Origin of the sequence: Arcobacter defluvii (genome assembly GCF_013201725.1) — a bacterium.
In the GTDB taxonomy this organism is placed as follows: Bacteria; Campylobacterota; Campylobacteria; order Campylobacterales; family Arcobacteraceae; genus Aliarcobacter; species Aliarcobacter defluvii.
Genome location: NZ_CP053835.1, coordinates 1,209,564 through 1,440,249 on the forward strand (window position 1 = coordinate 1,209,564; position 230,686 = coordinate 1,440,249).

At 25.3% G+C, this 230,686-nt stretch carries 224 protein-coding genes, 2 tRNA genes, 1 other RNA gene, 3 pseudogenes and 1 CRISPR repeat array (2 of these 231 only partly in view); of the genes and pseudogenes, 124 read left to right on the forward strand and 106 right to left on the reverse strand.

What is annotated here, in order from left to right; genetic code table 11:
- The 8 genes from ADFLV_RS06095 to ftsZ all read left to right on the forward strand — a co-directional run.
- Positions 1-197, forward strand: the end of a protein-coding gene (locus tag ADFLV_RS06095; RefSeq protein WP_129011056.1) for a GMC family oxidoreductase. Its footprint begins 1,459 nt before the window's first position; the window shows 197 of its 1,656 coding nt (coding positions 1,460-1,656); the start codon falls outside the window, past its left edge; its stop codon occupies positions 195-197.
- A gap of 59 nt (positions 198-256) precedes the next feature.
- Positions 257-1,168 carry a hypothetical protein gene (locus tag ADFLV_RS06100; protein WP_129011055.1) on the forward strand — a complete coding sequence of 304 codons (912 nt, stop codon included), beginning with the start codon at positions 257-259 and terminating at the stop codon, positions 1,166-1,168.
- Positions 1,169-1,257: 89 nt separating this feature from the next.
- Complete coding sequence (arsC, locus tag ADFLV_RS06105; protein ID WP_014473967.1) at positions 1,258-1,608, forward strand: arsenate reductase (glutaredoxin); 351 nt, start codon at positions 1,258-1,260, stop codon at positions 1,606-1,608.
- The gene (locus tag ADFLV_RS06110) at positions 1,605-1,970 is read left to right on the forward strand and encodes a hypothetical protein (RefSeq protein WP_129011054.1); all 366 of its coding nucleotides are present in this window, start codon (positions 1,605-1,607) and stop codon (positions 1,968-1,970) included. Before arsC ends, ADFLV_RS06110 begins: the two co-directional genes overlap by 4 nt.
- The gene (locus ADFLV_RS06115; RefSeq protein WP_129011053.1) at positions 1,970-4,297 is read left to right on the forward strand and encodes an AAA family ATPase; all 2,328 of its coding nucleotides are present in this window, start codon (positions 1,970-1,972) and stop codon (positions 4,295-4,297) included. The genes ADFLV_RS06110 and ADFLV_RS06115 overlap by 1 nt, the downstream gene beginning before the upstream one ends.
- A 58-nt stretch (positions 4,298-4,355) precedes the next feature.
- Positions 4,356-5,819 carry a peptidylprolyl isomerase gene (locus ADFLV_RS06120; protein WP_129011052.1) on the forward strand — a complete coding sequence of 488 codons (1,464 nt, stop codon included), beginning with the start codon at positions 4,356-4,358 and terminating at the stop codon, positions 5,817-5,819.
- A 3-nt stretch (positions 5,820-5,822) separates the two neighbouring features.
- Positions 5,823-7,211, forward strand: a complete 1,389-nt coding sequence (gene ftsA, locus ADFLV_RS06125) for a cell division protein FtsA (RefSeq protein WP_014473971.1) — start codon at positions 5,823-5,825, stop codon at positions 7,209-7,211.
- The gene (gene ftsZ / locus ADFLV_RS06130) at positions 7,211-8,347 is read left to right on the forward strand and encodes a cell division protein FtsZ (protein ID WP_014473972.1); all 1,137 of its coding nucleotides are present in this window, start codon (positions 7,211-7,213) and stop codon (positions 8,345-8,347) included. The genes ftsA and ftsZ overlap by 1 nt, the downstream gene beginning before the upstream one ends.
- 57 nt (positions 8,348-8,404) lie before the next feature.
- Here the strand turns inward: ftsZ and ADFLV_RS06135 are convergent, their stop codons facing one another.
- Genes ADFLV_RS06135 through ADFLV_RS06150 form a run of 4 tightly spaced genes read right to left on the reverse strand, consistent with a single transcriptional unit; the run spans position 8,405 to position 11,308 of the window.
- Complete coding sequence (locus ADFLV_RS06135; RefSeq protein ID WP_129011051.1) at positions 8,405-9,499, reverse strand: YeeE/YedE family protein; 1,095 nt, start codon at positions 9,497-9,499, stop codon at positions 8,405-8,407.
- A gap of 1 nt (position 9,500) precedes the next feature.
- The gene (locus ADFLV_RS06140; RefSeq protein ID WP_129011050.1) at positions 9,501-9,767 is read right to left on the reverse strand and encodes a hypothetical protein; all 267 of its coding nucleotides are present in this window, start codon (positions 9,765-9,767) and stop codon (positions 9,501-9,503) included.
- 12 nt (positions 9,768-9,779) lie between these two features.
- The gene (locus ADFLV_RS06145) at positions 9,780-10,814 is read right to left on the reverse strand and encodes a coproporphyrinogen III oxidase (RefSeq protein WP_129011049.1); all 1,035 of its coding nucleotides are present in this window, start codon (positions 10,812-10,814) and stop codon (positions 9,780-9,782) included.
- Complete coding sequence (locus ADFLV_RS06150) at positions 10,811-11,308, reverse strand: nucleoside 2-deoxyribosyltransferase (protein WP_129011048.1); 498 nt, start codon at positions 11,306-11,308, stop codon at positions 10,811-10,813. Before ADFLV_RS06150 ends, ADFLV_RS06145 begins: the two co-directional genes overlap by 4 nt.
- Before the next feature lie 74 nt (positions 11,309-11,382).
- On the opposite strand from ADFLV_RS06150, the gene ADFLV_RS06155 reads away from it, so the two are divergent.
- Together ADFLV_RS06155 and metX are read left to right on the forward strand one after the other, a co-directional pair.
- A complete protein-coding gene (locus tag ADFLV_RS06155) occupies positions 11,383-11,832 on the forward strand; it encodes a protein tyrosine phosphatase family protein (protein WP_129011047.1) in 450 nt (149 codons plus the stop codon).
- A 70-nt stretch (positions 11,833-11,902) separates the two neighbouring features.
- Entirely contained in the window at positions 11,903-13,009 is a 1,107-nt protein-coding gene (gene metX / locus ADFLV_RS06160; RefSeq protein WP_014473978.1) for a homoserine O-acetyltransferase MetX, read from the forward strand.
- A 6-nt stretch (positions 13,010-13,015) separates the two neighbouring features.
- On the opposite strand, the gene ADFLV_RS06165 is transcribed toward metX, so the two are convergent.
- The gene (locus tag ADFLV_RS06165) at positions 13,016-14,620 is read right to left on the reverse strand and encodes a Na/Pi cotransporter family protein (RefSeq protein ID WP_014473979.1); all 1,605 of its coding nucleotides are present in this window, start codon (positions 14,618-14,620) and stop codon (positions 13,016-13,018) included.
- An 89-nt stretch (positions 14,621-14,709) separates the two neighbouring features.
- Here ADFLV_RS06165 and xseB point away from each other — a divergent pair, with 89 nt between their 5' ends.
- Positions 14,710-14,898: an exodeoxyribonuclease VII small subunit gene (gene xseB / locus ADFLV_RS06170; RefSeq protein WP_014473980.1), complete on the forward strand. Its 189-nt coding sequence runs from the start codon at positions 14,710-14,712 to the stop codon at positions 14,896-14,898.
- Positions 14,899-14,903: 5 nt separating this feature from the next.
- On the opposite strand, the gene ADFLV_RS06175 is transcribed toward xseB, so the two are convergent.
- Complete coding sequence (locus ADFLV_RS06175) at positions 14,904-15,698, reverse strand: polysaccharide deacetylase family protein (protein WP_014473981.1); 795 nt, start codon at positions 15,696-15,698, stop codon at positions 14,904-14,906.
- A 142-nt stretch (positions 15,699-15,840) separates the two neighbouring features.
- On the opposite strand from ADFLV_RS06175, the gene ADFLV_RS06180 reads away from it, so the two are divergent.
- From ADFLV_RS06180 to ADFLV_RS06205, 6 genes are all read left to right on the forward strand, one after another.
- A complete protein-coding gene (locus ADFLV_RS06180; protein ID WP_129011046.1) occupies positions 15,841-16,524 on the forward strand; it encodes a HesA/MoeB/ThiF family protein in 684 nt (227 codons plus the stop codon).
- Between the two features lie 178 nt (positions 16,525-16,702).
- A complete protein-coding gene (carB, locus tag ADFLV_RS06185) occupies positions 16,703-19,948 on the forward strand; it encodes a carbamoyl-phosphate synthase large subunit (protein ID WP_129011045.1) in 3,246 nt (1,081 codons plus the stop codon).
- Between the two features lies 1 nt (position 19,949).
- On the forward strand, positions 19,950-20,393 hold the full coding sequence (locus ADFLV_RS06190) for a hypothetical protein (protein ID WP_014473984.1): 444 nt from the start codon (positions 19,950-19,952) through the stop codon (positions 20,391-20,393).
- Between the two features lie 72 nt (positions 20,394-20,465).
- Positions 20,466-20,541: transfer RNA gene (locus tag ADFLV_RS06195), tRNA-Glu, on the forward strand.
- Between the two features lie 476 nt (positions 20,542-21,017).
- Positions 21,018-21,803: a SprT-like domain-containing protein gene (locus ADFLV_RS06200; protein ID WP_129011296.1), complete on the forward strand. Its 786-nt coding sequence runs from the start codon at positions 21,018-21,020 to the stop codon at positions 21,801-21,803.
- A 611-nt stretch (positions 21,804-22,414) separates the two neighbouring features.
- The gene (locus ADFLV_RS06205) at positions 22,415-22,594 is read left to right on the forward strand and encodes a hypothetical protein (RefSeq protein WP_129011295.1); all 180 of its coding nucleotides are present in this window, start codon (positions 22,415-22,417) and stop codon (positions 22,592-22,594) included.
- On the opposite strand, the gene ADFLV_RS06210 is transcribed toward ADFLV_RS06205, so the two are convergent.
- Genes ADFLV_RS06210 through ADFLV_RS06220 form a run of 3 tightly spaced genes read right to left on the reverse strand, consistent with a single transcriptional unit; the run spans position 22,586 to position 23,806 of the window.
- Positions 22,586-23,188, reverse strand: a complete 603-nt coding sequence (locus ADFLV_RS06210; RefSeq protein ID WP_129011294.1) for an ATPase — start codon at positions 23,186-23,188, stop codon at positions 22,586-22,588. The genes ADFLV_RS06205 and ADFLV_RS06210 overlap by 9 nt on opposite strands.
- Positions 23,185-23,547 carry a hypothetical protein gene (locus tag ADFLV_RS06215; protein WP_129011293.1) on the reverse strand — a complete coding sequence of 121 codons (363 nt, stop codon included), beginning with the start codon at positions 23,545-23,547 and terminating at the stop codon, positions 23,185-23,187. Before ADFLV_RS06215 ends, ADFLV_RS06210 begins: the two co-directional genes overlap by 4 nt.
- Positions 23,540-23,806: a hypothetical protein gene (locus ADFLV_RS06220; RefSeq protein WP_129011292.1), complete on the reverse strand. Its 267-nt coding sequence runs from the start codon at positions 23,804-23,806 to the stop codon at positions 23,540-23,542. Before ADFLV_RS06220 ends, ADFLV_RS06215 begins: the two co-directional genes overlap by 8 nt.
- Positions 23,807-24,078: 272 nt before the next feature.
- On the opposite strand from ADFLV_RS06220, the gene ADFLV_RS06225 reads away from it, so the two are divergent.
- Both ADFLV_RS06225 and mobP1 read left to right on the forward strand, forming a co-directional pair.
- Positions 24,079-24,636 carry a hypothetical protein gene (locus ADFLV_RS06225; RefSeq protein ID WP_129011291.1) on the forward strand — a complete coding sequence of 186 codons (558 nt, stop codon included), beginning with the start codon at positions 24,079-24,081 and terminating at the stop codon, positions 24,634-24,636.
- Positions 24,637-24,638: 2 nt separating this feature from the next.
- On the forward strand, positions 24,639-25,865 hold the full coding sequence (gene mobP1, locus ADFLV_RS06230; protein WP_129011290.1) for a MobP1 family relaxase: 1,227 nt from the start codon (positions 24,639-24,641) through the stop codon (positions 25,863-25,865).
- Positions 25,866-25,868: 3 nt separating this feature from the next.
- Here the strand turns inward: mobP1 and ADFLV_RS06235 are convergent, their stop codons facing one another.
- The 34 genes from ADFLV_RS06235 to ADFLV_RS06395 all read right to left on the reverse strand — a co-directional run bounded on the left by ADFLV_RS06235 (position 25,869) and on the right by ADFLV_RS06395 (position 60,416).
- Entirely contained in the window at positions 25,869-26,228 is a 360-nt protein-coding gene (locus tag ADFLV_RS06235) for a hypothetical protein (RefSeq protein ID WP_129011289.1), read from the reverse strand.
- A gap of 11 nt (positions 26,229-26,239) precedes the next feature.
- Positions 26,240-26,869, reverse strand: a complete 630-nt coding sequence (locus ADFLV_RS06240) for an ATPase (RefSeq protein WP_172658761.1) — start codon at positions 26,867-26,869, stop codon at positions 26,240-26,242.
- 56 nt (positions 26,870-26,925) lie between these two features.
- Positions 26,926-27,189, reverse strand: a complete 264-nt coding sequence (locus ADFLV_RS06245; RefSeq protein WP_129011287.1) for a hypothetical protein — start codon at positions 27,187-27,189, stop codon at positions 26,926-26,928.
- A gap of 66 nt (positions 27,190-27,255) precedes the next feature.
- Positions 27,256-27,381, reverse strand: coding sequence for a hypothetical protein (locus tag ADFLV_RS15215; RefSeq protein WP_268812261.1), 126 nt, complete (start codon positions 27,379-27,381; stop codon positions 27,256-27,258).
- Between the two features lie 82 nt (positions 27,382-27,463).
- A complete protein-coding gene (locus tag ADFLV_RS06250) occupies positions 27,464-27,847 on the reverse strand; it encodes a hypothetical protein (RefSeq protein WP_129011286.1) in 384 nt (127 codons plus the stop codon).
- Positions 27,844-28,044, reverse strand: coding sequence for a helix-turn-helix domain-containing protein (locus tag ADFLV_RS06255; protein WP_129011285.1), 201 nt, complete (start codon positions 28,042-28,044; stop codon positions 27,844-27,846). Before ADFLV_RS06255 ends, ADFLV_RS06250 begins: the two co-directional genes overlap by 4 nt.
- 455 nt (positions 28,045-28,499) lie before the next feature.
- Positions 28,500-29,147 (reverse strand): hypothetical protein, encoded by a 648-nt coding sequence (locus ADFLV_RS06260; protein ID WP_129011284.1) that lies wholly within the window; start codon positions 29,145-29,147, stop codon positions 28,500-28,502.
- A gap of 109 nt (positions 29,148-29,256) precedes the next feature.
- Positions 29,257-30,183 carry a hypothetical protein gene (locus ADFLV_RS06265; RefSeq protein ID WP_129011283.1) on the reverse strand — a complete coding sequence of 309 codons (927 nt, stop codon included), beginning with the start codon at positions 30,181-30,183 and terminating at the stop codon, positions 29,257-29,259.
- 203 nt (positions 30,184-30,386) lie between these two features.
- Positions 30,387-36,080 carry an SNF2-related protein gene (locus tag ADFLV_RS06270; RefSeq protein ID WP_129011282.1) on the reverse strand — a complete coding sequence of 1,898 codons (5,694 nt, stop codon included), beginning with the start codon at positions 36,078-36,080 and terminating at the stop codon, positions 30,387-30,389.
- Positions 36,081-36,315: 235 nt separating this feature from the next.
- Complete coding sequence (locus tag ADFLV_RS06275) at positions 36,316-38,490, reverse strand: DNA topoisomerase 3 (RefSeq protein ID WP_129011281.1); 2,175 nt, start codon at positions 38,488-38,490, stop codon at positions 36,316-36,318.
- A gap of 34 nt (positions 38,491-38,524) precedes the next feature.
- Complete coding sequence (locus ADFLV_RS06280) at positions 38,525-39,013, reverse strand: lytic transglycosylase domain-containing protein (RefSeq protein WP_129011280.1); 489 nt, start codon at positions 39,011-39,013, stop codon at positions 38,525-38,527.
- Positions 39,014-39,691 (reverse strand): TrbM/KikA/MpfK family conjugal transfer protein, encoded by a 678-nt coding sequence (locus ADFLV_RS06285; RefSeq protein WP_129011279.1) that lies wholly within the window; start codon positions 39,689-39,691, stop codon positions 39,014-39,016.
- 184 nt (positions 39,692-39,875) lie between these two features.
- On the reverse strand, positions 39,876-40,394 hold the full coding sequence (locus ADFLV_RS06290) for a restriction endonuclease (RefSeq protein WP_129011278.1): 519 nt from the start codon (positions 40,392-40,394) through the stop codon (positions 39,876-39,878).
- Positions 40,394-43,990, reverse strand: coding sequence for an immunoglobulin-like domain-containing protein (locus ADFLV_RS15110; protein ID WP_216833237.1), 3,597 nt, complete (start codon positions 43,988-43,990; stop codon positions 40,394-40,396). Before ADFLV_RS15110 ends, ADFLV_RS06290 begins: the two co-directional genes overlap by 1 nt.
- Entirely contained in the window at positions 43,966-44,178 is a 213-nt protein-coding gene (locus ADFLV_RS06300; RefSeq protein WP_129012118.1) for a hypothetical protein, read from the reverse strand. Before ADFLV_RS06300 ends, ADFLV_RS15110 begins: the two co-directional genes overlap by 25 nt.
- Entirely contained in the window at positions 44,175-45,236 is a 1,062-nt protein-coding gene (locus ADFLV_RS06305; RefSeq protein WP_129012117.1) for a toprim domain-containing protein, read from the reverse strand. The genes ADFLV_RS06300 and ADFLV_RS06305 overlap by 4 nt, the downstream gene beginning before the upstream one ends.
- Positions 45,236-45,421, reverse strand: coding sequence for a hypothetical protein (locus tag ADFLV_RS06310; RefSeq protein ID WP_129012116.1), 186 nt, complete (start codon positions 45,419-45,421; stop codon positions 45,236-45,238). The genes ADFLV_RS06305 and ADFLV_RS06310 overlap by 1 nt, the downstream gene beginning before the upstream one ends.
- Before the next feature lie 24 nt (positions 45,422-45,445).
- Positions 45,446-46,132, reverse strand: a complete 687-nt coding sequence (locus ADFLV_RS06315; RefSeq protein ID WP_129012115.1) for a hypothetical protein — start codon at positions 46,130-46,132, stop codon at positions 45,446-45,448.
- Positions 46,133-46,495: 363 nt separating this feature from the next.
- Positions 46,496-48,328: a type IV secretory system conjugative DNA transfer family protein gene (locus ADFLV_RS06320; RefSeq protein ID WP_129012114.1), complete on the reverse strand. Its 1,833-nt coding sequence runs from the start codon at positions 48,326-48,328 to the stop codon at positions 46,496-46,498.
- Positions 48,312-49,316 (reverse strand): P-type DNA transfer ATPase VirB11, encoded by a 1,005-nt coding sequence (gene virB11 / locus ADFLV_RS06325; protein WP_172658817.1) that lies wholly within the window; start codon positions 49,314-49,316, stop codon positions 48,312-48,314. Before virB11 ends, ADFLV_RS06320 begins: the two co-directional genes overlap by 17 nt.
- 30 nt (positions 49,317-49,346) lie before the next feature.
- Complete coding sequence (virB10, locus tag ADFLV_RS06330) at positions 49,347-50,519, reverse strand: type IV secretion system protein VirB10 (RefSeq protein ID WP_129012112.1); 1,173 nt, start codon at positions 50,517-50,519, stop codon at positions 49,347-49,349.
- Positions 50,509-51,393 carry a P-type conjugative transfer protein VirB9 gene (gene virB9, locus ADFLV_RS06335; protein ID WP_129012111.1) on the reverse strand — a complete coding sequence of 295 codons (885 nt, stop codon included), beginning with the start codon at positions 51,391-51,393 and terminating at the stop codon, positions 50,509-50,511. Before virB9 ends, virB10 begins: the two co-directional genes overlap by 11 nt.
- Positions 51,390-52,109, reverse strand: coding sequence for a VirB8 family type IV secretion system protein (locus ADFLV_RS06340; RefSeq protein WP_129012110.1), 720 nt, complete (start codon positions 52,107-52,109; stop codon positions 51,390-51,392). Before ADFLV_RS06340 ends, virB9 begins: the two co-directional genes overlap by 4 nt.
- The gene (locus ADFLV_RS06345; RefSeq protein ID WP_164968547.1) at positions 52,109-52,276 is read right to left on the reverse strand and encodes a hypothetical protein; all 168 of its coding nucleotides are present in this window, start codon (positions 52,274-52,276) and stop codon (positions 52,109-52,111) included. Before ADFLV_RS06345 ends, ADFLV_RS06340 begins: the two co-directional genes overlap by 1 nt.
- Positions 52,277-52,388: 112 nt before the next feature.
- Positions 52,389-53,333, reverse strand: coding sequence for a TrbL/VirB6 family protein (locus ADFLV_RS06350; protein WP_129012109.1), 945 nt, complete (start codon positions 53,331-53,333; stop codon positions 52,389-52,391).
- A gap of 46 nt (positions 53,334-53,379) precedes the next feature.
- A complete protein-coding gene (locus tag ADFLV_RS06355) occupies positions 53,380-53,667 on the reverse strand; it encodes a hypothetical protein (RefSeq protein ID WP_129012108.1) in 288 nt (95 codons plus the stop codon).
- Between the two features lie 50 nt (positions 53,668-53,717).
- On the reverse strand, positions 53,718-54,422 hold the full coding sequence (locus ADFLV_RS06360) for a type IV secretion system protein (RefSeq protein ID WP_129012107.1): 705 nt from the start codon (positions 54,420-54,422) through the stop codon (positions 53,718-53,720).
- Positions 54,423-54,554: 132 nt separating this feature from the next.
- Complete coding sequence (locus ADFLV_RS06365) at positions 54,555-54,989, reverse strand: cag pathogenicity island Cag12 family protein (RefSeq protein ID WP_129012106.1); 435 nt, start codon at positions 54,987-54,989, stop codon at positions 54,555-54,557.
- Positions 54,990-55,045: 56 nt separating this feature from the next.
- Positions 55,046-57,811, reverse strand: a complete 2,766-nt coding sequence (locus ADFLV_RS06370; protein WP_129012105.1) for a VirB4 family type IV secretion/conjugal transfer ATPase — start codon at positions 57,809-57,811, stop codon at positions 55,046-55,048.
- 14 nt (positions 57,812-57,825) lie between these two features.
- Positions 57,826-58,167: a TrbC/VirB2 family protein gene (locus ADFLV_RS06375; RefSeq protein WP_346726236.1), complete on the reverse strand. Its 342-nt coding sequence runs from the start codon at positions 58,165-58,167 to the stop codon at positions 57,826-57,828.
- 272 nt (positions 58,168-58,439) lie between these two features.
- Positions 58,440-59,531, reverse strand: coding sequence for a hypothetical protein (locus ADFLV_RS06380; RefSeq protein WP_129012103.1), 1,092 nt, complete (start codon positions 59,529-59,531; stop codon positions 58,440-58,442).
- Positions 59,528-59,809: a hypothetical protein gene (locus ADFLV_RS06385; protein ID WP_129012102.1), complete on the reverse strand. Its 282-nt coding sequence runs from the start codon at positions 59,807-59,809 to the stop codon at positions 59,528-59,530. The genes ADFLV_RS06380 and ADFLV_RS06385 overlap by 4 nt, the downstream gene beginning before the upstream one ends.
- Positions 59,809-60,216 carry a hypothetical protein gene (locus ADFLV_RS06390; RefSeq protein WP_129012101.1) on the reverse strand — a complete coding sequence of 136 codons (408 nt, stop codon included), beginning with the start codon at positions 60,214-60,216 and terminating at the stop codon, positions 59,809-59,811. The genes ADFLV_RS06385 and ADFLV_RS06390 overlap by 1 nt, the downstream gene beginning before the upstream one ends.
- 2 nt (positions 60,217-60,218) lie before the next feature.
- Entirely contained in the window at positions 60,219-60,416 is a 198-nt protein-coding gene (locus ADFLV_RS06395; protein ID WP_129012100.1) for a helix-turn-helix domain-containing protein, read from the reverse strand.
- Positions 60,417-60,597: 181 nt separating this feature from the next.
- Between ADFLV_RS06395 and ADFLV_RS06400 the strand changes: the two genes are divergently transcribed.
- Positions 60,598-60,984: a helix-turn-helix domain-containing protein gene (locus ADFLV_RS06400; RefSeq protein ID WP_129012099.1), complete on the forward strand. Its 387-nt coding sequence runs from the start codon at positions 60,598-60,600 to the stop codon at positions 60,982-60,984.
- A 307-nt stretch (positions 60,985-61,291) separates the two neighbouring features.
- On the opposite strand, the gene ADFLV_RS06405 is transcribed toward ADFLV_RS06400, so the two are convergent.
- From ADFLV_RS06405 to ADFLV_RS06420, 4 genes are all read right to left on the reverse strand, one after another.
- On the reverse strand, positions 61,292-62,374 hold the full coding sequence (locus ADFLV_RS06405; protein WP_129012098.1) for a tyrosine-type recombinase/integrase: 1,083 nt from the start codon (positions 62,372-62,374) through the stop codon (positions 61,292-61,294).
- Between the two features lie 1,385 nt (positions 62,375-63,759).
- Positions 63,760-64,779 (reverse strand): hypothetical protein, encoded by a 1,020-nt coding sequence (locus tag ADFLV_RS06410; RefSeq protein WP_129012097.1) that lies wholly within the window; start codon positions 64,777-64,779, stop codon positions 63,760-63,762.
- Positions 64,766-65,383, reverse strand: a complete 618-nt coding sequence (locus ADFLV_RS06415; RefSeq protein WP_129012096.1) for a hypothetical protein — start codon at positions 65,381-65,383, stop codon at positions 64,766-64,768. The genes ADFLV_RS06410 and ADFLV_RS06415 overlap by 14 nt, the downstream gene beginning before the upstream one ends.
- A gap of 13 nt (positions 65,384-65,396) precedes the next feature.
- Positions 65,397-65,831, reverse strand: a complete 435-nt coding sequence (locus tag ADFLV_RS06420; RefSeq protein WP_129012095.1) for a hypothetical protein — start codon at positions 65,829-65,831, stop codon at positions 65,397-65,399.
- A 243-nt stretch (positions 65,832-66,074) separates the two neighbouring features.
- Between ADFLV_RS06420 and ADFLV_RS06425 the strand changes: the two genes are divergently transcribed.
- From ADFLV_RS06425 to ADFLV_RS06455, 7 genes are read left to right on the forward strand one after another with little or no spacing between them, the layout of a single operon-like run.
- A complete protein-coding gene (locus tag ADFLV_RS06425; protein WP_129012094.1) occupies positions 66,075-66,314 on the forward strand; it encodes a helix-turn-helix domain-containing protein in 240 nt (79 codons plus the stop codon).
- An 11-nt stretch (positions 66,315-66,325) separates the two neighbouring features.
- Positions 66,326-66,685, forward strand: coding sequence for a hypothetical protein (locus tag ADFLV_RS06430; RefSeq protein ID WP_129012093.1), 360 nt, complete (start codon positions 66,326-66,328; stop codon positions 66,683-66,685).
- An 11-nt stretch (positions 66,686-66,696) separates the two neighbouring features.
- Positions 66,697-66,867: a helix-turn-helix domain-containing protein gene (locus tag ADFLV_RS06435; RefSeq protein WP_129012092.1), complete on the forward strand. Its 171-nt coding sequence runs from the start codon at positions 66,697-66,699 to the stop codon at positions 66,865-66,867.
- Positions 66,868-66,906: 39 nt separating this feature from the next.
- On the forward strand, positions 66,907-67,719 hold the full coding sequence (locus ADFLV_RS06440; RefSeq protein ID WP_129012091.1) for a hypothetical protein: 813 nt from the start codon (positions 66,907-66,909) through the stop codon (positions 67,717-67,719).
- 9 nt (positions 67,720-67,728) lie between these two features.
- Positions 67,729-68,130, forward strand: a complete 402-nt coding sequence (locus ADFLV_RS06445) for a hypothetical protein (protein WP_129012090.1) — start codon at positions 67,729-67,731, stop codon at positions 68,128-68,130.
- The gene (locus ADFLV_RS06450; protein ID WP_129012089.1) at positions 68,127-68,447 is read left to right on the forward strand and encodes a plasmid mobilization protein; all 321 of its coding nucleotides are present in this window, start codon (positions 68,127-68,129) and stop codon (positions 68,445-68,447) included. The genes ADFLV_RS06445 and ADFLV_RS06450 overlap by 4 nt, the downstream gene beginning before the upstream one ends.
- Before the next feature lies 1 nt (position 68,448).
- Positions 68,449-70,317 carry a hypothetical protein gene (locus tag ADFLV_RS06455; protein WP_129012088.1) on the forward strand — a complete coding sequence of 623 codons (1,869 nt, stop codon included), beginning with the start codon at positions 68,449-68,451 and terminating at the stop codon, positions 70,315-70,317.
- 10 nt (positions 70,318-70,327) lie between these two features.
- On the opposite strand, the gene ADFLV_RS06460 is transcribed toward ADFLV_RS06455, so the two are convergent.
- Positions 70,328-70,489 carry a hypothetical protein gene (locus tag ADFLV_RS06460; protein WP_164968546.1) on the reverse strand — a complete coding sequence of 54 codons (162 nt, stop codon included), beginning with the start codon at positions 70,487-70,489 and terminating at the stop codon, positions 70,328-70,330.
- Positions 70,490-70,578: 89 nt separating this feature from the next.
- Between ADFLV_RS06460 and ADFLV_RS06465 the strand changes: the two genes are divergently transcribed.
- From ADFLV_RS06465 to ADFLV_RS06490, 6 genes are all read left to right on the forward strand, one after another.
- Entirely contained in the window at positions 70,579-71,094 is a 516-nt protein-coding gene (locus ADFLV_RS06465; protein WP_129012087.1) for a hypothetical protein, read from the forward strand.
- 12 nt (positions 71,095-71,106) lie between these two features.
- On the forward strand, positions 71,107-71,715 hold the full coding sequence (locus ADFLV_RS06470) for a hypothetical protein (protein WP_129012086.1): 609 nt from the start codon (positions 71,107-71,109) through the stop codon (positions 71,713-71,715).
- A complete protein-coding gene (locus ADFLV_RS06475; RefSeq protein WP_129012085.1) occupies positions 71,699-74,107 on the forward strand; it encodes an MATE family efflux transporter in 2,409 nt (802 codons plus the stop codon). Before ADFLV_RS06470 ends, ADFLV_RS06475 begins: the two co-directional genes overlap by 17 nt.
- 96 nt (positions 74,108-74,203) lie before the next feature.
- Entirely contained in the window at positions 74,204-74,692 is a 489-nt protein-coding gene (locus tag ADFLV_RS06480; protein ID WP_129012084.1) for a hypothetical protein, read from the forward strand.
- Positions 74,693-74,703: 11 nt separating this feature from the next.
- Positions 74,704-74,874, forward strand: a complete 171-nt coding sequence (locus ADFLV_RS06485; protein WP_164968545.1) for a hypothetical protein — start codon at positions 74,704-74,706, stop codon at positions 74,872-74,874.
- Between the two features lie 346 nt (positions 74,875-75,220).
- The gene (locus ADFLV_RS06490) at positions 75,221-75,781 is read left to right on the forward strand and encodes a hypothetical protein (RefSeq protein ID WP_129012083.1); all 561 of its coding nucleotides are present in this window, start codon (positions 75,221-75,223) and stop codon (positions 75,779-75,781) included.
- Positions 75,782-75,915: 134 nt separating this feature from the next.
- Here the strand turns inward: ADFLV_RS06490 and ADFLV_RS06495 are convergent, their stop codons facing one another.
- The gene (locus ADFLV_RS06495; protein ID WP_129012082.1) at positions 75,916-76,374 is read right to left on the reverse strand and encodes a hypothetical protein; all 459 of its coding nucleotides are present in this window, start codon (positions 76,372-76,374) and stop codon (positions 75,916-75,918) included.
- A 165-nt stretch (positions 76,375-76,539) separates the two neighbouring features.
- On the opposite strand from ADFLV_RS06495, the gene ADFLV_RS06500 reads away from it, so the two are divergent.
- The 7 genes from ADFLV_RS06500 to ADFLV_RS06530 are packed head-to-tail and all read left to right on the forward strand — an operon-like array spanning position 76,540 to position 80,188.
- On the forward strand, positions 76,540-76,833 hold the full coding sequence (locus ADFLV_RS06500; RefSeq protein WP_129012081.1) for a hypothetical protein: 294 nt from the start codon (positions 76,540-76,542) through the stop codon (positions 76,831-76,833).
- A gap of 4 nt (positions 76,834-76,837) precedes the next feature.
- Positions 76,838-77,608, forward strand: a complete 771-nt coding sequence (locus ADFLV_RS06505) for a hypothetical protein (RefSeq protein WP_129012080.1) — start codon at positions 76,838-76,840, stop codon at positions 77,606-77,608.
- Positions 77,609-77,610: 2 nt separating this feature from the next.
- Positions 77,611-78,108: a hypothetical protein gene (locus ADFLV_RS06510; RefSeq protein WP_129012079.1), complete on the forward strand. Its 498-nt coding sequence runs from the start codon at positions 77,611-77,613 to the stop codon at positions 78,106-78,108.
- An 11-nt stretch (positions 78,109-78,119) separates the two neighbouring features.
- Positions 78,120-78,446, forward strand: coding sequence for a hypothetical protein (locus ADFLV_RS06515; RefSeq protein WP_129012078.1), 327 nt, complete (start codon positions 78,120-78,122; stop codon positions 78,444-78,446).
- A 1-nt stretch (position 78,447) separates the two neighbouring features.
- Positions 78,448-78,981 carry a hypothetical protein gene (locus ADFLV_RS06520; protein WP_129012077.1) on the forward strand — a complete coding sequence of 178 codons (534 nt, stop codon included), beginning with the start codon at positions 78,448-78,450 and terminating at the stop codon, positions 78,979-78,981.
- A complete protein-coding gene (locus ADFLV_RS06525; RefSeq protein ID WP_129012076.1) occupies positions 78,978-79,478 on the forward strand; it encodes a hypothetical protein in 501 nt (166 codons plus the stop codon). Before ADFLV_RS06520 ends, ADFLV_RS06525 begins: the two co-directional genes overlap by 4 nt.
- An 11-nt stretch (positions 79,479-79,489) precedes the next feature.
- A complete protein-coding gene (locus ADFLV_RS06530) occupies positions 79,490-80,188 on the forward strand; it encodes a metallophosphoesterase (RefSeq protein WP_129012075.1) in 699 nt (232 codons plus the stop codon).
- A gap of 82 nt (positions 80,189-80,270) precedes the next feature.
- Here the strand turns inward: ADFLV_RS06530 and ADFLV_RS06535 are convergent, their stop codons facing one another.
- A complete protein-coding gene (locus ADFLV_RS06535) occupies positions 80,271-80,498 on the reverse strand; it encodes a hypothetical protein (protein ID WP_129012074.1) in 228 nt (75 codons plus the stop codon).
- Positions 80,499-80,991: 493 nt separating this feature from the next.
- On the opposite strand from ADFLV_RS06535, the gene ADFLV_RS06540 reads away from it, so the two are divergent.
- The 9 genes from ADFLV_RS06540 (at position 80,992) to ADFLV_RS06580 (ending at position 91,433) form a co-directional block, all read left to right on the forward strand.
- Positions 80,992-82,467, forward strand: a complete 1,476-nt coding sequence (locus ADFLV_RS06540; RefSeq protein WP_129012073.1) for a DUF2779 domain-containing protein — start codon at positions 80,992-80,994, stop codon at positions 82,465-82,467.
- Positions 82,464-84,467, forward strand: coding sequence for a DUF4357 domain-containing protein (locus ADFLV_RS15220; RefSeq protein ID WP_164968544.1), 2,004 nt, complete (start codon positions 82,464-82,466; stop codon positions 84,465-84,467). The genes ADFLV_RS06540 and ADFLV_RS15220 overlap by 4 nt, the downstream gene beginning before the upstream one ends.
- On the forward strand, positions 84,457-85,701 hold the full coding sequence (locus tag ADFLV_RS06550; protein ID WP_129012072.1) for an McrC family protein: 1,245 nt from the start codon (positions 84,457-84,459) through the stop codon (positions 85,699-85,701). Before ADFLV_RS15220 ends, ADFLV_RS06550 begins: the two co-directional genes overlap by 11 nt.
- A 69-nt stretch (positions 85,702-85,770) precedes the next feature.
- Entirely contained in the window at positions 85,771-87,417 is a 1,647-nt protein-coding gene (locus tag ADFLV_RS06555) for an McrB family protein (RefSeq protein WP_129012071.1), read from the forward strand.
- Positions 87,417-88,826 carry a 5-methylcytosine restriction system specificity protein McrC gene (locus ADFLV_RS06560; RefSeq protein WP_129012070.1) on the forward strand — a complete coding sequence of 470 codons (1,410 nt, stop codon included), beginning with the start codon at positions 87,417-87,419 and terminating at the stop codon, positions 88,824-88,826. Before ADFLV_RS06555 ends, ADFLV_RS06560 begins: the two co-directional genes overlap by 1 nt.
- Before the next feature lie 60 nt (positions 88,827-88,886).
- Positions 88,887-89,435 (forward strand): hypothetical protein, encoded by a 549-nt coding sequence (locus ADFLV_RS06565; protein WP_129012069.1) that lies wholly within the window; start codon positions 88,887-88,889, stop codon positions 89,433-89,435.
- Positions 89,436-89,487: 52 nt separating this feature from the next.
- Complete coding sequence (locus tag ADFLV_RS06570; protein ID WP_129012068.1) at positions 89,488-89,844, forward strand: FtsZ/tubulin family protein; 357 nt, start codon at positions 89,488-89,490, stop codon at positions 89,842-89,844.
- A 65-nt stretch (positions 89,845-89,909) separates the two neighbouring features.
- Positions 89,910-90,524, forward strand: a complete 615-nt coding sequence (locus tag ADFLV_RS06575) for a hypothetical protein (RefSeq protein WP_129012067.1) — start codon at positions 89,910-89,912, stop codon at positions 90,522-90,524.
- A gap of 108 nt (positions 90,525-90,632) precedes the next feature.
- Positions 90,633-91,433, forward strand: coding sequence for a hypothetical protein (locus ADFLV_RS06580; RefSeq protein ID WP_129012066.1), 801 nt, complete (start codon positions 90,633-90,635; stop codon positions 91,431-91,433).
- 39 nt (positions 91,434-91,472) lie between these two features.
- Here ADFLV_RS06580 and ADFLV_RS06585 read toward each other — a convergent pair whose 3' ends face one another.
- Positions 91,473-92,273, reverse strand: coding sequence for an agmatine deiminase family protein (locus ADFLV_RS06585; RefSeq protein ID WP_129012065.1), 801 nt, complete (start codon positions 92,271-92,273; stop codon positions 91,473-91,475).
- A gap of 112 nt (positions 92,274-92,385) precedes the next feature.
- Between ADFLV_RS06585 and ADFLV_RS06590 the strand changes: the two genes are divergently transcribed.
- The 7 genes from ADFLV_RS06590 (at position 92,386) to ADFLV_RS06620 (ending at position 96,995) form a co-directional block, all read left to right on the forward strand.
- On the forward strand, positions 92,386-92,931 hold the full coding sequence (locus ADFLV_RS06590) for a hypothetical protein (protein WP_129012064.1): 546 nt from the start codon (positions 92,386-92,388) through the stop codon (positions 92,929-92,931).
- A 114-nt stretch (positions 92,932-93,045) separates the two neighbouring features.
- Positions 93,046-93,516 carry a hypothetical protein gene (locus ADFLV_RS06595; RefSeq protein WP_129012063.1) on the forward strand — a complete coding sequence of 157 codons (471 nt, stop codon included), beginning with the start codon at positions 93,046-93,048 and terminating at the stop codon, positions 93,514-93,516.
- A gap of 12 nt (positions 93,517-93,528) precedes the next feature.
- Positions 93,529-93,924: a hypothetical protein gene (locus tag ADFLV_RS06600; RefSeq protein ID WP_129012062.1), complete on the forward strand. Its 396-nt coding sequence runs from the start codon at positions 93,529-93,531 to the stop codon at positions 93,922-93,924.
- Entirely contained in the window at positions 93,921-94,247 is a 327-nt protein-coding gene (locus ADFLV_RS06605; protein WP_129012061.1) for a cyclic-phosphate processing receiver domain-containing protein, read from the forward strand. Before ADFLV_RS06600 ends, ADFLV_RS06605 begins: the two co-directional genes overlap by 4 nt.
- Before the next feature lie 16 nt (positions 94,248-94,263).
- Positions 94,264-94,965, forward strand: coding sequence for an SIR2 family NAD-dependent protein deacylase (locus tag ADFLV_RS06610; RefSeq protein WP_129012060.1), 702 nt, complete (start codon positions 94,264-94,266; stop codon positions 94,963-94,965).
- A 65-nt stretch (positions 94,966-95,030) separates the two neighbouring features.
- Positions 95,031-96,674 carry an ATP-binding protein gene (locus ADFLV_RS06615; protein ID WP_129012059.1) on the forward strand — a complete coding sequence of 548 codons (1,644 nt, stop codon included), beginning with the start codon at positions 95,031-95,033 and terminating at the stop codon, positions 96,672-96,674.
- A 21-nt stretch (positions 96,675-96,695) separates the two neighbouring features.
- Entirely contained in the window at positions 96,696-96,995 is a 300-nt protein-coding gene (locus tag ADFLV_RS06620; RefSeq protein ID WP_129012058.1) for a hypothetical protein, read from the forward strand.
- Here ADFLV_RS06620 and ADFLV_RS06625 read toward each other — a convergent pair.
- Positions 96,992-97,204, reverse strand: coding sequence for a hypothetical protein (locus ADFLV_RS06625; protein WP_129012057.1), 213 nt, complete (start codon positions 97,202-97,204; stop codon positions 96,992-96,994). The genes ADFLV_RS06620 and ADFLV_RS06625 overlap by 4 nt on opposite strands.
- Positions 97,205-97,334: 130 nt before the next feature.
- Between ADFLV_RS06625 and ADFLV_RS06630 the strand changes: the two genes are divergently transcribed.
- The 3 genes from ADFLV_RS06630 (at position 97,335) to ADFLV_RS06640 (ending at position 100,497) form a co-directional block, all read left to right on the forward strand.
- Positions 97,335-98,255, forward strand: coding sequence for a helix-turn-helix transcriptional regulator (locus ADFLV_RS06630; RefSeq protein ID WP_164968543.1), 921 nt, complete (start codon positions 97,335-97,337; stop codon positions 98,253-98,255).
- A gap of 51 nt (positions 98,256-98,306) precedes the next feature.
- Positions 98,307-99,614: an ATP-binding protein gene (locus ADFLV_RS06635; RefSeq protein WP_129012056.1), complete on the forward strand. Its 1,308-nt coding sequence runs from the start codon at positions 98,307-98,309 to the stop codon at positions 99,612-99,614.
- Positions 99,615-99,684: 70 nt separating this feature from the next.
- On the forward strand, positions 99,685-100,497 hold the full coding sequence (locus ADFLV_RS06640; RefSeq protein WP_129012055.1) for an SIR2 family NAD-dependent protein deacylase: 813 nt from the start codon (positions 99,685-99,687) through the stop codon (positions 100,495-100,497).
- A 30-nt stretch (positions 100,498-100,527) separates the two neighbouring features.
- Here the strand turns inward: ADFLV_RS06640 and ADFLV_RS06645 are convergent, their stop codons facing one another.
- A complete protein-coding gene (locus tag ADFLV_RS06645; protein WP_129012054.1) occupies positions 100,528-101,748 on the reverse strand; it encodes a hypothetical protein in 1,221 nt (406 codons plus the stop codon).
- 100 nt (positions 101,749-101,848) lie between these two features.
- Here ADFLV_RS06645 and ADFLV_RS06650 point away from each other — a divergent pair, with 100 nt between their 5' ends.
- From ADFLV_RS06650 to ADFLV_RS06695, 10 genes are all read left to right on the forward strand, one after another.
- On the forward strand, positions 101,849-102,103 hold the full coding sequence (locus tag ADFLV_RS06650) for a hypothetical protein (protein ID WP_129012053.1): 255 nt from the start codon (positions 101,849-101,851) through the stop codon (positions 102,101-102,103).
- A gap of 77 nt (positions 102,104-102,180) precedes the next feature.
- Positions 102,181-102,654, forward strand: a complete 474-nt coding sequence (locus ADFLV_RS06655) for a hypothetical protein (RefSeq protein WP_172658762.1) — start codon at positions 102,181-102,183, stop codon at positions 102,652-102,654.
- A gap of 113 nt (positions 102,655-102,767) precedes the next feature.
- On the forward strand, positions 102,768-103,361 hold the full coding sequence (locus tag ADFLV_RS06660) for a hypothetical protein (RefSeq protein ID WP_172658763.1): 594 nt from the start codon (positions 102,768-102,770) through the stop codon (positions 103,359-103,361).
- 46 nt (positions 103,362-103,407) lie between these two features.
- Entirely contained in the window at positions 103,408-103,758 is a 351-nt protein-coding gene (locus ADFLV_RS06665; protein WP_129012235.1) for a hypothetical protein, read from the forward strand.
- 39 nt (positions 103,759-103,797) lie between these two features.
- Positions 103,798-104,853, forward strand: coding sequence for a PDDEXK-like family protein (locus tag ADFLV_RS06670; RefSeq protein ID WP_129012236.1), 1,056 nt, complete (start codon positions 103,798-103,800; stop codon positions 104,851-104,853).
- Between the two features lie 185 nt (positions 104,854-105,038).
- Positions 105,039-105,287 (forward strand): hypothetical protein, encoded by a 249-nt coding sequence (locus ADFLV_RS06675; RefSeq protein WP_129012237.1) that lies wholly within the window; start codon positions 105,039-105,041, stop codon positions 105,285-105,287.
- Between the two features lie 259 nt (positions 105,288-105,546).
- A complete protein-coding gene (locus ADFLV_RS06680; protein WP_172658764.1) occupies positions 105,547-105,990 on the forward strand; it encodes a hypothetical protein in 444 nt (147 codons plus the stop codon).
- A 13-nt stretch (positions 105,991-106,003) separates the two neighbouring features.
- Positions 106,004-106,723, forward strand: coding sequence for a cell division protein FtsA (locus ADFLV_RS06685; RefSeq protein ID WP_129012240.1), 720 nt, complete (start codon positions 106,004-106,006; stop codon positions 106,721-106,723).
- 91 nt (positions 106,724-106,814) lie between these two features.
- Positions 106,815-107,276, forward strand: coding sequence for a hypothetical protein (locus ADFLV_RS06690; protein ID WP_129012239.1), 462 nt, complete (start codon positions 106,815-106,817; stop codon positions 107,274-107,276).
- Positions 107,277-107,357: 81 nt separating this feature from the next.
- A complete protein-coding gene (locus ADFLV_RS06695; RefSeq protein ID WP_172658765.1) occupies positions 107,358-108,443 on the forward strand; it encodes a PDDEXK-like family protein in 1,086 nt (361 codons plus the stop codon).
- A gap of 304 nt (positions 108,444-108,747) precedes the next feature.
- Here the strand turns inward: ADFLV_RS06695 and ADFLV_RS06700 are convergent, their stop codons facing one another.
- On the reverse strand, positions 108,748-109,842 hold the full coding sequence (locus ADFLV_RS06700; protein ID WP_129012219.1) for a tyrosine-type recombinase/integrase: 1,095 nt from the start codon (positions 109,840-109,842) through the stop codon (positions 108,748-108,750).
- A 600-nt stretch (positions 109,843-110,442) separates the two neighbouring features.
- On the opposite strand from ADFLV_RS06700, the pseudogene ADFLV_RS15225 reads away from it, so the two are divergent.
- The 4 genes and pseudogenes from ADFLV_RS15225 to cas2 form a co-directional block, all read left to right on the forward strand.
- Positions 110,443-110,616 (forward strand): annotated as a pseudogene (locus tag ADFLV_RS15225) (tyrosine-type recombinase/integrase); the annotation flags it as partial.
- 244 nt (positions 110,617-110,860) lie between these two features.
- Positions 110,861-114,196, forward strand: coding sequence for a type II CRISPR RNA-guided endonuclease Cas9 (gene cas9, locus ADFLV_RS06710; RefSeq protein WP_129012218.1), 3,336 nt, complete (start codon positions 110,861-110,863; stop codon positions 114,194-114,196).
- Positions 114,196-115,119 carry a type II CRISPR-associated endonuclease Cas1 gene (gene cas1 / locus ADFLV_RS06715; RefSeq protein ID WP_129012217.1) on the forward strand — a complete coding sequence of 308 codons (924 nt, stop codon included), beginning with the start codon at positions 114,196-114,198 and terminating at the stop codon, positions 115,117-115,119. Before cas9 ends, cas1 begins: the two co-directional genes overlap by 1 nt.
- Entirely contained in the window at positions 115,106-115,438 is a 333-nt protein-coding gene (gene cas2 / locus ADFLV_RS06720; protein ID WP_164968555.1) for a CRISPR-associated endonuclease Cas2, read from the forward strand. Before cas1 ends, cas2 begins: the two co-directional genes overlap by 14 nt.
- A 181-nt stretch (positions 115,439-115,619) precedes the next feature.
- A CRISPR array of direct repeats spans positions 115,620-117,370; the repeat unit is 36 nt; unit sequence ATTTTATCACAAAGGGGTTTGTAGGGGTCTTAAAAC.
- Positions 117,371-117,505: 135 nt separating this feature from the next.
- Here the strand turns inward: cas2 and ADFLV_RS06725 are convergent.
- From ADFLV_RS06725 to ADFLV_RS06750, 6 genes are all read right to left on the reverse strand, one after another.
- Entirely contained in the window at positions 117,506-117,712 is a 207-nt protein-coding gene (locus ADFLV_RS06725; protein ID WP_129012215.1) for a hypothetical protein, read from the reverse strand.
- Between the two features lie 13 nt (positions 117,713-117,725).
- The gene (locus tag ADFLV_RS06730; RefSeq protein WP_129012214.1) at positions 117,726-118,322 is read right to left on the reverse strand and encodes a hypothetical protein; all 597 of its coding nucleotides are present in this window, start codon (positions 118,320-118,322) and stop codon (positions 117,726-117,728) included.
- Between the two features lie 213 nt (positions 118,323-118,535).
- Positions 118,536-118,784: a hypothetical protein gene (locus ADFLV_RS06735; RefSeq protein ID WP_129012213.1), complete on the reverse strand. Its 249-nt coding sequence runs from the start codon at positions 118,782-118,784 to the stop codon at positions 118,536-118,538.
- 514 nt (positions 118,785-119,298) lie between these two features.
- Positions 119,299-119,583: a type II toxin-antitoxin system RelE family toxin gene (locus tag ADFLV_RS06740; protein ID WP_046997415.1), complete on the reverse strand. Its 285-nt coding sequence runs from the start codon at positions 119,581-119,583 to the stop codon at positions 119,299-119,301.
- Positions 119,573-119,824 (reverse strand): type II toxin-antitoxin system Phd/YefM family antitoxin, encoded by a 252-nt coding sequence (locus ADFLV_RS06745; RefSeq protein ID WP_014468874.1) that lies wholly within the window; start codon positions 119,822-119,824, stop codon positions 119,573-119,575. The genes ADFLV_RS06740 and ADFLV_RS06745 overlap by 11 nt, the downstream gene beginning before the upstream one ends.
- An 804-nt stretch (positions 119,825-120,628) precedes the next feature.
- Positions 120,629-121,015 (reverse strand): PBECR3 domain-containing polyvalent protein, encoded by a 387-nt coding sequence (locus ADFLV_RS06750; protein WP_129012212.1) that lies wholly within the window; start codon positions 121,013-121,015, stop codon positions 120,629-120,631.
- 518 nt (positions 121,016-121,533) lie between these two features.
- On the opposite strand from ADFLV_RS06750, the gene ADFLV_RS06755 reads away from it, so the two are divergent.
- Positions 121,534-121,704 carry a hypothetical protein gene (locus ADFLV_RS06755; protein WP_164968554.1) on the forward strand — a complete coding sequence of 57 codons (171 nt, stop codon included), beginning with the start codon at positions 121,534-121,536 and terminating at the stop codon, positions 121,702-121,704.
- Positions 121,705-122,346, forward strand: a complete 642-nt coding sequence (locus ADFLV_RS06760; RefSeq protein ID WP_129012211.1) for a GNAT family N-acetyltransferase — start codon at positions 121,705-121,707, stop codon at positions 122,344-122,346.
- A 3-nt stretch (positions 122,347-122,349) separates the two neighbouring features.
- Here the strand turns inward: ADFLV_RS06760 and ADFLV_RS06765 are convergent, their stop codons facing one another.
- Positions 122,350-123,432, reverse strand: a complete 1,083-nt coding sequence (locus ADFLV_RS06765; protein ID WP_172658766.1) for a tyrosine-type recombinase/integrase — start codon at positions 123,430-123,432, stop codon at positions 122,350-122,352.
- A gap of 326 nt (positions 123,433-123,758) precedes the next feature.
- Here ADFLV_RS06765 and motA point away from each other — a divergent pair, with 326 nt between their 5' ends.
- The 4 genes from motA (at position 123,759) to nhaD (ending at position 127,937) form a co-directional block, all read left to right on the forward strand.
- Positions 123,759-124,517 (forward strand): flagellar motor stator protein MotA, encoded by a 759-nt coding sequence (motA, locus tag ADFLV_RS06770; protein WP_129011549.1) that lies wholly within the window; start codon positions 123,759-123,761, stop codon positions 124,515-124,517.
- A 3-nt stretch (positions 124,518-124,520) separates the two neighbouring features.
- Positions 124,521-125,255, forward strand: a complete 735-nt coding sequence (gene motB / locus ADFLV_RS06775) for a flagellar motor protein MotB (RefSeq protein ID WP_129011548.1) — start codon at positions 124,521-124,523, stop codon at positions 125,253-125,255.
- A gap of 33 nt (positions 125,256-125,288) precedes the next feature.
- Positions 125,289-126,353, forward strand: coding sequence for a DUF475 domain-containing protein (locus tag ADFLV_RS06780; protein WP_129011547.1), 1,065 nt, complete (start codon positions 125,289-125,291; stop codon positions 126,351-126,353).
- A 201-nt stretch (positions 126,354-126,554) separates the two neighbouring features.
- Entirely contained in the window at positions 126,555-127,937 is a 1,383-nt protein-coding gene (gene nhaD / locus ADFLV_RS06785) for a sodium:proton antiporter NhaD (protein ID WP_014474052.1), read from the forward strand.
- A 33-nt stretch (positions 127,938-127,970) separates the two neighbouring features.
- Here nhaD and ADFLV_RS06790 read toward each other — a convergent pair whose 3' ends face one another.
- The 3 genes from ADFLV_RS06790 to ADFLV_RS06800 all read right to left on the reverse strand — a co-directional run bounded on the left by ADFLV_RS06790 (position 127,971) and on the right by ADFLV_RS06800 (position 130,875).
- Positions 127,971-128,774 (reverse strand): ion transporter, encoded by an 804-nt coding sequence (locus tag ADFLV_RS06790; RefSeq protein ID WP_129011546.1) that lies wholly within the window; start codon positions 128,772-128,774, stop codon positions 127,971-127,973.
- A gap of 73 nt (positions 128,775-128,847) precedes the next feature.
- Positions 128,848-129,960, reverse strand: coding sequence for a hypothetical protein (locus ADFLV_RS06795; protein ID WP_129011545.1), 1,113 nt, complete (start codon positions 129,958-129,960; stop codon positions 128,848-128,850).
- Positions 129,961-130,032: 72 nt separating this feature from the next.
- Complete coding sequence (locus ADFLV_RS06800) at positions 130,033-130,875, reverse strand: DUF6597 domain-containing transcriptional factor (RefSeq protein WP_129011544.1); 843 nt, start codon at positions 130,873-130,875, stop codon at positions 130,033-130,035.
- Between the two features lie 286 nt (positions 130,876-131,161).
- Between ADFLV_RS06800 and peaA the strand changes: the two genes are divergently transcribed.
- From peaA to peaD, 4 genes are read left to right on the forward strand one after another with little or no spacing between them, the layout of a single operon-like run.
- Positions 131,162-132,745 carry a quinohemoprotein amine dehydrogenase subunit alpha gene (peaA, locus tag ADFLV_RS06805; RefSeq protein WP_228712393.1) on the forward strand — a complete coding sequence of 528 codons (1,584 nt, stop codon included), beginning with the start codon at positions 131,162-131,164 and terminating at the stop codon, positions 132,743-132,745.
- 9 nt (positions 132,746-132,754) lie between these two features.
- Entirely contained in the window at positions 132,755-134,155 is a 1,401-nt protein-coding gene (gene peaB / locus ADFLV_RS06810; RefSeq protein WP_129011543.1) for a quinohemoprotein amine dehydrogenase maturation protein, read from the forward strand.
- Complete coding sequence (qhpC, locus tag ADFLV_RS06815; RefSeq protein ID WP_129011542.1) at positions 134,142-134,462, forward strand: quinohemoprotein amine dehydrogenase subunit gamma; 321 nt, start codon at positions 134,142-134,144, stop codon at positions 134,460-134,462. The genes peaB and qhpC overlap by 14 nt, the downstream gene beginning before the upstream one ends.
- 17 nt (positions 134,463-134,479) lie before the next feature.
- Positions 134,480-135,616 (forward strand): quinohemoprotein amine dehydrogenase subunit beta, encoded by a 1,137-nt coding sequence (peaD, locus tag ADFLV_RS06820; protein ID WP_129011541.1) that lies wholly within the window; start codon positions 134,480-134,482, stop codon positions 135,614-135,616.
- A 6-nt stretch (positions 135,617-135,622) separates the two neighbouring features.
- On the opposite strand, the gene ADFLV_RS06825 is transcribed toward peaD, so the two are convergent.
- The 9 genes from ADFLV_RS06825 to ADFLV_RS06865 form a co-directional block, all read right to left on the reverse strand.
- Positions 135,623-136,714 carry an ABC transporter permease gene (locus ADFLV_RS06825; protein ID WP_129011540.1) on the reverse strand — a complete coding sequence of 364 codons (1,092 nt, stop codon included), beginning with the start codon at positions 136,712-136,714 and terminating at the stop codon, positions 135,623-135,625.
- Entirely contained in the window at positions 136,715-137,803 is a 1,089-nt protein-coding gene (locus ADFLV_RS06830) for an ABC transporter permease (RefSeq protein ID WP_014474056.1), read from the reverse strand.
- Positions 137,800-139,497: an ATP-binding cassette domain-containing protein gene (locus ADFLV_RS06835; protein ID WP_129011539.1), complete on the reverse strand. Its 1,698-nt coding sequence runs from the start codon at positions 139,495-139,497 to the stop codon at positions 137,800-137,802. Before ADFLV_RS06835 ends, ADFLV_RS06830 begins: the two co-directional genes overlap by 4 nt.
- On the reverse strand, positions 139,484-140,476 hold the full coding sequence (locus ADFLV_RS06840; protein ID WP_129011538.1) for an HlyD family secretion protein: 993 nt from the start codon (positions 140,474-140,476) through the stop codon (positions 139,484-139,486). The genes ADFLV_RS06835 and ADFLV_RS06840 overlap by 14 nt, the downstream gene beginning before the upstream one ends.
- A gap of 157 nt (positions 140,477-140,633) precedes the next feature.
- Positions 140,634-141,014: a heat shock protein transcriptional repressor HspR gene (locus ADFLV_RS06845; RefSeq protein ID WP_014474059.1), complete on the reverse strand. Its 381-nt coding sequence runs from the start codon at positions 141,012-141,014 to the stop codon at positions 140,634-140,636.
- Positions 141,015-141,026: 12 nt separating this feature from the next.
- On the reverse strand, positions 141,027-141,896 hold the full coding sequence (locus tag ADFLV_RS06850) for a DnaJ C-terminal domain-containing protein (protein WP_129011537.1): 870 nt from the start codon (positions 141,894-141,896) through the stop codon (positions 141,027-141,029).
- A 78-nt stretch (positions 141,897-141,974) separates the two neighbouring features.
- Positions 141,975-143,468, reverse strand: a complete 1,494-nt coding sequence (locus ADFLV_RS06855) for an ATP-binding protein (protein ID WP_129011536.1) — start codon at positions 143,466-143,468, stop codon at positions 141,975-141,977.
- A complete protein-coding gene (locus tag ADFLV_RS06860; RefSeq protein WP_014474062.1) occupies positions 143,465-144,082 on the reverse strand; it encodes a chemotaxis protein CheX in 618 nt (205 codons plus the stop codon). Before ADFLV_RS06860 ends, ADFLV_RS06855 begins: the two co-directional genes overlap by 4 nt.
- Positions 144,072-144,452, reverse strand: coding sequence for a response regulator (locus ADFLV_RS06865; protein ID WP_014474063.1), 381 nt, complete (start codon positions 144,450-144,452; stop codon positions 144,072-144,074). Before ADFLV_RS06865 ends, ADFLV_RS06860 begins: the two co-directional genes overlap by 11 nt.
- Positions 144,453-144,566: 114 nt before the next feature.
- Here ADFLV_RS06865 and ADFLV_RS06870 point away from each other — a divergent pair, with 114 nt between their 5' ends.
- Genes ADFLV_RS06870 through ADFLV_RS06880 form a run of 3 tightly spaced genes read left to right on the forward strand, consistent with a single transcriptional unit; the run spans position 144,567 to position 146,628 of the window.
- A complete protein-coding gene (locus tag ADFLV_RS06870; protein ID WP_014474064.1) occupies positions 144,567-144,881 on the forward strand; it encodes a hypothetical protein in 315 nt (104 codons plus the stop codon).
- The gene (locus ADFLV_RS06875) at positions 144,878-146,041 is read left to right on the forward strand and encodes an FAD-dependent oxidoreductase (protein ID WP_129011535.1); all 1,164 of its coding nucleotides are present in this window, start codon (positions 144,878-144,880) and stop codon (positions 146,039-146,041) included. The genes ADFLV_RS06870 and ADFLV_RS06875 overlap by 4 nt, the downstream gene beginning before the upstream one ends.
- Before the next feature lie 8 nt (positions 146,042-146,049).
- Positions 146,050-146,628, forward strand: coding sequence for a hypothetical protein (locus ADFLV_RS06880; protein WP_129011534.1), 579 nt, complete (start codon positions 146,050-146,052; stop codon positions 146,626-146,628).
- Positions 146,629-147,107: 479 nt separating this feature from the next.
- On the opposite strand, the gene ADFLV_RS06885 is transcribed toward ADFLV_RS06880, so the two are convergent.
- The 3 genes from ADFLV_RS06885 to ADFLV_RS06895 all read right to left on the reverse strand — a co-directional run bounded on the left by ADFLV_RS06885 (position 147,108) and on the right by ADFLV_RS06895 (position 148,230).
- Positions 147,108-147,191: transfer RNA gene (locus ADFLV_RS06885), tRNA-Leu, on the reverse strand.
- Positions 147,192-147,252: 61 nt separating this feature from the next.
- A complete protein-coding gene (locus tag ADFLV_RS06890; protein ID WP_014474089.1) occupies positions 147,253-147,531 on the reverse strand; it encodes an HU family DNA-binding protein in 279 nt (92 codons plus the stop codon).
- Positions 147,532-147,651: 120 nt separating this feature from the next.
- Entirely contained in the window at positions 147,652-148,230 is a 579-nt protein-coding gene (locus ADFLV_RS06895) for a class II aldolase and adducin N-terminal domain-containing protein (protein WP_041654748.1), read from the reverse strand.
- A gap of 60 nt (positions 148,231-148,290) precedes the next feature.
- On the opposite strand from ADFLV_RS06895, the gene rsmH reads away from it, so the two are divergent.
- The 3 genes from rsmH to ADFLV_RS06910 are packed head-to-tail and all read left to right on the forward strand — an operon-like array spanning position 148,291 to position 152,552.
- Positions 148,291-149,193, forward strand: a complete 903-nt coding sequence (gene rsmH / locus ADFLV_RS06900; protein WP_129011533.1) for a 16S rRNA (cytosine(1402)-N(4))-methyltransferase RsmH — start codon at positions 148,291-148,293, stop codon at positions 149,191-149,193.
- Complete coding sequence (locus ADFLV_RS06905) at positions 149,186-149,488, forward strand: hypothetical protein (RefSeq protein ID WP_014474092.1); 303 nt, start codon at positions 149,186-149,188, stop codon at positions 149,486-149,488. Before rsmH ends, ADFLV_RS06905 begins: the two co-directional genes overlap by 8 nt.
- Positions 149,469-152,552 carry an efflux RND transporter permease subunit gene (locus tag ADFLV_RS06910; RefSeq protein WP_014474093.1) on the forward strand — a complete coding sequence of 1,028 codons (3,084 nt, stop codon included), beginning with the start codon at positions 149,469-149,471 and terminating at the stop codon, positions 152,550-152,552. Before ADFLV_RS06905 ends, ADFLV_RS06910 begins: the two co-directional genes overlap by 20 nt.
- 26 nt (positions 152,553-152,578) lie before the next feature.
- Here ADFLV_RS06910 and ADFLV_RS06915 read toward each other — a convergent pair whose 3' ends face one another.
- Positions 152,579-153,853, reverse strand: a complete 1,275-nt coding sequence (locus ADFLV_RS06915) for a C40 family peptidase (protein ID WP_129011532.1) — start codon at positions 153,851-153,853, stop codon at positions 152,579-152,581.
- A 117-nt stretch (positions 153,854-153,970) separates the two neighbouring features.
- Here ADFLV_RS06915 and ADFLV_RS06920 point away from each other — a divergent pair, with 117 nt between their 5' ends.
- Positions 153,971-154,369: a hypothetical protein gene (locus ADFLV_RS06920; RefSeq protein ID WP_129011531.1), complete on the forward strand. Its 399-nt coding sequence runs from the start codon at positions 153,971-153,973 to the stop codon at positions 154,367-154,369.
- A gap of 30 nt (positions 154,370-154,399) precedes the next feature.
- On the opposite strand, the gene ADFLV_RS06925 is transcribed toward ADFLV_RS06920, so the two are convergent.
- The 8 genes from ADFLV_RS06925 to mltG form a co-directional block, all read right to left on the reverse strand.
- Positions 154,400-154,678, reverse strand: coding sequence for a c-type cytochrome (locus tag ADFLV_RS06925; protein WP_014474096.1), 279 nt, complete (start codon positions 154,676-154,678; stop codon positions 154,400-154,402).
- Between the two features lie 112 nt (positions 154,679-154,790).
- The gene (locus ADFLV_RS06930; protein WP_014474097.1) at positions 154,791-156,362 is read right to left on the reverse strand and encodes an AMP-binding protein; all 1,572 of its coding nucleotides are present in this window, start codon (positions 156,360-156,362) and stop codon (positions 154,791-154,793) included.
- Positions 156,363-156,374: 12 nt separating this feature from the next.
- Positions 156,375-157,559, reverse strand: a complete 1,185-nt coding sequence (locus tag ADFLV_RS06935; RefSeq protein WP_014474098.1) for a glutamate mutase L — start codon at positions 157,557-157,559, stop codon at positions 156,375-156,377.
- Entirely contained in the window at positions 157,556-158,920 is a 1,365-nt protein-coding gene (locus ADFLV_RS06940; protein WP_014474099.1) for a methylaspartate mutase, read from the reverse strand. Before ADFLV_RS06940 ends, ADFLV_RS06935 begins: the two co-directional genes overlap by 4 nt.
- Positions 158,917-159,324 carry a methylaspartate mutase subunit S gene (gene glmS / locus ADFLV_RS06945; RefSeq protein WP_014474100.1) on the reverse strand — a complete coding sequence of 136 codons (408 nt, stop codon included), beginning with the start codon at positions 159,322-159,324 and terminating at the stop codon, positions 158,917-158,919. The genes ADFLV_RS06940 and glmS overlap by 4 nt, the downstream gene beginning before the upstream one ends.
- 157 nt (positions 159,325-159,481) lie before the next feature.
- Positions 159,482-160,441: a malate dehydrogenase gene (locus ADFLV_RS06950; RefSeq protein ID WP_129011530.1), complete on the reverse strand. Its 960-nt coding sequence runs from the start codon at positions 160,439-160,441 to the stop codon at positions 159,482-159,484.
- A 134-nt stretch (positions 160,442-160,575) separates the two neighbouring features.
- A complete protein-coding gene (locus tag ADFLV_RS06955) occupies positions 160,576-162,768 on the reverse strand; it encodes an NADP-dependent isocitrate dehydrogenase (protein ID WP_129011529.1) in 2,193 nt (730 codons plus the stop codon).
- A 125-nt stretch (positions 162,769-162,893) separates the two neighbouring features.
- Entirely contained in the window at positions 162,894-164,015 is a 1,122-nt protein-coding gene (gene mltG / locus ADFLV_RS06960; protein ID WP_129011528.1) for an endolytic transglycosylase MltG, read from the reverse strand.
- 73 nt (positions 164,016-164,088) lie between these two features.
- Here mltG and ADFLV_RS06965 point away from each other — a divergent pair, with 73 nt between their 5' ends.
- Complete coding sequence (locus tag ADFLV_RS06965; protein WP_228712392.1) at positions 164,089-166,887, forward strand: YhdP family protein; 2,799 nt, start codon at positions 164,089-164,091, stop codon at positions 166,885-166,887.
- Positions 166,888-166,891: 4 nt separating this feature from the next.
- Here the strand turns inward: ADFLV_RS06965 and ADFLV_RS06970 are convergent, their stop codons facing one another.
- Together ADFLV_RS06970 and secA are read right to left on the reverse strand one after the other, a co-directional pair.
- A complete protein-coding gene (locus ADFLV_RS06970) occupies positions 166,892-168,097 on the reverse strand; it encodes an ABC transporter permease (RefSeq protein WP_014474105.1) in 1,206 nt (401 codons plus the stop codon).
- A 1-nt stretch (position 168,098) separates the two neighbouring features.
- Positions 168,099-170,717 carry a preprotein translocase subunit SecA gene (gene secA, locus ADFLV_RS06975; RefSeq protein WP_014474106.1) on the reverse strand — a complete coding sequence of 873 codons (2,619 nt, stop codon included), beginning with the start codon at positions 170,715-170,717 and terminating at the stop codon, positions 168,099-168,101.
- Positions 170,718-170,773: 56 nt separating this feature from the next.
- Here secA and lolA point away from each other — a divergent pair, with 56 nt between their 5' ends.
- The 3 genes from lolA to ADFLV_RS06990 all read left to right on the forward strand — a co-directional run bounded on the left by lolA (position 170,774) and on the right by ADFLV_RS06990 (position 172,683).
- Complete coding sequence (lolA, locus tag ADFLV_RS06980) at positions 170,774-171,307, forward strand: LolA-like outer membrane lipoprotein chaperone (protein ID WP_014474107.1); 534 nt, start codon at positions 170,774-170,776, stop codon at positions 171,305-171,307.
- A gap of 30 nt (positions 171,308-171,337) precedes the next feature.
- Positions 171,338-171,662: RNase P RNA component class A (gene rnpB, locus ADFLV_RS06985), an RNA gene on the forward strand.
- Between the two features lie 154 nt (positions 171,663-171,816).
- Positions 171,817-172,683, forward strand: a complete 867-nt coding sequence (locus ADFLV_RS06990) for an AraC family transcriptional regulator (RefSeq protein WP_129011526.1) — start codon at positions 171,817-171,819, stop codon at positions 172,681-172,683.
- Positions 172,684-172,705: 22 nt separating this feature from the next.
- On the opposite strand, the gene ADFLV_RS06995 is transcribed toward ADFLV_RS06990, so the two are convergent.
- Entirely contained in the window at positions 172,706-173,845 is a 1,140-nt protein-coding gene (locus ADFLV_RS06995; protein ID WP_129011525.1) for an iron-containing alcohol dehydrogenase, read from the reverse strand.
- A 276-nt stretch (positions 173,846-174,121) separates the two neighbouring features.
- Between ADFLV_RS06995 and ADFLV_RS07000 the strand changes: the two genes are divergently transcribed.
- Together ADFLV_RS07000 and ADFLV_RS07005 are read left to right on the forward strand one after the other, a co-directional pair.
- Positions 174,122-175,081: a substrate-binding domain-containing protein gene (locus tag ADFLV_RS07000; protein WP_129011524.1), complete on the forward strand. Its 960-nt coding sequence runs from the start codon at positions 174,122-174,124 to the stop codon at positions 175,079-175,081.
- A 3-nt stretch (positions 175,082-175,084) separates the two neighbouring features.
- Positions 175,085-177,655 (forward strand): PAS domain S-box protein, encoded by a 2,571-nt coding sequence (locus ADFLV_RS07005; protein WP_129011523.1) that lies wholly within the window; start codon positions 175,085-175,087, stop codon positions 177,653-177,655.
- On the opposite strand, the gene cobA is transcribed toward ADFLV_RS07005, so the two are convergent.
- From cobA to ADFLV_RS07025, 4 genes are all read right to left on the reverse strand, one after another.
- Positions 177,652-178,392 (reverse strand): uroporphyrinogen-III C-methyltransferase, encoded by a 741-nt coding sequence (cobA, locus tag ADFLV_RS07010; RefSeq protein WP_129011522.1) that lies wholly within the window; start codon positions 178,390-178,392, stop codon positions 177,652-177,654. The genes ADFLV_RS07005 and cobA overlap by 4 nt on opposite strands.
- A gap of 1 nt (position 178,393) precedes the next feature.
- Positions 178,394-178,702, reverse strand: coding sequence for a nitrite reductase small subunit NirD (gene nirD / locus ADFLV_RS07015; RefSeq protein ID WP_129011521.1), 309 nt, complete (start codon positions 178,700-178,702; stop codon positions 178,394-178,396).
- Between the two features lies 1 nt (position 178,703).
- Positions 178,704-181,166, reverse strand: a complete 2,463-nt coding sequence (nirB, locus tag ADFLV_RS07020) for a nitrite reductase large subunit NirB (protein ID WP_129011520.1) — start codon at positions 181,164-181,166, stop codon at positions 178,704-178,706.
- A 365-nt stretch (positions 181,167-181,531) separates the two neighbouring features.
- The gene (locus ADFLV_RS07025) at positions 181,532-183,520 is read right to left on the reverse strand and encodes a molybdopterin oxidoreductase family protein (RefSeq protein ID WP_129011519.1); all 1,989 of its coding nucleotides are present in this window, start codon (positions 183,518-183,520) and stop codon (positions 181,532-181,534) included.
- A gap of 202 nt (positions 183,521-183,722) precedes the next feature.
- Here ADFLV_RS07025 and ADFLV_RS07030 point away from each other — a divergent pair, with 202 nt between their 5' ends.
- A complete protein-coding gene (locus ADFLV_RS07030) occupies positions 183,723-185,693 on the forward strand; it encodes an EAL domain-containing protein (RefSeq protein WP_129011518.1) in 1,971 nt (656 codons plus the stop codon).
- Here ADFLV_RS07030 and ADFLV_RS07035 read toward each other — a convergent pair.
- From ADFLV_RS07035 to ADFLV_RS07055, 5 genes are all read right to left on the reverse strand, one after another.
- Positions 185,690-187,321, reverse strand: coding sequence for a bifunctional protein-serine/threonine kinase/phosphatase (locus ADFLV_RS07035; protein WP_129011517.1), 1,632 nt, complete (start codon positions 187,319-187,321; stop codon positions 185,690-185,692). The two genes, ADFLV_RS07030 and ADFLV_RS07035, sit on opposite strands and share 4 nt — an antisense overlap.
- Positions 187,322-187,398: 77 nt before the next feature.
- Complete coding sequence (locus ADFLV_RS07040) at positions 187,399-188,679, reverse strand: MFS transporter (RefSeq protein ID WP_129011516.1); 1,281 nt, start codon at positions 188,677-188,679, stop codon at positions 187,399-187,401.
- A 299-nt stretch (positions 188,680-188,978) separates the two neighbouring features.
- A complete protein-coding gene (locus ADFLV_RS07045) occupies positions 188,979-190,157 on the reverse strand; it encodes a glutathionylspermidine synthase family protein (protein WP_014474119.1) in 1,179 nt (392 codons plus the stop codon).
- A gap of 3 nt (positions 190,158-190,160) precedes the next feature.
- Positions 190,161-190,811 (reverse strand): UPF0323 family lipoprotein, encoded by a 651-nt coding sequence (locus tag ADFLV_RS07050; protein ID WP_014474120.1) that lies wholly within the window; start codon positions 190,809-190,811, stop codon positions 190,161-190,163.
- A 92-nt stretch (positions 190,812-190,903) separates the two neighbouring features.
- Positions 190,904-192,811, reverse strand: coding sequence for a GGDEF domain-containing protein (locus ADFLV_RS07055; RefSeq protein WP_129011515.1), 1,908 nt, complete (start codon positions 192,809-192,811; stop codon positions 190,904-190,906).
- A 183-nt stretch (positions 192,812-192,994) separates the two neighbouring features.
- Between ADFLV_RS07055 and ADFLV_RS07060 the strand changes: the two genes are divergently transcribed.
- The 10 genes from ADFLV_RS07060 to ADFLV_RS07105 all read left to right on the forward strand — a co-directional run bounded on the left by ADFLV_RS07060 (position 192,995) and on the right by ADFLV_RS07105 (position 205,918).
- Positions 192,995-194,944: an ATP-binding protein gene (locus ADFLV_RS07060; protein ID WP_129011514.1), complete on the forward strand. Its 1,950-nt coding sequence runs from the start codon at positions 192,995-192,997 to the stop codon at positions 194,942-194,944.
- Positions 194,945-194,946: 2 nt separating this feature from the next.
- On the forward strand, positions 194,947-196,050 hold the full coding sequence (locus tag ADFLV_RS07065; protein WP_129011513.1) for a hypothetical protein: 1,104 nt from the start codon (positions 194,947-194,949) through the stop codon (positions 196,048-196,050).
- Positions 196,041-196,592: a condensin complex protein MksE gene (locus ADFLV_RS07070; protein ID WP_129011512.1), complete on the forward strand. Its 552-nt coding sequence runs from the start codon at positions 196,041-196,043 to the stop codon at positions 196,590-196,592. Before ADFLV_RS07065 ends, ADFLV_RS07070 begins: the two co-directional genes overlap by 10 nt.
- Before the next feature lie 10 nt (positions 196,593-196,602).
- A complete protein-coding gene (locus ADFLV_RS07075; RefSeq protein ID WP_129011511.1) occupies positions 196,603-200,118 on the forward strand; it encodes a hypothetical protein in 3,516 nt (1,171 codons plus the stop codon).
- Between the two features lie 49 nt (positions 200,119-200,167).
- On the forward strand, positions 200,168-201,259 hold the full coding sequence (locus ADFLV_RS07080; protein WP_129011510.1) for a TonB-dependent receptor: 1,092 nt from the start codon (positions 200,168-200,170) through the stop codon (positions 201,257-201,259).
- 55 nt (positions 201,260-201,314) lie between these two features.
- Positions 201,315-203,156, forward strand: coding sequence for a 7TM diverse intracellular signaling domain-containing protein (locus tag ADFLV_RS07085; RefSeq protein WP_129011509.1), 1,842 nt, complete (start codon positions 201,315-201,317; stop codon positions 203,154-203,156).
- Positions 203,149-203,835, forward strand: a complete 687-nt coding sequence (locus tag ADFLV_RS07090; protein WP_129011508.1) for a response regulator — start codon at positions 203,149-203,151, stop codon at positions 203,833-203,835. The genes ADFLV_RS07085 and ADFLV_RS07090 overlap by 8 nt, the downstream gene beginning before the upstream one ends.
- Before the next feature lie 69 nt (positions 203,836-203,904).
- Positions 203,905-204,666: an N-acyl amino acid synthase FeeM domain-containing protein gene (locus ADFLV_RS07095; protein WP_129011507.1), complete on the forward strand. Its 762-nt coding sequence runs from the start codon at positions 203,905-203,907 to the stop codon at positions 204,664-204,666.
- 63 nt (positions 204,667-204,729) lie between these two features.
- Entirely contained in the window at positions 204,730-205,410 is a 681-nt protein-coding gene (locus ADFLV_RS07100; protein ID WP_014474127.1) for a response regulator, read from the forward strand.
- A 73-nt stretch (positions 205,411-205,483) separates the two neighbouring features.
- The gene (locus ADFLV_RS07105) at positions 205,484-205,918 is read left to right on the forward strand and encodes a hypothetical protein (RefSeq protein WP_129011506.1); all 435 of its coding nucleotides are present in this window, start codon (positions 205,484-205,486) and stop codon (positions 205,916-205,918) included.
- On the opposite strand, the gene ADFLV_RS07110 is transcribed toward ADFLV_RS07105, so the two are convergent.
- The 7 genes and pseudogenes from ADFLV_RS07110 to ADFLV_RS07140 form a co-directional block, all read right to left on the reverse strand.
- Positions 205,879-206,052 carry a hypothetical protein gene (locus tag ADFLV_RS07110; protein ID WP_164968525.1) on the reverse strand — a complete coding sequence of 58 codons (174 nt, stop codon included), beginning with the start codon at positions 206,050-206,052 and terminating at the stop codon, positions 205,879-205,881. The genes ADFLV_RS07105 and ADFLV_RS07110 overlap by 40 nt on opposite strands.
- Positions 206,053-206,158: 106 nt before the next feature.
- Complete coding sequence (locus ADFLV_RS07115; protein WP_129011505.1) at positions 206,159-206,914, reverse strand: acyl-[acyl-carrier-protein] thioesterase; 756 nt, start codon at positions 206,912-206,914, stop codon at positions 206,159-206,161.
- Positions 206,915-207,156: 242 nt separating this feature from the next.
- A pseudogene (map, locus tag ADFLV_RS07120) lies at positions 207,157-207,830 on the reverse strand (type I methionyl aminopeptidase); the annotation flags it as partial.
- Positions 207,831-207,989 carry a recombinase family protein gene (locus tag ADFLV_RS07125; protein WP_014474131.1) on the reverse strand — a complete coding sequence of 53 codons (159 nt, stop codon included), beginning with the start codon at positions 207,987-207,989 and terminating at the stop codon, positions 207,831-207,833.
- A gap of 96 nt (positions 207,990-208,085) precedes the next feature.
- Positions 208,086-208,751, reverse strand: a complete 666-nt coding sequence (locus ADFLV_RS07130) for a DUF1826 domain-containing protein (RefSeq protein ID WP_129011504.1) — start codon at positions 208,749-208,751, stop codon at positions 208,086-208,088.
- A 21-nt stretch (positions 208,752-208,772) separates the two neighbouring features.
- Positions 208,773-209,048 (reverse strand): double-stranded DNA repair protein Rad50, encoded by a 276-nt coding sequence (locus tag ADFLV_RS07135; protein ID WP_014474133.1) that lies wholly within the window; start codon positions 209,046-209,048, stop codon positions 208,773-208,775.
- Positions 209,049-209,288, reverse strand: coding sequence for a DUF1007 family protein (locus ADFLV_RS07140; protein WP_129011503.1), 240 nt, complete (start codon positions 209,286-209,288; stop codon positions 209,049-209,051).
- Positions 209,289-209,537: 249 nt separating this feature from the next.
- Here ADFLV_RS07140 and ADFLV_RS07145 point away from each other — a divergent pair.
- Positions 209,538-209,681, forward strand: a pseudogene (locus ADFLV_RS07145) (dihydroorotase); the annotation flags it as partial.
- A 365-nt stretch (positions 209,682-210,046) separates the two neighbouring features.
- Positions 210,047-210,382, forward strand: coding sequence for a hypothetical protein (locus ADFLV_RS07150; RefSeq protein ID WP_164968524.1), 336 nt, complete (start codon positions 210,047-210,049; stop codon positions 210,380-210,382).
- Positions 210,383-210,767: 385 nt separating this feature from the next.
- On the opposite strand, the gene ADFLV_RS07155 is transcribed toward ADFLV_RS07150, so the two are convergent.
- Positions 210,768-210,869, reverse strand: coding sequence for a hypothetical protein (locus tag ADFLV_RS07155; RefSeq protein WP_228712391.1), 102 nt, complete (start codon positions 210,867-210,869; stop codon positions 210,768-210,770).
- Between the two features lie 257 nt (positions 210,870-211,126).
- On the opposite strand from ADFLV_RS07155, the gene ADFLV_RS07160 reads away from it, so the two are divergent.
- From ADFLV_RS07160 to brxL, 13 genes are all read left to right on the forward strand, one after another.
- Positions 211,127-211,486 carry a hypothetical protein gene (locus tag ADFLV_RS07160; protein WP_129011501.1) on the forward strand — a complete coding sequence of 120 codons (360 nt, stop codon included), beginning with the start codon at positions 211,127-211,129 and terminating at the stop codon, positions 211,484-211,486.
- Positions 211,487-211,610: 124 nt separating this feature from the next.
- Positions 211,611-212,237 (forward strand): DUF1819 family protein, encoded by a 627-nt coding sequence (locus tag ADFLV_RS07165; RefSeq protein ID WP_129011500.1) that lies wholly within the window; start codon positions 211,611-211,613, stop codon positions 212,235-212,237.
- Complete coding sequence (locus ADFLV_RS07170) at positions 212,234-212,824, forward strand: DUF1788 domain-containing protein (RefSeq protein ID WP_129011499.1); 591 nt, start codon at positions 212,234-212,236, stop codon at positions 212,822-212,824. Before ADFLV_RS07165 ends, ADFLV_RS07170 begins: the two co-directional genes overlap by 4 nt.
- A gap of 9 nt (positions 212,825-212,833) precedes the next feature.
- Positions 212,834-216,316, forward strand: coding sequence for a BREX system P-loop protein BrxC (brxC, locus tag ADFLV_RS07175; protein WP_164968523.1), 3,483 nt, complete (start codon positions 212,834-212,836; stop codon positions 216,314-216,316).
- Between the two features lie 8 nt (positions 216,317-216,324).
- Positions 216,325-218,004, forward strand: a complete 1,680-nt coding sequence (locus ADFLV_RS07180) for an Eco57I restriction-modification methylase domain-containing protein (RefSeq protein ID WP_129011497.1) — start codon at positions 216,325-216,327, stop codon at positions 218,002-218,004.
- A complete protein-coding gene (locus ADFLV_RS07185; RefSeq protein WP_129011496.1) occupies positions 218,001-218,582 on the forward strand; it encodes a hypothetical protein in 582 nt (193 codons plus the stop codon). The genes ADFLV_RS07180 and ADFLV_RS07185 overlap by 4 nt, the downstream gene beginning before the upstream one ends.
- A gap of 1 nt (position 218,583) precedes the next feature.
- Positions 218,584-219,240, forward strand: a complete 657-nt coding sequence (locus tag ADFLV_RS07190; RefSeq protein ID WP_129011495.1) for a hypothetical protein — start codon at positions 218,584-218,586, stop codon at positions 219,238-219,240.
- Positions 219,240-220,241 (forward strand): PDDEXK nuclease domain-containing protein, encoded by a 1,002-nt coding sequence (locus ADFLV_RS07195; protein ID WP_172658767.1) that lies wholly within the window; start codon positions 219,240-219,242, stop codon positions 220,239-220,241. The genes ADFLV_RS07190 and ADFLV_RS07195 overlap by 1 nt, the downstream gene beginning before the upstream one ends.
- A complete protein-coding gene (gene pglX / locus ADFLV_RS07200) occupies positions 220,242-221,993 on the forward strand; it encodes a BREX-1 system adenine-specific DNA-methyltransferase PglX (RefSeq protein WP_129011494.1) in 1,752 nt (583 codons plus the stop codon). It abuts the gene before it with no gap.
- Positions 221,994-222,090: 97 nt separating this feature from the next.
- A complete protein-coding gene (locus tag ADFLV_RS07205) occupies positions 222,091-222,807 on the forward strand; it encodes a DUF6088 family protein (protein ID WP_129011493.1) in 717 nt (238 codons plus the stop codon).
- Complete coding sequence (locus ADFLV_RS07210) at positions 222,804-223,769, forward strand: nucleotidyl transferase AbiEii/AbiGii toxin family protein (RefSeq protein WP_129011492.1); 966 nt, start codon at positions 222,804-222,806, stop codon at positions 223,767-223,769. The genes ADFLV_RS07205 and ADFLV_RS07210 overlap by 4 nt, the downstream gene beginning before the upstream one ends.
- Position 223,770: 1 nt before the next feature.
- Positions 223,771-226,242: a BREX-1 system phosphatase PglZ type A gene (gene pglZ / locus ADFLV_RS07215; RefSeq protein ID WP_129011491.1), complete on the forward strand. Its 2,472-nt coding sequence runs from the start codon at positions 223,771-223,773 to the stop codon at positions 226,240-226,242.
- Between the two features lie 11 nt (positions 226,243-226,253).
- Positions 226,254-228,278, forward strand: coding sequence for a protease Lon-related BREX system protein BrxL (brxL, locus tag ADFLV_RS07220; protein ID WP_129011490.1), 2,025 nt, complete (start codon positions 226,254-226,256; stop codon positions 228,276-228,278).
- A 139-nt stretch (positions 228,279-228,417) separates the two neighbouring features.
- On the opposite strand, the gene ADFLV_RS07225 is transcribed toward brxL, so the two are convergent.
- Positions 228,418-228,843 carry a hypothetical protein gene (locus ADFLV_RS07225; RefSeq protein ID WP_129011489.1) on the reverse strand — a complete coding sequence of 142 codons (426 nt, stop codon included), beginning with the start codon at positions 228,841-228,843 and terminating at the stop codon, positions 228,418-228,420.
- 136 nt (positions 228,844-228,979) lie between these two features.
- Here ADFLV_RS07225 and ADFLV_RS07230 point away from each other — a divergent pair, with 136 nt between their 5' ends.
- Together ADFLV_RS07230 and ADFLV_RS07235 are read left to right on the forward strand one after the other, a co-directional pair.
- Positions 228,980-230,587 carry a type IV secretory system conjugative DNA transfer family protein gene (locus ADFLV_RS07230; RefSeq protein ID WP_129011488.1) on the forward strand — a complete coding sequence of 536 codons (1,608 nt, stop codon included), beginning with the start codon at positions 228,980-228,982 and terminating at the stop codon, positions 230,585-230,587.
- Positions 230,588-230,589: 2 nt separating this feature from the next.
- Positions 230,590-230,686, forward strand: partial view of a metallophosphoesterase gene (locus ADFLV_RS07235; RefSeq protein WP_129011487.1) — the 5' portion only. 728 nt of this gene lie beyond the right edge of the window; the window shows 97 of its 825 coding nt (coding positions 1-97); its start codon is at positions 230,590-230,592; the stop codon falls past the right edge of the window.

Here is a 230,686-nt window from a genome sequence, read left to right on the forward strand (position 1 = left end):
GTTGTAGATTTGGAGATAATCCCAAAACTTCAGTTTTAAATAAATATTGTCAAGCTCATGAAGTTTCAAATCTATTTGTTACAGATGGAAGTTTTATGCCAACAGGTGGAAGTGTTCCTTATACATTTACTATTTATGCCAATTCATTTAGAGTTGCAGAATACATAAAAAATAATTATAATAAGATAATAGTTTAAATAATTTTTTAAAATAAAGTTTGATATTATCTGCTGTTTAAAAAATGAGGAGTTTTTTTGTGAAAAAAATAATAATAATTTCAAGTTTAGTTTTATATCTTTTTGCAAGTGATGATTATGTTCCTTTAAGTAATTTATCACAAGAAAAAAAAGTTGAATACAATTTTATAAATAAAAAAACTGAAATTAACACTGCTGGAAACAATGAATATGAAAAAATTGAAAATATAAATAAAAATGATAATATTCAAACATTTAAAGATGAAATAATTGAAGAAAAACAAGAACTATCAAAACCAATAAATAATGAGTTTGTAAGAGAATACAAAAAAGATAATATTTTAAAAGATGAAAAAAAAGTTTCTCAAAGTAATTTTAGTAAAGATTTTTCAATAACACCAAAATTAACATATTCTTTTTTGAAAACAGATATTTATGGTACTAATAAAGTTAGTGTTTTGGATGAAACAAATGAAGTTATTCCAGAAATATCTTTTAAATATAAAAATCATATATTAAAAGCTGATTTTATGGATTCAAAAGCATATTTTAATAATGTACTTTTAATTGGGTCTGATTTAGAAACGACAACAAAATGGAATAAACTATATTATTTATATAATTTTAAAAATGCAAATTTAGGTATAGCTTATAACAAATTTGATTTAGATTGGAAAGTTATAAAATACAATGTTGTATTATCAAATACTGAAGAGTTTCCTACTTTAGAATTTCATATGAAAAATGAAGATGATAAGCTGCAAGTTGAATATGGAGTTTCATATGGAAAAAATCATAATATAGATTATGTTTATGAGTATTATGTAAATCTAGGTTATAAATTACTAAATAATGATGCACTGATTTTAAGTGCAGGATATAAAAATAGAACATTAGATTTTGAAGATGATATAAATGGATATAAATTCCAATATAAAGGACCTATTTTAACTTTAGGTGCAACATTTTAAAACTTGAAACATTACACTTTGTAATATTTTATCTTCTATAAAAAACTTTTAGATATAATAAACTTTATTAGAAAAATAAGGTTTATTATATGCAAAATATCCAAATCTGGCATAATCCAAAATGTTCAAAATCAAGAAATGCAATGACACTTTTAGAAGAAAAAGGTATAAATGCTAATATTGTAAAATATCTAGAAACATCACCTTCAAAAGAGCAATTAAAAGATGTACTAAAAAAATTAAATATGAAAGCTAGTGAGCTTCTTAGAACTGGTGAAGATATTTATAAAGAGTTAAATCTTAAAAATGTAATTGATGAAGAACAATTGATTGAAATTATGGTTGAACATCCAATTTTAATAGAAAGGCCAATTATTATAAAAGGCGATAAAGCTGTAATAGCAAGACCTATTGAAAAATTAGAAGAATTACTTAAATGACTTTTGAAATAAATGAAAAACAACAACGAATCAAATATATAAGAGTTTTAGAAAAATTTTTTACAAGAACTATTTCATTATTAAAAATAGAAAACTTTGATAAAGAATTATTTAAACAAAGAACTAAAAAAAATTACGAAGATATGAAAAAAACTCAAGAAGTTGAATTATATTCAGAATATTATACAAATTTAAAAGTATTTATCTTAAAAACAGTAAATTATACACAAAATCATAGTGAAACTTTTGAGGAAGAAAGAGCAAACTTGTTAAAAGATGCAAATCTTCTTCAAAAAGAAAAAAATAAAAGTAATTATAAAAAAGATAAACATAAAAAACATAAATTTAATGATGGATATTAATGCAAGAAGAGTATAAAAGTTTTAAATTATCTGGAATTATAAAAAAAGTTCTTTATAAAAATGACGAAACAAAATACATAATTGCTGTTTTAGAAAATAATCAAAAAATTTGTGGTGCATATTTTGATACGGATATTGAAAAAATTGTAGGTGAAGAAGTTATATTAAAAGGAAATTGGATTACTCATAAAAAATATGGAGTTCAATTTGAATTTGATACTTTAGAACTTAAAGAAGCAGAAATGTTTTTTTTTCTTACAAAAATTGTAAAAGGTGTTGGAAAAAAATTTGCTCATGAACTTTTGGAAAAATATTCAGAAGATGAATTAGTTGAGATATTAAATGAAAGGTCAAATGAACTTTTAGATTTCAAAGGAATAAAAGATAAAAAACTTGAAACTATTGTTTCTTCTTGGCAAAAATTTAAGCATTTACGTGAATTAGGTTCTTTTTTGGCAAAGTTTGGAGTTACTTCAAATCTTATTACAAAAATATATTCAAGTTTAGGAGAAGTTGAAAATCTTATAGATAAAATCAAAGAAAATCCATATATTTTAATAAACATAAAAGGAATTGGATTTAAAAGAGCTGATGAAATAGCAAAATCTTTAGGAATTGACCCCAAATCAGAGTTTAGAATAATGGCTTGTTTAAACTATACTTTAAGAGAATATTGTGATAACAATGGAAATTCTTCAATAGATAAATTTCATTTGTACAAACTTTTAGATGAAAGTTTGAGATTTTCAAATGAAGAAATGTTATACGAACAGGCAATATCAAAAATGTTAGTTGAAGAAAATATTTTTGTTACAAGTGAAAATAGGCTTGCTCTTTCAATGCTTTATTATGCTGAAAAAAGAATTTTAGATTTTTTTAGTAGACGAAAAAATGAAAAAAACAGAAAAATTATCGCAAACTTTGATGAATATTTAGTAAAAAAACAGCAGACTTTAGGATTTGATTTAAGTGAAGAGCAGAAAAAAGCAGTTGAACTTATAAATAATGGTGATAAAACACTTTTTTTGATAGGTTATGCTGGAACTGGAAAATCAACTTCAAGTAGAGCAATACTAGAACTTCTTGAAGAAATTATGAGTTATGATGATATTATGACTATTGCACTTAGTGGAATAGCATCTCAAAGAATAAGTGATACAACTGGTTATAATTCTTCAACAATACAAAGTTTACTTGTAAAACATAAAGAGAAAGATTTTTTTCCATATAAAGCTATTTTACTTGATGAAGCTTCTATGGTAAATTCTGTAACTTTTTATCAAATTGTTTCAAAAATTGATGATGATACAATTTTTATTATTGTTGGAGATGATGGACAATTACCAGCAATTGGTGCTGGTAATGTATTAGCTGATGCTATAAAATATGAATTAGCTCCAATTTGCAAGCTAACTAAAATTTATAGACAAAATGAAAATCAAGCAATAGCTGTAATTGCAAATGATATAAGAAAAGGTGAATTACCTGATTATAAACAAGAGTATGAAGATTTTAAATTTATTGATGTTTCTATTTCAAATTATTATTCAAGAAAAAATTCAGTTTCTACAAATGAATTTGCTGATTTAAGAGGTGAAAATAGTGAATATATTTTAAATAATATTTTAAATATTTCTTCAACTTATATACAAGATTATTATGATTTTATAAAAAAGAAAAAAATATCAAAAGCTTTGACACTTTTTCAAGTAATTACTCCTATGAAAGGTGGGATTTTAGGTGTTGATAATTTAAATATTCAACTTCAAAAACTTTTTAATCATACAAAAGGAAAAGCTTTTGTATCAAAAATTTATGAATATAAATTAACAGATAAAGTTATTCATATAAAAAATGAAAATATGCGAGCTCAAACAATGAGTATGTATAAAAATGCTTCAACTGATTTTTTAGAAAGAAGAGTTTATAACGGTCAATTAGGACTTATAATAAAGCTTGATTTTGATGAAGAAAAATGTATTGTTTTATATCCAAATGATGATATGGTTGTATTTTATGATTTTGAAAATGTACATCATCTATTATCTTTAGCTTATTGTTTAACTATTCATAAAACTCAAGGTATGGAATATGATAATGCTTTAATTCCTATGAGTTTTTCTCACTATATCATGCATAATACTAAGCTTTTATACACTGCAATTACAAGAGCAAAAAAGATGTGCTTTATTGTAGGAGAAGAAGAAGCTTTTAAAAGTGCTTGTAAAAAACTTGAAATCACTATTAGAGAATCAGTTATAAATGATTTATTAAGTAAAAAAGAGCTAAATATTGACTCTTCTAATATAGAAATGATAAGCGTTTAACGAACATAAAAGCAACTTTTTTGTATTATCTCTAAAATTTTTAAGAGGATTATATTTTATGATAACGTGGATGCAAAGACACAAGAAGTGGCTAGTAATTACTATTTGGATAAGTACAATTGCATTCGTTGGAGCTGGATTTGTTGGTTGGGGTTCTTACGAGTATGGAAAACAAGGCGGAGTAGTAGCAGTTGTTGGTGATAGAGAAATTTCTGTTGAAGAGTATCAACAAGAGTATTCAAATCTTTATGATCAATATTCAAGAATGTTCGGAACAATGTTTAACAAAGAATTAGCTGAACAACTAAAATTAAAAGATGTAGCTTTAAGACAAGCTTTACAAAAAAATCTAATTATGTCTTATGGAGATTCTTTAGGTTTAGATGTTACAAATGAAGAAATTGCTAAAGAGTTACTAAAATATCAAGCTTTCACAAAAGATGGTAAATTTGATAAAGAGACTTATATAAGAGTTTTAGCTCAAAATAGAATGACACCAAAAGATTTTGAAGAATCTTTAAAAAGAGGTCTATTATTACAAAAAGTTCAAAAATTATTTGAAATAAATCCTACTTCAAATGAAATTGAAAATATTAGTAAATTACTTTTTTTAGAAGATGACATTAGTTTTAAAATTTTGTCAATAAATGATATCTCAGTTGATTTAAAAGATGATGAACTAAAAAAATACTGGGAAGAAAATAAAAATTCTTATATGTCAGAAGTTTCATATGATTTACAAATAAAAGAGATACCTTTAGCTTCTGCTAATCCAACAGAAGATGAAATTAAAACTCATTATGAAAAATTTAAAATTGATTATAAACATGAAGATGGAAAAATTAAGTCTTTAGAAGAAGCAAGAGAACAAATAATTAAAGATTTAGATGAAAAATTTACAAAAACAGAAGCTTTAAAAATATATTTAAAACTTAAAAAAGATGAAGATAAATTTGATCTTACTCAAAATTTTGTACAAACTCAACTTCCTTATTCATCAGAAAATAATTTAAAAATTGAAGAATCAAAAGATTTAGAAATTGTAAAACCATTTTTTGAAAATAATAAATATTATATTGTAAAAGTAGTTAAGAAAAATCCTTCAATTACCTTGACTTTCGAACAAGCTTTAGTTCAAGTAAAAACTGATTTTGAAAAAGTATTAAAATCAAAAAAATTAGAAGAAATTGCAAATTCAACACTAAAAGATTTTAAAGGTGAAGAGATTTCAGGTATTACAAGAGAATCAATTACAAAAATTCCTGGTTTAGAACAACAAGAAGCAGCTAAATTTTTAAATCAATTATTTTCTGCAACTACAAAAGAAGGAATTGTAAAATTAGATAATAAAATAGTTCTTTTTAGAATTAATAATTCAAAAATGGCTGATTATAATAAAACAAAAGATGACGTTGTAAAAGGAACAATAATCCAACTTCAAGAAGAGGAATTAATGTTAAACCTAATGAAAAAATTAGAAAATACTTTTACTATTCAATCTTCAATCCAAGAAAAGGAGTAATAATTGAATAATACTTTTTTAGCAATTGACATAGGTTCATCAACAATAACCGCAGTTATTGCAAAACATGATTTAGAAAATAATATAAATATATTAGGTACAGGAATTCAAAAAAGTAATGGTATTAATAAAGGTTTAATTATTAATATTGAAGAAGCTTCAAAAGCTATAAAAGATGCGGTTTCTATTGCAAAAAGAACTACAACAGAATTAGTTGATACAACAGTTGTATCTATTTCTGGAAGTTATTCAAAAAGTATTAGAAGTAGTGGTTCAGTTAATGTTCCAAATGGACTTATAACAGAAACTGAAATAAATCAAGTTATGCAAATGGCATTATACAATGCTACAATTGTTCCAGAATATGAAGTTGTTCATGTTGTTCCAATATTTTTTAAAGTTGATGATTCTGTTGAAGTTGATAATCCTTTAAATATGAACGGAAGTAGACTTGAAGTTTCTGTTTATATTGTAACAGCTAAAAGAACAGCTTTAACTAATATAAAATCAGCATTGAAAATTTCTGGAATAGAAGTAGTTAAATTTGTTTTAGATTCATATGCAGCAGCACTTGCAGTTTTAGATGATCAACAAAAAAAGTTTGGTGCAATAGTTATAAATCTAGGTTCAACAACAACAGAATTTGTCTATTTTAAAGGTAATTCTATAATTTTTAATGGATTTATTCCTGTTGGTTCAAATCATATTACAAATGATTTATCTGTTATGTTACATACTCCTCCAACAGCTGCTGAAAAGATAAAATTAGAATATGGATCACTTATTAGAAATTATTCTCCAAATAATGAATTAGGTGTTACAAAAGTAAAAATTCCTAGAATTGGTGATGAAGAGAGTATCTCAGAAGTTGCATTAGATTATATTCAAACAATTATTCATGCTCGTGTTGAAGAAGATTTGGTTTTAGTAAAAAATAAACTTAAAAAAAGTGGTTTATTAGATAATACAGGTTCTGGAATTGTAATAACAGGAGGAATGAGTTATCTTGATGGAATCAAAAAATTAACTGAAAAGATTTTTGAAGGTATACCAATAAGTGTTTCAAATCCTAAAAATATTAAAAATGGATTTATGAGTTTTGATGAAGCTAATATGGCTACAATTGTTGGATTGTTATTTTATGCTTTAGGAACAAATAGAAGTTATCAATTAGATTCAAGTAAAAAACTAATTAAACCTTTGAGAAAAGATAGAGTTGTTGAGCCTAAAATTTCTGTTTCAAATGCAATTCCTTCTGAAAAACCTACAATGGAAACAAATAATAAAGAACATATTCAAATTAAAGACAATGGAGCGATTTTAACACCTCTAATAAAAGATAAGAAAAAAGGTGTTTCTAAGTTCTGGAGTAAAGTATCGGAGTGGTTTTAATGGAAAATTTATTTAGAGTTGATGATATAAAAGTAGATATGCCAAGTAAAGTTTTATCTGATAATGTAGCAAAAATTGCTGTTATTGGAGTTGGTGGTGGTGGTTGTAATATGATTAACCACATGATAAATGAAGGTTCTCATAAAATTGATTTAATTGCAGCAAATACTGATTTACAAGTGCTTCATATTTCAAAAGCTCCAAAAAAAATCCAACTAGGACTAAAACTTACTAAGGGTTTAGGTGCTGGTATGAAACCAGAAGTTGGACGAGATTCAGCAGTTGAAAGTTATGAAGAGATAAAAGGTTCTTTAAAAGGTGCTGATATTGTATTTATTGCTGCTGGACTTGGTGGAGGTACTGGAACAGGAGCTGCTGCAATTATTGCAAAAGCTGCTAAAGAAATAGGTGCATTAACTGTTTCTGTTGTAACAAAACCATTTACTTGGGAAGGTAAAAAAAGAGCAGGATTAGCAAATCTTGGACTTGAAGAACTAAAAAAAGTAAGTGATTCAATCATTATTGTTCCAAATGATAGATTATTAGAAATTATTGATGAAAATGTAGGTATGAAAGATGCTTTTAAAATAATTGATAATATTTTATATCAAGCTGTAAATGGTATGTCTGAAGTGATTTTAAATCCTGGAAATTCAGATATTAATACAGACTTTGCAGATGTTAAAACTATTATGCAACACAAAGGTATGGCTTTAATGGGAATAGGGCGAGCAAAAGGTGAAAATGCTGCTCAAAGAGCTTTAGAAGATGCTATTGATTCTCCATTACTTGATAAAGTTTCATTAAATGGTGCAAAAGGAATTTTAATTCATTTTAATATTCATCCACAAGTTTCATTATTTGCAATAAATGATGTTATGGGAACTATAAATGAAAGAATGGATTCAAATGCAGAGATTATTTTTGGTACAACTTCTGATAGTACTTTAGAAAAAGATGAAGTAAAAATCACTATTGTTGCAACAGGTTTTGAATCAAGAAATGAAGAAGTTGAAGAAACAGCAGAGGGAATAGAAGAAAATAGTAATCAAAGTGCAGTTATTGCTGATAGTGAAAATTATTTAGATATTCCACCTTTAATGAGAGATTATATTGTTCAATATCAATTAAATTAATATTATATTAAAAAAAGGGGTTTAAATTTTAAAGTTTAAACTCCTTTTTTTTCTTTTTTAAATCTGAAAATCAACAGGTTTATTTTTATTTTCATCATCCCATTCAAAGATAAAACACATAGGAAGCTTATTATATTTATTTAGAATTTTTGCAGTTATTAATGCAGAAATAAATATTGAAATAATTGCAATAGCAGACGCAAAAGCTAATGTTGAAAGACCAGACAATCCTTGTCCTACTGTACATCCAATAGCCATAATTCCACCTGTCCCCATCAATGCTCCACCAATCATATTATATTTTACTTTATTGATATTTTTATTTGCAGTACATCCAAAACTATATTTTTTATTAAAAAATGACATAGTAAAAGTTCCTACTAAAACACCAATAACCATACAAATGCTAAATATTACTTCATTTACTTGATAATATGTAAACAATTCTAAAGTTTTTGCTGTTGGATAGACAAAACTTATTCCTGTTAGTTCTATACTTCTTTCCATACTTTCTTGACCGATATAACCACTTACAAACCAAGCAGCACTTACAAGTAATCCTATTAAAATTCCATCTATTAAAGTAAATACTCTTTTTATTCTTTTATTTACTGTATAAAAAAGAATAACAAATAAAATAGCTAAAACTATATATATGTTCATTTGAGTATTCGTAATATACGAAGAAATATTTATTAAAAATTCATTATTAATAAATGGATTAAATATATCAAATAAAAGTCCTTTAGTTGTTGCATATGCAAAAATAGCTATAAAAATTAGAGTAATTAATGCATTTGTATCACCTTGTGCATATTTAATTAAACTTCTACTACTACAACCATCAGCAATCATCATTCCACTACCAAATAACAGTCCACCTAAAATTATTGCAAAATAGTTTATATTACTTTTAAAATAATTTGTTTGTGTTAAATCTAATTCAAAATACTTAGAGATAATTGTTGTTGAAATAATTGCAACAATCATTGCCATAATAACAGAAGCACCTCTTTTTGTAGATTTTATTAAAATATAATCTTTTATTGAACCACTAAAACAAAATTGATTTTTTTGGGCAATTATTCCAAAAAAGATTCCTATTATTAATCCTAAAATATTAACTATTTGATAAGTTTCTAATTCAAACATTTTATACCTCGTCCTCATCTTCTGCTTTCATATCCTCTAAATCTTTAAGGATATTTATAGCTTCTTCTTCTGTTAAAAGTTTTTTTTCAATATGAAGTAAAACTTCATCATAAAATTTTTTTACATCCAATATATAATCTAATTCAATTTTTAAATCTTTATCATCTTTATCTTTTGAAATTAATTTCTCTAATGCTTTTAGTTCAGTATCTACTTCTATTAAAACATCACTTTTTAAAATTTTTTCTAATTCATTAATTTTATTCATTTTCTATTCCTTTTATTTAGTATGATTATTAACTGTTGTTGGTATAGTATTTCCACTTGCCTGATATATCAATGAATCAGGGTATTTTTGGTAATGATTTCTTACAACTTGTGCTAATTCTTTTTTTGTATTTTCATCTATTAAGCCATTGTCATTTATAGTTTTAGTAATTTCTAATAAAAGTTTATCTTGTGGATTTGGAACTTTTTCTATCCAAGATTCTAAAAGTTTTTTATTTACAAATTTTGGAAGTGAGCCCATAATTCCAATATCATTTTCATTATGTACTAAAAGTCCAGAAGTTGTTCCTCTATCTAAAGTTAAAACTTGAAATAGATATAACGTGTGATAATCAAGTTGTTTTTTAATATCTTGAACACTAAATGTTTGTCTATTTAAAAAAGCATTTTTTAAAATCAAAATATATCTATCTATAATAATTTCACCAAAATTTAAAGCAAATGCAAAATCTTTTTCTTTATCTTGAGTTTTATAATTTTCTAAATAAAAATGAGAAATTCCTCTGTGTCTATTTAATGCTGGAATAAAAAAGTATTTTTCACCTTGTTTTACTCCTTCTTCAAAAGTCTCTTTAGAAGCCTCTTTTATAGCTTTTTCAAAAACTTTTTTATCTTCAATATTTTCAATACTTGGATTTAAATCAGCCATAATTCGCCAATAAGAGTTCCCATCTTTTAAAATAGTTAAACTAATATGAATATGAATAGATGGTAAGTTTGGATTTTTTGGATGAATTATGGTTGAAATAGCTGTTGCACTATCTAAACTTTTTGTTGAATCATCTTCATAATGAACTTGCGATACATTTACACTAGCTCTATTAAAAAATATTTCATCTCTTGCTTCAAATCTACTTCCACCACCAAAAGTTCCACCATTTCTTAGCCAAATAACTTCTTCAAATTTTTTATCTTCTCCAAATTTTTCACTTAAATCATTTAGTTTTTCTACAAATCTTGTTTGTAAACTTCTAACTAATTCATAAGCTTTTTTAGCATCTTGTGATTTAGCAAATATCAAACTCATTTACAAATCTCCTTTAAACAATCTTCAAAATCTCCAAATATCATCTTTTGTATACTACAAGCAATCATTAAATTTATAGAATAATCAAAATCCTCAATAACTCTATTTTCTAAATCATAAGTTACATTATCTATAACTTTTTTTTCATCTTTTGAAAAACTATCTATATAATTTTGCTCTTTTTTCATATAACCATATACTTTTTTCCCTAATGCAGTTGCATAACCACATTCCCAAACTGTTCCACTATCTACTTCTTTTCCTCTAAATGAGTTTAAATTTGCAATAACAATATCACATTGATTTATCAAGTTTACATTAGCTTTAAAAATATCTTGTGCAATTTTTCTTTTTTCTTGATTGAAATCTACGATATTATCAAGTGGATATAAACCTTCAAAACCATAGTTTTTACTAAGTTGTACATACTTTTTACCAATCTCTATGGAATTACTTTCAAAAACATCAAATCCTGCTATATATATCTTTTTCATGGGCTAATTATATATAAATTTACTTATGAATAAGAAAGAAAATCTTACAATGATAAAAAAGCAAAGGAGCGAATATGAAAAATATTTTGAATTACATCAAAATTAATGAACTTATTTCAACTTCTGGTCAGCCAAAAATTGAAGAGTTTGATTTGATAAAAGATGAAGGTTTTGAAGTAGTTATTAATCTAGCTTTATGTGATGCTTCTAATGCTATTGAAAATGAAGATAAAGTAGTGACAAATCTTGGAATGAGTTATTTTCATATTCCTGTAGATTTTGAAAATCCAAAGCCAAGTGATTTAAAACTTTTTTTAAATACTATGCAAGCCCTTGGAGCAAATAAAGTTTGGGTGCATTGTGCTAAAAATTATAGAGTTAGTGCATTTATGTATGTTTATCATAAATATATTTTAAAAACTCCATTTGAAGAGATTGATTTGTCAATATTTAATATTTGGAATCCAGATAAAACTTGGCAAGAACTTATGAAAATAAGTTTGGATGATTTGTACAAGGCATAAGACTAAATAACTTTCTTATGATAGTTTAGCTAGACTATCAGGCTTAAAAACTTTACAGTTGGGATTAATTTTGAAAATAGAGACAAAAGTAGAAAAATTTAATGAACCTTTATATTTAGAAAGTGGAAGATTATTAGAATCTTTTGAAATCATATATGAAACATATGGTGAACTAAATGAAGATAAATCAAATGTTATTGTTATTTGTCATCCATTATCTTTAAGTCATCATGCAGCTGGGCGTTATGCAGATGAAGTAAAACCTGGTTGGTGGGATAAATTTATAGGTGATGGAAAGGCTATTGATACAACAAAATATTTTGTAATTTGTTCAAATAATATAGGAAGTTCTTATGGTTCAACAAGTCCTATGAGTATTGACCCTTCAACAAAAAAAGAGTATAGATTAAAATTTCCAGTTATTACAATATCAGATATTGTAAAAGCTCAAATGAAACTATATAAAAAACTAGGAATTTCTAATGCTGTTGCAGTTGTTGGTGGAAGTTTAGGTGGAATGCAGGCACTTTGTTATGCTATTGAATATCCAAATTTTGCAAAAGAAATTATTGCAATGGCAACAACTGCATATACAAGACCTTGGGCTATAGCTTTTAATAAAATTGGAATGGAAGCTTTACGACATGACCCAATTTTTAAAAATGGAAATTATACTAAAGATGATTTAAAAGCTTTAGGACTTCCTGGTCTTGCTATTGGAAGAATGGCAGGATTAATCTGTTATTTAAGTCCAACTTTATTTAATAATAAATTTGGAAGAGAATATTCTGCAACTGATGGATTATATGAACTTTTTGGAAGATTTGAAGTAGAAAAATATTTGGAATATAACGCATATAGTTTTCCAAAGTATTTTGATCCACTTTCATATTTGTATACTTGTAAAACAATGAATATTTTTGATGCAGGAAGAAACAAAGATAAACTTGAAGATTCGTTTGATAAGATTCAATCAAATTTGCATTTGATTGCATTTAGTGATGATATGTTATTTTTTCCAGAAGAAATGGAAGAAATACGAGATATTATGATAAAACTTGGACATGAAAAACAAGTAACATATAAATTGATACAAAGCCAATCAGGACATGATTCTTTTTTAGTTGAAGTTGAAAAATTTGAAAATTATGTGAAAGAAATTTTAAAAGATAAATAGTTTTTATTATTTCCCAGATGAAAGTATAGCTTTATGAATATAATAGTTTATACGATAAATATGAATACTTACTCTATTTATCCATCTAATAGCTTCTAATCTATCAGAACCATCTGGCACATCAAGTTCGCCTGTTGCGATTTTATTTGCAATATCTTCTCTGTATTGTTGTCTTATCTTTTCAATATCTTTAGTTAATTCTTCACTATTTTTTATTAGTTGGTTCCAATTATTTGTTTTTTGAACTAAAATGGTACTTAAAATATTTGTATGAAATTGATTTAATATATCTTTTAGTTCAATTATATTTTTTGCACAAATAATTCTATCTTCTTCCTCTTCACATCTTTCATGTAATCTTTGAAGATGGTCTATTGCATGAATTAAATCAACTAAATAAGCCCAATCAGGACTGTCTTTTTGTTTAATATGAATTTTGTCTAAAAATTTATGAGTAATATTTAATATATTTTGAACTTCTTTTATATCCATTCTTTGATATTTTGATTCTTTATTTAATATGAATTCTATATGTTTTAAAATAGTAATATACTCTTTAATGATACTTTGTAGTGTGGCATTTAATGCAAGTTTGGGTTCTTTTAAAAATTCTTCATTTAAATTGTTAATAGAATTATTTGAATTTTCTTTTATTAATTTTTTTATGAAATTTGCAAAAATATTTGTAAATGGTAGAATAAGTAATACACTTATAATATTGTATGAACTATGAAATACAACTACAGCAATTTGAGCATTTTCTAAAATAAATTCGGGTTTTATATAATTTAGAATTGAAATAAAAGGTGTAATAAACAAAAAAGCAAATATAGCACTAATAAAGTTATATATTACATGAGAAAATCCTGTCCTTTTTGCATTGATATTTGCTCCAATTGTCGCCATTGCAGCTGTAACAGTTGTACCTACATCCATACCAATAATTAAAGCTAAAGCTTGTTCAAAATTTACTGCACCACCATAAAGTAGAGTTAAAGTCATAGCAATTCCAGCACTAGAAGCTTGAGTAATCATAGTAATACCAATACCAATAGCAATTAGTAAAAGTCTTCCTCCAAAAGAATCATTAGGTAAAAGATCAGGAGTTAAGATATTTTCAAATCCTGAAACAGCTTCTTGCATTGTGCTAATACCTACAAAAATAAGTCCAAAACCAGCTAGTGTAAAACCAGCAGAAGCAACATTTTCTTTTGCGAAAAGTTTTAAAATTGCGCCTAAAAATATAAAAGGTAAAACAAAAGTTTCAAGATTAAATTTAAATCCAAAGATAGCAACTAACCAACCTGTAAAAGTACTTCCTATATTTGCACCAAAAATAATACCTAAAGATTGGGAAAAACTAATAATTCCAGCACCTACAAAACCAACAGCAGCAACTGTTGTAGCACTTGAAGATTGTAATAAAGTAGTCATAATAGCACCACTTAAAGCACCACTATAAGGACTTTTTGTAAAGTGTAACATGGCATTTCTCAATGTATCACCTGCAAGTGATTGTAAACCTTTTGTCATGATTATTAAACCAATCAAAAATATACCAAGCCCTCCTAGTAGAGTAACAATAACAAGTATTTTTGAAAAATCTATCATGTAAACACCAATGTTTTTTTTAGTTTACATATTTTTTTATTAATTATAGATATAATAGACTCTTATATAAATAATAATGAGGATATTGTATGAATGAAGAGATTAGTTTTGAAGAAAAAGTTTTAAAAGCAAAAGAACTTTTAGAAAAATTATCAAATCCACAAATTACATTAAGTGATTCTATAAAACTTTATAAAACAGGAATAAAAGAACTAGAAGAAGCTCAAAAGCTTCTTGATGAAGCTAAGCTTATCTTCTCTGTTGAAAATAAAAATTAATCTGATTATTTTAAAGAATAATCAGATAATTTTACAAATTTGAAACCTTTTTCTTTTAATTTTTCAATAACTCTAATAATTCCTTCTCTTGTATGAGATTCAGGATGATTAAAATGAATTATTCCAATTTCTCCACCTTTTACATTTGCAAAAGCTTCTTCAATTTGCTTTGCACTATAAGTTGCTCCTGCATCACCTAAAACTGAAAATCCTATAACTTCTTGTTTTAAATTATTTGCAATTTTTACAGCAATTTCATCATAATATGCAGTTCCTGAACGGAAATATTTTGGTCTTTTATTTGTTAGTTCTTCAATCTTTCTTGCATTTAATTCAATCTCATCAACAAGTTCTGAAATATTAGCTGTTCCACTGATGCCATAAATAGATTTTCCATTTACAGAAGCTGGTTTATGTAAATATCCATGATTTCCTATTTCAAATAGTGGATTTGAAGCTAAATGCTTAAAATTTTCCATATTTCTATCTATCCATCTTCCATTTATAAATAAAGTAGCAGGGATTTTTTCCTTTTCTAAATAAGCTATTAGATGATTATCATAACCCATTCCACTTTCTGTTCCGCAAGCATCCATTGTAAGTGCAATTACTTTATCTTTTGTTTTTAACTTTGTTTTAACTCCTGTTACATTTTCTCCCCATTGTTTAGGGTTTTTATTCTGATATTTTTTTTCTATGGACTGTTTTAATTTTTCATAATCATTTGAAGAATTAATAGAAGCCGAATTAGCACTTAAAGCTAAAAGACATAGAGTTAAAAAAATAGAAGATTTTTTCATTTGTTACCTTTTATTGATTTTTCATTACACAATTATAGATTATTAATACTTGATTTTAGTCATAGTAATTTAATTATAATTTGCTATTATTATAAAACAATATAAAAATAATAATCTTATGTAATATAGTAAGGAATAAAGAATGCAAAATGAATTTAATGAATATTTTAATAGACAAATAAAACTTTGGGGAGAAGAAGTTCAAAATTCTTTACAAAATAAAAAAATAGCAATTATTGGAAGTGGAGGATTAGGATGTACTTTAGGGATTGCGCTTGGAGCATCTGGAATTGGAGAGTTTACATTTGTAGATTTTGATACTGTTGGAGTTCATAATATTCATCGACAAATAGGTTTTAAAGTTGGTGATGATGGAAAATATAAAGCAGATGTTTTAAAAGAACTTATAGAATCAAGATGTCCTTATGTTAAAGTAAATGCTTATAAGGAAACTTTTGATGAATTTACAAAAAGAGATTTAACTTTTGATTTGATTATTGATGCAACAGATAATCTTCCAACAAGAGCTGCAATAAATAAATATTGTATAGAACATAATCAACCTTGGATTTATGGGAGTGTTGAAGAATTTCATGGTCAAGTTTGTTTTTTTGAAAAAGCTTCGTATGAAGCAGTTTTTCAAATAAATGATAGAAAACCAAATGGAATAGCTTGTCCAATTGTTATGCATATTGGTTCCCTTCAAGCAAATTTGGCTTTAAGATATTTAGCTGGTTTAGAAGTAAAAAAAGATGTTTTATATTATCTATCATTTGATAATGAAGGTATTTTAGATACAAAAAAATTTAATCTTCCTTCTGCTTAAAAATTTATAAGCTTAATTATTTGTTATTTAAAAGTTCAAGTTTTAATATATAATATAAAAATAATTTCTTATATTATATATAAAACTTGTAACTACAAAATTGTAATACATAACCGAATCTTAAGCCCCTTTTCGATACACTATCCAAATTTTATAAAATAAATATGGGGAATTTTTTATGCCAAAAAGAGAAGATATAAAGTCTATTTTACTTATTGGTTCTGGACCAATTGTTATTGGTCAAGCGTGTGAATTTGATTATTCAGGTACTCAAGCTACTAAAACGCTAAAAGAACTAGGATACAGAGTTGTTTTAATAAATTCAAATCCAGCTACTATTATGACTGATCCTGAGTTCGCTGACAAAACATATATTGAACCAATTACAGAAGAAGTTGTTGCAAAAATTATTGAAAGAGAAAATATTGATGCTATTTTACCAACCATGGGTGGACAAACAGCACTTAATGTTGCAACTTCAATGTACGAAAAGGGAATGTTAGAAGGTGTTAAGTTTTTAGGTGCTCATCCTGATTCTATTAAAAAAGGTGAAGATAGACATCTTTTTAATGAAGCTATGAAAAAAATTGGTATGGATTTACCTAAAAGTGCTAATGCTTATAATCTTGAAGAAGCAATTAAAGTTGCAAAAGAGATTGGATTTCCAGTAATTTCAAGAGCTTCTTTTACCCTTGCTGGTGGAGGTTCAGGTGTTGCATATAATATGGAAGAGTTTAAAAAATTAGCAGCATCTGGATTAGAAGCAAGTCCTATTAGTGAAATCGAAATTATGGAATCTATGCTTGGATGGAAAGAATATGAAATGGAAGTTATCAGAGATAATAAAGATAACTGTATTATTGTATGTTCTATTGAAAACTTAGACCCAATGGGTGTTCATACAGGAGATTCTATTACTATTGCACCTGCTCTTACTCTTACAGATAAAGAGTATCAAGATATGAGAAATGCATCTTTTGCAATTTTAAGAGAAATAGGTGTTGATACAGGTGGTTCAAATGTACAATTTTCAATTGATCCAAAAACAGGAAGAATGATTGTAATTGAGATGAATCCAAGGGTTTCGAGATCTTCTGCACTTGCATCAAAAGCAACAGGTTATCCTATTGCAAAAGTTGCAACACTTTTAGCTGTTGGATTTACACTTGATGAAATTACGAACGATATAACTGGAACAGCAGCTTCATTTGAACCTGTAATTGATTATATTGTTACAAAAATTCCTAGATTTACTTTTGAAAAATTCCCTAAAGCTGATTCAACTTTAACAACTTCTATGAAATCTGTTGGTGAAGTTATGGCAATTGGTAGAACTTTTAATGAATCAATTCAAAAAGCACTTTGTTCAATGGAAACTGGACTTATTGGATTTGATAGAATTTTAGATAAAGATTTAGATTTCATCAAAAAAGAGATTCGAAGACCAAATGATAAAAGACTTTTATACCTAATGGAAGGTATGAGACAAGGTTTATCAAATGAAGACATCTTTGAATTATCAAAAATTGATCCTTGGTTCTTAACTAAATTTAGAGAAATTCATGATTTAGAAAAATCTATTGATTCATCAATTTTAATAAATGCAGATTTTATGAGAAAAATCAAATCTAATGGATTTAGTGATAAAATGATTGGTAAATTGATTGGTAAATCAGAAGAAGATATTTATACTGCTAGAAAATCTTTAGATGTTGATTTTGAGTACAATGAAGTTGATACTTGTGCTGCTGAGTTTAAAGCTTTAACACCATATTTATACTCAACTACAAACGTAACAAAACTTCCAAAAATAGATAAAACTGAATCAACTGATAAAAAAGTTATGATTATTGGTGGTGGACCAAATAGAATTGGTCAAGGTATTGAATTTGACTATTGTTGTGTTCACGCTTCATTTGCTTTAAATGAAATGGGTGTAAAAACTATAATGTATAACTGTAACCCAGAAACAGTTTCAACAGATTATGATACATCTGATATTTTATATTTTGAACCAATTGATTTTGAACATGTACGAAGTGTTGTTGAGAAAGAAAATCCAGATGGTGTTATAGTACACTTTGGTGGGCAAACTCCATTAAAACTTGCAAATGCTTTAACAAAAGCAGGAGCAAAAATCATCGGAACAACTGCTGAAGTTATTGATTTAGCAGAAGATAGAAAAAAATTCTCAGCATTTGTTGAAAATATTGGATTATTACAACCTGATAATGGAACGGCCGTTGAAGTAACTGAAGCAATAGAAATTGCTGAAAAAATCGGATATCCTGTTCTAGTTCGTCCTTCATTTGTACTTGGTGGAAGAGGTATGAGAATTGTTTATTCAACTGATGAATTAAAACAATATATGGATGAAGCAGTTTCTGTTTCAAATGATGCACCAGTATTAATTGATAAATTCCTTGATAGAGCAATTGAACTTGATGTTGATTGCATAAGTGATGGAAAAGAAGTTTATATTGGTGGGATTATGCAACATATTGAAGAAGCTGGTATTCACTCAGGTGACTCTGCTTGTTCATTACCTCCTGTTTCTATTAGTGATGAATTAATCAAAGAATTAGAGACTAAAACAAAAGAGATGGCTTTAGGTCTTGGTGTGGTGGGACTTATGAATACTCAATACGCAATTCATAAAGGACAAATTTACTTAATTGAAGTAAATCCAAGAGCTTCAAGAACAGTTCCATTTGTATCTAAAGCAACAGGAATGCCACTAGCAAAAGTTGCAACAAGAGTTATGTGGGGTGAAACTTTAAGGGATGCGCTTTCTGTTTATGATAAAAAAATTGTATTTGAAGATAATAATGTTTTAAAACCAAAATTAAAAAATCATGTTGCAGTTAAAGAAGCTGTTTTCCCATTTAATAAATTAAATGGTGCTGATTTACTTTTAAGCCCTGAAATGAAATCAACAGGTGAAGTTATGGGAATCTCAGATAACTTTGGTATGGCATTTGCAAAATCTCAAAGTGCAGCAAAAAATAATCTTCCAAAAGAAGGGAAAGTATTTATTTCATTATGTGATTTAGATAAAGAGTTTGCTCCAAGTATCGCAAAAGGTTTAACTGAAAATGGATTTACAATAGTTGCAACTGGTGGAACTTATAAAATTATTGCTGAATCAGGGATAGCTTGCGAAAATGTATTAAAAGTAAGTGAAGGTAGACCAAATATTACAGATTTACTTACAAATGGTGATATAGCAATGGCTATTAATACAAGTGAAGCTAAGGAATCATCGAAAGATGATGGAAAAGAGATTAGAAGGGCAGTTTTAAGAATGAATGTACCATATTTTACAACTGTAGCTGCTGCGAATGCAGCTGTTGAAGCAATAAAAGTTTTAAAAACAAATGATGTTTCAACACCAAAATCAATTCAAGAATTTTTAAACGATTAAAATGAATCAGAATCTGATTTATTTAGTTCAAACAGATACAACAGTAGGTTTCTCATCATCAAGTGATGAGAAGCTTTCTTCTTTAAAACAAAGACCAATTACCAAAAAAATTTTAAATACAGTAGATTCTTTTTCAACATTAAATAAAAATACTAGAATTCCGAAGAATTTTAGAAAAAAAGTTAGAAATAGCAAAAAAACAACATTTATTTATCCTAATGGTATGTCATTTCGTGTTGTAGAAAAAAGTTCTAAATTTTACGATTTTATACATAAATTTGGTGTTTTATATTCAACATCAGCAAATAAAACTGGTAAAAATTTTGATAAAAATTTTGCTATACTCAATACAGAAGTAATAGTAGAGGATAATAGAGGTTTTTATGAAACTAAAGCTTCAACAATTATAAAACTAGCTAAAAAATCATATAAAAAATTACGATAAAATCATTATTTAATAGTTACTTTTAAGCAAAAATAAACTCAAACTAAATTATAATTTCAATCTTCATTTTTTGACCCTGTCGTCTAGTGGCCAAGGACGTCTGGATTTCCTCCAGAACACGCAAGTTCGAATCTTGCTGGGGTCGCCATTTAAAAAGCCCATAAAATAGGCTTTTATTTGAAGAAATGATTTTATACTTTTCATTTTTATAAAAAAGGTGTCTTTTTAGGTGTCCTTATAAAATAGAAAAATAAATATTTTGCTAAAAATAAAGTAGCTTTTGAATTATAAATAAAATTACTATTAATTTTAAAATTAACCATTAATTTTATAATTAATACCCACCAAATGTACAAACTAATTCCCCTTAATTATAAAATTAATACCTACTCAATTTTTTAATTTATCCCCATTAATTATAAAATTAATGGTATGCCAAAAATAATATGTTTATTTGGTATCTATAGATTTTTGTATTCCTACAAATACATAGTATTAATACTTTAATACAAAAAAGAAGTAACACTACAGTTGTAGTAGTTTTTTTATTTAATAGATTATTTTAATTTATTTATTTGTATCGTACGATATAATTTAAGAAATTAAATATAAAAGATTAAATATATGAATGAAAAAATACCTACTTTAGAATTTTATAAAGATTTACAAGAAATCTATAATATTTTTAATAGAGAACTGTTTGATAATACATTACCTAATTGTTTAATAACAGTACAAAGAAAAAAACAAGTTATGGGATATTTTAGTCCTGATAGATGGATAAATGATAAAGGTAAGAAAAATCATGAATTAGCTTTAAATCCAGCATATTTTGGAAGTTGTAATTTTATAGAAATTTTTCAAACAGTAGTTCATGAAATGTGTCATCTTTGGCAGTTTGAATTTGGTACTCCATCAAGAAAAACTTATCATAACCAAGAGTGGGCTAATAAAATGGAAAGTATTGGATTAATTCCAAGTGATACAGGAAGAGCTGGAGGTAAAAAAACTGGACAAAAGATGAATGATTACCCTGAAAGAGGAGGTAAATTTGAAAAGTTATGTATTAAAATATTTAAAGATGGACTATATGTTAAGTGGTTTGATAGGTTTCCTAATGAAATAACAGTTAAAACACCTTTTTCTCAAGAAGATTATCAAGAACTAGATGAAGAAGAGCTACAAGATGTTATAGATAGTTTAGATGATGATAAAATTTTAGAAAATTTATATACAACAGTTGGAGAGATAATAAAAGACATCTTACCAGTTGAAGAAGTTAGAGCTCTTAATGAAATAAAACAAAAAACTAAATATATGTGTCCACAATGTAGTTCTTCTGTTTGGGGAAAACCTAATTTATCTATTAAATGTAATTCTTGCAATATTGATTTTTTTATAGTTACTTAATATAGTCTTTTATGCTGCACAAGAAGTGCTGCATAAAAGTAAGATTTTTTAACTTTTTATTTTTACTACAAACAATTACAGAGTAATACTTTATTGAACTTATAAATATATGATCTATCAGAGATAGATTAAATTTATAAGTTCATGTGTAAAGTAAATTGATTAAAATAGTTGGTCCAATTAAAATTGGAACTATCTATTTTAAATATAATGACTTCTTTTAACTTTTTAATTTTTTGCTATGCAACAGAAGAAAAACTTATTTATTCTCTTTTCTTTAAATCTTTTTAAATGAACTTTGTTAGTTCAGCTTTTTATAAAATTTAAGTGTGATATGTTATTTTCTTACTTTACTCTGAAAATTTTTTAAATGAGCATATACTCACTTTGTTCCGTTATCCCTCCTTTCAAAAAATTTTAAGCTCCAACCAAGAAAAAACATATCTGATACACTTAATAAAAAGCCCGATGAACTAACGAAAGTGAAAAAGATTTGTTTTTAAAGAAAAAGAGATAAGTTTTTTAATCTTCTTAAAAATTAAAAAAAAGAAGAAAAGACAAACCCTCAAAATCTTCAAAAATGAAAAATATTTTTATAAGGAAATTAAAAAATGAATATAGAAAAAGAATCTCAAATTGCTTTAATTGAATCAGTAAAAACTATTATAATGTTTATTACATTATTTATAGTAATCTTAAAAATTTTATGGGAATTTACTAAGTTTATTTATAATATTTCAAATAAGATTTATAGAATAATTAAGAAGAAAGATACTTCAAGTTTATCTTGAAATATCTAAATCTGTATTTTTCATTTTCTCTTTTGGAGAGAAGAGTTTTTTTTCTTTTACTCCAAATAAATTTCTTTCATTTGATTTTTTAAAATCTAAATTCGTATTATCAATATATTCTAATTTATTAAATAAATTTGAATATTCTTTTACATTATTTACACAGAGTTCATATCTATGTTTTATTATATTTGCTGGAACAAAATGTCCAGTTCCTTTTCTGAACCTATCTTCTACTCTTGCAATATTTAAATTTACATCTTTTGAATGAATAAAATATCCTTCAATTTCATAGTTTTGTTTTTTTAGTTCTTTCATAATTGCAATACTTCCCATTGCTCCATCATCAGTAAAAGTTGTTTCAAATGCAAAATTTTTCTTTTCTTTTATATATTTTCCCATTTGACTAATTGCAATTTGTCCTGATTTTATTTTTGCTTGGTTATTTTCAATTCCATCTTTTACAAGTTGTTGTTTTATCTCATCTGCATTTATGTAAAAAATATTTTCTTTTTCAAAATGCTCTTTTAGATTATTTCTATAAAATGTACTTTTCCCACTTCCATTAACTCCTAATATTAAAATAACTTTCATTTCTCTATTCCATATTTTTTATACCAATCAAAAGAACATTTTATAATTTGCATATTTTCTTCATTTTCTAAAGATATTAAATATTCATCATTAGGATATTTTTCTTTTAAATAATTGAATGTTTTTGTTACAAAATTAAAATGTTCTTGAATCTCTTTTGGTGTTGGGTCATAAGAAGTTAAATTGTTAATTATACTTTTTTCTTTTTTATCAATTTCTCTTTGTTCTTCTGTAACAAAATCTAGTAATGTATAAGTTGTATCTTTCCCCTTCCTTACTTTTTTACTTTCCATAAAATCTAAATATTCTTTATACTTAAAAACTTCTTTAGGTACATAATCTAAATTTAATTTATTCATTTTCTTTCTCTTTTATTTGTTTTTGATTTATTTTGAATGCATCATAATTATTTTCTAATATATTAATGCAGTTAATTAAATTGTATTTTTCTAAAATAGATTTAAATTCAATTTTAAAATTATCATCTGTGCTTAATTTTACTAAAATGTTTTCAGTAAATTCTATATTTGCTTTTTTTAAAGCTTCTTTTTGTTTTTGTTTTGCTTTTTTTAAAGCTTCTTCAATTTTGACTATCTCATCACTTTTTTTTATTTGCATACCTTTCCTTTTTATTAAATTATAAACTATTTAAATGAATTATAAATTATCTAATCTTAAATCAATTTTATTTTTTTAATTGTTCTAAAGTTTTAAAAATGTATTATTATTTAATTAATTTGTATTGCAGGAACGGAAACTATAACACAAAAAGCAGGGCTTTTTTTGTTATATATTTCCCCACCTGTTCTGCAAAGCTCTTAGCTAAAATCTGCGATTTTAGATTTTTTCTAACGAAAAAATATTTTTTAAGTATAAAAAATGAGGATTAAATGAATAAAAGAAAATTAAATTTAATTGAGTTAAATGTTGGTGATGAACTTTATAATATGTTAAAAGATATAAAAAAAATAACAAGCATACCATTAACAAAAATTGTAATTTCTATTTTAAATGAAAAGCTAGAACAAATAAAAGAATTAAATTATAATAAAGAATTTATAGAAGATTATAAAAATATAGATGATACTTTTGAAACACAAATTAGATTTAGAATTAAAGAAAAAGAAAAAATATTTTTAGAAGAACAATTAAAAAAAACTGGTAACAAAAGTTTAACAAGCGAGATAAGATATAGATTGATAAATTCTATTTATAAGAATAAATATTTTTTACCAATAGAATTAAAAGAACTTTCTAATTTGAACTTTCAAATCAAAAGAATTGGATTAAATATAAATTCAATTTATAAAAAAGTTAATTTCAAAGAAGAGTTAAAAAGTGATGATTATACAAATTTACAAAATAGTATAAATGAAGTAAATGAGAAATTAGATTTAATCTCAAATGAAATAAAAGATATTTTAAAATTTGCAAATAATAGGGATTAATTTTGGCTAGAAGATATAGACTTTTTGAAGATGAACTATTAGCAAAAAGAGTATATACTAGATTAGAAAATGCTTCAAGAACTTCATATAATCATAAACAAAAAAATAAAAATTCTACAAAAAATAAAGATAATCCACGAGGTAAAGAAGCAGTAATAAAAATAACTGGAAGTTCAAAAAATCTTAATGTATTTAAAAGACATATTGAATATATTACAAGAGATTATGAATTGCCTTTATATGATAATGATGGAAATAAATACGAAGGAAAAGATGAAATAAAAGATTATATTGATTTATATAATCATGATGGAGCTATTCCTGAATTTGAAAATATAAATGGTAAAGAACGAAGAGAAGTTATGAATTTTGTATTTTCTATGAAAGAACATAATTCAACTCCAGCTGATAAACTTATGGAAGCAGTTATAAAAAGTGTAAGAGAAAAATATCCTAACAATCCAGCAGTTTTTAGTTTTCATGGTGATACAGATAATCCACACATACATTGTGATTTAAGAATACAAGATATTAATGGACATAGAATAGATTTTAAGCACAAAGATAGATATGATTTAAGACGAGATTATGCTAAAAATTTAAGAGATTTAGGAATTGAAGCTTATGCAACAAGTAGAAATGTAAAATATGATTTAGATAAAAATAAAAATTTTGATAGAACAGTACAGGACAAAAATTTAACTGGAGCTGATGAAGATAAAATTAAAAATCATCACTATGAAGTTGTAGAATTTGGAAAAGCTAAATATAAATTTGATGAAAATGCAAAAGATAGTTTTTATGTAAAATATAAAACTACTAGAGGTGAAATAATTGATATATGGAGTGAAGATTTAGAAAGAGTTGTAAAAGATAATGATATAAAAGTAGGGGAATATGTAAGATTTAAAATTACAGATAGAGTTCCTGTTGAAGTAAAACTAAAAAAGTTTGATAAGAAAACTAAAAAATATACTGTTTATACAAAATCGGTTTTAAAAAATGTTTGGGATTGTTCTATTTTAGGAAGAGCTGAAAAAGATTTAAAATCAGTTCCTAAAACTAATAACAGAAAAGTTAAATATGGAACTGAAACAGTTGTAGATAAAACAGCAGAATTTATAAGAATGAAAAAAGAGAGAGAAGCTAAAGAGGGCTTAAATATTTCGACTGGTAAAAAGCCTAATAAGTTTGGGAAACCTATTAAAAAAGATGATAGAGATAGATAATCTCTATTTCTTTAAATCCTGAATGATTAAGTATTCTATATAACTGTTTAACTCTAAGCCAAATTTTGAAGCTTTATCTTTTACTTGTTCTAGTAAAGTATCATTGATTTTGATTTCATTTTTATTGATTTGTTGTTTATTAAAATCTTTAAATATTTCGTTATATATTCCAAGTTCTTTACATTTTTTTTTAATAGCATTAATAGAATTTCTAAGTTTCCAGCTTGAAATAGATTGTTGTGTAGTATTTATTTTTGATGCTAACTCTGAATATGTCGAGGCATTATAATGAGATAATAAGTTATCAATTAATATCTCAGCTTGATTAACAAAAAATTTTTCAAAAATTCTTTCAGCTTCCATTTTTTATCTCTCTATATCTTGATTTTTAGATATTGTTTTATCTTTTGGTTTAAATTTTTTTTTTCAACTATTTTTTCTAATACATTAATATTTTTAAGCCAATTTGTATTTTCAATATCTTTTTTTGTTTCTATATTTTTAAATTCTTTTGAATTATCAAAAAGATATAAATTATTTACAATAGGTAAAATTGATTTTAAATTTTCTAATGATTCTTTGTATCTTCTTTCAATAAGTTCAGGAGCTATATCGTGACCACCTTTTGCAACTCTTATTTTCACTCTATCTTTTGCTATTTGTTCACTTTCTAGCCCTACATAATAAAGATTTATCTTATATCCTTTATCTTTTGCTTTATGAATAAAAGAGATAATACTTTTCCCACATAAAGTAGTTTCTTGATTAAAAGAATAACCATTCTCTAAATGCTCATTTCTAATTTTTAAGGCAATTTTAGAAGCTCTGATTTGGTCTTTTGGATTTTTCCAGTCACCTATTGCTTGTACAATTTCATCTATATTTACTCTTAATCCAAAATTTTTATTTTTTTCTGTTTCTAACTGTTTAAAATATAAAGTTGTTTTACCAGCTCCATTTACACCAGCGAAAATATTAAATTCTTTACTTTTATCTATTGCCATTTTATAATCCTTATTAATGTTATTTAGAATTAAATAATATATTTATTTTAAATATATTACAATTCATCGAAATTTGGTATATCAGCTCTTAAAAGCTTTCTAAAATAATCTTGTCTTACACTAAATCCAATCTCTTTTAACTTATCATCAATAGCTTGTAATTGACCCTCTGAAAGATATATATTTACAGGAGTATTTAATTTCTTTGTAAATTTTTTAGGTCGCCCAACTTTTTCTGATTTTGAATCTGAAATTTCTTTTGTTTCAATAGTTATATTCAAATCATCTATTTTTACAGGCTCTATTTTTCTTTTTTCCATTTTCTTTCCTTTGATGTTATTTAGTATTAGTTAATATTTTATAATATTAGTTAATACTTGCTTTACTTATATCTTTATTATTAGATATTTTATATTTATTGAAGTAATTTCTTTTTCTCTTGTGTGAAATTCTTCGAGATTTTTTACTCTAACTTTATTTGTATTTAATAGGTAATCTTTAAAATTATTCATTTACATTCCAAGACCTAATTAACTCTTTTATTATTTATATTATATCATAATGTTAGTTAGTATTAATAAATACTAACTAACATTATAAATTATCTTTTATATCTTGAAATGTATCAAAAGCCCTACCATATATTTTAATCCAAACATCATTTTTTAGATATTCTATAAATGCCTTATCTCTTTTTATAAAAGTAGGGTTATCTTGTAGAGCTCCTATACTTACTCTTCCATATCTAGTAAATAAACGAGCATTTGTAAGAATATATGATAATTCATCTTGTGTAAAAAGACTTCTTTTATATTCATCATGTAGAATATCTGTTACTAAAAATAAGACTTCTTCTAGTTCTTCTGCTAGATTGCATTTTTCATTATATCTTTCTTCATATTCAAGATAAAATACTATAAATCCAACAAGAAAAAATATTACTGTTAAAATCCAACCACAAATTACTATTTCAATCATTTTATTTCCTTTAAATATTTATATACAGTTGTTCGACTTGTTCCTGTATCTTTTGCAATTTTTGAAATAAGCCAATTACCTTTTGAATCTTGATATTCAAATGCAAACATTCCTTTTATGCAGCTAAATATCTTTTCTTTTGTTTTTTTAATTCTTTGATTCGTCATTTTCCTTGCGTGAGCTTGTCTTGTTGCCATTAATTAATTCCAATATTTATATCTAATATGTATTACCATAACAATAACTATTGCATATAAAAAGATTGGTATTAGGGATAGATTTAAAGTTATTTCCATTTTAAAACTTTTTTATTATCTATTAAAATTGTCATTATTATTCCTTTTCGTATTTTTCTCCAAATTATTAATATATTGTTTTATTAAATTAAGTTCTTTTTTTACAGCTTTTATTTTATATTCCTGTAAAATAGAAATATAAAGTAGAATCAAAATCATTAAAGGGTATATATAATTAATTATAATTTCGCTCATTTTTATCCTTTTATTTTTTATTTTTTATGAAAATATTGCATAAGCTAAAATTATTAAAGCAATTATAAATCCAATAATTTCATATTTTTCTAAAGGTGTTATTTTCATTGTTTGTTCCTAATATTTTAATTAGTGTTCATTTCAGTTAAATGAAATGAACACTAATTAGTTGTTAATAAATTAACAAGTTTACTTATAAATTTATCTATATTTTTGTACTTAATATCTTGTTCAAATTTACCTTTTAAATCATTTTTCATTGTTCCCATATCAACCAGTTTTCTCATTAAAGTTGTTTTTGGTAAGAATAGAGTAGTGAATCTATTAAATCCATTTACTTCTATATGTTCCTGAAACTCTTTTATTTTCTCATCTTTAGTTGTTTTATCTACAATAAAAGCACCATTTAGTACAAAGATTATTTTAGCTTTTATATTTCCCTTGAGAATAAAATGAGCTGTTCTCATACTCTCACTAATACTTTCATAATCATCAAAAGAGGGGATAATATAAAAATCACTTTTTAAATCAACTAATCTTTCATCAAAATATCCACCTAAATCACAAATCAAATAATTTGATTTTGTTTTTATTGTTTGCTCTGTTGTTTTATCTTTCAAAATTAAACAATCCTCTTTTCTAGTAATAGATTTATTTTCAGGGATATTTATTGTTGAAACTACATTGTAAGCTTCACTATTTCTTTTTTTATCAAAGTTTAAAATAGTTGTATTTAGTTTTTCAGCTACTAATCTTGCAATAGATGATTTTCCACCACTTCTTAAATTTGCAATTGTTATAAGTACCATATTTTTTATTCCTCAAAACTTTCTATTTTTTTAATTTCTTTTGATAGAGCTTTTTTTGTATAACCTGAAACAGATTGATACACTCTTATCTGTTCTAATAATTCTATATTCATAATTTTCCTTTTAATTTATAGTGCAATAAGAAATAAGTAAATTTGATAATTTCAATATTTGGAAATTTAATATCAAGTAATTTTATAAATAAATCGTAAGTGTATTTATTTTTATTAATCACTTTTCGAGCTTTTGAATTTAATTTAAGTGTACTTTCACCAACATATTCATTATCTTTAAAAACATACTCTTTTTTACCATCTACTATATGTTTTAGTTCTTCATCATATTCTGAAATACTATTTTCAATATGTTCTAATAGGTCATTAAAATTTTGATTTATTTGTTTTTTTGAAGAGATAAAAAAGTCATTATTTTGTCTTAATTCTAATTTATACTCTTTATCTTCTTTTTTAGTTCCTGATATAATTTGTCTTATCATTTTAGAAAAGTTAAATCTATTAGAATCTCTATATACTGACATATCATATTCTTCTGTAACATTTTCTTTAAATAAATAGTAGTTTTCATCTTCATTTACATCAAAAATTGCTGCATAACTACAATATTTATAATTCCAATCCTCTTTATGTTTATTTTCAGTGAGTATAGCTGTGTAAGTAGAGTTATTTTTTGTAATAGTAACTCTATACTGTTTATATTCATATTCATCATTTTCTATTTTTTCAAATTTGAATATTGATTTAAAATTTGATTTTAAATTTTCACATAGATTTTTAAAATTATTAAAATTTAGATATTTCGTATTAGAGCATTCATCAATGTATTTCAAACTTTGAAGCAGTAATTGGTGAGCTAATCTTAAATCACTTTGAACATATAAAATTTGTTTATTTGTTTCAAATTCAATAAAATCATCAAGAATAAAAAATTTACTTCTTGCTTCTTTTAATCTATTTATTCTATCTTCTTCAAATATTTTTGATATAAAAGTTGTATCAATTTTGTTAGTTGAGTTCATTTTCTCTCCATTTCTTAAAATTTATTTGATATTAAATAGTATTAATTAATATTAATTAATATCACTAATTGAATATTATAATTTATAATATTAATTAATACTTAAAAGTATTTATTAATATTAAATAATGTTAAAAAATATTGATAATTTAAAATTGAACCAAAAAAAATATAGTACCAGGATAAAATCTTGGTACTATATTTTTATCTTTCAAGTTCTTGTGAGTTATTTTTTTCTTTTAGTTTAAAAGGTTTTATCACTTGTGTTTGTTGAAGTTTATTTTTTATTAATTCACTTTTTGGTTTCCAAGTTGAAACATAGTCTTTTTCTTTAGATGTTCTTTTTATTTCATTAATTATTCTTTCATTATCACTTCTAAGAGCTGTTAGATAATCAAAATTCTTATATTTAGGAGCATTTTCCCCTGTAATAATGGATAATTCTCTAATATCTTTTTCACATTTTGTAATATATGATTTAGAGTTATTAATTCTATCATCCAAACTTTCATAAAAATTGTTTACTCTTTTGATTAATCCCGTTAATGTTACTGAATCTTTAAGTCCATTTAATAAATCTGATTCAGCTCTTATTGTAAGATTAGATGGTTCATAAACTAAACTATCTTTCTCATTTTTTAAATAAAACTCTACTTTTGTTTTATCTAGTCTATTACCATAAATTGCAATATCTCTATAATCAAAGAATTTAATATCACTTTTGTACTTTAACATTTCATCCACATTTTTATCAAAAGCATTTTTTAATTGTGTTTGAACCATTTTATTAGACTCATCAATATCTTCTTTAGGAATATCAAAATCTATTTTTTTTCTAACTTCATCTTCAATAGAATAATAACTACCTTTAAAATTGTCAATAGTGTGTTTAGATAAATGCTCTTTTAATGAATATAAATCTTTTAATTCAACTTCACTATCACTTTTATTTTTTATGGTTCTATTCAAAAATTCTTCATTATTAAATATTTCTTTTTTGAAATTATTATAAAAAATTTCTTCATTTCTTAAATCACTTGAGAGTTGAACTTGCATTAAAATTAAAGGATTTCCTGTTGCTTCTGCTTTCATTTCTGCTGCATCTGCTGAACCCATTGTAAAATCTTCTAATTCTCTTAAACTTAGCCCAGCCTGTCTAAATTGCTCTATTGATTTTGCTTTACTTTCAATAGTTTGCCACATTCTAGCATCGTATGTTTTTTCAGTTGCATATCTAAACTCTTTTATTCTAAAGTTTTCAGGGTCGGCTTCAAATAGTTTATTCCCTTGTCTTATTACTCTTCCGTTTCTTTGTTCTAAATCAGATGGTCGCCAAGGACAATCTATATGATGAATTGCAACAGCTCTATCTTGTACATTTGTACCAGCACCCATTTTAAATGTAGAACCAATTAAAACTCTTACTTTACCACTTTTAACATCATCAAATAATGCTGATTTTTGTAAATCAGTATTAGCATCATGTATAAATCTAATTTCCTCTTGAGATACACCTTTCGAAACAAGTTTTTTTAAAATATCTGAATAAATATCAAATTTAGAAGTTTCAGCTATAAGCTCATCATTGCTTTTAGATTTTTCATTATCTATCAAATCATTTAAATTTATTTCCTCTATTTTATTATTGCTATTTAGAGCTTCATTTAATTCTATTTTTTGAGAATTTATTTTTGGTGTTGATAAATCACAAAATATAAGTTGTGTACCTTTAACATCACTCCAGTCTAAATACTCTTTATAAACATTATTTACTACTGCATTCACTTTAGAGTTTTCATAATCTTCTGCATTTGGATTGATTAATCTATAATCTAGTCCAGCTTTCCTTGCGTCAGTTGTACAAGCTAATAGATTGTTTCTATGTATATCTTCTTCTTGATGTTCCATTCTGTAAATAATAGAACCTTTTTGATATTGATTGTTTGAGTCAGGTACTCCAATAAAGTCAGCAACTATATCACTTCTTGGAACTATTGTGTTAATTGGTTTATCGTTATACAATTTTGGTACAAAATCTTTAGCAAATTTTTTAATATCATTGTTTGTGATTACATCTGCAAAAGTTTTATACATCTTTGTTAATTCAGGAACATTGTTAAATTTATTAAATCTTGAAACTATTTTATAGTTTACTCCTGAACTATCTAATTCCCACGAAGAAGTAACTTGCCCAAAAGTTGAAGCCCAACTATCAAAACTACTAATCCCTTTTTTTGAAAGCTCTTTAGGTTGCATATATCTTTGTAATGTATATAATTCTGTTATCGAGTTTGAAATAGGTGTACCTGTAAGAAATGCTATTTTATTGTTTTTCTCATTTAAATATCTTGTTTTACAATACATATCATAAGCTTGTTGAGAACCTTTCAAATTTCCTAATCCTGATATATCTCCCATAGAAGTTGTAATTAATAAATTTTTATAAGTATGTGCTTCATCAACTGCTAATAAATCCACTCCTAAATCTCCAAAATCAATACTCTTTGATTTCTTATTTTCTTGCAATAAATTATCTAATCGAGCTTTAAAATTACTTATTTTTCCTTCTGTAGCTTTAATTGAAAAACCTCTAGTTGATTTACCATCTCTTTGGGCTATTTCTTTTTGAGTTTCAAGCATATCTTCTAAAATAGAAATATCCTCATTTATTTGCTCTTTTACAATTTCATAAGGAGCTGGTAAAAGTTTAAATTGACTATGTGACATTATGACTGCATCATAATTATTTGTAGCAATTCTTCCAAAAAATTGTTCTCTATTATTTTTTTCTAAATCTTCTTTATTTGTTGCTAATAAATTTGCGTTAGGATATGCTTTGTAAAACTCTTTTTCCCATTGACCAATCAAATGGTTTGGTACAGTTATAATAGGTTTATTAACTAACCCCATTCTTTTTTGTTCCATAATAGAACAAATCGTAACTAAAGTTTTTCCAGCACCCACCTGATGGTCGAATAATACATTTTTATCCTGTATTGCTCTCCAAATCGCATTTTTTTGATGAACTCTTAATTTAATTGAATTGTTAAGATTAGGGAATGTTAAATGAGAACCATTATAGTTAGGCTCTACATCTGTGTTAAATGTTTCATTATAAATTTTTTCTAAATCAGTTCTTCTATCTATGTCTTTATAAATCCATTCAGAAAAGTCATTTTTTAAAATTTGTAATTTAGAATTTGCAAGAGCTGTTTCTTCTTGATTAATTTTTTGTTTTTGTTTGCCCTCTTCATCTAAGTAAGTATCAAATACTTTAATAGGACTATTTTTTAAACCATTCTCAGCAATTCTAAATACTCCAACCCTAGAAGTACCATATTTTGAAACTATATCTCTTGGTAAATAATTCCCGTTCCCGTCAAATGTCCACTCACCCGAAGTTTTATTGTGTAATAAATTCCAATTATCCCTATTTGTTTTATAATGACTTTCAAAAAATTGATGATAATATTCTTTTGGTATCCAAGAAGTACCTAAAGAAACACTAATTTCAACTGCTTTTAAATCTTTTGGTAAAACTTCATTTAAACTGTTTAAATTACTCTCTAATTCTCTATGCTCTTTAACCAACTCTTGAACTTCTTGGAATTTACTTTTAACATTTCCTGATAGATATTTTTCTGCAAGAACATAACTAACATCGTCATTTTTGATAGTTGTGTGGTCTATGAATATTAATTTCTTTTCTAGTAAATCTTTTATGATTACATCTTTTGATATATTTAATTCATTTTCCATATAGTTTAAATCAATTTTCCCAAACTGATTTAAACTAGAGATTAAAGCTTCTTTTGGATTGTTTACTTCTATTTTTACAAAAGGCGATATAGTTCTTCTTTCAAAAATATCAGCTTTTTTTGCACTAGCTTCAACAGGTTCAATATTATTCTTTTTAGCAACTTCTTTACTAACTCCAGCTGAATATTCTAATTCTAAAGCTAGTATTTTTTGAGCTTCAACATCATTTGCAAAAGCTTTTTTATTTGTAGATTTATGTAAATAACCCTCTTTTTTTACAAATTCATCATAATATTTATTTAGTAATGCTCTTTGTTCAACAAGTTTTGGATTAGTATCTTCGATAGGAGCTTGTTCAAGTTCAATAATGTAATTTAAAGTATCTCTAATATTTATAAATTTAAGTATTTTATTTTTTTCATTTTGGTTTAATATAGGTTTTTTATACGATAAAACTTTTCCATCATCCGTATCTAAATTATTGATTTTTATATAAATCTCATCATCTTTTAAAAAATAATTGTTTTTCTTTAAATCTAATAAATGTGAATCAGGATTTTTTAATTCAAAATATTGTGCTTGTTCTTTAACATTATGATATTTATAAATATTTTCAGGAAGTCTTGAAATAGCTTTTTTAAGTTCCTCTTCCATATTTAGACCTATATCTAAACATTGAGTAGTTTCTCCTATTCCACTCATTACAAAATCCATTTTTCCTAAAATATTTGAAGGATTTTCCTCAAAATATTTATTTATAAAAATAGGTTTTTCAATATCTTTTGTATGATGCGTTGATATTGTTGTTTCTTTAAAATCTTTGTGTATATCTTTATCTATACCTTTTTTAAAGAAAACTATATCAGTCGTTACTTCTGTACCAGCTTTATTTTTAAATGTATTATTCGGAAGTCTAATAGCACCAACAAATGAAGCTTCATTGCTTAATTGTTCCCTTAATGTTGAATCTTTAGAATCTAAGAAATAGCTAGAAGTTACAAAAGCTACTATACCATCATCTTTTAATTCTTTTATAGCTCTAGCCATAAAATAGTTATGAACACTTAACATTGATATATCATTATTATTCATATCAAATATCTTCTTTTGTCCATAAGGAGGATTACCAATTACTGCATCATATTTCTTTTTAGATTCTAAAATTTCAAAACCAACATTATAAATTTTTTGGTTAGGATATAACTTCCTCAATAAATTAGCTGATGTTTTATCTAGTTCAACACAATCAAAATTAAAATTATTAAAATGATTTTTAGAAAAACTTAGAAAGGCACCATTACCAGCACTTGGTTCTAGTATTTCTTTAGTTTCTTTTGATTTATTAAATCCAAATTTATCCAAAGCATTATAAATAGTATCTATGACTATTTTAGGAGTGTAATGACTATCCATCGTTGAAGTTTTAGCACTTTTGTATTCATCTTCTGTAAGTATATTTTTTAGTTCTACATATTCTTTAGACCAAGAAGATGAATTTTTGTCAAAAGCTTGAGGAATACCACCCCATCCCGAATAATTATTTAATGTTAATTGTTCTTCAGGAGTGGCATATCTTTTTTCTTTTTGAAGAATATTTAAAAGCTTTATAGCTTCTATATTTTTATTATATTTATCTTTCGTACCTGTAATAATAACTTCATCATTTGATTTAAAATCAATTTTTAAATCATTATTTCTTTGAAGAATTTGAACGGGTCTATCCCTCTCTCTTCTAGTATCTCCATATCCGTTATTCCATTCGCTCTCATCTTGTTGGCTATATTGCTTTCCAATATTTCCAGCTCCATCTGTCCTTGTAATTTCATCGCTGTTGAGAGTCCTGTTAATTCTGTTAATGTCTTGATTATTGGAAATTCCCTTATCCATCTCTCCAGTATTTCCAAGTTGTAAGGAGTCATTATTGTTCCACTGTTCCCCAATTCGTCCTCTATCTCCCGATACAGTTCTTGTGTTAAATTCGCTTCCAAATAATCCCAGTTCACTTCCGCTTGTATTCTTTCCATCTTCTACCCTTTCTTTTAAATCTATTAATTTATTCTCTATCTCATTTGATACAAAATCAAATAAAGATAAACCTTTATAAAGTTCACTATCTTTTTTCTTTTTTGCTTTTGCCATTTTAGTTTCCTAACAATATAATTTTTAATGTTAATTAATGCTTAAAAATATCTTTAAATATTAATAAATACTAAATAATATTAATTAATATTAGATAATACTATTAATTAAAAATGAGCCAAAAAAAAATATAGTACCAGGATAAAATCTTGGTACTATATTTATGCCAGTTTATTAATTGTTTTCTATTTGATAAACAAAGGAATTACATTTTTTTCTTAATAATTCTTCTGATTTATTTCTTTTTAGGTTTACCTTTATCATCAAAAGTTGTATATTTACAACCTTTTGAATAATTTGAACAACCCCACCAATAAGATGTTTTTTTATCTTTTATAGTTTTTCTTTTGATTAAATCTCCATCTTTACAATCAGGACATTTATATTTATGACCACTTGGCTTAATGATTAAAGGTTTACCTTTATCATCAGAAAATGAAGTTTTACAACCATCTTGATAATTGCTACAACCCCAAAAGAATTTACTATCTTTATTACTTTTTAATCTTCTTAAAACTCCAGTTTCACAAGTAGGGCATTTAATAGAATTTTCATTTGCAAGAGATTCAAATTTATTAGAGTTTTTAATTCTATTTATTTCATCATTGATATAAATTTCTACATTGTTTAAAAACTCTTCTTTTGATAATGTTCCATTTTGAATATCTTTTTGTTGTTCATACCATAGAGCAGTCATATCAGGACTTGATAAAGTTGCTGGAGATAACTCTATTAATTTTCTTCCTGTAGTAGTTGATTTAATAGCTTTTTTATCTTCTACTATATAACCCTTATCAAAAAGATTTTTAATATGTGCCGACCTTGTAGCTGGTGTACCAATTCCACCATTTTCACCTTTTTTGTCTTTATCTTTTTCAATTAAAAGCTTTTTAATTTCAGGGTTTTTTATATACTTAGCTACACTTGTTAAATCTTTTAGAAGTGATGACACAGTGTAATATGGTTTTGGTTTAGTCTTCTCTTTTGATACTGTTATATCTTCACAATTTACTGGAGCATTTGGAGATATGTTTTCTAAGTTAGTATTATTTTCTAACTCTTCATTTTCTTCATCTTCAATCTCACCTTTAAACAGCACTTCAAAACCTTGTTTTGTTGTTCTTTTTGCACTTGTAGTAAAGATATTATCTTTTACTGATATTTCTATTTGAGTATGGATATATTCTTTTGCTTCATAAAATTGAGCTACAAATTTTCTAGCAATTAAAGTATAAACATTTAATTCATCTTTTGATAAATCTTCAATTTTTACTCTTTTATCTGTTGGAATAATTCCATGATGAGCTGTTGTATTTGCCGTATTCCATGCAAGAGATTTTATAGAACTATCTGCATGATCTATAAAATCTTTGAAATCTAATAAATTTGCTTTTATACTTTCTAAAGTTGCTGGAGCTTCTTCAAATAAATTTTCAGGAAGATAACTACAATCAGAACGGTTATAAGTAATAAGTTTATGCTTCTCTCTTAAACTTTGTGTTATTTCTAAAGTTTTATCAGGTTTATAGCTAAACTTTTTAGAGCATTCTGCTTGTAAATCAAGTAAATTGTATGGTAATGGAGGATTTGTTCTCTTTGGCTCATTTATAGCTTTTAAAACAGTTCCTAAACTCCCTTTACAATCATTTAAAATTTTATTTGCTTCATCTTCAGTTGTAATTTTTTCATCTAGTTTTAAATTTGCATTAAAAAGTATATTATTAGTATTAAAAGTCCCTTTAATAGAATAATAAAAGCTACTTTGATGACTTTCATGTTCTTTATCTCTTGCAACAATTAAGCCTAAAATAGGAGTTTGAACTCTTCCAACACTTAAAACACCTTGATAACCTTGAAGTTGAGCCAATTTTGAGTAAGCTCTAGTAAAATTTATTCCTACTAGCCAATCAGCTTGAGAACGAGAAAATCCACTATCAGATAATCCTTTAAAATCATCATTTGATTTTATATCTTGAAGAGCTTTTTTTACACCTTTTTCTGTTAAATCAGAGATTAAAACTCTTTCAACAGGTTTTTTATTATCTGCATAGGCTAATATTTCATCTACAAGTATTTGACCTTCTTCATCATTATCCCCAGCATTTACAATAGTTTTTATATCTTTACTATTTATCAAATCAACAATTAACTTTAATTGTTTTTTTGAATTATCAAGAGGTAAATATTTGAAGTTATTTGTATCTATTTGTAGTGGTAAATCATTTAAATTCCAACTTCTGAATTTTTCATCATAATCTTCAGGCATTGCAAGACCTAAAATATGTCCATAAGCCCAAGTAACTAGATTATCACCAACTTTAAAATAACCATCTTCTCTTTGAACTGTTCCATTTAATCCTGTTGTTATTGCTTTTGCAAGTTCAGGTTTTTCTGCTATAAATAATTTCATCTTTCTAATTCCTTATTTTTTTCCATATTTACTCCTAAATATTTTTTATTAACATAGGTTTATATTTTTCTTCTAAATATTTATCATATTTGGCTACATATCCATTTGTAAAACCTAATTCATAAGAACCTGTATTATATGCACTAAGACTTTTTTTAACTCTATCGATGTAGCTATCTTTTTTATTAGTATCTTTGTAAAAATTATAGAATACGGTTGAAGCAAAATATAAATTTTTGCAAGGGTCTAAAGCATCATCTAAAGTTATATTTAGCAGCTTAAAATTATCACTATTAAGTTGCATATATCCAACATCTACACTAAATCCAGCATTTATGTAATTTTGAGCGATTTTTTTAGCTTCATTTTTTGTTTTTGGAGAAAATGAAATTAAACTTTTTCCATTTTTATTTACATTCACTGAATACGGATTTTTTGAACTTTCTTCTTTTATAATCATACTTACTACAGGAGTTCGAACATTTATATTTTTACATTCTTCAATAAATAAAGTTTCTAACATCTAATCCATCCAGCAAGTTTTTGAAAAAGGAACTTTTTTATAATAATTTGTATATCCACCTTCGCCATCAGGTATATAGATTTCATATTTCTCATAATTTGGTAGATATGTATAATCTTTATAAGAAATTCGTATTAATTTAGCATTTAATTTCCATTCTAAAGAAGTATAAAATTCTCCTGTACAAATATAATTTGGTTTTGAAATAGCTGTATATGGATGCTTAAATAAAGTAATACATGGTGCTGGCATATTTGGATTAACTCTATAACTTAAAGAAAATTTATTTTCTAAATAAGAAAATTCTTCTTTGTTCTCCAATTGTTTGTTTAAATATTCTGCTGTACATTCTCTAGGGTCAGCTGCATTAGGTAAAAAATTATCTCTATAATCTTTATATACTAAATCTTCAATTTCATCTCCACCATCAGGACAAAGTTTTAAAAAATTTCTTCGTAACTTAACAGTATTCTTCCACTTCTTTGCTTTTAAACTAAAGTAGTGATTTAAAGAGGGATTACATTCACTAGGTCTTGTACTTGAACTTAAACATAAAATAGCTTCGCAAGCTAGTTTTGTATCACCAGTTAATAGTTCTGCTTTAAAATCATTTTCTGCTGCAATTAAATTTAATGTTAAAAAAGAAGCACTAATTGCTCCAACAATAATTTTTGTCATATATTTTCCTTTTATTATGATATTGAATTATAATATTGAGATGTGTTTCAAATTAATAAGCCCCCTAAGGGGCTATAAGGTTGGAAATTTTTAGAGATAGAGATATACTTTATCAAAAAAAATACCTTGCTAATAGCGACTAAAATTAAGCTATACCGAAAGGAATAAAATATTGTTTTTGGCTTTAGTCTATTGCACCAAATTTGATTAATTTAATTAATCTTTGTCCTGATATGATTCTTAAATTATTTATACTTTTTGCATAAGCAAAAGAGTTCTTACTGGTTCTCCCAGTATGAATAAAAAAACCTAAATAGGCATTTTCTTGATTAATTTGATTAGCAAATTCTTTTAAATGCTTTGGATTAATTAAAGAACTATACCTTTTTGCCTGAATAATACATTTTAAAGGTTTTCTATTTTTATTTAGAAGATAAAATCTTCCATCAACACCACCATCACCTGTATATTTTGTATTTCTTTCTATTTTAATATCTTCTCTTTTTTCTAATGCAGTTAAGATAAGTTCTTCCATTGTAAAAGGGTCAATTTTTCTTAAATATACAAATATTTGGGCTTCATTTAAAGTATCTAATCTTTTTAGAATTTTATGAGCTGAATCTTTTCTCCATTTATGAGAGTATTTTTCTTTTTTAAACAAAAAGAAAATTTTTTTATATAAAAAAATAAAAATATTTAACATTAGTTAGTTATTCCATCTGAAATAGGTTGCTCAACTTTTACTTGAATACTTAAATCTCCACTATTTGTATAAATATCATATCCACTATCAATACCTGAACCAGTTGCTTTACTCCAATTATTTTCCGTTCCATTAGAAATAGTATTTTTAAAATTTAAATTGTCAAAATTATCACAATTAATTGTAAGTTCTTTTTGTGGAGCAAGTTTTAAAACATCTTCTAAAGTAATATTAACATTATCTATTTTCTCATTTCTCAAGTTTATATTATTATCTGTAATAATATTTTCTAAATTACTTAAATTAATATCATTATTTACAAAATCAACTTTTTCAAAATTTCCACCAATTTCTAAAATTTTTAAATTAGTTGATTTTTGTGTACTATCTGTATTTATAACTAAAGTACCTTTTCCATTCTTATCTAAATTAACTTCATAAATTTCTTTAGTTACATTATTGCTATAATCAATAGAAGTTTTTTCTATTGTTGCAATAGGAAATGTATTAACAAAGTTGTATTTATTTCCATCAGGGGGATTTGAAGTTTCAATTTCATAAGTATCATACCCTTGTTTTATAATAACAGCAACACTAGAATCTCCCATTTTATCAGGAATACTTATATCTTCAAAATATGCATCTGCATTAAAATGTGTAATTTTTATAGAACCATTTGTATCAAATTTTTTTTCTATTGTTAAATAATATTCTTGTACACCATGCTCAAAAGGTATTCTATAATGTTCTCCATTTACAAAAAAAGATACGCTACCACTTCCTCCAATTCTACCATTCTCAATAGGGGGATTGGATAACTCTATTTTTAAAGTCATTGTTCCATCAATGTTATCTATAACCTCTGCAATATCAATTGTTGTTGTATCAATAGTAGAATCTCCATTAATGTTTAATTTAAAATCATTACCACCAATACTAAAAAAAGAAGAATAATTAGAAGAAGAAGCATCTTCTGCAAAAATTGCTCCTGTTCCATACTCTCTAGGTTCATCCGTATAAGGTAAATCCTTAAACTCTGTAATATAATATTTACCTATTCCCGTTGTTTCTCCAGCTTTAATAGTAATAAATTCTGTATTGTTACTATTTTCTTCAAAACTATTTTTAGGTTTAAGTAAATTATTTGCTAAAAAGATTAAATCATTTGTAATTGGTTCAGGAATTGTTAATACAAATTCTAAAAAAGAACCTTGTTCATCTTTACCCCAAGCGTTATTTTTAATATAAAAATCTTTCATTTCTATTTGATACAATTCATCATCTTTAATATAACCTTGAAGTAGTAAATTATCAGTTCTATTTTCAAGATATACTAAATTACTTTTCCCTGTATTTTCAGTCGTAGAATTAGCTCTATATATAGTTATTTCTTCAGGAACTTCAATTTTATTAATAGATACAGTTGTAACATCTGCATCATCTTTGACAATAATGTCTAATTTAGAACTTGTATCAAGTTTTTCATATCCTCCACCTTCTGCATTTGAAATTGAAATATCGTAAGTTCTATCACCTTGAATATATCTATCATCTGTATAAAGTGTAGTTGTAACACTTCCTGAAAGTTCACCAGCTTTAATAGTTATAAGCTGCTCATTATCTAAAAGTACATATAAATCAGTTTTAGGAGCTTTATCAACTGTTGCAGTAACAATTATTTCATCACCTTCAATTACTTCATGTGGAGCAGATAATACTATCTTTGTAACATCTGCATCATCTTTGACAATAATGTCTAATTTAGAACTTGTATCAAGTTTTTCATATCCTCCACCTTCTGCATTTGAAATTGAAATATCGTAAGTTCTATCACCTTGAATATATCTATCATCTGTATAAAGTGTAGTTGTAACACTTCCTGAAAGTTCACCAGCTTTAATAGTTATAAGCTGCTCATTATCTAAAAGTACATATAAATCAGTTTTAGGAGCTTTATCAACTGTTGCAGTAACAATTATTTCATCACCTTCAATTACTTCATGTGGAGCAGATAATACTATCTTTGTAACATCTGCATCATCTTTGACAATAATGTCTAATTTAGAACTTGTATCAAGTTTTTCATATCCTCCACCTTCTGCATTTGAAATTGAAATATCATAAGTTCTATCACCTTGAATATATCTATCATCTGTATAAAGTGTAGTTGTAACACTTCCTGAAAGTTCACCAGCTTTAATAGTTATAAGCTGCTCATTATCTAAAAGTACATATAAATCAGTTTTAGGAGCTTTATCAACTGTTGCAGTAACAATTATTTCATCACCTTCAATTACTTCATGTGGAGCAGATAATACTATCTTTGTAACATCTGCATCATCTTTGACAATAATGTCTAATTTAGAACTTGTATCAAGTTTTTCATATCCTCCACCTTCTGCATTTGAAATTGAAATATCATAAGTTCTATCACCTTGAATATATCTATCATCTGTATAAAGTGTAGTTGTAACACTTCCTGAAAGTTCACCAGCTTTAATAGTTATAAGCTGCTCATTATCTAAAAGTACATATAAATCAGTTTTAGGAGCTTTATCAACTGTTGCAGTAACAATTATTTCATCACCTTCAATTACTTCATGTGGAGCAGATAATACTATCTTTGTAACATCTGCATCATCTTTGACAATAATGTCTAATTTAGAACTTGTATCAAGTTTTTCATATCCTCCACCTTCTGCATTTGAAATTGAAATATCATAAGTTCTATCACCTTGAATATATCTATCATCTGTATAAAGTGTAGTTGTAACACTTCCTGAAAGTTCACCAGCTTTAATAGTTATAAGCTGCTCATTATCTAAAAGTACATATAAATCAGTTTTAGGAGCTTTATCAACTGTTGCAGTAACAATTATTTCATCACCTTCAATTACTTCATGTGGAGCAGATAATACTATCTTTGTAACATAAGGTTCAGGTGTTGGAACTGGTTCAGGTTCAGGTGTTGGAACTGGTTCAGGTTCAGGTGTTGGAACTGGTTCAGGTTCAGGTGTTGGAACTGGTTCAGGTTCAGGTGTTGGAACTGGTTCAGGTTCAAGAATTTGCTCCTCATTAGATTCAAGATTATCTGTATTTGTAACTATTTTTTTTGTTTCAACATCTTTTTTAAATACTTCAATTGGTGTAAAGGATTGTGTTCTTAGGTTACTAACAACATTTGTTTCAGCAGCATCTCTCTCTAAAAATTCATCTTCTTTTTTATCTTTATCTTCAACTGTTTCTTGCCCTTCTGCTGTCGCTTCATTCGTTATATCAACATCAGCATTTGAATTATGTTCATCAGCTTTTAAATCTAAACCTTCTCTTGTAAAAAACAACTCTTCTGTTCCAAAAGCTGTTTCAATTAAAGAAGAATCTATTAATTGTTTTTGACCTTCACTTAAAACAATAACATCATTTCCAGAAAGAAGAATTTCTATTTTTGATGATGAAGAATTTCCATTGTCACCATAAACCGTGTCATTCTCATAGATTGTATCACCTTCTTGTAAAACTCTAATATTACCATTTTCATCTTTTGCATGAAAAATTCCACTTGATAAGCTTTTTACACTTCCTGCAATTGTTGCCATAGTTTTTCCTTTAATTGATTTTTTTCTAAATTTTTTAACTCATTTAATACTTCATTGTATTCATTTATTATATTTTTTTTGTCTTCCCCAATCTGTTGAAAAGATAAGAAAGATATCTCTCCCACTAATGCTTCTATTAGAATTTCTAAACTCCTAAGACTTAAAGATAATTCAATATTTTTAATCATATTTTTATTTCCTTATTTTTTCTAATCTTTTCACTAATAAATACTAATAAATCAGTCATATCGAAACCTTTAAAAAGTTGCAATTTATGTTTTTTTGCTTCATCTTCCCAGTTCCAAGATTTTACACTTTTTGCAACATTTTTTAATTGTTCCAACATCTTAGCTGTTCCCTCTTGCCCAGCTTTATCATAGTCATAAGCGACTATGATTTTTAAATCTTTAAATAGTTCCAAATGTTCTTTTGGAATATCATTATTTTCAGCTCCTAAAGTAACAGCTCTATAACCATTACCAACCATATTTAAAACATCTTTTTCTCCCCCACATAGATATACTTCAATTGATTTATCTTTTCGATACTCTTTTAAATCTGCAAGATTAAAAGTCGTTCTTTTTCTACCTTTAGAAAATAAAACTTTAGATAATTTAATTTCTTTGCCATCTGTATTAAAAAAAGGTTTAGGATTTTTGTTATATTTCCAAAGGGTTAAGATATTTCCATAGTCATCAAGAATGGGCATACATAATCTATCTGATTGTTTTATATAGCCAATTTGGTACATTAATGCTATTTTTTTTTGTTTATCAAAATTTAAAGAAGGTAAGGCTTCTTTTAATAACTCTTTGTACCTATCAAAGTTTTCTACTCTTTGCTTTTCAAACTCTTTCATAAACTCTTTACTAATAAAACCATCTTTTTTTATTGTGTTAGAATAATGTCCTTCATAAGCATTTAAAGATGGTAGTTCTAAATTTAATAATTTGTAAGCTTCTTCTTGAGCTTCAGGAAAATCCATATTAGTATTTGTGAGTTGTATAAAAGCTATTAAATCACCATGATTCCCATAATTTTCTGTTTTTATAACCTTTTCACCAATAGTTGTTTTTAAAATTTTTTTAAATGGTGAAGTAGTCCAGCAATGAATACTTCCATCATCACAAATTTTCATATCAGGAGTATCTGAACTATTCCAATGGAAACTACCATTTTTAAATACTTTGTAGCCAAGTGATGAAATTGCATTCATCACTTGTTCTTTATCTGCATTTAAAGCCATTATCTACTAAAATTTCCACGATTTTTATTTTTCTGTTTAGGTTTAAAAGTTCTTTGTTTAACTGGAGGAGGAGGGGTGTTTGTTCGTTCTTTAGTTTCAGATTTTTCTCCAAAAAGCTTAGGGCTAGGAGTAGGGTCAGAATCTGAATACCCTGTATAATTAGAATAATCTTCTTTTTTATACATTTGTAAGCCTTTATGATATAGAGATTATCTCTCTATATCTTGTTCTTTTACTTTTGATTTATTTTGTGGTTTAAATGCTTTTTTTTTATCTTCAGTATCTTTGGTTGGAGCTTCTTTACTTTTATCTTGCTCTTGAGATTGTTTTGATTCTCTTCTAGCTTGAAGCTCTCCATTTGATATAATTTCAAGTTTATTTTTTCCAATTATTGCTGTATGTCTTTGATTAGTATCAAATTCTTTATCAATTAATAAATCTTTAATTTCGTCATTTTTTAGAGTAACTCTTGCACCTAAGTAAGCTGATTTATCAGTTGCAGTAACTTTTATACTTTCAACAACTTGTTCAGCATTACCAGCTTTACTCATATTATAAAAATATTTATCAGGATTATTTATATCTACTTTTTTATTGAAGTAAATAAAATTGTCTTTATCCTCTTGTAAAGTTTTATCCATTGGTACTAAAGCAATATCATCTTTATCTGTTTTATTTACAAAATAGTTTTTATAACCTTTTTCTGTATTTAAAGAAACCGTAACAGCTCCTTTATTCATATTTGCAACTTGTCCAGCTTCTTTTACGATATTAATTAAAGCTGTTACTTTTTGTCTATCTTGTAAATTTCCAGCTGCATCTTTATATTTTAAAGAATTATTCACTTGAACTGCTAATTTTGGTTTTTCTTCTTTTGTTAATTCTATAAATGCCATTTTATTGTCCTTCTTGTTTATCATCGACTAATCATCGAAAATATTCTATAATCTAAAACTTTTTAAAGCTTCACCAATTTTTTCTTTTCTGTTTTAAAATTTAATTTCACATTTCACACCTCCTAAATAAAATTTGGATATAAAAAAAGGTGAAACTCAAAAGAGTCCCACCTTTTTTTATATTATTTCTATTTCTTTTAATATTTTAAAAAGTTTAATTTTTTAATATTTTGTTTTTCTAGTAAAGTATTATAAATTCGTATATTGTAAAACTTATAAATATTTGATCTATTAAAATAGATTAAATTTATAAGTTCTGAATTTTTTTAATTTTAAATAATACCTGGACCAATTTTAATTGGTCTAAGAATTATTATTTAGTGTTTGAATAGGAATCTCTATATTAGTTTCATTTAACTGAAGCATTTTTTCCCAATCTTTATGATTAGGATTTTTAATACTTTTCATAAAAGGTGAAACTTGTCTAAATTTATTAATAAAATATTCATCATTGTAATAAAAAGCTTTATTACATAATATAGGTTTTTGATAATTCATCATTAATAAAGCTTTACTTTGTGATAACTCCATAAGTTCTTGTGGTAACATTAAGGCTCTTTTTTGTTCACTAACAGAATGAGAAGAACTTCCAGCTTCTAAAAACTTACCGTGATTATAAGATTTAGAAATTGCTTTAAATGTTGTATCTCCTAATCTTTTTGAAATTTTTTCAGCTTCTTCAAATTCGTTAGGTGTGTAATAAATTTTTACTCCCATATTTTGAAGTAGGGTATTAGCTCCCTCTTTATCATATCCATCAGGAGTTCTAGCTTCAAGTTGAGATATTGCTTGAAATATCATCAAAATTCTTAAATGGAAACTAGCAATATATGAAACACCTTTTTTAAGAATTGGCATATTCCCAATGCTTGTGAACTCATCTAATAACAATAAACAAGTATATTTTAAATCAGGATTTTTTTGTGGTAACTCTTTTGTATTTACACTAAGTAATTGCGAAAAAAAGATATTTAAAATAGGTCTTGCAATAGCAAGTTTATCAGGTGTTATACCTATAAAAATAGTCATTCTTTTCTTTCTTAAATCTCTTAAATCAAAATCACTTGTTGCTGTTGCAGTTGTTATTGGTTGATTCCTATATATCATTAGTGGAGCATTAAAAGAACTCATAACTCCTGATTTAGTATTTTGGCTATCTATTGTAAAATAGCTATTCAATTTTTCTTTAGTCGGTTTAGAAATTATTTCTAAATGTTCTAAATATTCAAAAGTATCATCAAGCCCTGTAATTTTTGTATCTTCTTCCTCTTCACTTGGAATTGATAAATCAAATCCAGCACTTAAATTTAATAAACCACACATAGACCATTCGACATTTAAATTATGTTCCTCTAAAAATTCTCTTCCATTCTTTGTTAGTGCTAAATCTTTATAAAGATATGCAAGACCTATAAAAAGATTTTGAGCTAATTGGTTAAAGAAAACTGTTGTACTATCTCCATCAGCTGGATAAAGTAAATTCACAAAGTCTAATAGGTCATTATCTCTTGTTGTTTCATTTTCTAAATCTATATAAGTTAAAGGATTGTATCTATGAGTTCTAAAGTCAAAAGGATTAAATAAATAAACTTCTTGTCCTAAGATATCTCTTCTATATTTACTTGAAAAATCGAAACATTCTTGTTTTATATCTAAAACAACACAACTTTCTTCCCATTCCATTAAGTTGGGTATAACTATACCAACACCTTTACCACTTCTTGTAGGAGCTCCTAAAGCTAGAAACTCACTACTCTTCCATTTAAGAAGTTCACCACTTTCTAATTTTCCAACAACTAAACCTTTGTCTTGAAAAAGACCCATCTTTTTTATTTCATTTCTATTTGCAAAACGAGCTTCTCCATGTAAGCTTTTTTTGTTTGGTAAAAGTATTAAAATAAAAAAAACTACACTATAAAATGAAGCACTATAAAATATAGCTTCCCAAATTCTTGGATAATTATTAATAATTGCTTTATAAGTAAATAATAAATCATAATTATTGTTAATCAATTTGAATAAATTAAGATTAAAATATCCATTTAAAAAAAAGATTAAAAGACCTGATGTTAAATATGTAAAAAATATTACAGAGAAAACAAAAAATAATAAACTTCCTTTATTTATATTTTTCATCTTTAGCTCCTTTGTAATAGATATCACTTATATTTCTTTTACCATTATGTGCTTGTATATGTACTACAATATCAATTACATCATTTAAGTTTTTTTGGATAATTTCAAAGGGTAATTTTTGTCCTTGTGGATTTTGTAATATCATTAATGAAAGTCGTGTAAAAGTCTCTCTTACACTTCCAGCATGAAGTGAAGTAATACTTCCTCCATGACCTGAATTTAAAACATTTAAATAATCATAAGCTTCTCCACTTCGAAGCTCTGCTAAAAGTATTCTATTAGGTTTCATACGCAGACAACTTTTTAATAAAATAGCACTTGTAACAGGGTCTCCTTCTTTTGCTTCAGAAGGATAAAATAACTGTACATGATTTTTATGTTTATAAAAAACTATTTCTTCTGTATCTTCTATTGTTATTAATCTTTCTTCTAAAGGAATAAAATCAATTAGAGATTTCATAAAAGTAGTTTTACCCGACCCAGTTGCTCCAGCAATAACAATATTTTTTCCAATTCTTACTGCTTCAGTAATAAATTCTTTATATTTTTTATCATTATATAATTTAGATAAATTAACTTCATCTAAAGTTAATTGAACATCATCTTCATGTATTATATTACTAAATATTCCTTGTTTTTCATAATCTTCAATTGTATATCTTGTTTTAGATGGTTTTCTAATAGTAATTGATAACATATCTTTTTTTGTAACAGGAGGAACAACTATCTGTACTCTTTCTCCATTGTTTAGAGTTGCAGATAAAATAGGTTTATTAGCCTTTATAGTATCTTCCTTATGACTTGCAACTGGAACTGCAAAAGCTAACATTTGCTTATAAGGTATTTCTTTTTTATGCTCTTCCCAAATTCCATTATAATCTTGAGTCCAAATGCTACCATCTCCATTCGCACATATTTCATTTATTGAATCATCGGCTAAGAAATCTCCAAAAATAGATTCTGTTTGTATTTTTAAAGACCTTGAAATATTATTTTCGTTTTTATCATTCATTTTGAACTACTTTTTTTCAAGTTTGTAAACTTTTGAAAAATCAACATCTCTATTTACATAAACACCTATTAAATCACCATGTTGTTTATAAATAGTTGGTTTTATATTTATAAATTTTTCAAGAGCAATTGTTGCCATATTTGAAGCATTATCTCTTGTGTTCTCGCTATAATCTATATCATCATCATTATTATTAGAATTTGTTAACTTATAAGCTAAAACATTAAATAAATCATCAACGGCACTTAACATTATTGAACTACCGAATCTCATTAACCATTTATGGTCAATCTCTCCTTCAAGTCCAGATGCTCCAAGTTCATCTGTTGCTCCACTATATAAAGGTATTCTTAAATGATTAGGTGTTCTTACTTCTTGCCAAATAACTAAATATCTACTTGTTCCATCGTTTGTTTCACCACCTTTAAAATTTCCAAAAAGTTTTGAACCTTTTTCTATTAATAGAACATTTCCATTTGAACTGTAAATATTGTTGCTAACTGTACAAGATGTATTTCCTTCAATAGCAGAAACAAATCGTGTATCTAAACTACAACTAATAAAAGAACCTTTTGGCAAAAGTAAATCAGGATTAAATTCATTCATTTTAGCAGCAGTTGGAACAAATGTATCCCCTGTAAAATTTTTATTACTATCTTCTTCTTTAATATTTTGTTGATTAGCAACTAACTCATCTATTTGTTGTTTATAATTGTTCTGCTCTTTGGAATTTAAATCATTATTATTAATAACTAAAGTACCCGTTGAACCTTTTATTATTTTTGCTTTAAAAAGAGGTTCTTTAGGTGTTACTGAAAACATATTGTCAGTAGTTTCTATTTTTTCTTCTTTTTTATCTTCAACTTCTTTAGTTTTCCATTCAGCTGGTGGAAATAATATAGTTTTTTCTAAAGGAATATCTTCTTTTTTTAGAACCTTTACATTAGCCGTCTCTATCTTTTTTACTTCATCTTTTTTATTATAATTAATTATAATATTTTTAAATAATGAATAAATAATCAAAATAGTAACTATAAAACCAAGTATCATAATTATATAAAACTGTAATTTTTTTACAGTTGAATTTTTATTATCAACTAATTCACTTTTATTATGATTCATAATATTTATTTCTTCTTTTTTAATAGATAATTCTTCATTATTAGTATTATTTTCCATTTAGAACTCTTTCTATATTAGGTGAATTAGTATTTTTAAAATCTTCAAGAGGATTAACTCCAAAACTTTTATTTAAAATTCCAATTATTCTCTTACCACTTCTTAAAATCATCTGTTTAGCTGTTTTTTGAATTACTAAAACATCATAATTACCTTCTTTTTTAACATGAGTATTTAAAATACTCTCTTTTTCATTTTCATATAAAAAAATAGAGGGCATATCTTTTGTATTGTCAAATCCAAGATATGTGAATAGACCATCGTCATATGCAAATGAAGGAGCAATACTCTCGCTTTCAGGATTAATATTCATATAATAATCCCAATTTCGAGGAACAGCTGTTCTATTTAATTCTACTTGAATATCTTGCTTTTCAGACTCAGCTTTTGCAAGTTGTTGTTTTATATCTTCTTTTTTTAATTTCTCTAAAGGATAATTAAAAGTAAATTTAAAAAAGCTATTCTTTTCAACATTTAAATCAAGATTAAAGATATATTCTCTTTTATTTGTTAAAACTATTAAATTTGTTTTCCATTCAATCGGAGTTGGTTCAATTATTGTTGTTTTTTTTACTGTTTCACCATATTCATCAACTGCAAAAGTTGATTCATAAGCTTTAGGTTTTATAAATATAAAATTTCTTCTATCTTGAAAATCCCATCCATTTGAAAAACCTGAAGCCATATCAAGAATCCTTTCATCATCTGCAAATTGGATTACTGTTGTATATCCATTTTTTGCATATATTTGAAATACATCATCTTTATTAAAGTCAGTATAAACTACTCTTTTATCAAAAACTGTACTTTTAGGAACTTCTATTGCAAAAAGTATTGTAATTGTTAAAAAATAAATTAAAATTGTTTTTTTCATTTACTTTCCTCTTTTATTTCATCATCTACTCTTTTTATTTCATCATCTATACGATAAGAATTAACTATAAATCCTAAAGGATTTTCTAATCTTTGTTTTGCATTTTGTTTCAAATTTATATATTCATAAGTTAATGTAATAACCTTAGTAATAACAGCAACTGAATTTGTTGTTACATCTTTTTCTTTTAATTCAACTCTTACTGTACTTGTTTTAGTACCATTGCTATCATTTAGAACAATAGATAAAATTTCAGCTTCAATTTCAAATTTATTTTTTAAAGTATCAAGCTTTCCAGTTTTGGTTTCTGTCATTTGTTTTACATATACATTTGATACATCTTTATTTGAATACATTTGAACATTCTCATAATCTTGATTTAAAGTATTATAAAAATATTGTTCTCTAGTTTTTACATATTTACCTATAAAATGTTTATCTAGTGCTTCATCTTTTGTTATAATTTGTTCATCTAAATTTGTTATAATGTCTATAAAGCCATTTTTATCAACTTTAACTACTGCTAAATCAACTCTTTTTAAAGGTATTAATGTTGCTAATGCAATAGCTAACAAAACAGCAACAAATAGAGATGCTCCAGCTACAAGCCAAGCTCTTTTGTTACTACTAATAATTAAATAATTCCGAGAAGTTTCGTAATCTAAAGCATCATCTTCTTTATAATTACTTTCAGTTATATATTTTTTTTCTTTCATTATTTAATCACCTTTTCATTTTCAATAAGTGGATTTTTATTTATTGGTTTCCAATTATTACTATCAAACAATTTTTTATTATTTTCTTCTACAATTTGAGCAGTATTTGTTGTTGCTGCACAACCTGTAAATAAAAAAATTAAAAAACAAAAAATTAAATATTTCATTTTTATCCTTATTATAAATACTAATTAATACTAAATAATATTAATTAACACATAAAAAAAGGTAGAACAAATGTCCTACCTTTTTTATTTATCTAATATTCTAAAACCAATTTTAAAATTTAGAATTAAGCCCTTTCATTTTATTAAGTATAAAATCTGCACCAGCTTTTGGAGCTGAAATTGTCGATTGCATAGTGTTTAATGCATCTTTTCCATTCGTAAAATTATCCTTATTTGTTAAAGATTTTTGGGATAAAGTTTCTATACTAACAGTTCCTATCTTATCTGCAAGAGATATTGCAACTTTTAAAAGCCCAGCAAGAAGAGTTCCCATTATTAAAGCATTAAAACCAATAATTAAAACATCTGAAGTTTGGAAATTATTATCTGCTTTTTGAATAAAATCTCCATATTTCTCAGTAAATTTACTAAGTAATATTCCAACAATATATACGGTTAAAAGATTAGTTATAAATATATTTAACCATTGGGTAAAAACATTTTTGAACCAAGGATATAATGTAGCAAAAATAACAATAGGAGCTATTAATAATAAGATTTTTAATGTTATTCCTGTTGTAACAACAATTAAAAATGATGGTACTATTCCAAACAAGAAACCTAAAAAAACTAAAATTATTGATAATCCTGTTGCAAAGATTGAATGACCAGATTTTAAAAAACTATATTCATGCCAAATTTTTGAAATTAAATTCGTCGTAGCATTAAATTTTTCATCTAGTTCTGCATATAAATTTGTATTTCCCGACATGATATTGTGAAGATTTTCCATACCTGTTTTTATAGTATCTAGGTATCCATTTAAATTTAGAGCTACACCAACTACTAAAACTCTAATCGTAATATCCCAAATCAACTCTTTCACAGGCTCATTAGATTTACCTGCAAAAGACTGATAAGATTTAAACATAATTTGTAGCGTGATTGTTAATCCTACTAAAGTGCTAAGAATTTGTACAACATCTGTATTTGAAGAATTTTTTATAAAATCAAAAAGGGAATCTATCCATACACCTAAGTATTCGAAGAATCCCATTTTTTTAACTTATTTTTATATTCTATTTTCATAAGTTCTCCTTTTTTTAATATTTTGGTGCTTTACCACTTCGTAATTTTAGAGCTTCAATTCCTAAAGCTTCCCATTCATTTGTCTCTTTAAGTTCTTCAAACCATACATTTGCCTTCATCCCATACTCTTTTTCATAGAAATCTTTTGTTTTTTCTACTTCAATAAAAAAGTTTTCAGGTTTAATTGATAACATCTTTTCTTTAAATTCTAGTTTTGCTTTATCTTCTGCACTTTCACCACAACCAGTTAATAATAATAAAATAGCTAATGTTATTGCCGTTCCTAATATAATTTTTTTCATGAATTACCTTCTTTTTTATAATTTAATAATTCATTTTATCTAAATGAATATTAATATTTTGGTTTCACTCCAACTTTTGAAGCAAAATATCTTTCTGTTTGTTCTTGTTCACTTTTATCAACAGCATTATTTTGTTTATCTAACATATCCATTTTCATTTGAACTACTTGCAATTGAGCTATTTCAATATTTATTGCATTTGCAATATCTTGACTTTCTTTTATATCTTCTGTATTTGATACTTTTTTTGATAAATTCTCTAAATTTTGTGCTGATTTATCAACAAGTGTTTTTGTTTGTTGAACTGTCGCTATTGTTGTTACTTCTCTTTCTAGTTTATTTTCACAAGCTTCTTTATTAATACTACTTGAGCATCTATCAAAAACATTGTATTTATCAAATAATTGTCTTGCTTGATTTCCAACCATTGAGTTCTTATTAGCTAATGCAGCACCTAAATCTAAATAATCATTTCCATAAATTTTTGCATAACTTTGTAATCTGTTTAAATCTTGTACAAAGCTTACTGTATCTCTAATACCTGTTTTACTTAATAATTCATCTTCGTAAGCTTTTAACTGGTCTTGATAATGTGTAACAGTATTTGCCCATCTTTCTGCTTCTTTTGCCCATTCTGCAATTGTTTTTATATTCTGAGCCATTGCTTGTGCATTTGCAACTCCATCAATAACAGGAATACCAGCACTAAATAATAACTGTGTACTCAAGATTGCACTTAGTAGATATTTTTTCATTTTTTCTCCATTCTTTTCTGATTTATAACTCTTCGAGTTTTCGGTATGTTTGCCTTATAAAATAGATTACGCATTCGCTTGATCTATTTTATAAGTTTGCCATATCCGACCTAGTTCTTTTTTTCTTGGTTTTTACTTACTAATAGTATTAAAGAAAAGTATATTTACTTTATTATAGTCTTTATGTATAGGTTTTACTGCTTGGAGTTTTATATTAGCTGTAACTTGATTTTCTAAAAAATAGTTTTTATACTCATTTATTAAATCTTCTCTCCCAATTAAAATAATTTCACTTGCGTTATGTCCAACTAAAAATATTTTAGATATATCTTCATTTTTAAAAAGATATTTTCCTTGTTTTTCTGCATGAGCTTGAAAAGTCCAATTTTGTTTGTCTAATATTGGGTCTTTTGGAACTTTAAACTCTTTTGTTAATAAAAATTCTTGATTTATAGTTAATGCACTATCTTTTTGCCATTTAACTGGTTGAGCGTTTGGTATTTTGTTTGAACAACCTGTACCTAAAACTACTAAAGTTGTTAAGCTTAGTAATATTTTTTTATTCATTTTTATTTCTCCATTTCTTTATTAATTTGTTGTTGCTATTTAACATTATTTATTCATTAAATATTTTTATAATAATTTCTAAGTTCATTAACTTTTTCTTCTAAAGAAATATCATTTCTATTAAATATTTCATCAACTTTTTCGACATGAACTATCCCTGTTGAAATTATTGATATATTTTCTTTTCCTAAAGTGCTTAAATCTAGAGTTACAATAGCTGCTTCTTTTCCTCTTTTTATCAAAAATGGGTACATGCCTGTATTAAAATTTTTAATTATGTTAAATTCTTCTTCTGTACAAGATAAACCTTCAACATAATCATCTTTATTAGCTTTTTCATTTGGAAAGAAAATATGTGTAGATGTTTGTTCAACTATTGCTCTTGCAATTTTTAATTTTAAAACATCTTCCACAGATTGAGAAGCCATACCTATAAAACCATTTTCTTTTCTAATAGTTTTTAGTTTATTAAAAATTTCTTCTTGAATAAGAAGATTTGCAAACCATTGCCAAAATTCATCTGCAATTAATCCAAACCTTCTACCATCAATTAAATTTGTTACTCTCCATAAAATATAAAAACTTAAAGGAGCTGATACATCAGGGTCATTTAAAAATTCTGTTCCATCTATTCCAAAAATATTAATATCATCAGGAAAATCTAATAAATCATTTTCGTTATCAAATACCCATCCATATTTTGCACCTTTCTTCCATAATGAGAATCTTTGTTTTAAAGAATTTTCATCAGTGTTATCATCCGTTAAGTTTTCTAAGAGTAAAGAAATGCCGTACTTTCTTTTAGATAATGGAATAAAATCCATGATAAAATCAATAGCATTTGCAAGTTCTTTTTCTTCACTTGTTTTTAATACTTCTCCGTTTGCTGTAACAAGAATTTTCATTAATATTTGTAAATTTCTTTTATTGTTTTTAGTATTTTCAATCATAAATGGATTAAATCCTGTTTCAAGTCCATTTTGAATATTGATATATCTTCCTCCAGCACTTAAAATATTCCCTTTAGCACCATAATCTTTATCCAAATAAACTAAAGTCATCTTTTTTAAATTATCAGGAATATTTTTAGGAAAAGTTTCTTTATTTGCAAACTTCAGCAATTGATTATTTAGAAATTGTAACATTGCTGTTTTTCCACCACCACTTTGTCCTAAAACTAAAAAATTACCTAATGTGAACTCGCCAAAATCATTTTTGGATTTTTCAGCATGAATATTGAAATAGTATATTTGTTTTGAAGGAGTTTTTAATATCGTTATCGCATCTCCCCATTGGTTGTTTTTTTTTCTACCTTTTGCAAAATTATGCAAAGCTATTAAACTTGCAAAATTTTCATTTGTTACTGGACTAACACGAGGTCTTAAACCAAAATTGCAAGGTATTTGTGAAAAATAACTAGAAGGAAGTGCTATATCTGCAAGAATAACTTGTAATCCAATATCTTGCAAACAAGTAATTACTTTATTTGTATTAGATTTTGTTTCTTCAATAGTTTCACCAAAAACCGATAAAGAAAAATGGTAGTTACCAAAGCATAAATCACCATTCGTTAATCTATCAAGAGCTATATCAAACTCAGCTTCTTGAGTAATACTATCATCATCAGTTGATTTAAAATGTTTTTTTTGCTTTTTTAATTTTTCTTTTGCTTTATTTCTTTGCATTGGAGTAAAGGATTGTGTAAGGGTATAATTTACATCCAAATACATCAAAATGTCTAAAATCCCTGTAAAAGTTATTGAAGTATAATCTTTTATTTCAATTAGTTGTGCAAATTTTTTAGTTCCATCAATATAATTAAGTTGAACTAAATCATTTGAAAACTGTATATTTTTTAAAGAACCTATAAGATATTCAGAAACAGGTGTATTTAATGCTCTTACTTTTTGAAATTTACCTCCCAATAAATAATTATAAAGTTCTAATTGTGTTGAAAAAGTTTTACCTTCTTTCTCATATATTTTTAATTTTTTAGCAACAAATTTACTTAAATTTGCTTCTAATCTATTAGAATAATCATGAAATTTAGAAATATAATTTAAAAGTTCTTTTCTTGATTTTTCTGGTGAAGAACTTAAAAATTTACTTTTTTCTAGATTATTTAAAAATGGATTATAAATCATTGTTAAATATAAATCTGTTGATTTACTATTACCTTTTGAAAAAGACAGATAATATAAATCATTTATTTCTTGTAAATAAGAATTATCATATTTTGCTTTCAAATCTGTATCTATATCAAACCTTGTAGAATGGAAATAAAAACTTACAGGTTCACTTGAAAACGATTGAAAAACATTTGCTAATAATATTTTTATAAAATCTTGATTCTCATCAGATTCTACCTCAAAACTAATTCCTTGAATCTTCCACGAACTAACCAAATTGAAATCTTTTGTTAATACAATATCTTTTTTTATCAAAGATGAAAAAGGTATGAATTTTTCAAAAGTAGGGTTAGAATCTAATCCTAAAATTGATAATGTTGGAAATCCTACATTTTTATTCATTTTTCTATACTCCATACTTGAATATGATTTTACACCATAATATTTTTTATTTAAGGTAGGTGTTTTAGTTTTAAAAGATTGAAAAAGCAAATTGAACATATAATCATCTTGCATAACAATAAATTTCATGACTAGTATTACAGGTATGACAAAAAACATATATATAATATTAGTCCAAACTGAAACAAGTGCAAAAATTGATATAACTAAGATTAAAGGATAAATTGGAACACCATATAACATAGCAGGTCTAGTCATACCTTTAAATAATATTTCAGGTTGCTTTGCCATAAAATAAACCTTACTTAACTAACAAATGAAGCAAAAACTCCACCAATCGCAGTAGCAGAAGCTAATAAACCAGCTCCAACAATAATTTTTGTCATCTCATCAATTGGACGACCTTTGTGCATAACCTGATAAGATACATAAGCAATTAATACAGTAATAGTAATACCAGCAACTGCAAAAAGTGCTGTTTTTATTGATTCTAATACATTTGTAGCGCCATCTGTACTAATTGATGCTCCCCAAAGTAAATTTGGTAATATCATAAGAGCTAATAACATCATAATTTTTCTTTTCATTCTTTTCCTTTTATTTATTTTTTTAGTGTTTATTAAGTTATTATTTTTAATAATAAAAATTCATCTTCTTTTCTCCTTATAATTGATTTTAATTAACTCTAAAAATTAGAATTAACACAAATCAAAATACGCTTAATTAATTTAAATATCTAATAAGTAGATTAACTACTTATTTTTCTGATAAAATGTAACTCCTACTCCAAATCTAAGATTTTTGCCTTAGTTCCAGTCTTTCAAGTTACTGTTTATGCTTAGGGTGAATCTTGTTTTATACTCCTATCACTTCCACATAGTCGGAGTTTTGTTTTAATTAAAAATTTATAATTAGGTAATCAGGAAGAGTTATTTTTTGAATTATGGGTATTAATTAATTCTTGATAATTTTTTATTGCTTGGTTATAGTTATCTAGTAGTTCTTTATTTTGTTTTGTATAGAAATAAGATGAATGTAAATAGTATTTTATTTTTTCATCTGAAATTATGTATTTTTTAGAAAAATTTTTATCTTTTGATTGATAAGTTGCTAGGAAAATATTATTTGTAAATATTAAATCTTTGAAGTATAAAATATTTTTTTGGTAGAAATTTTCATTTTCATTTTGTTCTAAAGATATAGTTAGTGTTTCAAGAATATCTTTTTGTTCTTTTTTTACCAGAGCTTCATAATATTTATCTACACCATTGAAACTATTATTTGAAATTGATTTAATTATTGATTTTTTATAAGCTTCTTTATTTTCAATAATTCCTTCATCTATTTTATTTTGAACTTTAGAAGTATTCATTATATAAGTTGCAACTTTTTCTATATCTTCAAGAGGAACTTGAGAATTTTCTGTATTAGATGCATTTATCTTATTACTTAAATTTTTTAATCTATTTGCTAGATTATCTTTAGATATATTTCCTTCTTCATTTAATCTTTGTAGTTCTGCAAGTTCTTTAGCTATATTTTCTTTTTCATCTTCTTTATCTTCATATTTGACATCATTAAAGAACTCATCATGCTCTTTTAAATATTGTTCTTTTTTCCATTCTAAATCTAAAGTCATATAAACAATTTGTTTACCTTTTGGTCCTACATATTCCCTTTTTAGAAGTCCAATTTTTTCTAATGATTTTTTTATATTTGCAACAGTTATGATTGCATTTTTCATTTTTTCATTTTTAAATTTTATTTTTTCATCATCTTCTATTTTTTCATATTTTTCATAAGCTTTTGAACCTTTTTCAAAATTTCCGAATCCACAATAAAATGCAATTACTCTATTAGAAGGAAATGAATTTGATTGTCTATCTTTTATATCTGCATGAGATAAGATAGCAGCTACAACTTTTAGTTGTCCTTCATTTAAATATCTAAAGAACCAAGGCTCAATTTGTATAGGTCTAGTTTTAGGTTTTATAATTTTTAATTTATTCATTTTTTTATGTTTCTTTCCCAATTCACAAAATCAAGTGTCATATCCTTTTTTAAGAGACCAATATCCTCTAGTGATTTTTTTATGTTTGAGACAATTTTAATATCATTGAATCCACCAAAAAAAGCGATACTTTTATCTGATAAAGGAAAAGAAGATTTTTGTTGATTAGAAGCTAATATCGCTCCTATAACTTTTAGTTGTTCTTCATTTAAATATCTAATAAAGTTTTTATCTATTAAAATAGGTTCTATATGAGAAAAACTATGTTTATTTTCCATTAGCTTATAGCCTTTACTTTTTCACTATATAAATAATTTGTTACTTCATCGGGGTCAAAAATTATTATTTTTCGTCCACCTTTTTCATTAAAGCTACCTGTTAGTTGAATAAATGGAAGTTGTCTAGCTCTTCTTCTCTCATCTATCGTTCTTTCAGAAAGTCCAGTAAGTTTTGAAAGAGTTTTTTTATCACAAGTTATAGGTTTCATTTTGTCAGCTAGAAGGAAAAAATGTAAAATTAAATTTATTGGATTTTCATCTTCTTTTTGTTTTTTTAGTTCTTCTACAAAAGTTTTAGTCAGCTTACTCGTTGAATATCTAATAATTATTTGATTAATGAGAGTTTCTTCAATTTTTAAATTTTTAAGCATATTTTCTAAGCTATTATTTGTCTCATATAGTTTCATTTTTAATTACCTGATTTTTTCTTTTCATTTGTAGAAGATAAAGTTTTAATAAACTTTGAAACTATTTCTAGGTCATATCTATATACTCTTCCAATTTTGGTGTAAGGCATATTTTTTGTTTTTCTTAATTGTTCTACTTCATAGACAGATAAATTAAGTCTTACAGCTAATTCTTCTTTAGTGAGTAGATTTTCATTCATTTTTATCCTTTTTTATTATTTTTATGAAATAAACCTACACCTATAAAAGAGTATGAAAATCCACTTTTTAATGGATTTTTAGGTATCCTTAAAGGCTAAAATGTAAATAAATGTAAGTTTATTAACTTATTGAATAATTATATTCAAAACAATAATAAATGTCAATAGGATTATTAATATAATGAGTATAAATAATAACTTTCTTAATATTAGGAAGATTTTGGGATTAAATCAAACTGAATTTGCTGAAAAATTGGAAACTTCACAAAATTTAATCTCAAAATATGAAAAAGGTCAAGTTGAATTGCCATTTAAGATTATTAATAATTTGAATAAAGTATTCAATATAAATATAAATTGGCTATTGACAAATACAGGTAATATGTTTAGAACTAATGAAACGCCTAAAAAAGATATAAATGATACTTCTAATTTATTAGTTGAAAATAAATCTTTATTTAAAGATGAATTACTTAATGATATACAGAAACTTTCTCAAAAACGACAAGAATATTATTATCATAGAATAAAAGCTGATTTAATTGAAGATGAGTTGAAAAGCGATTAATATAAATAAAAATTGCTTTGAAGGATTAATCATTTTAGAAAAAACATGATATAATTCTTCCATGAAACAAAGGTTTCCTTTTTTCAGGAGTGATGACCTGAATAGAGAGAATCATAGAAAGGTAGAGCTTTATAGCTTTACCTTTTTTTTTGCTGGGTGGTTTGGTAAGAATGTAAATTCTGGGGAAAGTGGGATTCTCTCAAAAGGAGTACCTTTGTTTCAAAAATTAGTAATACTACTTTTGATATGCTTAATATTTGCTATTAAGTTATATTGATAAAAGGGGGACTTCATCACTCCCCTGGTATTACTTCAAAGTATCAAAAACTTTTTTAATTCCTTGTGCTGCAACTTTTTGTTGAACTTTTGCATATCTTCTTGTGGGTCTAGTAGAACTATGTCCTAATATAGCTGCTACAACTTCCATACTATTATCTGTGTTATTTAAAGATATTTCTCCAATTAAATGTCTTAAATCATGTATTCTCATACTTTTATTAATATTTGCTTCTTTAAGTATTCTATCCCAAGCCCATCTAAGATTTTTTATTTTTTCCCCTGTTACTAAAGATTTAAATACATATCCATCTTTATCTTCTATATTTATAAAGATATTATAGAGCTCATCAGTCATTTCATAACTCATATTCTTTTTTGCTTTGTTTATTTCATATTTAATAGTATAAGTTCTTTTTTCAAAATCTATCATATCCCAAGTTAAATTTAAAACTTCTCCAGTTCTTCTTCCATGTAATAAAAAAGTAAATATGTCTTTATATAAAGGTTCTTTAAAATTTATTATTGTATTGAATAATCTTTTTGATTCTACAAAATCTAAAGGATATTCTCTTGTATTATCGTATTTTGGTTTATCTACAAGTATTACAGGATTATTTGTTGTAATTTTATATTTAATCGCAAATTTGAAAAGAGCTGATAAATCTGCAAGATAGTTATCAACACTTTTAGGAGATTTTGTCTTTAATAGTTCATTTGCAAATAGTTGTATATTATATGTTTGAATAGAATTTATTTTTAGGTTTTCAAATCTTGATTTAAAATGACAATTGTAAGTGCTTTTTTTACTTGTTAAAGTTTTTTTAGATACAGATTTTGAATCTATTATATGATTAAAATATAATTCCCATAATTGTTTAAAAGTTAAATCTTTTTTTATATATGTATTATTTTCAATCTCACTTTTCATCTCTTCTTTTTTCAAAAAAGCAATTTTTGCATTTGTTTTAAATTCATCATTTTCATAACCAATGATTTTTCTATATTTCTTTTTATTGATTGTAAATGTTGCTAAAAATACTTTACCTTTTTGACTATCACTATAGTAACTTATTCCAGGATAATTAGTCTTTGTTGTTTTTGGTATTGCCAAAGGTGTCCTTTTAGGTGTCTTTTTTAAATGTAAATTAATGTAAATTTATAAGTTGTATATTATAGTATATGAACTTATGAATACTATAAAATAGGCTTTTTTAGTAAGAATTGGAAGTTTATGTAAATATAAGACATAAAGATTTCCTCCAGAACACGCATGTTCGAATCATGCTGGGGTCGCCATTGATTTAAAGGGCTTTCTAAAGCTTTTTAAGTTTTCTTTTTAACATCTTTTCTACCCTATTTATACCCTTACATAATAAAACCATATTATTAATACTATATAAATTTAAAAAATTAATTTATTTTTTTAAGTAAGTAATTTTAAATACTACTATATATCGAATTATTTATAGTAATTTACTTTTATTCATATCATATCAAATACTTTTTTTATTAAAAATCTTTTTATTTACAATGCCCATAAAATCCTATATACTAGCTCTATAAATATTTAGAGCTTGGCAAGCTACATATTTGCTTGGTAGATTTATCGCTCGGTAAATTTGCTAAGCTCTAAGTATTTTAATTAGATATGTAACTTGCCAAATCTACATTCTAATTTTAAATACAAATCTTAAAATAAATTCAAATGTTAAATATAAAAGTATGAAAACCACTTAATTGTTGGAGAATATTTTTATGTCTAAAAAAAGGAGGTACTCTAGCAATTCTTAACATGTTAGTTTGGCGACTACAAGAATTGCTAAAAAAGTAATTTTATTCTATCAAATATCTAAATAAATTTCAAGCTTTTAATCCAAAAATTTTACAAAAAAAATCAACTTAAGTGTTGAGGATAAAGTATTGTCTGAAAACTATTTAAGCGGTAGAGTGTAAGGACTGCACTGTAAGACGAAAACCTTGCGATAAAATTAAATACTTGCATAAGGTGAGAATGAACTCACCGAAAACAATCATAGCCAAATAAGAGACCAAATCAGCACCGTGTGAGGATGGAATGAGGTACGATTCACGGTGGAGATGCCCGCTCATCTGCGAAAGCAGTAGCAAGAACACTCCTATATATTTACTAGTTAAGATGTAAAACAGAGGTTTTTAAATTAGAGATAAGCTCTAATACTGGATTAATTAAATAGATAGGTTACTAGATAAGGGGAGCCGTCTAGTGTAATTGTGTTGTAGATTAAGAGTTGAACAATAATCTACTAAAAGTCGAAACGAAAGTCCTGCAAAAGCCGTGTCATTTGCATAATTTTGACTAACTTGTCCTGAACTATTTTGTTAAATCCAAAGTAGTCCAAGGGCAAGTTGTCTTCACTCTTGAGCCATTCCCTACCATATCATTTGATATAGCCAAAGGCAAACGGGAAGATTAAATTAGGAGAGTGGAGACAACTGAGACAAAAAAGGTGGTTTAATTTAGGTATTAAAATTAAATACTTTATCTTCTAAATTAATTTTTAATTCTTCTGAATAATTATTTTTTCTATTATAGTCATTATTTAAATATTCTTGAATTTGAAATTTATGTATTTCTTCAAAATCTTTTTCCATACATTTATTTAATTTATTAAATTCAATTAGATTGTGCTGATTTAAGATATTCATCGCATTAATTCTTGAGTTAATCAAATTTGAGAATTCTTTATCTAATGTAGCAAAAATAATATAAGATTCTTTATTGTCATTTTTTACATCTGATTTTTTATCTAAATAAAGTAGTTCTGCTATTCTCAAATGGAAAATATCCCAAGAGGCATTTATCAATTCACGTTTTATATCTTCTTTTTTTAATTCCCCACGTTTAATTTTATTGTATTGTTTGATTATTTTTTTAAAATTTGACTCTGATTTTTCACAAAAAATATCGCACGCAATAATTAATTCATATGATGATAAACATTTTAATTCATTATTCATAAAAAGAATAAAAGATTTAACTTTTTCTATGAATGTAATTTCTTTTCTATCAATATCAATAATTTTTAAAAATAAAACATAAGTTATATTCAGATAATCATTTGAAAAATTTTTAAAAGATTCAATTTTTTTTTGGTCTTCGTATATTGATTTACTTTTAAAGGAAAGATAACCGTCATAACCATCATTTATATATTTATTAAAAGTATTTTCTATATCTGAAAATCTTTCATAGTTATAAGACATATTCATCTTATCAAAAGAATATTCTAAAGAAGCTCCCATCCCTATTAAATCTAAATCTTTAATTTTTTTTATTCTATTAAATTCATTTAATATATCTGTTAGAGATGGATTATTATAATAATCTTGAAATCTTGAAATCACATTTGTATCTAAATATGCACTACAAGCATATCTCTTTGATTCATTTTTTACTATTACTTTTAATTGTTCTAGTGTATTGATTTTTTTACCAGTTTGTAAATCAAAAAGATAAAGTTTTTTAAATTCTTTCATTTTTAACCTTAGTTAAAAGATATTCTTCAAAAAGGTCTTTTATAAGTAATGCTTTTTCACGATAATGGATATTATATGTTATGGTAGGTTCTAGGTATTTTTTATATATTAGTATATTGTATCCAATCATATAATTTTTTTCAACTTCAATTTTTCTAATCTCTTCAAAATTTATAATTATTGAAGTTTCTTTTTCTTTTATTATTTCAACTTTTTTTTTGTCAATTAAAATATAATTTTTATAGTCAATTTTTTTAAATGTACTCTTGAAACTTGCTTTTAACATCTGATAATAATTAAATGAAAATAATACTATTCCTAAAATTATATAAAAAGATAAAAGTACTTGAAGAAATTTAAATAAATTAAGATTTTCTATAGAAATTGATATTAAAACAGTAAATATAATTAATGGTAAAAAAGCTGTAAATAAAATATCTTTAATTTGCTCATTTTTTAGCAATTCAAAAATATAAATTTTATAAGGCTCTTTTAGTTCTATTTTTACACTAGGATTAGAAATAGAGTAGTAATTGTTTTGAGTCCCAATTTGTTGAGAGTTTGCACCAGTTTGAGTGTAAGTATTTGATTTATTTTCTGACATTTATTTTACAAATTTACAAAGTTGGTAATATAGAAATTAATTTTGTTAATTCTTCTTTTAATTTATCTTTTTTATCCAAAGCATTTGAAACAGATAATAAAGCATCAAAAAGAGGTTGTAATTCATCTTCTTTTTTTATATTAGTATGATTATTAAGTGCATCTATATTTGGATGAACTACCATACCTGCACCAGCATTATGTTGTGTATTAACTTGTTGGGAATTTGCACCAGTCTGAGAAAAATTTACACTATTTCCTGAAAATATATATTCTAAAGCTTCAGGGTCTTTATTTGCTACTGTGTCTGTTAATGCACCTATTGCATTTCTAGTTTTCCAGTTTGAAACAACTCCTTGAGTAATTTCAAATTTGTTTGCTAATTGTGCTGCATTTGACAAAGAATAATATTTAATTAAGTTAATAATAGCTTTTTCTGTTATATTCATTTTTAAACCTTATATATACAATATTAATACAATATGTATTAAATATTAAAATTTTAATTAAAATAACTTGACAATAGTTTTCAAATAGAATATAATTCTATTAGTATTTAAAAGTTTAGTTTTAATATTAATAGTATTATACATACTTAAGGCTCTTTAACAACTTAATTGTCATTAAATTTTGCGATGAGACTGAAATAGCTCATCGGAACAATTAATAAAATCTAACTGAAAGGATTAAAAATGAATATTGAAGAAGAAATTGAAAAATATGAAAAAGAGATAAAAGCTTTGGGATTAACCAAAGGTTTAAATCTTAACTCAAAACAAACAGCCCAAGTTGTAGGAATATCACCAAGTACAATCGAGAAGTGGAGAAAAGAAGGAATAGGAATAGACCATATAATTGCAGGTGGTAGAGTAATGTATCCTATAAGAGCAATTGCAAGATTCCAAGTTTTGAGTCAAATTAAGACTGCTTAGGGAGTTAAAATGTGAAGAATATGCTTAAAACTCGTAAGGAACAAATAGTTAATAATGTAGGTGGAGAGGATGAACTTAAAAAGCTTCAAAAAGTTAAGTTACTTAAGTTAATGGAGCTTGAAATTCAACAGATGCTTGAATTTTGGAGTTTAGGTCAAGTTTTAAAAATTTTAAATAGTGAATTAGGATTTAAAATATCAAAAACGGTTTTTTATGAATTTTGTGCAAAAAATCTTAAAAAAGACAAAAAATCAGATGTAGGTGTATCTCAAAAGAGAGATATAAAAAAAGATGAAAAATCTATCAATAATATTGATGATTTAACCAATTCAGCTGTAGATTTTGTGACAAAAAATCTGCCTAAAAAATAAAGGATTAAAAAATGTTAATAACTAAAAAAGATGCGGTAAAAATTCTTAATGTATCAGCTACTAAATTGTATCAGCTGGTAAAAGAAGGCAAGTTAGAGACATATTCTCCCGATTTTCCTGTTAACTCAAATAAAGTTTGTTTTAAGAAAAGTGATTTAGAAAGATTTCTTTTCAGAAGATAAAAAATAAATGAAAAATTTTAAAAATACAAAGGATTTATAATGGCAAAAAAGAATATGACAGTAGTATACAAAAATGTTTATGTTGTAGTTTCAACAAAAGGTGGAGAGGGTAAAACTTTCCTCTCTTTGCAAGTTTTACCTATTTTATTTTTAAATAAAAATATAAATATTTTTGAAGTTGATAACAATAATAATTCAAAAAAAATGATTAAAAATTCTCAAAAAATAAGTTTTAAATCATTTAAAATTGATGATGGTTTAGATGCAATCGATGAGATAGAGTTTAATAATATGTTATCACAAGATGATAGTGTAAATATTATAGATGCTGGTGGAGGAGATGATACTATAAAACTTTTAAAAATTTTAGAAGAAAAAGAACTATTTGGACTTACTTATATTGTTCCTCTATCTAACAGTATATCAAATGTAGATAATGCACTTCAAACTATAGATTCTATTTTATCTTTTGATAAAGATGCAAAAATAAATTTAGTTTTAAATAAATGTCCATCTTTTGATTTTGAAGATATTAAATATAAGTTTAAATCATTCTTTGGAAATGAATCTTTTGGATTAGCGTCAAGATATGAGGAGTTCAAGGATAAAATTCAAAATTTAAATTATGTAACTGAGACAGATTTGCCTGATATTATTAGTTCAAAACATCAATATTCTTTAATTGATGCTTATTTAAAAGCAAAAATTATAATGGAAAATTTCGATGAAGTTAAAGCTGAATGGGCAAAAAAAGGGAAAGATGAATTCTTAAAAGCAAAAAAATTAAATCGAATTAACGAGGAGATTTATGAGTATTGTCAAACATTAATTCAGAATTTTAAATTAGATTAGGAGTTTAAAATGGAAAATAATAAATCAAAAGGTATATTAGTAAGTGACACTCAATTGGTGGATATTTTAGACAAATATGAGTTTTTAATGCTTCATTTAAATACCCAAATTACACCAACAATAAATAAAATGATACAACTTCAAAAAGAGGTGCAAAATTTAGATGTAATTTTAAATAAAACAAAAGAAATTGAAAATGCTTTAAATCAAATAAATTTAAAAATTGAAAATTCTACAAATCAAATTTTAAGTGAAAAAATTGATGAAGCTGTAAAAATTAATATTGATGAAAAATCAAAAATTTTAGATGAAATTATTCAAAAACAAAATCAAAAAATTTATAAAAAAGAGTTATTAGTAATTGCTACAAGTTTTCTATTTTTAGGTATTTTAATTGGATGTTTCCTATGAAAAAACAAAATAAATCAAAAAGAATTGAAGTACGTGTAACAGATGATTTTTTTAAAGATTTAGAGTTAAAAATTCAAGATAGTGGTTTAAAAAAAGCAGAATACTTTAGATATATATTATCTCAAGGTAAAGTTGTTGTAAAAAAAGATTATAACAGTCTAGCGACACAAGTACGAAAAGTCGGAATTAATTTAAATGAGGTTGCATTTGTACTTAATGTTGCAAATTTAAAAAATGCTTTAAATATTTATGATTATCAGGCTTTGCTGGTGGAGTTAAAACTGATTCAAAATCAATTAAATAAAATTGGAGCTTAAGATGATAGTTCGTATAAGACGTGCTAAATCAGGATTATCAAAATATCTTCGAGATGGGAAAAAAGCTGATTCAAATTATTCAAGAAATGAAAAAGATATAGTTACTCCAATTTGGGGTAACCTTGATGATTTTGAGAGAGCTGAAAATTATTGTGCCCAAAATAAAAATTGGGCTGAGAATTATTTACATATTACTTTTGCTTTTAGTGATAATGATTATCAAAAAATAGAATCTCTACCAACAAAAGATGAACAAAATGTACTAATGCAAGAGTTAGTTCAAGATTATATAAAACATCATTTTAGTGGTTATGACATTGATAATGAAATTATATCTTATGCAGAGCTCCATTACCCAAAGCTTAAGTACGACGAACAAGGCAATAAGAGATATCCACATATTCATCTAGGGGTATCCTTTTTAAATCCATTAAGTGATACTAAACTTCGTAATTTGTTTGCAACTAACAGCTTCTATGATGAAGTAATGGTACGTAAAAGTAACTACAAATTTGGGTTTGAACAAATAAAAAAAAGAGACTTTAGGATTAAAAATTTTGATTCACAAGTGGGACGAGATAGGAGAGAATGGACTGAGCTTTTAGATGAACTAAATGATAGACAAGAGCTTATTCATTTCTTGGAAAACCAACTGAATTTTAAAGAAAATGTAGATTTTAGAGTTGTTAATACAAAAAACAATAACTATATTAAGTTAATTGGAAAAAGTTTTAAAACAGATAAAAGCGGTAAAAAAATAATCCAAGATATAAATATACAAGGGCGAGGTTTCGAAAGATTTGTTGATGCAACTTCAAATGAAAAAAATCATAAAAAACTTGAAGACATGACACAAGAAGAGTTAGAAAAAATTCTAAATGAAGTTTATGAAAAAAGAGTTGAAGAAATTGGAAAAAGAAGAAGTAAAAAAGCTACAGAAGATTTAAAAAAAATTTATGAAAATGATGAGCAATTAAAAAAATCTTTTGAAAAAAAATATTCAAAAAAAGCTGATTATAATTCTTTCAAATCTTTAACTTTTCAACAAAAAATATTCTACAAGCATTATGGTGTAAATATTGAGGATTCACTCCGTGGTTATTATGTAAAAACTGATGAAACAGGTGTAGATAATACAACTTTCATTAATCACTCAAAAGGTGTAAAAGTTGAAGATAAAGGGGATAAAATACTCTCTTATTCTAATGCAAATTCAATTGAAGATGAAGTTAGATTAATGGTTAATATAGCCCTTGCAAAAGGATGGGATTTATTAAATATTCAAGTTGATGGAACACCTGAATTTATAAAAGAGGCTAAAAAACAGATTCTTAAAAAAGTTGAAGAGCAAAATCAAGTTCAGGTTAAAAAGCAAGAGAAAAAAGAGCTAAAAAAAGTTGATAAACCAACTAGACCAGTATCTCAATTAGATAATTACATCATTGCAAATTCTTCAAAAATCCTTGAAGTAGAAAAAGTACATGATATTCAATTTCTAAAAGAAAATTTAAAAGCTCAAGTAGTGTTAGATTTTGCTTCTAAAAAATATAACATTAACTTAGATGAGTTTGAAGTAGGGGATGGAAATAAAATTAATAATAAAACTAATCGACAAAAGCCTAGAAGTATTGTCGATTTCCTCACAAAAGAGATAGGTATAAACATAAAAGAAGCAACAGAGATTTGTAATGATTTAATGGCTAAACAGCCTAAAAAAGTAGTTGATGTAGTTAAAGGTGAAGAAAAGTTAAAAGAATTAGTGCAACAACATCAAGAGCTTCAAAACAAAGATTCTAAACATAAACAAATTGAAATTAATCAAGAAGAGGAGGTTAATCATCATTCAAAAAATAGAAATAAAAAAAGATAGATATATTAGATTAACTCTCTTTTTTATCACGATGTTTTTTATTGTATTGGTCAATAAATTTACGAAGCTCCTTGTTGGTATCAGAGTTTTCTCTTTTGCAAAGTTTGATAAATTCATCCCAAGCATCTTGATAAACATTGAATGTTTTTTTAATGTATTTTTTTTCTTCCAAATCAGTCCTTTTTTTGATTATAAATATTATAACAAAATTATAATAAATCAAAAAATGAATCAATTTAATTTAAATAAAAAGGTTTAAAAATGATGAAATTAAGTAAAAAATTTGTTTTAGCTTTAGGTCTTGTTTTAGTAGTAAATAGTTTGTTTGCAATAGAGATTGAAAATCTAAATAATAATAGCAATATTGAACCAACTAAGCTAATTCAAAAATGCACAATTGAAAATGAATCAACTGATTATAAAAAAGCTTTTATTGAAAAATATGAAGTATATTTTACAACTCCTTATCCTATGTATTTTGATAAGGGATTTGTATTAAATGATAAAGTGTATATTTTTGATAAAGAGGTAAAGAATCCAATTAATAAAGTTGATTATATGTTTTGCAATACTATAGAAAGTAAAAATAGTATCAAATTATCTAAAGAGCTTACTAACTTAATGTTTGAATATTATAGCTTAAATAAACAAGTAGTTGAGCTTCCAAAATATTTAATAAAGTATGAAAAAAATCCATTTGTAGTTAAAAATGTTGATAAAAAATCATTAACAGAATTAAATCAGTTAATTGCAGAAGCTATTAGAGCTTATAGATAAAAAAGGAATTATATGAGAATAAATAAATATCCATTTTTCCTTTGGCTCACTCAAAGTAGGGAAGATTTGACATTAGATTTTAAAAATCTAAAAGTATCAAGTGATGATTTAGGAGAATCATCACTTAAAAAAGTTCCCATATATTTAATAGTTTTAATTAAATATTTGCCTTTTCTATTGGTTTTGCCTTATTTTTACTACCCAAGTAATAAAAATGATTTAATACCTTTTATTGGAGCATTTGTAGTTGTTATAAGTATGTTATTTGTTTATTTAAAAACAAATCTAATCTTTTTTAAAATATATGTAGTTGCAATTTGTATTATAAATGCAGTTTTTATATTTTTAATTAATGATTATGCAGTAAGTTTAGATATAGGTTTAACTTTTTTTGCCCAAATACTTTTATTTTCAATTTTAGCATTAGATATTTTTTATTTCAAAGGTTATAAAAATTGGTATTTTTTGGAGAATTTTAAAAATGAGATTGATATTAAATTTGCCGAAAAAAAACAAAGAAAATTCCTATTTTTCTTAAAACCAAAAACTGGTTTTAACGTTTCAAAAAAAGTTTTCATCAAAGGTTATTTCTTAAGGATTGAGAATGAAGATATTCAATAAATTAATTATTACTATTTTATTTTTAAATAGTGCTATTTTTGGAGCTGATACTACTACACCTGAAACACAATTTACAAAAGGTGTAAATCAAAGAACTAGTTGTGAGGTAGAGTGTCCACCATTCAAAGATGGATTTTTCGGAAGAATTGCTAATTTTGAGTTTGAAAGTGGTGCAACTACTTGTTATGTTTATTCAAAACAATCTCTACAAACAGCAATAGGAAAAGTTGTAAATATAAATCAGCATTGTGCAAAAACGATGTTAAATCCTGAATCAGTAAATGAGATTAACTCAAATACTAATACAGTTAATAGCCATTTATTCACCTTAAAAGATAAATTAAATGACCTTTATACTAACGCTGGAACAACAAAATATGTAAATCTTCCAAAATATATGGTTGCTGGACTGTTGGCAGATGAAAAAATAATTGATATACCAACTTCAATTACAACAAATGAAGTTACTTTAAATAGTGGATATACAAATACACCTAATCTTGTTAGTTCAAATTTAGTAAATCCAACACTAATTTCAAGAACAGTAGATGCTCTTTCAAATTCAGTTACCTTTATTATTAATTTTTTAAGTTCAAGTGACAAGATATTATTGTCATTAAAAGTAATGTTATTTTTATTTGTTGGTGCATTATCAATACTTTTGGCAGTTTCAGAGCAAACAACAAAAAAGATTTCAAAACTTCAAAATCATGAAGATATAGCTCAAAAAGTCTTTTTAGGTGTATTTTCTTTAATAGTATTCTTTTTTAGTGTAAATAAAATAGAAACATCAACTGGACAATTATCACAAACTGGTTATCAACAAATTATTAGACCTTTAATGTATTTAGGAATCAATACAGCAGATAAATTAACTGAAACAGCAACATCATCTGTTTTAAGATACAAGTTTGCTGGTGTAGGTGTAAACTTACAGGAGGATTTTCAAGCTTTAAAAGATTTGGAATATAAGGAAAAAATAAAAAATAAATATTATAATGAGCTACTTAAACAATGTAAAATTTATTACAATACTGATGCAACATCTCATTATGTAAGTCTTTTAAATTCAAATACTTTATTTCCACCGAGCGAAATCATCTACACAAAAGGAATAGCCGAAGAAGAAAAAAGAGCTATTAATTTTTATACAAGAGGAATGATGAATGGTGAAGCATATTTAACACAAAATGAGATTCCAGCAGTTTCATATTGTTATCAAATGGAAAGAGCTTATTATAACAGTAATGCCTTTTTATCAAATTTAGCTTTTAAAATAGAAAATTACAATTCTGCAATTTCTACTCAAATGGAAAATAAAATCAATAAAATGGTTGATTTAACATATAAAAATATATCTGAGCTTGGTTTTGTATCTATTGTAAATCTTGGAACTACTGTAATGGCTTTTGATACTTTTTCACTTTTAGGTAAAAATGAAAATAGGCAAGAAAATTATGAGTATAAACTAGAGGAGTTTAGAAATCAAAGTGGCTATGATATTCAAGGTTTTGCAAAGCCTGAGGAAGTAGGTGGTATTACAGGTCTGATTAATTCAGCTACCTATGAAGTTTTAACAAATGCTCCTTATTATGCTTTTATACCCTTTTCAGACAATATGCTAAATTATATCAATAGAGTTTTTAATCCCGTAAAAGAATCTATTGGTGCTATTGGTTCAGGAGTTGGTACATTAATAAGTCTTATTCCTTTTAAAGGAGAGATGATTGGAAAAGCTGTTGATAAAATTTTAACAACAGGAACAAATGCAATAGTTGATTCTATTGTTGGTATGCTTACAATATTTTTATTAAAAAGTATAATTGGAGCATTACCTTTAATTGCAATAATTGGAGCTGGATTTTTAGTTATAACTTTTTATTTTTTAAGTGTAGAGATACTTTATATAGTAATTCCTTTTGCTAGTATTTTTGCTTTTTCAACTGGAAATTTAGACATTATAAAAAACTTAATAAAACATACATTTTTATTAGCATTAAAACCTATTTTAATTGTTGTATCAGTAATAATGGCAATATTTGCTTATGATGTATTAAATAGTCTAAATCAGGTTGTTGTAGCTGGTATGTTTGAACCATTATTTATGCTAACTAATGATATTCAAGCAGATAGTGGTTCAGGTACTTTTGATATGATTGAAAATTTTACCCATGGTCTTGGAGCTGGAGCAATTTTATTGTTTTTAAAATCTACTCTTTTATTAGCAACTTCATTCATTACAATTTTTGTATGTTTTTATCTTGTATTTAACGGAGCAAATATCATACTTGATATTTTAGGAATGAGAGATGGTGGGTTTGATGTTGGTGGAGTGATTGGTGATAAAGTTGAATCAAAACATTCTGTTGCAAAAATGAATACAGTAGTTTAAAAAACTGCTGTATTTTTAATATAAATACTAAAAATATATTGTAATAATATATTTATTTTGTTATAATAATATTATAACAAATAAGGAGAAAGAGAAATGAAATTTTTTAAAATACTAAGCAGATATTTACTGATTCAAGCTCAAATGATTAACTTAAAAGTTATTGTTGTATTTGGATTTGTAATACCATTGATTCTAGCACTTTTGAGTATTTTTAAAGAAGTTAGAGCAGACCAAAATGATAATCAAATGAAACATCATTATAATTTATTGAAAGAATCAGGTTTTTTTGAAAATTGGGCAGATTTATTTGTACCATTTTTAAATTTTTCATCATCTTTCTTTGATTTAGGAGAAAAAGAATTAGCAACATTTATTATTGCTGGTTTTTTATTTGGTTTTGTTCTTTTACAAATAATTATACATTTAGTTTGGATAGTTTTTGAAATAACTCTTTACTTTGCAAAAAAGAAGAATTATTTTGAAACAGAAAAAGAGCTTGAGGAATATATGTATATAAAAATCTTCAAAAAGAATCTTAATGATGGATTTTGGAGTGATGCAGAAAATAGTAAAAATAAATAAAGGAGTTTAATATGTCTATAATTGAAGCAATTTTAGGAGTTTATGGTACTAACTTAAAAAAAAGTATTAAAGTTAGTGATGAAGAAATTACAGGTTGGTATATCGAAGGTATGTCTAAAGATGAACTTCAACAAAAGTTCACAAAGGAAGAGATTGAATATATTTATTTTCATGCAGTTTAGAAATAAAATCTGATTTTCTCAGGAACAAAAAAAGCATAAAGAATATAAGCTTGATTTAAAGAGAAATCAGAAATATTTTATTAGTTGAAAATTGTAAGTACATATGTTATGGAAATTTATACATATGTTGTGGAAATATTTTATATAAAAATAAGTGTTCATTTCATTTAAATGATTTGAACACTAATCCTATTAATAATTATATTAATAGGATTCAAATTAATACAATAAGCCCTAAAATATAGGTTTTAGTTAATTAAATAAGACTATTTATAAATATTATTATTTTATAATAATAAAATATTTTATGATATGATTACAGAATATTTAATTTAGGAGTTTTATTATGAAAGTTGGAAAATTTATTTTTGCACCATATTTTAATAAAAAATATTTGGTTTTTAAACCACATATTTTTATAAAAGAGAATTTTTCATTTAAAACTGTTTTTGTTTATTTTCCTATTGTTTTTTTATTTTTAAAATTTTTAGGTGGAAGTTTATATCATTATGCAGATAAAAACACTAAAGAGCAAATTAGTTGGTTTACAGACATTTTAAGAGGTACAACTACTCTTGATAAAGCCTTTGAAAGTTATTATGGGGTAGTTGCAGAATATATAGCTACAAGTTTCAATTTAGGAAGCCAATCATTTGAAATACTTGCGTTAGGCTGGATGGCTTTAGGTTTGTTTACTTTTTTAAAATTTATTACTGTTTGGTATATCTTTATGAAAATTATGTGGATTTTTTTTGATAACCCTTATGCAATTGAAAGACAAATGAGTAAAAGTAAATTAATAGAATATACAAGTAAAAAAAGCGAGTATATTGGAAAAGATTTAAGTGAAGTAATTGAAGATGTTGAAATTCAATTAAAAGCTATGGCTCAAATGCAAAGATGCTAACTCTTTAGTTTTATATTATAAACCCCACTACGGACATAGTGGGAAAAAGAACAAACACACATTGGCTTATATATGTTTGAAATAAAAATAGGTGTTCCTTTCATTTAAGTGATTTGAACACTAACTAAAAACATTCACTTCTTTTTCTTAGCTTTTATCTCTTGCCATTCTTTCAATAACTCTTTGTCATACTCTTGTAAACTAAATGATTCTTCTTTTTGATTATGATATATTTTTAATTCTTTAATTTCTTCTTCTGTATATGTTAATGCTTCTTGATTTTCTTGCGAAGATTTTTCTAGTTCATTAAAAATATCAAGATATTTTTTTGAAGTATGATAAGGTATATTTTTATATTTTTTTAGATTGTATTGTGTAACTTCAATATCTTTTTCAGTTAAATCAAAAATTGCATCAAATAATTTTGCTCTTGCTATTTCACTTCTATGAAATGTAGCTCTTTTCATTGAATCAGTTTTTTTTTCTGATACTTTAATCTTTTTTGCTTTTGATAATATATTCTCATTTAGATTGTTTTTTATTAAATTAAATTCATCTTCTGTTAAATCTAACCTATAAGTAAATTTATCCATTCATTTTTCCAATAATTAATAATTCTAAATGTTTAAATATGTTTAACGTATTTAAACAATAATTTAAGAATTTATGTATTAGAATAACGTAATTTGAATTAAAAGATTTAGAATCAAAATAATGCTTCTATAAACTCTTTTATACACTTTAATTTGGAGTTAAATATGTTCATAATAAAAGAAAAAGATAATGTAGAAGTTGTTCTAAAAATAAACTCAAAAGAAAATAAAAATTTAGAATCTGTGAAAAGCAGAATTAACAATATTGTCGATGAGTTTAATATCTCACTTTTTTTAGATATTAAAATAGATAATTTAGTTCCAAAAGACGAAGTAAGAGTTGAATACTATTCAAGAGCTTCTGCAAGTGAAAAAATAGGGGATAACTATTTAAACTTCTTAAATAAGTTTTTAGAAATTGGTTATGAAGATGGTGTAAAAACTGTTCCTATGGAGTAAAAAAATGTTAGAAAATTCAGAAAACAGAAAAAAATTAAAAGAGTTAAAAATCTTTGAAAAAGTACCATTTGAATTTAAAGATGGTTGGACTGATTTAATTTATGAATTAGGAAAAGATATTACAGAACTTTGTGAATTAACAAATTGTGAACTTCCGTATATTCAACAAATAAAAGAAAAAATGGGAATATTAAAATTTTATTACAACTGCTTAAATTCTCCATATCCTGAAATAGTTGAAAAAAGTATCAGAGCTTTAGTTAGACAAGCTGAAAATAAATCTGCTAATATTTGTGAAACTTGTGGGAAATATGGAGAATTAAGAACAACTGGACTTTGGTTTACTGCTTGTGATGAACACAAAAGAAATTCAATTACTCTTGAAGAGTGGAAAGAATTAGACAAAAAACAAAGAGAAGATTTAGAAAATGAAAAGATTAATACAAAACCATACAAAGCATTAAAATTTGAAGATATTAAATCACCAATTTTAAAAAGAAAGATTATGGAAAAAGTTGCTTGTTTTGAAGCGGTATGTTGGGATTATGAAATAAATGCAGTTGATGTTTTTAATATTTTAAGAACAAAAGATGATGAAGATTTTCCAATTAGTTATGATGTTTTGAGAAAAAAAGTATTGAAATATGTATCAGTAGATAATTTGAAAAATGTATTTAATCAGGAGCAATTAATAGAAATTTTTTCTGATATAAGTTTAAGAACAATCAGAAATCCTGATACAAAAATTTTTATAAAAGAGTTGAAAAAGGCTTGAAAATGGAAGAGAATTTTGAAGAAAGAATTATTGAAACAATACAAAAATCTAAATCAAGATTAAGCGAAGAAAATAGAGCTAAATTGAATGAGCTAGAATTATTTAAAAATAAAGTACCTTATCAAATATTAAATGGATGGACAGATTTAGTTTATGAATTAGGAAAAAATATAGAAGAGCTTTGCAAATTAGCAAATTGTGAACTTCCACAAATTGAACATATAAAAAGTAAATATGCAAGTTTGAGATTTGATTACTACTTTAATTCATCTGTTCCAAGAATTGTTGAAAAATTAATTGATTCACTAATCTATGAAGCAGAAGATAAATCGGAAAGAATTTGTGAATACTGTGGAGCAGATGGAGAAATAAGAATCACAAAAACTGGAAGTTGGTATTTAACTACTTGTGATAAATGCTCAAAAGAAAAACACGATTTAGTAAAAAATAAAGATTTTGAAAAAAGAGCAGATAAATTAACTTCTGAATATTCAATTTAAAGGATTTTAAAATGCCTAAAAAATTAGAAAAGATTTTAAAATGTATTGAAGATATTGATTTTATTTTAAATCATAATAATTTTAAAATCACACAAGAAATAGAAGATAAAATCATAAAACCAGCTATTAATATGAACATTATGAGAATTGCTGAACAATTCAAAAAATTAAAAGATGATTTTGAAATTAAGATATTAAAAAATTTCAAAAATGAAGATTTAAAAAGTATGAGTGATATTTTTGGTAATTATGATTTAGATGATATTAGTGTAGAAAATATTATTAAAAATCATTTACCAACTATAAAAGCAACTATTGAAAAAATAAGAGAGATTTAGTATGCAAGATGTAAGTGAATTTTTAAAAGCTAGTCGCAAATGTAAAAAAAGTAGAGAAAACTGGTATGCAGATGAACTGCTTGAATTAGTTGCTCATATTCAAGAACACGCAGAAAATAAAGATATTTCAAAAGTTGATTATTGCGAAATGCTTGATGCGGTAATTAAAAGAGCAAATTTAATTAAAGAAAAAATGCTTGAAGATAAAGAGCTAGTAGTTTTTAATCCAAAAGATTTTACAGACAATTGTTTTTATAAACAACCAAATGCAGATAAACCATCAATTAAAACAGTTTCAAATGTAATTAAAAGATATTTAGGAACTATGAATAAACAAGATATTCATACTTTATGTGAAAAGTTTGGAAAAGATAGGGTTTTAAAAGAACTAGATAACAAATTTATAGAACTTTTTGAGATAGGATATTATGAATTAAAAGGTGGTATGAGAATTCCTTTGACTGGTGATTATAAAAATTATGGTGTTTACAAAGAAATATTAGAAATTGTTGAAAGTTACAAGGAAATAAAATGAGAAATCTAGCTGAATTGATTAGATACAATCAAGAAGATAAAGATGATTTATATAGAGATGCTTTGTATGGAGAATTAAATTGCTTTATTACAACTACACTTGATAGAAAGATTTCAAAAAAAGATTATTTAGAAAGATTGAGAATTTTAATTAATGAAATAAACAAAATCTATGATGAATTATTGCCAAAATACGATGAATATATCAAAAGATTTAATTTAAAAATTGAAATTCCAATTGAAGATTTGGAATACAAAGATTTTAAAATAGTTCCAAAAAATAAAAATGATGTGAACATAATAGAAAGTATTAAATTTGCCAATGAGCTTCTTTTTGAAGCAAAAAAGAAAATATATGAAAGCAAATTAAATCCTCTTTATTTATTATTTGAAGCTTTAAATGATGATATTGATGGGATGTTTCTTGTTGCTTCAACAAATTGGTATAAAAGATTTTTTGTTGAAGAAGATATTAAGAACATATACCACATGGAGTAAGTATATACGAGATGGAACAAATATATATAATCGGTGATGTTCACGGTTGCTATAAATCACTACTTGCATTAATAGAACAACTTCCAAATAAAAAAAACTCTAAAATAGTTTTTGTTGGAGATTTAATTGATAGAGGTAAAAATAGTTGTGAAGTTATAGAACTTATTATCAATAATAACTATGATTGTGTAATGGGAAATCACGAAGAACTATTTTTAGAATATGCTCCAAATAAAGATGAGTTTGGAAATGATTTTAATATGGAAAATTCTTTACATTATCTTGAAAAGTGTGGTGGAAAAGCAACAATAGAATCATATAAATCAAAAGAGATTTATTTAAAACATTATGATTTTATAAAAAATCTACCTTTATATCTTGAATATAAAGATTATAAAACTGCTGATGATAGATACTTAGTTGTTTCTCATTCTGCTGTTGTAAATGTATGGGATAAAAGAGATAGTAAAGATAAATTTGATATTGAAAATTTTGAAAATCAATTGCTCTATAAAAGATATAAACAATTTGATAATAAAGATATTTTTAATGTTTATGGACACACACCAAGAAGTGAAGCAAAATTAACTTCATTTGATGCAAATGTTGACTTAGGTTGCGTTTATAAAAAAGAAAAAGTAATAAACCCACGACTTTGTGCTTTAGAGTTTCCGTCTATGAAAGTTTATACGCAAGAAAATATAGAATAAAAACACCCCAAAATAGACAAAAAGCTATTTGAAACTGAATCACTAAAATAGTGATTCAAGAGGTGTTTCAAATTTAATTATACTATTTTTTTTCTTCTTTTTCAGTTACAGTTTTTGGAGCTAAAAATTCTAATTTTGTTTCTAAAATTGTAATTTTTTTATCTTTTTCTTTTTCGATAGCTGATAATTTTTTTTCTGAATCTTTATATAAATCTTCAAAATTTTTACAAGTTTTATATGTTTCTAAATATTTATTATTAGCTTCTTTTATTTTTTCATCTTTTTCATTTATTGTGAATTTCAGTATCATTTCTGATTTTTCAAGTTTTTTGACTAATTCATCTTTTTCATCAAGTTTTTTTTCATTTATTTTTTTATATTCATCAAAATCTTTTTTAAAATAATTTAGTAAATTTATATCTTCATGTTAAATAGAATTTTTAGGAAATTTATGTAGAAAATGAAAAAAAATAGGAAAAATAAGGATAATTTAGGAATAAATAGAAAAATACAGAAAATAAGAGGAAAAAAAAGAAAAATATAGGAAAATCAATTTTTCTCCTAAAACTAAAATAGGCACATCGACCAATCACCGTACAAAAATCGCATACGCTAATTTTGAGTGATTGATGTACTTTAAGGGATTCTCCCTTAAAAAACCTGAAATATAATCATTTAAAATACAATCTATTTTTTTAGACAAAAACTTGTCCAATTAATAAATTATAATAAAATTTCTAAAAAAAAGACAAAAAAGAGTTTTTAGATTGATATAATATTATAAATTATGAAGAGGTTATAAATTGAAATTATCAAAATCACTTTATACAAGAGGATTACAGTGTCAAAAATCTCTTTGGTTAAAAAAGTATAAAAAAGAAGTTTTAACAACTCCTGATTCAAAAGCAGAAGCTATTTTTGAAAATGGAAATGAAGTAGGGGATTTAGCTTGTAAACTTTTTCCTAATGGAATTGAAATTCCCTATGATAATACAACTTTTCAAGATAAAATCATTCTAACTCAAGATTATATAAATCAAGGTATTGAAAATATCTATGAAGCTACTTTTGAGTTTGATGGTATTTTGATTATGATTGATATTTTAAATATTCATGATAATAAAGTTGTTATAAATGAAGTTAAAAGCTCAACTGAAGTAAAAGATGTATATCTTCATGATGCAAGTATTCAATACTATGTTTTAAATGGTTTGGGATATGAAATAAGTCAAGTAAATATTATACATATCAATAATCAATATGTAAGAGATGATGAATTAAATATAAATCAATTATTCTGTATAGTTGATGTAACCTATGAAGTTAAAGAACTACAAGCAAATATAAAAAATAATCTAAATATTTTTAGAAAAACTCTTTCAAAAGAAGATGAACCAAATATTGATATTGGAACACATTGTAATGACCCATACTCTTGTGATGCAATTGATTATTGTTGGAAACATATTCCTCAATACTCAATATTTGATATTTCAAGATTACAAAGTAAAAAGAAATTTGAACTTTATAAAAATGGTATTTTAGAATTTTCTCAAATTAAAGATATAAACTCTTTTTCTGTTTCTCAACAAATACAAATACAATCAGAATTAGAAAATAAAACTATAATAAATAAAGAAGCTATAAAAGAGTTTGTAAATACTTTAACTTACCCAATATATCATCTTGATTTTGAAACATTCCAACAAGCAATTCCAGAGTTTAAAGGATTAAGTCCATACCAACAAATTCCTTTTCAATACTCTCTTCATATTGAACATGAAAATGGAACACTTGAACATAAAGAGTTTTTATCTCTTGATGGAATTGACCCAAGAGAACAAATAGCAAAAAGGTTAGTTGAAGATATTCCAACTAATGTAACAGTATTAGCATATAACATGGGATTTGAAAAAGGAGTTATTAGAAAACTAGCTAATTTGTTTGGTGAATATACATATGATTTAATGGCTATTCATGATAACTGTAAAGATTTAATGATTCCTTTTCAAAATAAAGATTACTATCATCCTAATATGAAAGGAAGTTACTCTATCAAATATGTACTTCCATCACTTGTGCCAGAGTTTGAAAATGCTTATAAAGAACTAGATTTAATTCATAATGGTGGTGAAGCTATGGAAGCTTTTTCAAATTTATCAAAAATTGATGATGAAGCGTTGAAACAAAGATATAGAGATTCGTTGTTGGAGTATTGTAAACTTGATACTTTAGCGATGGTAAAAGTTTTAGAGAAATTAAGGGAGTGTGTTAAATGAGTGAAGAAATAAAAGTATGGGTTGTAGGTGATGATTACCGATGTAAAGAATTTTTAGAAGAAAATTTTTGGGAAATTGGATTTGTAGAAGATGATGAAGGTTTTCAACCAAATATAAAGAATTTAAATGATATTTCAATTAATGATTTAATTGTTTTGAAAAGAAAAGATGGTAATTTAAAAAATAAAACTACAAAAATATTTGCAATAGGTATTGTTCTATCACAAAAAAATGAAAGATCGATAAATATAAATTGGTTAATTAAATATGGTTGTAATAATTCTAAAGAAATAAATAGTATTTATGCAAAAACTTTAGTTCAACTTTCAGATACAAATGAAGAGCTAATACTAGGAAAAAGTCTAAATGATTTTATTATAGAGAATCATATTGAAGCAACAAGAGGGGATAAAATCTTTTCATTTAAAACTTTTAAACCAGATATTCAAACAGAAATTAATTCAAAAGATAGAAATAAAATGCAAAGTGATGTAAAACAAATTCAACCATTAAATCAAATATTATATGGAAGTCCAGGGACTGGTAAAACTTACAATACTATAAATAAAGCTTTGGAAATTATTCTTGAAAAAGAGTTAGGAGAGGATTATTTAAAATTATCTAGTAAAGAACAAGAAGAAAAGCTTATTTCTGAAGCTAAAAAAATTTATGAATTAAATAAAACAGAAATTTCATTAAAAAAAGAAGATGATAATAGAGAAGTATTAAAACAAGTTTTTGTATTTTATAAAAAACAAGGACAAATAGAATTTGTAACTTTCCATCAAAGTTATGGATATGAAGAATTTGTTGAGGGAATAAAAGCCAAAACAAATGAAGAAACAAAACAAGTTGAATATGAAATAGAAGCTGGAATATTTAAGAAATTATCAATCGAAGCTTTAAAAAATGTTTTAATTAATTCTAAACAAATTAATAATAAGAAAAAATTTATATTAAATGCAAAATCATTGAATATTCAAGCTGAACTTATTCAAGAAGATGAAAATACATATAAAGTTTTAAAGGGCTCAAAAATAAGAAAAGGTGAAGCAGAATCTTTTAAAAATTATAATTATAGTGAGTTAAAAAATATTGTTCTAAAAAAAGCAAAGTTAAAAGAAGAAAGTGAATTTTATATTTTAGAAGAAGATTACTCTTTCCAAAGTTTGAGTGCTGCATCATCAGTAATCTTAGGAAGAATGTCAAATGGTTTAATTGATTGGAAAGAAATTATAGAAACAGATAATTCATTTATAGAAAAAGAAAATAATCCATCTAAAAATTATGTCTTAATAATAGATGAAATAAACAGAGGAAATATTTCAAAAATTTTTGGAGAACTTATCACACTTATTGAACCATCAAAAAGAATAGGGGCTGATGAAGAGATAAAAGTAAAACTTACTTATAGTGGAGATAGTGAAGAACCTTTTGGAGTACCAAAAAATCTTTATATCATAGGTACTATGAATACAGCTGATAGAAGTATCGCTCCTATTGATACAGCACTTAGAAGAAGATTTGTATTTGAAGAAATGGCTCCAGATTCTAGTTTATTGAATGAAAATATTCAAGGTATTAATTTGCAATTATTACTTGAAGCTATAAATACAAGAATAGAATATTTATACGATAGAGACCATACTATTGGTCATGCTTATTTGATAGATATAAAAACTTTAGATGATTTGAAATTTGCATTTAAAAATAAAATTATTCCACTTCTTGCAGAGTATTTTTATGAAGATTGGGAAAACATAGATTTAGTTTTAAATCAAAATAGATTTGTAGTTTCAAATAGTGAAAACAAAGGGTATATCTCTAAAAAACTTGAAGAAAGAATTAGAAATAAAATTACCTATAAAGTAAGTGATGATGAAAAAGATTGGAGAATAGAAAATTTTCAAAAAATCTATGATAATGAAGTTGATTTAACAAAGAAAGAAAAAACAGAACAAAATAATCAAGTAAATACAGAATTTTCAAATGAAGGATAAAGCAACTATTAGTGAATTTGGACTTATTGGATGTGAAATTGAGCCATCAAATAAGTTCTTATGTGCAAAAATAGATAAAAAATTTTATGATGAGTTAGAATCATTTGCTAAAATAGATAAAGGTAAAGATGTTTTACAGTTTACTGGAAATGGTAGATATTTACAAGCAAAAAGTTATGTAGGAACTATTCAAACTACAAGTGGATTTATTCTTGAGATATTACCAAAGACTGTAAAAGATAATGATGTAGAAAAATCAAAACAAGTTTTTATGAAGCTTTTACATCTTCTTTATAAATTGCCAAATTATAAAAATATTGATAGTGCTAATTTTGAAAGAATTAAAGATTTAGAGATTTTTGAAATATTTATTTTTATGTTTTTAGAAGAAGTTGGGATTATCATAAAAAAAGGGATAAAGTCTGATTATGTAGGGTGTGAAGATAGTCTTTTTTATCTAAAAGGAAAACTTCTTATAAATGAACAGATAAAAAGAAATAGTATTCACAAAGAGAGATTTTATGTTCAATATGATGACTATAATCAAAATAGAGCAGAAAATAGACTTATAAAATCTACTTTAAAACTATTGTCAAATATTTCAAAAGATTTTAATAATCAAAGAAAAATAAGACAATATTTAGAGCATTTGAATTGGATTGAGTTATCACTTAATATTGATAAAGATTTTTCAATGGTTAAAACAGGTCGAGGAATGGAACACTATAAAAATGCTTTGATTTGGTCAAAAGTATTTTTAAAAAAAGAGTCATTTAGTTCATTTAGTGGTGATACTATTGCTTTTGCTATTTTATATCCAATGGAAAAACTTTTTGAATGTTTTGTGCAATGGTGGCTAGAAAAAAGATATTCGTATCTTCAAATTGAAGCTCAAAATGGTGGAGTTGATTTTGTAAAAAAACTATTTACCGTAAGACCTGATTTTTTAATCAAAAAAGATAATCAAGTTATTTGTGTAGCAGATGCAAAATGGAAATTAATAGAAAGTGATAAAGAGTTTTCACAAAGTGATTTTTATCAACTATTTGCATATAAGCATATATTTTTAAAAGAACAAAAAGAGAATTATAAAGATGAGATTTGTGAACTAATGAGTTTAAAAATCTATTATCCAAAATCAGATTATTTGGAAAAAAGTAGAATATTTGAATATTTTGATAATACAGAAATTAAAATAGTTCCACTTGATATTGAAACAGAATTATTAAAATAAATTAGACAAAATTGTGTCCAATACATTTTTTATAATTGTAAATAATAAAATAAAATTAGAAGGTGTTAAATGAGTAATAAAATTGAACAATTAAAAAAACAATGGAATACTTGGGATAAATCATGGAATAGTGTAGAACAATATAATGGTTTTATAGAAAAATACCCAGTTAATTTATTAGAAAAATTAACTTTGGAAGAATACACTAATATAAAAATAAATGATAATGATGAATATTTTACTCATTGGTTAGAGCGGAAAACTGAGAACTGTGGAAAGTTTAGAACAGCAAGTTCGTATGCTTATGGAATTTATAAAGTAAATCCAAATAATATCCAAGACGAAAATGAGAAAAAAATTGCTGAAGATAAATACAAAGCTTTTGATGAAAATAATAAAAAATCTAAAGATTATTTGAGTAATGATAAAGCACAAGAGTATTTTAAGAAAAAGGTATTACCAATAATAGTTGCATTGTCAAAATATGAAGATATTGGAGATAATTATAACTTAAAAACTGTAAGACCACTTGATATAAATTATGCAAGAAAAATAGCTTATATGTATAATGTAGATAAACTAATACCTATATTTAAAAAAGAGGTATTGGAGTCTATTTCAGAGTTTTTTGATATTAAAGATGAAATTGATTTTTCATCTTATAAGGCAACAGAACTAATTTTAGAAAAAATAAAGAAAGAGTTTGAAATTAATGAAGATATTGATATTCAACAAAGTCAAAAACTTGCTAGTTTTTTATGGGAAAAATTTGGAACATCAATAAGTTTTGAGAGTAAAAATATAATTTATTATGGAGCACCAGGTACTGGGAAAACATACACTGTACAAAATGCGATTAAACAAAAAATGTTACTTGAAAATGCAAAATCGTTTTTTACACAATTTCATCCATCTTTTGGATATGAAGATTTTATAGAAGGATTGAAACCATCGATAAAAAATGGAGCTACTGAATTAGTTTTGACAGATGGTATATTCAAAAAATTTTGTAAAGAAGCAATGAATGAATTAAAAAATGCAAGAAAAGAAAAAAGAGAACCTATTAGCTATTATTTTTTAGCTGATGAAATAAACAGAGCAGAATTATCTACAGTTTTTGGTGAACTTTTACTATGTATTGAAGAGAGTAAAAGAGTAGATTTTGATGATAAAGGTAATATCAAAGATGGCTCAATGCTTATTGGTACACAATATAGTTATCTTTATAAAAATGAAAATGATGCTGTAATTGTTGATAAGGGCGAATATAAATTTGGAGTTCCTATCAATTTATATTTTATTGGAACGATGAATGATATAGATAGAAGTATTGATAGTTTTGATTTGGCTCTTAGAAGAAGATTTATTTGGGAAAGAATGGATTGTAAATATGAAGTAATTTTAAATGATGAAAAATTTAAAGATGTAGAAGAGAGAAATCTAAACAACTACATAACAATTTGTGAAAACTTAAATAATTTTATTGCGCTTACTTTAGGATTAGGAAAATCTTATGAAATAGGACATTCGTATTTTATGAATATTGAAATACCAACTAAAGGGCAAAATGCAAATAAAATTACTCAAAATAATGTCGAACTACTTTTTAATAAAAAACTTAAACCATTGATTGAAGAGTATTTAAGAGGTGAGTATTCACTATCTGATATAGAAAAAGAACTAGAAAAAGCTCAAAATATATTTAAGTTAAAATAATGATACAAACAGTTGATAATTATCAAAAAATAGAAATAGATACTAATAGATATTATTTTAGATTTGAAGGTAATAAAACTCAAATTAATAATGATAAAAAAGTTATTGGTGAAAAACTTGAAATAAATCTAAATGATTATCAAACCAAATCACTAATCTTTTCATTTTTCAAAGATGAAGAGAAAATAATATCTAAAAATGAAGATGATTTAATCATCTCTATCAAAAAAGATGGGGATAACTACCTTGCTCAAACTGGAAATTATGTAGGAAAGTTTGTTTGGCAAGGTTTAGAAATTGATATAAAATCAAGATTTTCAAATACTTTTTTAGAGAGAATGTTAAATTTTGCAAATGATATTTTTCTTGATGATGTAAGTATTACAGGTAATAAAGTAGATAAAGATTTTGATATTTCGAAATATATAATTTATTACATGTTTGTTCAAAATCTTGAAAAGGCTTTTTTACTTGGACTCCCAAAGTCATATAGAAGTATAGAACATCATGAGATGAAATTAAAAGGGAAAATTGATATTAATAAATTTATTAAATATGATATTCCATTTCAAGGTAAAATTTCAAGTGTAAGTAGAGAACAAAAAGAGATTCAAGAAATCATAGATGTATTATATAAAGCTGTAAAAATTATAGATAATAAAAATAAAGCTTTTTTAAAAAATATTTTACATATAAAAACTCATCTAAAACAATATAAAAGTAATAACTATGTTTCAAATGAAACCATAAATAAAGCATTAAAATCAAAAGCTTTACAAAATCCAATTTTTGCACCATATAAAAAAGTGCTTGAATATGCAAGATTTATTATAAATGGAAATAATATAGAAGAAAAAAATGATGGAAAACAAGAAACTTTCGGATTTATTATCAATGTAGCAGAGCTATTTGAAATTTATATCACTAAACTTCTTCAAAAAGAGTTTAGTGATTGGTATGTTGAAAGTCCTAAAATAGAGCTATATGATACACCACAAATGTTTTATCAAAGAAAAATTATTCCTGACATTGTGATGATAAAAGATAAAGATGTGATAGTTTTTGATACAAAATATAAAAGAATGAATATGATAGGTAAAAATAAAAATGGAGCTGGAGATGTTGATAGAAATGATTTTTTCCAAATCAATACCTATATGAGTTATTATCAAAATAAAAATTTTAATGTAAAAATTGGTGGACTTTTATATCCAATAGAAAAATCATTTATAGAAAATAAAAATATTTGTCATAGTCAAACTTGGTTTGGAAATTTAAATACAAAATTCATAGTTGATGGTATTGATTTATCAAATTTAGAAGAAGCAAAAGATAATGAAAATAAATTCGCTCCAATATTAAAAAGAGAGCAGAAATTTATTAAAGGGATTAAAAATTTATTAAATTAGACATAAATATGTCCACTTAAAATTTTATACTTCTTTATATCAAATATAAAGGAGCATAAAATGCTAGAAAATAACATAATTGTAGAACTTACAATAAATGGTCAAAAAGTAAAAGTTGGACATAAATTTTTGGAATCTATAATCATAGATATACCTGATGTAAAAGAAAATATGAAAATATTTACTTTATTAGCTTGTAATGATAATTATGAAATAAGAGAAAAAATTTCAAATAAAGATTATTTGTCAAAAGAAGCGATAGATATTTTATTAAATGATAAATCCGATGATGTTATTGTAAATATACTTTCAAATAGAGATGTAAATAAATATATCACAAATGAGCAGATATTTTCAATTATTGAGAAAGATAACACAAAATTACTTTCTACAATTGCAAAAAATATAGATGAATTTAAAAATTGCGATAGATGCAAAATTATCAGTCACATGGTAAAACATGAAAGTGCAAAAGTTAAAGCTTCTTTGTTCACATATAGTGTATCTGATTTACTTTCAAATGAAATGTTAAGTGAGTTGTCAAATGATAAAGATTTTGATGTGGCTTATGAAGCTAAAAAAGAACTAAAAGATAGAATGAAAGATTAACCATAGTTTTATTAGTTAAATTATTTATTGCTTCTATAAAAAGGATATAAAAATGTCAAAGCGAAATAAGAATACTTCTCAAGAGTTGCCAATTGATTATAAAGATTTCCAAGAAATACTTTTAAAACAAGGAAAAATAATTGGAATTGTAAAATTATTTGATGTTATAAATATTGAGAATATAACTAAAGAAATTAAAAATGAGTTTAGAGAAGAAATTAAAAAAGCAAAAGGTATTTTGATTCATTTTGAATCGTGTAATGATATTTCTCTTTTTACTATAAATGATTTTATTTCTTCTGTTAGAGAAAATACTTCTTTTGATTGTAAAGTAGTTTTTGGAACAAAAAGAAATCATAGTATAGAAACAAATAGTTGTTTGCTTCAAATTATTTTTAGTGGGTTGTGAATAAGACAAAAATATGTCCCGTAGTTTATTTATAATCTTTTATAAATAAATCAAAAGGACAAAAAATGCTAAAAGATGTTTTATTTATCACAAAAGAAGTTTTCTCGAAAGCTTTATCAAAAAAGAAAAACCTAAGAAATCCAAAAAGAGTTTATGATGTTTTTAGAAGTTTTCAAGAAGTTATAAGTGATGTAAATTTAGTAGCAAATCACTATTTAGCTTTGAATTTTACAGAACATTATCTTCAAAACTCATCTTTTGGAGAACCTGTTGATAAATGGAGATATTTTTTAAATAAAGATTTAGAAGAGTTAAATGGAACTGTAAAAGAGTATTTACAAAATCTATCTTATCTTTCACATGATGATTCTACATTTGAAACTTATGTAAATGAGATTTTTAATGCAAAGGTATATTATGCATTTGTTAGAGATAACTATAATGTAGGATTTGTGGAACAAAAAGGAAATTTATTACATCTAAATATTTTAGAAACTGATAAAAAAGATATACAAAGTGTTTATATAGGTAAACATAAAAAAATAGATTTATCAACTTTTGAAGCAAAAGTATCTTTACAAAAAGAGTTAAATGATATAAATGTTGAGTTGAAAATAGAACTTGAGAAATTAAAACAATATATTAAAAATAGATATAGTTTAGATGATTTATTGGTTTAATTAAATATCTAAAATTGTAAAAAAATAGAATTTGTATCTCAGAAATTATTAATTAAATAATTTTTAAGATAGAATCAATTGTTTAATATCATATACGAGGACTTAAAAATGAAATATACAAATGCCGATATATGTGAATTAGTAGCTAAATTAGAAGGTTTTATCGGGCGAGAAACATCATCATTCAATATAAATGAATGGTATGGTTTTAATAATTCTTTTAAACAAACTGCTTATTTTAAAGTTTGTCAAGGTGCTGATAAGAATGGAACAGGAAAGTACAATTTTTATAAAAATAAGTTACCAACAAATAAAATTTTTATTATTATTAAAGATGGAGAAAACTTTTGTTATAGAGAAGCATCTTTTAATGAATTTGATTATACACAAAGTTCTAAAATATCTATTGCTAAAAATAACTTAAATAATTTTAAGCATTTAATTTGGGATGAAGAGATAATAGAACAAATTAATGCTACTAATGTTGTTTATAATCGAATTTGTAATAGAAATGAAGAAGTAAATAAAAAAGCTATTGAAGATTTACTTAATCAAAATCCAAAACAATGTTATTATTGTGGAATAGATATGAAAACAATTAATGAATTAAATAATGCTTCTATATTAAATTCTTCTCTATCTTGGCATCATTCTAAAGGATTAACAAAAAGAACAACTAGAATGACTTTAGAAGTTGAACAATTAAATCCAAATGGTGGTTATGTAAAAGGAAATATTGTTTGGGCTTGTTCTTGGTGTAATAATGCAAAAACAGATACTTTTACAGAAGATGAATTTAAAAATATTGCTTGTGGGATTAATATTGCTTGGAATGATAGATTACAACAAATAGGCTCAAATTCTAAAGTGATTTTTCCTTGGCAAAATCAAGTTAAATGTTGTAAATAAAGCATAAAAGAGAACTAAAATTCTCTTTTATTTCCTTTCTCAAATTCCAATTTTTTCACTAGAAACGCAATGCAAAGCACCACCTTCTTTTATTATAGAATTAAATTTTATAGGTTCAATAATACAATTTTTATAAATATTCTGAAGTTGCTCTAAAGCTAAAATATCTTCTTTTATACCATAAATAGGCACTATTAAAACATTTTCTATTTTTACAAAATTTAAGTAAGCTCCCCAATTTCTATTTTTTGTAAAAAAGCTATTGGTATATTTCATAGCTTGGATATTTAGATGGTGTTTTTGTAAAGTTTTTAATAATTTGTCATTAAAAGTTTTTGATTCAAGAGAAAAATCATTTATTAAAACGCTATTTTCATTAATCCATTGCACCATACTATCGCTATGCCCAAATGTATCATATGGTTGTTTTGGAATAATGATTAAATCTTTTAAATCACATTTTGATTTGATAATTTCTATTATTTCAGCTTTTGTTTTTGATGGATTTTCTTTGAAAATTTTATCTGTCATTATAGCTTTGTTTTTATATCTCACAAAATTTCCACCATCTATAATTAAATTCATGTGATTTTTCTCATAAATGATTTTGGTTTTAATATCTTTATATTTATTGTTTTGTAAATAATTAGGTTCATAAATATAGGATACTAATGTTCCATCATCTAAACATATAGGCATAAAATCCCTTGTCCAAATATCTTTAGTATTTTCTAAAATTTCATAAGAAATATTATGTTTATTTAAAATATTTACTAAATTTTCTGATTCTTTTGGATAATTATCAAAAAATATCTTTGATAAACGAATTGTTTTTTTCATATTAATCCTAGTTATAAAATATTTTTGTAGAAGTTAATCTTAACATTGTAAATAGACAATATTATGTCTTGTTGATAGAGTAAAATATTTTAGAAAAAGTAGGAGTTTATAAATGGATAAAAATATAATTGTCAAAGATAAAAATGCAGATTCAATTTCTATTGAAAAAATCAAAAATATTTTAGAAAATCAGAAATCTAATGATAAAGATTTGTATAAAAAAATAGGTTATAACTCAAAACAAATATTTGAAAAGAGTTTAAATAAGTTTTTAAAATATAAAAGTCTTAAAGAATGGATTGAAAAAGGTTATTATGATTTTACAAATAATGCCACTGAATTTTTTGTAAAACTTTCAAAAGAATTAGGATTTAAAGATAGTGAAATTAATAATATTATTTTCAAAATAACTGAATATATTGAAGAAAAAAATAAATTATCAAGTAGTTATATCTTTATAAATACAAATTTCAAAAGAGAAGGTGAATCTATTTTAACACTTGCAATGTTGGAGAATAAAAGAAGAATTTCCTTATATAAAAATGAAAAGTTTTTGTTTAAACCAATAAATGAAATATTAGAACTTGTATCAAGTATAGTTGTAGAACACTATGAGATAAATAATGGGAAATGCTTTATTTGGGGGAGATATTGTTAATTATCAATTGCATTTATTTGACAATTTATATACATATTCAATAGATGGTAAACTAACAGATGAGAAAAATAATTTAGATACAAATATTGCATCTATAAGCATTTAAGGAAAACAATGTATTTACTAAATGAAGCACCAATATTTTTTAAATTTTTAGATAGATTTTTAAAAAAAGCTGGTTCAAATATTGATATAAAAAAATCAAAAAATCTTTTTTTATATGATAAATGTATGTGCAATAAAAATAGTTGTAATACATTTATTTTAAAAAGTAAGAGAAAAATTGAAGATGGATATTATGTTTATCATACAATAGAGACAAATAAAGGAACTTTTGGAATTGAACTTTGTGATAATGGCTATTTTTCATTTGTAGCTCAAGGAAATAGTAATTTACCTTTTAAAAAAGAGTTTGAAGTGATGTTTAAAAAAGAGTCATCTATTACAAATAATTTGATAATAAAAAATTCTAAAAAAGAGTTGTCATATAAAGACCATCTTATTTTAGAGAGATTTTTTATGGATTTAGAAATTGACCCTATGTATTTTATTTGTATTGATGAATATATAGAAGATTTTATTTAAAAGGATTTTGAAATGATTTTTCCAAAAGATATAACTAAACAGAGTGCTAAAAAATATTTAGAAATAAGAAATAAAGATTTTATAGCAATGTTTGTATCAGGTTCAAACTTACATCCAAATCCTAAATTATATAAATATTATTGGTGGATATATGCAATTGATTCTAAAGAAGATAATGCAGAAAAAGTTTTTTATCAAGATAAATATAGATTAACAACTAAAGAGTTCATGGATGAATATGAAAGATTAAATAAAGAAAAAATATCATTTGCTTATGTAAATGTAAAATATCATAGATTGGGTGCTTCATTTAATTATGATAAATTAAAACAATTAAATCCAGATATTGAATTTGCACCAAAATTTGATGATGATAATGATGAGATAAGCAAGGATGGGCATAAATGAGAATGTTCTTAGATGATATTCGAGAACCTAAAAATAATTATGATGTAATAGTTAGAAATTATGATGAAGCAATAAACTTTGTAAAACAAAAAGGTATTCCATCTTTTATATCATTTGACCATGATTTAGGTTGTGATGAAAAAGGAAATGTACTAAAAAGTGGTTATGATTTTGCAAAATGGTTAGTTGATATGGATATTGAAAATATTTATAAATTTCCAAATGATTTTTCATTTGAAGTGCATAGTGCAAATCCAATAGGAAGAAATAATATAAATTCAATTTTGAATAATTATCTACTTTTTAAAGTAAAATATAAATAAGAATTTGGAGAAAAATATGGCAAAAGTAATAATATTAAGTGGAGCAGGAATTAGTGCAGAATCAGGTATTTCAACATTTAGAGATGATAATGGACTTTGGGAAAATCATAAAATAGAAGATGTTTGTACAAATGGCTGTTTAATTACAAATAGAGAACAAACTATTAAATTTTATGATATGTTAAGAGTAGGACTTGAAGATAAAGAACCAAATTATGCCCATAAAATTGTTAGTAATTTAAAAAATAAATACCCAAATGATATTGCAGTTATTACTCAAAATGTTGATGATTTATTTGAAAAAGCTGGATGTACTGATGTACTACATTTACATGGATTTTTAAAAGAACTTAGATGTGAAAAATGTAATACGATAGTTAATATAGAGTATGAAAAACAATTCAAAGATCATGATAACTGTCCCAAATGTAATAACTTACTAAGACCAAATATTGTTTTTTTTGGAGATTCTGCTCCAAAATATAAAGATATGTATGAAGAATTTGAAACTTGTGAAGTATTTGTAGTAATTGGAACAAGTGGTGCAGTTATTTATACAGATATGTTTTTAAATCCACAAATTAAACTCTCTATTTTAAATAATTTACAAGAAAGTCCATATATAAATGATACTGTTTATTCAAAAGTTTTATATAAAAAAGCTAGTGAAGCAATTGATGAAATTGCTAGTGACATTGAAAAGTATCTTTTAAATTAGAATAAGACAAGAATTTGTCCAGATAAAACTATAAACTTCTTATATAAAACATAAGGAGTTTATAAATGCAAAGCCTTTACTCAAAATTACTAATTTTAAAAGATGATGAAGATTTTTTCAAAAATAGTAAAAGAAATAGTGTTATTAAACAATTACAAAAAGAGTTGAATTTAACTCTTGAAGAATCAACTATTTTCTCAATTATTATGTCATATCAATTAAACTCAAATTATGCATCAGAGTTCTCAAAAATAAAAGATGATTTTAAATTAGAGAATGAGGCTTATTTAAAATATTTACATACAGCTTATAAACTTGAGAAAAAAGGTTTAATAACATTAGCAGAAAAAAGAAGAAGACGAACTTCAAAAATTAATCCTGAGTTTAATATCGATGATATGATTTTTAATAAATTAATCCTTGGATTTGATTATTTAGATGAAGTTGATTTTAGTGATATTTACTCTGTTGCAAATGTAATTGAAGATTTACTTGATAAAAAGAATGAAAATAAACTATCTGAATATAGATTTTATGATGAAGTTCAAAGAGTATTTGATAAGGTAGATAAAAACCAAGAGTTTGTTAAAATTATTAATAAATACACTACACATGAACAATTAATAATCTGTCATTTGATTTGTAGATATATTGATGGTAATAATTATGATGGAGCAAGTGATTTTGCAGAAACTTTTTTTGATAATCTTTCAGAAAGAGCAAGATTCTTAGAATCACTTTTGAAAGAAGAATTAGAAATTTTTCAAGATAAATTAGTGCAACTTGAAGTTAGAAGTAATTTTTTTGATTCTTCATCTAATATTGAATTAACACCAAAGGCAATTGCACTTTTACTTCAATCAAAAGATAAAACAAAAAAACAAGAGTTTAAAGCACAGTTTACTAAACATATAAAATTTAACACTTTAAAAAAAGAGATATTTTTAGATGAAAGAATTGCAAAAGATATAAACCAATTAAAAAATGTATGTAGTGCTAAAAACTTTAATAAAATCATAAAAGATTTGAAAAAAGCAAATCTACCATCTGGAATTGTTTCTATTTTTTATGGATTTCCTGGAACTGGAAAAACAGCATCAGTTTATGAAATAGCAAAACTTACAAAAAGAGATGTTTTACAAGTTGATATTAGCTCAATCCAATCAAAATGGGTAGGAGAGAGTGAAAAAAATACTAAAGCAATATTTGATGAATATAAAAGAGCTTGTGAGATTTTAAAATCAAAACCAATACTGCTTTTTAATGAAGCAGATGCACTTATTTCAAAAAGATTAGATGTCACAGATACTGTTGGTCAAATGAATAATACTATGCAAAATATTTTACTTGAAGAGTTAGAAAACTTTGATGGTATTTTTATGGCTACAACAAACCTAATAGATAACATGGATGATGCATTTTCAAGAAGATTTTTAAATAAAATCAAATTTGATAGACCAACAGCAAAAACAAGAACATATATTTGGAAATCAAAATTGCCAGAACTTGAAGATAAAATCTATGAAAAACTATCAATTTATGATTTAAGTGGTGGTCAAATAGAGAATGTAAGTAGAAAATATCTAATAAATAAAATTCTAAATCAAAAAGAGTTTGATTATAAAGAGATTTTAGAATATATAGAAGAAGAATTAGAGTTTAAAAAAAGTGACGAAAATGGTGGAACTAAAATGGGGTTTTTATCTTGATATTTTATAAAGGAGTATATTTTGCAAGGAACTTGGAAAACAAAAATAAAACATATTCAAAAAGATAAATTTAAACAAATAGTGCAAACGAAGAGTATTTTAAAACCAAAAAAGTTTTCAAAAGAGTTAAAAATAGATTCTTTAGAAACTTATAAATTTAAACAATCAAAATGTCCAAATAATCCCAAAAAAAGAATTTATAAAAAAATTGTATCTTCTAAAAATAGAAGAATACAAAGGGATTGGATAAAAGATGAAAGTTGGGAAAATGAGATTCCTACGCACAAACTTTCAAAATCTATATTAAGAGAGATTGTTTAGTAGTTATCAATTCTTGAATAAGAAGTACCATCTTGATAATTGATAACTATTCGTACTTGTTTAATATCTTTATCAAAATAGAAATTAGCCCAATTATCTTCTTTATCTCTAAAAATAAGATGTCTTAAAATAGAATTGGAATAACTATCACAAAAGTCTTTTTTAGTTATTTCAAATTCTTCTTTTAGTTCTTTCCATTTTGAGTACATTTTTTATTCCTTAAACTAAATTTGAGGGATGAATATTTTAGGAGTTTTTTAAGACATAAACATGTCTTGTTTTTATAATGCATTTATTTATATTGAAGTAGAATAATCAATATCTTTACAAAGGTTTAAAATGATTCAAGTTGTTCAAAAACAAAACGATAACACCAAATATAATAGAATAAATCAAATCTATGAAATGTTAAAAAATAATACTCATGGTATGACTATAACTGAATTATCAAAAGAATTAGATGTTAGTACAAAAACTATTCAAAGAGATTTATATGAGGTATTAAGTACATATGGAGCTATAAAAGAGGGAAGAACTTGGAAAATAGACCCAAAATTAAAAGAAGATAATCTAGCTTCTAATGAAAAAATGATTTTAGGAATCCTTGATGAAATGGCAAAAGGTGCAGGTAAAATATTTTACTCAAAAGCTCACTCTTTATTATCTCAAGTAACTCAACAACTAGAACATCCAATTTTTGCAAATATAAATGGTGAATATTTAGAAGAAAAAAGTATTGCTTTATTTGAACAAATAGAAAAAGCTATCAAACAAAAAGTTGAAATTAAATTTGATTATGAAAATTATAACTTTCATGTAAAACCTCTTAAATTAGCATTTTTTGATGGATTTTGGTATTTATTGGCTCTTCATATAGGGGAAAAAGAGATATTCAAAAAGTATCATTTAAAGAGTATTAAAAATGTACAAATTTTAGAATATACCTTTGAAATTCCCCAAATTGTAGAAGATAGATTAAGATATGCTAACTCTGTTTGGTTTAACCTTGATGAACAATTTAGTGTTAGATTATTTATAGATAAAAATGTTAGAAAATATTTTGAAAGAAAACCATTAAAAGGTCAAACAATAATAGGTGTTGATAAAGATGGTTCAATAGAAATAGAGATAAAAATCACAAATGAAATGGAAATAATTCCATTAATTCTTTATTATATTCCATATATAAAAGTAATAGAGCCTCAATGGTTGGCTGATGGTGTTAAGGAAAAAGTTCAAGGGTATTTGAAAGAGATATAATAAGATAATTTTGTTATAATAACGCAGGTTATCATAACAAAGGTTTTTATAATGAAATTTTACAATAGAGAAAAAGAGTTAGCAGTTCTAAAAAAAGCAGACAATTTGAAATCTCAAAAGTCAATAATGACAATGTTGATTGGTAGAAGAAGAGTTGGAAAAACAACTCTTGCTTTACAAAACTATTCAAATAAAAAGGTTTTATATTTTTTTGTTTCTAAAAAAAATGAACAACTACTTTGTGAAGAGTTCTGTAACGAAATAGTTGATAAGTTAGAAGTTAAGATTTTTGGAAAACTTACAAAATTTGAAGAGCTTTTTGAATATATTTTAGAGCTTGGAAAAACACAATCATTTACACTTATAATTGATGAATTTCAAGAGTTTTTTAGAATAAATGAATCAATTTATTCATCTATGCAAAAACTGTGGGATTTGAACAAAGATAAAACAAATATTCATCTCATAACTTGTGGTTCTGTTTATTCACTAATGAAAAAAATCTATGAAGATAATAAAGAACCATTATTTGGAAGAAGTGATTTTAAAATAGATTTAAAACCTTTAAAAGTTAGTGTATTAAAAGAGATTTTAAAAGATTACAACTCATATTCAAATGAAAATTTACTTGATTTTTATTTGCTAACAGGTGGTGTGGCAAAATATATTGAACTATTTATTTTAAATAATAGCTTTGATTTAAAATCAATGATAGATACTATAATTGACCCAAACTCTATGTTTTTAGAAGAGGGTAAAAATAGACTTATAGAAGAGTTTGGAAAAGAGTATGGAACATATTTTTCAATTTTAGCTTTGATTAGTGATTCTAAAACTTCAAAAAGTGAAATAGAATCTATTTTAGAACGAAATATTTCAGGACATTTAGCACGACTTGAAAATGACTATAACATCATAAAATCAATTAAACCAATAAATGCAAAACCAAACTCAAAAGTTCAAAAATATGAAATAGTAGATAATTTTTTAGCCTTTTGGTTTAGATTTATTTTTAAATACCAATCACTTATTGAAGCTGAAAACTTTGATAGATTAAAAGAGATTATATATAGAGATATTTCAACTTTTAAAGGAAAATTCCTTGAAAAGCTTTTTGTAGAACTTTTAAAAGAGAAACAAACTTTTACAAATATTGGTTCATATTGGGAAAGAAATAATCAAAATGAAATAGATATAGTTGCTATTGATAATATTGATAAAAAACTTTTGATTTGTGAAGTGAAATTAAATGAAAAACGCTTAAACTATAACGATTTAGTTTTGAAATCTCAAAAATTAGTTCAAGAATATAAAGCTTATGAGATTGAATATAGGCTTTTGTCTGTAAAAGATATTTGATTTATTTTAAAGACACTTTTTCGTCCAATTAAAACAATAAACTATTCCAAAGAAAACATCGGAAGAAAAAATGATAGAAAAACTAAATGAAATAACACAAATTATAAATGAAGCCCAAGCTATCTTAATAACAGCTGGTGCTGGAATGGGTGTTGATAGTGGCTTACCTGATTTTAGAGGAAATGAGGGATTTTGGAATGCTTATCCAATAGCTAAGAAATTAAATTTAGGTTTTCAAGATTTGGCAAATCCTATTTGGTTTGCTACAAATCCACCAATGGCTTGGGCTTTTTATGGTCATAGATATAATTTATATAAAAATACTATTCCTCATGATGGTTTTAAAATGCTTTTGGATTTAGTAAAATCAAAAAATGATAATTATTTTATATTTACTTCAAATGTAGATGGTCAGTTTCAAAAAGCTGGATTTGATGAAAATAAAATTGTTGAATGTCATGGGAGTATTTCATATTTTCAATGTAGTGAAGATTGTAGAAAAGAGATTTGGGAAGCACATGAAGAGTTTGATATTGATATGGAAAAATTTGAATCAATAACTATTCCTTTATGCCCTAACTGTGGTGATATCTCTAGACCAAATATTTTAATGTTTGGAGATTGGAAATGGAATCATAAAAGAACTACTTCTCAAGAAGCAAAATATAATAAATGGCGAAAACAAAACAAATCAAAGAAACTTTTAGTTATTGAACTTGGTGCTGGAACAGCAATTTCAACAGTTAGAGCTGAAAGTCAAAATATTGCTAAATATTATAATGGAAAACTGATAAGAATAAATCCAAGAGAGTTTGATGTGGATTCAAGTTATGGTTATTCTATTGCTTTGGGAGCTTTAGAAGGCTTAAAAGTTATTATTTAATTAAATATATTTTGAAAATACAGAAAGTCTTTAAAGACTTCCTGCATCTAATTCATCTAATTCTTGTAATTTTTTGTAGATAGTTTCTTCATAACCTTCTTTAAATTCAGGAAATGTATCTTTAGCATAAGATAATGCAAGATTTAAATATTCTCTTGATTTTTTAGGACTATCATTTTTAATAGCATCCGCCATAATCACATATGTTTTTGTATAAGTAGTATAGTTAGTTGTGTCTATTTTAGTTAGATAATGTTCACAATATTTTAAAACTTTGTTAGAATTATTGTTTTTAGAAAAATATTTTATTAGAGTTTGATATACTCCATTAAAATTTGTTAGTAAATCAGGGTTTAAATTACAAAGTTCAGGTGTATTAATAACATTTTCCATATGCTCTATATAAATTGCTTCAAAATTACAAGAGTTTATATTTTCATTATTTTTAAATTTATCAGTAATAGAATCAAAGATTTTGTCATTTCTATCAAAAATTTTCAAATACTCTTTTAATGCAGTACTTTTTTTTACTTTTTTCCAAGATTCAAAAGTATCTATAAAATCACAAGTTTTTTTCCAACAAATTATAGAAGATTTCCCATCATATTGTGATTCTATAAATTTCCAAATTATATTTTTTTCTTTTTGTGACCAATTATGCTCTAGTGAAAATCTATTTACTAAACTATACTCAATTTCATAATTTTTATAGTAAATATGGTGTATATCACTATAATATGCATTATAAAGCATATCTAAACAACTAGCATCATAGCTATCTAAATTTTTTAAAATCATTGATGCAAAAGGGTATTCGCTAAAATCAGATTGTGTTAATGCATAATGCCCTAATTGTTTTAAAATAACATGACCCAATAGTGTTTTATAAATTTCAAGATTTGATTCTTCTAAATTCCATTTTTCTTTAAGTACAAATGCGGAATGTAATATTCTCTCAGGACAGATTTTAATTAAAATTTGACCATTTAATTCATCACTATTTTCTATATACACACCTAAAAACTCAGTATCAAAAAGAGATAAATCTTCCATTTTATAAGTACGTTTATCTCTTTTTATTATGTCACCATAAAGTTCAACTTCATTAACAAAAAAGATGTTAAGTTGATTTAATTTATTTTGTCCATTATGGATTAAAGAGTGATTTATAATTTTATTTATCTCTTCTTTCATTTTGTAATCTACAGGTAGGATTGTAGATTTATTTACATATATTATTTCAAGTTGCATATTTTCTCCTTTTTTTATTTTTTATAGTATTTAATATATGAGACAAATATATGTCCATTAAAATTAATAAAATTACTTAAATAATAAAAGGAAAATATAAATGCTTATTAATATTTTAGAAGATGCTTGTACAGGATTAAGAAAAGAAGAGAAAAGCTATAAAGTTATTGATACTTTAAAAATATTAGGATTAAATGGATATTGGTTTGAAAATATTGAAGAAAAATTCGAAATTTATTGTTTATTTGAAAACGAATTAAACCTGTCTAATGAAGATTTTGGAACTTTATGTCTATTAACAAAGGATTGTGCTTTAGAAATAGGAATCAGAAATGGAATAATTAATGTTGGATAATCTTAAAGCTTAGTAAATAGCTTTTTTAGTAGCATTAGATATGAAAATTAGAAAAAATAATTATAAGTAGGATTGAAATGAAAATAGCATTAGTCGTAACAGATAAATTTAAAGATTATAAACTTTTAGAAATAAAATTAGATGAATTAAAAGTAAAAGAAGTTATTTCAGGTACTTCTAATGGCTATGTTATGCTTGAAGAATATATTAAAACAAGACCTAATGTAAAAATAAGTTTGGCAAAAGGAGAAAATCGTCCAATTATAAGAGCATATAATGCAATAAATGAAGCTGATAATGTAGTTATTTTCGCAAATGGAGATGGAATTAGAACAGAACATTCAATAGCAAATGCTCTCAATGAAAATAAGAGACTTAAAATTTATCCTTATAAATCAAAAGCTTTTAATATAGAACAACAAAATGAATATATAAAAATTTCTATGTGTGGCAACTTGCAAAAAGCTTCAAAAATAGAAAGTGTGTGTTTGAATAAAAAAGAGGTTGAAAAACTGATTGATAGATTAACTGAAATGAAAAATAAATTATAAAATAAAGCTAATGAAAATACTTATTTATTTTAATTAAGCCTAGAATTTCCAAAATTAGACAAATAATTGTCCTATAAAAACAATAAACTTCTTTTTTATAAAAGGAGTTTATTATGTCAACAAGAATATTTTTTCAAACTTTTCCAAAACTTTTTTTACCAGAGTTTCAAAAAAGAAATAGCTGGATTGTAACTGTTTATTCAAATGAAAATGAAGAAAAAGCAGAATTTTATAATGCTTATTTTATTTATAAACACTATTATTGTTCTAAATGTGGAACAGTTGAAATAACTAAAAAAAGAGCAAAAAGAAGAGATAACTTTTATTGTGGTTATACTTGTAAAGTTTGTAAAAATAGTGATTTCCTAAATTTACTTTCAAATAATGAATTTTTTAAAGCAAAAAATATAAGTTTTGAGCTTTTTGAAAATCAAGATTTTTATCATATTCAACCATATATTCATATTCCATCTGTAAATTATGAAAATAAAGTTATAGATAAAAGAATAGAACTAAGAGGTTATAAATGTGATAAAAAAATCTATAATTCAAACTATTTTAAAGATGATTTTTTTAAAGAAGAAAATATCAAATATAGATTTACTGATATTTCTATAAATGAGATAAATAATTTCTTTTTGGAGAGTTTGAGGGTTGAATATATATGTAAAAAAGATGAGATTAAAAATAGTATATTTTATAAATAATTTGATAAACTCAATGAAATAAATAAGATTGATAAAAGGATAAATATTGACTATTTCTATACATTCTCAAACAAAATTTGATGATTATAATTTTTTTAGAGAGAAGATGGATGAAGTAATAAAAAAATATCCAAATATAAGTAAATGTTTTACAAAAAGAAGTAAAACTACTGAATTTGCAATAAGATATTTTGAAGATAAGAATGTAATTTGTGAACAACCTGATTTAGCAATTAGAAAGTTGGCAAAATTAAAAAGATTAGTTGAAGTTGCAAATTTAAGTATCTTTTTTTATAGAGAAGATATTATTGTAGGTGCAGAATTAACAAAAAATACAATTGATAGAGCAAAAAAATTGAATAAAGAATTTATTATTTTTGAATATCCGATATTTTAAAATTTAATATATTAAAAATTATTTATGGAGATATTATAAATGCAAATTAATTTAATTGAGTTAGAAGAAACTTTAAAACAGATGAATACTTTTAACTTATTTAAAAATAATGATACATATTTTGATATATTAGGATATGGACATTATGAAAATATTAACAGCAATATTTTATCTTATTATTTTTCTTCTGATAAAGGACATAATTTATATAAATATTTTATTGAATCACTTTTTGAGCTGTTAAATATAAAAGAAAACTTTTTTACTTTCTCGAAAACAATAAGAGAATATTCTACATTAAATGGTGGAAGATTAGATATTTTAATTGAAACAGATGGATTTATTATAGGTATAGAAAACAAAATTTATCATCATGTATATAATGATTTAAAAGATTATGAAAATACAATTTCAAAAATTGCAAAAAAAGGTAATAAACAAGCTATTTTATGTTTATTATCACTTGATAAAGTATCTGGATTTTCTATAAAAAATATTTCTCATATAGAATTATGGAATAAAATATTTGAAAAAATAGAATTCAATAAATTTATACTTGATAAACATATTATTTTACTTAATGAAGTAAAAAAAAATATAGAATTTATCACAAAAGGAATACAAATGGAAGTAGAACAAATTAAATTTTTACAAAAAAATTCAGAAAATATAAAAAAATTATTAATATTAAAAGATGATTTTGCAAAAGAACAAAAAAATAAATGTGATAAATTAAAACAAGAAATTGATGAATTATTTAATGATAAAATAATAATTAAAACAGGATTTGCAACTGTAAATAATAAAGGATACTTTTTAAATGATTATATAGTTTATGTAGATATTGAAATAGATAATATTATTATTGCAATAGATATCGTTTTAGATATTTATCAGAAATGGAAAATTTTTTTATTTGATAGAAAAGAGGGAAAATTAAACAATAGAGTAAAAAAAATTTTAGATGATCATGATATTAAAGTTAAAGAAGAAGAAAAATATGATAACTGTATTAGAGCAAAAGTTCTAAAAACTGAAAATATAGAAGATTGTATAGAATTTTTAGAAGATTTTTTAAGAAATTTCATAAATTAAATTAATTTTAATAAATTCTAGATAAAACAAATATAGAGCGAATCAATAAATATAAAAGAATTTATTCAATTAAAATTTAGACAAAATATTGTCCACTTAAAACTATAAACTTCTCATTATTCTTATGGGAAGTTTATTTTTGAAATACTCATAAAAATATTATGTAAAAGCAGGAAGATTTTTTTATGGGACTAATATATTATAACTATGAATTTAAAAGTTCAAAATATCAAGAACTTTGGAAAGATGAATTAGAAAATACCATTTCAAATATGCAAAAATATTATAAAAATCACATGAGCTTAAATGCAATTTTATCAATATTTAAAAAAGTATTTCATATTACACCAATTACACTAAAAACTGATTTATCACTAAATAAAAGATATTTAAGAACACTTGCTATTTATCTTTTACTTACATACAGTTTTTAAGAAAAAGAAAAAATTGCACTTGAATTTCAAATCAGTTTAAATGAATTAGAACAATTTGAAAATATTGGTATTGGTTTTACTAATGATATTAAAACTTTTTTTGAATATTTTAAAGATGACTATTTAATAGAAAGAAAAAGTAATTTAGCTTTTCAAGAGGAAATTTCATTAAATTTAACAGATGGAGTTTTAAAACAAATAGACAAAATATTGTCCACATAGAACTATAAACTTCTCCTATAAAATATGAGAGGCTTATATGAAAATAGCTACAAAAAAACTACAAAATATCAAACTACAAATTACTTTTCCATTTGCAAATAAAAATGATGAAAATGAGCTAATTATTTATCAAAAAACTATACAAGAAGTTATGAAACTTTTTAATCAAGAGAGATTTTATATATCTTTTAATCGTAATAATAAAGGAATAGTTTGTGTTAAATCTATTGTTGATTTTATTTATAGTTTGGATGAAGAGATTAAAAAATCATTAGATTATCCAACTGTTGAGATTTTTTCAAGGGATGAAACTTTTGAGAATAATTTTATTTGTATTACTTCTTGTGAAAACTTATCAGTTAATCTAAAGGATAAAGAGAATAGTGATTTCCAGTTAGATGAATATTTACGAACTACTACAGTTGATTTAAAAAATTTAAAAATTTGTATCTCTTGTGATATTGAATATATTTTAATTTAAAAGGAAAATCTAAATGAAAAAAACATCTTTTGTAATAGATTTGAGTAAAGAAGATTATATTAAATCATATATAGAAAAAACTAATTTTAATAAAACTAAAATTTATAATAAAAATGAAGTTGAAAAAATTGGTTTAGATGGATGTAACAGTATAGATACTTTTAAAGCAATAAAATCTATTTCAGAAGCATATATAAAAGCTGTAAAAAATATAAATGAAAAGATTGATGAAACTGTGATTATAATTGGACAAGATTATGTAAAAATGCCACTTGTTGATATAGAAATCAATATGGAAAATAAAATCATTACTAAAAATGATATTACAAAAATCTTACAAGATATGGTTAAAAATCATAAATACCATAATGATTATATTGCTATTCAAGTTCAATCTGTATGGTTCGTTTTAGATAATGATAGACATGTACTTGACGTAGTAAATCATAAAACTTCAATACTTAGATGTTATGCTTCTATATATTTTGTAGATAAAAATATATTTTCAAATTTTCAAGAGATATTTAGTAAATGTGGAATTATAAATCCAAGATTTAAAGCCATGTTTTTTGAAAGAAAGCATAAATATGAACTAGACATAAAGGGAAATCTTATTGAATTAGAAATTTTGAGTGCTTTTGAAAAAAAGTCATCTTTTGGTAAATGGCTACATGAAAGAAAATTTGTTTTAAGAGAGATTTTTAAAATTTTTTGTAAAAAATTAAATCAATAAAAAAATAGAAATCCTTATAAAAGATTGAGTTTTAGACAAAAGAGTGTCCAAAATTTTGTATATGATGTTTTAAATAAATTAGGAGAAAAAGATGCCAATAGCACTTTATACAATAGAAGAATATATAGTAAAAGAGAGAAAAAGAGATACTTATTGGTTGGTTTTTAATACAGTTTACAATGACATCCATGCTTTTAAAAAAGAGCCAACCGTAAATGAAGATGGTTCAAGAAATTATTTAAAAAAAGAGTTTACAGATTATAAAGCAAGAGAAGAATTTTTAGACTTTATGAAAACAAATTTTCCACAAACTAAGCTGATTGAAGTTTTTGATTTTGTGAGTACTTGTTATTTGTTATATCCATATTTAGGTAGTATTGCTATTGATTGTGAAAAAGATGATGAAGTTTTTATGGCTTTGAGTGAAAAATATGGAAATCCTTACGAAGATGGTATCAAAAATAATGCTGTTTTTTGGGCAATGACTTATGAACTTGCATTAGAGTCTCATAACGAAAGAATGGAAGTAATTGAGGGTGAGTTTGGGGATTGAAAGTTAAAATATAGATTAAAAATAATTTATAAAAGGCTATAATAATTCAATTTTGTTACAGTAAGAATACAGGAGTAAAATTTGTTGGATGAAAAATATATAAATTTTTTTGAGAAAATTAGGCTTTTTAAAGAAGAGCAAAAAAAACAAAAACAGCGTGGTCTAAATGATTATAATATGGTAAATGTTGTAAGAAAAGAAAACGCTGAAGTTGGAATGCATTCAAATGTAATCTACTCATTAATTGACCCAGATGGATTGCATTATCAAGATGATTTATTTTTACAAATATTTATTAAAGATGTTTTAGAAATAAATGATTTTGGAAATATTTTAAGTGTTAATGCTGAAGAATCAACAAATGAGAATAGAAGAGTTGATTTTACTATAAAAAGTAGTAATTACTATATTGGAATAGAAATGAAAGTTGATGCTGGAGATTTGGATAATCAAATTTCTCACTATTATGATGATTTAAAAGAAAAAGCATCAAAAGATTCAAATCAAGAAGTTATAATATATTATCTTACAAAAAATGGAAAAGATGCTTCAATATATAGTCATAATAATCAAGTTAAATACAAAAAAATTTCTTTTGAAAAACATATTTTAAATTGGATAGAAAATTGCCAAAAAGAAGTTAGAAATATTACAAATCTAAATGAAGCTTTTGAAAATTATAAAGATATTGTAAAAAAAATCACAAATAAATATGAAGGAAGAGTAATGTCATTAGAAAAAGAATTATTGAAAAAAGAAAATTTTGGATTAGCTAAAGAAATTAGTGAAGCATTTCAAAAAGCAATGCTTGAATATAAGGAAGAACAAATAAATTTAATTATTAATATGGTAAAAGAAAAAGGATTAGAATTTAAAACATGTTTTCCTAAGGATACGTCAATAGAGGTATTATCTGAATATATAATCAAATTTTTAGCTAGAGATGATCATTATTTGATACAAGTTTTTGATAAAACTGGTTATGGATTAGATGTTGATAAATTAAAAAAAGATATTATTTTAAAAAAACTAATAAATATTGATAATAGGTTTAAAGGTGTATATTCAAAAGTATATGGTCAAATGACAATTAATTATCAAGATGTAAATGACGAAAAATTAAAGGATTTATTTTCAAAATTAATAAACTTAAAAGATGAAAAATAATGATACTATCTAAATCTCAATATATCCGAGGACTTCAATGCCACAAGTCCCTTTGGCTTTATAAAAATAAGCCAAAATGATATTGTATTTCCTATTTATGATTCGAAAACTTCTGTTTTAGCAAAAAGTTCAGGGGTCATATGCTACTAGCAACTACAAAAGGAACATTTGCATTTGACAAAAATATTGCAAAAACCAAAATATATAGATGATAGACAATATCCAATTATTAGAAATGTTGGAATGGATGTACCTATTACTAGATTTAGTAAATAGTTTATAATGAATTATTGTTTCTATATAATTAAAAAGGTAATTTTTCAACAAAAGCTTTTCCACTATCTGGTGCAAGTTTTGCATATCTTAACGTCATTCTTATATCTTTATGATTCATCAATTTTTGAATTGTAAAGATTGGAGTTCCTATTATCGCTAGATGACTTGCAAAAGTGTGTCTTAGAGAATGGAAAACTATTTTGTTTTTTCTATCATTAAAATCTATTCCTTCATTGAAAAGTTCATCAAGTATTTTTCTTAATCTTCTTTCTGGATTTGAAGGAAATAGTTGATCATTTAATTTCAAATCAACAACTTTTTTTTCCAATAGACTTTTTAAATCATCTGTTAAAAAAGCTTTATATGTACTATTATTTTTAAAATCTTTTAATGTAAGCAAATTATGGCTGAAATCAATATCTTTTTTTTGTATATTTAAAAGAGTTTCTAGTCTTCCTCCTGTTTTTAATGCAAGATTAAAAAGTAAAAAAAGTGTTTCATCATCTTTTGAATTTTCATAAAGCGTTTCGATTTCTTCTTTTGTTAAAAATCTTTCTCTTGCATTATCTATATCGAGTAAGATTATATATTTAGAAAAATCATTTTTTATAAAATCATTTTTAAAAGCATATTTTATAAGAGCTTTTAAGAAGTTAAGTATATTATTAATAGATTTATCAGCCAATAATTCTTTTTTCAATACAGATTTTGTTTTTTTTAGTTGAAAAGTAAATTTTTGTATTTCATCTTTTGTTATATTTTCAAAATCTAGATTTTTAAAGTAGGGTAGAATGTAATGAGTAAAATGAGATTTATCAGTAAGTTTTGATTTTCCATCTTTTCTCAAAGTAAAATATTCATTTGCAATAGTTTCAATAGATAAAACATTTCTTTTTTTCTTTTGTGCAATTACAGGTGGTTCTTCACCATTTCTTTGTTTTGTGAGTATTTCATTTCTTTTTTGATTACAATATGCTTCTCTTATTCCTTCTGAATATTTACCTATTTTTTGCCATACTTTTTTATTTTGTTCATTTTTGTATGTGATATAATAAGTTTTATCAATTTTGTCATTTGTAGTAGTTTCTCTAAAATAGATGCCAGTTAGATTTGTTTTAATCATTTGAAAATTTTATACCCTATTTATACCTTCAGAATATGTAAATCATATTTTATAAGCTTTATTTGATTTTGTCAAGTTTAAACTAGTATCGATAAAATAGTATTTAAAGGCATATTTGAAAATTTAAGTTTTATAGAAAATTAACTTTACTTAGGATTTCCTCCAGAACACGCAAGTTCGAATCTTGCTGGGGTCGCCATTTTAAAAGCCCATAAAATAGGCTTTTATTTGAAAAAATAATTTAATATTTTATATATTTTTGTAAGATATATTTTTTTAGGTGTCCTTATAGGATAGTAAAAAGAAGTATTCTGGGCTAAAAATAAAGTAGCTTTCAAATATTGCTGGAAGATTAGTAACACTTTTAAATATACATAAAAAATATACTGACTTTACTCATAATCTTATAGCTTTAAAAGATTTTAAAAATAATTCAACTTACAAAGCTTTTCTAACAGATGAATTAAAGTACTTATTAGAGCTTAGAACTCAAAAATTATCTTTAAATGATAAAATCTTTACATCTAATCCTGAAAAGAGATTAAGGGCTATTTTAGACAATCTTTTTAATGATGGAATAATACACATGATAGAAAAAATAAAGTTGTAATCCATACATTAAGACATACTTTTGCAAGTCATCTAGCTATCAATGGAACACCTATCTTTACAATTCAGAAACTAATGAATCATAAAGATATAAAAATGACTTTGAGATATGCAAAATTAAGTCCTGATAGCGGACGAGAAGCTGTTATTAATTTAGGATTATAGAATAAAAAAAGACTGTTCAGAGTCTTTGTGTCAAAGATTGGTAGCCCTAGAATTTTAGCATAGTTAATCTTACTAATCCTAATTTGTGCCAAAAAGTACAGGTTATGGAACAAGCATTTTGATAACTCATTTTTTGTCCTATTTAGTGTTGACAGATCACTACCCTGCTATTAATATTAAATCATTAATAAAGTTATTGGTTAATTAGTATATAATAATTTAAGTTTTTTATTTAGGGATTTTTATGAATAGGATATTAAGTTTAGATTTGGGTGTTACATCATGTGGATTTAGTGTTTTAGATGAAGTTGAAACTAATCAATATTCTCTTATAGATTATGGTGTTGTTATGAGAGACAATCCAAATGAAGGTGGTACTCAAAGTGATTGGAAAGCTTATATTCAGCAACGAAAATTAAAAGATAAGAAAAAACAAAGAGTGAAAGATTTAAAAGACATATTCAAATCTTTTAATTTAAATTTTGTAGAAAAAAACTATAGTAATCTTTGGGAGCTAAGAGCTAAAGATAGTTTTGAAAGAAAACTACAAATAGATGAACTATTTGCTATATTTAGATATTTAGCAAAACATCGTGGTTATAAATCTTTAAAAATGGAAGACTTAATTGCTGAGATTGAGTCACAAGAAAAGATAGGCAACTGTGAAAGTGATGATGTTATAGAACCTAATAGTGAAGAATTTACAGAAACATTAGCATATCTTGATGCTTTAAAGTGTAAGTTCAAAGAGAAAACAGTAGCTCAAATTATCTACGATATTGAGTCACAAAAAGAAAATCCAAATTTTAGAAACCATAACAACTACAAATATATGATAAGAAGAGAAGATACTAAAGATGAGATTGAGAAGATAGTTGAAGCTCAAAAACTGTTCGGATTTTTTAAAGATGAAAAAGAAGCAGAAAATTTTAAAAATAGTATTATAGATGAAATTATCCCACAAGACCCTGTATTACTAAATCCAAATCTTATAAATAATTGCTTGATTTATAAAGAAGAAAAATCTGCTCCAATCTACTCATATAGTTTTGATATTTTTAATTTTTATAAACATATAAATGATTTAAAAATAGGAAATAAAAATGCTACAAATGAACAAAAAGAGATATTAACCAATGATTTTGAACTCAAACTAAAGGAGTTGAAAAATATCTCATCTTATACCATTAAAGGTATAAAAGAGTTACTTGATATAAAAGATGATATAAAAATATCTGGACTTCGCGAAACAAAGATAGTTAAAGGAAAAAGTGTAGATAATTATTTGGTAAAATTTAACTTTTTAGCACATTGGGCAAAGTTTGATAAAGAGATTGTAGTAGCTTTAAAAGATAAAATAAATTATTTTGACAAAATAGCTACAATATTTCATATCAATATAAATCCAAATGCTTTAATTGAAGGGTTTAGTAAATATTTTAAAGAAAACAATCTCTTTTTTGAAGAGGAAAAGATTAAAAACTTTGCTTTATCTCTTTACAAAAATAAAGTTAAAGGAACTTCGGCTTATTCATTTAAAGCATTAAATGATTTGATAGTGCATATGAAAGATGGTAAAAATGAAAGTGATGCAAAAGAGATTTTAGGGGTAAGTAAAAGTGAAGATTATTCATCTTTTGAGAAAAGCATAAAGTATTTAAAACCAATAGATAAAAATGGAACACTCCGATATGAGATAGATGAAAATAGTATCTCAAACCATGTAGTAAAATCGCTTATTTCTTGGGCTTGTAGAATTATTATAGATTTACATGAAAAGTATGGTTCTTTTGATATGATAAAACTCGAATCAACTAGAGAACTTTCACAACCTGATGAGAAAAAAAGGGAGATAAAAAGTGCAAATGATAGAATACAAAAAGAGTGGGAAGATTTAAAAGATAGATATAAAAGTCATTTTGAAGCATTGGGCTTAAATATGGGCAATAATAAAGAGTATCTTTTAAAAATAAAGCTTTGGGAACAGCAAGGAGAAATAGGGATATATTCAGGGCAAAGTCTTGGGATAGTTGATATCCTTAGTGATAAAACGGAGATAGAGCATATTGTACCAAGAGAGTGTGGTGGGGCAAATGCTGAATACAATAAAGCAATAGATACAAAAAATGAAAATGCTATAAAAGCTAGAAGATTGCCATTGGATTATCTTGTTGAAGAAAAAAGAGAAGTTTTTTTACAAAATATAGATGAACTAAAAAATAGTAAAAAAATAAACTTTAAAAAATGGTTGAATTTAAAAGCACAAACTTTAGATGAAACTTTTAAAGAGGTAAAAGATGATGTAAGTATGCATGCTACTAGTTATACGGAAAAACTATTGGGTGAGATTTTAAAAAGATATTATCCATTTACAGATAAACAAAAAGAGAACCAAAAAGTGATGCATATCTCTGGTCGAGCAACTTCATATTTAAGAAAAATATTAAGTATAGAAAATAAAAGTAGAGGTACAAATTTTCACCATGCAGAAGATGCGATTTTAATAGCTTGTATGAGTAAATCTTATCTTCAAAATATCTCAACAAATTTTGAAAAAAACTATGAGCTAACACGTGAAAATGCAAAAGATAACTTTAAAAAAATAGTACCCTTCATAAATGGTGCAAATCCAAATGAGATATTTAGTTATTTGCAAAAAAGCTATACACAAGATATAGAGGAAAATCCATTTTATACAAATGTGATAGATAATACTCTAAGGATTCCTGCATTTTGGGTGTCTAAAAAACCTATAGGAACAAAAGCTCACAATGAAACTATTCAATCTAAAAAGAACTTAGCTTATCGTGTTAATATAGATAGTTTACTTGAAAGGGTAAAGCCAAATCACAAAATGAGTGCTGAGAGTTTTTTTGAACAATACAATAAAGAAATCTTAGAAAAAATTCAAGTTTTTAAAGATAATCCAAAAGATTTTACAGCTCAAGCATTTATAAAAAAAAGGGATAATATCATTCAGTTATTACAAGAAGCAAATTTTATAACATCAAAAGATGAAAAAGCAGATATAGATAAAAAGCTAAGAGATGAGATGAAAAAACCTATTGAAGATGTAAATGGCAATACTATAAGAAGAGTAAAAAGAGTTGGAGAAGATGCAACCATTGAGGTACGAAATGGTCTTGCATATACTGCACCATCATTGGTTTGTTTACGATGTAGTTTTGATGAGCCTAAATTACAACTTCAAAGAATAGATATAAGAAGTCATGTTCAAAATAGAAATAAAAATGATACACAAATAGATATATTTAATAATGACTTGATTGAAATATATGTTATTAAATCTAAAAAAATTGAATATAAAGCTATAGGAGTATTAAAGGGATTTACAGAAAGTAAAGGTGGAAGAGCAAATTTAAGAAATCCAAAATATCCACTTCTAAAAGACAAACAACCTAAATTATTTCAAGGAGAATTTTCTATAGGTTCAACTTGCGGTATCAAAAAATACAAAACTGATGCAAGTGGTAGAGTTCTTGGATTTTATTATTTAGGTAGAGTTTTAGAAGGTGATAAAGAAGTGTTTTCAAAAGTAGTGACATATAGGAAGATGTGATGGGTTTTCAATCTTTATTTATAACAAATCCTTGTAAAATAAGTATCAAAGATGATAACCTAGTGATAAGTAATGACGATGGACATTTTAAAGTTATATTGGATAACTTAGTCTCAATCGTTATTGAAACTACACAAGCTACTATTACCACTTATGCTATCTCAAGATTAGCTGAGGAGGGTGTAAGTATTTTATATGTGGATAAAAAATATAATTTAAATGCTATAACCCTACCTTTTCATACTCATTCAACTTTTTCAAAGATAGTACACTCTCAAATAGATATCTCAAAACCTTTTCAAAAGAAACTTTGGCAAGAACTGATAAAACAAAAAATTTATAATCAAGCGAGTGTATTGGAGTATTTTAAAAAAGAAAAAGAAGCAAATGAACTTTATACTTATATTGACTATGTAAAATCAGGCGATAGTGACAATGTTGAAGCAAAAGCTGCAAAGGTGTATTGGAGCAGTTTATTTGATAATTTTGTAAGGATTCAAAAAGGAGCAGAAGATGTGCGAAATGCATCTTTAAACTACTGTTATGCCGTGGTAAGAAGTGCGGTTGCTAGATCTATTACAAATGCAGGGCTTATGCCATCATTTGGAGTACACCATAAAAACTACTTTAATCCCTTTAATCTTGCAGATGATTTAATAGAGCCTTTTCGTCCTTTTGTTGATTTGCATATAAAACAAACCCTTATAAAATATAATGAGCCAGTTTTAATCTCTGCAATGAAACCTGAATATGTAAATATATTAAACCTTGAATATGTCAATATACAAAACAATATAAGTGCTGTAAGAGTTGCTATAGATACAGTTGTGCAATTGGTACAAAAATCAATTTTACAAAAAGATATAAGCTTTTTGGTTTTACCAAAAATTGATTTTCAAAGATATGAAGATGAGTGCGTATAGATTTATGTGGTTGATGATAATGTTTGATATGCCTACAGATACTAAAAAGGCAAAGAAAAAATATAGATATCTTAGAACAAAACTTTTAAAAGAGGGATATATTATGATGCAGTTTTCTATTTATATTCGCTCATTTCACTCTTATGAATCAGCACTCAATGGGAAAAAGAAAATAAAAGATTTTATAGCATCTAATACTGTTAAAGGGAAGATAAGAATTATAGTATTTACTGATAAACAGTTTGCAAATATGGATATAATAGTTGGTACAAAAAGTGAAGAAGAAAAAAATGCGCCAAAACAGCTATTGCTGTTTTGACCATTCAAAATCTCCTTTGAAAAATCAAAGGATTATTTTAAGTCCCCATAAGAAACTTTTAGTTTCACAAACCCCTTTGTGATAAAACTTCTAAATATTAGCTAAAAAAAGCTCAAATTGTCAATATTTTTTTAACTAAAACTAGGTAAAAGCCTATGAATAAGGCTATCTCAAGACACCCATTTTATCACAAAGGGGTTTGTAGGGGTCTTAAAACTCTGTTACTATATCAGTTACATCTGTATCTATTTTATCACAAAGGGGTTTGTAGGGGTCTTAAAACCTAAAAGTCTTTGTGCAACACTTGTCATTTATTTTATCACAAAGGGGTTTGTAGGGGTCTTAAAACGCTTTAATAGTTATGTCTCCAACTGCATCAATTTTATCACAAAGGGGTTTGTAGGGGTCTTAAAACATATAACCAATAAGCACAATTCTCTTTTTTATTTTATCACAAAGGGGTTTGTAGGGGTCTTAAAACAAAACTGGTACAAGTTCAATTGAAGATACAATTTTATCACAAAGGGGTTTGTAGGGGTCTTAAAACCGAACAAAAGTAGTCGGGGTGAGTGTATTTATTTTATCACAAAGGGGTTTGTAGGGGTCTTAAAACCAAGCATTCTTTATTATTTCTAACGGTGAAATTTTATCACAAAGGGGTTTGTAGGGGTCTTAAAACTGTAAACAGGTGACAAATATCTATAAGCTCATTTTATCACAAAGGGGTTTGTAGGGGTCTTAAAACATGAGTTCAATAGAAAAAGTTAAGTTTTCAATTTTATCACAAAGGGGTTTGTAGGGGTCTTAAAACTTAGATTTATTATCTTATCTTGGTGTTATTATTTTATCACAAAGGGGTTTGTAGGGGTCTTAAAACTAAGTTCGTATTGTCAAATGAGGGAAAATTATTTTATCACAAAGGGGTTTGTAGGGGTCTTAAAACAAGGAACTACTACAAGAGCAAAGAAAAGAGATTTTATCACAAAGGGGTTTGTAGGGGTCTTAAAACTAACAAAGCCCTGTAGTTCCTGCAACTAACATTTTATCACAAAGGGGTTTGTAGGGGTCTTAAAACTAATATCTTGTTCTAGAGCTTTAACCTGTTATTTTATCACAAAGGGGTTTGTAGGGGTCTTAAAACCCACCTTTTGAAAGTGGAACTTTAGGATATATTTTATCACAAAGGGGTTTGTAGGGGTCTTAAAACACTAAGTTATCAGCATAAGAGTAGTAGTTAATTTTATCACAAAGGGGTTTGTAGGGGTCTTAAAACTGACTCTTGTAATGATTCTAATTTAACTTATTTTATCACAAAGGGGTTTGTAGGGGTCTTAAAACACTTTTGATGGGAATGCGAGTACAGTTTCTATTTTATCACAAAGGGGTTTGTAGGGGTCTTAAAACTACTCATAAGTTCTTAAAATATTCCATTACATTTTATCACAAAGGGGTTTGTAGGGGTCTTAAAACAAAGCCCAAGTTCTTTAAGTCCTTTTGAATATTTTATCACAAAGGGGTTTGTAGGGGTCTTAAAACACTGTTTTGATATTTGTTCCACTTACTAATATTTTATCACAAAGGGGTTTGTAGGGGTCTTAAAACACTGTTTTGATATTTGTTCCACTTACTAATATTTTATCACAAAGGGGTTTGTAGGGGTCTTAAAACAAAGTCATTGGATTTGTATTCTTTTGCATTATTTTATCACAAAGGGGTTTGTAGAGGTCTTAAAACACAAGTGCACTTGCACTCATCCACTCCGTTATTTTATCACAAAGGGGTTTGTAGGGGTCTTAAAACTACTCATAAGTTCTTAAAATATTCCATTACATTTTATCACAAAGGGGTTTGTAGGGGTCTTAAAACGAGTTGGTGCGGGAGTATTTGATAGATTAGATTTTATCACAAAGGGGTTTGTAGGGGTCTTAAAATAAAGAGGTTCAAGATGTTACAGGTTCTTGAACTTTTCGTATATTCAAGTCATCATTTCATGTCTTATTTTCTGTTGACAGATCAATTTTAACTTGACGTTTTTTCAAGTGATTTAGCTTTTTTTAATTATTCGTTTTAATTTTCACTACTATTTGCAATTCTTTTTCTTTCTGTCATAATCTTTAAAGCTAAAGTTTTATCAATTTTTATTCTAAAAGTATCGTGAATAGTACTAATAACTTTTGAGGCTAAATACAAAGATGTAATAACGGCTCCAACTGTTCCAATACCAGCTACCCAAGTTCCAATCATAATCCAAAATGTTGATGTTTCTATACTCATTTAAAACCTCTTATTATTTAATTTTCGCAAAAGGATTAATAAACTCTAACTTATCTAACTCACTATTGTATGAAAGCAATATGGTCTTACTAAAAATAAATTCATTTGGTATTTCCTTTACTTCATTATTATTGTACTTCTCTAAAAACATTAAAAATGAAGTTATTGTATTAGTATATTCTTGATTTGTAATTTCTTTAGGTATTAATAGTTTAAATCTGTTACCATTATTCGCCTCTGCCATAATAGAAAAATCTAATGAATATTTACCCGATTTGTCTTTAAGTTTATTAGGAGAAGAACTTGACGGAATTAAAACTCTTTTAGCAACATTATCTCCGAAAAAACAATCTTTTAAGTCAAGTAACCCTTTTTTTAATAATTGATAATGGTCTTTTCCCATCTCTGATAAAAAACTGTTAAAGTATGGTTTTGCAAGATATATAACTACTGCAGTAGCCATTAGCCATTCAACACCCATTTTTGGTTGAGATGGCACTTCTTCCATTGTAATAGAAATACCATTTTTATTTACTGTAGTAACAAAATCATTAAGTATTTTCTTTTCCCTATCAGTTTCATAAATAATAAAAATATTAGATTCTTTCATCAATTAACCTTTTTAATTTGAATATATAATAATTCCGATATTTTTTTAAATAATTTTAGATAACAAACCCGACGTTTTTTAATTCATTAATTAATAACCCATATATAAGGGCTTTAGTTTATAAAGTAATTATTTGTAATGTATCTGTTCTACATAAGTAAAGTAGGTTATCTTAGTAGTAAGCTTTTTAGCTATTTTATTCTATACAATTATCTAATTAAAATCAGTAGTTAAAATACTTGAATCATAAAATCCATTTTCATTTAGTTTATTTGATTTGTTTTTTAAAGCAATACTCTTATTTGATAAATAAAAAGATTTAGCATTTTCATTAGAAATATTTGAGAAGTTCCCATAATCTTGTATTGCCTCATAACTAACCATTATTCTAAGTTTTTCATTTCTATCTATTATTATAAATTGTCCAGATGAAGAATCTCTTCCTACTTGTATATCAGTCATTTTTTCCCTTATTAATAAATTGCACTTATTTTATTTAAAATATTGTTATTTATTATCAAGTGATTAAGAAATATGATCTGTCAGGACGTAAAACTCTAAACAGCCTCTTTCTCAACCTCTAAGTTTTGGAATAAAATTAGAAAATCTCACTTATTGGCTTTATAACCTTTATGTAGAAATATAATTTGTTTAAAAAAGTGTTCAAGAAGTAGAATCTAAAAATTCTCTCAAACCCTTAGGATTTTTAGAACAACAAAAATCATTTTTTAAGTCATAAATTAAAAAACTCATTTAATTCGCTTTCAAACAATATTGCCAACTATGAAATAGTTAAATACCAATTTCTTAAGCTTTATTTTTGTACCAGCTTTAATTTGTTCAAGTGCATCTGTTAAATTAAGTGTTTAATTTATTGTTCAATCCTTTAGAATAAATTCTATCAGATTGACACAAAATTTCTAGCACACCCAAGCTAAAAGCTGTACTTTTTTAATTTTTCTACTTATTTAAATATTTAGAATCTATCTTTTAGATTCTTATAAATTTTATCTTTTTCCCTTTTTCCAACACTCAATACTAAAACAACAATTTCTTCATCTTTAACTTGATAAGCAAGTCTATATCCAGCAGTTTTTAGTTTTATTTTATAAACATTTTCATATCCACTTAGTTTATCTTTTTCTACTTTTGGATTTTCTAGTCTTTCTTCTAATTTCTTTTTAAATTGTTCTTTTATTGTTGAGCCTAATTTAGTCCACTCTTTTAAAGCTTGAGGTTTAAATTCAAGATTATAAGTCATCTAAACTTACTTTAACTGGTTTTTCACCATCATTTAAAGCTTTTCCAACTTCTAATGACAAATGATAATCATCTATAATATCCATCATTTTTTCATAAAGTTTACTTGGAACTAAATAAGCACTAGGGATATTATGATTTAATATTGCTATAACTTCATTATCTGCTTCATTTAGTAATTGTGTAGGAGATTTTTTAAGTTCTGTTATACTTGCACTATAATTTGCTAAAATTGGTTGCATTTTATATCCTTAATTAAATATGAAATATTATACTAAATATAGTATCTTTCTGTCAATATACTCAACAAACAATAGGACAAGCAAAAACAAAAAAAGCCATAAATGAAACAATATCTTTCATATGTGAAAAAGAAAATATAAATTTTAATTGGATACAAACAGGTAAAGGTGAAATATTTATTGATGAAAGTAATTCACATTTTCTTCAAAATGAAGAAAATATTTATATAAATAAATCATTTCAAGAAGAAATAATAAATGATATTCAAAAACTTTCTTCAAAACGACAAGAATATTATTATCAACAAATAAAGGCAGATGTATTAAAAGAAGAGTTAGAAAACAAGTATAATATAAGTGATGATAAATGAATGATTTATTTTTTTTAATTACTCATAAGATTCTTGATTAATATGTTCATATTGACACAATATTAATTATGTGATAGAATCTCTCTATGAAACAAAGGTTTCCTTTTTTCAGGAGTGATGACTTGAATAGAGAGAATCATAAGTGGGTAGAGCCTAACAGCTTTACCTTTTTTTATACTTAGAATTTGATATAAAATATTGACCTGGTACAATTACAATCTAAGTTATTTTAAAGTTCTATTAGAAAGATTTAAGCTAGAAAGAGTTAATATTCTTTATTAAGATAAAAGAAGATGTACTTTCAATAAAGCTAAAAGGTTTTATTGAGAGTACCCACTTCTCACAAAACCATCGGAATGAACGACTTGTATCGTTTTTGGGATGAAAACTCTCGATAACCGTAAAATGTGGCAGTTTTTGGTCTGCTACTTTTTTATTGTCTAAAAAGTGTTTTAAAAGATAATATTTTAGATTTAATAACTCTTAAAGCTACCATTCTAACTACTCCATCATCAAACTTTTTTCTGAATACTAAACTAACATCAGTTTGTCCAGTTTGAGTATTTCTTGTTAGGCTCTTTTCAATACTACTAAAACTATTCAATATTTCAGGAATTTTGCTCAAGTAATATAAGTCTTCTTCATGTTTATTTTTTACATGTCTTATATACTCTTCTTGAATTATAAATTTATATGTACAAATATCAAGTTTTGTATGTTTTTTTATAGACTTACAAGCTTCTTCTTTAATTTTTAACTCAAAAATTTCTGTTGTGGTATTACTTGTAAGAGCAAAATCTATAAATTCATTGAGATTCAAAACATTTCCTAATTTTTAATTTGTAGAATACTAACTTAATAATTTTTAATTTTTTCTTTCCAGTTCGTATTGAAAATTTAAAAATTGGGTACGATTCTTCTCCGAAGTAAAGGTTTCCTTTTTTCAGGAGGAATGACCTGAATAGAGGTAATCATAAAAAGGTGTAGTTTTATAGCTTTAGCTCTTTTTTTAGTAAGATAGTTGATATTTCATCAATGAGAGGCAGGGGAGTGCTAAAAATATAAATTCAATACTTATCACTTTATACGTAGCTACTTAAGTTAATTATGTCTTGACATATATAATTTTATTATATATAATACTTATCTGATTAGATGTATTTATGTAAATCTGATTGAGTTTCTATCTCAAAGTATAAGTTTTATATTTGAAGATGGAAACATTTTACATAGGCGTGAAGTGGGGTCGACTAGTACTAGTAATGGTTAGTCCTAGATGACTTTCAACTGTTATCGTCTTACTTTGTTTTAATATAAAATTTTGAAAGGATTCTAAATATGGCAGTAGTACATTTAAATAATAGTGCTAAAGCAGAAAGTAGCGTAAGAGTTTCTGGTATTGATGCAAAAAAAGTTTCTGCTATATTAATAGATGAAACTAAAAAGATTACAAAAGGTAATTTAAATTTTCTTAAATCAGTTACTGCATCTCTAAAAAACTATAAATAAATGCCTCTAAAAATTACACAAATTAGTAATTACACTAGAGGTGAATTTAAAAAAATCATAAAAGATATTAATATTTCTGTTGAGCCTTTAAAAAACTATCTTAGTTCTATGGCACATAAACATACAGTAGATGGATGTTTTATTACTTATTTACTGGAAGATATTCGAGATAATGATAGTACAGTGTTAGGATATATATCATTTTCAAATACAGTAATTGATAGTGATTGTGAAGAAGCAAAAAATTTGTTAAATGTTAGTAATGGGATGAAATATCCTATCCCAACATTAAAAATAACAAGACTTGCCGTTGCTGATGATTTTCAAGGTCAAAAATTAGGTAAGTTATTAATAGCTTTTGCCGAAATAAAAGCTTTTATTCAACAAGAATCTACAGGTTGTAAAGCTCTCGTTGTTGATTCAAAAAATGCAGCAATTGATTTCTATAAAAATGCGAATTTTATTCCAATTGAGAATTATTCAGATGATGATTCAATAATATTTATGATAAAAAAGATATCTACTATAAAAGAATTAAAAAAAGAAGAATTATTTGATGAAACTATTGAAAATTATAATGAAATTTGTAAATTATGTAATTTAGATACTGAATCAAATTTTTTAAATAATTTAATACAATAACTTTTATTTTAAAGTATCAAAAACTTTTTTAATTCCTTGTGCTGCAACTTTTTGTTGAACTTTTGCATATCTTCTTGTGGGTCTTGTAGAACTGTGTCCTAATATAGCTGCTACAACTTCCATACTATTATCTGTGTTATTTAAAGATATTTCTCCAATTAAATGTCTTAAATCATGTATTCTCATACTTTTATTAATATTTGCTTCTTTAAGTATTCTATCCCAAGCCCATCTAAGATTTTTTATTTTTGCACCTGTTACTAAAGATTTAAATACATATCCATCTTTATCTTCTATATTTATAAAGATATTATAGAGCTCATCAGTCATTTCATAACTCATATTCTTTTTTGCTTTGTTTATTTCATATTTAATAGTATAAGTTCTTTTTTCAAAATCTATCATATCCCAAGTTAAATTTAAAACTTCTCCAGTTCTTCTTCCATGTAATAAAAAAGTAAATATGTCTTTATATAAAGGTTCTTTAAAATTTATTATTGTATTGAATAATCTTTTTGATTCTACAAAATCTAAAGGATATTCTCTTGTATTATCATATTTTGGTTTATCAACTAAAATTACAGGATTATTTGTTGTAATCTTGTGTTTAATCGCAAATTTGAAAAGAGCTGATAAATCTGCAAGATAATTATCAACACTTTTGGGAGATTTTGTTTTTAATAGATCATTTGCAAATTGTTGTATATTATATGTTTGAATAGTATTTATTTTTAAATTGTCAAATTTTGTTTTGAAATGACAATTATATACACTCTTTTTATTGATCAATGTTTTTTGAGATACAGATTTAGAATTAATTAGATGTTCTAAGTACAGTTCCCATAGCTGCTTAAATGTTAAATCTTTTTTTATGTAAGTGTTATTTTCAATCTCATTTTTCATCGATTCTTTTTTTAAAAAAGCAATTTTTGCATTTGTTTTAAATTCATCATTTTCATAACCAATTATTTTTCTATATTTCTTTTTATTGATTGTAAATGTTGCTAAAAATACTTTACCTTTTTGACTATCACTATAGTAACTTATTCCAGGATAATTAGTCTTTGTTGTTTTTGGTATTGCCAAAGGTGTCCTTTTAGGTGTCTTTTTTAAATGTAAATTAATGTAAATTTATAAGTTGTATATTATAGTATATGAACTTATAAATACCATAAAATAGGCTTTTTTAGTAAGAATTGGAAGTTTATGTAAATATAATACATAAAGATTTCCTCCAGAACACGCATGTTCGAATCATGCTGGGGTCGCCATATACCAAAATAATCTCATAAAACCATATTAAATAAATTATAATCAATTGAAAATGAATTTGTTATTTTTAACTAACTTAATAATTAGGAAATGAATTTTAGGATAATATTGTATAACTTAAAGAAATAGTAGGAATAAATATGGATTTAACTGTACTTATCGGAATAATTGGTGCTATTGCATCTATTTCCATTGGTGACTTATTAGAAGGTGGAAATCCTGCCCATGTAATTCATATCACTTCATTAATAATTGTTATTCCAACAGCATTATTTGCAGCAGCAGCAGCTTGTGAAGCTTCAGCAATAAAAGCAGCCTATCTTGAATTAAAAATGGTTTTCATAAAATTACCAGTTGATTATGAATCACGAATAGATGAATTGGTTGAATATTCTATTTTAGTTAAGAAAAATGGTGTACTATCTTTAGAAAAATATCTTCAAGATATAGATGATGAATTTTTAAAAGAAGCGATGAATATGGTCGTTGATGGTTCTAAAGAAGAGCAGATAGAAGAATCTTTAGATGTAATTATTGATGAAACAGAACATTATTATCATAGTGCTTCACATTATTGGATTTTAGCAGCAGAAACTTCTCCTACGATTGGATTAATAGGTGCTGTTTTAGGACTTATTTTAGCTTTACAAAGATTAGACAATCCAGCAGAAATGGCAGCAGGTATTGCAGGTGCATTTACAGCTACTGTAACAGGAATTGCATCTTCTTATATTTTCTTCGGTCCTTGGGGAAATAAAATGAGAGCAAAAGCTCGTATGATTATCAAAGAAAAAGAGCTTATTTTATATGCAGCAAGAGCAATTGTAAGAGGTGATGCTCCTGGAGAATTGAAACTTAAGCTGACAAAAATGGTAACAGTAATGCCTCTAAAAGGTTGATTTATGGCAAGAAAAAAACGTACAAAATGTGATTGTCCATCAGGTGAAAAATGGGCTGTTCCTTATGCAGATTTCTTAAGTTTATTACTTGCTTTATTTATTGCTCTTTATGCATTGGCTTCTGTAAATATTGAGAAACAAAAGGCATTAAAAGAAGAATTCTTTAAAATATTTAATTTAAATGTCGATACAAGTTCACTAATAGATAGAGAAAAAATATCAAAAGCATTAGCAGAAAAAGATGCAAATATGGATGATGCAAAAGATACATTTGTACAAATAAATGCAAAATTAAATGATTTAGAAAGTAAAAATGCAAATGATGGAGATTTACAAGAAAAAATAAATGGAACTTTGATGTCAATTCCTGCACAGTTATTATTTGATGATGGAAAAGCTGAGATAAAAGGTGAAGGTTCTTCTTCATTTTTTACAAGATTAGCCAAAATTATTTCTGTTTTACCTAAAGACACACAAATTAATGTAAAAGGTTATGCAGAAGATTATGAAATAAGAGGCTCAAAATATAAAGATGCTTTAGATTTATCAACTGCAAGAGCAAATAATGTTATAAGAGAATTATTAAAATATGGCGTATCTGCAGAAAAATTATATTCAAGTGGATTTGGTTCAACTCAATCAGGTTGGAAAGAAAAAAAATCTGTTGAATTTGAATTTAAAACTTCAAAAGAGTTTGCAAAAGAACAAAGTATTGAAGATATATTAAAAGAGAATTAAAATTTTAAGATAAGAGTTTTAGAGGAAATTATTTTGGAAGAAAAATCACTAATTTCATATTTTTATGGTTTTTTTGTAGTTTGGTTTGTTGCAACTATTTTACTTTATCTTTACGGAGGTTTTTTTGCTGTTTATCAAGGTACAGTTTTATCTGTACTTGAATTGTCGCTTTCTTTTGATAATGCAGTTGTAAATGCAACAATTTTAGCAACAATGGCTGTTATTTGGAGAAAAAGATTTCTTATTTGGGGTATGATTATTGCTGTATTTGGAGTAAGATTTATTTTCCCTATCTTAATAGTTTATTTCTCAACTTCAATGGGAATAATAGATTCTTTTAATCTTTCTATAACTAATCCAGATGAATATGAAAAAATTATTCAAAGTTCTCATCATGTAATTATGTCTTTTGGTGGAATGTTTTTATTAATGCTCTTTTTAAAATTTCTTTTCAATGAAAATAAAGATTTATACTGGATAAAATTTATAGAAAAATTTGCAAGTAAAATATCAAAAAAGGGTGATATAAAAATTATTTTCATTCTATTTCTAATGTTAGGAATTACATATATAGCACCAAATAATGTTGTAATGGGTGATAGTATGATTGCTGTAAATAAAATTGAGATTTTAGCACCGATGTTAATAGGATTAATAGCTTTTTATTTAATAGAGTTTTTTAAGAGTTTTATGGAAACAAATAGTGATAAAAATTCTAATATTACTCAAGTAAGTGGTGGATTTATCTCATTTATATATCTTGAAACTATTGATATGTCTTTTTCTTTAGATGGAGTTTTAGGAGCATTTGCTGTTACTCAAAATATTATAATAATTATGCTAGGTTTAGGCATTGGTGCAATGGCTGTTAGATCTTTAACTATTTATATGGTAGATAAAGATGTTGTATCAAAATATATTTATCTTGAGCATGGTGCAATGTGGTCTATTGGTTTTTTAGCACTTTCTATGATAGTTCAAATTTTTTATCATCTACCTTCGATGCTTGTAACTACCTTTGCTATAGTTCCAATTTCTTTAGCCTTTATTCAATCTATTTATAAAAATAGAGAATTTATTTTAGATTCTAAGGATTAATTTTTATTTTATAGAGTTATTTTATATAAATGAAGCAATATTAGACTATAAATATAGCACTATAAAACAATAAACTTATCACAAAATAAGAAGACCTATTTTCTAAAATAAAATACAATACATTTTTAAAATACTTAGAAAAATTGTTGTTAAAATAACAAAATTTTTTAGCAACAACTACAAAAACACAAAAGGAAACAAATGCTAAAAATATTTTTAGGATTATTTTTAACTATAGTGCATCTATTTGCAAATAGTTCAGAATCTAGTGAATCTTTCCCTGACCTTACAATGACTTGGGTAGGAATAAGTTCTCTTTTTATATTTGTTATTGGTTACTACTTTATAGCAGCTGAAGATAAATATCATGTTGATAAAGCTAAACCAGCTTTATTTATTGGAACATTTATGTTTATGTTAATTGGTTTATATTATGTATTAAATGACTTAGATATAAATATTTTAAGTAATGATATGAATCATTTGATTTTAGAAATTGCAGGGATTTTCTTCTTCTTATATGTTGCTATGACTTATATTGAAACATTAATTTCAATGGGAGTATTTGATAGATTAAAATATAATCTTATTTCAAAAGGTTATACATATAGAAAACTGTTTTGGATTACAGGATTTTTAGCATTTTTTATCTCTCCTGTTGCAGATAATTTAACTACGGCACTTATTTTATCAACAGTTTTAATTACAATAGATAGAAATAAAAAAGAATTTTTAGTTCCAGGTGCAATTAATATTGTTGTTGCAGCAAATGCAGGAGGTGCTTGGTCTCCATTTGGTGATATTACAACACTTATGGTTTGGACAGCAGGAAAAGGTGATTTTACTGATTTCTTTTATTTATTTCCATCAGCATTCTTAGGATTTCTAGTAACTGCGATACTATTATCTTCTTTTGTTCCAAATTCAAAACCTCAATTTGATGCTTCAAAAGAGAAAAAACCAGAATTAATGACAGGTGCAACTGTAGTAATTGCTCTTGGGATTTTAACAATTATTTTAGCTGTAATTTCTCATCAAGTTTTCCATTTCCCTGCAATGTGGGGTATGTTATTTGGTTTAGCATTACTTAAACTTTATACAATTAGAATTATCAAAAAATATAATAGTCCTTTAAATATTTTCCATGCAATAGCAAAAATAGAGAATAATACGTTACTTTTCTTTTTTGGTATTTTAGCTGCTGTTGGAGCTTTATATTTTATTGGATGGTTACATTTGGCAGTTGTTGTTTATGAACCTGATATGTTAGGTGCATCTTGGGCAAATATTGCAGTTGGATTTTTATCTGCTTTTGTAGATAATGTTCCAGTAATGAGTGCTGTTTTAAAAGCTAATCCTCAAATGGGATTAGATCAATGGATGTTAGTTACATTAACAGCTGGAATTGGTGGTTCTTTAATCTCTTTTGGATCAGCAGCTGGTGTTGGTGTTATGGGAAAAATGGCTGGAATTTATACTTTTGCTAGTCATATGAAATATGCATGGACAGTATTTTTAGGGTATGTTGTTTCTGTTGCTATTTGGTATTTTCAATATGAAATGTTAGGAATTAAACATTACTAATATTGATAAAAGATATAGGTTCTCCTATATCTTTTATTTGTTTATATTATTTTTTAATAGTAATTTTACTTCTATTATTTCATCTCTTAATTTTTTTATTTCATCGTGTATATGTGATTCATTTGAATGAACCTCATTTATAATATTATCTTCTTCATCTTTATTTAGAATCGCCATTGCATCTACGATAATAGCTACAACTAGATTTATCATTACAAAAGTAACAACAAAAATAAATGGTACAAAGAAAATCCAAGCATAAGGATAAACTTCCATTATTGGTCTTACTATTCCCATAGACCAAGATTCCAAAGTCATTATTTGGAAAAGTGTGTAAAAAGATTCTCCTAAAGTTCCAAACCATTGTGGGAAACTTTGCGCAAAAAGATGAGTTGACATAATTGCAAATACATAAAAAAATAGAGTCATTAAAGCAACTACACTTAACATTCCCGGAATTACACTAATTAATGCTGTCACAATTTTTCTCATTTGAGGAACAACAGTTATTAATCTAAATAATCTAAGAACTCTTAAAACTCTTAATATTTCAAAACCTGGATTTAAAGGAATCAATGAAATAGCAACTATTGTAAAATCAAATATACTCCAAGAATCTTTGAAAAAAGATACTCTATGAACATAAATTCTAAGTATTATTTCTATTGTAAAAATAGTAATAACCATTTGATTAAACAATGAAGTATAAGTTTCAAAACTAGACATAAAATCTTTTGAAGTTTCTAAACCCATTGTTATACCATTTATAATGATTAAATAAGTAATAAATTTTGAGAAAAAACTACTTTCAATGAAAATTTTAATTTTGTTATACATATCACTCCCAAATTAAGTTAAAATTTTTTTGCAATCATAACCAAAAATTTGTAAAGAAAATATGTATTAAAATTTAAATAGTTTTATTTTTCAGTTCTCTTATAATCTCTTTTATTCTAAATGAGATATAATTATCTAAAATTTGATGATCTTGTTCATCTAATTTAAACTTTAAAAGTATTTTTTCTCCATCAACTGTGTAAAACATCTCTTTAACAAAAGCATTAGTTCTAATGATATAATTTGGATTATTTGCAATCTTATTATTAATATGGCAATTTATAGCAATTTTTGCATTTGAATGAATCTTTAATTCGGGATTTAGTTCTTTTGAAATACATAATACGTGATCAATAGAAATATTTATAATATCAACTTTTATAAGTTTATTATTTATTTCAATGATAACATTTGAATTCTTTTTAGGATCAACTCTTGGTTTTTTTCTGTGATGAACATAGGAATCTATAAGATTGTTGTACATCAAATCTATTTCATTTTTTTCATAATCAAAAAATTTTGTAATAGTTAATATTTCAACACCTAAATGTTTAGAAGAGATAACTACATGATCATTTATTTTTATAGTTTTTAATTGAGTATTATCAATTTTTATTTTGATTATTTCATCATTAAAATCCAAAATTTCAGCAGCTCGAATAATTGCTATTCCTTTAAAATGATTGACTAATTTAATATTTGGTTGCTCATCTTTTAAAAATTTTAAACAATCAATTACATCAAATTTATTTTTATTTTCATTAAATTTATTACTATTATTCATCAAAAGTTTTTTAACAGAAACTTTTAAAAAATCTTTTAAATCTTGTTCATTACTATTACAACACATAAAACCTGTAATATTATATTTAAAACATTTCATTAAAATATCATAATCAACATATTTAGAAAATATAATTACTTTTATCAATGGATTTATTACATGCACATCTTTTACAAATAAAAATGTAGATTCAATATCATAAATATCATTGTCAAATAATAAAATATCAAAATTATTACTATCTAATTCTGATAAAAACTTTTTTTGACAATCATATATTTTTATTTCTTTGAAAATTGAATAAAGATAATCACCATATTTGTTTGTTATTGAATTGTCTTTTTCAATAATAACCAAATTTAATTTCTTTGTGAAGTATGTTAGTAAAAAAACATTTAACACTAAATTTCCTAAAGTTAGATTTTATTAATATTAAATTTTAACTTTTTTTAGTGAACTTTTAATTGATTTAAATCAATAGATTATTTTTGATTTATTGCATAAACCTTTATATTGAGGATATAAATCAATATTTTTAAGAAATTTACTAGGTGTTTCATTGCAAAATGATTTAAATTCTCTAATAAAATGTGATTGGTCAGAAAAGTTATATTCTAAAGCTAATTCACAATATTCAAGATTGAATTGTCTAAATTTCATATATTCTAAAACAGAATAAAATCTTCCTAATCTACTTAAATTTTGTGGAGTTAATCCTGTATAATTTTTTACTTTTCTCTCTATTTGTCGAATTGATAAATTTTGAGAATGAAAAAAATCATCTAAATTTCCATTTTTGTAAAGAATACTTAAGTTATAAATTAGCTCGTCTGGATAAAAATTATTTCTAGTAAATAAATTAGTTAAGAAATTATTTATTTCTAAATATAACTTTAAATCATCATTTTTAATTTCATAAAGTTTTTCTAATATAGTTCTATCAAAATTTATTGAAATATCATCAAAAGTATAAACTTTATTTTTAAATTCATTTACTGGAAAATTAAAAAGTTTAAAAAAAACACTTGGTTTTAATTGAATATCAATAACTTTTATATTATTTGACATACTTATTTTGTATGGTTTATAAATCGGAGGAACAATATAAATACCATTAGTTAATATACTATCAAAATATTCATTTCCATGGCTAAAATCAATTATACCTTCAAATACCATTAAAATAGTTGCACATCCATCAGGTATAAAAATTGTATCTAAAAAATTTTTGCCTGTTCCATTTGCTTCTAAAAACCAATATACTTTTATCCATTGTTCTAATTTGCAGTTTGGTATAAACATTTTAGACGAGTACATTTTTAATCCTTTCTTTATAATATTAATAAGAATGTATTCTAATATAAATAAAAAATTAACTTTCTATAAGAATGTTTAAAAAATTTATATAAAAAATAAAAATTAATTATTAAATTGTTAAAAATGTCGTTTTTATACTATATTTAATAATTAGTAACAATGTACTTTATATATGTATATAATTTATACATATATGTCGTTCTTTTTCTATACTAAAATCTTTATTATAACTATAATTCCTCTAATCAATTTAAATTGATTTATATAAAAAAGGAGGAAAATAGTATTGAAAACTACATATTTAAATTCAATATGGAAAATAAGTATGGGATTTTTAATGTCAGCGGCAGCTCTTTACGGTAATGAATTCCAAGAGGGTAAAAATATCATTGAAACAAAATGTGTTTCTTGTCATACAGGAAATATAAATGTAGGTTTAAGTCGTATAGAAGGACAAAGAAAAACCCCTGAAGGATGGTATATGACAATTTATAGAATGAAAAATCATGGCTTGTCAATAACAGATAGGGAAATCAAGTTTGCTGTTAAATATTTATCAGATATTCAAGGATTAAATTATCAAGAAACAATTCCTTATAGATACATTTTGGAACAAACACCAAATTATCAAGAAAAATACAGTACTCCATTATTGACTGAAACATGTGCAAGATGTCATAGCGAAGCAAGAATAGGTATCCAAAGAAGAAATTTTACTGAATGGACAAAATTGGTAGATTTTCATATTGGTCAATTTCCTACATTAGAATTTCAAGCTTTATCAAGAGATAGAGATTGGGTTAATATTGCAAAAAATGAAGTTGTTCCATATTTATCAGAAAATTTTGGAAATGACAAAAAATTTGAACTAAAAGCAATTGATTTTGAAGGTAGTTGGACTCTATTTGGACATAAACTTGGTGATGGTGATTTTAGTGCAACTTTAAAATTAACAAAAACATCTAAAGATAATTATAGTTTAACATTAGATGGAAATTTTGTTGATGGTAGAGAGCTTAAAGCAACAGGAAATGCAATTGTTTATAGTGGATATGAATTTAGAGCTAAATTAGATGTAAATGGTATTTCATATAATCAAATATTTGCAGTAAATCCACAAACTTTACAATTAGCTGGAAGTATGTTTGAAACTTTACATCATGAAGAATATTCTTTTGTAAAAGGTGCAAAAAATAGTGATAAAGAAACTTCAATTTTAGGTGTTTCACCAATTTCAGTAAAAGCTGGTAATAGCAAGACAATAACAATTATTGGAAATAATTTAGATAAAAATATCAAATTATCAAATGGTTTAAAAATCAATAAAGTAGTTGAAAAATCATCAAATAAAGTAGTTTTAGATGTGACTGCTAGTTCAAAATATGATGTAAAACAAATTGATTTGATTTTTGATTCTAAAACATTTGAAAAAGAGTTAGTAGTTTATAAAAAGATTGATGCTTTAAAAATAGTTCCAGATTATGCAATTTCAAGAGTTGGTGATGGTGGTGGCGCTATGCCAAAACAATATGCAAACTTTGAAGCAATTGGATTATTAGCAGGTACTGATGGAAAAATTGGAACGTCTGATGATATAAGTATTGGAAAAGTAAACGCAAAATGGAATATAGAGGCTTTTGATGAAAGAGCTATTGAAGATGAAGATGTTAAATATGTAGGAAAAATTGATGCATTTAGTGGGAAATTTACTCCATCATTTGCTGGACCAAATCCTTTACGAAAATTTAGTACAAATAATGCTGGAAATATAAAAGTTGTAGCAACTTATAAAGATGGTGTTGAAACATATAAAGCAGATTCTCATATGATGGTTACAGTTCAAAAATGGGTAAATCCTCCAATTAATTAGGAGTTAATTATGAGTAATAATGAGTTTAAAGTAAATAGACAAAATTTTAGAATTGTTAAAAAAGATAATGAGAATTTACTTTTTCATGTACCAACAACTTCACTTTTTGAAATTGATGAAACAAATGAGAAGTTGTTAAATAGATTAGATAATAAAGAGTCTAAAATAACTGATTTTTCCAAAGAAGAATTAGTTGAGTTAGAAAAACTAAATATCATTGGAAATATCGAAAAACAAGAGTATATAGAAGTTAAAAACTTTCCTGCAACTACACTTATTTTAAATGTAGCATCAGGTTGTAATCTTAGTTGTACTTATTGTTATAAAGCAGACTTAACTACTTTGAAAAATAGTGGAAATATGAGTTTTGAAACTGCAACTGCTGCAATTGAACAGCTTTATGCAGGGGCAGCTAATCAAAAAGTTTATAATGTAACTTTTTTTGGTGGAGAGCCTTTGAGTAATTTTGCTTTGATTAAAGAAGTTACGACTTTTGCAGTTAAATTTTTCAAAGAGAAAAATGCACTTGTTGATTTTACAATGACAACAAACGCGACACTATTAACAAAAGAGATAATAGAGTTTTTAAAAGCTTTTAAGTTTGGAATTACAATTAGTATTGATGGACCAAAAGCAATACACAATAAAACTAGACTTACAAATGCTGGAACTGGAAGTTATGAAACAGTTAGAAAAAAAGTAGAGATGCTTTTAAGTTTATATAATGATAGACCAATAGGTGCAAGAGTAACACTAACGCGCGGAGTTACTCAGATTGAAGAGATTTGGGACCATTTATATAATGAACTAAAATTTACAGAAGTTGGATTTGCACCAGCAACTGCAAGTGATAATGCTATGTTTAATCTAAGTGAATTTGAACTTTTAAAAGTATTTGAAGGTTTCAAAGAAATGGGAGAAAAATATATAAATTCAGCTTTAAAAGATGAATTTAATGGTTTTTCAAATCTACATAGATTACTTGGCGACATTCATGCAGGAAGAAAGAAAAAACTTCCTTGTGGTGCAGGTGTTGGATTATTATCAGTTAGTTATGATGGAAATTTTGATTTATGCCATAGATTTACTGGAAGTGATTTTGGTAATTTTGGAAATATAAAAACAGGGCTTGATAAACCAAAACTATCAAATTTTATTGAAAAAAGATTAAATAAAAAAGATGGGGATTGTTCAACTTGTCATATTAGAAATCTATGTGCAGGAGGTTGTTATCATGAAAGTTATATTAGATACAACGACCCTACAAAAGCGGTGCTTCATTACTGCGATATTATGAGAGACTGGATAGATTTTGGATTATATGCTTATTCAAAGATTAGAAATAATAATCCAAAGTTTTTTGATTTGTATTTTAAAGAAGAAAAAGGAGATGTAAATGGGCTTATTTAAACCTTTAAATCCAAAAGCAGATTTATTAAATAAATCTATAAAAGATGGAAGAGAAAAAGAAGTTGTTGCAATGCAAAGTATTGTTGGATGTTCTTCGACATTTGACCCAGGTTGGGAAGTTGATGCCTTTGGTGGAGTAGGGGGACTTTGTCAACCAATGGAAGCGGATCTTTATGGGTGTTCTGAACCTTGTTGGTGGCCAACACAAGTTCCAGATATCATAAGTAATCCAGAATGGAGTAAAGGTTCTCCATCAGCTGCAAAAGAGTGGAGAAATTTATCTTCAGTATATCCATTAGAAAAATAAAGAGAGGAAATATTAATATGAAAAAAACTTCTTTAATAACAATATTTTTATTAGGCTTATTTATAGGTGGATGTAGTATAAATCAACCTATTATATCAGATAATAAAATTGAATATAAACAGTTAAAAAAAGATAGAGATTATATTATTTCAATAAGTAAAAAAAATGAACTTCATATCATAGATGGGAAAACTGAAAAAGTGTATAAAACATGTAAATTAGAAGGAACTTTTAGCACAGCAGCGATGATTGTTTCTCCTGATGGAAGAAAAGTTTATGCATTACAAGATGCATGGCAAGCTATTTATGGCTATGATTTAAATAGTTGTGAGAATTTTTTTAGTGCAAAATTACATTCTGAAAATTTAAGAGCTCCATCAATTTTTTCTTTAGCATTAAGTAATGATGGAAAAGAATTATATTCTATATCTAATCCAACAAAAATATTAAATGATAGTTATGAAATTCAACAGCCAATATTTAAAACATTTGATACTTCATCTGGATTAAATGCTAAAGAAATAGATAGTTTTGAAGTTCCAAGACAAATTACAATAATGATGACATCAAGGGATGGAACAATTTATGCAGCAGGACCAAATTTATATAAAATTAACCCTAAATCTCATAAAATTGATATTGCTAAAAAATTAAGAAATTGGGATAGACCTAATTATTCGGTTCCTGATATTCTAGCTTTATGGCCATCTGGTCAAATATCTAATGAAATGTTACTTTTATACGTAGCATCAAAATATAGTGATGAAACAAAAAAAGTTGATACTGCTGAACAAGTTTGGGGTGCAACGAGAGTTAATTTAAATACTGGAGAAATAGAACAAGGTGATTTTGCACCTTTAGAAAATCTTATGTTTACTGGAATGACAGATCCACTTGATTCAAATATTTTATATGGAGTTTTAACTGATTTAACAAAATTTGATAGAAAAAATCAAAAAGTTATTAAAAGAGTTTGGTTAGATCATACATATTATCAAATAAATTTTTCAACAGATGGTTCTAAAATTTATTTAGGTGGAACTTATAATGATATTGCAGTATATGATCCTAAAACATTAAAAAAATTAAATAATATTCAATTACCAGAAGGAGATGTTGCATTAGGTACAATGCAAGTGTTTAGAGTTAAATAAAAGGTCTTAAGACCTTTTATTTTTGAAAAATAAAAGTGTTCCATATAAAGAGATTATTCCAAATAAAAACATTGGAATCAAACTATTTAAAGCAATAGAAAAACTAATATCTTTTAAAAATATACCTTTTATAAGTTCTAAATAATATTTTAAAGGTATAAAATCAGTGAAAGTTTGTAACCATGCTGGCATATTTGAAATTGGTGTTGCGAAACCTGAAAGTAAAAAAGAGGGTAACATCACTATAAAACTTCCTAAAATTGCTTGTTGTTGAGTATTTGAAATTGAAGAGATAAATAAACCAATCCCAGACATAGAAAATAAAAAAACTACAACACTTAAATATAAAAGCCAAATTGAGCCATTTAATGGTACACCAAAAAGAAATATTGCGACAAAAAGTATAAAACTTGATTCTATTGTACTTATAATAAGTGCAGGAAGAAGTTTCCCTAAAAGTATTTCAACAGAATTTAAAGGGGAAACTAAAATCTGCTCAAATGTTCCCAACTCTTTTTCTCTAGCTATTGATAAAGCAGTTAAAATCATGGCAACAACCATTGAAATGGAACAAAAAAGAGAAGGAACTATCCACCAAAAATTATCTAAATTTGGATTATAAAAATTTCTTGGAATTATATGAATTTTTGACGTGATTTCATCTTTTTTTAAATAATTTAGAATTATTTGATTTAGATAACCTTCAACTATTTGAGAAGTATTTGAACGTCTTCCATCAAGTATTAGCTGAATATTTGAGTTTCCTTTTTCTAAATTTTTTGCAAAATTATTTGGAATAATTAAAAACCCAATTGCATCTTGAATATCAATTTTTTCTTTTCCCTCTTCATAACTTTTTACAAATTTTAAAGATTTTATATAGTTTGAGCCTTGAAGATTTCTTATTAATTCTTGACTTTTTTGACTTCCATCTTGATTTAATAAAACTAAATCTATATTTTTTACTTCTAAAGTTGCAGCAAATGAAAAAATAATTACTTGCACAAGTGGAGGAATAATCACTACCATTAAACTTTTTTTATCATTTCTGATAGCTAAAATCTCTTTTTTTATCAAAGCCAATAATCTTTGTAACATTTATAAACCTTTTTTTGACTTTTTTAAAACTAATAAAAAGAAAAATGCGCCTATTAAAATCATAGAGATAATATTAGAAATAAATATTTCATATATATTTCCAGCTAAAAATATTGTTTGTAATGATTCTACAAAATATCTTGCTGGAACAATTAATGTTAATATTTGAAGCCAAGGAGGCATATTTCCTATCTCAAATAAAAAGCCTGAAAGAATAAAAGCTGGTAAAAAACCTGCAATGATAGATATTTGAGCGGCAACAAATTGATTTTTAGCTAAAGTTGAAATAAGTAATCCAATACTTAAAGACGAAAATAGATAAATTGCACTTAGAAGTATTAAAATCCAAAAACTTCCCATAAATGGTATTTCATACCAAAAATATGCAACAACAAAACATAAAAGCATAGAAAACATCCCAAGTATAAAATAAGGAATAAGTTTTCCAACAATGATTTCACTCATAGTTGCAGGTGTCGCCATTAGTGCTTCCATTGTTCCTCTCTCCCATTCTCTTGCAATTACAAGAGCTGTTAGAAGTGTTCCTATTAAAGTCATAATAACAGCAATTGAACCAGGAAGTAAAAAGTATCTACTAGAAACAGGAGCATTAAACCAAAAACGAGTTAGAAGTTGAATATTTTCTTTATTCACTATATTATTATTTTTAGCCCAAAGTTTTACGACACCATTTACATAGTTTTGTACAAGACCAGCACTGTTTGGTTCACTTCCATCAGTTATTACTTGTATGTCAAAATTGTTATTTTTTCCAAAATCATTATTTAAACTCAAAATTGCTTTTATTTTTCCTTCTTGCATTTTTTCTATATAAAAATCTCTATTTTTATCTAAATCAACTTCAAAATAACGAGAACTTATAAAAGATGAGATTAATTTTTGAGATAATTCACTATTAGTTTTTGAAATAATTGCAATAGGAATTTTTCTAGCATCTAAGGAAACTGCATATCCCATCAAAAAAAGTAAAATAAGGGGTAAAATAAAAGCTATTAAAATAGAACTAGGGTCTTTAAATACTTGCAAACTCTCTTTTCTAAGAAGGGCTTTTAATCTTTTAAAATTCATTTTTCTTCTTTATCATATTGTCTAATTAAAGAAATAAATGTATCTTGCATAGATGCTTGAGAACCTACTAAGTTTTTAAGTTCATCAGGTGTTCCATTTGCTATGGCTTTTCCTTTATAAATAAGCATAATTTTATCACAATATTCAGCTTCATCCATGAAGTGAGTAGTAACCATTATGGATATTCCTTTTTTTACTAAACTATTTATATGTGTCCAAAATTCTTTTCTTGTAATTGGATCAACTCCAGAAGTTGGTTCATCTAAAAATAGAACTCTTGGTTCATGCATTACTGAACAAGCAAGGGCCAATCTTTGTTTTATTCCCAGAGGTAAGGTATTTGCATTTGAAAATAGATAGTTTTTAAAATCAAAAATTTCTATCATCTCTTCTATTTTTTCTTTTCTTTGTTTTCCTTTTAATCCATAAATTCCTGAGAAAAACTCCAAATTATCTTTGATTTTTAAATTTCCATATAAAGAGAATTTTTGTGCCATATAACCAATAGAGTTTCGAACAGTTGCTTTTGAGTTATATAAATCTTCACCTAAAACTTTTGCAGTTCCAAAAGTAGGGGTTAGTAAACCACAAAGCATTTTAAAAGTTGTAGATTTTCCTGCACCATTTGGTCCTAAAAAACCAAAAATTTCACCTTGACCTATTTCAAAATCAATATTATCAGTAGCAACAAAATCTCCAAATTTTTTAGTTAAATTTTTTGCTTCTATTAATTTTTTATCTGAACTTTCAAAATTTTTCATATTTTCAACAAGTTTTGAATGAGCTTGAGTTTTTTCACCCAAAATATTTACAAAAGCATCTTCAAATATAGGATTTATAGGTTCAATTTTTATATTTTTTCCTAAAGTATATAAAATATTTTTTGGTAATAATTTATCTTTTTGCAAATTTATTCTAATTTTTGAACCAACTAATACAGCATCTAAAATCTCTTCTTGTTCTAAAATAGTAGTAAGTGCTTCTCTTTTTTTTAAAAATTCTCCACTTACTAAAAAAACTCTTGTATTCATAGTTTCTCTGAAATCTTTTGGTGCCCCTTTGTATAAACAATTACCTTCATTTAGTAAAATTACTTCATCACAAATATCTGCTTCATCAAGATATGATGTACTCCAAACAACAGCTATATCATCTTTTAAAAGTTCTTGAACCATCTCCCAAAGCTCAATCCTTGAAATTGGATCAACTCCAACTCCAGGTTCATCTAATAGAAGTATTTTAGGTTTTTTAATTAATGCACAAGCAAGTCCTAATTTTTGTTTCATTCCACCTGAAAGATTACCTGCGAGTCTATCTTTAAATTTCTTTAGATTAGTAAACTCTAAAAGTTCATCTATTCGAAAATTAAGACTTTCAATTGATTGTAAATTTGCATAAAGTCTTAGATTTTCAAAAACAGATAAATCTTCATATAAGCCAAACTTTTGTGGCATATAACCAATTTGTTGCAAAAACTCACTTGATGTATTTGGCATTTGATAGTTTAAAACTTCAAGTTTTCCTAAACTTGGAGTTAAAAGTCCTGTTAGCATTCTAATAAGAGTAGTTTTTCCTGCACCATCAGGTCCCACAAGTCCTGTAATTTTTCCACTTGAGATAGAAAAATTTATTTTTTTTATAGCTTTATTATTTCCAAAATCTTTTTCTAAATTTATTGCATTAATTACTTGCATTATTATCAGCTATTTGTAAAGTTACAGGCATTCCCTGTCTTAGTTTATCATCGCTATTTTTTACAATAACTCTAAAACTATAAACCAAATCTGCTCTTAATTCTTGTGTTTCTATATTTTTGGGAGTAAATTCTGCAATAGGTGAAATAAAACCAATATATCCTTCATAAGGTTCTTTTCTTGAATCAGTAAAAATTAACATTTTTAGATTTGGTTTGATATCTCCTAAATGATTTTCATCAATATAAGCTCTCACCCAAAATTCGTCTGTTTTTGCTATTTCAAGTACAGATTCACCAGCAGTTGTAATTGAACCAATTTCTTTGTATCTATTAAGAATTACACCATCAACAGGTGAAATTATATTTGAATCTTTTATATCAACTTCAAGTTTTTCTTTCTGTGCTTCTAAAGCTTTTAATTTTGCTTCTTGAACTAAAATATCTTCTTTTCTATAACCATTTTTAACTAATTCATAAGCAGCTTTTGCTTTATCTAAAGTAGCAAGTGCTTGTTTATAATTTAGTTCAGAAAGTATAAAATTCTCTTCAGATGTAGATTTTGTTTTATAAAGATTTTTTTGTCTTGTATAAGTATCATTTATTTTATTTAAATTTGCAGTTGCTTCATCAAAAGTTGCTTTTGCTTCTTGTATCTCTTCATCTCTAAAGCCTGATTTTAGTTTTGATAGTTCAATAGTAGAAGCTTCAATATTTGCTTCAAGTTCTTTTATAGATTTTTTTAAACTTGAATTATCCAAAAGTACAAGAGTTTCACCTTTTTTTACATTTTCACCTTCATCTTTAGTGATATTTTCAATTTTTCCAATAAATCTAAAACCAACTTTTACTGTTCTTGTATCTATGTTTCCATAATATTTATTATCTACATTATTTGAATTTTTTATATAAGTTTTTAATATAAAAAACAAAATAAGTGAAATAAAAATTATAAGAAAAATAAAAGCAATTTTTTTCATCTGAAAACCTTAAAAAATAGATAATATCTTATACAATAATAAAAATTAAAGTAAGGCTTAATAAATATAAAAATGATTTTATATATAATAAATAGGAATTGAAGATAATAATTTTATTAGTATCTCATGAAGGAAAAAGAAAAGTTATTGTTAAAAATTATTTTTTAACAATAACCATATCAAAAGATGATTTTTGTACAACTAAAGCTTTCGTGTCAGGAACAACAGAAAGAGAGTTTATGCTTTTTATTTTACTTTTAAAAATATGTACATCTTTTTCTAACTCTTCAATTCTTCTATTTAATTGTAAAATAATATCAACACCAGCTAAATTTACTCCAAGCTCTCTAGTAAGAGTTAAAAGATATTTTATATGATCTATGTCTTTTTGAGAATAAAGTCTTATTTTCCCATTTGTACGACTTGGTTTTATAAGTCCTTCTCTTTCATATTGTCTTAATGTTTGAGGATGAATATTTAAAATTTCTGCAACAGCAGAGATTAAATAAACAGGTTCAATATAGCTATTTGTTTCCATGAAAAATCCTTTTTATTTTTCAGGAAGCTTAGCTTCCATCATTTTTACTAATTCCTCATCTAAATTCTCAAGTTTTGGTAAAATAATATTTGCTTTTAAATATAAATCACCTTTTACACCACTTTTTCTATTTAGAACACCTAATTCTTTTACTCTAAATTTTTGATTTTGTTTTGTATTTTGTGGAACTTTTAATGTAATATCTTTGTGAATAGTTTTAACTTCAACTTTTCCACCAAATAACGCAGTTTTTAAAGGTAAATCAAAATATTTTGTTAATGTATCACCATCTCTTGTATATTCTGGGCTTTGTGAAACATTGATTTTTAAAATCAAATCACCTCTTTGTCCTTGATATGATTTTCCTTTTCCTTTTGCTCTGATTTTTTGTCCATTTTCAATTCCTTCAGGAATTTTTACATCAAAAGAATCACTATTTAAAGTGATGTGTTGTTTTCCACCAACAATAGAAACATCAAATGGAATAGTAATTTGAGCATTTGTATCTAAGTCAGGTTCACTAAACCCTCCAAATCCACTAAATCCTCCTTGAGAAAAACCAGATCTACTAAATCCACCTGATTGACCAAACATTTGTCGTAAGATTTCATCTAAATCTACATTTGAACCTTGTGATCTTGCAAAATCTTGGAAATTTTGACCACCAAACATAGAATCACCATATTGATCATATTGTTGTTTTTTTTCTGGATTACTTAAAACTTCGTATGCAGCATTGATTTCTTTGAATTTATCTTCTGCACTTGGGTCTTTATTTACATCCGGATGATATTTTCTTGCTAGTTTTCTATATGCTTTTTTTATTTCATCTGCACTTGCATTTTCATTTACTTCTAATGTTTCATATAAACTTTTTGCCATTTTAAATCCTATTCATATTTTTTAATATAGTTTAATTTCTAAAAGGAAATTATAGCAAAAAGGTTGAGTCAATGTCAATCAAGTATTACTTGATAAAATAATTTTAAATTGAGCTCCAATATATTTTTCATTTTCATAAATAAATTCTTCATTAGAAACGAAAATTTCACCTTTCATACTCATTTTTATTATTTTATGAGTCATATAAAGTCCTAAACCTGTACCTTGAAATTTATGTTTTGTAGTAAAATATGGTTCAAAAATTTTATCGATAATGTTTTTATCTATGCCACCTGCATTATCAAGTATTGTAATTTCAATACTATCATTTATTTGTTTAGTTGAGATTTTAATTAGTCTTAGTTCTTCTTGCGCTAATCTTGAACTTATTGCATCACTTGCATTATGTAAAATATTAATTAATGCTTGACTAAATTCATTTGAAAAATTATATAAATATATTTCATCATCCAAATCTAAATCAATTCTGATTTTATTTTCATTTAAAATAGTTTCAATTAATGAAATATTATTTTGAATATTTTGAGTTAAGTTGAATAAAGATTTTTCTTTGTCTTCTTTTAGAAAATCTTTGAATACATCAATTGTATTAGATAAATGTTCAGTTGTATCAGAAATTAGTTTTAAAGAATCTAATAATATTTTATCAGTTAATAAACCAATCTCTTTTTTTAGTTTTGTACTTGAAGCAGTAATTGAAATTATATTTAATGGTTGTCTCCATTGGTGCGCAATATTTCCTATCATTTCTCCCATTGCTGCAAGTTTTGATTGTTCTGCTAAAAGAGTCTCTTTTCTTTTTATTTCACTAATATCAACTATTGTTAAAATTTTAAAAGTTTGAGATTTTATAATAGTATCTTTGATGTTTATCAATGCTTTAAATGTAGATTTGTCTTCTTTGAAAATAGTCGTTTCAATTGGTTTATTACTAGCTTTTTCTAAAACCCTTTTATTATGAATAAGTTCTTCAAAATGTTTATTAATTAAATCATATTTTGATGAGTAATTAAATAAATCTATTGCAACTTTATTACAATCAACTACTTTATCATCTTTAAATAAAATAATAGCTTCCATCGTTGTATCAAAAAGTAGTTTTAATTCTTCGTTTTTTTCTTCAACTTTTTCTTTTATTTCTTTTAATTTAAAATTAATTTCTGAAAGCATAGTAACATCATAAATATAGATAATTACAAGTTCATTTTTTACATCTAATGGTGTGATTGTAATACTTTGTTGCATATTATCAAAAACTTTATCTGTAACTTTTCCTAATTCAATATTTACTAAAAATTTACTAATTTGTGGAGTATAAAATGTAGATGAGTTTAATTTTAATGCTGTAGTAATCTTTCTTACTAATTTTTTTTCATCAATGTTTGGATAAAATTGCATTAAATTCTTATTTATAATTTCATTTGATGAGATACCTGTTCTAATTTCAAGCCATTTATTCCAAAATTGTACTTCTAAGTTTTTATTTATTAAAATAATTCCATTATCAACTGTATTACAAATAATGTCAAATTTGTTAGTGTCTAATTTCAAAGTTCATCCAATATTTTATTTAGTTTTTCTTTTATATATAAAATTGAATTATCTGTTGTGAAAATAAATAATTCGGCATGAATATTTAAATCATCAAAATTTAATTGTGTAGATATGATAATTACTTTTTCATATTTACTAATAAATAAATTATTTAATTGGTTTATTGAAGTTAAATTTTTGATAGTTGGTGCAGAAAAAGAAACATTTGTATCTATATCTTCTGCTAATTTACTAATCGTTGATGATGATAAAATATTTGTAATTTCTAAAACAATATCACATATTTCTTCGTCATTTATTTCATTTTCTTCTAAACCAAATTTATAAGCAATATTTTTTGCAGATTTTTTATCTATTACAAACATATTTTCACCACTAATTGTTCCATTTATTTGTTGTAGTGAAACCAAATGCTCTTCGTCTAAATTTAATTCTTTTGATAAATATGATTTTAATTCATTTGCATTTATTATTTGAATTTTAGGAATAGATAATTTTGCAAAGGCATCTAAAATTTCAGTTATAGCAGCAGTTGCGCTACCATATGCTACATTCATAAGTTCTTGTAGACAATCTTTTTCATCTTCTGTTAAGTGTATTTTAGATTCCATTATGTTCCAATTCATCAAGTTTTTTTAAAATTTGTTGCATTTTTGCTGTATCAACAGGTTTTTTTATAAAATTAAAAGCACCTAAAGCTAAAGCTTTATCCATAGAAAGTTTTTGAATATCTGCAGAAATTATAACAACTTTCGCATTTTTATCAAATTCTTTAATCTTTTCTAAAGCTACAAATCCATCCATAACAGGCATGGTTAAATCAAGAAAAACAATTTTTGGGGAATGTTGTTTATACAAATCTAAGGCTTCTTGACCATTTTGAGCTTCAAAAATTTCTAAATCTTTTTTTGTAGAGTCATTTAAAGTTTTAATAACCATTTTTCTTGCCATTTTAGAATCATCTGTAACCAAAATTTTCATAAATTATTTCCTATTTTCTAATTGATAGTAATTTTATCTAAAATTCAATAAGAATTACTTTTATTTAATAGGGAATATACTAATATAGTATTTTATAAAAAAGGGAAGTATCTTATGTTTTCAAAAGATGAATGGACTCAGATTGAATTGTTTAAAAATAAGAAAGAATTAGAAAAAAAAGGTATAAAAGTTGTAATTGTAGATACAATCTTAAAACCTTTAGAAAGTATAGAAACAATCACTTATAATCCATATGAGATGGCTTTATATGAAGAAGGTACAGTTTTTGTTTTTTATTGTGACACGGGAAAAACTACAAAAGAGAGACTTGAATACTATAAAAAGAAATTTCCAAAATATAAATGTATTAGCTTAAAAGGTGGGAGAGCTTATTTTAGACCAAATTATCAACTTTTGGATAATAAATGAAAAAATATGAGTATGTAGTTATTGGTGCTGGAATTGCAGGCTGTTCTTTATCACATTTTTTAAAAAAATATTCAGATTCAATTTTATTAATAGATAAAAATGAAGATGTTGCTTCTGGAGCAAGTGGAGCTGCTGGAGCTTTTTTATCTCCACTTTTAGGAAAACCAAATAAATTTAAAGAATTGATTACTAAAGCTTTAAATTTTTCAATGGATTATTATAAAAATAATTTTAATGAAGAGTTACAAAATTGTGGAACTTGTAGAATTCCAAGAAACCAAGAAGATGAAGAAAAATTTCAAAGTTATATTCCATATATGGATTTTGAGTATGAAAAATATGAAGATGGATATTTGTTCCCAATAGGAAGTGTTATAAAGCCCTATGAAGTTTGTTTAAAATTATCAAAAGATATAGAAAAACTTTTTAATTATGAAGTTTCTAAAATAGAGAAAATAGATGATTATTGGTTGATAAATGATGAAATTAAAGCAAAAAAACTTTTTTTATCAACAGGTGCAAATATATCTTTGATAGATGAAAAATATTTTGATATAAGAGCTGTTTGGGGACAAAAAATAGATGTTTTAACTTCTTCACAAATAGATATAAATTATCATAAAGAGTGTTCATTATCAAAAAGTAAAAAAATTGATGAAAATAGATATTTAGTTTCAATTGGTGCTACTCATAATCGATTTGATAAAGATATGAAGAATAGTAGTTATAATTTGGAATTAGCAAACATAAATAAAATTGAACATAATAAAGAGACAAAAGAAATTATCGAGACAGATATTCGAAAGTTATTAAAAAAAGCAAATGATATAAAACAGTTAAATGATATTGAAGTTATTGATGTAAAAATAGGTGCAAGAGCTTCTAGTATTGATTATTTTCCAATGGTTGGAAAATTGATTGATTCTAAAAAAAGTTTTGAAAAATATCCTCATATAAAAAATGGAACGCATATAAAAAATGAAAATCTAATAATGATAGATAATTTATTTGTCTTAAATGGTGTAGGGGGAAGAGGATTTGTTTTGTCTTTATATCTAGCAAATCAATTAGTTCAGAGTGCACTAGATGATAAAAAGTTAGATGATGAGATAACAAATTATAGATTATTCTCAAGATGGGCTAAAAAACAAAAGAATTAAGAGGAAATATGAAAAATATATTAAAAATAGTTTTTTTAGGAATAGTTGGATTTTCAATTTTAGTTTATTTAACAATGCCTAAGAATGTAAACAAAATAAACAACAAAAATGTAACTATTACAATAGAAACAATACCAAAATATTTTGATATTGTAGGTAATAATCCTTATACAAAAGTAGAAAATTTATTTAAATTAGGTGAAGAGAAGTATATTATAGTTTTAAATCACGATGCTTTAGCCGTTTTTAAAGAGTTGTATAAATATACGGATAAAAATAATATAGTGCTAGTTGCAAATATATCAAATACTCCTTGGATTATAAAACAAATAGCAGTAAATGGTGAATTAGAAAAAATGTATAAAAATTCTAAAATTCCATTGATTAATGATTCTGATGGAAATTTTATAAGTAGTTTAGGACTAAATGACAATAAACAAAATAAATACTTTGTTTATAAATTGACAAATAATGGAATAGTTATGAAAATAGGTGAGTCTAAAGTAAAAGAAGGAGCACTTGAAAAAAGCTTATCTTTAGATGAAGTTGAAAAAAGTTTGAATGAGATGAAAAAAATCTTAGAATAAAATAATTATAAAGTAAAAAATTCAAGAAATATTATCATTGAAATTTTAATATTTATTGCAGAAGAAAATTCAAAGTCAGTGTTTTCAACTTTAATAATTGCCTTTTATAAGACTTCAGCACCTTTATTTGTTAACTTAATAATTTTTGCTTTTGTATCAATTAGATGTTCATATATTGCAATAAATTTTTTTAAAATCTCTTATTTGAAGTGATGTAAATTCTGATTGTCTTATCCTATATTTGCAATTATAATATATATGACAACTAGAGTTAAGCTAATTTTATATTTTAATATAAATATAAAATATAAAAAACTAAGAATAATCTGTTCAAAGTTTGAATAAAAAAATAGATATTATTTTACAATTATTAAAAGTAATAAAAATTATTTATTTTGATTAATTAGTTTATGAATTTTTCAAGAGTTAAGATATTTCTTAAGTAAAATATTTAAAAATAGTTATTGATAATTTATAAGTGGTACCGCTAGTCGGACTCGAACCGACACACCAAAGGCGAGGGATTTTGAATCCCTTGTGTCTACCAATTTCACCATAGCGGCATGTTTTTAGAGAATAAAAAAAGAACCCATTGAAAAATGGATTCTTTTTCTATGATAAAGATTATTTAGCTGATACAGCTTCTTTAAGAGCTTTTCCTACTTTGAATTTCGCAACAGTAGTAGCTGGAACATCAACAGTTTTATCAGTACCTGGAACTTTTGCAGTTCTTGCAGCTCTATCTGCAACAGTAAATGTACCAAATCCAATAAAGCTTACAGATTCTTTTTTTACTAATGCTTCTGTAATTGTGTCTAAAACAGCATCAACAGCACCTTTTGCATCTTTTTTAGATAAACCAGCTTTTGCAGCTACTGCATCGATAAATTCTGCCTTGTTCATGGATGAACTCCTTGTATAAAATTAAATTGTGAAAACTTTATAGTATTTAAGCTTTGAAATAGCTAAAATTAGGGAGCTTAGAGAAAAAAATATAAAAAAAATAATCAAAAATCGTTTTTTTTATTCAAAAGAACTCTTTATGCTTAATAATCTACAAGAATTTTCTAATATTGCTATTTTTTTTACCAATTCATGAACATCTCTATCATAAACGTAAGTACCTATTCCTTTTATTATCATAACGTTATGATTTGACTCTTTTAAGTATTTAGTTATTTCAAGTGCATTTCTTTTATACCAAGTTGAAAAATTACCAGGATTGTATATATCAATTTCTCCAAAAATAGTTTTTCCAAAGAAATCTTCAAAAACAATTTTATTATGTTTTAATGTATACGCAGTAGTATAAATAGGCATTCCAAATGCTATGTATTTTGCCTCATGTATATTTGTATAAATAGTTGCGTGGATATGAGATTCAATACTTGCAATATTCCATCTATAATCTTGTTTATTTATATTTAGTGAACAAAATGATTTTTCATCCATTTTATCAAAAATTGCATCACCTGTATTAATTATAAAATTATATTGATCTAGTTTTGCAGAAATTGCACCGTGATAAATACCAAAAAAATTTTTACTAAACATTGTTACAGATAAATCAGAAAGTAATTTTATTGTATCTTTATCCATCATTTTAAAAGCCTCAAATATATTTTTAGATATTATATACTAATTTAAATAAGGACCATTTTAATGAATATTCCCCATATACCTGTTTTATATAATGAAACATTAGAAGCTTTCAAAGATATAAATGATGGTTATATAATAGATTGTACAACAGGTTTTGCAGGTCATAGTAGTGGATTGTTAAATCAGAATGAAAATATAAATTTAATTTGTAATGACCAAGATGACGAAGCTTTAGCTTTTAGTAAAAAAAGACTTGAATCTTTTAGTAGTAGAGTCATTTTTAATAAAGGAAATTTTGAGCATGTTATTGAAACTTTCAAAGATTATGATATTAAAGGTATTTTAGCAGATATTGGAGTTTCATCTTTACAACTTGATAAACAAGATCGTGGTTTTGGGTTTGAGAGTGATACTTTAGATATGCGAATGAATCAAAATCAAAGTTTAGATGCAGCAACTGTAGTTAATACTTATTCTCAAGGTGAGCTTGAAAGAATATTTAAAGATTATGGTGAAGTACGAGAGTATAAAAAAGTTGCATCAATCATAGTAAATAATAGACCTTTTAATAGTTCAAAAGAGCTAGCAGAATTTTTATCAAAAAAAATGTCAAAAGGAAAACTTCATCCTGCAACTTTGCCTTTCCAAGCAATTAGAATAGAAGTAAATGATGAATTAGGAGTTCTTGAAAGGCTTTTTGATTCTTTAGAAAAAGCAAAATTCAAAAATTGTATTGTTGCAATTATCTCTTTTCACTCTTTAGAAGATAGAATAGTAAAAAACTATTTTAAAAAATGGAGTAAATCATGTATTTGTCCTGAAGGTGTTTTTAGATGTGAATGTGGAAATAATCATGCTTTAGGAAAAATTATTACAAAAAAACCTATAATTCCAACTGCACTTGAAATAAAACAAAACCCACGAAGTAGAAGTTCTAAATTAAGGATTTTCAAATTTGAATAGGATAACTGCAAAAAATGCTTTAATTATCGTATTTTCTATATTATTTTTAGCAATATTTATATATTTCCCAAAAATATATATAAGAAATAATATTTATTATACAAGTAAAGATATAAATAAATTATATGCTCATTATATTTCGCTTCAAGAAGAAAATACTTTCTTAGCACAGCAACTCGAAGATATGAAGTTTAAGAATCAAATTATGGATTCTTTATTATTTAATCCTCTAGATAAATTAAATAATAAAAATTTAAATACAATGGAAAATTCAAATGATAAAAGCGATGATTGAGTTTTCTTTAAGAAAACCTCTTTTAAACCATTTTATTCTTTTTTTTATTTTTCTTTTATCTGTTTTTTCATATTTGAAAATTCCAAAAGAAATTTTTCCACCATCAGCTAAAGATGCTGTTATAATAAATGGAGCGTACACAGGAGCTAGTTCTGAGTTACTTGATAAAATTGCAGTTGCTGAAATTGAAGATGAATTATTGAGTTTAAGTAGTGCCGATACAATTACATCAACTATTAAAAATGGAAGTTTTTCTATAAATGTTGATTTAAAAGATGGCTATAAATCAAAAGATATTTTAGATGATGTAAAAGATATTATTACAAAAGTTAAAACAAATTTACCTTCTGATATGGATGAACCAACTGTAAAAGCAGTTGAATTTGCTTTTCCTTTAATAACAGTTGCAGTTTACTCAAAAAATCACGATTCAAAAGAGTATCTAATTGAAGTTGCAAAAGAAGTAAAATCAAAAGTTATGCAACTAAAAGACCTATCTCAAGTTCAGGTTTTAGGTGAAAGTGATAAAGAACTTTTGATGATATTAGATGATGAAAAAATCAATGCTTATGGTTTTGAAAAAATTGCTGTAATAAATGCCATTTCATCTTTAAGTTCAATTTTTCCAATAGGAATGATAAAAGATACTTCAACACATTACTATTTATCTACATTTAATGGTGAAAAAGATGTAGAGAAAATCAAAAATACAATAATAAAAATTAATGGTAAATCAATTTATTTAAAAGATATCGCACAAATCAAATATGAGTTAGCTGATGTTTCTAATATCTCTCATTTTAATGGAAATACAAATATTGCAGTTTCAATAAATAAAGGTTTTCAAGGTGATGCTATTGAGTTAGTTAAACAAATAAAACAGATTACAAAAGATTTTGAAAAAAAATATGAAAATCTAAGATTTGATACATATATTGACACTTCTATTTGGATTAAAAATAGATTAAATACAGTTGTATCAAATATTATTTTTGGATTAATTTTACTTTGTATAGCTCTTTATTATTTTATTAATTTAAGAATTGCAATTGTTATTGCCATTGGTATTCCAACATCTTTTATGATAGGGTTAATTGGTGCAGAATATTTAGGATATAGCTTAAATATGCTTTCTCTTTTAGGAGCTTTAATTGCTCTTGGAATGTTAGTTGATGAAGCTATAGTTGTTGGAGAGAATATTTATCGGCACATGGAAATGGGAAAAGATAAATTTACCGCTGCAAGAGATGGTGCTTTAGAAATGTATCCAGCTGTTTTAACAGCAACTGCAACAACAATTTTTGCATTTTTACCAATCTTACTTATGAGTGGAGAAGTTGGAAAATTTATGCAGATTCTTCCAATAATGATAAGTATTTTGCTTTTGAGTTCTCTATTTGAAGCCTTTTTCTTTTTACCTTTACATGCAAAAGATATTTTAAAAGTAAATCATTCAGAAAAAAAATCCCATAAAATTTGGGATTTTAACTATAAACTTTATGGAAATATTTTAGAATTTTTATTAAAAGGTAAGTATATATCAATAATTTTGATGTTACTTTTAATAATCATTGGTTCAATTATGATATTTAAAACTCAAAAATTTAAATTTATGCCTGCTTTTGATTCAACGCAAGTTTATATAACAGGTTCTGTTGGGGTTGGTAAAAAGATAGAACAAACAGAAGAGATCGTTTTAGAATTAGAGAAAAAAATGTTAAATTCAATGGATTTTAAAAATAGTATTAGTTCAGTTAGTTCTGTAATTGGTATGAAATTAGATGGGAAAAATTTACCTCATTATGAAGAGTTTTATTTTCATGTATTTGTAAATTTACATGAACGTGCAGCTGATAATTTTTTTGAAAAATATATAAATCCATATTTATCCCCAAAATATGATGATTCAAATATGATTAGAACTGTAAGTGCTCAAGATATTGAAAGTGAATTAAAAAAGATTTTAGAAAAAGATGTGAAATCTGGAAAATTTGAAGAATTAAAAGTATTTGTACCTCAAACTGGAATTGTAAAAAATGATGTAGAAATAGCAGTTTCAGGTAAAAAAGAAGAGGTATTAAAAGCAGTTGAAAAACTAAAAAATAGTTTGCATGGTGTAAAAGGTGTTTCAAATATTGCTGATGATTCTATTATTGGGAATTATGAGTTGAAATTTAAAGTAAATAGTTATGGAAATAGTTTAGGAATTACGGAAGAGAATATTTTAAATCAATTAAGACCTTTTTATTTAAAAGCTTCATATTCAAAAATGTTTGATGATAGTGGACTTGTAGATATAGTTTTTGAAAGTTCGAAAAAAGATATTTTACAGAGCTTAGATAGTTTTACAATAAATACTTCAAATAATGAAAAAGTGTTATTAAAAGAAGTTGCAGATTTTATTAAAATTCCTTCATATTCACAAATTTTTAAAGAAAATAGTGAACAAATTATAAGTGTTACGGCATCTTTGACTAAAATTACATCTGCTGAATTATTTGAAGAAATTAATGATGAAATATCAGAATTACGAAAATCTGTAACAATTTCAATAAAAGGTGAACAAGAAGAGAATGAAAAAGTTCAAAGAGAAATGTCACAAGCAGCTGTTATTGCTATTGTTTTGATTTTTATGGCTCTTATTTGGATGTTTGATTCTATTGTTAAACCTTTGATTATATTAAGTACAATTCCTTTATCCATTTTAGGTGTTTTAATAGGACACTTAATTATGGATATTAATATAACAATGCCAAGTTTAATAGGAATGGTTGGACTTGCTGGAGTTATTGTTAATGATGGAATTATAATGATGGATTTTATTAAAAAAGCTAAAAATTTATCTGAATTAGTTGAATTTGCAAAAATGAGATTAAGACCAATTTTATTGACTTCAATTACAACAGTTTTAGGTCTTGCAAGTTTGATATTTTTTGCTTCTGGACAATCTTTGATACTTCAACCAATGGCTGTATCGTTAGGATTTGGTATTTTATGGGCAACAGTTTTAAATCTATATTTTGTGCCTATGATGTATAGAATAATTTATTTGAGAAAATTTTGAATATAAGCTTTAGAAATTTCTAAAGCTTATAAAACAGTTATTCCTAAAACTCTTCGTAAAATATTATTATCTTCATCAAAATCTTTTAATTCTTTTCCTGGTTCTAAAGTTGTAATAGTTGCTTTACCTATGATATTTCTATATTTTCTTCCTGAACTATCTTTTAACCTTACACTCCAAATATTATGAACAACTAAAGGTTCATTATCTTTAATCCCAACATAAAGCATAATATGACCTTTTAAATAGACTAAAGTTGAAAAAGGAACACCATACTCTTTCATAAACTCTTTTTTCTCTTTTATGCTCATTTTTGACATATCAAGATATTTTCCATTTGATGTTTGAGATTTTGAATTTCTATGTAAATATTTTCCAAAAGGAACAAAAAAATCTTGAGTAAAACTAGAACAATCTCTATTATTTAATAATCCACCCCAACCATACGGTTCTTCTAAAAGTTGATTTAAAATTTTTACTCTATTTTCAGAAGTATATGCTATTGGCATAGCTTCAACTTCATCAATATTTAAATTTATATAAGAGATTATTGCTTTTTGATTATCATCTTTTTTTGCAATTAAAAATTTGTCATCTTTTTTAGGAAAAATTGTAGCAACTTTTACATATTCTCTAAAAATTGGGTCATAAATAGGAAATTTTTCTTTTACACTAACATAATAATTAGTTGTTTTAAACTCTTTAATAAAATTATCATCTACAAAAGCAATTGAGCCTATTTCAACCCATCCTCCAACTGTACTTGATTCCATATAAGCCCAAGCTCTATCTTTTGATAAATGAGAAACAATAATTGGTGTATTGATTTTTATTAAAGAATTTTGATTGTAGTCAAATGGAAATCCTTCTCCTGGTTTTGTTGGATCGTAAAACATAGGTGAATTTGTTGGAAGAACTCTTACATTTGCATTTTTTAACATAATTGCTTTTTTAGGAAGAACATTATATTCATCAAAATTTGAATTTTCTATTTGTTTTTTAAACCATTCTTCTGTTGCAAGTCTATGATTTTCTAAATATACTTTTTTAAATTTATATGATTGTCCCCACATTGCTTCAATTTTTGGATATGAAACTTTTGAAGAATCCCAAGGTTTGAAATATTTAGTAAAATAATCATTTGTAGCTCTATTTTGGTCTAAAAAATTATCGTTTGCTTTTTTTGAAAGTTCAGCAATATCACTCTCTTTTGGAATAACAATAGGTTCTTTAATAGAACATGCAGTAAACAAAACAGTAATTAAGAAAATAAAAGATAATTGTTTAAAATTTCTTAACATATACATTTCCTTTAATAATTTTTTTTGTGATTGTATCATTTTATCATTAAAGCTAGTTGTAATATTTTTAATTTAGTAATTAATAGTTATAGTAAACAAAAACTTTGAGGGAATAGGGTGTATAAACTTTCTATAAATAAAGATTTGTTCGAAAAAGTATTATTAAAAAAGATTCATATTTTAGAAAAAGAGAATAATAATTATTGGAAAAAAGAGTTACTTGAACCTATTATAAAAGATGATAAATTAACATATACTATTAAACAAATAAAAAAACTTTTTATAACAAATGGTTTAGGAGATGATAAACCTCAATTATTAATTGAATGTTTAAAAGTTGATTATTCTATTGAAAAAGGTTTATTTGAATTTCATTTAGGAAAAATTTTAGAACAGAAAAATATACCAGAAGTTGATGATGAAAAAGATATTTTAATAAAACAACTTTTAGATGAAAAAAAAGAGTTGATGAATATTTTAGAAGAGATAAAAAAGAGTAAGTTATTTAAAAACTAGAGTTTTAATTCTAGTTTTTAAATTATTGAATTATTTGATGATTAAATCTGCTATTTCATTCATTGTTGCTTCTGTCATATCTTTTACTTGACCAATCATCAATGTTTTTTGAGCTCCACCATAAGTTCCATCTTGATAACCTTTTAAAGCAGCAACAAAATCAGCTTTTGTCATATCTTTGATGATTTTAGATTTACCTAAAGCAACTTTCTCTCCATTTGCACCATGACATACAACACATTTTGCATAAGGGTTTGCAAAAGCAACACATGCAGTTAATAAAGATGCAGCTATAACGATTTTTTTCATAAATAATCCTTTGTTTGTTAGATATTAGATTATATACTAAGATTGTTTAGAGTTTATTGACTTCAATCAAGATTTAAGATTTATAAAAAGAATAATTTAAAAATTATTCTTTTTATTTTGAAATAAGTTCTTTTTTTAGTTCTTCTTTATTGATTTTATTTTTATCAGAAGGAACAAGGGGTAAAGATTTTTTGTAGATTATTTTAGATGGAATCATATATGAGGCTAAATGTTTTTTTAGTTCAAATAAAATTTCACTACTACTTAATTCATTTTTTGCACTATAAACTAAAACAATCTCTTCTTCTATCTCATCATTTTCTATTGAAAATACTGCACATTTTTCAATATCTTTTAATTCTTTTTTTACAACTGATTCAATTTCATAAGGATTAACTCTATAACCTCTTGTTTTAATCATATCATCAAGTCTTGAAACAAAATATAAGTAACCTTCTTCATCTTTATAAACAAAATCTCCGGTTTTTACAACAATTTCATCTGTTAATTGTCCTTCAAGATTTATTACATTTTTAAGTATTTGAATTGATTTAAATCTTTCAGCAGTCTCTTTTGGTGCATTCCAATAACCTTTGTAGATGTATCCACCTCTGTGAATTAATTCACCTGTAACTCTTGGTTTACATTCATTTCCATTTTCATCAATTACATATAATTCAACATCAGGAATAGCTTTTCCAATAGAATCAGGTCTTATTTTTAATTGACTTGGATCTAAATAAGTTGATCTAAATGCTTCTGTTAATCCATGCATTAAATAAAATTCTGCATTAATAAAATATTTTTCAATATCTTTAATCATTTTAGAAGTTACATTTCCACCAGAAGATGCAATAATTCTTACATTTTCAAGTAAAGATGGATTTGGAAGTCTAAATTCATCTTCATCAAACATTTCAGTTATATTTATAGGCATTAGTGAAATTACACTTACTTTATCATTGATTATATGATTAAAAAAATCTGTTGGTAAAACAAATCTATGTAAAGCTAAAGTTGCTCTTTTATATAAAGAACAAAAGATTTGATTTAATCCATAATCAAGATTAAAAAGTAATAATCCAGAAATAACATCATCTTCTTTTAGTTTTAGATATTGTGAAACAACTCTTGCACTATCGATTAAATTTCTATGTGAAATCACTATTCCTTTTGGTTTACCATTTAAACCAAATGAATAAGTAATAACAGCATTATCATGTCCACTTACATCACAAATATAAGGCTTTTTATAATATTTATAAATCTCTTCAAAAGAAGCTAAATCTTTATTTGTTGTTTCATAAGAGATGATTTTTCCATCAAATTTTATCTCTTCAATAGACTCAATTTTTATTTTATCAGTAATAATACATTTAATATCACAATCTTCAATGATATATTCTATTTGTTCTGGTTTTAAAAGTTTTGTTAATGGAACTAAAACATAGTTTGTTGATAAAATTGCAAGTATTGCTATAACTTGATTTATATCTTTATTTGAATAAATACCAATTCTACTACCTTTTGGTAAGTCTAATTCTGATAAATAAAGGGCTATTTGATTAACTTTAGTGAAAAGTTCACTATAAGTTAATTTTTCATTTCCATATATTAAAGCAACTTTTTGTGGATGAGAAATATTTGCATCTTCGATTAAAGTTCTAATACAATTTATTGACATAATTACCCCTTTTTATTGTTGTGTAATACCTAAAGTCCAAATATCATAGTTATAATCCATGATAATTGCTGGATGAATATCTGAATTTAAAATCTTTTTATAGAAGAAAGAGATAATATCTGTTGCTTCTTCAAAACTTAAAACTTTTGTGATACCACCAGTTAATACAATTGATTTTAGTAAATTTAACTTTAATTTTATATATAAAGGATGAGCATCACTTACTTTATATAAAACTAAGAAAATTGCTAGTTGCATTAAAACTTTTAAAGCTTTAGAAGAATCTTCATTGAAAATATTTTCTGTAACTTTTAAGTGTTCAAGTAATTCATAAACAAACTCGTTGTTTTTTGCTGCAAAAATTAGTGATTCTTTTGATTTATAAACTCCAAGTTTTTTAAATACAAGTCTATCATACTCATTTTCAGTAACCATATTATCCATTGATAAATCTTTTGAGTAGTGAATATCTGTTGTTGCTCCACCAATATCAATTAAAATAAATGGATTTACAACTGCAAATTTTGTATCAATAAGTGGTAATGTTTTATTTACGATGTAAGGTGTTGAATATATTTGATTTGAAGTTAATTCATAAAGGTGTTTTATATCCTCTTTCCCCATAATATCTGCTTGATAAAGGTTTGTTAAATACTCTTTTAATGGCTCTTCAACAACATGAAGTTTATTATTTATGATATTATCAACAACTACTAAATTTTTGATTTTTTCTTTTAAATATTTTTCATCTTGTGTTGTTCCTGCAAAAACTACATTAGAATAATTTAAATTATCTAAGAAATTAAACAGTTTTTCATCAAATACATTTGAAATAGAATCAATTCCTCCAACAATAATAACAACATCAATTAAATCACTTGGGATTGAAGTTGTATCTATATCTTGATATAAAACTGTATTAATAATATTTATTCCAGAGTTATATGCAATATTTGTAGCAAATTTAAGTGAAAAAGAGTTTGTAACACCAATAATTAACGTAGTTAATCCACCATTAGCAGATGAACAAATAAATACTTCATCCTTTTTAAATTTAGAGATAATATCACCACATTTGCTAGTTAAATCATCAAATATATCTTTATTAAAATCTCTAAAATATTGATTTATATCGTTATTTGCACAAACTTTAAAGTATGTACTTCCAACATCTATTAATAATTTGTTTTGGCTCATTGCATAATTCCTATATCATGGATAATATCATTTACGATTGAAGAGGCATCTTTATTTAAATCACATTTTGATTTTTCATATTCAAAACATCTATCTGAAATTGGAAGTTTTCCTCTTTGAATAATTCTAATATTTTTGTTTTTATCTCTTACAGTTACAACTTCATTATGATTTATAATATGTGGAGAATAAGGAACGTCTATAATTCCAGCTTTTATACAGTTAAATACTTTTCTCCATAAAGTGTCAGCTTTATCATTGAATACAGCTTCCATAATACTTCTTACTTCTTCTGTTAGGATTTCTTCTTCCATTTCATCTGTGATTGTTGGAATTCCATGTAACATTCCTAAAGTATATTGAGTATTTGCAACTGTTTTTGCATTTGATTCTCGAGTTGGAATACCAAAAGATTCATCTCTTGTTTTTGTAATAATTTTATCAGCTTTTACCATCATCGCAATTACTGTTGAAGTATTGATTAATGATTCACTATAATCTTTATTTGAAGGGAAAGCACCCATCCATTGGTGATATACTAGATTTATTCTAGCATCTGCACATCCAATTTGTTCTGCATAATATTTTGCCATTTTTCTTAATACATTTGCTGTTACAATATCTTGAATCATAGAACCACTTTGAGAAAATGATACCGAGAAAGATTTAACACCTTCTTCCAGTGATAAGAGCATTTCGCAAAGTTGAATAACAATAGTAATACAAGGTGGAACTAATGTTGCTGTTAAAGGTCCAAATGATTCTCTGTTGATTGGTTCATTTAGTTTTGAGTAGTTAGCACAGATTTTTTCAACATATTTCCAATACATAAATGCTTTATCAAGTGGAAAGTTTTTTGAATATGGTAAAAGGTAAGTAATTGGACCACCTTCAATTTCAAAAATACCAGAAGCTAAAGCAGTTTCTATTAAAAGTCTAGCATCAGGAGTTCCGTGTCTTAAAGAAATTGGTTTATCAAAATGAGTCATCATTTTTCTAGTTGTTCTATATCCATGATTAACAAGTGGATAACCATTTAACATATCAACTTCATTTTCTTCTGAAAGTTTTAACATCTTAGCACTTGTTGCATAGTCGTTTAATCTTGTATTTGAATCAATTGTACATGGTAATACATCTACATTTGCACCAACAAAATATTCATATAAAGAGAACATTTTTTTATAAGTTGGGAAACCACCGCGAGGTTGCACTAGCATTTTATTAGCATTTTTAAAGTGATGAGAAATAAATAAGTTTTTTGAAGCATTTTTTATAAACTCTTCAATTTCTGCAAAATCAAAATTATCTGCATATTTATTTTGAACTAATATATTTCTTTCTTCTTGCAGTAAACTCAATTTCTCTCCTTTAAATATTTTTCTAATTCATTAAGTCCAGTATTTAAATCAACTTGATGAAAAACTAAGTCAAAACCATAGTTTTTGAATTTTGGAACAATAACACTAGCATCACCTTCACCAACTGCTAAATTTCCACCAAGCATAAATACTACATCTTTTAAATTTTTATATTTTGATTTTAAAACAGGAAGATCTCTACACCAACCCTCAGCTTCACCATTTAGGGAAGAGATTAATAACACATCGGCATTTGTTTCAATAACTGCATCTATAAACTCTTCAAGGTATGTATTAACACCAAGATTAAAAACCTCAAAACCTCTTGCTTGTAGTGATATATCAATTAGTCGATTTGCGACTACGTGAATATCATTACCTACTACTCCGATAACTACTTTCATGTTTTCTACCTAAATACTTTTATCTTTTACAAAGGGCGCAATTTTATCTAAAGAAGAGTTATATATTCTTTAGATATTATAAAAAACTAGTCTATTTTTTTAATAGAATATAAATTTTAGATATTCTATTAAAATATTTGTCTCAATAATGTTTATACTAAAAAGCTTTTTTTTCTTCAAAAAACTTTTTTTCTAAAGTATCAACTAATTCTTGAACTGAAGATACAGATTTTGAAAATTGAATTTTTTGTTCATCTTTTAAATCCAATTCAATTATTTTTTCTGCACCATTAATACCAAGCATAATTGGAACGCCTGAAACAATATTGTTATAACCATATTCTCCTTCAAGCATAACAGCACAAGGATAAATTTTCTTTTTATCTTCCAAAATTGCTTCAATCATTAATGATGTTGAATAAGCAGGAGCATAATAAGCAGAACCAGTTTCAAGTAATTTTACAATTTGAGCCCCACCATTTTTTGTTTTATTTATAATATCTTCTATATCTTCTTCTGAAAGAAGAGTATTGAGTTTTACACCAGCAACTGTTGAAAAATCAGCGAGTGGAACCATAGAATCACCATGTCCCCCCATAACTGAAGCTTCAATTTGTCCTTGTCCATAACCTAATTTTTCAAATATAAAATAACTCATTCTTGCACTATCTAAAATTCCTGCCATTCCAATAATCTTGTTTCTATTCCAATTTGATGCTTTAAGTGCCGCATAAACCATAGCATCAAGAGGATTTGAAACTATTATTACAATAGCATTTGGATTGTATTTTGTTATGCTATTCATAACAGAAGTCATAATTTTTGCATTTGTTATTAATAAGTCATCTCTTGTCATTCCTGGACGTCTAGCAATCCCTGCTGTAATAACTATTACATCACAATTTTTAAATTCTTCATCCTTTAGACAGGGCTTTGTAATAGTTTTACTTTTTGCTGCATTTGTAGCTTGTGAGATGTCAAGTGCCATAGCTTGAACTATATTTTCTCTTACATCTTTTAAAAGTAAAGTTGAGCAGATGTTTTTTGTGGCAAGAATAAAAGCTAGTGTTGCTCCAACATTTCCAACTCCTACGATTCCAACAGTTTTATTATTCAAAACAATCCTTTAAAATTTTTTGAATAAATTATAACAATTTAGCTCTTAGGCTTTATTTTTAATAGAAAGAAATTTTGAGATTTATAAAAGATTTTTGAAAAGTGTAAAAGAGAAGAAAATCTTCTCTTTTTTAATTATCCGATAATTGCGTTTAATGTTGCAGATGGTCTCATAGCAGCAGATGTTTTTGCATCATCTGGAAGATAATATCCACCCATATCAACAGCTTTTCCTTGACATTGTGTTAATTCTTTAACAATTTTTTCTTCATTTTCAGTCATTGCTTTTGCAATTGGAGTAAACTCAGCTTTTAAAGCTGCATCATCATTTTGAGCAGCTAATTCTTGAGCCCAGTACATAGCTAAATAGAAATGACTTCCTCTATTATCAATTTGTCCAATTTTTCTAGCAGGAGATTTATCATTGATTAAGAAAGTTCCTGTTGCTCTATCTAAAGTATCAGCTAAAACTTTTGCTTTTGGATTATTTTGAGTATTAGATAAATGTTCAAATGAAGCAGCAAGTGCCATAAATTCACCTAAAGAATCCCATCTTAAATAATCTTCTTCTTGGAATTGTTGAACATGTTTAGGTGCACTTCCTCCTGCACCAGTTTCAAATAATCCTCCACCTTGCATTAATGGAACGATTGATAACATTTTTGCAGATGTTCCTAATTCTAAAATTGGGAATAAGTCAGTGTTATAATCTCTTAAAATATTTCCAGTTACAGAAATAGTATCAAGTCCAGCTCTCATTCTTTCTAAAGATTTTTTAGTAGCATCAACAGGAGACATAATAGTAATATCTAAACCAGTAGTATCGTGAGTTGGTAAATATTTTTCAACTTTTTTAATCATTTGAGCATCGTGAGCTCTGTTTTTGTCTAACCAGAAAATAGCAGGTGTATTAGATAGTCTTGATCTTGTAACTGCTAATTTAATCCAATCTTGAATTGGTGCATCTTTAGTTTGGCACATTCTGAAAATATCACCGTCTTCAACATCAAATGAGAATACAGCATTTCCATCTTTGTCAATAACTTTGATTTGACCATTTGCTTTTGCTTGGAAAGTTTTGTCATGTGAACCATATTCTTCAGCTTTTTGAGCCATTAATCCAACATTAGGAACAGTTCCAATAGTTGTAACATCTAATGCTCCATGTTCTTTACAATCATCAATTACAGCTTTAAAACTTGCAGCATATGCTCTATCTGGAATCATAGCAATTGTATCTTCTTCTTTATCAGAAGCATTCCACATTTTTCCACCACCTTTAATCATAGCAGGCATAGAAGCATCAATAATAACATCCGAAGGAACATGTAAGTTTGTAATTCCTTTTGCAGAGTTTACCATTGCAAGTCTTGGTTGTTTTGCATAAATTGCATCAATATCAGCTAAAATTTCAGCTTTTTTAGCTGCATCAATAGTTTCTAATTTTGAATATAAGTCACCTAAACCATTATTGAAATTTACACCCATTTCATCAAATAATGCACCATATTTAGCAATTAAATCTTTGAAATATACTTTTACAGCAAATCCAAACATAATTGGATCTGAATTTTTCATCATTGTAGCTTTTAAGTGTAAAGATAATAATACATCTTCTTGTTTAGCTCTTTCAATTGTTTTTGCATAAAAATCTTGTAATGCTTTAGCACTCATAACAGTTGCATCAATAATTTCACCTGCTAATACTTTTGTAGAAGCTTTTAATACAGTTTCAGCACCATTTTTGTCAAAGAAAGAGATTTTTAAATCATTTGCTTCATCAAAAGTTTTTGATACTTCTGAACCATAAAAGTCACCTGAATCCATACAAGCAACATCAGTTTTAGAATCTTTTGTCCATTTACCCATTCTGTGAGGATTAGCTTTTGCGTAATTTTTAACTGCACCAGGAGCTCTTCTGTCAGAATTTCCTTCTCTTAATACTGGATTAACAGCAGAACCTGTAATTTTTGAGTATCTAGCTGTAATTTCTTCACTAGCATCATAATTAGGTATGTTGTAACCTTTTGCTTGTAATTCTGCAATTGCAGCTTTTAGTTGAGGAATAGAAGCTGAAATATTTGGTAATTTAATAATATTAGCTTCAGGATCTTGTGTTAAAGCTCCAAGTTCTGCTAAATCATCACTGATTTTTTGTTCAGGTGTTAAGTTCTCAGGGAAGTTAGCTAAAATTCTTCCAGCTAAAGAAATATCTTTTGTAACCATTTCAATACCAGAACTTTTTGTAAAAGCTTTGATAATTGGTAAAAAAGAGTATGTTGCTAAAGCTGGAGCTTCATCAACTTTTGTGTAAATGATTTTTGACATATTTTTTCCTAAATTTGAATTTTAATGTTGGAGATATATTAGCTAGATTTGATTTTAAGGAAATTGAAAGTTGAAAATATTTAAAGTCGTGAAAATTTGATTGTTTCAAATTTTCACAAGTTGTTTTAATTTATATTGTTAAATAAATCTTTAATTGAAGATGGTTTTTGTTTTGTTACATCAGTTTTCATAATAGTTTCAGCTTCTTCATCAATTTTTGTTTCAATATCTTTAACTTTTGTATAAGTTTTTTCTACACCAACATTTGCTTTTATATTAGCTTGATGTTCTTCAAATGTACTTGCAAATTTATGAAGACCAGTTTTGTTTTCTCTAACAAAATATAAATAATTACTTTTTACAGGAAAAATAGCAGCTTTGATTGCATTTAAACTTACTGCACAAACAGGATCTTTAGGAAGTCCTACAAACTTATACGTATTATAAGATGTATTATCTTCTCGTATTCTATCTGCTGTTACAATTTCATTTGAATATTTTCCATAATTTAAAGTTCCATCCATTTGGAGCTTCATTCCTTTTTTTAGTCTATTATGTATTACACTTGCAACTATTGGCATCTCATTTGTTGTTGCAGCTTCTTTTTGTATTACAGAGGCTAAAATAAGATAGTTAAACCATTTATTTTTATCATACATACCAAAAATCTTTTTAGAAAATTCTTCATATTTTTTATTTGTTTGAGAAAACAGATAAAAAATCATATAATCTTCTTTCATTCCTAAAGGTAAAGAATATGTATCTGCTAAAATATTTCCATCAGCTTTAAAAGCATATTCATTGTATAGTTGAGTTAGCTTTTCTTCTGAAAGATTAAACTCATTTGCTAATTTTTTTAGAAACACATATGATGTTTCACCAGGAATTAATGTAATATCTTTTAAAGCAGCTTTTGATGTGATTAGTTTATAAATAAAATCCATTTTAGTTAATTTATTCTGATTTATATCTATCCAACCACTTTGAACATAACCCATTGATTTGATAATCAAAGCATCCAGATTATTCATCTCATATCCACTTTTATTTAAGTATGATATAATATTGGCCGTACTGCCTTTAGGAATAAACAATACTTTTGTAGAAGTTACTGGCATTGTTACATAAAATAAAACAACAACAAAACAAATAAGGATAAAATCGATTATGTTGAAGAGTATTAAACTTCTACTTCTACTGTTTTTTTTAATTATATTATTACTTCTTTCATCTTTGTATTGGGGCATAAAAATAGACTCTTTCTCTCTTTCAAATTTTTCAGTTTCGCAATTCTATATTAAAATGGATAAAAAACTTATTTTGGATATTGGGAATCTAGAGTATAAGTCTAAAAAGACTCAAACAAAAAGCTCATTTGATGATTTAAAAAAAGATATTGAATTATTACCTAAAGTATTAATGCTTTTTCAAAAAATAAATATAAAAAAGTTAAAAATTGATGATAATGAGTTTAAAATAGTTCTGGATGAAAATAATTTATATCTTGATAATAAATATATAAATATTTCTTCAAAATTGGATGTTGCATCTAATCAAATTTTATTTGAATTATCTTCTTTATATTTAAAAGATATAGATATATTATTTGATGGGAAAATTAAAATAGACTATTTTACTGAAGAATTGAATTATTTTGGAAAATTTTATTATCAAGATTTAGAAGCAAATTTAAATATAGATATGACAAAAGAATTGGCTAAATTTTATATTGTTAGTTCTCCTTTTAAAAGTTTAAAATTTCTAAAAAATTTTTTAGATTTACCAAAAACAGCAGAAGAATGGATGTATGATAATGTTGAAGGTAATATAACTTTAGAAGGTTTATATGCTGAATTTGATTTGAAAAATAATAAATTAATTGAAAAATCTTTAAATGGAAAAGCACATATTGAAAATGCAAAAATTAAATTTCATCAAGATGTAGATGCTATTCAAACTAAAAATCTCGATATTACTTTTAAAGATGATAATTTATATTTTAATTTAATAGAACCAACTTTTAAAGATAAAAGTTTAGAAGGAAGTTATGTAACTATTCATAATTTAGCAAGTGTACAAAATGGGGAAGTTGAAGTAAATATAAAAACAAATAGTAAACTAGATAAAGATATTTTAGATATTTTAAAAGCTTATAAAATAAATCTTCCCTTAGTTCAAAAAAGTGGAACTACAGATGCAACTTTGACTTTGATTTTTCCATATGAATTAGAAAAACCTATGACAACTAAAGGTGAATTTTTAGTAAATGATGCAGAAATTTCAATAGGAAATTTTTCTTTTAATAGTAAAACTGCAACGGTAATTTTAGATGGAAGTAATGTATTAGTAAAAGATGCAGATTTTAAATACAAAGATATGATAGATGCTTTAGTAAATATAAATATTGATACAAAAACTTTAAAATCTTCAGGTGATACAATTATAAATTCTTTAATAATAAAAAAAGAAAATGGAGAAAAAATAATTGATATAAAAGATAAAAAAACAGCTTTAGATATGGATTTTAATAAAGATACAATTATAGACTTAAAAGATTTAGAAACAACTATAAAAATAGCTGATTTAATTTATGTAAATATAAATAATATATCAAAAATTTATCCATATTCAAAGCTTTTAAAAGATATTTCAATAAAAGATGGAAATATCTCTTTAGATATAAAAGATGACAAAAATATCAAATTTAAAGCTTTAATAAAAGGTTTAAACTTACCTCTTAAAAAAGATGGGCAAAGTATTGAAAATCTCGATATTGTAGGAAATATTAGTGGTAAAAATATAGATATTCACTCAATTGATGAAAATATAAAAGTTGAAATAAAAGATGATTTAAAAATTTATTTAAATAATCTTTTTATAACTATCGATACAAAAAAACAAGATACAAATAATATAAATCAAAAGATGAATTTATATCTAACAAATGATGAAATAGATTTAAATGGAACAATTTACAAGATAAAAAATGCAAATCTATCAATAAAAAAAGAAGAAATAAATTTTGAAGCAAATTTAAAAGAGCTAGATCTTCCACTCAAAAAGAATGGAAAAAAGATCAATGAATTGACACTTTTGGGAATATATAAAAATAATTATACAAAATTAAACACAAAAAATAATGATTTGATTTTGGAATTAAAAAATGAAAATTTATCATTAAATATTAATGGTTATGATATTTTATATTCAAGTGAAGATAAAGAAGAAAATGATAGCTATAAAAATATTAATATTATAGGAAATAGTTCAAATATAATAGTGAATGATAAATATAAGTTTTTATCTGATACTTTTGAAATAAGAGTAAGAGAAAATGAAAAATTTATTCATTTAAAACATAAAAAAAGTGATATTACATTTAAAGAGTCAAAAGATAAAAAAATAGATATTTTCACAAGTGATATAAGTGATGAGTTTGTAAATACAATTTTTGATAAAAATATTTTTAAAGGTGGAAATATACTTTTTTTAGCAAATGGAGACATAAATAATTTAAATGGAAAAATAATTATTGAAAATAGTAATATTGAAGACTTAGCAATTTTAAATAATCTTTTAATATTTATTCACACTTCTCCTGCTCTTGTAAATCCTCTTTTAGCTGTTCCTTCTGTTGTAGGAATGGCAACAAATCAAGGATTTAATTTAACTGCATACAAAATAGTAAATGGTGTTATGGAGTTTAATTATAGTAAAGAAAAAGAGTTAATAGATGTTAAAAAATTAGTAACTATTGGAAATGGTATTGATTTTGAAGGTAAAGGAAAAGTAAATTTAAATGATTTAACTTTAGATTCAGAGATAAAATTAATTTTTCTAAAAGACTATTCAAAAATCGTAGGTGCAATACCTGTAGTTAATTATGTTTTATTAGGAGATAGTAATAGAGTTGAAACACAAGTAAATGTTTTTGGGGAATTATCAAATCCAAAAATTTCAACAAATTTAACAAAAGAGACTTTTAGTATTCCAGTTAATATTGCAAAAAGAATATTAAGTTCACCATCAATGCTCTTAGATTTTATAAAAGGAACTAATGAAAGTGAAAAAAAAGAAGAAAAAAGTAGTGAAGAGTTAATAAATAAGCCTTTAAAATAAAGGCTTATTCATTTCTTAAAACATCAATTACATCTATATTTGTAGCTTTTGAAGCTGGGTAATATGATGAAATAAGTACAATTATAACTGCTCCAATGATTATAGAAACAAAATCAGTTAATGCTAAATCAAGCGGTAATTTTGCACTTCCATAAACATCTGCTGGCAAAGTAACAATATCAAAATTATCTAGTAACCAATATCCAAAAAATCCTAACGCAATTCCTGTTAAAATCCCTGAAAATCCTATGATTGTACCAACTCTTAAAAATATTGTTTTTATCTCTTTTGCACTGGCTCCCATTGATAAAAGTAGGGCGATTTCTTTTCTTCTACTCATAACTGTCATTAGAAGTGATGAAATAATATTTAGTGAAGCTACTAAAATGATTAGCATTAAAACTATAAACAAAGCTGTTTTTTCCATTTTCATAGCTGCAAAGAAGTTACCATTTTGCTGCCACCAACCAACAATTCCTGTATTTGTATTTTGTAATGAAATTTTTAATTTTTCAATATCGGCAAAAGCATCTTCTGAATAGATATGTATCCCATCATAAATATTTGGTTCTTTTTTTAATAAAGTTTGTAAAGAGTCAATTGTTGTGTACATATAAGCTTTATCATAAGCATTTAAGCCAGAAGTAAACGAAGTAAGATAAGTAAATCTTTTCATTTTTGGCATCATTGAAAAACCAGTCGGATTTAATTCTGTAAAATATAAAGTAGTTTTAACGCCATTGTTTAAATATAATTTATCAGTTATTCCAGAACCTGTAATTACATCATATTTATTTATTAACAAATCCCCAATAGCCTCTTTAAAAATATGATTAATTTGTGCTTCTTTTTCAGGAATTACACCAAAAATCATTCCTCCACTCATTATGTCACCATTTTGAATAATAGCTTGTGATGAAACAAAAGGAGAGAATTTTAAATAAGGATATTCTTTTTGAAGTTTTTCAAGTAATTCTTCATTCACTGAATTGTCAATTTTTGGATAAATTGTTAATGGATAATTCATCGTAAATAGTTTTTTTTCAAACTCTTTAGCTGTTCCATTCATAATAGCCATAGAAAGAATTAAAACCATAACACCAATAGAAACTCCTATAAATGCTAGAATAGCACTTATAGAGATGAAAGGATTTTTTTTATCAAATCTTAGATATTTTTTTACAATAAAATTGACTAATTTTTTATTCAAATTAGTTTCCTGCTACTAAACCAATTTTTGGGCCACTTTTCCCACAACATTGTTTATATTTCAATCCACTTCCACAAGGACAAGGTTCATTTCTAGCAATTTTTTTATCACTATTTCGTACAGCTTCTTGTGCAATATTTGTAGTTATATGCTCTGTTGCTTCTTCCATTTGTTCTTTCATTCTTGCAATTGCTTCTTGTTCTTTTTCTCTGTCTTCATTTGATTGAAGTTGAATAGTAAATAAAATTTTGATAATTTCATGTTTAATATTTGAAATTAATTCTATAAACATATTATATGACTCTTTTTTATATTCAACAAGTGGATCTTTTTGGTTATAACCTCGAAGACCAATTCCTGCTTTTAAAGTATCCATAGCATATAAATGTTCTCTCCAAGCATTATCTAAAATTTGTAAATATAAGATTCTTTCGATTTCACTTTTTTGTTCTGGTGCAGCCATTGACATTTTTTTAGTATAAACTTCTTTTAAAATAGAGGCTAAATTAGACTCTAAATTTTCATAAGAATCACTTTTTAATGCTTCTTCATTAACTACTAAATGTAACTCTTCTTGTAATTTACTTTTAATAAATTCATAATCAAAATCTTCTTCAGGCATACCATGAATAATATTTGCTTCACTTAATAGATTTTGTACATATTCAAGTCTATTTTCGTCAAGTTTTGAATCAATATCATAATCACTTTTTAATAAATCATTTCTAAATGTATAAATCACTTTTCTTTGTTCATTTGCAACATCATCATATTCAAGTAAGTGTTTTCTGCTTTCAAAATGCATTGATTCTACTTTTTTCTGAGCATTTTCAACAGCACGTGTAACCATTCTTGATTCGATATGTTCACCTTCTTCAATACCAAGTCTTTCCATAATTCCTTTTATTTTATCACTTCCAAAGATTCTTAAAAGATTATCTTCTAAAGATAAATAAAATTGAGATTCTCCAACATCACCTTGACGTCCAGATCTTCCTCTTAATTGGTTATCAATTCTTCTAGATTCATGTCTTTCAGTTCCAATAATTGCTAAACCACCTAAATCTAAAATCTCTTGTGTAAGTTTAATATCAACTCCCCGTCCAGCCATATTTGTTGCAATTGTAACTGCACCTTTTTGACCAGCATCAGCAATAATTTTCCCTTCTTTTTCATGTTGTTTTGCATTTAAAACTGTATGAGGGATTTTTTTATCAACTAAAATTTTATGTAGTTTTTCTGATTTTTCAATTGAAGCAGTTCCCACAAGAACAGGTTGACCTTTTTCATGAAATTCTTTGATTTTATTGCAAACAGCTTCAAATTTTTCTTTTTCACTTTTATAAATTAAATCATTTTTATCTATTCTTTGAACAGGAACATTTGTAGGAATAGAAACAACATCAAGGTTATAAATTTCCGCAAATTCTGTAGCTTCTGTTTGAGCTGTTCCTGTCATACCAGCTAATTTTTTATACATTCTAAAATAATTTTGGAATGTAATATCTGCTAAAGTTTGTGATTCATCCTGAATTGCTACACCTTCTTTTGCTTCAAGTGCTTGGTGTAATCCTTCACTAAATCTTCTTCCTTCACTTAATCTTCCTGTAAATTCATCAACAATTACAATTTGATTATCTTTTACAACATAATCAACATCTTTTTCAAAGATATAGTTTGCTTTTAAAGCTTGATCAAGAGAGTGAGAAAGCATTGCATTTTCAAGTGAATAAAGATTATCTACACCAAAAAGTTTTTCGGCATTTTCATGCCCTTGTTCTGTAAGCGTAACAGCTCTATTTTTTTCATCAACTATAAAATCACCAGTTGTTGATGGTTTTTCAGAAGAATTTTTTGGTTCTATTAATTTACCAAGTTCAAGTTTTAAAGCTATTTCATTTGCTTTTACATAATTTGAATTTTTGTGATTTGTTGGACCTGAAATAATAAGTGGAGTTCTTGCTTCATCAATTAAAATTGAGTCAACTTCATCTACAATTACAAAGTTATGTTCTCTTTGAACTTTTTCATTGATATCGTAATTCATATTATCTCTTAGATAATCAAATCCAAATTCATTGTTTGTACCGTATGTTATATCACAAGCATATTGAGCACGTCTTTCTTCATCATTTCTTAATCCACCAACAATTGCTCCAACGCTATAGCCTAAAAAATTATATAAAGGTGTTAATTCATTAGCATCTCTAGCAGCAAGATAGTCATTTACTGTTACAACATGAACACCTTTTCCAGTTAGTGCATTTAATGCAACTGCAAGTGAACCAACCAAAGTTTTACCTTCTCCTGTTTTCATCTCTGCAATTCTTCCATCATGTAAAACCATTGCTCCAATTAATTGAACATCATAAGGTCTCATTCCAAGGGCTCTTTTACTAGCTTCTCTTGTAATTGCAAAAGATTCAAACAATACGTCATTTAATGATTTTTCTTCTTTTTGTACAAGCTCTTTTAGCTTATTGAATTCATTTTTTAGTTCATCATCACTTAAATTTTCATATTTACTTTCTAAAGCTGTAATTGATTCAGCTTTCTTTCTATATTTTTTTACTTCTCTATCATTTCTTGTACCAAAAATTTTTGAAAAAACATTTAACATAAAATTAGTTCCTTTTCGTTATAATCGCAAGATTATATAAAAAAAAAGGTTAAAGTATGTTTTATAAATCGCTAATTTTATTAGTACTCTTTTGTATTTCTTGTGTAGCTTCGAGTGATATAAGAAATTTAGACTCATTTAAAGCAAGTTTTACTCAGATTATTACATCAAGTTCTAATAATATTATTGAATATAAAGGTGAAGTTTTTATCAAAAAAAGTGGGAAAATTTTATGGAAATATGAAACACCAGTTGTTAAAAATGTGTACATAAATAACGACTTCGCAATAGTTGATGAACCAGAACTCGAACAAGCAATATTTACTCAATTAGAAAGTGAAATAAATATAATAAAATTATTAAATACTTCTAAAAAAATGGATAATGATACTTACTCTACAAATATAGATGATGTTGAGTATTTAATTACATTATCAAAAAATGATGAAAAAATCAAAGAAATAAAATATAAAGATAAACTTGAAAATAATGTAGAAATTAAATTTTCAAATGTTATACAAAATGGTGAAATTTCTGATGAAATTTTCAAATTTATAGTTCCTGAGTATTATGATATTATAAGAAAATAGAATTTAAGAATTAAAAGCTATAATTTCAGTTAGGTAAACCAGACAATAGCTTAGAAATTTCTAAGAGGAAAGTCCGGGCTGCTGTGAAGTATGGTTCCATTTAAATAATGGCTAGGGTAACCTAAGGGATAGTGCAACAGAAAGTAAACAGCCGATTTTCGGTGATGGTGAAACGGTGAGGTAAGAGCTTACCAGCATTTTGAGTAATCTTAATGGCTATGTAAACCCAACCTGCAGCAAGAAGACTAGGTAATTACTTCACAATTTTGGTCTTCGCAAGACTACTAAAGTAATTTAGTAGCTAGATAAATTATTGTCTTAATAACAAAACGCGGCTTATTGGTTTACCTAATTTAATCAAATTTGAATTTGTATTAAAACTTCTTTGTTAATCAACTATCTAAACTTTAATGTGTTAAAGCTTATTCAAAATTTCTAAAAAAAATCAATATCTTAATTTATGTGGATTTATATTAAAATTGCAAAAAAATTAGTATATAAAGATAAAAATGAAAAAAAGCATTATAGAAAATAGAGAGATATTATCAATTGAAGATGGCATTCATGATACAAATTTAAAAAGTGTAAAAATATTTAAAACAAAAAATTATGAACCAAAAAGTCCTTTAATCTATGATGTTTGTTTAATACTTGTACTTCAAGGCAAAAAGATTGCAAATCTTGCAAACAATCGATTTATCTTTGATTGTGATAACTATTTAGTAGTTCCAACTACACTTCCTTTAGAGTGTGAAACTTATGCAACAAAAGATGAACCTTTTATTTGTTTGATTATTTCACTTGATAGAGAAATGATGGTGGATATTATTGAAGAATTAAAACAAAAAAATTTCAATACTCAAAATCCAAATAATATGGGGATTTTTTCAGATAAAGTTACTGTTCAAATTGAACAAACAACTGAAAAATTATTGGATATTTTAGAATCAAAAGAAGAATCAATAATTTTAGGTGATGGTGTTTTAAAAGAGCTGTTTTATAGAATTGCTATTGGGCAAAATGCTCAAATGCTTCATAAAATGTTTTTAGAAGAAAACAATGAATCTAAAATTGCAAAAGCTTTAAAACATATCCATGATAATTATAATAAAAGCCTAGATATGGACTCATTAGCACGTATTTGTGATATGAGTGTTTCTTCATTTCATAATCATTTTAAAATAATTACATCACATACTCCTTTACAGTACATCAAAAAAATTCGATTAACAAAAGCAAAAGATTTATTAATAAAATATGATTATAAAGCTGTTGATGTAGCAAATGAGTTAGGATATGATAATCCTTCACATTTTAGTAGAGATTTCAAAAATTATTTTGGGTATTCGCCTAAAGAGGCAAAAGCCTCTTTATAAGTATTTAGTGAAACAAAAAGTTTTAAGCTACCATAGAACGATTTAAAATATTTGCAACTTTTTCTAAAGTTACAGTTCCATTTTCACCAATTTCTAAATAACCATGAGATTTAAATGCATTATGAACATTTTCAATAACTTTATTATCAATTTCATATTCTGTTAATTTTGTAGGAACTCCAACACTTTCAAATATTTCTTCAATTTTTTTGATAATAGCTTCATTGTTATTTTCAATTCCAAACACATTTTTACCAAATTGTGCTAATTTTTCTTGTTTTTCTTCAATCATTTCTCTTAATAAATGAGGAAGAACAACTGCTAATGATCTTGCGTGATCAAGGTTATAAAATGCTGTTAATTCGTGACCAATTATGTGTGTTGACCAATCTTGACAAACACCATTTGCAAGTTGGAAATTTAATGCTTGATTACAAATGTGCATTAAATTTTCTTGCCACCATAATGTTCTTCTCTCATTCCATTTGTTTGCAAGAGTTACTAAACCTTTATATAAAGTTTCAGCATAACCATCATTTACTAATAAATCATTTGTTTTAGTTAAATATTGCTCAGAAATATGAACAAATGCATCAACTAAACCATTTCCTAGTTGTCTATCACTTAATGTTCCCATAAATGATGGGTCTAGAACTGCAAATTTTGGGTAAGAATAATTTGAAAAATACATTCTTTTCTCATCTGTAGTTTTTCTTGAAACAACTGTTAAGTTATTTGATTCTGAACCAGTTGCAGCTAAAGTTAAAACAACTCCGATTGGAAGTGCTTTTTCAACTACTGCTGTTCCATCTAAAAAGTCCCAACCATCTCCATCATATAATGATGCAGCTGCAAGATATTTAGAACCATCAATAACAGAACCTCCACCAACTGCTAAAATAAAGTCAACACCTTCACTTCTAACAAGTTCAACAGCTTTATTCATTGTTTCAACTGTTGGGTTTACTTCAACTCCACCAAATTCTACCCATTTGTGACCATTTAATGCTTCAATAACTTGCTCATAAGCACCATTTTTTTTAATTGATCCACCACCATAAACTACTAATACTTTTTTATCTTTTGGAATAAGATTAGCAATCTCTTTTATTTTTCCTTTTCCAAACTCTATTCCTGTTGGGTTATGATAAGAAAATTCCATATTTTAAATCCTTCAAATTATTTTTGTAAGGGAATTATAAAAATAATAGAAAAAGATTTAAAGACCAAATTCTACAAATGAAAAATTATAATGCTCTATGATAGTTTAGAAGATAGAAGTGATACGCATATATAGCTTGATGAAATACAAATATAGATTGAATATTTACCTTTTTTATATTTTTATAATCATTATGACATTTAGATAAATCGAGTATTTTATGTATTTTTATATAATTTCGATATTATTTCATTATACAACTATGTAAGGTATGGCGTGAGTACAATTATCTCTAAAATTATTATTTTATTATTTTGTATTATTTCTTTTTTACATTCTGCTGAACAAAATAAAAAAATTGCTTATATAGTATCTGATTTAGAAATTCCATTTTGGCAAATAATGGCGAAAGGAATAAAAGCAAAAGCTTCTAAATTAGGTTATGACATTGAAATTTATAGTTCAAATAATCTAAAAAAAATTGAGCTGGAAAATCTAGTTAAAGCTATTTCTTCTAGAGTAGATGGTTTGATTCTTTCACCAATTAACTCATCAACAGCTGTTACTCTTTTAGAACTTGCAAAAAATGCAAATATTCCTGTTGTTATATCTGATATAGGTACAAATAGTGGTGAATATGTCTCTTTTATATCTTCTGATAATAAAAAAGGTGCTTATGAACTAGGTAAAATCTTAACTAAAAAAATGACCGAACTTTCTTGGAACAAAGAAGGTACAGTTGGTATTATCTCAATTCCTCAAAAAAGAACAAATGGAAAAGATAGAACTTTAGGTTTTATAAAAGCACTAAATGAATCAGACATAAAAAGTGCAGGTTTGTATCAACAAGTAAATTTTTCGTATAAAGAAACATATGATTATTCTTTAAAATTAATAGAGGAAAAGCCAAAATTGAGAGCGATTTGGCTTCAAGGTTCTGATAAATATAAAGCTACATTAGAAGCTATAAAAGATAGTAAAAAAGAGGGGCAGATTCTTCTTATTTGTTTTGATGTTGAACCTGAATTTTTAGATTTGATAAAAAAAGGCATATTAGTTGGTTCGGCAATGCAACAACCTTATTTAATGGGACAAAAAGCTGTTAGTTCTTTAGATGATTTTTTTAACAATAAAAAAGTTGAAAAAGAACAAAAACTTCCTATTTTAGCCATTTCAAAAGATAATCTTCAAGAAAATTTACCTACAATAAAATTAAATGTATTAGGTATTGAATAATTTATGAAAAATAGAACATTATTACTCTCTTTTCTTACTCCTTTATTATTATGTGTTGTAACAATTATGTCTTTTTATACGATGTATAATTATTCTCAAACAAAAGAAAGAATAATAAGTAACATAAATTTAGATTTAGAATCAATAAATAACCAGTTAAAAGATACCTTACCTTATTTTATAAACTCTTATGCAATAAATGAATATGAAAAAATACTTGAAAATCAAATGAAAGATAAAAATATTTTAGCCATCATAATCAAAGATTATAATTATGGAAAAATATTTAGTAAAGAATTTATTGAAACTGGAAAAATTAAAATAGAAGATAAAATAGTAGAATTTGATTCAACAAATCTAAAACACCAAGAATTACTCACTAAATATTTTTCTTTTAAAAGTCAAATTATAGAAAATAATTCTCATATCAAGATTGCTGAAATATTGATTTATAGTTCAAATGAATTTTTAAAAAATGAACTTAATACTATTATAAAAAAAAGCTTATTAGAGATTTTTATTTCTTCAATTTTCATAATTTTGATTATATTTTTTATAATTAAAGTTTTTATTTTAAAACCTATTTATACTATTGCTAATGCAATTTTAAATAATGATAAAGATGGAATACCAAAAGATATGATTCCCAAATTTAGTACTAAAGAATTAAATGAATTATCGTTAAAAATGAATGAAATGATTACTACTATAAAAACTTCTAAATCAAAAATTGATGAGATAAATAATAGATTTGAATTGGTTATTGATAGTATAAACGAAGGTATTTGGGATTGGAATTTAATTACGAATGAGGCATATTTCTCTTCTAAATGGAAAAAATTATTAGGGTATGAAGATAATGAAATTGGAAATAATGCAAAATATTTTTTTGATTTAGTTCATCCTGATGATAAAAGTAAAGTAGAGGAAAATTTAAGAAATTATCTAAAAAATCCAGAAAATAATATATATTCTTTAGAAATTAGAATGAAAAATAAATATGGTAAATATACTTGGATTTTAACGAGAGGAAAAGTTATTCTTGATAAAAATAACAAGCCTATTCGAATACTTGGAACACATAGTGATATTAGTTTAAGAAAAGAATTAGAAAAACAAATCATAAAAGAGCGAGATTTTATTTCAACGATTATTGATAATTCAAATGCTGTTATTGTTGTAATTAATAGTGAAGGAGTAATGTTTAAAGTAAATAAATATGCTCAGAAATTTTTAGGTTATACAGAAGAAGAAATATCAAGTGAACCATATTTTTGGTCAAGATTTTTGAATGAAAATGTTAAAGATAAAGTTATAAATATAATTGATGAAGCCAAAAAAGGAAATATGATTAAACATTTTAGAAATTCTTGGATTTCTAGAAATGGTGAGGAAAAAGTATTTGAATGGTCAAATATGCTTGTACAAAAAGAAGATGGTTCAATGGATTATCTTACCACTATCGGAATTGATATAACAGAAAAAGAATTAATAGAAAAACAGATATTTGAGCAAAAACAAGAATTTGAGCTGATTTTTAATTATTCAAAAGATGGTATAGCAATTTTAGATTTAGATTCTAAATTTATAAAATTTAATGAAGCTTTTTTAAATATGACAGAATTAAGTGAAGAGGATTTATTAACTAAAAAATTAATAGATTTTATGATGACAAAAAATGAGAAGAATAAAAAATTATTAGAAGAAGTAATAACAAAAGGATATGTAAGTAATTATGAAGAGACTTTTATAATTAATAATAAAAGAGTTTCAGTAAATTTAAGTTTATCTTTATTACCAGATAAAGAAAGATTTCTTATGGTTATAAAAGATGTAAGTTCTCTAAAAATAATGCAAGAGCAAGCAAAACTAGCATCACTTGGTGAAATGATAGGAAATATTGCACATCAATGGAGACAACCTTTGAGTTTTATTAGTACAAGTGCAAGTGCACTAAGAGTGAAATCTGAATATGGAATGTTAAATAAAGAAGATATTGAAGAATCTTCTATTGCAATAGTAAAACAAACTGAATATTTATCAAATACAATAGATAATTTTAGAGATTTTATAAAAGAAGATAAATCTTATAAAGAGATAAGTGTTAAAGAAGTTTTAGATAATACTTTGAATCTTGTATATGCTTCTTTACACAATAATTTTATTAATCTTAAATTGGAAGTAAATGATGACTTGTTAATTTTAGGTAATAAAAATGAGTTAACAGAAGCATTTTTAAATATTATTTCAAATAGTAAAGATGTATTAAAAGAAAAGAATGAAGAAGATAGATTTTTATTTATAAAAAGTATAAAACTTGATGAAAATAAACTAGAGTTACAATTTTTGGATAGTGGTGGGGGAATTGATGAATCAATCATTTCTAAAGTGTTAGAACCATACTTTACTACAAAACATAAATCTCAAGGCACAGGATTGGGGCTTGCCATTGTTGATAAAATTATAAGAGAGAGACATAAAGGGATAATAAATATTCATAATGAAAAGTTTACTTATAATCAAAAACAATATATTGGTGCTTGTTTTTCTATCATTTTTGAAAATAAGTTTTAGTCAAACCATTTAACTTGTTCTCTTAAATTTACAACTTCTCCTACGATTATAATGGCTGGTGTTGGTAAATCTTTTGCTTTTTGCGTAATATCTTCCAATGTTCCAACAACTACTTTTTGCTCTTTTGTTGTTCCTTTTGAAACAACTGCACAAGGATAATCTTTTCTTTTTCCTAGACTCATTAATTTTGATGTAATTAATCCAATATTATGTAATCCCATCAAAAATACTATTGTTTCATCATTTAAAAAAGTTTGCCATTCGATTTGAGATATTTTTTTATTTGGTGTTTCATGGCCAGTTACTACTCTAAATGAAGTTGTAATTCCCCTATGCGTTACTGGAATTCCAGCATAAGCTGGAACTGCTACACTTGAGCTAATTCCTGGAATTATTTCAAATTTTATTCCTCTTTTGTGAAGATAAATAGCTTCTTCTCCACCACGCCCGAAAACAAATGGATCTCCACCTTTTAATCTAACAATGACTTTATTACTGTATTTTAAAGCACTTTGATAAATTATTTCATTTATCTCTTCTTGAGGAACAGAGTGATTTCCACTCTCTTTTCCTACAAAAATAAACTGACAATCTTTTTTTGCCATTTCTAAAATCTCTGGATTTGCTAATTTATCATAGATTATTACATCAGCTTCACTTATAACTCTAGCTGCTTTTAATGTAAGTAATTCAATATCTCCAGGACCCGCACCTGTTAGATAAACTCTATTTTCCATTTTAAATTCCTAAATAGATTATGTTTTCAACAATTTTTGTTTCATACACATTTGTACAACCATGGTCATTTCCTAAAGCTTCACCACTTTTTAAATCTATATTCCAGTTATGAAGTGGACAAGTAACAATATGTTCATGAACTAATCCTTCACTTAATTTTCCTTTTTTATGAGGACAAGTGTTGTTTACTGCAAAGATTGAATCATCTTTTGTTCTAAATATAGCAATTTGTAAATCACCAATTTCTATCACTCTTGAACCCATAAAAGGAATTTCTTCTATATTTACAATTTTGTACCATTTTTTCATCTTAAAACTCCTTTGCTTCAAAACTATGTGATTCTTCTGGATTGATTACAATTGTAGAAAACTCTTTTGTAAATCCATCTTCTATTGCTTTAGCCCAAGGATCAACTTGTGCTGATTTTTGTGATTCTTCAAATCTTAGAGCATAAAACTCTCTTTTTTCTTTATCTAAAATTACATCTTTTACATATTGAAGTCCAACTCGCTCAACCCAGTGAGCAGTTCTTTCTAAATAGTAGGCATCTTCTCTATAAAACTGCATAAATGCTTTTGTATATTCGATTAACTCTTCATCAGTTTCCACTTTACAAAGTAGGTCTGTAACTCTTACTTTTATACCACCATTTCCAGCTATATGAATTTCCCATCCAGAATCAACTCCAACTACACCAAAATCTTTGATAGTTGCTTCTGCACAGTTTCTTGGACATCCTGAAACTGCTAGTTTATATTTATGTGGTGTCCAACTTCCCCAAGTGATTTTTTCTAAAAGAACTCCCATATTCATAGAATCTTGAGTTCCAAATCTACAATAAGTATTTCCAACACAAGTTTTAACAGTTCTTAATCCTTTTGCATAAGCTTGACCTGAAACAAAACCACAATCATTTAAATCTTTCCACATTGGCTCTAATTGCTCTTTTTTAACTCCAAGCATATCAAGTCGTTGACCACCAGTAAATTTAACTGTTGGAACATCATATTTAACTGCAATATCTGCAATATCTTTAAGTTCTTGTGGAGATGTAAGTCCACCCCAGATTCTTGGAACTACAGAATAAGTTCCATCTTTTTGGATATTTGCAAACATTCTATCATTTACTAAAGCACTTCTTTTATCATTTTTATATTTATCATCATTGTATTTTACAAGTAAGTAGTAGTTGATAGCTGGTCGGCATTTTGCACAACCATCGTGCGTTTTCCATGAAAGTTTACTAAACACATCATAAACAGTTTCAAATTCACCTTCATCAATAGCTAGTTTAATCTCTTTATGACCTAAAGTTGTACAAGAACAAATTCCTTCTTCGCAAGCATTGTATTCATCACCCAAAGTATTTACTAAAATTTGCTCAACTAAACCACTACAACTTCCGCAAGAAGCCCCAGCTTTTGTACAAGATTTTACATCAGAGAGTGATTTTAAATCTTTTTCTTTTATAGCTCTTACAATATCGCCTTTACAAACTCCATTACAACCACAAACTTCTTCATCATCACTCATACTATTTATATCATTTCCACCATGACCTGTATCACCACTAAGTGCTGATTTACCAAAAAGAATTTTTGTTCTTAAATCATTTATATCTGTCTCTTCTTTTAGTAGTTTTAAATACCAAGAAGCATCAGCTGTATCGCCATATAAAACCATTCCAATAATTTTGTCATTATAAATTACTAATTTTTTATAAATTCCAACTTTTTCATCTAATAAAATCAAATCTTCAGTTGTTTCATCTCCAAGATAATCACCTGCACTAAACAAATCAACACCTGAGATTTTAAGTCTTGTTGAAAGAGTTGAGCCATTGTAACCTTCCGTTTTAACTTCAGCTAAATATTTAGCTAAAACTTTTGCTTGTTCATATAGAGGAGCAACTAAACCATAAGTATTTCCTTTATGTTCAACACATTCTCCAATAGCAAAAATGTTTTCATCACTTGTTTGTAAAAAATCATTTACAACAATTCCTTTGTTACATTCTAATAAAGCATTTATTGCTAACTCTTTATTTGGAATAATTCCCGTTGCAAAAATTACAAGATTTGAATCAACTACATCTCCATCACTAAATGTTACTTTTTCAACCCCACTTGTACCATCAATTTGTGTTACTGTAGTATTTAGTTTAAATTCTATTCCATAAGATTCAAGATTTTTTTGTAAAAGTTTTCCACCAGTAGAATCAAGTTGTTGAGAAAGAATTGAGCTACTTCTATGAACTAAAATAGTTTTAATTCCATGTTTTGCAATTCCATAAGCAGCTTCAAGTCCAAGTAATCCACCACCAACTACAACTGCTGTTTTTGATTTGTCAATAGTTGATAAAATTGTATCAACATCAGCTTTTGTTCTAAATGCAATTACATTTTTTAAATCACTTCCAGTAGTTTTAGGAATAAAAGCAAGTGAACCAGTAGCAATTAGAAGTTTGTCATATGATTCAATTTTTCCACTAGCACTTGTGATAGTTTTTTCACTTTTATTGATAGATATTACTTTATCGCCTTTATTTAAAGTAATATTGTTTTGTTCATACCAAGTTTGATGATTTATGATAGTATCTTCAAAAGTTTTTTCACTTGAAAGTATGTATGAAAGCATGATTCTATTATAGTTAACATGAGGTTCATCACCATAAATAGTTATATCGTATTTGTCATTTGTAAGTTCAAGTAAATCCTCAATGGTTCGTAAACCACTCATTCCGTTTCCAATTACAACTAATTTCTTTTTCACTTTTCTTTCCTTTAATTCTTATATTTGAATTATCCCATAAAGAAAAAATTTTGTGTTTTAAAAATTGTATATAATTTATTCATTAGTCTTAATTTTAAATTAAATATATAAAAATAAGTATTTTAATAATGTTTATATTTTATTTTAAACTTATTTTTACATTAAATTATTAAATTTAATTTATCTATTTTATAATTGCTGATTTTTTAAATCATTTAAAGCGAAAGTTTCTCTTTTATAACCATATGTCTAATTTGAGTGATGATTTTTTCTTTTATACTTTAGGAAACTTTAAACGTATGAGATTGAACTGCACACAGTTTAAAGTTTGGCTTAGAAGATTTTGGGTTAATTACAATATAAATTTATAATTTTTCTATATTAACTGCACTATGATTATAGTCAGGTTGTAGAGATTCTCTATCATATAAATCATTTGTTAGATAGTTTATTTTTCTATTACTAATAGGTACAAAAATAGTATCTATTTTTATATTGTCAGTGATTAATGCAACTGATTCAATTTGCCCCCGTTTTGAAATGATTCTTATGTTATCTCCATCTTTGATACCTAAAATTTTTGCATTTTTACTATTTATTTCACAAAAATTTAAAGCTTTATGTTTTAAAAGTGTTCTTGGAAGATTTGTTTTTGTTCCACTATGCCATTGGTCACGCGTACGTCCTGTTAATAAAATAAAAGGAAACTCTAAAGAAGTTTTTTCACTTAAAACTTTGTTTTCAACAAAAAATAGATTTCCTTTTTTATCAGGTGTAAAAAACTCTTTATTTTCTCTAATTTTTTCTCCCCAAACAAAAGGTTTTTCTTTTAATTCATCATAAGATGTTTCATAAATATTTAAATGAGGATTTATTTTTGTCATCTCTTGATACTCTTCAAAAATCTCTTTTGGAGAAGCAAAACAAAACTCTTTTAAATAGCCTAATTTTTGAGCAATAAGTTGGAAAATTTCCCAATCAGCTTTACAATCAATTGAAACACGAGTTAGTTTTTCTTGTTTCGTAATTGTTCTATCAAGATTTGTTTGAGTTCCTTCTTTTTCTCCCCAAGGAGCAGCGGGAAGTCTAATATGTGCAAATTTTGCAGTTTCAGAGTTTTCATAAGCATTTATCTCCACAACTAATGGAATTTTTTTGATTAACTCTTCCATTTTATTTCTATTTGGAAGATGATAAATTGGGTCAGTATGACAAATAACTAAAACATCAAGATCAGCTTCAAGCATTTGAGTTGCTGTAAGTCCTGGTTTATTTGAAACTTTTTTTGTTCCCCAAAATTGATTTACTTTTTTGATTGATTCACTATCAAATCCTAAATGAACAGCAAGCATAGTTGAAAGTCCTCCAACTTCTCTTCCACCCATTGCATTTGGTTGTCCAGTTAGAGAAAATGGACCATTTCCTCTTTTAAATATTTTTCCCGTTAGTAAATGTGTATTTATTATTGCTAAATTTTTATCAACACCTTGAACTGATTGATTTATTCCCATCGTCCATGCTGTTATGATATTTTCATTTGATTTATACATTTCCCAAAACTCTTCAAATTGCTCTTTTGTAAGTCCTGTTCTTTTTAAAAGTTTTGTAGATGGTAATCTTTTAAATTTATTTTGAAGTAGGGTGAAGTTATTTATATGATTTTCTACAAACTCTTTATCTATTAAATCTTCATCAATAATTCTTTTTGATACAAGATTGAAAAAGTCAATATCACTTCCTGGTTTAATTGGTAAATATAAATCAGCATATTTTGCAGTATCTGTAAATCTTGGGTCAATTACAATGATTTTTAAGCCGTTTTTTTTAGCGGTTTTTATTCTATTATGAAATACAACATGAGCTTCTGCTGTATTTGCTCCAACTAAAATAAGTAAATTTGCATCATGTACATCATTCATACGAACTGGAACATAATCAATTCCTAAAGATTTCTTATAAGCTACAACTGCACTAGACATACAGGTTCTACTATTTGTATCAACATTATTAGAACCTATAAAACCTTTCATAAGTTTATTTGCAATGTAATAATCTTCTGTTAAAAGTTGACCTGAAAGATAAAATCCAACTTTGTCTTTGTTTGAAATAGCAATTCTTGTGGCAACTTGATTTATAGCACTTTCCCAAGAAATAGTTTTAAAATCTTCATCTAAATTTTCTCTAGAAATTGGTCTTAAAAGTCTTGTTGGAGTTTGAATACTAATAAGTTCAGAAACACCTTTTGAACAAAGCTTACCTTCATTTGTTGGATAAACTACATCACCAACTAATTTATTCTCTTCAAATTCTAATCCACATCCAACACCACAATATCCACAAACTGACTTAATCATTGTAAAAAATCCTTATTTTTGCAATTTTTATATTTTATAATCATTATTATACAAAAAATTAATGTAAGATTAAGGAATATATGTTTAAAAAATATACATTATATTGTAAGATAAATTAATTAAAAAAATTATTTTTTTATAATATAAGTTTGCTTTTTATTTTTTTGTGTTATAAATTTATGTTTTTTATTTAAGGAATTATATGGATATTCAGGACAAAGATATAATATTTAGATTTACAAAAGACTTAACACTATTATATTTATCAATAGATAAAAATGATAACTCAATAAATTATTTTAAGAAAATATTCAAGAAAATGATTTTTTCAAATAATGAAATTGATGTATTTAAAAAATTTAATGAAAGTGAAATATCTGTATTAATTGCTGACACAGAAATTCCAGAGCTGGAAGTTTTTTCATTAATAACAAGAGTTAAAAAAATAAATCCTAAACTTATCACAATAATTTATTCCCATAATGAAGATAAAGAAGTTTTTATAAAAGCAATCTCTTGTGGAGTAAATGGCTATCTTTCTAAACCTTTAGATGAAAATCAATTTTTAGCTATTTTAAGTAAATTTATAGAAACTGAAAAAATAAAAGTAGATAAATTCTTTTTAAAAAAACAATATGATGCAATTATTGATGAAAATACAATTGTTTCTAAAACAAATAGACATGGGATTATTACCTTTGCAAATGAAAATTTTTGTAAATCATCTGAATATACAAGTTCAGAGTTAATAGGTAAAAGTCATAATATTGTACGACATCCAGAAAATCCAAAAGAGTTATTCAAAGATTTGTGGAATACAATAAAAGTCAAAAAAGAGCCTTGGACAGGAGTATTAAAAAATCTTTCTAAAAGTGGAAAACCTTACTTTATAAAAACAACAATTAAACCTATATTTGACTTAAATGGTGAAATTACTGAGTATATAAGTATAAGAAGTAATGTAAATACTGTAATGAGTGATAAAAAACAGTTGATTGAGAAAATAAATGAAAAAGGTTTGCATCTTTTAATTCTTATACAAATAGAGGATTTTAATATTCTTGATAAGTTTTATAATATGTTGATTGTTGATAAAATTGAAAAAATATTTGGTTTTAATTTATTAACATATTTACCTAATTCTTATATTTTTGACACGATTTATTATTTAGGAAATGGTCAATTTGCATTATTGACCGAGTTTTTTGATTTTTTATCAACTCATACAAATATAAATGATTATTTAAATAGTTTAGTAAAAAATGTAAAAGAATCACGTTTAATCGTTGATGAAATAGAGTATGATTTGAATGTTATTGTTAGTTATTCATTTGGAAGAGAACATTTATATGAAGATTCAAAGTATGGTTTAGATGAGGCAATTAAAAAAAGTGAAATAATTAAATATTCAAATGATTTTTCTATAAAAGAGCAAATAGAAGCTAAAAAAAATATGGAAGTAATCAAAATGGTAAAAATTGCTCTTGAAAATTACAATGTAATTTCTTATTTTCAACCAATAATTAATAATAAAACAAAAAAGATAGAAAAATATGAATCTTTAGTTAGAATTATTGATGAAAATCAAAATATTTTGTCTCCTCATGAATTTTTAGATATATCAAAAAAAGGTAATTATTACAATAAAATTACTCATAGAGTTTTAGAAAATTCATTTAAAATTCTAAAACAAATTTCAACAAAAATCTCTATAAATCTCTCTTCTTTAGATATTGAAAAAGAAGAAACAAGGACTAAACTTTTTCAATTATTAGATGAGTATGAAAGTGATAGACATCGAGTTATTTTTGAACTACTTGAAGATGAAAATGTTAAAGATTTTCAAGTTATTAAAGCTTTTATCAAAAAAGTAAAAAGTATGGGTGTTATGATTGCAATTGATGATTTTGGAGCAGGATATTCAAATTTTGAAAGATTATTAGAGTTTAATCCTGATATTTTAAAAATTGATGGAAAATTGATAAAAAATATAGCAAATGATAATTATAGTCGAAATATAGTTGAAACAATAGTTACATTTACAAAAAAACAAAATATTATTACTATTGCTGAATTTGTAGAAAATGAAGAGATTTTTAATATTCTCGATGAATTAGGAGTTGATTATTCTCAAGGTTACTATTTTGGAAAACCTGAGAATATGAATTTTTAATTTGAAGATATTTGTAAAAATAAAATAAAATTTAAAATCAAAAGTAAATAAAATCCAATTTTATAGAACTTTTTAGGTGATTTTTCAAGAAAAGGAGCCTTTTTATCAAAAAATGGTTTTACTTTTGTTGGATTCTCAAGTTCATATTTCATATATGAATAGTTCTCATATCTTCTATTTTCATCAACACTAATCGCTCTTAATATTATACTATTTAGCCAATCTGGAATTTTTGAGTTTAAAGATTTTGGATTTTTTGGCTTTGAAAAAGATGGATTTTGAAAAGGTTCAATTTCTCCATAAGGATAACTACCTGTTAAAGCTTGATAAATTGTAACTCCTATAGAAAAAATCTCTGTTTTTTCATTTATAGTGCTTTCCTTAAATCTTTCAGGAGCAAGATATGAAGGCGTTCCAGCTTTACTTGTAATAGAAAAGATTTCAGTGATTGAACCAAAATCAATGATTTTAAATATTCTTTTATCATCCCTTTGAATTACAATAATATTTTCAGGTTTTACATCTCCATGAACTAAATTGTATTTTAATAAATACTCTTCCATCGTTATCAAGGTTTTTGTAAGATTTATCGCATCATCGATTGTTAGTTGTCTTTTTTTCAGATATTGTTTTAGATTTACCCCATCAAGTTTAGTCATAAGATAATATCTTGCTGTTCTATATTTTGGAATAAATGATTTTGGGAAAAAACCAGCTTTTAATCTCTTTGCATTCCAAGCTTCTTTTACATATAAATCTAAAATAGTTTCATTGTCTATTGCTTCAAGTGGGGCAAATTTGATTACATATTCTTGCTCATTTTTTTTACAAATCCAAGTTCTATCATTTCTAATTAATGATTGAACTAATTCATAACCATCGATAATATCACCTTTATTTAATTTTTCTGGGATTTCTAAATCTAAGTTTTTTAATATTTCTCTATAATCATCATCTAAAATTTCTAAGACAATAGCAGTTGTATCATCAGGAAGATTATCTTCAACTAAAGAACTAGCCTTTTTAACGATATGATAAGCTCCATTTACTAGATGTTTACTAAGAGTATCACTACTCATTAGGTTGTATAAACCATCACTACACATTAAAATTTTGTCATCTTTTTGGATGTTATTTTCAAAATAGTAAATATCTACATTTTTATCTATACCAATTGCATTTGATAAAACATTATCCATTCCCTCTTCGTTGTGGTCAATTGATAGTTGAGATAGTTTATTATCTCTTAAAAGATAAATTCTACTATCTCCAACATTTGCACCATAAAGTCTATTTCCTTTGATTACTACAACAGTTACAGTTGTTACATATTCAGGTCTTTCATATTCTTGAATAGATTTTGCATAAAGAATAGAGTTAATCGAAGTTAAAAATTCTTTTATAGCTTTTTCAAAACTCCAAACACTTGGTAGGTTTTTAAAATTATTGATAATATGATGAGTAACTTTTTTAGCTGCATTTGCACCTTCAACTGCACTTCCAACTCCATCACAAAGTACAGCAATAGTAAAATCTTCAAATTGTTTAATCTCATAAAAGTCATCACCAGTTAACTCTTTACCTTTAGCAAGTGAAAAACCTGAAGATTTGATGTTTTCTTTACTCATTAAAATTACCTTTGATATATTTAATTTAAAATTTTATCAAAATCCTAAATTAAATATAAAAAGAGGATTTCCTCTTTTTATATTCTTCCTCCAGAACTTGCTCCCCAAGTTGTTCTCCATCTTGTTTTTACTAAAGAAATTCCAGAAATAGCAACTAAAACTACAGTTGCAAAGATAAAGAATCCAGCTGTATAACCTTCAAATGTACTTTGAGACCATCCTAAAGTTTTAATTAATGCTGTTCCTCCAAGACCACCAGCACATCCAACAATTCCTGTCATAATACCAATATCTTTACCAAATCTTTGAGGTACTAATTGAAATACTGCACCATTTGCCATACCAAGATTAGCCATGATTAAAAATAATACTAATATAGCTAAACCAAAAGGTAAATTAAATGTTGCGTTTATAATTGCAAGTAAAGAAACTATTCCATAGAAGAAGTATAAAGATTTTACTCCACCTAATTTATCAGCTATTGCTCCACCAACTGGTCTTAAAACTGCACCTGCAAAAATACATAACGCACCAAAATATCCTGCAACAACTAATACATTTGTTTCACTTAAGAAACCTAAACCAAATTCAGTCATTTCAGGTTTATATGTATTTAATAAATATACTTTCATATAGTTTGCAAAACCAACGAAACCACCAAAACTTACCGCATAAAATAGACAAAACCACCAAGTATCTTTATCTTTTAATAGTTTTCCATAATCTTTTAATTTTTTAGGATTAGCTTTATAAACAGTTTCAGGTGCATCTTTTGCCATAAACAAATAAACAAAAAAGATAAAAGTTGATAAAACAGCACCTACTAAAAATACTGATTGCCAACCCCAAATTTCTGCAATTTTAGGAGCAAAAATGAAATCAATAACAACACCAATGTTTCCAGCACCTGCAAGTCCAAGAACAACACCTTGAAGTTTTGGAGGATACCATTGTCCTGCTTGTGGAAGAGCAACAGCAAATGAACCACCAGCAAATCCTAAAACAAATGCAACTATTAATAACTCATTATAAGTTATTTGTTCACCTTTAAAATAAGCATAAAAAAGACCACAAACAACAACAAATTGTGACATCAAAGCTGTTTTTTTAGCACCAATTTTATCAACTAGAAATCCTAGAAGTACTCTTAATATTGCTCCACCTAATACAGGAATTGCTAATAATGTTGCTTTTTGGTCAGCATTCATTACAAAGTTTTGAGTGATTTTTAATGATTCACTAATTTCTGTAGCTAAAGGACCTAACATCGTCCAAACCATAAAACTAAAATCAAAGTAAAGAAAGGCTGCTAAAACTGTTGGCCAGTGTCCTTGTCCTTTTAATTCTTTTAATGACATTTTGTCTCCTAATTTTTAATTATAAAGAATTATAAATTAATTGGAAAATAAATAATTGATTTTATTGTATAAAAAATATTCAAATATGTTTAAAAATATAAAAATTAATGTTTTAATAAGTTAGTTTTATTTAATTTAGATTTTTATATATCTAAAAAATATAAAAATTAATGTAAAATTAAGCTTAATAAAATATTTGTAAAACACAATAATTACATAGTGAAAATGATATAAGCATATAAATTAGTTTGATTAAAAGTATTTTTTAAGAACTGGTCTAAAAGACCAGTTTAAAGAGATTATTGGATTATATGTCCAACAAATTTTGACATATTATTTAAAATTTTTCCACCACGTCTAAATCCTAAACCACAAGCTTCATAAGCAAAAAATACTCCTGCTTGATAATAATTTCCATTTGAATCTTTTGGAAATTCTACAAATTCTTGATAGATTGGTTTATGACCGGCGTATTCTCCACTTGTTTGCTCATCGATAGTTCCATCTGAATTGATGATTTTAGTATTTGCACCTTCTCTTCCAAAACATCTTTTTTCAACTTGTTTTTTATCGACTAATGGTTCAAAAGAGGTTTCTAAAAGTAGAGGATGATTTGGATATAAATCCCATAAAATTTTCATAAATCCTTTTGATTGAAACATCAAAGTATATGCAGGATTAAAAATAATAGCTTTTTTTTCTTTTATAATTTCAGTTAAAAGTAGGGCTAATTCACTCTCTTCGATTCCTATATTTTCCCAAGGAATTAATTTAAACCAAAATTCAAAAAGTTCATCATTTTTAAATATTCCATCATCACTAAATTGTACATTTTCAATAAATTCAAAATCAGTATTAAATCCAGCTTCACTAGCAATATGTTGTAATAGTTTTGTAGTATTTATATCTTCTGTTGAACTTGAAATTGAAGAAAATAGTATTTTCCAACCAAGTGTTGAGTAATATTCTTCAAATTTTTCAATATCTGTATCTAAAGTAATTATTCTTTTAAAATTATCTTTTAAAGCTTCATATAAACCATTAAATTGACTCATCTCATCTAAACCATTAGCTTTTAACATTGCCCATTGAATGATTGCTGTCTCAAAGAGTGAAGTTGGTGTATCAGCATTAAATTCAATCAGTTTTATAGGTTGTCCATCTATTCCACCAGCTAAGTCAAATCTTGAGTATAAATGCCAGTGAACATTACTTTCCCAAGATTCTTTTATGATTTCTACAAGATTAAAAGGAATATTTAATTCATGAAATAAATTGTTTTCAATTACATACTCTCCTGCTTCTATAAACATATCGTATAATTCATTACAAGCTTCATAATAAGCATTTGCTTCTTCTTCATTTATAACAACTATTTCATCACTTACATAAGATGAATTATCGCTATCTGTATGCCAAACAAAACCAATTGATTCTAAATATTCATCACTCAAAGGAGTTAATTTTTTTAATTCCATTTTTTAACCTCCAAATACTGATGAACCAGAAGATTTAGTTGTATTAGAATTACTTGTATTCCCAAAAAATCCAGTTTTTTTAGTTGAACTATTTGTATTAGTTCCCGTTGATGGGCTTTTTGAAAAAGAACTTTGAGATTTACTATAAGTTTGAGGTGATTTATATTGTGTTTGTCTTTGATTTTGATAATTTTGATTATTGAATAATTTATTTCCAAGCCAAGAACCAATCATTGCACCTGCAATTGAAGACAATAAAACTCCACCAAGTCCCATTCCACCATTACTCACTTCAGCATTTGGATTAGTAAGTGCAGAAGTTCCAGCATCAATCTTTGCTTCTTCTTCTCTTACAAGTTTATCTATTTCTTCTTGAGTCAAAATTCTTTCAGTTCCATCAGGATTTCTTAAAACAATAGTAGTTTTTGAAGCAGGAAATTCATCTGCAATTTTATATTTTCCATCAGCAGATTGTTCAATAATTACAAAAGCACCTTGTTTTTGACTTGCATTTGTAAAAGCATCATTTTGACCTTGATTTTGGTTATTGCTTCCTTTATCATCACAACCTGTAAGTCCAATAACTAAAAACGCACCCAAACCACCAACTATTGCATAATCTGATATTTTTTTAATATAATTTCTTTTTTTCAAAACTAATAATCCTTCCATATTGTATGTATTAATTTTAATAATACATAAAAGTTTCTATAAATTAGATGAAGAAAGATTTTAGCTAAGTTTGGTTAATCAACTGTAATTTTATCTTTTCCTGTTTTTTTAGAAATATACATTAAATCATCAATTCTTTTAAATATAGAAGCTTCATCATCATTTTCTTTCATTTGTGTTAATCCAACACTTAATGTAATTTGATGGTTTTTTATTATATTTTCATTTTTTATTATGTGAGTTATTTTTTCAATAGATAAAAAAGCTTCATCAATTAAAGTTTTAGGATATAAAATCACAAATTCTTCTCCACCAATTCTAAATATTAAATCAGTATTTCGAATATTTTCTTTTGCAATTCCACAAACTTTTATAAGAACTTCATCTCCTATATCATGACCAAAAGTATCATTTACTTTTTTAAAATCATCAATATCAACTAAAGCCAAACAAAAATTACTTTCATATCTTCTAAACATTTCTATTTTCTCTTTTAGTCTTTCGTTAAAAGATTTTCTATTATAAACTTTTGTTAGTTCATCTACTGTTGCTTGCTCTTCAAGTTTTTTTTGAATTTCATAAAGACTTGTAATATCTCTACTTACACCTAAAATTCCTATTTTTGTTTCAGTATATTTTAGAGGTCTTTTTTTTGATTGGAAAAGCAATAATTTATTATCAAATTCTAACCATTCTTCATCTATTGACATTTTATTTGTTCTTAAAACTTTTAGATCATTATCTCTAAAAATTTTTGCAAATTTATTTTCAAATATATCAAAATCATCTTTTCCTAAGATTTCATTTTCAGATTTATTTGCAAATCTTTTAAAAGCATCATTACAACCAATATATTTTAACCTTTGATCTTTATAATAAATTAAATCATCACTTGTATTTATAACAGCATCCAATAATTTCTTTTTAGTATGAATCCGACTTAGGAAAAATATAGTTAATACAAAAATAATGCTTATAAATATAACTAGCATTATAAACATATTTTTTTGTTCATATGCAATTTCAAAAATGATTTTCTTATGATGATTATTAGTATAAATAAAATTATCTAAATTTATTTTTCCATTTGTTAATCCTAATACTTTAAAAACTTCAAATATTTTTTCAAGTTTATTTTTATCTAAAAAACCTATTTGTCTATTATCTTTATCAATGACTAAACTCTCAAGTATTTCAGCTTCTTTTATAAGATTGATAAGAGATTTATTTTGAGTATTGTATTTTTTATATATTATTTCTGCTGCTTCAGTCTTATTTTTGAAAGCATATTCCCAACCTTTTAAAGTTGCTTCATAAAAACTTTTTGTAGTTAGTGGATTTTCTTTTATAAATTTTGATGAAGTAAATAAAATATCACTATAAAAATCAAATCCATAATCTTTTGGATGAAAAATCTTATATTTTATTCCTTTTTCTTGAAGTATAATAGGTTCATTTGAAATATAACAAGACATTAAATCAACTTTTTTATTTATTAAATCATCTACATTAAAAGAGTGCTTGAAAATTTTTAAATCTTTTCTATTTATATCATTTGAATTTAACATAGCAGTGATTGAAGCTGTAAATTCAGCATCAGGTGTAATCATAATAGTTTTATTTTTTATATCTTTTATTGTTTTTATTTCTTCATTAGTTGTAAGTAACATCAAAGGAGAATGTTGAAATATTGCTCCAAGAATTACAATATCGTCACCATTTATTTTATTTATAAGTAAAGAAGAACGTCCAATTGCAAAATCAACTTTTCCATCTTTTATAATATTTGTTAATTCTTGTTTATCTTTTAATTCATTTATTGTTACATTTAATCCAACATCTTTATAAAATCCTTTTTCCTTTGCAACATAGTATCCTGCAAATTGAAATTGATTTAACCAATTTAATTGTAATGTTATATCTTTTTTTTCATCAGCTTGTAACAAAATTATAATTATTAGTATTATTGATAAAACTTTCATAAGTATCCTCTTATTAGGGAATTTTACAATTTCTTATATTATATATCATTTTAAGTAATTAAATATACTTGTGATGTAAAAGATTTAAATTGTGTATCTAAAATTAACTTATTGTAATAATTTAATAATTTAGTTATTTCTTGTTATAATTGATTTTATAATAATATTTGAGAAGGTTATTAAATGAAATTAAAAAAATTAAGATTAGAAAATTTCAGAAGCTATAGAGAACTAGATATTAATTTTGATTACAATATGAATATCATTATAGGGAAAAACGATGTTGGTAAATCAACAGTTATGGAAGCTTTAGAAATTTTTTTTAATAATGATTTAGTAAAACTTCAACAAGATGATTTAAATATAGATGCACAAAAGGAAGGTATGACCTCTTTAAAAATTATCTTATCTTTTAAAGTAGAAGATAGTGATACTATAGTAATTGACTCTTCAAATCCTACTAATTTAGAAGATGAATTTTTATTAGATAAAAATGGTTTATTAACATTGATTCAAGAGTGTGATTGTTCAAAAAATATTACAAAAGCTAGTATAAAATATTCTTTAGAGTGTGATTATCCTAGTGTATGGAAAGATAAACCAAAAATAAATTTAAAAATAAATGATTTAAAAAAAGAGTTAAACGAGTTAGTTGATAATGAAGTAATAAGTGAGGAAGCTTATGAGTCTATTACTAAAAGTGCAAATGCTCCAATAAGACAAGCTTTATATAAATATTTACTTGAAGAAGAGGATAAAAACGATAGAACAACAATTCAAATAGATTTGGCTAAAGGTGATGAATCAAAAAGTTTAAAAGAGAGTATAGATAAAAACTTACCTCTATATTTTTTATTTCAATCTGATAGAGCAAATAAAGATAGTGATGATGATGTTCAAAATCCTTTGAAAATAGCTATTCAAAAAGCACTTCAAAATGATAAAATAAAGAATATGCTTGATGAAGTTGAAAAATTAATGAAAGAACAAATAAAGCAAGTTGGTGATGATACGTTAGCTAAACTTCAAGAGATGGATCCAGCAATAGCTTCAACACTAAATCCTAATTACTCGAAAGAACCTGATTGGAAATCAGTTTTTAAGTTTAATTTTACTGGTAATGACATTCCATTAAACAAAAGAGGTAGTGGAGTTAGAAGACTAGTTTTATTAAATTATTTTAGAGCAGAAGCAGATAGAAAAATTAATGATAGGTATAATAAAAGTGTAATTTATGCTATTGAAGAGCCTGAGACATCACAACATCCTGATTATCAACAGATGTTAATTAAATCACTTTTAGAGCTTTCAAGTCATAAAAATCATCAAGTAATTATTACTACGCATACACCTAATATTGCAAAAATGGTAGAACTTGAAAATGTAATAGCAATAATAAAAGATGAAACAGGGAATATTAAAAAATATAAAGATTTTGATTTGTTATTTGAAGATATAAAAAATACATTAGGTGTCTTACCAAGCATAGATATTAAGAATATTTCAAAAGTCAAATGTATAGTATGCTTAGAAGGTAAACTTGATGTAGAGTTTCTTTTAAATATTAATGATCAAATTAGTGAATATAAAGAAATAATTGAATTAAAAGATAATAATGAAATACTTATAATACCAATGGGTGGAAGTACCATTCAGTATTGGGCAAATAAAAATTTATTAAAAAAATTGCAAATAAATCAAGTACATATATATGATAGTGATATTGGTTCAGATGAACCAAATAAATATAGTAAATATTTTGATTCTATCAATAGTCAAGGACTAAATAACTTTACATTTGAAACAAAAAAAAGAGAGATGGAAAACTATATTCACCACAATATTATCAATGATACCTATGAAGGGTTTCCTATAATATATAGTGAAGAATGGGATACATTAGATTTAGGAGAAGAAGTTGCAAAATATGTTCATAATAATTCAGAAAATTCAGAAATTGATTGGGATGAGATTGAAGATAAAGATAAAAAGAAAAAGAAAGTTAGTCGTGTAAAACAAAGATTTAATGAAGAGTTATCAAAACAAATTACAAAACAACATCTTGAAGAGCTAGAAGCTTTTGAAGAGATAAAAGAATGGTTTGAAAAAATCAAGGAAGCTACAAGAGGATAGTCTTGAAAACAAATCATCAAAAACTAATCAAACTTTTATATGATAATGATGAGTTAATAGATCAGATTTATAAAAATCCAAATTCTGTTCACTCTTCAAATATTCCTCCTACTCTTTTAGAACAAGGAATAATATTAAAACTGGGAGAAGCTGTTGATATAAACCCTTTTTATAGGCAGTTTGTAAACACTATTTTATTAAAAGCTGATTATTCAATTCTTTTTGGAAATTTTGATGAACACTCAAAAGAACTTGTCTCTCTAAAAAAACGTTATTTAGAGACAAATAATCATGGCTTAATAGTAAAAATAAAAAATCTGATACATAGTTTGTATATGTCAGTTGAGTTACAAAATAAGCAAATAGAAGCTTTACTTAACAATATGGAAAATCAAATAAATATAGAACTAGACCAATTAATTCATGAAGCTAGTTCATTGCATGATAAGGTGGAAAGGTATTTAAACTCTATAAAAAAAATATTAAGAGATTTAGATGATGATTTAGCATCTATTCATATGGAGATTGAAGAGACTATAGATAATACAAATTATACTTTAGAACCTTATTTATCTAAGATAGAATCTTACTGTGATAGATTTTCTGATTTGATTAGAATTAGTGAAGAGAAAAAAGTATTAAATCAAAAGCTTTTTTCATTAAGAGCTATGATACTTCAAAATAACGATGACTATTTAGTGGACTTCTTAATAGAAAATCAAGACATTATAGCATTTACATTAGATGAAAGAATTATCTTTGTTCCAAATGAAGAGACCGATTTAACTAGAATTACGAATCTACTAAAAAGTGTTTTATCAATTCCTAAACCTAAGATAAGGAAAACAATCACTAAAAAAGTTTCTACAACTAGAAATATTATATATATTGATGAAGAGAAAATTATAAATGATTTAGAAGAAAATGGATGTGATGATTTATATAGTTTTTTATTAAAACATCCAGAAATAAAAAAATTAGAATCTTCAAGACAAGATACAGAAGCATTTAGGATATTTATGTTGTTTTGTATAAATAAAGAATACCCTTTATTAAAAAGTATGGATTTTAATAGTTCTAATATTAGGAGAGTATCTTGGCATTGACAGCAATAGTTTTTGAAATACTAAAAGATGGGAGTATTATATCTTCAAATTCTAAAGATGAACAAATAAGAAGTATATTTTATAGCCTAAGTGATGATAATGTATTTGAAGAAACACAAAAGGTATTTCAACAAATAGGATTTAAACTTATCTATGAAGATAATTGTTTTTATTTGTCTAAAAAAAGCTATTTCAATGATAAAGAACAAGATAAATTCATTAAAAAATATAGAGATAGTTTTCTAGCACTTTCTATATTAAAGTATTTCTTTCAAGGTATATCTAGTGGAAGAGAATTTTCAAAAAGTTCTTTAATAGCAAAAGCAAATAATAATTTGGATCTTCAAGTAAAAGAGACTTTAGAATATCTAACAAAAAAAGAGGATGATTTATCCGGTTCAATGGAAGTGGTATTAAAAATATTAAGGGAAAATAGAATTATAGAAAGAATAGATAAAAAAAATGAAGATAAATATTTTGTTTTAGATTCTATAGGATATTTTAATAGTATTTTAAAACAGTTGGAGAATAGTGATGCTTAAAAAGTTGTATATGATTAATTCAGGTGAGATGGATTATATTGAAATAGATGTTGATAGTAATCTTTTTTTTGCAGGGGATAATGGAAGTGGTAAAACAACAACTATTAGGGCGTTACATTACTTATTTGTAACAGAGTCTAGGTCAGTAGGTATATCTGGAGATCAAACTCCTTTTAATGAGTATTATTTTCCAGATATTCAGCGTTCTTATTTAATATATGATTTTGGTATTTATTTTATAGTTATGTTTAGAGATAGTGAAGGGATTAAGAAATATTTTTCTAAAAGGGAATTAGATATTAATAGATTTTTTTATGAAGATAATGTATTAAAAGAACATAGAGATATAATGAAATATATCACAATGGGCACAAGTAAAAAAACTATTGCATTACAAGATTATCGTACTCAATTTTATGGTGATGGAGAATTTTCTTTTAATAAAATAGACAATTATGAAACTTTTATTAAACTGTATTCTAAGCTTTTTAATATCTCAAAAACAGTTATAGATAGTAATTCAATAAAAGAAGCTATTAAAGATTCTATTGGAAAAAAAGATGAATTCTTTGAATTTAATGCTTTAGAGTTTTATAATAGTTTTTATAAATTGCAATATCTTAATAAGTTTTATAAAACTTATGAGAAAAATAAAAATAGAATAAATGAACTAATGGATATTTATAAAAACGTGATACAAATAGAGAGTGATTTAAATATATCATTAAAACAAATAAAATATAGATATGATTATGAACAAAAAGAATATGAAAGTTTAAAAATAAGAATTACAAGTATTGAAAATAGACTAAGAATTAAAAACTCTTATGCTGGACATTTAAGACAAAGATTAAACTATATAACTGATAAAATCAAAAATCTTCACGATGATTTAATTTATGAATTAAAAGAAATAGAAAAACTTGAAATAGAGTTTTCTAAAGAAGAGGTTTTAAAAAACAAAAATATTCTTTTAACTAAAGATAGTTTAATTATCAAGCAAAAACAGATACAAAAAAATATTTTACAAATTGAAAATCAATATAAAAGCCTACTAGAGACTATAGATAATGAAATAGTTCAAATAAAACAATCTATAAAGTATGAAGAGCTAAAACTAAAAGAGCAAACTAATCTTTTAAAAGAACAAAATTCAGAACAAATAGAAATAAAATATCAAGAGCTCCAGCTAGACAAGGATATAAAAATTGAACAAATTAATGACAAAATAGATTTAACTCAAAAAGATATATTAAGTTTTGAACAGGAAAAAGAAAAAGTAATATTATCCAAAGAAGAAATATATGGTGAGTATGAGAAAAAGCTTGAATTGATAAGGGAAAAGTTTGAAACAGATAATAAAAAAGTTAGTGAAGAAATTGATACTTTAGAAAAAGATAAAATTAATATAAATAAAAAGATTTTTGAATATGAAGAAAATAAAAATAAGATAAATAAAGAATATAAAAAAATTATAGAAACAAATAAAGATGAGTATGAAAAAGCAAAAAAAATTGGAATAGAAAAACGAAGTTATTTGGAGAAATTATTTAACATAGATGAAAATAGTTTTCAAGCTTTTTTAAATGATAATATTGATGATTGGGAAAAAAGATTATATCCTATAATGGAAAAGAAACTATTAAGCATGGATATTCAGACATTAAATCCTAATGTTATAGATAGTGATAAACTTTTTGGAATTTCATTGAATTTAGATTTATTAGATACTATACCAACAAGAGTACAAATTGAGTTAGATATTGAAAAAATATCTAATGAACTGGATATTATGAAAGATAGTTTTGAAAAAGAGACTAAAAATATAGAAGATGAATATAAGAAAAAAATAGAAGAAGTTGAAAGCTTAATATCTAAAGAAAAAAGAAATTTAGAGATTTTATTACTAAAAATAGAAGAAATTAAAATAAAAAAAGTAAAAATTCTTGATAGTTATAATAATGAGCAAAAAACCATATTAAAAGAAAGAAATGAAAAGAAGATAAAACTTGATACTCAAATTGGGAAAATTAAAGATAATATTTTAAAAGAACAAGGAATAGTAAAAGAATTGAACTTACAACTTAAACAAATTAATAAAACTTTTATTGATAGTTTTGCTCTTTATAAAAAAGATGAAATAAAAGAGTTAGATAAAAAGATTGAAGAGTTTAAAAATGTATCAAGACAAAAGATAGAAGAGATAAATGAAAAAATAGTAGAGTTAGAAAATAAAAAACATGATATTACACAAGAAGAAAAACTAAGAGAACTAGATATAGAGCTACAAAATGTAGAACAAAAACTTTTAGCTGTTTCGCAAAGTGAAGCTTATTTTAAACGTTATGAGGATGTTCAAAGTAAAATATTAAATAAAATAAATATTGAAAAAAGTTTATCAAAACAAGAGCAATTTAAAAATAAAGTAGAATTGTTATTTGATAAAAAACAAAAAGAATTAGAAAGGTTTATTTTAGAACAAACAAAAGTCTTGGAAGAGTTAACTTTAAAATCTAAATCTTATAAAAATGGTTTAGAAAAAATTTCCTCGTTAGAAATTAGTTTATCAGATGATTTTATAGAAACTAATATTTTACTAGAAACTTTAGTTTCAGAGTTTATAAATAAACAAGATGAACATATTTCCCAAAGGTCTAAATTTAGAGAATCTTTTGAAATAGTTGTAAAAAAATTAAAAAAATATGGAAAATTTGATTTACCAATTGATTTAGAGTATTTTAGTGAACTTATAAAATTATCTAATGAAAAAGATCTAGAAAACTCTATATATGAATTGTTTCATTATCAAAGGAAAATAAAAGATGAAAAAAGAAATTCTACATTGGAATTATCAGCTTTAGTTGAAAGGACAAATCAAAGATTAAAAAACTTTGATTCTTCAAATAAAAAATTGAAAAGTAAAATTGCTAAAATCAATAAAAACTTAAATAATATTGATTTTTCTGTTATTAATTCTATTCAATTAAAAAGGGAAGATGCAAGTGGAAATAATATAGGTGCCTATTTAGTTGATTTAAGAAGTTTACTTACTAATATAGAAATCAATGAAGAGAATAGTTTATTTGAAAATAATATACAACTTGAAAAAGATATTGATGAAACTATTCAATTGCTAAATAATATAAAAAATATATTAGGAGATAGCAAATTATCTAGTTATGATAGTTCAACTATTAGGATAGGGTATAGTGAAAATAGTAAGCCTGTAAAATGGGTTGAACAAATACAATCACAAGCTTCAACAGGTACAAACCTTATGTTAAAAGTGGCAATTACTATTTCTATATTAGGGGAATATATTACAAATAATGAAAATCTATTTTATTTAATTATTGATGAAGTGTCTCAGTTACATAGTAATAATCAGAATAAGATGAGAGAGTTTGCAAAAAAACGTGGATTTAATATAGTATTTGTTGCACCTGAACCAACATTGATAAAACCTAAAGATATTAGATATTATATTTTTGAGAATAAAAATGCAATATTGATGAATCATGTTTAAATATTAAAATTCAATTATATTTTAATATTAATTTAAGTAAGATGATGAAATGTTAAGAATAAAACTATATGTAATATTAATTTTATCACTACTTACTGTTAATCTTCAAGCATTTGAAACAAATTATATAAATACTTATAGCAAATTAATTGCAAATAATTTTAAATTAGTAGATTTAGATGATGAAAATGCTGAATTTAAAATGGCAAAAAAAGAAGAAAATTATGATTATGCTCTTAAATACAAATTAGCAAAATCAGGTTATGAAAATAGCGATTATATAAATTACCATACAGAAAATTTTTACAATGAAGATAGTTATAATCTAATATTTAGTAGTAGTATTTATTTATATGATTATATGTGGTTAAATTTTGATATGAATTATAAAGATTCATTAAGAAGTATTATGGAGTCTTCAGGTGGAGTTGCGTATTTGAAAAAAAGCACAAAAGAAGAATCTTCAGTTGGATTATATTTTAAACCAAATTCTATAATAACATCAAGTATTAGTTTTGAAAATTTAAATACAAATATAGATTATGATAAATTTATAAATCAAAGTTCTAAAAATACAGACAACAAAAAACTTAAGTTTAGTATTACTTCAGATTTAGATTTTGTTACATTGGATACTTCTGTGTATCAAATATTTAAAGATAATAGATATTTATCAAGAAGTGAAGATAATGAAGATTATTTACAAAATACTCAAGAATTATATAGAGGTTTAGAAATAGCTTTATCAAAAGACTTAACAGAAAATCTAAAACTTACATCTAGTGCAAAATTTTCAAATATTGAGATTTTAAATAGTAATATAGAAGATTATAAGGGAAATGTTCCTTTATATACGCCACAAAAAGAGTTTGATTTAAAAACTGAATATTTATATAAAGATATAAAATTTATAAGTAAAGTTTCTTATGTAGGAAGTAGATATATAGATAATGTCAATAGTCAAAAATTAGGTAGTTATACTATTGGAAGTTTAGGAGCTAGTTTTTACACTAAATTTATTGATGAAGATGCAAAAATTGATTTGAGTATTAAAAATATTTTAAATAAAGATTATTATTTATATTCTGATACAAAAGGTGATTCGACAAGTTTTATGATGAACATGTCAATGCCATTTTGATAACTTACTTATCTACTATTTTGTATAATAAATAAAATAGTTATGGATTAAATTTATGTCTTATTTAAAAATAATTTTTCTTTTATTAGTTTCAATAAATCTTTATGCAAATATAATAAATATAAATGAACAAACGAAATCTATCGAGATACTTCCAAATAGTGAAATTTATATTGATAAAAATAGAAATTTAACTATTGAAGATATAATAAAACAAAATGTAAAATTTGAAAAAAGTAATAAAGAGATTTTATCATTTGGATATTCTCCCGATTTTGATGTTTGGATAAAAATTGTTTTAAAAAATGATTTAAATAAACCTATAAAAAAAATACTCGAATATAATAATCCTTTGACAACAAATGTTGATTTTTATGATGTAAATAAAGATAATTATTTCCAAAAAGATGGGCTTTTAACTCAAAATAAAGACAAATATGTAATTAATCCAATTTTTGAAATAGAACTCAATCCAAATGAAGAAAAAGTATATTTTGTAAAAGCATCTTCTTATATAACAACATTAATTATAGATTTGAAACTTTGGAATGAGAATAGTTTTTATCAAAAAGAGATAAAACATCAAATAATATTATCTCTGTTCTTTGGAGCAATGTTTATACTAGGAATTTATAATTTATTTATATATTTATTTACAAGAGATAAAAGCTATTTATATTATGTAATATATATTTTTGGTTTAATTGCACATCATTTAGTATATGTAGGTTTTACTAAGCTTTATATGTTTAATTCAAAAATACTTTTAGATATACTTGAATTATCCTCTGTTTTAGTTGCTCTTCCTGTTTATGCTTTAGGATTATTTACAAAAAGTTTTTTACAAACAAATCAATATCCAATTTTGAATAAAATTTTAAATGGCTTTTTGATAGTTATTCCAATATCAATTTTATTTTTTATATTTACAGATGATTATGATAAATATAGAAATAGTTTAACTATGTTATTTTTACTATTTTTAATGATAGTAACAATATATGGAGCAATAAAAAGAAATAAACAGGCATATTTTATTTTATTTGGTTGGTTTATATTTTTATCTTCTGGAATGCTTATGTTCCTTTCAAGCTCAGGAATTTTTGATATTAAGAAGTTTTTCCCTTATTTAATTGAAACTTCATTTGTAATGGAAGCAATAATTTTTTCAATTGCTTTGGCAAATAGAATTACAAGTTTACAAAAAGAGAAAAATGAAGCAAATAATAGATTAATAATTCAACAAAAAAATGAAACTAAAAGATTATCAAAAGAGGTAGATTTACGAACAAAAGATTTAAAAACAGCTCTTGATGAAAAAGAGTTATTATTAAAAGAGTTAAATCATAGAGTTAAAAATAATATGCAAACAATTGTATCTTTGATAAGACTTCAAAGTGATGAAGTTGAAAATGAAAAATTAAAAGATATTTTACTTACAATTCAAAATAGAATTAGTGCAATGGGACATCTTCATGAACTTTTATATAAGCAAGATAATATAAATTATATTGATGTTTATGAATATTTTGAAATATTAATTGAAGAGGTAAGATATAGTTATGATAGTTATATAAATATTCATCTCGATATAAAAACAAAATTAAAAATGGAACAAGCTATATATTGTGGACTTATAATAAATGAATTAATAACAAATTCTTTTAAGTATGCTTTTCCAAATAAAGAGGGAAATATTTATGTTATTTTAGAAAAAGATGAAAAAATGAAACTAACTGTCAAAGACGATGGAATAGGGTTTGAAAAAACAAATACAACTTTCTCTTTAGGTCTAACTTTAGTTAACACTTTAGCTTTAAATCAACTAAAAGGAAAAATAATTACAGATATAAAAGATGGAGTAACTACAACTATTTTATGGGATGAAGATGAATAGTGTAAAAATCTTAATAATTGAAGATGAAGCAATAGTTGCTTTAGATGTAAAAAGAATTCTTACTAATCTTGGTCAAATAGTGATAAATTGTGTATCAAATTATGAGAATGCAATAGAAAGTATCAAAGAAAATAGACCAGAATTAATATTTTCAGATATAAATCTTGGAAAAGGTAAAGATGGAATTGAAATCATTGAAGAGATTCAAAAAAATGATTTTATACCAGTTATTTATCTTACTGCTTATAGTGATGAAGAGACTATTCAACGAGCGATAAAAACTAATCCTTTAGGTTACATCTTAAAACCATTTAAAAAAGAAGATATAAAATCAACACTACTTTTATCTCTTTATAAATTAAAAACACAAACTTTTAATAAAAATAATTCTTATGAAAAATTAGGAGATAATTATTTTTATGATTTAGAAAATGAAATACTTTTTTTTAAAACCAAACCAATAAAATTAAGTATTAAAGAAAAACAACTTCTTACTCTTTTAGTTGAAGCAAAAGGGCAAATAGTCTCTTTTAAATATATAGAATATTTTCTTTGGCCAGATGCTCCTATTTGTGATAGTACATTAAGAACACTGATTTATCGACTAAGAACAAAATTAAATTATAAAATAATTGAAACCATTTCAAGTATAGGATGCAAAATCTCAAATAGTTCATAAAATAAAGAAATTGTGACGCAAATTGTGACGCATATCTAATAAAGTTTGTCCTAAAAAAAGGACAAACAAATGGCTTACATAAACAAAAATATCTCGTTAAATCAACTTCAAGAAATCATCAAGGCTGATATTCACCAAAAACAAACTTACCTTCCAGAGTCTTTTTTATCTCTACAGAAACAAGCTTTAGAAATTTTCCAAAAAAGGGTTTTTTTAGAAAGTGTTTTAGAAGATACTATTTCTTTTAATAAAAAACTATCTTGGGAAGATAAATATAAAAATTTATCATTAGTTAAAAATGCAGAAGAGTTAATTGAAGTATTTAAATTAAGAAGTGATGTATTTACACAAATTAATTATCAAAATGAATTTCCAGACACAATTGAAGGATTGAATTTTGATATTTATGATAAAAATTCTGCTGTAATTTTTTATAAAAATAATAAAGAAGTAACAGCAACTATAAGACTGATTTTTGATTCAGAAAATAAACTTCCTTCTGAAAATAAATGTTCTTTTGATGATTTGAGAAAAAAATATAATTGTATAGGTGAGATTTCAAGAAATATTGTAAAAAATAGAGGTCAAGGATTAAATTTAGAGTTTAAATATCTTATGTGTGGAATTTACAATATATTTATGAATAATGATATTGATATGTCATTTTCTGGGATAAAACAAGAGCATTTAAAACTGTTTAAGAAATTAGGAGGAGTTGAAATCTATAAAGAAATGGATTCTTATGGAAGTTTAGATATTCCTTTTTTAATTATCTCTTATAATCCAAATGAAGCTTCAAATTTTTTTAAAAAAGTTTTTTTAGAAGAATAAATTTTGTGACAGAAACTGTGACAGCAAAATGATAAGATTTATAAAAAGTAAAAAGAAGAACTAATGAAAAAGAAAAAAATTCTTATAGTAGAAGATGAAAGTATTGTTGCACTTGATATAAAAAGGACATTGGAAAAGTTAGATTATGAGATAACAAATACAGCTTTTGATTATCAAGGAGCAATAAATAGTGTTTTGTCAAATAAACCCGATTTGATTTTAATGGATGTGAATTTAGGTAAAAGTAAAGATGGAATTGAAACAGCAAAAAAAATAAAAACTTTTGAAGATATTCCAATTATTTATCTTACAGCATTTTCTGATGAAGAGACAATAAATAGAGCAATACAAACAAAACCAGTGAGTTACTTAATAAAACCATTTAAAAGAGATGAATTAAAATCAAATATAATGTTGGGTTTATATAAAAATGAAGAAATTGAAGATATTTTTTATGATGAAAATCTTTTATTGATAGGTGAGAATTACTATTTCAATAAAAAAGAAGATAGATTGTATTTCAAATCTTTACCTATAAATCTTGGATCAAAAGAAGTTTTACTTTTAAAAATACTATTAGAATCAAGAGGACAAATAGTTACAATTAAAGATTTAGAAAGTTTAATTTGGGGAGAAAATAGCATATCAAGTAGTACATTAAGAACACTTATTTATAGACTTAGAACAAAGCTTGAGTACAAATTTGTAGAGACGATTCCTTATGTTGGTTGTAGAATTTGTTAATTTTATAATTTTGTGACGGGATATGTGACACGTTTTAGATAAAATTTTTTTAAGTAGATAAAAGGGAACATTTATGAATATAATTACTAATTTTTGGAAAGCTTATTTCTGGTTTGTGATAATTAGTTTTATTACAATAGTAGGTTTTGTAGTTTTACATGAAGAAAAAGTTTTTTTTGGAAATATTTTTTCAAGAATGTATGATGTGTTTTTTCTAATAATTGCACTTATTTCAATGTTAAGTATTAGAGGATATGTTTATAAAAAAAGATATTTTTCAAAGTATGTTTGGATTTTTTTATTTTTTATAATAATGGTTGATTCATTAGGATATATTTTTTTAGAATTTAATTATTTTTTCACTCAAAATAGTAATTATTTATTATTTTCTATTTTACTTTTACCTTGGTATTATGCTTTATATAAATATACTTTTTGTATGAATGACCTTTTTGAAGATGAATTTGATTATGAAGATGAATCTTTAACATCTTTGATTTCAGGATAACAAAGAAGATTTTTTTCTTTTGTTGTCTTTTTACATTTATTACAAAAATAAATTTGATTAGATGTGATTTTCTCATCTAAAGGTAAAATAATATAAGTTTTTTTTGCTCCACAGAGTTTTGTTATTTTTTTCATGATTAAACTTTTATCAATTTTAATATTTATATAAAATTATAGTTGAAATTTAATTTAAAAAGAATTTAAATTAAAAAATTTGATAAAAAAGAAAAAGTAGAAAATTCTATTTACTTTTCATTGCTTTCCATATTGTTTTTGCAGTAGCACAAGGATTATTATTCCCTTCTATATAAATCTCATGTATAAAAGAGTTTTCACCATCAACTTTATTTGTATAAGAAACAATACTATCCCCATACTGTGACTCTGATAAAAAACGCCCATCAATAGAGTGTAAATAATAGTTATCTATAATCTCTTTGGGTATTGATTCTAGAAGCCAATGAAAATAACTTATATTATTTACATGCTTATTTGTGTCTGTATCATAGCGATTGACAGTAAACTTATTGAGATATTGAGGGGATTTAATGCTCTGCATTGTACTTGATATATCATAATCTAAAGATGTTTCCTCGCAAGACAACCAATTTTCTCTAAAATAATTTGGAATTTTTTTAGGTCTTCGTTTTTCGATATCAAAAAAAAGCCATAACCCTTTGGCTTTCCCTATAATATTGTAATGTTCATCATAAATAATGTTTTCTCTTGTCCCTCTGATAGATTTATATTTTGAAAGCCATGTTCGTATAATAATCTTTTCATTGTACTCAGGATATCTGTCTATTTCCATCATTCCCGAAAGTAATACCCATCCTAGATTTTGTGACATAAGAGACAATAAGCTATGACCAGCAAAAGCACAGTGATCTGCTGCAGTTTCTTGCAGCAATGTCATCATAGTTATAGGAGAAGCTTTTCCTGTGTTATCCATTTCAAAATATCGTAGCTTAAACTCTTTTTCAAAATAGTTTTCCATTTTAATTCCTTTATTGTTCTGCAGTTTTGAAGTCTAAATATAACTGCATAATTTACAAGTTGCTTTTCTTTATATTTAAAATTAATTCATTTATAGATTTTTCGATAGAATCGTGGGAGTGCTTTTTCTAAAATCTCTTTATTGTTCAATAAACTAGAGAATGCAAATCTGGCTGTTTGAACTTAAAAATATGAATACCAAAAGTGAACACAAATTTAATGTTAATATTACTTTTATTGAAACTACTCCGAGATACTTAATATCTCAGCTTTCCCATTGATTATAGCAATTGTATGCTCATAATGACTTCCTCCAACCGTTTTTTAAGATAACTGGTTCTTTATCTTTTTGATATATCATAGGCTCAATACAAAATACCATTCCACCTTTTATTTTGAATCCAGATTTAGGAATTTCATTTTCTAAATAATTTGGAATTTCTGGTTCTTCATGTGTTTTTATCCCAATTCCATGACCACAAAATTTAACTAAAGGTTAATATCCTCTATTAACAATAAATTTCTCTATTTCATATGATAACTCTTTAAATCTCATACCTACCTTTATTATACTGATTGCATGATATAATGAATCTTTTGCACAAGCAATTAATGTATCATCTTCTTTTGATATTTTAGCAATTGGCATTGTAATAGCAGCATCACCATACCATCCATCAACCTCAGTAGCATAAAATATTTCCATTTTTTAATACAATGTCTGAAGGCAAACCATGAATGATAACTTCATTCAAGGATAAACAAATAGCACCAGAAAATCCATATAATCCTTTAAAAGAAGGACGGGCACCTAACTTTACTATACATTTCTCTGCCATAATATCAACTTCTTTTAATGTCATACCAGATTTAACAAGTTGTTGAACTTGGTATTTTAACTTAGATACTTTTAAATTCTATGTCTGAAATAATGTTACCTCTTCACTTACTTCTGGTACAGTTTTTACTGATCTTTTTTCTGAGAAAATCTTTTCACAGCCTGAATTCTTGAGTTGATCAATTTGATTCTCAAGATTTTGGCTTGAAGTTGAAACTCTTGCATAACCTACATTCATAATAAATCCTTTGTATTGAACTTAAGACCTCATATTACTGTCCCCGAATGAATATGATATGATTGTTTACTTCATAAGATAAGCCATAAAATTTAGCTACATAAAATCTAAAGTTAATATCAAACGCTTTTCATTGGCTATTAATCCCGGTGAACGGTGAACTAAGCCTGCATTTTCATTGCCTTCCCAAAGCGTACCTTTGATTAATGCAACATCGCCACAATCTAGTTGTTGGATATCAATTTCACTTTGATAAAGACCAGATTCACTGTCAGGCAAACCGTTACAACCCCATCCCAGTTTTGTTTGATCAACCACCTCGTGTGGTAGCCATTCTGTGGCCATACCTTGATAGGTTGTTACAAGACGGCAAGGCACTTTGTCCACATGAAACTTAGGGCACATCGCTCGATCTAAAACTTTCAAACGCATGCCTACTTGTTTAAGTTCAAACAAATAACAAAACATATCCACAAGCAGAGCAATATCTTCACTAACTTCAGTCATATTATTATCAAAAGATTCGCTAATACGTGAAAGTGCATCTTGTGGCGTTAAAATCATTTCCTTTTGAAATGTAGGATTCAACGCTAAAAATTCTTTTACTGAAAATTGTTTCTCACGTCGCCAAATGGCTATATTGATCTCTTCTTTATAGATATCGCTCAAAACAGTTGGTTGTTTATCTTGAGACATATGTCGGAACATATATCCCTCATGACGCCATTCACTAGCAATATTAAGATTTTTTTTATTCATCATCATTTTTTCCTTTAATATTCATTAATGTTCATGTTCGTCTTCATGTTCATCAAGCATATTTCTAATTTTTTTATAGATATCTTTTGCATCTTTATTTGATAGTCTCTTTTCTTCAATCAGTTTTAAAACTTGATTTAATTCCTCAATAAAAGATGCAATATCTTTTTTTGCTTCAATAATCTCTTCTTCTTCATTTCCTTTTTCTATTTCTTCATTTAATTCATCTAAAAAAGCTTGTGATTCTGGTAGCATCACATTAAATATTATACTTTCTAATTCTACTTTTATATTTTTCACTTATTTCCTCATTATCCCAGTCATGTCTTTTGTAAAGTTCTTAATCTCTATATCTCTTTGTTCCAAAGTAGAAAATATAAATATTCTTTTTAAAAATGGTTGAAGAATTTGTATTGTAACCATCTGGAAATAGTTTTCTTTTATATATTTCTGTTCTTTTTCATCGATTTTACCATTGCAATTTTCATCAAATTCCATAATTAGAAGTTCTGATGTCATTTCATCAAATTTCCACATCATAGATATTGAAGTTATCCTATTTTCTTTATTATAAATTTAGGAAAAATATCGATGAATGTATAAGGATGGGCAAATAAAGTTATAGTTGAAACAAAAAATAAAATTATAAAACTTTTCATAAATCACTCTTTTTAAATTTTGCAAATTAATTGCAAGTCTGAAATATTATCAAATAAGATTTAAATGCAACTTAGTTGCATTTTTAAACTCTTTAGTTAGGATGCTTCAAATAAAAAAGGAACATTTGCTATGGAAAAATCTATTATAAACTCTGCTTTAGACATGCATCTTCATTTAAGAGATGATGATATGCTAAAACTTGTAGCACCTTTGACTTCAAAAAGTTTTGCAGGTGCACTTATTATGCCAAATCTTCTTCCTCCAATTACTACAGGTTGCTGAACTTATTTTATAACTTATCATTGTAACAATTTTCTGCCCACATTACTCCTCATAATATATTTAACATTTTGCAGATTTATCACTATATCATCTAAATATAAATATTAAACATGCTCAACAACTATAGTAAAAAATAAAAATTGTTTGAAAAAACATTTATACTTACAATGTTTTTTACTAAAAAGTTTTACATTTGCTTTATTTAAAGTCTTTATAAATATCTCAATATATAACATTTTAGTGTATGTTACTTATTGATTCTTAGACTATTTTGCATATAATGTACGTTTTATAAATAGTTATGTAAAGGTCAAATATGAAGCAATGTCCTAATTGTCATGAAAAAACGGATTCCTATGAATTGGATTTTATTTCATCAAATTTTGAAAAAAAATTGTAATTTTTATGAATGTCCAAGTTGCAAAAAGAATATAAGAACAGGTCATTTATTTAATTTTAGTGTTATTTCTACACCATTTAAAAATGATGATTTTGAAAAATATAAACTTGATATTCAAAGAGTTTCAAGTATGCTAAAAAAATTTGCTTTCTTTTCATCTGTTGAAGATGATTTAAAATTTGTAAATGAAAAAATAGCTGAAGTTGAAAACTCAAATTTATCAACTACAGATAAAGCTCTTCAAATTAAAATTTTAAGAGATACTATTGAAACTCTAAGAGAGATTCAATAATCTCACTTCTTTTCAACAAATTTTTTCAGAAAATCTTTCCTTTTAATAAATCTTAAAATTAATATCTATTTTTTAATAAATATTGCGGTTAAATTTAGGGCAGTAATTAATGTATAAAAAGAGTTAAAAAATGGGTATAAATTACGCTAGAAATTTGTGACCACATTTGGCATACTCGCTTCTCTTAAATTTTTTACTAAAAATTACCCTTTTTTTTGATAAAAAAAGAATTTAAAATATATGAAATTTAATTTAGTTTTTGATGATTACAAATTTTTTTATAATGAATATTATATAAAATATGCAAGTTTTAATCTAAAAAAACAATAAAAAAAAGCTACAATGTTTATATATAGGTAGCTATAGGGTAGCTAAGAAAAGAAATTCATTCTCCTCTTAGTCCTTTTCTCATAGCCTCAACTACTGAATTATCGGCTTTAGTATTAGTAAAAAGTTCAAACGCTAGTAAGCCTTGAAACAAAAGCATATCATTTAAAAGAAAGAGGAGGAACGCTAAAAAGCCCGACTGAATCAGATATTTCTTTTAGACTTGAAGGTAAAAAAGAGTGTAGTTGTAGAGGTACAAATTTAAATTGTTATAAATGTAATGGCTCAGGATTTGTAGAAAAAAATCATATTAATCCATTACTGATAAAACCTGTAAATTTTCCTGAAAATAAAAATAGTTCATCAAATACTCAAGCAACGGTTATAAAGTTAACGACTAAAAAAGTTCTTGAAGGAATGTTTAAATGCCCTTATTGTGAATTAAAGTATGAAAAAAATTCATCATTAAAGATTCATATTGAAAATGTGCATAAATCTAATAATGTTAAAATAAAAAAGGCTTCAAAACCTCGAATTGTAAAAGAAAAGAAAAATTTATTAGATACAAATATTTTTGATAAAAAAACTATAAATAAAAAGATTAACGAAAAAATAAAAAATAAAAATGAGATAATCCCAAGTAAAAAATTGAAAGAATCAACTAAAACAGATTTTAAACCTAAAAAAGATGGACTAAAAATAGTAAATAAAATTAATAAAAAAGATAAACCAATAAGTATTAGTGATTTAGCAAGTAAAGGATGGACTATAAAATAATTTACTAAATAAGAAACTATTGAGTTACTTACTTAAGTAATTGATATGTGATAATATTATTTTATTGGTTCAAAAGCCAAATAAAGGTATCCTATTACCTATTTATAGGGATTTGGAGAAACATTTGAATAACGATTATATATTTTCATATACAGCAGCTACACTCATGTTACATGAAACAGATGAAGTGATGAAAAAATATTTAGAATATAAAGATTGGGAAAAGGTTAAAGATTTGGTTGTTGAAGAAAATATTATGCAAAAACAATCAGTTTCATCAAGAAAAAGAGTTTTTGCTGAAATCAAAAGAAGAATAGAGTCTTTAACTTCTCAACAATTAGAATATGTAAATGAAGCTAATAGTTCTGATATTAGAAATTTGATTTTTTTATCAATTCTAAAAACATATAGATTTATTTACGAATTTATGGCAGAAGTTATTTCAAAAAAGGTTTTGATGTTTGATTATAAGATTTTAAATAGTGATTATGAAACTTTTTTTGAAAGTAAAAAATATGCAGTTGAACAGTTGGAAAATATAACAGAAGCAACGCAATATAAATTAAAACAAGTTTTATTCAGAATCCTTGAAGAAGCTATGATTATTGATAACACAAAAAGTAAAAATATTTTAAAACCACATTTAAGTAGTGAAGTTGTTGAACTTATTTTAAAAGATAATCCTACTTATTTAAAAGCATTTTTATATACAGATTATGAGATTGAAAAGATGAAAGAAAGGTATTTATGAAGCAAGAAAGATTAGAAGAAAAATTTGAAAAACTATATGAAACATTTATCAATGAAAATTTTCTGTCAATGAAAGCATTAGGTGGAGAGATACCATTTTATATTAGTTCTTACAATCCAAATCAAGAAATAAGTATATTTGATGAAGTTCAAAGATTGATTAATAGGCTAAAGATAGTGGGTGTTAGTGTGTATGAAATCAATCTTTTTTCTTTAGTTGTAGAAATGCTAAAAGATAGAGGAATTTTAAATAAAATCATAGATAAAGAAGTTGATTTATCAAAAGATAAACTATATAAAACTATTCAAGGTGCAATTGATACGCAAAAGTATCTGATTCCAAAAATTGAAGAATTAACAACAAATAATCCATCAAATATTGTATTTTTAACAGGTATAGGACAAGTTTATCCATTTATTAGGTCACACTCTATTTTAAACAATCTGCAAAATTCAATTAAAGATAGACCAACTGTTATGTTTTTCCCTGGTATTTATGACGGAACAAGTTTATCTTTGTTTGGAAAATTAAAAGATGATAATTATTATAGAGCATTTAATTTAGAAACAATAAATTTAGTAAAGTAAGGAATCAAAGTGATTAGAAATGTATTTAAAAAAGATATAAAAAGACCTATTGAAGGGGTTATCAAAGCTGATAATTTAAGTGATGAATCAGTATTTACTGAAGTTGATGAATATGTAATAACAAATGATTTATCTAAAAAACTAGATGAGTTTTTTGAAGTTTATAGTTCAACTATTGGAAAACCAACTGAAAGTATTGGTGTTTGGATTAGTGGTTTCTTTGGAAGCGGTAAATCTCACTTACTAAAAATTTTATCTTACATATTATCTAATCATAGAGTTCATTCTGATTTAATTGGTGAACTGTTTATGCAAAAAGTTCAACAAGATTTTGAATTAAAAAACAATATTGAAAAAGCTTTAAAAATCCCTGCTCATGCTATTTTATTTAACATTGACCAAAAGGCAGAAGTTGGTGCAAAAAACTCTGATGATGCTATTTTATCTGTGTTTATGAAAGTATTTAACGAAATGAGAGGATATTATCCTAAGTTTGGATATATCGCTAAGTTTGAAAGTGATTTAGATAAACAAGGTTTATTTACTAACTTTAAAACAAGATTTCAAGAACTTAGTGGTGAAAGTTGGGAAACTGGTAGAGAAACTATTTTTATTGAAAATGATAATGTAGCTCAAGCATTAAGTGAAGTAAAGGGAATTTCACTTGATAGTGCAAGTGAAGTTATTGATAAATATGAAGAAAATTATTCATTATCTATTGAAGAGTTTGTAAAAGATGTAAAAGAGTATATTGATAATCAAGACCCTAATTATAGATTAATTTTCTGTGTGGATGAAGTAGGACAATTTATTGGTGATAACACAAAACTTATGTTAAATCTTCAAACAATAGTAGAAACACTAGCAACAGTTTGCAAAGGTCAAGCATGGGTAATTGTAACATCACAAAGTGCTGTAAATGACCTTGTAGCAAATCAAAAATCAACAGAATTTGACTTCTCTAAAATCATGGGAAGATTTAAAGTTAAATTAAATCTTACATCTCAAAACGCAAATGAAGTTATTCAAAAAAGACTTTTAGATAAAAATGAGACTTCACATCAAGATTTAGTTTCAATTTACAATAAAGTTCAAAACTCTTTAAAATCTATTATTCATTTTAGCGATAGAGGAAGACAATACAAATCTTATGATAGTAGTGAGAATTTTGCTTCTATTTATCCTTTTGTACCATATCAAATGGATTTATTCCAATCTTGTATCATGGGATTATCAAGAAATAGTGCATTTCAAGGAAAGCATCAATCTATTGGTGAAAGAAGTATGTTAGATGTTGTTCAAAATGTAACTATTAGAGTTAGTGAAGAAAGTATTGGAACAATAGCTACTTTTGATAAGTTTTTTGATGGACTAAGCTCTACTATTCGAGGTGAATTACAAGCACAAATAAATCAAGCTATCAATTCTTTAGGAATTGATAGTTTAGAAGTAAAAATTCTTAAAATTCTATTTATGGTTAAGTATGTAAAAGAGTTCAACGCTAGTATTGATAATATAACTACACTTCTTGTAAATAGTGTTGAACTTGATATTTCTGATTTAAAAAAGAGAGTTACTCATGCTTTATCTGTTTTAATAGAACAAGTGTTTATCCAAAGAATTGGAGATATTTACGAGTTTTTAACAGATGTTGAGAAAGATATTGAAAATGAGATAAAAGAGATTTCAATAGAGCAAAGAGAAGTTACAGCTGAATTAGTTAAATGGATTTATGATGATATTCTAAGAACTAACAAAGTTAGATTTGATTTTAACAAACAAGATTATATTTTTGCTAGAAAAATTGATGATACTTTGGTTAAAGGAAAAGATGAAGAGCTTACTTTAAATATCATTACACCATTAACAAGTGATGATTATTCAAGTGAAAGATTATTTGGAAAATCAATTGGTGATAGGGATGTAATTGTTTATTTAGAGCCAAATTTTGATTTTATAAAAGATTTAGAACTATTTGTAAAAACTGAAAAATTTATTCCTCAAAAGAGAAATGGAAATTTAACAGATACAGAAAACAATCTATTATTTAATAAATCAAGTGATAACTACAAAAGAAGAGATAAATTACAATCTGATTTAAAAGATATGTTTTCAAATGCAAAAATTTATTTCAATGGTAGTTTATTAGATATTAAATCAAGTGACCCAAGACTTCTTATTGATAAGGCATTTAATGAAGCAATACCAGTTGTTTATCCAAATATTACTATGCTTAATAGAATCTATAATGAAACGGATATAAAAACTATTTTAATGCAAAGTGATGATTTATTAACAGGTAGTGATGATGCTTTAAATGAACCAGAGAATGAAATATTTAACTATTTAAAAAGACAAAAAACTTCACATCAAAATGTAACTGTTTCAAAACTTTTAGAGCAATATAGTATTAAACCTTATGGTTGGTATCAAAGTGCTATTTTATGTCTTGTTGCTTCAATGTATATGAAAAAAAGAGTTGATTTAAAGAAGAACTCAAATCCTCTTACAAAATCAGAAATATTAAGTATATTAAGTAACAATAGAGAACAATCAAATATCATAGTTTCTGTTGTTGAAAAGATTGATGATAAAGATATAAAAGCAGCAAAAGATATTTTAAAAGAGTTTTTCCCAAATGGAAACTTTACATCAACAAGTGCAAGAGAGATAATAGAGTTAGCAAATAAAGAGTATGATATGACCCTATCAAAACTAAACTCATTTTTTTCTCATTCATATCCATTTAGAGACAGTTTCAAACAAGCAATTGAAAAAATAAAAGTTTATGAAAAACTAGATTATGACAATTTCTTTACAGATATAAAAAAATATGAAGATGATTTATTAGATTTAAAAGATGATTTATTAGATTCATTATTTGAATTTATGGAGGGAGATAAGAAAAAAATCTATGATGAAATAGCTTCATTTATCTCTACAAATAAAGATAATTTATATCATATCAAAGATACTAAAATCAATGATTTATATGCTTTAATGGACGACAAAACACCTTTCAAAGGTAATAAAATCCAAACTGCTAAATCATCATTAAAAGTTATACAAGAACAACTAACTCCTATGATAGAAAGTGTAAAAAATGAAGCATTAGCAAAAGTAGATGAACTAATAGTAAAAATCCAATCCCTTGAAGAATTTTCAAAAATAGAGGGCGATAAAAGTTCTGTTATTAGACCACTACAAAACATAAAAGCGAATATTCAAAACTCAAATAACATTGACTTTATAAATCAAAGGGTTAATAATGAGAGTTTAGAAAAAGAGTTTGATAATGCAAATGAAAAAATCTTAGAGTTGTTACCAACAAAAGATAAATATATACCTCAAAAAGTAAGAACTAGATTTGATAAAATCAAACCAAAAAACAAATATACTCTTGAAACAGTAAATGATGTGGAAGAGTTTATAAATGAATTAAAATCAAAGATGATTGAAGAGATAAATAGCGGTAGAGAAATTACATTATAGGAAAGAGTATGAACAAATCAGTATTAAAAAAGTTTGCAACAAATATCAGAATTGAATTATTAAGTTTAGTAAAAACAAAAGTAGATTACTTTTTAAAGCTTGATATTTCAAATCTTCCTATTGAGTTTAAATCACATGAATCATCTATTAAAGAGATTATAAACAGATGTACAACTGCTGAAAAATTAGATAAAACAAAATATGAAGATTTTATAGAGGAAGTAGCATATACTTGGTTTAATAGACTTGTTGCTTTAAGATTTATGGATGTAAATGATATTACAGATACAAAAGTAATCTCACCTCTTGATGGACATATAATTCCTGCAATATTCACAGAAGCAAAATCAGGAAATATAAGTGAAGATTTAAACATAGATAGAACTCAATTTTTTAATATTTTAGATAAAAAAGTAGAGAGTAAAGACGGCGACAATGAGTGCTATAAAATGCTATTTATCTCTACTTGTAACTACTACTCTTCTATCATGCCTTTTATGTTTGAGTCAATCTCTGATTATTCTGAACTACTTTTACCCGATGATTTATTATCAACAAACTCTATTAGAACAAAAGTAATAGAAGGGATGAGTGAAGAAAACTGTGCTGATATTGAAGTTATTGGATGGTTATATCAGTTTTATATTTCTGAAAAAAAAGATGATGTATTTGAAAAATTAAAGAAAAATGTAAAAATCACACCATCAAATATTCCTGCTGCAACTCAACTTTTTACACCACATTGGATTGTAAAATATATGGTTGAAAATTCACTTGGAAAACTTTGGATGCTAAATCATCCAAACTCATCTTTAAAAGATAGTATGAAATACTATATTGATGAAGATACTCCAACAGATACATTTTTAAAAATCTCAACACCACAAGAATTAACTTTAATAGATCCTTGTTGTGGAAGTGGGCATGTACTAACTTATGCTTTTGATTTACTAACTTTGATATATGAAGAAGAAGGTTATAGTAAAAGTGAAATTCCAACATTGATTTTAGAAAACAATCTTTTTGGATGTGATATAGACAAAAGAGCAGCAACACTTGCAAATTTTGCACTTACCATGAAAGCAAGATTATATCATAGAAGATTTTTCAAAAAATCTACAAATCCAAATATCGTAGAACTTCAAGAGTTTGGAACACAAGAGTTTAAAGGAATCAAAAACTTTGGTTCATTATTAGCTCCAAAAGATATACAAAGTTTTGATGATGGGATATTTTCACAAAGCAATGCCCAATATGATTTACAACTAAAAATTTTAACTTCAACTTACTCATGTGTAGTTACAAATCCACCATATATGGGTGGAAAAGGTATGAATGCAGAGTTGGGAGATTTTGTGAAGAAAAACTATCCTGATAGTAAATCTGATTTATTTGCTGTCTTTATGGAAAGAGGATTTGAAATAACAAAAGATTTAGGTTATATGGCAATGATTACAATGCAATCTTGGATGTTTTTAAGTTCTTATGAAAAAATGAGAGAAAAATTACTTAAAAATTATTCTATTTCTACAATGGCACACCTTGATAATATGGTAATGGGAATAGCATTTGGAACATCAGCAACAGTATTTAATAAAAAGAAACCTGATGCAAACACAAAAGGTGTTTATTTTAAAATAAATCTTGATGATTTAGATGAGAATAGAGAAATCAGAGGTTTAAGATGATAGAAAGATTTTTAGAATATCTTATTAAATATCAAGATGCTTTGTATGTAATAGGAGGTTTTGCTGCAGGTTCAATTGCAACATATTTTAAATTTTATCCAATTTTAAAAGAAAAAGAGAATAAGCAAATAAAATTTGATAGTAACATTTTTAAACAATCAGATGCTGTTTTATCAGAAAAACAAATTAATGAACTTATTGGAGATTTAGAATCTAACCATTCATATAGAAGTAATCAAGATAATAGATTAAACTCATTTTTGTCTTTTTTTGAAGATACAAGTAATATATATGAATACAAAGAATTAAATTGTCATATAACTACTTTAAAAAAAGATTTAGAAAAACTTCAATATTTCTATTCAACTCATTTTTTTATTTTTCCAGATTATCAAACTTCCGATAATACTAAGTTTTGTATGTACCCAGAAGGAAATGTTGATAGAAATTGGAATGGTAAACAAGAAAGTAAGTCTAATTATGAAGAAAAGGAAGAAAAGCTTTTAGAATTATGTATTAAAACAAAAGAAAGTTACAAAAAATATAGATTAGAGATTAGAAAAATATTAAAGGTATAAAATGGAAATTATTACAAAAGTAAAAAATCAACTGGAAGAAATAAAGAAATTAACCACAAAAGAAATTTTAAATTATTTAAAAATAGTTGCTTTTAGTATTTTAATAGTGGTATTTTTTACTATTTTATTTCAATTTTTTATAGGTAATGGTGAAAGAATTATTGGATTAATTAGTGCATTAGGTATTTTAATATCTGCATTATTAGCTTCTTACTCTGTGATGTTGAATATAGAAAATACAAATAATAATGAAGAAAAGAAGAAAGAGTCTGAAAAAAAATCAAATATTATTTATTTATTTCAAAATTTAAATGACATATTGTCTGTATTAAATAGATATAAAGACACAGACATAGGAACTTTTAGAATAAATACTCACAATACTTTGCTGTTAATTTTAGAAAAAAAACTTGATAAGATTGACGATAAAGAAATAATAAAAAATCTAACCGATGATGAATCAAATTATTTGTTATTTGTTAGGTTAAGGTTATCTGAAAGTATTGGAATACTTTATAATTACACGCAATCAATTATTGTTGATGACCCTCAAAAGTTTAATGAAAATACAAAATTTATAATTGAAAAACTTAATCTATTAATACCACTATTGGCAACTAATAATAAAATTTATATTCAGAAAGTTGAGAATAAATAATGGATAAAAATCAAATCATCAATAAAGATTTTCAAACCGTACTAAGCCAAATACAAAATGCTAAACAAAAAGCATATAGCAGTGTTAATACTATTCTTATCGAGCTTTATTGGGAGATAGGAAAATATATATCTACAAAAACTACACAAGAAAATTGGGGTAAAGGTGTAGTCAAAGAGTTGGCAACTTTCTTAAAAGAAAAAGACCCAACTTCAAAAGGGTTTGGAGATAAAAACTTATGGCTTATGAAACAGTTTTTTGAAACTTACAAAGAAGATGAAAAACTCTACACACTGTGTAGAGAAATTTCTTGGAGCAATAATCGAAGGATAATGAGCTTACAAACCATAGAAGAGAGGGAGTTCTATCTTGTTTTATCTATTAAAAATAGATATTCCTACAGAGAACTTGACAAACAAATCAACACATCAACTTTTGAACGAACGATGATAGCTGATAAAAAACTCTCAACCGTACTAAAAGAATTACCTCAAAATGTAAGTGGAGTGTTTAAAGATAGCTATATTGTGGACTTTTTGGATTTACCACATAATCATAAAGAAAAAGATTTACAAAATGGACTTATAGGTTCACTAAAAGAGTTTATCTTAGAGCTTGGTCTGGGTTTTGCTTTTATAGGACAAGAGTATCGTGTGCAAGTGGGGAATGAAGATTTTTATATTGATTTGCTTTTTTTCCATAGAACTTTACAGTGTTTGGTGGCATTTGAGCTAAAAGTTGGCAAGTTTAAACCAAGTGATTTGGGACAGTTGGAGTTTTATCTTGAAGCACTTGATAGAGATGTAAAACAGCCCCAAGAAAATCCAAGTATTGGAGTGCTTCTTTGTAGAGAAAAAAATGATGAAGTAGTAGAGTACGCACTTAGTCGAACACTAAGTCCAACGATAATATCGCAATACAAAACAAAACTTATCCCAAAAGAGATACTACAACAAAAAATGAATGAACTTTATGAACAGCTTGAAAATGAGGAAAACTAAATGGCAACATACATAAGACTAACAGACTACAAAGACAGTGACAGCAAAGAACAAGGGTTTTTTAAGAGTGAAAATAGATATGAAGCAAAACAAGATGATTTTGCAAAAATCCCTGGAAGTCCTATTGCTTATTGGGTGAGTGATAAAATTTTTGATAATTTTAAAAATATTCCTAAATTACATAAATACGCAACACCAAGAGCTGGAATGATTACTGGAAACAATGAATTATTTGTAAAATTATGGCAAGAAATAAATTATAATAAAATTGGTTTTTCTTTTTCTAATCGGCAAGATGCACTTGAAAGTGTTTACAAGTGGTTTCCCTATCAAAAAGGTGGGGCAGCAAGAAAATGGTTCGGAAATAATGAATATATTGTAATTTGGGAAAATGATGGATTTTTATTAAAGACTACAACAGATAGTAATGGAAAAGTTCCTGCACATGCATTTAATGAAGAATATATTTTCAAACCTAATGCAAATTGGTCAGCAGTTACATCTGGATTATTTACTGTTAGAATTTCATTTAATGGTTCTTTATTTGATGCTTCAGGTTCTGCCGCTTTTCCAAATAATGAAAGTAACCTTTTAGGTATTTCTGCATTTTTAAATTCTAAGATAGCAAATTTTTTATTGAATGCAATAAATCCTACAATTAATTATCAAGCTTGGAATATTGGTAATTTACCAATAAATATAACAAATGGATTTATTAATAATATAGACACCTTAACTCAAGAATGTGTAGATATTTCAAAAGAAGAGTGGGATAGCAGAGAAATATCTTGGGATTTCACAGAAAATGAACTTCTAAAACACAAATCAGATTCTAAAATAGAAACTGCTTACAATAACTATTGTTCATATTGGAAAGAGAAGTTCTATAAACTTCACGCAAATGAAGAAGAGTTAAATAGACTATTTATAGATATTTATGAACTTGGCGATGAGCTAACACCTGATGTAGCTCTAAAAGACATAACTATCTTAAAAAGTGAATCAATCATCAATGACAATAATGAATTAGAGTTTAAAGCAGATGAGATTATGAAACAGTTTATATCTTATGCTGTTGGGGTTATGTTTGGAAGATACTCAATAGACAGTGATGGTTTAGTTGTGGCAAATCTAAATCAAGATTATCCAAAAGATACCACATTTGAAATAGATGATGATAATGTAATTCCTGTTTTAGAAGATGACTATTTTAGTGATGATATAGCAAGTAGAATAATCAACTTTGTAAAAACAACATTTGGAAGTGAAAGTTTAAGTGAAAATATCAATTTTATAGAAAAATGTTTGGGAAAAACTATCAGAGCTTATATGGTAAAAGATTTTTATGAAGACCATATCAAACGATATAAAAAAAGACCTATTTATTGGATGGTTTCAAGCCCTAAAAAAGGTTTTATGAGTCTCTGTTATATGCACAGATACACAAATGATTTGTTTGCAAGAGTTCAAAACAACTATTTAAGAGAATATATCACTAAATTAGAGGGTACAAAAGAGATTCAAAAACAAACAATTCTAAATGAAAATGCAACAAATAAAGATAAAAATGAAGCAGATAAAAGAATAAAAAATATTGAATTAAAACTAAAAGAACTAATCTCTTTTGATAGAGATAATTTAACTTCTTTTGCACAAAATAGAGTTGATATTGATTTAGATGATGGTGTAAAGGTAAATTACAATAAATTTAAAGAAGTTTTATATCCTATAAAAGGGTTGGATAAAGAGTAATTAATATTAAATATTACTTAAAATAAAATGTTTTTTATTTGAAAAACATTTCAAAATATTGTATAATTACAATATCAAAAAAGAAAAGGAGGTTAAGATGTCAGTAGCAAAGATAACAAGAGATTTTGTGACAAATATTGAAGGTGCAAAACTATTTACTTATGATGATATACCATGTTTAAATAAAACATCGGCTGCTATTGAACTTAGCCGACTTTTTAAAAAAGGTATTATAAAAAAAATTTCAAAAGGAAAATTTTATAAACCAAAAATTAGAGTGTTTGGAGAAGTTGCTCCAAATACAAATGATAAAATAAAAAGCTATCTAAAATCAGATGAAACAAATAGTTATGAAACAGGTGCAAATAGCTTTAGAAAACTAGGACTTACTACTCAAGTTTCAAATGAAACTGTAATAGCAACAAATGGAATATATAGAAAGGTAAAAATAGATAATATAAATCTAAAATTTATACCAAAAAGAGTTGATGTAAATGATGATGAGATTTATTTAGTTCAGATACTTGATGCTATAAAAGATATAAATAAAATACCTGCAACAACACCAAATGAAGTAGTTAAATATTTAAAAGAGATTATAAAAAAAGAATCTTTAGAAAATCAAAATAAGCTTACAAAATTTGCTTTGAAATATACTCCAAGAACAAGAGCAGTTTTAGGTGCGATTTTTAAAGAGATAGGAAATAAAAATTGTGCTTATGAGTTGAAATCAACTCTAAATCCAATGACAAATTATAAATTAAAAATAGAAGAAGATGTTATTAAAGATAGAAAATACTGGAATTTTATATGATATTACATAATGATAAAGAAACTTTTAATGATTTGATAGAAACAACAGCGGGAGTGCTTGGCATTCCTGCTGTTTTTATTGAAAAAGATTATTGGGTAACTTATATTTTAAATAGGTTATCAAAAAGCACTTATAAAGAAACTGCAATTTTTAAAGGTGGAACATCCTTATCAAAAGCATATAAAATTATAGATAGATTTTCAGAAGATATTGATTTAGCAATAATAACTGATGGAAAAGACGGAAATGCAGTTAAGAGTTTGATTAAAAATATTGAAAAAGCTTTGCTATATGAAAATTTTGAGGAAACGATTACTCCTCAAACCTCAAAAGGTTCAAAGTTTAGAAAAACGGTACATCAATATCCAAAGATAATAGAGGGTGATTTTGGACATGCAAATGAGAATTTAATCCTTGAATTAAACTCTTTTGCTAAGCCACATCCATTTGTTAGTAAAACTATATCTAGTTATATATTTGATTTTTTAAGTACTCAAAGTGATGAAGCAAAAAAATTAATTACTGATTTCCAGTTAGAGCCATTTGAAATAAATGTTTTGGATTATAAAAGAACATTTTGTGAAAAGATTAGTGCAGTTGCAAGAGCTTCATTTGAAAGTGATGAATTTTATAGTCAATTGAAAGAAAAAATAAGACATTTTTACGATATTTACCACTTAATGCAAGAAGATGAAATAAAAGCATTTTTAAATAGTAATGATATGAATATTATGATAGAAAATGTAAGAGAAGATGACCAAAAACAGTTTAGTTCTGATTGGGCAATTGTAAAATTACACTCAACAAAGATTTTTGAAAATATCAATATTTTAGATGAGTTAAATAGTTATTATAATAGTAATTTTAAAACATTGGTTTATTCAGAAACTTTACCAAATATAGAAGATATAAAAGCAAAATTTGAAGAGTTATCAAAAATACTAAAAGAGAAAGATTTATAGAATGAGTAAAATTGAACAAAGATTAAATACACTATTTCAAGAGCATAGAATTATCATTTGGTATGATGAGGGTGGAAGTTTAAAAGATGAGTTTGATTCAATCAATTTAGATATAAAAAAACTTGAATTAAATAATAATGAGTTTGGAATAAAAGTAAAAATACTTTATGAAGATAAAGCTTCTAAATATCTAATTTATTCTGCAAATGCTGAACCAAATATGGAAGATAATTGGCTTTTGGATATTGAACAAAGTTTTCATAAATTCTCTGCTGACCCAATAAGTATGATTGTTAGTGAACTAGATCTTGATATTACAAAAAAAGCATTTATTAGTGAACATAAAGCATTTTTCAATGCAAAAAGTAGATTTGATAAATATAAATCAATTATTACAGAAAAAGATAGTGATGAAGAATTAACAAATAAAATGATAGCAATTATTTTAAATTGTGATGAAACACTTGAAGAGATTTTATTTAAACTAATTGCAAATGAGAGTTTAATAGATGAGTTAGATAAATATGAACTAACAAAAAAATTATTAAAAGAGATTTCTAGTAGGTTTAAATATAAAAGTGATAAGTTATCAATAACTGATTTAACTTATAAACTTCTTCAAAATCATTTTTATTCAAATGTTGAGCCATCAAAATGTGAGCTAAATAAAGAAGCAACACTTTTTGTAAAACATTGGATGGATAGTAATAGACATAAAGAACTATTTAAAACTGTATCTTTAAAAGTGCAAAATGATTTAAATATTCAATCAATTATTTCAAATTATGAGTTGTCTCAAGTTATTGATTGTGATACTTATGAGGTTTGTGAACAACTTGTTATTGCAAAATTAAGAGATTTGATTGTTAGCTCAAAAATAAATGAAAAAGAGTTTGAAAACTATTTTAATAAAAGAGAACATAAGTTTTGGTATGAAAAATATGAGAATATTTATAAAGCATTTAATTATGCAATAAAACTTTATTTTGGAATAAACAATTTCAAAGTTGATATCTCAAGTTTTGAAGATGGTATAAATAAATATAGTGAATATTGGTATGAAATAGATTATAACTATCGAAAATTTGTCTATTTTTATAATCAAAGTAGCCATAAAGAGATACTAAAGTCTTTAAGTATTTTAGAAGATGCTTATTTAAACTCATATTTAAGAGTTTTAAATGATAAATGGCAAAATTTTGTAAAAGATTACTCTGTAAAAATAGTAAATCATCAAAGAAGTTTTTACAAATCAAAAGTTCCTCAAATAGTAGGAAAAAATCAAAAAGTATTTGTAATTATAAGTGATGCACTAAGATATGAATGTGCAAAAGAGTTATCAAAATTAATATCTTATGAAAATACAGAAAGTAGAAGTTTTAGTGTAAAAGAAAACTATATGATAAGCTCACTTCCTTCTTATACTCAACTTGGAATGGCTTCACTATTACCAAATAATGAAGTTGAAATAAAATCAACAGATGATACAGTTTATGTGGATGGAAAATCCTCAAAAGGGAAAGATGCAAGAACAAAAATTCTTCAAAGTGAAGATATAAACTCTATTGCAGTAAATGATGAAGAGTTTTTAACTCTAAATAGAGAAAGTGGAAGAGAATTAGTTAAATCAAATAATATAATTTATATTTATCATAACCAAATAGATGCAATGGGTGATGATGCTATAACCGAAGAAAAAGTATTTGATGCTGTTGAAAGCAGTTTTAGTACAATCACTAAAATTATAAAACAAATCGTAAATCTAAATGGAACAAATATATTTGTTACTGCTGATCATGGGTTTATTTATACAAATACACCAACGCAAGATAGTGAATTTTGTAAATTAGATACTACATTTATGGAAACTTCAAAAGTAAATAGAAGATTTGTTATTGGTAAAAATTTAGAAGAAAATAGTTGTACACAAAAGTTTAGTTCAGATGAATTAGGAATTAGTGGTGATAATGATTTTTATATTACAAAATCAATTAATAAAATCAGGAAACAAGGTGGTGGTAATAGATTTGTTCATGGGGGAGCTAGTCTTCAAGAGTTAGTTATTCCACTGCTTGAAATTAAATATCAAAGAAAAAATGTAATTAGTGAAGTTGAAGCTACAATAATGCCAATTTCAACAATTACAACAAATAATATAAATGTATCAATTTATCAAGAAGAGCCAATAAGTGATAAAGTAAAACCAATTACTCTTGTTTGTGGTTTTTATAGTGAAGATGGAGTTGAACTTAGTGATAAACATAAAATCACTTTAAATAGTAGTGATGAAGAAAATAGAAATAGAGAAAATAAATTAAGATTTACATTTAAAGAGATTTCAAATAAATATAGTGGAAAATTTATTAAATTTACTATGAAAAAAGTTATTGAAAATAGTAGTGAACAACCAATATATAAAACTTATGATGTTAAACTACAATTATCGTTCTTTAATGATTTTGATGAGTTTTAAAAAGGTTTATTATGGGTTTAAATGAAAAATTAAATGAAGTATATGCAGGACTTGTTGTTAGAAAAGATTTAACAAAATCTATAAAAGATGGTGCAAATGTTCCTATTTATGTACTTGAATATCTTCTTGGAATGTATTGTGCTACTGATAATGAAGAACAAATAAAAGATGGTGTTCAAAAAGTAAAAGACATCCTTGCTAAAAACTATGTTAGACCTGATGAAGCTGAAGTTGTAAAATCAAGAATTAAAGAGCAGGGTAGATATAAAATCATTGATAAAGTTAGTGTAAAACTAAATGAAAATAAAGATATTTATGAAGCTGAATTTTCAAATTTAGGTATCAAAAATATTTTTGTAGAGAGTGATTATGTAAAAAATTACCAAAAACTACTAGCTGGTGGTATTTGGTGTATTATGACTATTGAATATTTTAGTGATGAAAACTCAAAAAGTAGTCCATTTAGAATAGAAAATTTAAAACCTATTCAAATGCCTAATATGGATTTTGAAGGGTTTGTTAAAAATAGAAATAGATTCTCAAATGAAGAATGGATTGATATTTTAATTCGTTCAACTGGTATGGAGCCAACTAATTTAGATGATAAAACAAGATGGCATTTATTAGCTAGATTAATTCCATTTGTAGAAAACAATTACAATATGTGTGAACTAGGACCAAGAGGAACTGGTAAATCGTTTGTATATAAAGAAATTTCACCAAACTCTATATTGGTATCAGGTGGGCAAACTACTGTTGCTAACTTGTTTTACAATATGGGTTCAAGAACAATGGGATTAGTTGGTCTTTGGGATATAGTTGCATTTGATGAAGTTGCAGGTATTAGATTCAAAGATAAAGATGGTGTTCAAATAATGAAAGACTATATGGAAAGTGGTTCATTTGCAAGAGGAAAAGAGCAAAAAATAGCAAAAGCATCTATGATATTCGTGGGAAATATTGATGGAAGTATAGAAAATATTGTTAAAACTTCACATTTATTAAGTCCATTTCCAAAAGAGATGATTGATACGGCTTTCTTTGATAGATTCCATCACTATTTACCAGGGTGGGAAGTTCCAAAAATGAGACCTGAATTTTTTACAAATGAGTATGGTTTTATTACAGACTTTATGGCTGAATGGATGAGAGAACTACAAAAATACAATTTCTCAAATGCTATTGATAAGTTTTTTAAATTAGGAAGAGATTTAAATCAAAGAGATACAAAAGCTGTTAAAAAAACTGTTAGTGGTTTATTAAAACTTTTATTTCCTGATGAAAATTATACAAAAGAAGATGTGAGAGTTGCACTTGAGTATGCACTTGTTGGTAGAAGAAGAATAAAAGAACAACTAAAAAAAATTGGTGGTATGGAATTTTATGATGTAAATTTTTCATATATTGATTTGGAAAATAATGATGAAATAAGAGTAAATGTTCCTGAAAGTGGTGGTAAAAGTTTAATTCCTGATGGTGAATTACCAAATGGTTCTTTATATACTGTTGCAACTAATCCTGATACTTCTCATAAAGGTTTATTTAGATTTGATTTACAAGTTATGTCTGGAAATGGAAAACTAGATAGTGCAGGTTTTAGTAGTTCAAGTGACGTAAAAGAAGAGATAAAAGAAGCTGTAAATTATATAAATGCAAATTTAAATAGAGTTAGTATCAATGCAAAATACAAAGAACATGATTATTTTTTAAAGGTGCATGATTTAAATGGTATCGGAAAATCAAAAGGTATTTCACTTGCTGTATTTATTTCACTTTGTAGTGGAATATTAGAAAGACCTATATTATCTCAAACTGTTATTTTAGGTTCATTTTCTATTGGTGGAACAGTTATTGGAACTGATTCATTGCCTGATGCACTTCAAATTGCAAGTGATTCTGGTGCAAAAAAAGTTTTAATTCCAGTTGTTGATATGATTCATATAGGAAAAGTTCCCCCTGAATTATTGAGTAAATTTCAATTACTTATTTATTCAGATCCAATAGATGCAGTGTTTAAAAGTATTGGGGTTCAATAAGAGTAATAAAATATTAAATTAAAAGATATTACAGGTGCAATTTTAGAATATAAATAAAGTAAAACTATCACAAATATATTATTAAAAATAAATTATTTGGCTATGCTTTAAATTTAATTTAATTGCACTAGTACAGATTCTAATTTTCCATTTCATCTAATAAAAATTTTTCAAGTTCATATATACATTTATCATTAATTTCTAATTCTGCTATTTCTTTTTCATCTAAAACTCTATGATTATTTTTTGAAATACCTTTTATATTATTTTCTGCTATTTTTAAAAGTTCTAAATATTTTTTTGAAGTGGTATATGAAATATTTGCATATTTTCTTAAGTTATATTGAGTTGGTTCTATTTTTTGTTCTTTTAGTCGTAATAAACTATTTTCAAATTTTCTTCTTGTTGCTTCAATTTTTACAGAAGAAGCTTTTTTCATTGAATCAATTTTTTTTTCTGAAATTTCAATTTTTTTAAATTTAATTAATAACTCTACATCTAATTTATCTTTGAATTCTTTCAGTTCCTCCGGTGTTAAATCTAATCTATAAATAAATTTAGTCATATGTTCTCCTAATAAAATTGTATTTTAGCAAAAACTTTCTTTTAATAAACTAGTTTAAATCGTTTAACGATTAATACTATATTAAGAAAACTTTTTATATTATGCTTTTATGAAAAACTATAATTAGGAGAATATGATGAAAATGGGATTTAATACTCCAAGAGGAAAATATGTAAAAAGCATAGAAGTTCCAAAAGATTTTACTAATGCCATATTTTTTGGAAGAACAGGAAGTGGAAAAACAACAGGTGCAATATTACCAATAGTAGAAGATAGAATAAAATCTGATTATGGAATTTTGATATATGATTTTAAAGGAAATTTACATTTACAAGTAAAATATCTTGCAAATAAATATAATAGATTAGATGATGTTATAGAAATTGGAAAACCTTGGGGAAAAAACATAAATATACTTAAGTATCTAACTACAAAACAATTTTTAGAGATAGTACAATCAAATACTGAAGCAAAAACAGATTTTTGGGATATTGCTTCAAGAAACTTATTAGAGGGAGTTTATAATATTTTAAAACTTGAAAAATATATATACACTCAAATAAATAAACTATTAGAGAATGAGTATAAAAATGAGATAAATATAAAGAAGATTCATAAAATAGTAAATAAACCAAGCAATCTAAAAAAATTTCTATTAGATTATAAAAAATCTAAATTAAAATTAATACATTTAGAATTTGAAAATGTTTTAAATAAGACTGATAATACATACTTAATAGATACTATTTCTAAAAAACTAGAAGAGTTAAAAGAGAATTTAGAACTATTATCAAACTATGAATTAGCAGATGATGGTGATGATGCAGGAAGAAATGCAGTTGTTAGTCATTTAGCTTCATATACAGTAAATGCAGCATCATATGATTTTTTGAATAAAGATGAGTTTGATATTGTAAATAGTTTAAGAAGTGGAAAGATTATAATAATTGATGTTTCTAATTTAACAGAAAACAGTTTAAATCTAATAAATTTAGGGATATATTCATCATTACAAAGAATAAATGAGAAAAATTTAAAACCTGTATCAATTATCATAGATGAAGCTCAAAAGATTTTACATAAAGATTATTTACCACAAACAGATATTTGTAGAGAATCAAGATTTGAATATATTTTTGCAACTCAATCTGATGTATTACTAAAAAACAAACTTACATCTAATAAATATGATGAATTAATTGAAAATATAATAACAAGATGCTCATTTGCAACAAATACAAATGATTTAGAAGAGACATATGAATATATAGATAGTCATTTTAGGTCATACTTTGCAACACCAATACTTATAAATGATGAAGATTTATTTAATATAGAAATCATTTATCAAAAAAATATAGATGTATATGATTGTATAGATGGATATATAAATGATGATTTTTATCTAAAGTTTGATGCAAAACTATTTGAAGAGAATAAAATCTATAAGGTTTTTGAAAATGGAGAAAAAATAGAAGTTGATTTTTATGAAAAGATGGATGATAGCCCAATATTAGAAGATGAAAAAAGTATTGAAGAATTAATAGCTAACTTTGAATTGAGAAATTTTAAGGTTGAAGATAAAAAGAAAATAATTGCATTAGCTTATGCAATAGGAGAAATGAATGAAAGAATCGAAGAGAATAGAAAAATCATAGAACAATTTAAACAAGAGAAAAAAGAGATTGAAGAAGATTTCAAAATCGCTTTAAGGGGAATTAATGGGTTTAGGAATGGGGCATAAAAATGAAACTAGATATATTAAGTGATACTCACTTTGATTTTTACTTCTACCAAAAATATAATGAAGATGATGTAGTTAAATTTTTTAAAAATATTATTA

Bases quoted from the DNA above. Each gene is read 5' to 3' on its own strand.
- arsC (WP_014473967.1), top strand. From the start codon at position 1,258: ATGCAAAATATCCAAATCTGGCATAATCCAAAATGTTCAAAATCAAGA.
- ADFLV_RS06110 (WP_129011054.1), top strand. From the start codon at position 1,605: ATGACTTTTGAAATAAATGAAAAACAACAACGAATCAAATATATAAGA.
- ADFLV_RS06115 (WP_129011053.1), top strand. From the start codon at position 1,970: ATGCAAGAAGAGTATAAAAGTTTTAAATTATCTGGAATTATAAAAAAA.
- ADFLV_RS06120 (WP_129011052.1), top strand. From the start codon at position 4,356: ATGATAACGTGGATGCAAAGACACAAGAAGTGGCTAGTAATTACTATT.
- ftsZ (WP_014473972.1), top strand. From the start codon at position 7,211: ATGGAAAATTTATTTAGAGTTGATGATATAAAAGTAGATATGCCAAGT.
- ADFLV_RS06135 (WP_129011051.1), bottom strand. From the start codon at position 9,499: ATGTTTGAATTAGAAACTTATCAAATAGTTAATATTTTAGGATTAATA.
- ADFLV_RS06140 (WP_129011050.1), bottom strand. From the start codon at position 9,767: ATGAATAAAATTAATGAATTAGAAAAAATTTTAAAAAGTGATGTTTTA.
- ADFLV_RS06145 (WP_129011049.1), bottom strand. From the start codon at position 10,814: ATGAGTTTGATATTTGCTAAATCACAAGATGCTAAAAAAGCTTATGAA.
- ADFLV_RS06150 (WP_129011048.1), bottom strand. From the start codon at position 11,308: ATGAAAAAGATATATATAGCAGGATTTGATGTTTTTGAAAGTAATTCC.
- ADFLV_RS06155 (WP_129011047.1), top strand. From the start codon at position 11,383: ATGAAAAATATTTTGAATTACATCAAAATTAATGAACTTATTTCAACT.
- ADFLV_RS06165 (WP_014473979.1), bottom strand. From the start codon at position 14,620: ATGATAGATTTTTCAAAAATACTTGTTATTGTTACTCTACTAGGAGGG.
- xseB (WP_014473980.1), top strand. From the start codon at position 14,710: ATGAATGAAGAGATTAGTTTTGAAGAAAAAGTTTTAAAAGCAAAAGAA.
- ADFLV_RS06175 (WP_014473981.1), bottom strand. From the start codon at position 15,698: ATGAAAAAATCTTCTATTTTTTTAACTCTATGTCTTTTAGCTTTAAGT.
- ADFLV_RS06180 (WP_129011046.1), top strand. From the start codon at position 15,841: ATGCAAAATGAATTTAATGAATATTTTAATAGACAAATAAAACTTTGG.
- carB (WP_129011045.1), top strand. From the start codon at position 16,703: ATGCCAAAAAGAGAAGATATAAAGTCTATTTTACTTATTGGTTCTGGA.
- ADFLV_RS06190 (WP_014473984.1), top strand. From the start codon at position 19,950: ATGAATCAGAATCTGATTTATTTAGTTCAAACAGATACAACAGTAGGT.
- ADFLV_RS06200 (WP_129011296.1), top strand. From the start codon at position 21,018: ATGAATGAAAAAATACCTACTTTAGAATTTTATAAAGATTTACAAGAA.
- ADFLV_RS06205 (WP_129011295.1), top strand. From the start codon at position 22,415: ATGAATATAGAAAAAGAATCTCAAATTGCTTTAATTGAATCAGTAAAA.
- ADFLV_RS06210 (WP_129011294.1), bottom strand. From the start codon at position 23,188: ATGAAAGTTATTTTAATATTAGGAGTTAATGGAAGTGGGAAAAGTACA.
- ADFLV_RS06215 (WP_129011293.1), bottom strand. From the start codon at position 23,547: ATGAATAAATTAAATTTAGATTATGTACCTAAAGAAGTTTTTAAGTAT.
- ADFLV_RS06220 (WP_129011292.1), bottom strand. From the start codon at position 23,806: ATGCAAATAAAAAAAAGTGATGAGATAGTCAAAATTGAAGAAGCTTTA.
- ADFLV_RS06225 (WP_129011291.1), top strand. From the start codon at position 24,079: ATGAATAAAAGAAAATTAAATTTAATTGAGTTAAATGTTGGTGATGAA.
- ADFLV_RS06235 (WP_129011289.1), bottom strand. From the start codon at position 26,228: ATGGAAGCTGAAAGAATTTTTGAAAAATTTTTTGTTAATCAAGCTGAG.
- ADFLV_RS06240 (WP_172658761.1), bottom strand. From the start codon at position 26,869: ATGGCAATAGATAAAAGTAAAGAATTTAATATTTTCGCTGGTGTAAAT.
- ADFLV_RS06245 (WP_129011287.1), bottom strand. From the start codon at position 27,189: ATGGAAAAAAGAAAAATAGAGCCTGTAAAAATAGATGATTTGAATATA.
- ADFLV_RS15215 (WP_268812261.1), bottom strand. From the start codon at position 27,381: ATGAATAATTTTAAAGATTACCTATTAAATACAAATAAAGTTAGAGTA.
- ADFLV_RS06250 (WP_129011286.1), bottom strand. From the start codon at position 27,847: ATGATTGAAATAGTAATTTGTGGTTGGATTTTAACAGTAATATTTTTT.
- ADFLV_RS06255 (WP_129011285.1), bottom strand. From the start codon at position 28,044: ATGGCAACAAGACAAGCTCACGCAAGGAAAATGACGAATCAAAGAATT.
- ADFLV_RS06260 (WP_129011284.1), bottom strand. From the start codon at position 29,147: ATGGTACTTATAACAATTGCAAATTTAAGAAGTGGTGGAAAATCATCT.
- ADFLV_RS06265 (WP_129011283.1), bottom strand. From the start codon at position 30,183: ATGAACTCAACTAACAAAATTGATACAACTTTTATATCAAAAATATTT.
- ADFLV_RS06270 (WP_129011282.1), bottom strand. From the start codon at position 36,080: ATGGCAAAAGCAAAAAAGAAAAAAGATAGTGAACTTTATAAAGGTTTA.
- ADFLV_RS06275 (WP_129011281.1), bottom strand. From the start codon at position 38,490: ATGAAATTATTTATAGCAGAAAAACCTGAACTTGCAAAAGCAATAACA.
- ADFLV_RS06280 (WP_129011280.1), bottom strand. From the start codon at position 39,013: ATGTTAGAAACTTTATTTATTGAAGAATGTAAAAATATAAATGTTCGA.
- ADFLV_RS06285 (WP_129011279.1), bottom strand. From the start codon at position 39,691: ATGACAAAAATTATTGTTGGAGCAATTAGTGCTTCTTTTTTAACATTA.
- ADFLV_RS06290 (WP_129011278.1), bottom strand. From the start codon at position 40,394: ATGTTAAATATTTTTATTTTTTTATATAAAAAAATTTTCTTTTTGTTT.
- ADFLV_RS15110 (WP_216833237.1), bottom strand. From the start codon at position 43,990: ATGGCAACAATTGCAGGAAGTGTAAAAAGCTTATCAAGTGGAATTTTT.
- ADFLV_RS06300 (WP_129012118.1), bottom strand. From the start codon at position 44,178: ATGATTAAAAATATTGAATTATCTTTAAGTCTTAGGAGTTTAGAAATT.
- ADFLV_RS06305 (WP_129012117.1), bottom strand. From the start codon at position 45,236: ATGGCTTTAAATGCAGATAAAGAACAAGTGATGAATGCAATTTCATCA.
- ADFLV_RS06310 (WP_129012116.1), bottom strand. From the start codon at position 45,421: ATGTATAAAAAAGAAGATTATTCTAATTATACAGGGTATTCAGATTCT.
- ADFLV_RS06315 (WP_129012115.1), bottom strand. From the start codon at position 46,132: ATGGCATTTATAGAATTAACAAAAGAAGAAAAACCAAAATTAGCAGTT.
- ADFLV_RS06320 (WP_129012114.1), bottom strand. From the start codon at position 48,328: ATGAAAAATATAAATAAAGGAAGTTTATTATTTTTTGTTTTCTCTGTA.
- virB10 (WP_129012112.1), bottom strand. From the start codon at position 50,519: ATGGAAAATAATACTAATAATGAAGAATTATCTATTAAAAAAGAAGAA.
- virB9 (WP_129012111.1), bottom strand. From the start codon at position 51,393: ATGAAAAAAACAATTTTAATTTATTTTTTAACAATTACAATACTTTTT.
- ADFLV_RS06340 (WP_129012110.1), bottom strand. From the start codon at position 52,109: ATGAAAGAAAAAAAATATATAACTGAAAGTAATTATAAAGAAGATGAT.
- ADFLV_RS06345 (WP_164968547.1), bottom strand. From the start codon at position 52,276: ATGAAATATTTAATTTTTTGTTTTTTAATTTTTTTATTTACAGGTTGT.
- ADFLV_RS06350 (WP_129012109.1), bottom strand. From the start codon at position 53,333: ATGGGATTCTTCGAATACTTAGGTGTATGGATAGATTCCCTTTTTGAT.
- ADFLV_RS06355 (WP_129012108.1), bottom strand. From the start codon at position 53,667: ATGAAAAAAATTATATTAGGAACGGCAATAACATTAGCTATTTTATTA.
- ADFLV_RS06360 (WP_129012107.1), bottom strand. From the start codon at position 54,422: ATGAAAAAATATCTACTAAGTGCAATCTTGAGTACACAGTTATTATTT.
- ADFLV_RS06365 (WP_129012106.1), bottom strand. From the start codon at position 54,989: ATGAATAAAAAAATATTACTAAGCTTAACAACTTTAGTAGTTTTAGGT.
- ADFLV_RS06370 (WP_129012105.1), bottom strand. From the start codon at position 57,811: ATGGCAAAGCAACCTGAAATATTATTTAAAGGTATGACTAGACCTGCT.
- ADFLV_RS06380 (WP_129012103.1), bottom strand. From the start codon at position 59,531: ATGAATAAATTAAAAATTATAAAACCTAAAACTAGACCTATACAAATT.
- ADFLV_RS06385 (WP_129012102.1), bottom strand. From the start codon at position 59,809: ATGGAAAATAAACATAGTTTTTCTCATATAGAACCTATTTTAATAGAT.
- ADFLV_RS06390 (WP_129012101.1), bottom strand. From the start codon at position 60,216: ATGAAACTATATGAGACAAATAATAGCTTAGAAAATATGCTTAAAAAT.
- ADFLV_RS06395 (WP_129012100.1), bottom strand. From the start codon at position 60,416: ATGAATGAAAATCTACTCACTAAAGAAGAATTAGCTGTAAGACTTAAT.
- ADFLV_RS06400 (WP_129012099.1), top strand. From the start codon at position 60,598: ATGAGTATAAATAATAACTTTCTTAATATTAGGAAGATTTTGGGATTA.
- ADFLV_RS06410 (WP_129012097.1), bottom strand. From the start codon at position 64,779: ATGAAAGAATTTAAAAAACTTTATCTTTTTGATTTACAAACTGGTAAA.
- ADFLV_RS06415 (WP_129012096.1), bottom strand. From the start codon at position 65,383: ATGTCAGAAAATAAATCAAATACTTACACTCAAACTGGTGCAAACTCT.
- ADFLV_RS06420 (WP_129012095.1), bottom strand. From the start codon at position 65,831: ATGAATATAACAGAAAAAGCTATTATTAACTTAATTAAATATTATTCT.
- ADFLV_RS06425 (WP_129012094.1), top strand. From the start codon at position 66,075: ATGAATATTGAAGAAGAAATTGAAAAATATGAAAAAGAGATAAAAGCT.
- ADFLV_RS06435 (WP_129012092.1), top strand. From the start codon at position 66,697: ATGTTAATAACTAAAAAAGATGCGGTAAAAATTCTTAATGTATCAGCT.
- ADFLV_RS06440 (WP_129012091.1), top strand. From the start codon at position 66,907: ATGGCAAAAAAGAATATGACAGTAGTATACAAAAATGTTTATGTTGTA.
- ADFLV_RS06445 (WP_129012090.1), top strand. From the start codon at position 67,729: ATGGAAAATAATAAATCAAAAGGTATATTAGTAAGTGACACTCAATTG.
- ADFLV_RS06450 (WP_129012089.1), top strand. From the start codon at position 68,127: ATGAAAAAACAAAATAAATCAAAAAGAATTGAAGTACGTGTAACAGAT.
- ADFLV_RS06455 (WP_129012088.1), top strand. From the start codon at position 68,449: ATGATAGTTCGTATAAGACGTGCTAAATCAGGATTATCAAAATATCTT.
- ADFLV_RS06465 (WP_129012087.1), top strand. From the start codon at position 70,579: ATGATGAAATTAAGTAAAAAATTTGTTTTAGCTTTAGGTCTTGTTTTA.
- ADFLV_RS06470 (WP_129012086.1), top strand. From the start codon at position 71,107: ATGAGAATAAATAAATATCCATTTTTCCTTTGGCTCACTCAAAGTAGG.
- ADFLV_RS06475 (WP_129012085.1), top strand. From the start codon at position 71,699: ATGAAGATATTCAATAAATTAATTATTACTATTTTATTTTTAAATAGT.
- ADFLV_RS06480 (WP_129012084.1), top strand. From the start codon at position 74,204: ATGAAATTTTTTAAAATACTAAGCAGATATTTACTGATTCAAGCTCAA.
- ADFLV_RS06485 (WP_164968545.1), top strand. From the start codon at position 74,704: ATGTCTATAATTGAAGCAATTTTAGGAGTTTATGGTACTAACTTAAAA.
- ADFLV_RS06490 (WP_129012083.1), top strand. From the start codon at position 75,221: ATGAAAGTTGGAAAATTTATTTTTGCACCATATTTTAATAAAAAATAT.
- ADFLV_RS06495 (WP_129012082.1), bottom strand. From the start codon at position 76,374: ATGGATAAATTTACTTATAGGTTAGATTTAACAGAAGATGAATTTAAT.
- ADFLV_RS06500 (WP_129012081.1), top strand. From the start codon at position 76,540: ATGTTCATAATAAAAGAAAAAGATAATGTAGAAGTTGTTCTAAAAATA.
- ADFLV_RS06505 (WP_129012080.1), top strand. From the start codon at position 76,838: ATGTTAGAAAATTCAGAAAACAGAAAAAAATTAAAAGAGTTAAAAATC.
- ADFLV_RS06510 (WP_129012079.1), top strand. From the start codon at position 77,611: ATGGAAGAGAATTTTGAAGAAAGAATTATTGAAACAATACAAAAATCT.
- ADFLV_RS06515 (WP_129012078.1), top strand. From the start codon at position 78,120: ATGCCTAAAAAATTAGAAAAGATTTTAAAATGTATTGAAGATATTGAT.
- ADFLV_RS06520 (WP_129012077.1), top strand. From the start codon at position 78,448: ATGCAAGATGTAAGTGAATTTTTAAAAGCTAGTCGCAAATGTAAAAAA.
- ADFLV_RS06525 (WP_129012076.1), top strand. From the start codon at position 78,978: ATGAGAAATCTAGCTGAATTGATTAGATACAATCAAGAAGATAAAGAT.
- ADFLV_RS06530 (WP_129012075.1), top strand. From the start codon at position 79,490: ATGGAACAAATATATATAATCGGTGATGTTCACGGTTGCTATAAATCA.
- ADFLV_RS06535 (WP_129012074.1), bottom strand. From the start codon at position 80,498: ATGATACTGAAATTCACAATAAATGAAAAAGATGAAAAAATAAAAGAA.
- ADFLV_RS15220 (WP_164968544.1), top strand. From the start codon at position 82,464: ATGAGTGAAGAAATAAAAGTATGGGTTGTAGGTGATGATTACCGATGT.
- ADFLV_RS06550 (WP_129012072.1), top strand. From the start codon at position 84,457: ATGAAGGATAAAGCAACTATTAGTGAATTTGGACTTATTGGATGTGAA.
- ADFLV_RS06555 (WP_129012071.1), top strand. From the start codon at position 85,771: ATGAGTAATAAAATTGAACAATTAAAAAAACAATGGAATACTTGGGAT.
- ADFLV_RS06560 (WP_129012070.1), top strand. From the start codon at position 87,417: ATGATACAAACAGTTGATAATTATCAAAAAATAGAAATAGATACTAAT.
- ADFLV_RS06565 (WP_129012069.1), top strand. From the start codon at position 88,887: ATGCTAGAAAATAACATAATTGTAGAACTTACAATAAATGGTCAAAAA.
- ADFLV_RS06570 (WP_129012068.1), top strand. From the start codon at position 89,488: ATGTCAAAGCGAAATAAGAATACTTCTCAAGAGTTGCCAATTGATTAT.
- ADFLV_RS06575 (WP_129012067.1), top strand. From the start codon at position 89,910: ATGCTAAAAGATGTTTTATTTATCACAAAAGAAGTTTTCTCGAAAGCT.
- ADFLV_RS06580 (WP_129012066.1), top strand. From the start codon at position 90,633: ATGAAATATACAAATGCCGATATATGTGAATTAGTAGCTAAATTAGAA.
- ADFLV_RS06585 (WP_129012065.1), bottom strand. From the start codon at position 92,273: ATGAAAAAAACAATTCGTTTATCAAAGATATTTTTTGATAATTATCCA.
- ADFLV_RS06590 (WP_129012064.1), top strand. From the start codon at position 92,386: ATGGATAAAAATATAATTGTCAAAGATAAAAATGCAGATTCAATTTCT.
- ADFLV_RS06595 (WP_129012063.1), top strand. From the start codon at position 93,046: ATGTATTTACTAAATGAAGCACCAATATTTTTTAAATTTTTAGATAGA.
- ADFLV_RS06600 (WP_129012062.1), top strand. From the start codon at position 93,529: ATGATTTTTCCAAAAGATATAACTAAACAGAGTGCTAAAAAATATTTA.
- ADFLV_RS06605 (WP_129012061.1), top strand. From the start codon at position 93,921: ATGAGAATGTTCTTAGATGATATTCGAGAACCTAAAAATAATTATGAT.
- ADFLV_RS06610 (WP_129012060.1), top strand. From the start codon at position 94,264: ATGGCAAAAGTAATAATATTAAGTGGAGCAGGAATTAGTGCAGAATCA.
- ADFLV_RS06615 (WP_129012059.1), top strand. From the start codon at position 95,031: ATGCAAAGCCTTTACTCAAAATTACTAATTTTAAAAGATGATGAAGAT.
- ADFLV_RS06625 (WP_129012057.1), bottom strand. From the start codon at position 97,204: ATGTACTCAAAATGGAAAGAACTAAAAGAAGAATTTGAAATAACTAAA.
- ADFLV_RS06630 (WP_164968543.1), top strand. From the start codon at position 97,335: ATGATTCAAGTTGTTCAAAAACAAAACGATAACACCAAATATAATAGA.
- ADFLV_RS06635 (WP_129012056.1), top strand. From the start codon at position 98,307: ATGAAATTTTACAATAGAGAAAAAGAGTTAGCAGTTCTAAAAAAAGCA.
- ADFLV_RS06640 (WP_129012055.1), top strand. From the start codon at position 99,685: ATGATAGAAAAACTAAATGAAATAACACAAATTATAAATGAAGCCCAA.
- ADFLV_RS06645 (WP_129012054.1), bottom strand. From the start codon at position 101,748: ATGCAACTTGAAATAATATATGTAAATAAATCTACAATCCTACCTGTA.
- ADFLV_RS06650 (WP_129012053.1), top strand. From the start codon at position 101,849: ATGCTTATTAATATTTTAGAAGATGCTTGTACAGGATTAAGAAAAGAA.
- ADFLV_RS06655 (WP_172658762.1), top strand. From the start codon at position 102,181: ATGAAAATAGCATTAGTCGTAACAGATAAATTTAAAGATTATAAACTT.
- ADFLV_RS06660 (WP_172658763.1), top strand. From the start codon at position 102,768: ATGTCAACAAGAATATTTTTTCAAACTTTTCCAAAACTTTTTTTACCA.
- ADFLV_RS06670 (WP_129012236.1), top strand. From the start codon at position 103,798: ATGCAAATTAATTTAATTGAGTTAGAAGAAACTTTAAAACAGATGAAT.
- ADFLV_RS06675 (WP_129012237.1), top strand. From the start codon at position 105,039: ATGGGACTAATATATTATAACTATGAATTTAAAAGTTCAAAATATCAA.
- ADFLV_RS06680 (WP_172658764.1), top strand. From the start codon at position 105,547: ATGAAAATAGCTACAAAAAAACTACAAAATATCAAACTACAAATTACT.
- ADFLV_RS06685 (WP_129012240.1), top strand. From the start codon at position 106,004: ATGAAAAAAACATCTTTTGTAATAGATTTGAGTAAAGAAGATTATATT.
- ADFLV_RS06690 (WP_129012239.1), top strand. From the start codon at position 106,815: ATGCCAATAGCACTTTATACAATAGAAGAATATATAGTAAAAGAGAGA.
- ADFLV_RS06700 (WP_129012219.1), bottom strand. From the start codon at position 109,842: ATGATTAAAACAAATCTAACTGGCATCTATTTTAGAGAAACTACTACA.
- cas9 (WP_129012218.1), top strand. From the start codon at position 110,861: ATGAATAGGATATTAAGTTTAGATTTGGGTGTTACATCATGTGGATTT.
- cas1 (WP_129012217.1), top strand. From the start codon at position 114,196: ATGGGTTTTCAATCTTTATTTATAACAAATCCTTGTAAAATAAGTATC.
- cas2 (WP_164968555.1), top strand. From the start codon at position 115,106: ATGAGTGCGTATAGATTTATGTGGTTGATGATAATGTTTGATATGCCT.
- ADFLV_RS06725 (WP_129012215.1), bottom strand. From the start codon at position 117,712: ATGAGTATAGAAACATCAACATTTTGGATTATGATTGGAACTTGGGTA.
- ADFLV_RS06730 (WP_129012214.1), bottom strand. From the start codon at position 118,322: ATGAAAGAATCTAATATTTTTATTATTTATGAAACTGATAGGGAAAAG.
- ADFLV_RS06735 (WP_129012213.1), bottom strand. From the start codon at position 118,784: ATGACTGATATACAAGTAGGAAGAGATTCTTCATCTGGACAATTTATA.
- ADFLV_RS06740 (WP_046997415.1), bottom strand. From the start codon at position 119,583: ATGACTTATAATCTTGAATTTAAACCTCAAGCTTTAAAAGAGTGGACT.
- ADFLV_RS06745 (WP_014468874.1), bottom strand. From the start codon at position 119,824: ATGCAACCAATTTTAGCAAATTATAGTGCAAGTATAACAGAACTTAAA.
- ADFLV_RS06755 (WP_164968554.1), top strand. From the start codon at position 121,534: ATGGCAGTAGTACATTTAAATAATAGTGCTAAAGCAGAAAGTAGCGTA.
- ADFLV_RS06760 (WP_129012211.1), top strand. From the start codon at position 121,705: ATGCCTCTAAAAATTACACAAATTAGTAATTACACTAGAGGTGAATTT.
- motA (WP_129011549.1), top strand. From the start codon at position 123,759: ATGGATTTAACTGTACTTATCGGAATAATTGGTGCTATTGCATCTATT.
- motB (WP_129011548.1), top strand. From the start codon at position 124,521: ATGGCAAGAAAAAAACGTACAAAATGTGATTGTCCATCAGGTGAAAAA.
- nhaD (WP_014474052.1), top strand. From the start codon at position 126,555: ATGCTAAAAATATTTTTAGGATTATTTTTAACTATAGTGCATCTATTT.
- ADFLV_RS06790 (WP_129011546.1), bottom strand. From the start codon at position 128,774: ATGTATAACAAAATTAAAATTTTCATTGAAAGTAGTTTTTTCTCAAAA.
- ADFLV_RS06800 (WP_129011544.1), bottom strand. From the start codon at position 130,875: ATGTACTCGTCTAAAATGTTTATACCAAACTGCAAATTAGAACAATGG.
- peaB (WP_129011543.1), top strand. From the start codon at position 132,755: ATGAGTAATAATGAGTTTAAAGTAAATAGACAAAATTTTAGAATTGTT.
- qhpC (WP_129011542.1), top strand. From the start codon at position 134,142: ATGGGCTTATTTAAACCTTTAAATCCAAAAGCAGATTTATTAAATAAA.
- peaD (WP_129011541.1), top strand. From the start codon at position 134,480: ATGAAAAAAACTTCTTTAATAACAATATTTTTATTAGGCTTATTTATA.
- ADFLV_RS06825 (WP_129011540.1), bottom strand. From the start codon at position 136,714: ATGTTACAAAGATTATTGGCTTTGATAAAAAAAGAGATTTTAGCTATC.
- ADFLV_RS06830 (WP_014474056.1), bottom strand. From the start codon at position 137,803: ATGAATTTTAAAAGATTAAAAGCCCTTCTTAGAAAAGAGAGTTTGCAA.
- ADFLV_RS06835 (WP_129011539.1), bottom strand. From the start codon at position 139,497: ATGCAAGTAATTAATGCAATAAATTTAGAAAAAGATTTTGGAAATAAT.
- ADFLV_RS06840 (WP_129011538.1), bottom strand. From the start codon at position 140,476: ATGAAAAAAATTGCTTTTATTTTTCTTATAATTTTTATTTCACTTATT.
- ADFLV_RS06845 (WP_014474059.1), bottom strand. From the start codon at position 141,014: ATGGAAACAAATAGCTATATTGAACCTGTTTATTTAATCTCTGCTGTT.
- ADFLV_RS06850 (WP_129011537.1), bottom strand. From the start codon at position 141,896: ATGGCAAAAAGTTTATATGAAACATTAGAAGTAAATGAAAATGCAAGT.
- ADFLV_RS06860 (WP_014474062.1), bottom strand. From the start codon at position 144,082: ATGGAATCTAAAATACACTTAACAGAAGATGAAAAAGATTGTCTACAA.
- ADFLV_RS06865 (WP_014474063.1), bottom strand. From the start codon at position 144,452: ATGAAAATTTTGGTTACAGATGATTCTAAAATGGCAAGAAAAATGGTT.
- ADFLV_RS06870 (WP_014474064.1), top strand. From the start codon at position 144,567: ATGTTTTCAAAAGATGAATGGACTCAGATTGAATTGTTTAAAAATAAG.
- ADFLV_RS06875 (WP_129011535.1), top strand. From the start codon at position 144,878: ATGAAAAAATATGAGTATGTAGTTATTGGTGCTGGAATTGCAGGCTGT.
- ADFLV_RS06880 (WP_129011534.1), top strand. From the start codon at position 146,050: ATGAAAAATATATTAAAAATAGTTTTTTTAGGAATAGTTGGATTTTCA.
- ADFLV_RS06890 (WP_014474089.1), bottom strand. From the start codon at position 147,531: ATGAACAAGGCAGAATTTATCGATGCAGTAGCTGCAAAAGCTGGTTTA.
- ADFLV_RS06895 (WP_041654748.1), bottom strand. From the start codon at position 148,230: ATGATGGATAAAGATACAATAAAATTACTTTCTGATTTATCTGTAACA.
- rsmH (WP_129011533.1), top strand. From the start codon at position 148,291: ATGAATATTCCCCATATACCTGTTTTATATAATGAAACATTAGAAGCT.
- ADFLV_RS06910 (WP_014474093.1), top strand. From the start codon at position 149,469: ATGATAAAAGCGATGATTGAGTTTTCTTTAAGAAAACCTCTTTTAAAC.
- ADFLV_RS06915 (WP_129011532.1), bottom strand. From the start codon at position 153,853: ATGTTAAGAAATTTTAAACAATTATCTTTTATTTTCTTAATTACTGTT.
- ADFLV_RS06925 (WP_014474096.1), bottom strand. From the start codon at position 154,678: ATGAAAAAAATCGTTATAGCTGCATCTTTATTAACTGCATGTGTTGCT.
- ADFLV_RS06930 (WP_014474097.1), bottom strand. From the start codon at position 156,362: ATGTCAATAAATTGTATTAGAACTTTAATCGAAGATGCAAATATTTCT.
- ADFLV_RS06935 (WP_014474098.1), bottom strand. From the start codon at position 157,559: ATGAGCCAAAACAAATTATTAATAGATGTTGGAAGTACATACTTTAAA.
- glmS (WP_014474100.1), bottom strand. From the start codon at position 159,324: ATGAAAGTAGTTATCGGAGTAGTAGGTAATGATATTCACGTAGTCGCA.
- ADFLV_RS06955 (WP_129011529.1), bottom strand. From the start codon at position 162,768: ATGTCAAAAATCATTTACACAAAAGTTGATGAAGCTCCAGCTTTAGCA.
- mltG (WP_129011528.1), bottom strand. From the start codon at position 164,015: ATGCCCCAATACAAAGATGAAAGAAGTAATAATATAATTAAAAAAAAC.
- secA (WP_014474106.1), bottom strand. From the start codon at position 170,717: ATGTTAAATGTTTTTTCAAAAATTTTTGGTACAAGAAATGATAGAGAA.
- lolA (WP_014474107.1), top strand. From the start codon at position 170,774: ATGTTTTATAAATCGCTAATTTTATTAGTACTCTTTTGTATTTCTTGT.
- ADFLV_RS06990 (WP_129011526.1), top strand. From the start codon at position 171,817: ATGAAAAAAAGCATTATAGAAAATAGAGAGATATTATCAATTGAAGAT.
- ADFLV_RS06995 (WP_129011525.1), bottom strand. From the start codon at position 173,845: ATGGAATTTTCTTATCATAACCCAACAGGAATAGAGTTTGGAAAAGGA.
- ADFLV_RS07005 (WP_129011523.1), top strand. From the start codon at position 175,085: ATGAAAAATAGAACATTATTACTCTCTTTTCTTACTCCTTTATTATTA.
- cobA (WP_129011522.1), bottom strand. From the start codon at position 178,392: ATGGAAAATAGAGTTTATCTAACAGGTGCGGGTCCTGGAGATATTGAA.
- nirD (WP_129011521.1), bottom strand. From the start codon at position 178,702: ATGAAAAAATGGTACAAAATTGTAAATATAGAAGAAATTCCTTTTATG.
- ADFLV_RS07025 (WP_129011519.1), bottom strand. From the start codon at position 183,520: ATGATTAAGTCAGTTTGTGGATATTGTGGTGTTGGATGTGGATTAGAA.
- ADFLV_RS07030 (WP_129011518.1), top strand. From the start codon at position 183,723: ATGGATATTCAGGACAAAGATATAATATTTAGATTTACAAAAGACTTA.
- ADFLV_RS07035 (WP_129011517.1), bottom strand. From the start codon at position 187,321: ATGAGTAAAGAAAACATCAAATCTTCAGGTTTTTCACTTGCTAAAGGT.
- ADFLV_RS07040 (WP_129011516.1), bottom strand. From the start codon at position 188,679: ATGTCATTAAAAGAATTAAAAGGACAAGGACACTGGCCAACAGTTTTA.
- ADFLV_RS07045 (WP_014474119.1), bottom strand. From the start codon at position 190,157: ATGGAATTAAAAAAATTAACTCCTTTGAGTGATGAATATTTAGAATCA.
- ADFLV_RS07055 (WP_129011515.1), bottom strand. From the start codon at position 192,811: ATGAAAGTTTTATCAATAATACTAATAATTATAATTTTGTTACAAGCT.
- ADFLV_RS07060 (WP_129011514.1), top strand. From the start codon at position 192,995: ATGAAATTAAAAAAATTAAGATTAGAAAATTTCAGAAGCTATAGAGAA.
- ADFLV_RS07075 (WP_129011511.1), top strand. From the start codon at position 196,603: ATGATTAATTCAGGTGAGATGGATTATATTGAAATAGATGTTGATAGT.
- ADFLV_RS07080 (WP_129011510.1), top strand. From the start codon at position 200,168: ATGTTAAGAATAAAACTATATGTAATATTAATTTTATCACTACTTACT.
- ADFLV_RS07085 (WP_129011509.1), top strand. From the start codon at position 201,315: ATGTCTTATTTAAAAATAATTTTTCTTTTATTAGTTTCAATAAATCTT.
- ADFLV_RS07090 (WP_129011508.1), top strand. From the start codon at position 203,149: ATGAATAGTGTAAAAATCTTAATAATTGAAGATGAAGCAATAGTTGCT.
- ADFLV_RS07095 (WP_129011507.1), top strand. From the start codon at position 203,905: ATGGCTTACATAAACAAAAATATCTCGTTAAATCAACTTCAAGAAATC.
- ADFLV_RS07100 (WP_014474127.1), top strand. From the start codon at position 204,730: ATGAAAAAGAAAAAAATTCTTATAGTAGAAGATGAAAGTATTGTTGCA.
- ADFLV_RS07105 (WP_129011506.1), top strand. From the start codon at position 205,484: ATGAATATAATTACTAATTTTTGGAAAGCTTATTTCTGGTTTGTGATA.
- ADFLV_RS07110 (WP_164968525.1), bottom strand. From the start codon at position 206,052: ATGAAAAAAATAACAAAACTCTGTGGAGCAAAAAAAACTTATATTATT.
- ADFLV_RS07115 (WP_129011505.1), bottom strand. From the start codon at position 206,914: ATGGAAAACTATTTTGAAAAAGAGTTTAAGCTACGATATTTTGAAATG.
- ADFLV_RS07125 (WP_014474131.1), bottom strand. From the start codon at position 207,989: ATGAATGTAGGTTATGCAAGAGTTTCAACTTCAAGCCAAAATCTTGAG.
- ADFLV_RS07130 (WP_129011504.1), bottom strand. From the start codon at position 208,751: ATGATGAATAAAAAAAATCTTAATATTGCTAGTGAATGGCGTCATGAG.
- ADFLV_RS07140 (WP_129011503.1), bottom strand. From the start codon at position 209,288: ATGATGTGGAAATTTGATGAAATGACATCAGAACTTCTAATTATGGAA.
- ADFLV_RS07150 (WP_164968524.1), top strand. From the start codon at position 210,047: ATGAATTGGATTTTATTTCATCAAATTTTGAAAAAAAATTGTAATTTT.
- ADFLV_RS07155 (WP_228712391.1), bottom strand. From the start codon at position 210,869: ATGCTTTTGTTTCAAGGCTTACTAGCGTTTGAACTTTTTACTAATACT.
- ADFLV_RS07160 (WP_129011501.1), top strand. From the start codon at position 211,127: ATGTTTAAATGCCCTTATTGTGAATTAAAGTATGAAAAAAATTCATCA.
- ADFLV_RS07170 (WP_129011499.1), top strand. From the start codon at position 212,234: ATGAAGCAAGAAAGATTAGAAGAAAAATTTGAAAAACTATATGAAACA.
- ADFLV_RS07180 (WP_129011497.1), top strand. From the start codon at position 216,325: ATGAACAAATCAGTATTAAAAAAGTTTGCAACAAATATCAGAATTGAA.
- ADFLV_RS07185 (WP_129011496.1), top strand. From the start codon at position 218,001: ATGATAGAAAGATTTTTAGAATATCTTATTAAATATCAAGATGCTTTG.
- ADFLV_RS07190 (WP_129011495.1), top strand. From the start codon at position 218,584: ATGGAAATTATTACAAAAGTAAAAAATCAACTGGAAGAAATAAAGAAA.
- ADFLV_RS07195 (WP_172658767.1), top strand. From the start codon at position 219,240: ATGGATAAAAATCAAATCATCAATAAAGATTTTCAAACCGTACTAAGC.
- pglX (WP_129011494.1), top strand. From the start codon at position 220,242: ATGGCAACATACATAAGACTAACAGACTACAAAGACAGTGACAGCAAA.
- ADFLV_RS07205 (WP_129011493.1), top strand. From the start codon at position 222,091: ATGTCAGTAGCAAAGATAACAAGAGATTTTGTGACAAATATTGAAGGT.
- ADFLV_RS07210 (WP_129011492.1), top strand. From the start codon at position 222,804: ATGATATTACATAATGATAAAGAAACTTTTAATGATTTGATAGAAACA.
- pglZ (WP_129011491.1), top strand. From the start codon at position 223,771: ATGAGTAAAATTGAACAAAGATTAAATACACTATTTCAAGAGCATAGA.
- brxL (WP_129011490.1), top strand. From the start codon at position 226,254: ATGGGTTTAAATGAAAAATTAAATGAAGTATATGCAGGACTTGTTGTT.
- ADFLV_RS07225 (WP_129011489.1), bottom strand. From the start codon at position 228,843: ATGACTAAATTTATTTATAGATTAGATTTAACACCGGAGGAACTGAAA.
- ADFLV_RS07230 (WP_129011488.1), top strand. From the start codon at position 228,980: ATGAAAATGGGATTTAATACTCCAAGAGGAAAATATGTAAAAAGCATA.